Annotated in this window: 209 protein-coding genes, 4 pseudogenes and 1 riboswitch (2 of these 214 cut by a window edge); of the genes and pseudogenes, 119 read left to right on the top strand and 94 right to left on the bottom strand. The window is 61.7% G+C overall.

The genetic code is table 11. From position 1 onward, the window contains the following. On the top strand, positions 1-574 hold the final stretch of the coding sequence (locus BLU76_RS03460; protein ID WP_092146371.1) for an NHL repeat-containing protein. The gene continues 692 nt to the left of window position 1, outside the view; 574 of the gene's 1,266 nt are visible here — the last part of the coding sequence; the start codon falls outside the window, past its left edge; it ends in the stop codon at positions 572-574. Between the two features lie 59 nt (positions 575-633). Here the strand turns inward: BLU76_RS03460 and BLU76_RS03455 are convergent, their stop codons facing one another. The 6 genes from BLU76_RS03455 to bioB all read right to left on the bottom strand — a co-directional run bounded on the left by BLU76_RS03455 (position 634) and on the right by bioB (position 5,650). Beyond that, complete coding sequence (locus BLU76_RS03455) at positions 634-930, bottom strand: hypothetical protein (protein WP_063324082.1); 297 nt, start codon at positions 928-930, stop codon at positions 634-636. Positions 931-1,048: 118 nt separating this feature from the next. Next, positions 1,049-1,729 carry a dethiobiotin synthase gene (gene bioD, locus BLU76_RS03450; protein ID WP_092221529.1) on the bottom strand — a complete coding sequence of 227 codons (681 nt, stop codon included), beginning with the start codon at positions 1,727-1,729 and terminating at the stop codon, positions 1,049-1,051. Continuing rightward, on the bottom strand, positions 1,726-2,538 hold the full coding sequence (gene bioC / locus BLU76_RS03445) for a malonyl-ACP O-methyltransferase BioC (protein WP_092221527.1): 813 nt from the start codon (positions 2,536-2,538) through the stop codon (positions 1,726-1,728). Before bioC ends, bioD begins: the two co-directional genes overlap by 4 nt. Then, positions 2,531-3,262, bottom strand: coding sequence for an alpha/beta fold hydrolase (locus BLU76_RS03440; protein WP_092221525.1), 732 nt, complete (start codon positions 3,260-3,262; stop codon positions 2,531-2,533). Before BLU76_RS03440 ends, bioC begins: the two co-directional genes overlap by 8 nt. Then, entirely contained in the window at positions 3,255-4,433 is a 1,179-nt protein-coding gene (bioF, locus tag BLU76_RS03435) for an 8-amino-7-oxononanoate synthase (protein WP_014340549.1), read from the bottom strand. Before bioF ends, BLU76_RS03440 begins: the two co-directional genes overlap by 8 nt. Positions 4,434-4,594: 161 nt before the next feature. Further along, positions 4,595-5,650: a biotin synthase BioB gene (bioB, locus tag BLU76_RS03430; protein WP_092221523.1), complete on the bottom strand. Its 1,056-nt coding sequence runs from the start codon at positions 5,648-5,650 to the stop codon at positions 4,595-4,597. A 91-nt stretch (positions 5,651-5,741) separates the two neighbouring features. On the opposite strand from bioB, the gene BLU76_RS03425 reads away from it, so the two are divergent. From BLU76_RS03425 to rarD, 5 genes are all read left to right on the top strand, one after another. Then, positions 5,742-6,482 carry a ComF family protein gene (locus BLU76_RS03425; protein WP_092221521.1) on the top strand — a complete coding sequence of 247 codons (741 nt, stop codon included), beginning with the start codon at positions 5,742-5,744 and terminating at the stop codon, positions 6,480-6,482. Between the two features lie 58 nt (positions 6,483-6,540). Further along, positions 6,541-7,305: a TOBE domain-containing protein gene (locus tag BLU76_RS03420; protein WP_092221519.1), complete on the top strand. Its 765-nt coding sequence runs from the start codon at positions 6,541-6,543 to the stop codon at positions 7,303-7,305. A gap of 66 nt (positions 7,306-7,371) precedes the next feature. Further along, positions 7,372-9,267, top strand: a complete 1,896-nt coding sequence (locus BLU76_RS03415; protein ID WP_092221517.1) for a PhoX family protein — start codon at positions 7,372-7,374, stop codon at positions 9,265-9,267. 211 nt (positions 9,268-9,478) lie between these two features. After that, positions 9,479-10,453, top strand: coding sequence for a serine/threonine protein kinase (locus tag BLU76_RS03410; RefSeq protein ID WP_092221515.1), 975 nt, complete (start codon positions 9,479-9,481; stop codon positions 10,451-10,453). 204 nt (positions 10,454-10,657) lie between these two features. Then, positions 10,658-11,545, top strand: coding sequence for an EamA family transporter RarD (gene rarD / locus BLU76_RS03405; protein ID WP_092221513.1), 888 nt, complete (start codon positions 10,658-10,660; stop codon positions 11,543-11,545). Positions 11,546-11,762: 217 nt separating this feature from the next. Here the strand turns inward: rarD and BLU76_RS03400 are convergent, their stop codons facing one another. Continuing rightward, the gene (locus tag BLU76_RS03400; protein WP_072342365.1) at positions 11,763-12,281 is read right to left on the bottom strand and encodes a glycine cleavage system transcriptional repressor; all 519 of its coding nucleotides are present in this window, start codon (positions 12,279-12,281) and stop codon (positions 11,763-11,765) included. A 514-nt stretch (positions 12,282-12,795) separates the two neighbouring features. Here BLU76_RS03400 and BLU76_RS03395 point away from each other — a divergent pair. Then, positions 12,796-14,973 (top strand): malate synthase G, encoded by a 2,178-nt coding sequence (locus BLU76_RS03395; RefSeq protein ID WP_092221511.1) that lies wholly within the window; start codon positions 12,796-12,798, stop codon positions 14,971-14,973. Between the two features lie 228 nt (positions 14,974-15,201). Here BLU76_RS03395 and BLU76_RS03390 read toward each other — a convergent pair whose 3' ends face one another. After that, positions 15,202-15,648, bottom strand: coding sequence for a response regulator (locus BLU76_RS03390; protein ID WP_003206256.1), 447 nt, complete (start codon positions 15,646-15,648; stop codon positions 15,202-15,204). Between the two features lie 258 nt (positions 15,649-15,906). On the opposite strand from BLU76_RS03390, the gene BLU76_RS03385 reads away from it, so the two are divergent. The 8 genes from BLU76_RS03385 (at position 15,907) to BLU76_RS03350 (ending at position 25,055) form a co-directional block, all read left to right on the top strand. After that, complete coding sequence (locus BLU76_RS03385) at positions 15,907-17,841, top strand: putative nucleotidyltransferase substrate binding domain-containing protein (RefSeq protein ID WP_305882106.1); 1,935 nt, start codon at positions 15,907-15,909, stop codon at positions 17,839-17,841. Further along, positions 17,838-18,545: a 3'-5' exonuclease gene (locus tag BLU76_RS03380; protein WP_092146351.1), complete on the top strand. Its 708-nt coding sequence runs from the start codon at positions 17,838-17,840 to the stop codon at positions 18,543-18,545. The genes BLU76_RS03385 and BLU76_RS03380 overlap by 4 nt, the downstream gene beginning before the upstream one ends. Before the next feature lie 170 nt (positions 18,546-18,715). Further along, a complete protein-coding gene (locus BLU76_RS03375) occupies positions 18,716-19,234 on the top strand; it encodes an RNA polymerase sigma factor (RefSeq protein WP_046064522.1) in 519 nt (172 codons plus the stop codon). Continuing rightward, positions 19,231-20,205, top strand: a complete 975-nt coding sequence (locus tag BLU76_RS03370) for a FecR domain-containing protein (protein ID WP_092221509.1) — start codon at positions 19,231-19,233, stop codon at positions 20,203-20,205. The genes BLU76_RS03375 and BLU76_RS03370 overlap by 4 nt, the downstream gene beginning before the upstream one ends. Before the next feature lie 177 nt (positions 20,206-20,382). Next, positions 20,383-22,809, top strand: coding sequence for a TonB-dependent siderophore receptor (locus tag BLU76_RS03365; RefSeq protein WP_092221507.1), 2,427 nt, complete (start codon positions 20,383-20,385; stop codon positions 22,807-22,809). Positions 22,810-23,038: 229 nt separating this feature from the next. Beyond that, positions 23,039-24,169, top strand: coding sequence for a PepSY-associated TM helix domain-containing protein (locus BLU76_RS03360; protein WP_092221505.1), 1,131 nt, complete (start codon positions 23,039-23,041; stop codon positions 24,167-24,169). Next, a complete protein-coding gene (locus BLU76_RS03355) occupies positions 24,166-24,345 on the top strand; it encodes a hypothetical protein (RefSeq protein WP_063324064.1) in 180 nt (59 codons plus the stop codon). The genes BLU76_RS03360 and BLU76_RS03355 overlap by 4 nt, the downstream gene beginning before the upstream one ends. 80 nt (positions 24,346-24,425) lie before the next feature. Further along, positions 24,426-25,055, top strand: a complete 630-nt coding sequence (locus tag BLU76_RS03350; RefSeq protein WP_092221503.1) for a glutathione S-transferase — start codon at positions 24,426-24,428, stop codon at positions 25,053-25,055. Between the two features lie 22 nt (positions 25,056-25,077). On the opposite strand, the gene BLU76_RS31430 is transcribed toward BLU76_RS03350, so the two are convergent. The 6 genes from BLU76_RS31430 to BLU76_RS03325 all read right to left on the bottom strand — a co-directional run bounded on the left by BLU76_RS31430 (position 25,078) and on the right by BLU76_RS03325 (position 30,487). Beyond that, positions 25,078-25,242: a hypothetical protein gene (locus tag BLU76_RS31430; protein ID WP_170862082.1), complete on the bottom strand. Its 165-nt coding sequence runs from the start codon at positions 25,240-25,242 to the stop codon at positions 25,078-25,080. After that, positions 25,239-26,612 carry a cell envelope integrity protein CreD gene (gene creD, locus BLU76_RS03345; protein WP_092146341.1) on the bottom strand — a complete coding sequence of 458 codons (1,374 nt, stop codon included), beginning with the start codon at positions 26,610-26,612 and terminating at the stop codon, positions 25,239-25,241. Before creD ends, BLU76_RS31430 begins: the two co-directional genes overlap by 4 nt. 54 nt (positions 26,613-26,666) lie before the next feature. Then, on the bottom strand, positions 26,667-27,641 hold the full coding sequence (locus BLU76_RS03340) for an alpha/beta hydrolase (protein WP_092146339.1): 975 nt from the start codon (positions 27,639-27,641) through the stop codon (positions 26,667-26,669). Positions 27,642-27,812: 171 nt separating this feature from the next. Then, complete coding sequence (gene creC / locus BLU76_RS03335; RefSeq protein WP_092221501.1) at positions 27,813-29,231, bottom strand: two-component system sensor histidine kinase CreC; 1,419 nt, start codon at positions 29,229-29,231, stop codon at positions 27,813-27,815. Then, positions 29,231-29,911, bottom strand: coding sequence for a two-component system response regulator CreB (creB, locus tag BLU76_RS03330; protein ID WP_063324059.1), 681 nt, complete (start codon positions 29,909-29,911; stop codon positions 29,231-29,233). The genes creC and creB overlap by 1 nt, the downstream gene beginning before the upstream one ends. A gap of 69 nt (positions 29,912-29,980) precedes the next feature. Beyond that, a complete protein-coding gene (locus BLU76_RS03325; RefSeq protein WP_092146335.1) occupies positions 29,981-30,487 on the bottom strand; it encodes a retropepsin-like aspartic peptidase RloA2 in 507 nt (168 codons plus the stop codon). A 295-nt stretch (positions 30,488-30,782) separates the two neighbouring features. On the opposite strand from BLU76_RS03325, the gene BLU76_RS03320 reads away from it, so the two are divergent. After that, positions 30,783-31,676 carry an acyltransferase gene (locus BLU76_RS03320; protein ID WP_092221499.1) on the top strand — a complete coding sequence of 298 codons (894 nt, stop codon included), beginning with the start codon at positions 30,783-30,785 and terminating at the stop codon, positions 31,674-31,676. 81 nt (positions 31,677-31,757) lie between these two features. Continuing rightward, positions 31,758-32,292: pseudogene (locus BLU76_RS03315) on the top strand (RHS repeat-associated core domain-containing protein); the annotation flags it as partial. Between the two features lie 778 nt (positions 32,293-33,070). Here the strand turns inward: BLU76_RS03315 and BLU76_RS03310 are convergent. Further along, positions 33,071-33,641 (bottom strand): annotated as a pseudogene (locus tag BLU76_RS03310) (DUF2780 domain-containing protein); the annotation flags it as partial. Between the two features lie 226 nt (positions 33,642-33,867). On the opposite strand from BLU76_RS03310, the gene BLU76_RS03305 reads away from it, so the two are divergent. After that, positions 33,868-34,263: a DUF3757 domain-containing protein gene (locus BLU76_RS03305; protein WP_139197655.1), complete on the top strand. Its 396-nt coding sequence runs from the start codon at positions 33,868-33,870 to the stop codon at positions 34,261-34,263. A gap of 36 nt (positions 34,264-34,299) precedes the next feature. On the opposite strand, the gene BLU76_RS03300 is transcribed toward BLU76_RS03305, so the two are convergent. Then, positions 34,300-34,878 (bottom strand): DUF2780 domain-containing protein, encoded by a 579-nt coding sequence (locus BLU76_RS03300; RefSeq protein WP_092221497.1) that lies wholly within the window; start codon positions 34,876-34,878, stop codon positions 34,300-34,302. Between the two features lie 301 nt (positions 34,879-35,179). Here BLU76_RS03300 and BLU76_RS03295 point away from each other — a divergent pair, with 301 nt between their 5' ends. From BLU76_RS03295 to BLU76_RS03260, 8 genes are all read left to right on the top strand, one after another. Beyond that, complete coding sequence (locus BLU76_RS03295) at positions 35,180-35,602, top strand: DUF3757 domain-containing protein (protein WP_092221495.1); 423 nt, start codon at positions 35,180-35,182, stop codon at positions 35,600-35,602. 105 nt (positions 35,603-35,707) lie between these two features. After that, positions 35,708-36,283, top strand: a complete 576-nt coding sequence (locus BLU76_RS03290) for a hypothetical protein (RefSeq protein ID WP_170867264.1) — start codon at positions 35,708-35,710, stop codon at positions 36,281-36,283. A 561-nt stretch (positions 36,284-36,844) separates the two neighbouring features. Beyond that, positions 36,845-37,117, top strand: coding sequence for a hypothetical protein (locus BLU76_RS03285; protein ID WP_092146325.1), 273 nt, complete (start codon positions 36,845-36,847; stop codon positions 37,115-37,117). Between the two features lie 179 nt (positions 37,118-37,296). Then, positions 37,297-37,509: a cold-shock protein gene (locus BLU76_RS03280; protein WP_063324053.1), complete on the top strand. Its 213-nt coding sequence runs from the start codon at positions 37,297-37,299 to the stop codon at positions 37,507-37,509. Positions 37,510-37,533: 24 nt separating this feature from the next. Next, complete coding sequence (locus BLU76_RS03275; RefSeq protein ID WP_092221491.1) at positions 37,534-38,565, top strand: RHS repeat-associated core domain-containing protein; 1,032 nt, start codon at positions 37,534-37,536, stop codon at positions 38,563-38,565. 208 nt (positions 38,566-38,773) lie between these two features. Continuing rightward, the gene (locus BLU76_RS03270) at positions 38,774-39,808 is read left to right on the top strand and encodes an RHS repeat-associated core domain-containing protein (protein ID WP_092221489.1); all 1,035 of its coding nucleotides are present in this window, start codon (positions 38,774-38,776) and stop codon (positions 39,806-39,808) included. Positions 39,809-39,910: 102 nt separating this feature from the next. Further along, positions 39,911-40,930 carry an RHS repeat-associated core domain-containing protein gene (locus BLU76_RS32125; protein ID WP_092221487.1) on the top strand — a complete coding sequence of 340 codons (1,020 nt, stop codon included), beginning with the start codon at positions 39,911-39,913 and terminating at the stop codon, positions 40,928-40,930. Between the two features lie 311 nt (positions 40,931-41,241). Further along, positions 41,242-42,327 carry an RHS repeat-associated core domain-containing protein gene (locus BLU76_RS03260; RefSeq protein WP_092221485.1) on the top strand — a complete coding sequence of 362 codons (1,086 nt, stop codon included), beginning with the start codon at positions 41,242-41,244 and terminating at the stop codon, positions 42,325-42,327. An 89-nt stretch (positions 42,328-42,416) separates the two neighbouring features. On the opposite strand, the gene fdhA is transcribed toward BLU76_RS03260, so the two are convergent. From fdhA to BLU76_RS03220, 8 genes are all read right to left on the bottom strand, one after another. Beyond that, positions 42,417-43,616 (bottom strand): formaldehyde dehydrogenase, glutathione-independent, encoded by a 1,200-nt coding sequence (gene fdhA, locus BLU76_RS03255; protein WP_092221483.1) that lies wholly within the window; start codon positions 43,614-43,616, stop codon positions 42,417-42,419. Between the two features lie 155 nt (positions 43,617-43,771). Next, positions 43,772-44,629: a formyltetrahydrofolate deformylase gene (purU, locus tag BLU76_RS03250; protein ID WP_092146317.1), complete on the bottom strand. Its 858-nt coding sequence runs from the start codon at positions 44,627-44,629 to the stop codon at positions 43,772-43,774. A 206-nt stretch (positions 44,630-44,835) separates the two neighbouring features. Beyond that, positions 44,836-45,468, bottom strand: a complete 633-nt coding sequence (locus BLU76_RS03245) for a sarcosine oxidase subunit gamma (RefSeq protein ID WP_057450497.1) — start codon at positions 45,466-45,468, stop codon at positions 44,836-44,838. A gap of 135 nt (positions 45,469-45,603) precedes the next feature. Further along, a complete protein-coding gene (locus BLU76_RS03240) occupies positions 45,604-48,621 on the bottom strand; it encodes a sarcosine oxidase subunit alpha (RefSeq protein WP_092221481.1) in 3,018 nt (1,005 codons plus the stop codon). Then, entirely contained in the window at positions 48,618-48,947 is a 330-nt protein-coding gene (locus BLU76_RS03235; RefSeq protein WP_014340581.1) for a sarcosine oxidase subunit delta, read from the bottom strand. Before BLU76_RS03235 ends, BLU76_RS03240 begins: the two co-directional genes overlap by 4 nt. Before the next feature lie 14 nt (positions 48,948-48,961). Beyond that, positions 48,962-50,212: a sarcosine oxidase subunit beta gene (locus BLU76_RS03230; protein WP_003206307.1), complete on the bottom strand. Its 1,251-nt coding sequence runs from the start codon at positions 50,210-50,212 to the stop codon at positions 48,962-48,964. Between the two features lie 21 nt (positions 50,213-50,233). Next, entirely contained in the window at positions 50,234-51,487 is a 1,254-nt protein-coding gene (gene glyA, locus BLU76_RS03225; protein ID WP_003206308.1) for a serine hydroxymethyltransferase, read from the bottom strand. A 308-nt stretch (positions 51,488-51,795) separates the two neighbouring features. Then, positions 51,796-52,500: a TraX family protein gene (locus tag BLU76_RS03220; protein ID WP_092146313.1), complete on the bottom strand. Its 705-nt coding sequence runs from the start codon at positions 52,498-52,500 to the stop codon at positions 51,796-51,798. 195 nt (positions 52,501-52,695) lie between these two features. Here BLU76_RS03220 and BLU76_RS03215 point away from each other — a divergent pair, with 195 nt between their 5' ends. After that, positions 52,696-53,736, top strand: coding sequence for a threonine aldolase family protein (locus BLU76_RS03215; protein WP_092221480.1), 1,041 nt, complete (start codon positions 52,696-52,698; stop codon positions 53,734-53,736). Positions 53,737-53,955: 219 nt separating this feature from the next. Here BLU76_RS03215 and gbcB read toward each other — a convergent pair whose 3' ends face one another. Beyond that, entirely contained in the window at positions 53,956-55,056 is a 1,101-nt protein-coding gene (gene gbcB / locus BLU76_RS03210) for a glycine-betaine demethylase subunit GbcB (RefSeq protein ID WP_060743118.1), read from the bottom strand. 283 nt (positions 55,057-55,339) lie between these two features. On the opposite strand from gbcB, the gene gbcA reads away from it, so the two are divergent. Further along, the gene (gene gbcA / locus BLU76_RS03200) at positions 55,340-56,635 is read left to right on the top strand and encodes a glycine-betaine demethylase subunit GbcA (RefSeq protein WP_092221477.1); all 1,296 of its coding nucleotides are present in this window, start codon (positions 55,340-55,342) and stop codon (positions 56,633-56,635) included. A 129-nt stretch (positions 56,636-56,764) separates the two neighbouring features. On the opposite strand, the gene BLU76_RS03195 is transcribed toward gbcA, so the two are convergent. From BLU76_RS03195 to BLU76_RS03150, 10 genes are all read right to left on the bottom strand, one after another. Continuing rightward, entirely contained in the window at positions 56,765-58,009 is a 1,245-nt protein-coding gene (locus BLU76_RS03195) for a metallophosphoesterase (protein WP_092221475.1), read from the bottom strand. Between the two features lie 27 nt (positions 58,010-58,036). Next, positions 58,037-59,905, bottom strand: coding sequence for a c-type cytochrome (locus BLU76_RS03190; protein ID WP_092221473.1), 1,869 nt, complete (start codon positions 59,903-59,905; stop codon positions 58,037-58,039). A gap of 155 nt (positions 59,906-60,060) precedes the next feature. Beyond that, positions 60,061-63,513: a GMC oxidoreductase gene (locus BLU76_RS03185; RefSeq protein ID WP_092221471.1), complete on the bottom strand. Its 3,453-nt coding sequence runs from the start codon at positions 63,511-63,513 to the stop codon at positions 60,061-60,063. Between the two features lie 1,050 nt (positions 63,514-64,563). After that, entirely contained in the window at positions 64,564-65,130 is a 567-nt protein-coding gene (locus BLU76_RS03180; RefSeq protein WP_092221469.1) for a GNAT family N-acetyltransferase, read from the bottom strand. Positions 65,131-65,384: 254 nt separating this feature from the next. Continuing rightward, the gene (locus BLU76_RS03175; RefSeq protein WP_092146305.1) at positions 65,385-66,155 is read right to left on the bottom strand and encodes an electron transfer flavoprotein subunit beta; all 771 of its coding nucleotides are present in this window, start codon (positions 66,153-66,155) and stop codon (positions 65,385-65,387) included. 13 nt (positions 66,156-66,168) lie between these two features. Next, positions 66,169-67,389, bottom strand: coding sequence for an electron transfer flavoprotein subunit alpha (locus tag BLU76_RS03170; RefSeq protein WP_092221467.1), 1,221 nt, complete (start codon positions 67,387-67,389; stop codon positions 66,169-66,171). Then, positions 67,389-69,338, bottom strand: a complete 1,950-nt coding sequence (dgcB, locus tag BLU76_RS03165) for a dimethylglycine demethylation protein DgcB (RefSeq protein ID WP_092221465.1) — start codon at positions 69,336-69,338, stop codon at positions 67,389-67,391. The genes BLU76_RS03170 and dgcB overlap by 1 nt, the downstream gene beginning before the upstream one ends. Positions 69,339-69,508: 170 nt before the next feature. Further along, positions 69,509-71,569 carry a dimethylglycine demethylation protein DgcA gene (gene dgcA, locus BLU76_RS03160; protein ID WP_047230382.1) on the bottom strand — a complete coding sequence of 687 codons (2,061 nt, stop codon included), beginning with the start codon at positions 71,567-71,569 and terminating at the stop codon, positions 69,509-69,511. A 15-nt stretch (positions 71,570-71,584) separates the two neighbouring features. Continuing rightward, positions 71,585-72,115: a DUF5943 domain-containing protein gene (locus BLU76_RS03155; RefSeq protein WP_030139308.1), complete on the bottom strand. Its 531-nt coding sequence runs from the start codon at positions 72,113-72,115 to the stop codon at positions 71,585-71,587. A gap of 80 nt (positions 72,116-72,195) precedes the next feature. Beyond that, positions 72,196-73,173 carry a dipeptidase gene (locus tag BLU76_RS03150; RefSeq protein ID WP_063324039.1) on the bottom strand — a complete coding sequence of 326 codons (978 nt, stop codon included), beginning with the start codon at positions 73,171-73,173 and terminating at the stop codon, positions 72,196-72,198. Positions 73,174-73,407: 234 nt separating this feature from the next. On the opposite strand from BLU76_RS03150, the gene BLU76_RS03140 reads away from it, so the two are divergent. The 3 genes and pseudogenes from BLU76_RS03140 (at position 73,408) to BLU76_RS03130 (ending at position 74,482) form a co-directional block, all read left to right on the top strand. After that, entirely contained in the window at positions 73,408-73,809 is a 402-nt protein-coding gene (locus BLU76_RS03140; protein ID WP_092221461.1) for a lysozyme inhibitor LprI family protein, read from the top strand. Between the two features lie 41 nt (positions 73,810-73,850). Continuing rightward, positions 73,851-74,033 (top strand): annotated as a pseudogene (locus BLU76_RS03135) (helix-turn-helix domain-containing protein); the annotation flags it as partial. A gap of 32 nt (positions 74,034-74,065) precedes the next feature. Further along, the gene (locus BLU76_RS03130) at positions 74,066-74,482 is read left to right on the top strand and encodes a DUF3010 family protein (RefSeq protein WP_092221459.1); all 417 of its coding nucleotides are present in this window, start codon (positions 74,066-74,068) and stop codon (positions 74,480-74,482) included. A gap of 196 nt (positions 74,483-74,678) precedes the next feature. Here BLU76_RS03130 and BLU76_RS03125 read toward each other — a convergent pair whose 3' ends face one another. Then, positions 74,679-75,857: an ATP-binding protein gene (locus BLU76_RS03125; protein WP_092221457.1), complete on the bottom strand. Its 1,179-nt coding sequence runs from the start codon at positions 75,855-75,857 to the stop codon at positions 74,679-74,681. 68 nt (positions 75,858-75,925) lie between these two features. Continuing rightward, entirely contained in the window at positions 75,926-76,885 is a 960-nt protein-coding gene (locus BLU76_RS03120; protein WP_092221455.1) for a GlxA family transcriptional regulator, read from the bottom strand. 186 nt (positions 76,886-77,071) lie between these two features. Between BLU76_RS03120 and BLU76_RS03115 the strand changes: the two genes are divergently transcribed. The 6 genes from BLU76_RS03115 to BLU76_RS03085 all read left to right on the top strand — a co-directional run bounded on the left by BLU76_RS03115 (position 77,072) and on the right by BLU76_RS03085 (position 82,523). Then, positions 77,072-78,016, top strand: a complete 945-nt coding sequence (locus tag BLU76_RS03115) for a choline ABC transporter substrate-binding protein (RefSeq protein WP_092221453.1) — start codon at positions 77,072-77,074, stop codon at positions 78,014-78,016. Positions 78,017-78,087: 71 nt separating this feature from the next. Continuing rightward, a complete protein-coding gene (locus tag BLU76_RS03110; RefSeq protein WP_072342220.1) occupies positions 78,088-78,975 on the top strand; it encodes a 3-dehydrocarnitine:acetyl-CoA trimethylamine transferase CdhC in 888 nt (295 codons plus the stop codon). A 178-nt stretch (positions 78,976-79,153) separates the two neighbouring features. Then, positions 79,154-80,119: an L-carnitine dehydrogenase gene (locus BLU76_RS03105; protein WP_092146283.1), complete on the top strand. Its 966-nt coding sequence runs from the start codon at positions 79,154-79,156 to the stop codon at positions 80,117-80,119. A 179-nt stretch (positions 80,120-80,298) separates the two neighbouring features. Next, the gene (locus tag BLU76_RS03100) at positions 80,299-80,775 is read left to right on the top strand and encodes a thioesterase family protein (RefSeq protein ID WP_092146282.1); all 477 of its coding nucleotides are present in this window, start codon (positions 80,299-80,301) and stop codon (positions 80,773-80,775) included. Between the two features lie 20 nt (positions 80,776-80,795). After that, complete coding sequence (locus BLU76_RS03095) at positions 80,796-81,959, top strand: gamma-butyrobetaine dioxygenase (protein WP_092221451.1); 1,164 nt, start codon at positions 80,796-80,798, stop codon at positions 81,957-81,959. 300 nt (positions 81,960-82,259) lie between these two features. After that, the gene (locus BLU76_RS03085) at positions 82,260-82,523 is read left to right on the top strand and encodes a hypothetical protein (protein WP_018612353.1); all 264 of its coding nucleotides are present in this window, start codon (positions 82,260-82,262) and stop codon (positions 82,521-82,523) included. Between the two features lie 144 nt (positions 82,524-82,667). Here BLU76_RS03085 and BLU76_RS03080 read toward each other — a convergent pair whose 3' ends face one another. Then, positions 82,668-83,771 (bottom strand): choline metabolism transcriptional regulator GbdR, encoded by a 1,104-nt coding sequence (locus tag BLU76_RS03080; RefSeq protein ID WP_003177576.1) that lies wholly within the window; start codon positions 83,769-83,771, stop codon positions 82,668-82,670. A gap of 613 nt (positions 83,772-84,384) precedes the next feature. After that, positions 84,385-85,761 (bottom strand): L-serine ammonia-lyase, encoded by a 1,377-nt coding sequence (locus BLU76_RS03075; protein WP_092146280.1) that lies wholly within the window; start codon positions 85,759-85,761, stop codon positions 84,385-84,387. Positions 85,762-86,185: 424 nt separating this feature from the next. Here BLU76_RS03075 and BLU76_RS03070 point away from each other — a divergent pair, with 424 nt between their 5' ends. The 12 genes from BLU76_RS03070 (at position 86,186) to yccS (ending at position 103,947) form a co-directional block, all read left to right on the top strand. Continuing rightward, positions 86,186-87,133: a choline ABC transporter substrate-binding protein gene (locus tag BLU76_RS03070; protein ID WP_063324026.1), complete on the top strand. Its 948-nt coding sequence runs from the start codon at positions 86,186-86,188 to the stop codon at positions 87,131-87,133. A gap of 71 nt (positions 87,134-87,204) precedes the next feature. Further along, positions 87,205-88,050, top strand: coding sequence for a choline ABC transporter permease subunit (choW, locus tag BLU76_RS03065; RefSeq protein WP_014340605.1), 846 nt, complete (start codon positions 87,205-87,207; stop codon positions 88,048-88,050). Further along, entirely contained in the window at positions 88,047-89,225 is a 1,179-nt protein-coding gene (choV, locus tag BLU76_RS03060; RefSeq protein WP_063324024.1) for a choline ABC transporter ATP-binding protein, read from the top strand. The genes choW and choV overlap by 4 nt, the downstream gene beginning before the upstream one ends. Before the next feature lie 540 nt (positions 89,226-89,765). Further along, positions 89,766-90,386 carry a transcriptional regulator BetI gene (gene betI / locus BLU76_RS03055; RefSeq protein ID WP_092221449.1) on the top strand — a complete coding sequence of 207 codons (621 nt, stop codon included), beginning with the start codon at positions 89,766-89,768 and terminating at the stop codon, positions 90,384-90,386. A gap of 80 nt (positions 90,387-90,466) precedes the next feature. Further along, a complete protein-coding gene (gene betB, locus BLU76_RS03050) occupies positions 90,467-91,939 on the top strand; it encodes a betaine-aldehyde dehydrogenase (RefSeq protein WP_092146278.1) in 1,473 nt (490 codons plus the stop codon). Between the two features lie 218 nt (positions 91,940-92,157). Beyond that, a complete protein-coding gene (gene betA / locus BLU76_RS03045; RefSeq protein WP_063324021.1) occupies positions 92,158-93,861 on the top strand; it encodes a choline dehydrogenase in 1,704 nt (567 codons plus the stop codon). Positions 93,862-94,073: 212 nt separating this feature from the next. After that, complete coding sequence (locus BLU76_RS03040) at positions 94,074-95,516, top strand: TldD/PmbA family protein (protein ID WP_092146274.1); 1,443 nt, start codon at positions 94,074-94,076, stop codon at positions 95,514-95,516. Next, positions 95,516-96,853: a TldD/PmbA family protein gene (locus BLU76_RS03035; protein WP_092221447.1), complete on the top strand. Its 1,338-nt coding sequence runs from the start codon at positions 95,516-95,518 to the stop codon at positions 96,851-96,853. Before BLU76_RS03040 ends, BLU76_RS03035 begins: the two co-directional genes overlap by 1 nt. 196 nt (positions 96,854-97,049) lie before the next feature. Next, entirely contained in the window at positions 97,050-98,477 is a 1,428-nt protein-coding gene (mdtD, locus tag BLU76_RS03030) for a multidrug transporter subunit MdtD (RefSeq protein WP_092221445.1), read from the top strand. Between the two features lie 315 nt (positions 98,478-98,792). Next, complete coding sequence (dbpA, locus tag BLU76_RS03025) at positions 98,793-100,130, top strand: ATP-dependent RNA helicase DbpA (protein WP_256572627.1); 1,338 nt, start codon at positions 98,793-98,795, stop codon at positions 100,128-100,130. A 188-nt stretch (positions 100,131-100,318) separates the two neighbouring features. Continuing rightward, positions 100,319-101,497 (top strand): BaiN/RdsA family NAD(P)/FAD-dependent oxidoreductase, encoded by a 1,179-nt coding sequence (locus BLU76_RS03020; RefSeq protein ID WP_092221442.1) that lies wholly within the window; start codon positions 100,319-100,321, stop codon positions 101,495-101,497. Positions 101,498-101,775: 278 nt separating this feature from the next. Next, the gene (yccS, locus tag BLU76_RS03015) at positions 101,776-103,947 is read left to right on the top strand and encodes a YccS family putative transporter (RefSeq protein ID WP_063324016.1); all 2,172 of its coding nucleotides are present in this window, start codon (positions 101,776-101,778) and stop codon (positions 103,945-103,947) included. 93 nt (positions 103,948-104,040) lie between these two features. Here the strand turns inward: yccS and BLU76_RS03010 are convergent, their stop codons facing one another. After that, positions 104,041-104,778, bottom strand: a complete 738-nt coding sequence (locus BLU76_RS03010; protein WP_063324015.1) for a substrate-binding periplasmic protein — start codon at positions 104,776-104,778, stop codon at positions 104,041-104,043. Positions 104,779-105,037: 259 nt separating this feature from the next. On the opposite strand from BLU76_RS03010, the gene BLU76_RS03005 reads away from it, so the two are divergent. Next, entirely contained in the window at positions 105,038-105,490 is a 453-nt protein-coding gene (locus tag BLU76_RS03005) for a GNAT family N-acetyltransferase (RefSeq protein ID WP_092151164.1), read from the top strand. 80 nt (positions 105,491-105,570) lie between these two features. On the opposite strand, the gene BLU76_RS03000 is transcribed toward BLU76_RS03005, so the two are convergent. From BLU76_RS03000 to BLU76_RS02990, 3 genes are read right to left on the bottom strand one after another with little or no spacing between them, the layout of a single operon-like run. Beyond that, entirely contained in the window at positions 105,571-105,867 is a 297-nt protein-coding gene (locus BLU76_RS03000; protein WP_092151167.1) for a winged helix-turn-helix domain-containing protein, read from the bottom strand. Positions 105,868-105,871: 4 nt separating this feature from the next. Beyond that, positions 105,872-106,375: a M48 metallopeptidase family protein gene (locus BLU76_RS02995; RefSeq protein ID WP_092151170.1), complete on the bottom strand. Its 504-nt coding sequence runs from the start codon at positions 106,373-106,375 to the stop codon at positions 105,872-105,874. Positions 106,376-106,417: 42 nt separating this feature from the next. After that, positions 106,418-108,541: a putative bifunctional diguanylate cyclase/phosphodiesterase gene (locus tag BLU76_RS02990; RefSeq protein WP_092221440.1), complete on the bottom strand. Its 2,124-nt coding sequence runs from the start codon at positions 108,539-108,541 to the stop codon at positions 106,418-106,420. A gap of 324 nt (positions 108,542-108,865) precedes the next feature. On the opposite strand from BLU76_RS02990, the gene BLU76_RS02985 reads away from it, so the two are divergent. From BLU76_RS02985 to BLU76_RS02960, 6 genes are all read left to right on the top strand, one after another. Beyond that, positions 108,866-109,531, top strand: coding sequence for a polysaccharide lyase family 7 protein (locus tag BLU76_RS02985; RefSeq protein WP_063324011.1), 666 nt, complete (start codon positions 108,866-108,868; stop codon positions 109,529-109,531). A gap of 280 nt (positions 109,532-109,811) precedes the next feature. Next, positions 109,812-110,480, top strand: coding sequence for a polysaccharide lyase family 7 protein (locus tag BLU76_RS02980; protein WP_092151176.1), 669 nt, complete (start codon positions 109,812-109,814; stop codon positions 110,478-110,480). A 329-nt stretch (positions 110,481-110,809) separates the two neighbouring features. Continuing rightward, positions 110,810-111,478, top strand: a complete 669-nt coding sequence (locus tag BLU76_RS02975; protein ID WP_092221438.1) for a polysaccharide lyase family 7 protein — start codon at positions 110,810-110,812, stop codon at positions 111,476-111,478. Positions 111,479-112,216: 738 nt separating this feature from the next. Further along, positions 112,217-112,501: a fructose-bisphosphate aldolase gene (locus BLU76_RS02970; RefSeq protein ID WP_092150775.1), complete on the top strand. Its 285-nt coding sequence runs from the start codon at positions 112,217-112,219 to the stop codon at positions 112,499-112,501. A gap of 184 nt (positions 112,502-112,685) precedes the next feature. After that, entirely contained in the window at positions 112,686-112,964 is a 279-nt protein-coding gene (locus tag BLU76_RS02965; protein ID WP_092150772.1) for a ribbon-helix-helix domain-containing protein, read from the top strand. Next, complete coding sequence (locus tag BLU76_RS02960) at positions 112,964-113,278, top strand: type II toxin-antitoxin system RelE/ParE family toxin (protein WP_092221436.1); 315 nt, start codon at positions 112,964-112,966, stop codon at positions 113,276-113,278. The genes BLU76_RS02965 and BLU76_RS02960 overlap by 1 nt, the downstream gene beginning before the upstream one ends. 96 nt (positions 113,279-113,374) lie before the next feature. On the opposite strand, the gene fba is transcribed toward BLU76_RS02960, so the two are convergent. From fba to tkt, 6 genes are all read right to left on the bottom strand, one after another. After that, on the bottom strand, positions 113,375-114,439 hold the full coding sequence (fba, locus tag BLU76_RS02955) for a class II fructose-bisphosphate aldolase (RefSeq protein WP_003177554.1): 1,065 nt from the start codon (positions 114,437-114,439) through the stop codon (positions 113,375-113,377). A gap of 161 nt (positions 114,440-114,600) precedes the next feature. Continuing rightward, the gene (locus BLU76_RS02950) at positions 114,601-114,933 is read right to left on the bottom strand and encodes an MliC family protein (protein WP_063324006.1); all 333 of its coding nucleotides are present in this window, start codon (positions 114,931-114,933) and stop codon (positions 114,601-114,603) included. Between the two features lie 56 nt (positions 114,934-114,989). Beyond that, complete coding sequence (locus tag BLU76_RS02945) at positions 114,990-115,214, bottom strand: YajG family lipoprotein (RefSeq protein WP_092150766.1); 225 nt, start codon at positions 115,212-115,214, stop codon at positions 114,990-114,992. 31 nt (positions 115,215-115,245) lie between these two features. Continuing rightward, entirely contained in the window at positions 115,246-116,409 is a 1,164-nt protein-coding gene (locus BLU76_RS02940; protein WP_063324004.1) for a phosphoglycerate kinase, read from the bottom strand. A gap of 24 nt (positions 116,410-116,433) precedes the next feature. Then, positions 116,434-117,489: an erythrose-4-phosphate dehydrogenase gene (gene epd, locus BLU76_RS02935; RefSeq protein WP_063324003.1), complete on the bottom strand. Its 1,056-nt coding sequence runs from the start codon at positions 117,487-117,489 to the stop codon at positions 116,434-116,436. Between the two features lie 148 nt (positions 117,490-117,637). Next, entirely contained in the window at positions 117,638-119,635 is a 1,998-nt protein-coding gene (gene tkt / locus BLU76_RS02930; protein ID WP_092221434.1) for a transketolase, read from the bottom strand. Positions 119,636-119,665: 30 nt separating this feature from the next. Between tkt and BLU76_RS30385 the strand changes: the two genes are divergently transcribed. The 3 genes from BLU76_RS30385 to metK are packed head-to-tail and all read left to right on the top strand — an operon-like array spanning position 119,666 to position 122,133. Further along, positions 119,666-119,896 carry a hypothetical protein gene (locus tag BLU76_RS30385; protein WP_139197653.1) on the top strand — a complete coding sequence of 77 codons (231 nt, stop codon included), beginning with the start codon at positions 119,666-119,668 and terminating at the stop codon, positions 119,894-119,896. A 31-nt stretch (positions 119,897-119,927) separates the two neighbouring features. Continuing rightward, the gene (locus BLU76_RS02925) at positions 119,928-120,923 is read left to right on the top strand and encodes an ArsR/SmtB family transcription factor (protein ID WP_092150763.1); all 996 of its coding nucleotides are present in this window, start codon (positions 119,928-119,930) and stop codon (positions 120,921-120,923) included. Positions 120,924-120,942: 19 nt separating this feature from the next. Further along, positions 120,943-122,133 (top strand): methionine adenosyltransferase, encoded by a 1,191-nt coding sequence (gene metK / locus BLU76_RS02920; protein WP_003177547.1) that lies wholly within the window; start codon positions 120,943-120,945, stop codon positions 122,131-122,133. Between the two features lie 216 nt (positions 122,134-122,349). Here the strand turns inward: metK and BLU76_RS02915 are convergent, their stop codons facing one another. Beyond that, complete coding sequence (locus tag BLU76_RS02915) at positions 122,350-122,970, bottom strand: LysE family translocator (protein WP_092221432.1); 621 nt, start codon at positions 122,968-122,970, stop codon at positions 122,350-122,352. A 206-nt stretch (positions 122,971-123,176) separates the two neighbouring features. On the opposite strand from BLU76_RS02915, the gene ligB reads away from it, so the two are divergent. Further along, complete coding sequence (gene ligB, locus BLU76_RS02910; RefSeq protein ID WP_092221430.1) at positions 123,177-124,850, top strand: NAD-dependent DNA ligase LigB; 1,674 nt, start codon at positions 123,177-123,179, stop codon at positions 124,848-124,850. 90 nt (positions 124,851-124,940) lie between these two features. Next, complete coding sequence (locus tag BLU76_RS02905; protein ID WP_063323998.1) at positions 124,941-125,336, top strand: DUF1090 domain-containing protein; 396 nt, start codon at positions 124,941-124,943, stop codon at positions 125,334-125,336. Positions 125,337-125,405: 69 nt separating this feature from the next. On the opposite strand, the gene BLU76_RS02900 is transcribed toward BLU76_RS02905, so the two are convergent. Continuing rightward, positions 125,406-125,855 (bottom strand): c-type cytochrome, encoded by a 450-nt coding sequence (locus BLU76_RS02900; protein ID WP_063323997.1) that lies wholly within the window; start codon positions 125,853-125,855, stop codon positions 125,406-125,408. A gap of 127 nt (positions 125,856-125,982) precedes the next feature. On the opposite strand from BLU76_RS02900, the gene BLU76_RS02895 reads away from it, so the two are divergent. Next, positions 125,983-127,170 carry a murein transglycosylase A gene (locus BLU76_RS02895; RefSeq protein WP_092221428.1) on the top strand — a complete coding sequence of 396 codons (1,188 nt, stop codon included), beginning with the start codon at positions 125,983-125,985 and terminating at the stop codon, positions 127,168-127,170. A gap of 81 nt (positions 127,171-127,251) precedes the next feature. On the opposite strand, the gene BLU76_RS02890 is transcribed toward BLU76_RS02895, so the two are convergent. Next, a complete protein-coding gene (locus BLU76_RS02890; RefSeq protein ID WP_063323995.1) occupies positions 127,252-127,635 on the bottom strand; it encodes an MAPEG family protein in 384 nt (127 codons plus the stop codon). Between the two features lie 52 nt (positions 127,636-127,687). Beyond that, the gene (locus BLU76_RS02885; RefSeq protein WP_092221588.1) at positions 127,688-128,521 is read right to left on the bottom strand and encodes an EamA family transporter; all 834 of its coding nucleotides are present in this window, start codon (positions 128,519-128,521) and stop codon (positions 127,688-127,690) included. 194 nt (positions 128,522-128,715) lie between these two features. Here BLU76_RS02885 and BLU76_RS02880 point away from each other — a divergent pair, with 194 nt between their 5' ends. Both BLU76_RS02880 and BLU76_RS02875 read left to right on the top strand, forming a co-directional pair. Further along, on the top strand, positions 128,716-129,876 hold the full coding sequence (locus BLU76_RS02880; protein ID WP_092221426.1) for an MFS transporter: 1,161 nt from the start codon (positions 128,716-128,718) through the stop codon (positions 129,874-129,876). A 245-nt stretch (positions 129,877-130,121) separates the two neighbouring features. Continuing rightward, complete coding sequence (locus BLU76_RS02875) at positions 130,122-132,188, top strand: patatin-like phospholipase family protein (RefSeq protein ID WP_256572626.1); 2,067 nt, start codon at positions 130,122-130,124, stop codon at positions 132,186-132,188. 39 nt (positions 132,189-132,227) lie between these two features. Here the strand turns inward: BLU76_RS02875 and BLU76_RS02870 are convergent, their stop codons facing one another. Together BLU76_RS02870 and BLU76_RS02865 are read right to left on the bottom strand one after the other, a co-directional pair. Then, positions 132,228-133,109 (bottom strand): formate/nitrite transporter family protein, encoded by an 882-nt coding sequence (locus BLU76_RS02870; protein WP_092221424.1) that lies wholly within the window; start codon positions 133,107-133,109, stop codon positions 132,228-132,230. An 87-nt stretch (positions 133,110-133,196) separates the two neighbouring features. Beyond that, complete coding sequence (locus BLU76_RS02865; protein ID WP_003206420.1) at positions 133,197-133,598, bottom strand: acyl-CoA thioesterase; 402 nt, start codon at positions 133,596-133,598, stop codon at positions 133,197-133,199. Positions 133,599-133,789: 191 nt separating this feature from the next. Next, positions 133,790-133,897, top strand: a riboswitch (S-adenosyl-L-homocysteine riboswitch). 23 nt (positions 133,898-133,920) lie between these two features. On the opposite strand from BLU76_RS02865, the gene ahcY reads away from it, so the two are divergent. The 4 genes and pseudogenes from ahcY (at position 133,921) to BLU76_RS02845 (ending at position 139,465) form a co-directional block, all read left to right on the top strand. Beyond that, on the top strand, positions 133,921-135,330 hold the full coding sequence (gene ahcY, locus BLU76_RS02860; RefSeq protein ID WP_063323991.1) for an adenosylhomocysteinase: 1,410 nt from the start codon (positions 133,921-133,923) through the stop codon (positions 135,328-135,330). A 167-nt stretch (positions 135,331-135,497) separates the two neighbouring features. Then, a complete protein-coding gene (gene metF / locus BLU76_RS02855) occupies positions 135,498-136,343 on the top strand; it encodes a methylenetetrahydrofolate reductase [NAD(P)H] (protein ID WP_092150742.1) in 846 nt (281 codons plus the stop codon). A 210-nt stretch (positions 136,344-136,553) separates the two neighbouring features. Continuing rightward, a pseudogene (locus BLU76_RS02850) lies at positions 136,554-137,335 on the top strand (substrate-binding periplasmic protein). Positions 137,336-137,596: 261 nt separating this feature from the next. After that, positions 137,597-139,465, top strand: coding sequence for an RNA helicase RhlE2 (locus BLU76_RS02845; RefSeq protein ID WP_170862076.1), 1,869 nt, complete (start codon positions 137,597-137,599; stop codon positions 139,463-139,465). A 244-nt stretch (positions 139,466-139,709) separates the two neighbouring features. On the opposite strand, the gene BLU76_RS02840 is transcribed toward BLU76_RS02845, so the two are convergent. From BLU76_RS02840 to BLU76_RS02830, 3 genes are all read right to left on the bottom strand, one after another. Beyond that, positions 139,710-140,306: a YceI family protein gene (locus BLU76_RS02840; protein ID WP_063323987.1), complete on the bottom strand. Its 597-nt coding sequence runs from the start codon at positions 140,304-140,306 to the stop codon at positions 139,710-139,712. Positions 140,307-140,338: 32 nt separating this feature from the next. Beyond that, a complete protein-coding gene (locus tag BLU76_RS02835; RefSeq protein WP_092150736.1) occupies positions 140,339-140,890 on the bottom strand; it encodes a cytochrome b in 552 nt (183 codons plus the stop codon). Between the two features lie 801 nt (positions 140,891-141,691). Further along, positions 141,692-143,455 carry a flavin monoamine oxidase family protein gene (locus BLU76_RS02830; RefSeq protein WP_092221422.1) on the bottom strand — a complete coding sequence of 588 codons (1,764 nt, stop codon included), beginning with the start codon at positions 143,453-143,455 and terminating at the stop codon, positions 141,692-141,694. A 224-nt stretch (positions 143,456-143,679) separates the two neighbouring features. On the opposite strand from BLU76_RS02830, the gene BLU76_RS02825 reads away from it, so the two are divergent. Both BLU76_RS02825 and BLU76_RS02820 read left to right on the top strand, forming a co-directional pair. Further along, positions 143,680-145,086 (top strand): adenosylmethionine--8-amino-7-oxononanoate transaminase, encoded by a 1,407-nt coding sequence (locus BLU76_RS02825; RefSeq protein ID WP_092221417.1) that lies wholly within the window; start codon positions 143,680-143,682, stop codon positions 145,084-145,086. A gap of 206 nt (positions 145,087-145,292) precedes the next feature. Beyond that, complete coding sequence (locus tag BLU76_RS02820; protein ID WP_092221415.1) at positions 145,293-146,012, top strand: 16S rRNA (uracil(1498)-N(3))-methyltransferase; 720 nt, start codon at positions 145,293-145,295, stop codon at positions 146,010-146,012. Positions 146,013-146,052: 40 nt separating this feature from the next. Here BLU76_RS02820 and BLU76_RS02815 read toward each other — a convergent pair whose 3' ends face one another. Continuing rightward, positions 146,053-146,670, bottom strand: coding sequence for a PAQR family membrane homeostasis protein TrhA (locus tag BLU76_RS02815; protein WP_018609564.1), 618 nt, complete (start codon positions 146,668-146,670; stop codon positions 146,053-146,055). A gap of 292 nt (positions 146,671-146,962) precedes the next feature. Between BLU76_RS02815 and BLU76_RS02810 the strand changes: the two genes are divergently transcribed. Beyond that, entirely contained in the window at positions 146,963-147,877 is a 915-nt protein-coding gene (locus tag BLU76_RS02810) for a LysR family transcriptional regulator (protein ID WP_092150724.1), read from the top strand. 110 nt (positions 147,878-147,987) lie between these two features. On the opposite strand, the gene madM is transcribed toward BLU76_RS02810, so the two are convergent. The 15 genes from madM to BLU76_RS02730 all read right to left on the bottom strand — a co-directional run bounded on the left by madM (position 147,988) and on the right by BLU76_RS02730 (position 166,204). Then, positions 147,988-148,752: a malonate transporter subunit MadM gene (gene madM, locus BLU76_RS02805; RefSeq protein WP_072346254.1), complete on the bottom strand. Its 765-nt coding sequence runs from the start codon at positions 148,750-148,752 to the stop codon at positions 147,988-147,990. Between the two features lie 5 nt (positions 148,753-148,757). Further along, the gene (gene madL / locus BLU76_RS02800; RefSeq protein ID WP_072346252.1) at positions 148,758-149,150 is read right to left on the bottom strand and encodes a malonate transporter subunit MadL; all 393 of its coding nucleotides are present in this window, start codon (positions 149,148-149,150) and stop codon (positions 148,758-148,760) included. A 67-nt stretch (positions 149,151-149,217) separates the two neighbouring features. Then, the gene (gene mdcH / locus BLU76_RS02795; RefSeq protein ID WP_092221413.1) at positions 149,218-150,138 is read right to left on the bottom strand and encodes a malonate decarboxylase subunit epsilon; all 921 of its coding nucleotides are present in this window, start codon (positions 150,136-150,138) and stop codon (positions 149,218-149,220) included. Beyond that, entirely contained in the window at positions 150,135-150,755 is a 621-nt protein-coding gene (locus BLU76_RS02790) for a malonate decarboxylase holo-ACP synthase (protein ID WP_092221584.1), read from the bottom strand. Before BLU76_RS02790 ends, mdcH begins: the two co-directional genes overlap by 4 nt. Beyond that, positions 150,752-151,555 carry a biotin-independent malonate decarboxylase subunit gamma gene (mdcE, locus tag BLU76_RS02785; protein ID WP_092221411.1) on the bottom strand — a complete coding sequence of 268 codons (804 nt, stop codon included), beginning with the start codon at positions 151,553-151,555 and terminating at the stop codon, positions 150,752-150,754. The genes BLU76_RS02790 and mdcE overlap by 4 nt, the downstream gene beginning before the upstream one ends. Further along, positions 151,552-152,403, bottom strand: coding sequence for a biotin-independent malonate decarboxylase subunit beta (locus BLU76_RS02780; protein WP_092221409.1), 852 nt, complete (start codon positions 152,401-152,403; stop codon positions 151,552-151,554). Before BLU76_RS02780 ends, mdcE begins: the two co-directional genes overlap by 4 nt. After that, on the bottom strand, positions 152,396-152,695 hold the full coding sequence (locus BLU76_RS02775; protein WP_003206454.1) for a malonate decarboxylase subunit delta: 300 nt from the start codon (positions 152,693-152,695) through the stop codon (positions 152,396-152,398). The genes BLU76_RS02780 and BLU76_RS02775 overlap by 8 nt, the downstream gene beginning before the upstream one ends. After that, positions 152,695-153,570: a triphosphoribosyl-dephospho-CoA synthase gene (locus tag BLU76_RS02770; protein WP_092150709.1), complete on the bottom strand. Its 876-nt coding sequence runs from the start codon at positions 153,568-153,570 to the stop codon at positions 152,695-152,697. Before BLU76_RS02770 ends, BLU76_RS02775 begins: the two co-directional genes overlap by 1 nt. Continuing rightward, positions 153,571-155,241 (bottom strand): malonate decarboxylase subunit alpha, encoded by a 1,671-nt coding sequence (gene mdcA, locus BLU76_RS02765; protein ID WP_092150706.1) that lies wholly within the window; start codon positions 155,239-155,241, stop codon positions 153,571-153,573. Positions 155,242-156,006: 765 nt separating this feature from the next. Next, positions 156,007-156,486, bottom strand: coding sequence for a chemotaxis protein CheW (locus BLU76_RS02755; RefSeq protein WP_072346234.1), 480 nt, complete (start codon positions 156,484-156,486; stop codon positions 156,007-156,009). Next, positions 156,479-162,412, bottom strand: a complete 5,934-nt coding sequence (locus BLU76_RS02750; RefSeq protein ID WP_092150084.1) for an Hpt domain-containing protein — start codon at positions 162,410-162,412, stop codon at positions 156,479-156,481. The genes BLU76_RS02755 and BLU76_RS02750 overlap by 8 nt, the downstream gene beginning before the upstream one ends. 177 nt (positions 162,413-162,589) lie before the next feature. Next, entirely contained in the window at positions 162,590-164,653 is a 2,064-nt protein-coding gene (locus BLU76_RS02745; protein ID WP_092150081.1) for a methyl-accepting chemotaxis protein, read from the bottom strand. Positions 164,654-164,811: 158 nt separating this feature from the next. Beyond that, positions 164,812-165,351: a chemotaxis protein CheW gene (locus BLU76_RS02740; protein ID WP_072346228.1), complete on the bottom strand. Its 540-nt coding sequence runs from the start codon at positions 165,349-165,351 to the stop codon at positions 164,812-164,814. A 10-nt stretch (positions 165,352-165,361) separates the two neighbouring features. Next, complete coding sequence (gene pilH, locus BLU76_RS02735; protein ID WP_063325209.1) at positions 165,362-165,727, bottom strand: twitching motility response regulator PilH; 366 nt, start codon at positions 165,725-165,727, stop codon at positions 165,362-165,364. Between the two features lie 48 nt (positions 165,728-165,775). Then, positions 165,776-166,204: a response regulator gene (locus BLU76_RS02730; protein ID WP_003206467.1), complete on the bottom strand. Its 429-nt coding sequence runs from the start codon at positions 166,202-166,204 to the stop codon at positions 165,776-165,778. A 224-nt stretch (positions 166,205-166,428) separates the two neighbouring features. Here BLU76_RS02730 and gshB point away from each other — a divergent pair, with 224 nt between their 5' ends. From gshB to BLU76_RS02690, 8 genes are all read left to right on the top strand, one after another. Continuing rightward, positions 166,429-167,382, top strand: a complete 954-nt coding sequence (gene gshB, locus BLU76_RS02725; RefSeq protein ID WP_063323969.1) for a glutathione synthase — start codon at positions 166,429-166,431, stop codon at positions 167,380-167,382. 77 nt (positions 167,383-167,459) lie between these two features. Beyond that, a complete protein-coding gene (locus BLU76_RS02720) occupies positions 167,460-168,356 on the top strand; it encodes an energy transducer TonB (protein ID WP_057449546.1) in 897 nt (298 codons plus the stop codon). 198 nt (positions 168,357-168,554) lie between these two features. Beyond that, positions 168,555-169,694: an RHS repeat-associated core domain-containing protein gene (locus tag BLU76_RS02715; RefSeq protein WP_092221407.1), complete on the top strand. Its 1,140-nt coding sequence runs from the start codon at positions 168,555-168,557 to the stop codon at positions 169,692-169,694. A 138-nt stretch (positions 169,695-169,832) separates the two neighbouring features. Continuing rightward, entirely contained in the window at positions 169,833-170,402 is a 570-nt protein-coding gene (locus tag BLU76_RS02710; RefSeq protein WP_003206472.1) for a YqgE/AlgH family protein, read from the top strand. Then, positions 170,402-170,839: a Holliday junction resolvase RuvX gene (gene ruvX / locus BLU76_RS02705; RefSeq protein WP_003177497.1), complete on the top strand. Its 438-nt coding sequence runs from the start codon at positions 170,402-170,404 to the stop codon at positions 170,837-170,839. The genes BLU76_RS02710 and ruvX overlap by 1 nt, the downstream gene beginning before the upstream one ends. Before the next feature lie 85 nt (positions 170,840-170,924). Next, on the top strand, positions 170,925-171,431 hold the full coding sequence (gene pyrR, locus BLU76_RS02700; RefSeq protein WP_060740208.1) for a bifunctional pyr operon transcriptional regulator/uracil phosphoribosyltransferase PyrR: 507 nt from the start codon (positions 170,925-170,927) through the stop codon (positions 171,429-171,431). A 24-nt stretch (positions 171,432-171,455) separates the two neighbouring features. Beyond that, positions 171,456-172,460 carry an aspartate carbamoyltransferase catalytic subunit gene (locus tag BLU76_RS02695; RefSeq protein ID WP_003177495.1) on the top strand — a complete coding sequence of 335 codons (1,005 nt, stop codon included), beginning with the start codon at positions 171,456-171,458 and terminating at the stop codon, positions 172,458-172,460. After that, complete coding sequence (locus tag BLU76_RS02690; RefSeq protein WP_092221405.1) at positions 172,457-173,728, top strand: dihydroorotase; 1,272 nt, start codon at positions 172,457-172,459, stop codon at positions 173,726-173,728. Before BLU76_RS02695 ends, BLU76_RS02690 begins: the two co-directional genes overlap by 4 nt. Before the next feature lie 123 nt (positions 173,729-173,851). Here BLU76_RS02690 and BLU76_RS02685 read toward each other — a convergent pair whose 3' ends face one another. Then, positions 173,852-174,280 carry an NINE protein gene (locus BLU76_RS02685; protein WP_003206477.1) on the bottom strand — a complete coding sequence of 143 codons (429 nt, stop codon included), beginning with the start codon at positions 174,278-174,280 and terminating at the stop codon, positions 173,852-173,854. Positions 174,281-174,529: 249 nt separating this feature from the next. Here BLU76_RS02685 and BLU76_RS02680 point away from each other — a divergent pair, with 249 nt between their 5' ends. Next, complete coding sequence (locus BLU76_RS02680; protein WP_072346216.1) at positions 174,530-175,141, top strand: C40 family peptidase; 612 nt, start codon at positions 174,530-174,532, stop codon at positions 175,139-175,141. 183 nt (positions 175,142-175,324) lie between these two features. On the opposite strand, the gene BLU76_RS02675 is transcribed toward BLU76_RS02680, so the two are convergent. Beyond that, positions 175,325-176,359, bottom strand: coding sequence for a type IV pilus twitching motility protein PilT (locus tag BLU76_RS02675; protein ID WP_063323965.1), 1,035 nt, complete (start codon positions 176,357-176,359; stop codon positions 175,325-175,327). 53 nt (positions 176,360-176,412) lie between these two features. Here BLU76_RS02675 and BLU76_RS02670 point away from each other — a divergent pair, with 53 nt between their 5' ends. From BLU76_RS02670 to BLU76_RS02625, 10 genes are all read left to right on the top strand, one after another. Next, positions 176,413-177,099, top strand: coding sequence for a YggS family pyridoxal phosphate-dependent enzyme (locus tag BLU76_RS02670; protein ID WP_077508447.1), 687 nt, complete (start codon positions 176,413-176,415; stop codon positions 177,097-177,099). 35 nt (positions 177,100-177,134) lie between these two features. After that, a complete protein-coding gene (gene proC, locus BLU76_RS02665) occupies positions 177,135-177,953 on the top strand; it encodes a pyrroline-5-carboxylate reductase (RefSeq protein ID WP_072346212.1) in 819 nt (272 codons plus the stop codon). A 10-nt stretch (positions 177,954-177,963) separates the two neighbouring features. After that, the gene (locus BLU76_RS02660) at positions 177,964-178,554 is read left to right on the top strand and encodes a YggT family protein (RefSeq protein WP_063323962.1); all 591 of its coding nucleotides are present in this window, start codon (positions 177,964-177,966) and stop codon (positions 178,552-178,554) included. 5 nt (positions 178,555-178,559) lie between these two features. Further along, positions 178,560-178,853 (top strand): DUF167 domain-containing protein, encoded by a 294-nt coding sequence (locus tag BLU76_RS02655; protein ID WP_092150072.1) that lies wholly within the window; start codon positions 178,560-178,562, stop codon positions 178,851-178,853. Positions 178,854-179,115: 262 nt separating this feature from the next. Next, on the top strand, positions 179,116-180,255 hold the full coding sequence (locus BLU76_RS02650) for a homoserine O-succinyltransferase MetX (protein WP_063323960.1): 1,140 nt from the start codon (positions 179,116-179,118) through the stop codon (positions 180,253-180,255). A gap of 7 nt (positions 180,256-180,262) precedes the next feature. Further along, entirely contained in the window at positions 180,263-180,883 is a 621-nt protein-coding gene (gene metW, locus BLU76_RS02645) for a methionine biosynthesis protein MetW (RefSeq protein ID WP_003206492.1), read from the top strand. 25 nt (positions 180,884-180,908) lie between these two features. Further along, positions 180,909-181,343, top strand: coding sequence for a DUF4426 domain-containing protein (locus BLU76_RS02640; RefSeq protein ID WP_092221403.1), 435 nt, complete (start codon positions 180,909-180,911; stop codon positions 181,341-181,343). Continuing rightward, a complete protein-coding gene (gene rdgB / locus BLU76_RS02635) occupies positions 181,340-181,936 on the top strand; it encodes an RdgB/HAM1 family non-canonical purine NTP pyrophosphatase (RefSeq protein WP_013694468.1) in 597 nt (198 codons plus the stop codon). The genes BLU76_RS02640 and rdgB overlap by 4 nt, the downstream gene beginning before the upstream one ends. Next, a complete protein-coding gene (hemW, locus tag BLU76_RS02630; protein ID WP_092221401.1) occupies positions 181,933-183,132 on the top strand; it encodes a radical SAM family heme chaperone HemW in 1,200 nt (399 codons plus the stop codon). Before rdgB ends, hemW begins: the two co-directional genes overlap by 4 nt. A 21-nt stretch (positions 183,133-183,153) precedes the next feature. Continuing rightward, a complete protein-coding gene (locus tag BLU76_RS02625; RefSeq protein ID WP_003177482.1) occupies positions 183,154-183,477 on the top strand; it encodes a DUF3392 domain-containing protein in 324 nt (107 codons plus the stop codon). Between the two features lie 144 nt (positions 183,478-183,621). On the opposite strand, the gene trmB is transcribed toward BLU76_RS02625, so the two are convergent. The 3 genes from trmB to thiS are packed head-to-tail and all read right to left on the bottom strand — an operon-like array spanning position 183,622 to position 185,406. Then, positions 183,622-184,347, bottom strand: a complete 726-nt coding sequence (gene trmB / locus BLU76_RS02620) for a tRNA (guanosine(46)-N7)-methyltransferase TrmB (protein WP_018609495.1) — start codon at positions 184,345-184,347, stop codon at positions 183,622-183,624. Positions 184,348-184,356: 9 nt separating this feature from the next. Further along, positions 184,357-185,151 carry a thiazole synthase gene (locus BLU76_RS02615; protein ID WP_003177480.1) on the bottom strand — a complete coding sequence of 265 codons (795 nt, stop codon included), beginning with the start codon at positions 185,149-185,151 and terminating at the stop codon, positions 184,357-184,359. A 54-nt stretch (positions 185,152-185,205) separates the two neighbouring features. After that, positions 185,206-185,406, bottom strand: coding sequence for a sulfur carrier protein ThiS (gene thiS, locus BLU76_RS02610; RefSeq protein WP_018609493.1), 201 nt, complete (start codon positions 185,404-185,406; stop codon positions 185,206-185,208). 262 nt (positions 185,407-185,668) lie between these two features. Here thiS and BLU76_RS02605 point away from each other — a divergent pair, with 262 nt between their 5' ends. Next, a complete protein-coding gene (locus BLU76_RS02605; RefSeq protein ID WP_092221399.1) occupies positions 185,669-187,636 on the top strand; it encodes an acyltransferase family protein in 1,968 nt (655 codons plus the stop codon). Between the two features lie 23 nt (positions 187,637-187,659). Here BLU76_RS02605 and BLU76_RS02600 read toward each other — a convergent pair whose 3' ends face one another. After that, positions 187,660-188,031, bottom strand: a complete 372-nt coding sequence (locus BLU76_RS02600) for a DUF423 domain-containing protein (protein WP_092150057.1) — start codon at positions 188,029-188,031, stop codon at positions 187,660-187,662. A 73-nt stretch (positions 188,032-188,104) separates the two neighbouring features. On the opposite strand from BLU76_RS02600, the gene mtgA reads away from it, so the two are divergent. Further along, positions 188,105-188,827, top strand: coding sequence for a monofunctional biosynthetic peptidoglycan transglycosylase (mtgA, locus tag BLU76_RS02595; protein WP_063323956.1), 723 nt, complete (start codon positions 188,105-188,107; stop codon positions 188,825-188,827). A gap of 180 nt (positions 188,828-189,007) precedes the next feature. On the opposite strand, the gene rpoH is transcribed toward mtgA, so the two are convergent. From rpoH to ftsY, 4 genes are all read right to left on the bottom strand, one after another. After that, entirely contained in the window at positions 189,008-189,862 is an 855-nt protein-coding gene (gene rpoH / locus BLU76_RS02590; protein WP_003177476.1) for an RNA polymerase sigma factor RpoH, read from the bottom strand. Between the two features lie 113 nt (positions 189,863-189,975). Next, positions 189,976-190,998, bottom strand: a complete 1,023-nt coding sequence (ftsX, locus tag BLU76_RS02585) for a permease-like cell division protein FtsX (RefSeq protein ID WP_063323955.1) — start codon at positions 190,996-190,998, stop codon at positions 189,976-189,978. Beyond that, a complete protein-coding gene (gene ftsE, locus BLU76_RS02580; protein WP_003177474.1) occupies positions 190,995-191,666 on the bottom strand; it encodes a cell division ATP-binding protein FtsE in 672 nt (223 codons plus the stop codon). The genes ftsX and ftsE overlap by 4 nt, the downstream gene beginning before the upstream one ends. After that, positions 191,663-193,096 (bottom strand): signal recognition particle-docking protein FtsY, encoded by a 1,434-nt coding sequence (gene ftsY / locus BLU76_RS02575; RefSeq protein WP_092221397.1) that lies wholly within the window; start codon positions 193,094-193,096, stop codon positions 191,663-191,665. The genes ftsE and ftsY overlap by 4 nt, the downstream gene beginning before the upstream one ends. Positions 193,097-193,440: 344 nt before the next feature. On the opposite strand from ftsY, the gene BLU76_RS02570 reads away from it, so the two are divergent. Genes BLU76_RS02570 through BLU76_RS02555 form a run of 4 tightly spaced genes read left to right on the top strand, consistent with a single transcriptional unit; the run spans position 193,441 to position 197,920 of the window. Beyond that, positions 193,441-194,796, top strand: a complete 1,356-nt coding sequence (locus tag BLU76_RS02570; protein WP_072346190.1) for a M16 family metallopeptidase — start codon at positions 193,441-193,443, stop codon at positions 194,794-194,796. Beyond that, complete coding sequence (locus BLU76_RS02565) at positions 194,789-196,279, top strand: M16 family metallopeptidase (protein WP_092221395.1); 1,491 nt, start codon at positions 194,789-194,791, stop codon at positions 196,277-196,279. The genes BLU76_RS02570 and BLU76_RS02565 overlap by 8 nt, the downstream gene beginning before the upstream one ends. After that, the gene (gene rsmD, locus BLU76_RS02560) at positions 196,279-196,890 is read left to right on the top strand and encodes a 16S rRNA (guanine(966)-N(2))-methyltransferase RsmD (RefSeq protein ID WP_092150048.1); all 612 of its coding nucleotides are present in this window, start codon (positions 196,279-196,281) and stop codon (positions 196,888-196,890) included. The genes BLU76_RS02565 and rsmD overlap by 1 nt, the downstream gene beginning before the upstream one ends. A 31-nt stretch (positions 196,891-196,921) precedes the next feature. Next, positions 196,922-197,920, top strand: a complete 999-nt coding sequence (locus BLU76_RS02555; RefSeq protein WP_092221582.1) for a hydrolase — start codon at positions 196,922-196,924, stop codon at positions 197,918-197,920. A 132-nt stretch (positions 197,921-198,052) separates the two neighbouring features. Here BLU76_RS02555 and BLU76_RS02550 read toward each other — a convergent pair whose 3' ends face one another. Both BLU76_RS02550 and BLU76_RS02545 read right to left on the bottom strand, forming a co-directional pair. Then, a complete protein-coding gene (locus tag BLU76_RS02550; RefSeq protein ID WP_092221393.1) occupies positions 198,053-198,907 on the bottom strand; it encodes a sulfurtransferase in 855 nt (284 codons plus the stop codon). Between the two features lie 33 nt (positions 198,908-198,940). After that, positions 198,941-199,612 (bottom strand): TetR/AcrR family transcriptional regulator, encoded by a 672-nt coding sequence (locus BLU76_RS02545; protein WP_003206524.1) that lies wholly within the window; start codon positions 199,610-199,612, stop codon positions 198,941-198,943. A 148-nt stretch (positions 199,613-199,760) separates the two neighbouring features. Between BLU76_RS02545 and BLU76_RS02540 the strand changes: the two genes are divergently transcribed. From BLU76_RS02540 to BLU76_RS02520, 5 genes are all read left to right on the top strand, one after another. Then, on the top strand, positions 199,761-201,191 hold the full coding sequence (locus tag BLU76_RS02540) for a coniferyl aldehyde dehydrogenase (protein ID WP_092150042.1): 1,431 nt from the start codon (positions 199,761-199,763) through the stop codon (positions 201,189-201,191). Between the two features lie 27 nt (positions 201,192-201,218). Continuing rightward, a complete protein-coding gene (locus BLU76_RS02535; protein WP_092221391.1) occupies positions 201,219-201,764 on the top strand; it encodes a twin-arginine translocation pathway signal protein in 546 nt (181 codons plus the stop codon). A gap of 84 nt (positions 201,765-201,848) precedes the next feature. After that, the gene (locus tag BLU76_RS02530; protein ID WP_092221389.1) at positions 201,849-203,444 is read left to right on the top strand and encodes a GMC family oxidoreductase; all 1,596 of its coding nucleotides are present in this window, start codon (positions 201,849-201,851) and stop codon (positions 203,442-203,444) included. 251 nt (positions 203,445-203,695) lie between these two features. Then, positions 203,696-204,175: a pantetheine-phosphate adenylyltransferase gene (gene coaD / locus BLU76_RS02525; protein WP_003177462.1), complete on the top strand. Its 480-nt coding sequence runs from the start codon at positions 203,696-203,698 to the stop codon at positions 204,173-204,175. A gap of 137 nt (positions 204,176-204,312) precedes the next feature. Then, positions 204,313-204,564: a YfhL family 4Fe-4S dicluster ferredoxin gene (locus tag BLU76_RS02520; RefSeq protein WP_009683359.1), complete on the top strand. Its 252-nt coding sequence runs from the start codon at positions 204,313-204,315 to the stop codon at positions 204,562-204,564. A gap of 161 nt (positions 204,565-204,725) precedes the next feature. Here BLU76_RS02520 and BLU76_RS02515 read toward each other — a convergent pair whose 3' ends face one another. Genes BLU76_RS02515 through BLU76_RS02505 form a run of 3 tightly spaced genes read right to left on the bottom strand, consistent with a single transcriptional unit; the run spans position 204,726 to position 206,757 of the window. Continuing rightward, positions 204,726-205,046, bottom strand: coding sequence for a multidrug transporter (locus BLU76_RS02515; RefSeq protein WP_072346175.1), 321 nt, complete (start codon positions 205,044-205,046; stop codon positions 204,726-204,728). A gap of 52 nt (positions 205,047-205,098) precedes the next feature. Continuing rightward, positions 205,099-205,911, bottom strand: a complete 813-nt coding sequence (mutM, locus tag BLU76_RS02510) for a bifunctional DNA-formamidopyrimidine glycosylase/DNA-(apurinic or apyrimidinic site) lyase (RefSeq protein WP_072346173.1) — start codon at positions 205,909-205,911, stop codon at positions 205,099-205,101. Between the two features lie 30 nt (positions 205,912-205,941). Beyond that, on the bottom strand, positions 205,942-206,757 hold the full coding sequence (locus tag BLU76_RS02505) for an HDOD domain-containing protein (protein WP_170867267.1): 816 nt from the start codon (positions 206,755-206,757) through the stop codon (positions 205,942-205,944). Positions 206,758-206,989: 232 nt separating this feature from the next. Here BLU76_RS02505 and BLU76_RS02500 point away from each other — a divergent pair, with 232 nt between their 5' ends. The 4 genes from BLU76_RS02500 to ilvD all read left to right on the top strand — a co-directional run bounded on the left by BLU76_RS02500 (position 206,990) and on the right by ilvD (position 212,388). Then, the gene (locus BLU76_RS02500; RefSeq protein ID WP_063323944.1) at positions 206,990-207,529 is read left to right on the top strand and encodes a type 1 glutamine amidotransferase domain-containing protein; all 540 of its coding nucleotides are present in this window, start codon (positions 206,990-206,992) and stop codon (positions 207,527-207,529) included. Between the two features lie 111 nt (positions 207,530-207,640). Beyond that, positions 207,641-208,837, top strand: coding sequence for a class I SAM-dependent rRNA methyltransferase (locus BLU76_RS02495; protein WP_003206543.1), 1,197 nt, complete (start codon positions 207,641-207,643; stop codon positions 208,835-208,837). Positions 208,838-209,082: 245 nt separating this feature from the next. Beyond that, the gene (locus BLU76_RS02490; RefSeq protein WP_092221385.1) at positions 209,083-210,288 is read left to right on the top strand and encodes an MFS transporter; all 1,206 of its coding nucleotides are present in this window, start codon (positions 209,083-209,085) and stop codon (positions 210,286-210,288) included. 258 nt (positions 210,289-210,546) lie between these two features. Further along, positions 210,547-212,388: a dihydroxy-acid dehydratase gene (ilvD, locus tag BLU76_RS02485; RefSeq protein WP_057449518.1), complete on the top strand. Its 1,842-nt coding sequence runs from the start codon at positions 210,547-210,549 to the stop codon at positions 212,386-212,388. Between the two features lie 247 nt (positions 212,389-212,635). Here the strand turns inward: ilvD and BLU76_RS02475 are convergent, their stop codons facing one another. Continuing rightward, positions 212,636-213,691, bottom strand: coding sequence for an HAD family hydrolase (locus BLU76_RS02475; RefSeq protein ID WP_092150027.1), 1,056 nt, complete (start codon positions 213,689-213,691; stop codon positions 212,636-212,638). 242 nt (positions 213,692-213,933) lie between these two features. Here BLU76_RS02475 and BLU76_RS02470 point away from each other — a divergent pair, with 242 nt between their 5' ends. Then, entirely contained in the window at positions 213,934-215,325 is a 1,392-nt protein-coding gene (locus tag BLU76_RS02470; RefSeq protein WP_092221383.1) for an L-cystine transporter, read from the top strand. A 30-nt stretch (positions 215,326-215,355) separates the two neighbouring features. On the opposite strand, the gene BLU76_RS02465 is transcribed toward BLU76_RS02470, so the two are convergent. Then, positions 215,356-215,868 (bottom strand): dihydrofolate reductase, encoded by a 513-nt coding sequence (locus BLU76_RS02465; protein WP_092150021.1) that lies wholly within the window; start codon positions 215,866-215,868, stop codon positions 215,356-215,358. An 86-nt stretch (positions 215,869-215,954) separates the two neighbouring features. Here BLU76_RS02465 and BLU76_RS02460 point away from each other — a divergent pair, with 86 nt between their 5' ends. Further along, on the top strand, positions 215,955-217,322 hold the full coding sequence (locus BLU76_RS02460; RefSeq protein WP_092221381.1) for a DUF2868 domain-containing protein: 1,368 nt from the start codon (positions 215,955-215,957) through the stop codon (positions 217,320-217,322). Next, on the top strand, positions 217,315-218,688 hold the full coding sequence (locus BLU76_RS02455; RefSeq protein WP_092221379.1) for a GTPase/DUF3482 domain-containing protein: 1,374 nt from the start codon (positions 217,315-217,317) through the stop codon (positions 218,686-218,688). The genes BLU76_RS02460 and BLU76_RS02455 overlap by 8 nt, the downstream gene beginning before the upstream one ends. 170 nt (positions 218,689-218,858) lie before the next feature. Here BLU76_RS02455 and BLU76_RS02450 read toward each other — a convergent pair whose 3' ends face one another. After that, on the bottom strand, positions 218,859-219,350 hold the full coding sequence (locus BLU76_RS02450) for a 2-thiouracil desulfurase family protein (RefSeq protein ID WP_063323936.1): 492 nt from the start codon (positions 219,348-219,350) through the stop codon (positions 218,859-218,861). Between the two features lie 2 nt (positions 219,351-219,352). Then, entirely contained in the window at positions 219,353-219,985 is a 633-nt protein-coding gene (locus BLU76_RS02445; protein ID WP_072349205.1) for a 2OG-Fe(II) oxygenase, read from the bottom strand. 141 nt (positions 219,986-220,126) lie between these two features. Here BLU76_RS02445 and BLU76_RS02440 point away from each other — a divergent pair, with 141 nt between their 5' ends. Next, positions 220,127-220,870, top strand: a complete 744-nt coding sequence (locus BLU76_RS02440) for a DUF2059 domain-containing protein (RefSeq protein WP_092221377.1) — start codon at positions 220,127-220,129, stop codon at positions 220,868-220,870. A gap of 96 nt (positions 220,871-220,966) precedes the next feature. Here BLU76_RS02440 and BLU76_RS02435 read toward each other — a convergent pair whose 3' ends face one another. Continuing rightward, a complete protein-coding gene (locus tag BLU76_RS02435; RefSeq protein WP_092150009.1) occupies positions 220,967-221,914 on the bottom strand; it encodes a phospholipase BipL in 948 nt (315 codons plus the stop codon). A gap of 108 nt (positions 221,915-222,022) precedes the next feature. On the opposite strand from BLU76_RS02435, the gene BLU76_RS02430 reads away from it, so the two are divergent. The 10 genes from BLU76_RS02430 to BLU76_RS02385 all read left to right on the top strand — a co-directional run. Next, a complete protein-coding gene (locus BLU76_RS02430) occupies positions 222,023-222,598 on the top strand; it encodes a DUF6436 domain-containing protein (RefSeq protein WP_092150006.1) in 576 nt (191 codons plus the stop codon). A gap of 402 nt (positions 222,599-223,000) precedes the next feature. Continuing rightward, complete coding sequence (locus BLU76_RS02425; protein WP_063323931.1) at positions 223,001-223,924, top strand: sigma 54-interacting transcriptional regulator; 924 nt, start codon at positions 223,001-223,003, stop codon at positions 223,922-223,924. Between the two features lie 93 nt (positions 223,925-224,017). After that, complete coding sequence (locus tag BLU76_RS02420) at positions 224,018-224,227, top strand: type III secretion system major pilin HrpA (RefSeq protein WP_003177441.1); 210 nt, start codon at positions 224,018-224,020, stop codon at positions 224,225-224,227. A 59-nt stretch (positions 224,228-224,286) separates the two neighbouring features. Continuing rightward, positions 224,287-225,198 (top strand): type III secretion protein, encoded by a 912-nt coding sequence (locus BLU76_RS02415; RefSeq protein WP_170867263.1) that lies wholly within the window; start codon positions 224,287-224,289, stop codon positions 225,196-225,198. 52 nt (positions 225,199-225,250) lie between these two features. Next, entirely contained in the window at positions 225,251-225,625 is a 375-nt protein-coding gene (gene sctI, locus BLU76_RS02410) for a type III secretion system inner rod subunit SctI (protein ID WP_092221376.1), read from the top strand. A gap of 14 nt (positions 225,626-225,639) precedes the next feature. Continuing rightward, positions 225,640-226,527, top strand: coding sequence for a type III secretion system inner membrane ring lipoprotein SctJ (sctJ, locus tag BLU76_RS02405; protein ID WP_092221374.1), 888 nt, complete (start codon positions 225,640-225,642; stop codon positions 226,525-226,527). Further along, the gene (locus BLU76_RS02400; protein WP_092221372.1) at positions 226,524-227,114 is read left to right on the top strand and encodes a type III secretion protein; all 591 of its coding nucleotides are present in this window, start codon (positions 226,524-226,526) and stop codon (positions 227,112-227,114) included. The genes sctJ and BLU76_RS02400 overlap by 4 nt, the downstream gene beginning before the upstream one ends. Beyond that, positions 227,092-227,685 (top strand): type III secretion system stator protein SctL, encoded by a 594-nt coding sequence (sctL, locus tag BLU76_RS02395; RefSeq protein WP_092221370.1) that lies wholly within the window; start codon positions 227,092-227,094, stop codon positions 227,683-227,685. Before BLU76_RS02400 ends, sctL begins: the two co-directional genes overlap by 23 nt. Positions 227,686-228,285: 600 nt before the next feature. Continuing rightward, positions 228,286-228,510, top strand: a complete 225-nt coding sequence (locus BLU76_RS02390; RefSeq protein ID WP_014340714.1) for a type III secretion protein — start codon at positions 228,286-228,288, stop codon at positions 228,508-228,510. Continuing rightward, positions 228,497-228,566 carry the 5' portion of a type III secretion system chaperone gene (locus tag BLU76_RS02385; protein WP_092149057.1) on the top strand. The gene runs 368 nt beyond the window's last position, so only the first 70 of its 438 coding nucleotides appear in the window; its start codon is at positions 228,497-228,499; its stop codon lies beyond the right edge, outside the window. The genes BLU76_RS02390 and BLU76_RS02385 overlap by 14 nt, the downstream gene beginning before the upstream one ends.

Raw genomic sequence — 228,566 nt, 5'->3', positions numbered from 1 at the left:
GGACGAAACCCTGAGGACGCGAACCGTTGCTCGCTACATGCCGACAGGCGAATTGGACCTTAGCTTTGGTAATAACGGTTTCGCCGATATCGTTGTTGAAGGAGAGGCCGCGCAATTGCTGCCTGCAGAGCGCTTTAAGCCGGAGATCGTTACCCGCGTGCTGGTCCAGAATGACGACAAGATTCTCGTCGCCGGCTACGCCAACGCTCCAGACGACCTGCAAAGCGGCTTACTTGTCAGATTGGAAGCGAACGGTGAAATGGATGGAAGTTTCAATAACGGTGAACCGCTACTGATTTCTCGCACTTTAAACAAACTGAGCCACAACTCGATGACTCTGCAACTGGACGGCAGAATCGTGGTGGTAGGTACCGCCGTCTCGGCGGGTGTAAACCTGAGGCAGTACGAGCGCGTGACTCAGAGCGGACAGTTAGAGGGCTTCTTTTTGGCGCAAAGCCCCGGCGACTGTGCAGATGTGACAGTCCAACCCTTGGGGCGGGTTGTTATTGCAGGCAGCTCTGGAGTTGGTAGCGCAATTACCCCAACGATCTGGGGATACATCGGAAGCTCATGAGGCGGGATGGTATGCACTCAAATCGGCATGAAGCGTTGAGTGCATTTGCCTAACGACGTTCAGGCAAACGTATCGATCAATGTACCGAGCATTTCGTCGGATGCCTTGGCGACATTAACACCCAGTTGCACCTGGAACTTGCCTTGGGCCATATCGACCATGTTGCTGGCCACGTCCGATTGCTGGCTACGGTCCACCGAACGCAGGCGATCGACCTGGACTTCGGACGACTGGCTGGTGACCGAACGCTCGATCGTATTGTTGGCGATCTGGCTGGAGGCCTGATCGACGCGGTTCTGCCCTGTCTGAATCGTGCTCAGACCGGCATAGAACGCGGTACTTCCTGAGATTTCCATGGCAGAGCTCGTCTTCTTGAAGGATCGACAGTGGCCATTGAATCAGAAGCCCCGGGAAAAGGCCCGACAAAAACACTAATGGCACAGTGCCGCGTCATAGGCAAAACCTTGGCGGGACTCAGTCCAGCAGATCCAGTTGCAGGTGTCCGGCCACGGCTTCGGCCGTCACGCTCTGAATCCGCGCCACCCTGCCCAGGCACGGCGCCGGAAGTCGCTCGGCCAAGGTTGCCAGGTTTTCTTCCAGGCGCGAGGTGGCCGGGTCGACGATGTTCGCGACCCAACCGGCAAGCTGCAAGCCATCATGGGCGATAGCCTCGGCGGTCAACAACGCGTGGCTGATGCAACCCAGGCGTACGCCCACCACCAGAATCACCGGCAAGCCCAGCGCGATCGCCAGATCGGAAAGATTGTCCTGGCCGGCCAGCGGCACGCGCCAACCACCCGCGCCTTCGATCAAGGTGAAGTCGGCGCCCAGCGCCAGCACTTCGCGCATCGGGCCGAGTAGCGACTGCACCGTCAACGCAACGCCCGCTTCCCGAGCGGCCAAGTGCGGCGCTATTGCCGGTTCGAACGCCACCGGATTGACCTGTGCATACGTCAACGGTATCGAGCATTCGGCCAGCAAGGCCAAGGCATCGGCGTTGCGCAGGCCCTTGGGCGTCACGTCGCAGCCAGAGGCCACGGGTTTTCCGGCAGCCGTGCTCATGCCAGCCTGTCGCGCAGCATGCAGCAGGCCTGCCGCGACGGTGGTCTTGCCCACGTCGGTGTCAGTGCCGGTAATGAAGTAGGCCTGGCTCATAGCGGTTTCTCCAAAACGGCGTAGACCACCTGGTAAGTCGCCGGCAGTCCCAGCGCCTGACGAAACTGCTCATAAGCTTCAACCAGCGCCAGGATCCGCGCCCTGCCGGTCAAGCCGCCGGGGCGGCCAGGGTTCAGATTGTGGGCGCCCAAGGCTTTCAATTCATGCGTCAGGCTGCGCACGTCGGGGTAATGCAGCACATGGGGACGGTTTTCCAGACTGACGACATTCAGCCCGCTGTCCGCGCAAAGGTGTTGATACGTCTCGAACCCACGGAAACGATTGACGTGCACCAAGCCATCCACCTGACGCCAACTGTCGCGCAATTCGTACAAAGTTCCTACACAAAGGCTGGTGAAGGCAAACACCCCACCCGGTTTCAACACACGATGGGCCTCGCTCAGCACCGCGGCAAAATCCGCACACCATTGCACCGCCAGGCTGGAGAACACCAGGTCACAGCTCGCCGCTTGCAAAGGCAACCGCTCAGCATCACCCGCGACAAAATGCGCAGCGCCACCTTGGGGACGAGCATGGTTGAGCATGCCTTCGGCGATGTCCAACGCCAGGCCGGAATCCACGCCAAAACGCGCGCCCAGGGCCCGGGTGAAATAGCCAGTGCCGCAGCCCAGGTCCAGCCAACGTTGTGGGATAAACGAAGACGGCAAGCACCCGAGCAACTGTTGGCCCACGTCGCGCTGCAGTTCGGCCACGCTGTCATAGCTGGTTGCCGCCCGGGAAAACGAAGCCGCCACCTGGCGCTTGTCGGGCAAGGCACCGGGCAATTTGGGAAGAGACAGATCAGTCATCGCCGGACTCATGCAAAAAAGCCTGGATCGCCCCCGCGACACCGTGCGGGTCCTCCAGAAGGAATCCGTGGCCGGCCTGTTCGATCAGGCCGATTTCGACATCCGGCAGCAAGACCAGCAACTCACCCGCGGCTTCGGCCGGCACCAGGGCATCGAGCCCGGCAAACAGATGCAATTGCGGGCCACGAAAGCGCTGCAATGCGGCGCGAGTGTCCAATTGCGCCAACAGTTCGAGCCCGGCCATCAAGACCTCGGGCGATGTGCCCGGCGCCCCGGCCAATAACAACCGCGACAACCCGCGTGGGTCGCTGCTGCCCTGGGCGCACAGCAAACTGAAGCGCTTGAGGGTCTGGCGTGGATCGGCCGCACAGCCGGCGAGAAAACCATCGAAGGTTGCTCCATCCATCGCACTCGGCCATTGCTCATGGGCAACAAAGGCCGGATTGCTCGCCAGGGTCAGCAGGCCGCAGCAGCGCTCACCCCGACGCGCCGCCAGCGCCGAGGCCAGCATACCGCCCAGGGACCAACCGCCCAGCCAGGCATCCTGGGGCACGGTGGCGTCCAATTCTTCGAGCCATTCATCCGGATCGTTCGATAGCAACGCCGGCAACGGTTCGATTTCCACTCGCAAGTGTTCGTCGAGCCCGTGCAACGCTGCCGCCAGCGGCTCCAGCGGTGAAACGCCCAAGCCCCAGCCCGGCAGCAATATCAGTCGGTCACGCATCGCTTGGCTCCGGTCCCAACAGGGCAAAACACTCGGCCAGTGCATTCAACAATAGCTGCACCTGGGCTTCGCTGTGAGCAGCGGTCAGGGTCACGCGCAAACGGGCGCTGCCAGCCGGTACGGTGGGTGGGCGGATCGCCGTGACCATCAGCCCGCGCTCACGCAGCATTTGCGACAAACGCATGGCCCGTCCCGCATCGCCAATCAGGATCGGCTGGATCGGCGTGAAGCTGTCCATCAATTGCAGGCCGATCTGCTCGGCGCCCTGGCGGAACTGACGAATCAGCACCTGCAAGTGCTCGCGCCGCCAATGCTCGCTGCGCAGCAGCTCAAGGCTCTTGAGCGTGGCGCAGGCCAGGGCCGGCGGTTGGCTGGTGGTGTAGATGTAGGGGCGAGCGAACTGGATCAGGCTTTCGATCAGTTCTTCACTGCCGGCGACAAAAGCCCCGGCGGTGCCAAAGGCCTTGCCCAGGGTGCCCACCAACACCGGCACGTCATCCTGGCTCAAGCCAAAATGCTCGACGATACCGCCGCCATTGGCTCCCAACGGGCCGAAACCGTGTGCATCGTCGACCATCAGCCAGGCGCCCTTGGCCTTGGCTTCACGGGCCAGGGCCGGCAGGTCGGCGATGTCGCCGTCCATGCTGAACACGCCATCGGTAACCACCAGGGTATTGCCGGTGGCTTTTTCCAGGCGGCTGGCCAAACTCTGGGCATCGTTGTGCAGGTAACGGTTGAAACGCGCACCAGACAACAGGCCGGCGTCGAGCAGCGAGGCATGATTGAGGCGGTCTTCCAGTACCGTGTCGCCCTGCCCCACCAGCGCGGTGACCGCACCGAGGTTGGCCATGTAACCGGTGGTGAACAGCAACGCCCGCGGGCGGCCGGTCAGGTCGGCCAAGGCTTCTTCCAAGGCGTGGTGAGGGCTGCTGTGGCCGATCACCAAATGGGAGGCGCCCCCCCCGACACCCCAACGGAGCGCCCCGGCGCGCCAGGCTTCGATCACTTGCGGGTGATTGGCCAGGCCCAGGTAATCGTTGTTGCAGAACGCCAGCAACGGCTGGCCGTCCACCACCACTTCCGGGCCCTGCGGGCTTTCGAGCAGCGGGCGCTGGCGATAGAGGTTGTCGGCACGACGGGCAGCCAGGCGTGCGGCGAGATCGAAGGGCATGCAGGCCTCAACTGTTTAAAGACTGGCCAAAGCCCCTTGTGGGAGCGAGCTTGCTCGCGATAGCGGTGTGTCAGTCGACATCAATGCGAATGTTCCATCGCCATCGCGAGCAAGCTCGCCCCCACAGGGTCTTGCATTCCAATCCGGGTATCGGTGAGTGGTCAGACAGCGGCGTTGTAGAACTGCTCGCTGCTCTTCTGCTCCACCAGCGCCTGTTCAATCGCTGCCTGGTGCACTTCGTCGGCATGTTCTTCGCGGGCTTCGGGCTGGATGCCCAGGCGTGCGAACAACTGCATGTCCTTGTCGGCTTGTGGGTTGGCGGTGGTCAACAGCTTGTCGCCGTAAAAAATCGAGTTGGCACCGGCCAGGAACGCCAGGGACTGCATCTGCTCGTTCATCGCTTCACGGCCGGCGGACAGCCGCACATGGGACTGGGGCATCATGATCCGCGCCACGGCGAGCATGCGGATGAAATCGAACGGATCGACGTCATCGGCATTCTCCAGCGGCGTGCCGGCGACTTTGACCAACATGTTGATCGGCACCGATTCCGGGTGCTCCGGCAGGTTCGCCAGTTGGATCAGCAGGTTGGCGCGGTCGTCCAGGGACTCGCCCATGCCGAGGATGCCGCCCGAGCAGATCTTCATCCCCGAATCACGCACATAGGCCAGGGTTTGCAGGCGCTCGCTGTAGGTGCGGGTGGTGATGATGCTGCCGTAGAACTCCGGCGAGGTGTCGAGGTTATGGTTGTAATAGTCCAGGCCGGCCTGGGCCAGCGCTTCGGTCTGTTCCTGGTCGAGACGGCCCAGGGTCATGCAGGTTTCCAGGCCCATGGCCTTCACGCCTTTGACCATTTCCAGCACATACGGCATGTCCTTGGCCGACGGATGTTTCCAGGCCGCGCCCATGCAGAAACGGGTCGAACCGATGGCCTTGGCCCGTGCTGCCTCTTCGAGGACCTTCTGCACTTCGAGCAATTTCTCTTTATCCAGGCCGGTGTTGTAGTGACCGGACTGCGGACAATATTTGCAATCTTCCGGGCAGGCGCCGGTCTTGATCGACAGCAGCGTGGAAACCTGGACGCGATTGGCGTCGAAGTGCGCGCGGTGCACGGTCTGCGCCTGGAACAGCAGGTCATTGAATGGCTGGACGAAGAGTGCTTTGACTTCGGCCAAAGACCAGTCATGACGCAGGTTGGCAGTGGTGCTGGCGCTCATGGGCATTTCCTTGATTATGCTTGGCTGGCGCCTGGGGACATGGAATACCCACAGGCGCGACACGGATGTTCGGCATATTTAAGGAAGAGTCATGCGCTGTCAACCACGATACAAAGGACAGGTTTACATCTGGTTAAAAAACAAACAATCCTGCCTGCTGTGCGGCGAAAGCACCGATACGCCGCAGCCTATCTGCACCCCTTGTGAAAGCGAGCTGCCCTGGCTCGGCGATCAATGCAGCGTCTGTGCCTTGCCGCTGCCCATGGCCGGGCTGCGTTGCGGACAATGCGCCGCGCAGCCGCCGGCCTTCGAACGGGTCCTGGCGCCCTGGGCCTACGACTTCCCGGTGGACAGCTTGATCACCCGTTTCAAGCATCAGGCGAAATGGCCCCTGGGCCGACTGCTGGGCGACCTGCTCGCGCAGTCGTTGCAACATCATTTCGACGAAGGGCTGGAACGCCCCGACGCACTGGTCCCGGTGCCACTGGCGACCCGGCGTTTGCGCCAGCGCGGTTTCAACCAGGCAGCGCTGCTGGCCCGCTGGCTCAGTGGGCCGTTGGCGATCCCTTGCGAAGAACACCTGCTGCGACGCACCCAGGACACCCCCGCCCAACAGGCACTCGATGCCAGGGCTCGGCGGCGAAACCTGCGTCAGGCCTTTGCCCTGGCACCCCAGGCTGCGTTGCACAACCGTCACTTGGCGTTGGTCGACGACGTGCTCACCACGGGCGCCACCGCCCAGGCGCTGGCCGCCCTGCTGCTCGATGCCGGCGCTGCGCGGGTCGATGTGTACTGCCTCGCTCGCACGCCGAAACCCGGAGAGTCGGCTTGACGCGCCACGCCCAAGGCGCCAACGTCCGCTCATCGACCTTTGCACGCAGTTTTCCGTCATGTCCTTGCCCACGCTTCTGACCCAGCACATCGCTCGGCGACCACAACGCATCGCCCTGTTGCAGCACATCGCCGAACAAGGTTCGATCACCCGCGCCGCCAAGAGCGCGGGCCTGAGCTACAAGGCGGCGTGGGATGCCATCGATGAGTTGAACAACCTCGCCGACCAACCGTTGGTGGAGCGCAGTGTTGGCGGCAAGGGCGGTGGCGGCGCCAGGCTGTCGGAGGAAGGCCAACGCGTGCTGCGCCTGTATCTGCGCCTGCAAGCGCTGCAGACACAACTATTGGAAGCGAGCGAGGATGCCGACGACCTGGGCCTGCTCAGTCGCCTGATGCTGCGCACCAGCGCCCGTAATCAATTGTATGGCAAGGTCCTGGGCATCGAGGCCCAGGGGCACAACGACCGGGTACGCCTGGAGCTGGCCCGGGGCCTGGTCATCGAAGCCCAGATTACCCACGACAGCACGCTGCGCCTGGAGCTGGATGTCGGCACCAACGTGGTGGCGCTGATCAAGGCCGGCTGGCTGGAATTACACCCTGTCGAGCAAGTGGAAAAACCGCGGATCAATACACTGCGCGGCATGATCGAACAGGTCGACGCCGCCGAAGACGGCCCCAGCGAAGTGCGCATCAGCCTGCCTAACGGCCAGACGCTGTGCGCCCTGGCCGACCCGCTTGAGCTACAAAAGCAGCATTTGGAAGGCGGCTCACCGGTGCAAGTGACGTTTTCAGCGACAAATGTGCTGCTCGGCACACCGCTGTAGCGTGTTGCAACAATAGTTTCATCGACCCGCTTTAAGGTGACTGCCAAAACCAGCAGGGAGCCTGAGATGAGCCTATTAGAAGAAAACCAATCCACCGACCTGGAAAAGATCGTCGGCCTGAGCCGGCGCAGTTTCATCAGCGCCGGCGCCCTATGCGGCGCGGCGATGTTCCTGGGCGGCAACCTGCTGAGCCGCAGCGTGCTGGCCGCCGCCGTGAGCGAAGGCAACAGCCGGCTGCTGGGCTTCAACAGCATCGCCGCCGCCACGGCCGACACCATCACGCTGCCGCAGGGCTACAAAGCCTCGGTGCTGATCAGTTGGGGCCAACCCCTGCAGAAAAATGCACCGGCGTTCGACCCCAGTGGCAACGGCACCGCCCGCGCACAAGAAGTGCAGTTCGGCGACAACAACGACGGCATGAGCCTGTTCCCGTTCCCCGGCGACAACAACCGGGCGCTGATGGCGATCAACAACGAATACACCAACTACCAATATCTGTTCCCTCATGGCGGCCAGCCACAGTCGGCCGAAGACGTGCGCAAGGCCCAGGCCAGCGAAGGCGTCTCGGTGATCGAAATCCAGCGTCGGCGCGGCCAATGGCAATTCGTCCAGGAATCGCGCTACAACCGCAGGATCCACGGCAACACACCGATTCGCCTGCGTGGCCCAGCTGCCGGGCACGACCTGCTGAAAACCAGCGCAGACAAGAGCGGCAAGAAAGTGCTGGGCACCTTCCAGAACTGCGCCAACGGCATGACGCCTTGGGGCACCTACCTGACCTGTGAAGAGAACTTCACTGACTGCTTCGGCAGCAGCAAGTCGGACCTGCAGTTCGACGCGGCCCAGAAACGCTATGGCGCCACAGTCACCAGCAGTGAAATCAACTGGCACTTGCACGACCCGCGCTTTGACCTGGCGAAGAACCCCAACGAACTCAATCGCCACGGCTGGGTAGTGGAAATCGACCCGTTCGATCCGCAATCCACCCCGGTAAAACGCACCGCCCTGGGCCGCTTCAAACACGAAAACGCCGCCCTGGCGCAAACCAATGACGGTCGCGCCGTGGTGTACATGGGCGATGATGAGCGTGGCGAATTCATCTACAAGTTCGTCAGCCGCGAGCGCATCAATCACAAGAACGCCAAGGCCAATCGCAACCTGCTGGACCATGGCACCTTGTATGTCGCGCGCTTCGATGCCGGCGACGGCAACCCGGACCATCCCAAAGGCCAAGGCCAGTGGATCGAGCTGACCCATGGCAAGAACGGCCTCGACGCCAGCAGCGGTTTCGCCGACCAGGCCGAAGTACTCATCCATGCACGCCTGGCCGCCAGCGCCGTGGGTGCCACCCGCATGGACCGCCCTGAGTGGATCGTGGTCAGCCCGAAAGACGGCCAGGTCTATTGCACCCTGACCAACAACTCCAAGCGCGGCGATGCTGGCCTACCAGTGGACGGGCCAAACCCTCGGGCCAAGAACGTCTACGGGCAGATCCTGCGCTGGCGCACCGACCGCGACGATCACGCCGCCAAGACCTTCGCCTGGGACCTGTTCGTGGTCGCCGGCAACCCGACAGTCCATGCCGGCACGCCAAAGGGCGGTTCCTCCAACATCAATCCACAGAACATGTTCAACAGCCCCGATGGCCTGGGCTTCGACAAAGGCGGACGCCTGTGGATCCAGACCGATGGCGACTCGAGCAACGCCGGGGACTTCGCCGGCATGGGCAATAACCAGATGCTCTGCGCCGATCCCAACAGCGGTGAAATCCGCCGTTTCATGGTCGGGCCGGTGGGTTGCGAAGTGACCGGGATCAGCTTCTCGCCGGACTACAAGGCTATGTTCGTCGGGATCCAGCATCCCAGCGGCGGCTCAACCTTCCCCGAGCACTTGCCCAACGGTAAGCCGCGGTCGTCGGTGATGGTGATTACCCGCGAGGATGGCGGGGTCATCGGCGCCTGACCCTTGTCTGGACCGGGGACATAACACTTCGTGGCGAGGGAGCTTGCTCCCGCTGGGTTGCGCAGCGCCCCCTTCTTCTATGGGCGCTTCGCACCCAAGCGGGAGCAAGCTCCCTCGCCACAACGGTGCAAGTCTCACCGATCAATCCAGGCTGCTTTGCGCTACCATGCTGGGCCGAACGCGGCAGCCCTGCCGCTGCGCAGGAGTCAGCATGTCCCATCCGTTTGAAACCCTCACGCCCGACCTGGTACTCGATGCCGTTGAAAGCATCGGTTTCCTCAGCGACGCCCGCGTGTTGGCCCTCAACAGCTACGAGAACCGCGTCTATCAGGTCGGCATCGAAGATTCCGAGCCGCTGATCGCCAAGTTCTATCGCCCTCAGCGCTGGACCAACGAAGCGATCCTGGAAGAGCACAGCTTCACCTTCGAGCTGGCCGAATACGAAGTGCCCGTGGTCGCGCCGCTGATCCACAACGGCACCAGCCTGCACGAACACGCCGGGTTTCGTTTCACCCTGTTTCCCCGTCGCGGCGGTCGTGCACCGGAGCCGGGCAACCTCGACCAGCTCTATCGCCTGGGGCAATTGCTCGGGCGCCTGCACGCAGTCGGGGCGACCCGTCCGTTCGAGCATCGTGAAGCCTTGGGCGTGAAAAACTTCGGCCACGATTCACTGGCCACTGTGCTGGCAAGCGGCTTCGTTCCTCGTAGCCTGCTGCCGGCCTACGAGTCGGTGGCCAGGGATCTGCTCAAGCGCGTCGAAGAGGTCTACGCCGCCACGCCCCACAAGAACATCCGCATGCACGGCGATTGCCACCCCGGCAACATGATGTGCCGCGACGAGGTGTTCCACATCGTCGACCTGGACGACTGCCGCATGGGCCCGGCGGTGCAGGATTTGTGGATGATGCTCGCCGGCGATCGCCAGGAATGCCTGGGCCAACTGTCGGAACTGATGGACGGCTACCGAGAGTTCCACGACTTCGACCCGCGAGAACTGGCACTGATCGAGCCACTGCGGGCACTGCGCCTGATGCACTACAGCGCCTGGCTGGCGCGGCGCTGGGACGACCCGGCGTTCCCCCGCAGCTTCCCGTGGTTCGGCAGCGAACGTTACTGGGGCGACCAGGTATTGGCGTTGCGCGAGCAACTGGCGGCGCTCAATGAAGAGCCGTTGAAGCTGTTCTGACGACCACTGCGGATCCCCTCTGGGAGCGAGCTTGCTCGCGATTGCGATCGAACATTCGACGCCCTTGTCGACTGATCCACCGCTATCGCGAGCAAGCTCGCTCCCGCAAGGAATTGCAGTGAAACGCTCACAAAGGTTCACAGCACGACCCGACAAATCTCCTTACAATCACGCCTTTGTTAGCTGCCTAAGCAAGGATTCTGCATGCAAGCCGCCAACCCGCGTCGCGGGTATATCCTGGGCCTGAGTGCCTACATCATCTGGGGTCTGTTCCCGATCTACTTCAAGGCCATCGCCAGCGTGCCGTCGGTGGAGATCATCATCCATCGGGTGCTGTGGTCGGCCCTGTTCGGCGCGGCGTTGCTGCTGGTCTGGAAACACCCGGGCTGGTGGCGCGAACTGCGGGACAACCCACAGCGCCTGGCGATCCTCGCCCTGAGCGGGACGCTGATCGCAGCCAACTGGCTGACCTACGTCTGGGCGGTGAACAACGAGCGCATGCTCGAAGCCAGCCTGGGTTACTACATCAACCCGCTGGTGAACGTGCTGCTGGGCATGGTGATCCTCGGCGAGCGCCTGCGCCGCATGCAATGGCTGGCGGTGGGTTTGGCGGCGGTCGGCGTGGCGCAGCAGGTCTGGCAAGTGGGCAGCCTGCCCTGGGTGTCACTGGTGCTGGCGCTGACCTTCGGCTTCTACGGGTTGATCCGCAAGCAGGCACCGGTCAAGGCCCTGCCGGGGCTGGTGGTAGAAACCTGGATGCTGGTGCCGATCGCCATTGCCTGGTTGCTGTTCAATCCCACGGCCACCAGTGCCCAGGCGGCGTTCTGGACCACCTCCGAAGCCTGGTGGCTGGTGGCGGCAGGCCCCGTGACGCTGGTGCCGTTGGTGTGCTTCAACGCCGCAACACGGCATTTGCCCTACACGACCATCGGTTTTCTCCAGTACATCGCGCCGACGCTGGTGCTGCTGCTCGCCGTGATGCTGTTTGGTGAGCACCTGTCGTCCAGCACACTGGTGGCGTTCCTGTTTATCTGGGCCGGGCTGGCGGTGTACAGCGTCGATGCGGTGATCAGCATGCGTCGGCGCAGCTGATCAAAAAACGCACAAACCTCTACAGGCCACGTCTGGCGTGGCCTGCGCTCATCCTTCCCAAGGTTATCCACAGCGTGATCCCCGCCGTTTGTGCACAAGCCCTTGAAAACTGATGATTTTTTGAGCATTCCTCGCCGAGGCCCGGCGGGCTTGGGCTGGAGCCGGGTCTCTACAGGTTATCCACAGGCAGGCGCAGTTTTTCCTTGGATAACCTTCGTCACGCTTCGTCGCTGAGCTTGAGCTCCACCATCAACTCATCGGCCAGGGTCTCCAGGCGTTCCTGCAACGTCTCCAGCGACAGGGTCAAGGGCACCCCCAGGATCGCTTCGGCGTGGAACAGCAGCTCGCTGCTCATCGGCGCCGGCCGGACGTAAGTCACCAGACGCTCGACATTGACGCCCTGCTCGCTCAACAGCCGGGTGATGTCCCTCACTATGCCGGGACGGTCGTTGCCCACCAGCTCCATGGTGATGGGTTTCCAGGTGCAGGACTCCTCGAGGGCGCTTTCAGCGATCAACACGCGGATGTCGTAAGTCGATAACCCCTGCAAGGCTTCTATCAGTTCCTCATGGGCCTCGGCGGGAGCGCCGATTCGCAAGATCCCGGCAAACTGCCCAGCCAGGCGCGACATGCGGCTTTCCAGCCAGTTACCGCCGTGGTCGGCGATGCAATCGGCAATGCGCTCGACCTGCCCGGGCTTGTCCGGGGCGAAAACAGTGATGACGAGGTGGTCCATGGCGCAGTCCTCTTGTTGGGGAAGGGACAGTATAGGCAAGCCATGAATCGGCACCGCCCTGCTTTCGTGGCGAGGGAGCTTGCTCCCGCTGGGCTACGCAGTAGCCCCCCTAAATAGGGGAGCGCTTCGCACTCCAGCGGGAGCAAGCTCCCTCGCCACGGGACAATGTGTACATTAATTAGATTTATCTGGAACAATGATCCGCTTTTTTGAGAACATCCTATACCGCGCCGTGACTGTACTGCTTTAGTCGGTCGCGGAACGACGCAATTAGTCTAATTTTCACAACCGCAATTGATCATGTAGTATGCCGCAGCGAGCACTACATAACGTTGTACCGATGTCTGCTTAAGGCGCAGTCGCATCCCTGAAAAGCCCCGTCAGCAAGGCTTACCACCCAGCCGCCAGCGATGGCATGTACTGGTTCCGGGGTTTGTGCTTTAAATGTCCCGAGGCTTCATTGTCAAAATCGAAGAGCTGAAAAGCGAAATAGCTGAGCAGAGTGAGGCAAGCAATGACTGAACACGTTCAAGTCGGTGGCCTGCAGGTCGCCAAAGTCCTGTTCGACTTCGTGAATAACGAAGCCATTCCCGGAACCGGCCTCACCGCCGACGCGTTCTGGGCCGGTGCCGACAAGGTCATCCACGACCTGGCGCCGAAGAACAAAGCCCTACTCGCCAAACGCGATGATTTCCAGGCGCGGATCGATGCCTGGCACCAGGCCCGTGCTGGCCAGGCCCACGACGCCGTGGCTTACAAAGCCTTCCTGCAAGACATTGGATACCTGCTGCCAGAAGCGGCGGATTTCCAGGCTACGACCCAAAACGTCGATGACGAAATCGCCCGCATGGCCGGCCCGCAGCTGGTAGTGCCGGTGATGAACGCCCGCTTCGCCCTCAACGCATCGAACGCCCGCTGGGGTTCGCTGTATGACGCGCTGTACGGCACCGATGCCATCAGCGAAGCCGATGGCGCGGAAAAAGGCAAAGGCTACAACAAGGTCCGCGGCGACAAGGTCATCGCCTTCGCCCGTGCCTTCCTCGACGAAGCCGCGCCCCTGGCGGCCGGCTCCCATGTCGACTCCATTGCTTACAAAATCGTCGACGGCAAACTGGTGGTCACCCTCAAGGGCGGCAGCAACAGCGGCCTGCGTGACGATGCCCAGTTGATCGGCTTCCAGGGCGATGCCTCGGCACCGACCACCGTGCTGTTGAAACACAACGGCCTGCACTTCGAAATCCAGATCGATGCCAGCACCCCGGTCGGCCAGACTGACGCCGCTGGCGTCAAAGACATCCTGATGGAAGCCGCGCTGACCACCATCATGGACTGCGAAGACTCGGTCGCCGCCGTCGATGCCGATGACAAAGTGGTGATCTACCGCAACTGGCTCGGCCTGATGAAAGGCGACCTGGCTGAAGAAGTCGCCAAAGGCGGCCAGACGTTCACCCGCACCATGAACCCCGACCGTGTCTACACCGCCGTCGACGGTTCGAGCGTGACCCTGCACGGCCGCTCGCTGTTGTTCGTGCGTAACGTCGGCCACCTGATGACCATCGACGCGATCCTGGACCAGCACGGCAACGAAGTGCCGGAAGGTATTCTCGACGGCCTGATCACCAGCCTGGCAGCGATCCACAGCCTCAACGGCAACACCAGCCGTCGCAACAGCCGCACCGGCTCGGTGTACATCGTCAAGCCGAAGATGCACGGTCCGGAAGAAGCTGCGTTCACCAACGAGCTGTTCGGCCGTGTCGAAGACGTACTGAACCTGCCGCGCAATACCCTCAAGGTCGGGATCATGGACGAGGAACGCCGTACCACGGTCAATCTCAAGGCCTGCATCAAGGCCGCCAGCGAGCGCGTGGTGTTCATCAACACCGGCTTCCTCGACCGTACCGGCGACGAGATCCACACCTCCATGGAAGCCGGCCCGATGGTGCGCAAGGCCGACATGAAAGCCGAGAAGTGGATCGGCGCGTATGAGAACTGGAACGTCGACATCGGCTTGAGCACCGGTCTGCAAGGCCGTGCGCAAATCGGCAAGGGCATGTGGGCGATGCCGGACCTGATGGCGGCGATGCTCGAACAGAAAATCGCTCATCCGCTGGCCGGCGCCAACACCGCATGGGTTCCCTCGCCGACCGCCGCGGCCCTGCACGCGCTGCATTACCACAAGGTCGACGTGTTCGCCCGCCAGGCCGAGCTGGCCAAGCGCGCGCGCGCATCGGTGGACGACATCCTGACCATCCCGCTGGCCGTCAACCCGAACTGGACGCCGGAGCAGATCAAGAACGAACTGGACAACAATGCCCAGGGCATCCTTGGCTACGTGGTGCGCTGGATCGACCAGGGCGTGGGCTGCTCCAAAGTGCCGGACATCAACGACATCGGCCTGATGGAAGACCGTGCGACGCTGCGTATCTCCAGCCAGCACATCGCCAACTGGCTGCGCCACGGCATCATTACCCAAGACCAGGTGATGGAAAGCCTCAAGCGCATGGCGCCGGTGGTCGACCGCCAGAACGCCAGCGACCCGCTGTACCGTCCGCTGGCACCAGACTTTGACCGCAACATCGCCTTCCAGGCGGCGGTCGAGCTGGTGATCGAAGGCACGAAGCAGCCTAACGGCTACACCGAGCCGGTGTTGCACCGTCGTCGTCGTGAGTTCAAGGCAGCCAATGGGTTGTGATTGAGCAGCGCGTGACAACGAAAAAGCCCTGATCGAAAGATCAGGGCTTTTTCATTTGCAAATACATGAGCGCTTTTGTGGCGAGGGAGCTTGCTCCCGCTGGGCTGCGAAGCAGACCCTTTTCCAGCGTTCGGAATCTTATTGACCTGCACTGCGGTCGCTGCGCAACCGAGCGGGAGCAAGCTCCCTCGCCACAAAAGCACCCGATAGCGCCATTCTCACGACAGGCTAGAGATCCATCCCCAACTCATGCTTGACCAACCCCAGCAACTTGTCGGTATCGATCGGCTTGAGCAGAAAGTCCACCACGCTCAGGTGCATGGCTTCGATGGCGTCCTTCACGTCGGCATCGCCCGATACGATGATGATCGGCAGCGCCGCCCGCGGAGACTCGCGCACCAGGCGAATAAGTTCCAGCCCATCAACATTGCCCATCCGCAGGTCGGTGATCAACAGGCCGATCGATGGCTTGGTTTCCAGCATCTTGAGTGCCGTTTCACCACTGGCGGCGGTCATGCAGTGAATCCCGTCCAACGCCAGGATCTCCGACAGCAGCTCACGAGCGTCCTTGTCGTCATCGACGATCAAGACGCGCTGCGGCGGCAGGTCGGGTTCCAGCATGACGGCACTCAGCGCCTCGCGCTCGGCGTCACTCAAAATATCGTGGTCGGACATGGTGCTCTCTACGTTCTTTAAATCGATCCCCTGGCACAGTGGTCAGACATCGTTCTGCGGCGCTTCAATGTGCACTTCGTCGGATTTTTTTCCAAGAACATTTAATGAAGATTTTTCTGACGCCTGGCGTAGGTTTTTTCCGTAAGTTCACCCCTAGGCCGCGACCTAGACTTACGTCCAATGGGCACCCCGCTCTGAGGGGCCGACCATGGGAGAACAGATCGACCACAACAATTCAAAAAAGACTGCGTAATGGTTATGAAAAAAGCGGACGCCTTCACCCAGGCAGGGAAAACCGCGGTGTTGCAAAACATCCAGGGGACACTGCAGTTTCTCCAGCGTTTCCCACCGTTCAACCAGATGGAAAACGCTCACCTGGCCTATCTGGTGGAGCAATGCCTGCTGCGTTTTTATGCCCCGGGCGAAACCATCATCAAACCAGCCGACGGCCCGGTGGAGCACTTTTACATCGTCAAGCAAGGCCGGGTGGTAGGTGAACGTCCGCATACGGCCAAGGGTGGAACCGAGACGACCTTCGAAATCACCACCGGCGAATGTTTCCCCCTCGCCGCGCTGCTGGGCGAACGGGCCACGCGCACCGAACACCGGGCCGGCGAAGACACGTTCTGCCTGCAGTTGAACAAACTGGCCTTCATCAAGCTGTTCGCCCTGTCCGGCCCGTTTCGCGACTTCGCCCTGCGCGGGGTCAGCAGCCTGCTCGACCAGGTCAATCAACAGGTCCAGCAAAAGTCTGCGCAAACCCTGGGCACCCAGTATTCCCTCAACACGCGACTGGGCGAACTGGCGATGCGCCATCCAGTCAGTTGCAGCCCGGACACGCCGCTGCGCGAAGCCGTGAAGCTGATGCACGACCAGCAGGTCGGCAGCATCGTGGTGGTTAATGAACAGAAAGCTCCGGTGGGAATCTTCACCTTGCGCGACCTGCGGCAGGTGGTGGCCGATGGGGCCGGGGATTTTTCCCAAGCCATCGTAGGACACATGACTCAGGCACCGTTTTTCCTCTCGCCGGACCACAGCGCCTTCGATGCGGCCATCGCCATGACCGAACGGCACATCGCCCACGTCTGCCTGGTCAAGGACCAACGCCTGTGTGGCGTGGTGTCGGAGCGCGATCTGTTTTCCTTGCAGCGCGTCGACCTGGTGCACCTGGCCCGGACCATTCGCAACGCGCCCAAGGTGGAAAACCTCGTGGCCCTGCGCGGCGAGATCGGCCAACTGGTGGAACGCATGCTAGCCCACGGCGCGTCATCGACCCAGATCACCCACATCATCACCCTGCTCAACGATCACACCGTATGCCGGGTCATCGAGCTGACCCTGATCGACAAAGGTGACCCAGGCGTGCCGTTCAGTTGGCTGTGCTTCGGCAGTGAAGGCCGGCGCGAACAAACCCTGCACACCGACCAGGACAACGGCATTTTGTTCGAGGCCCGGGACGCCGCCCATGCCGCGCAGATTCGCGGCCTGCTACTGCCCATCGCCCAGCAGATCAACCAGAGCCTGGCCTTGTGCGGCTTCACCTTGTGCAAGGGCAACATCATGGCCGGCAACCCCGAGCTGTGTCTGTCCCGAGCTGAATGGGCCCGGCGTTTTTCGGCATTCATTCGCGAAGCAACCCCGGAAAACCTGCTGGGCTCGAGCATCTATTTCGACCTGCGGGTGGTCTGGGGCGATGAGCAAGGCTGCGAGCAGTTGCGCCGGCAGATCCTCGATCAAGTGGCCGATAACCGTTTGTTCCAACGCATGATGGCCGAAAACGCCCTGCGCCACCGCCCGCCCGTGGGCCGCTTCCGGGATTTCGTGCTGAGTCGCAAGAACGGCGAAAAAGCCACCCTCGATTTGAAAGTGCAAGGCCTGACGCCCTTCGTCGACGGCGCCCGTCTGCTGGCGCTGGCCAACGGCATCGAAGCCAACAATACCCTGGAGCGCTTGCGGCAATTGGTCGACAAGCAAGTGATCGAACCGCTCGATGGCGCAGCCTACGAAGAGGCCTATCACTTCATTCAACAGACCCGCATGCAGCAACATCAATTGCAAACCCGCGAGAACCTGCCCTACTCCAACCGCGTCGACCCCGACAGCCTCAACCATCTGGACCGACGTATCCTGCGCGAATCCCTGCGCCAGGCCCAACGCCTGCAAAGCAGCCTGACGCTGAGGTATCAGTTGTGAGCATTTTTTCCTGGTTGCGCCCAGCCCAACCAATGTTGTCCGAAGAAATGCAGAGGCGCCTGGAACGCCTGCCGGCGGCTTCAGCCTTGGGTGAATGCGATCTGCGGGAACAACGCTGGGTCGTGCTGGACCTGGAAACCACCGGATTGAACCTGAACAAGGACCAGGTGCTGTCCATCGGCGCGGTGGTCATCGAAGACGGCGCCATCGACTTCAGCCAGCAGTTCGAACGCACCTTGCAATGCGATAAACAGAAACTCGGACCCAGTGTGCTGATCCATGGCCTGGCGCCCAGCGCCATTGCCGCCGGCAGCGACCCGGCCGAGGCGCTGCTGGCGTTCATGGAGTTCGTCGGCGACAGTCCGCTGCTGGCCTTTCACGCGCCGTTCGATTCCCACATGCTCGGGCGCGCCTTGAAAGACTACTTGGGCTATCGCCTGCAGCATTCATTCCTCGACGTGGCGGACCTGGCCCCGATGCTTTGTCCCCAGGCCAACCTGCGCAAGTCGGGCCTGGACGAGTGGATCGACTGGTTCAAGCTGCAAGTCTTCGACCGCCATAACGCCAGTGCCGACGCCCTGGCCACGGCAGAACTGGCGCTGATCCTGTTCAGCCGCGCCCGCCAGCAACAGATCCTGAGCCCGCTTGACCTGCAACAACGGCTGAGCCAATGGAAACGGCGGCAGCAAGCGCCTTCGCTTTGACTCACCTTGAAGATGAACACACTACCCTGTGGGAGCAAGCTCGCTCCCACGCAGAACCCGGCCTCAATTTCCTTATCCCACGCCGCCCGACCGGCGCCAATTGCTTTCCCGCCCCCGCCTCTGACACAATCGCGAACAATTCTCGTTACTTAAAACATCGGTGATGCTCCGTGTCGTCAGTCCCTAGCCCCCACAGTGATCTGGTTGGTGCGTTATACCGTGACCATCGTGGTTGGCTATTGGCCTGGCTGCGACGCAACGTGGCGTGTTCGCAACGGGCCGAGGACCTGAGCCAGGACACCTTTGTGCGCTTGCTGGGTCGCGAAGAGCTGAAGGCGCCCCGCGAACCGCGGGCGTTTCTGGTGGCCATCGCCAAGGGCCTGTTGTTCGATTATTTCCGTCGAGCGGCATTGGAGCAGGCCTACCTCACCGAACTGATGCTGATTCCCGAGGCCGAGCAGCCCTCGGTGGAAGAACAGCAAATCATTCTCGAAGACCTCAAGGCCATCGATCGCCTGCTTGGCAAACTGTCGAGCAAGGCCCGCGCAGCCTTCCTCTATAACCGCCTCGACGGCCTCGGCCACGCCGAAATCGCCGAGCGCCTGGGGGTTTCGGTGCCGCGCGTACGGCAGTATCTCGCCCAAGGCATCCGCCAGTGCTACATCGCACTTTATGGTGAGCCGACATGAGTCAGGCCCATGCCAAACCGGTCTCGGCCAGCGTGCTGGATGCCGCCATTGCCTGGCAGCTGTCCCTGGACTCGAGCAGCGCCCAGGAACGTGAAGCCTTCGCCCAATGGCATGCCGCCGACGAAGAACACGCCCGGGCCTGGCGACAGCTGGGCATGCTTGACCAACGCTTCAGTGTGGCCAACGGGCCGGCGCGCGCCGCGTTGCTGCAATCGCGGGTGAGCATTCGTCGCCGGATACGCAAGGTCGGCAGCGGCCTGGCCAGCGTTATCGCGGCCATCGGCCTGGCGCTGTTTGCCGGCGATCGTTACCTGCCGCTGGATTACTGGCTGGCCGATCAGCGCACCGCGACAGGCGAACAGCGCACCCTGCGCCTGGACGACGGCACGCTGATCAACCTCAACACCCACAGTGCCCTGGACGTGCGTTTCGATGACAAGCAGCGCCGCATCGTCCTGCAGGAAGGCGAGATCCTGGTGGAAACCGGTCACGACGACCCGCGTCCGTTCATCGTCGAGACCCGTGAAGGCCGCCTGCGCGCCTTGGGCACACGATTCCTGGTCAAGCGTGAAGACGAAGGCACGCGTCTGAGCGTGTTGAAATCCGCTGTGGCGGCGCATCCCCAGGCCACGGACCAGGAACAGATCCTGCGCGAAGGCCAACAGGTGCTGATGCGCCGTGACAGCCTCGGGCCGACCCTCGCCTTGAACCCCGGCGCCGATGCCTGGACCCGCGGCATGCTGGTGGTGGATAACGCGCGTCTTGAAGATTTGGTCCATGAGCTGGGGCGCTATCGTCGCGGCTACCTGGGTGTGGAGCCGCAAGTGGCGGATTTACGCATCACCGGCAGTTTCCCGCTACACGACACCGACCTGGCCTTGACCGCCCTGCTGCCGACCTTGCCGGTGCAGGTCGAGCATCACACGCGGTGGTGGGTGGTGGTGGGCCCCCGGGCTAAAGCCAAGCCCTGAATGGCTTTGTGGTGAAGAGAATGGCCTCATCGCGAGCAAGCTCGCGATGAGGCCATCACTGATACAAAGCCACTACCCGCAAAACGAATCTAAATTATTTTCATCCAGCCCTATCACTTTTCAATTTTCATCCGGCACCCAGGCAATTGAGAAATATTTCCATTCAGGAGCCGCCGTATGTCCCGCCCGCTAGACACCCTGTTGCGCCCCAGCCTGTTGGCAATCGCCATCGCCTTCGCCACTCCCTTCGCCAGCGGCCCGCTGCTGGCCGCCGAACAGGCCTCGAGCGTGCACACCTACAACCTGCCTGCCGCGCCACTGGCCAGCACCTTGAACCAGATCGCCAGCCAGGCTGGCCTCGCCCTGAGCCTGAATCCGTCTTTGGCCTCGGGCAAGACCTCGGCCCCGGTCCAGGGCCAGTTCGACGCCACCGGCGCATTGCGCCAGGCCTTGCGCGGCACCGGCCTGCAACTGGAACAAAGCAGCGCTGGCACCTACAGCCTGGTGGCTGTACCTGAAGGCGTCATGGCCTTGCCGGAAACCAGTGTGATCGGTGCCGGCCTCAGCGAAACCGCGTGGGGCCCGACCGAGGGCTACGTCGCCACCCGCACTGCCGCCGGCACCAAGACGGATACGCCGATTGTCGAACTGCCGCGCTCAGTCTCCGTGGTCACGCGCCAGCAGATGGAAGACCGTTCGGTCCTCAACCTCAATGACGCCCTGCGCTACACCGCCGGTGTGCAGAGCAGCGGCTACGGCTCGGATTCGCGCAACGACTGGCTGTTGGTCCGTGGCTTCATCCCGACCCAATTCCTCGATGGCCTGCCGCTGCCCAAGGGCAACTACATCACGCCGAAAATCGAGCCCTGGAACCTGGAGCGCATCGCCGTGCTGCGCGGCCCGGCGTCTTCGGTCTACGGCCAGACGCCACCTGGCGGCATGCTGGACATGGTCAGCCGTCGCCCGCAAGCCGAGAGCAGCCATGAAGTCGAATTGCAGGCCGGCAGCTACGAACACAAGCAGATCAATTTCGACAGCACCGGCAAGGTCGATGACGAAGGCCAGTTCCTCTACCGGCTCAGCGGCACCGTACGTGACAGCAATTCCCAGGTCGATCACATCCCGGACAAGCGCTACAACCTCGCGCCGAGCCTGACCTGGAACATCAACGACGACACCCGCCTGACCTTCCTGTCCCAGTACACCCGCGACGACACCGGCATCACCGGGCAGTTCTTGCCGTTGCAAGGCACCAAGCTGTCTTCGCCAGCGGGCAAGATTTCCCACCACAAGAACCTCGGCGATCCGGATTGGGAATTCTACGACCGTACCTACTACGCGCTGGGCTACAACTTCGAACATCGCCTGAACGACACCTGGCAGTTCCGCCAGAATTTGCGTTATACCAAGAGTGATCTGGAGTCCCAAGGCATCACCGCGGGAACATTTCCTCCTGATCAAGCAGTAAGCCCCGACGGTACAGTCAAGCGCAGCGCCGGGATTGTTGACGAAGACATCAGCCAGTTCGCCGTCGACAACAACTTCCAGGCCGACTTCCAAACGGCAAGCCTGAGCCACACCTTGCTGCTAGGCCTGGATCACCAGCGCTCCAACAGCAATTCGCGTTGGCTGTGGGGTTCCACTGGTGTTCCCGACAGCAATATCCATAACCCGATCTACGGACAGGACTTTTCCAACGTTCAGTATTTCACCATGTACGACTACAACCAGAAGACCCAGCAAACCGGTCTCTACGTCCAGGACCAGATCGCCCTGGACAACTGGCGCCTGACCCTCGGTGGTCGTGAGGACTGGATCCACACCGGCACCGAGTTCCACAATCAGGCCGGTGCGACCAACACCCAGCGCGACAAGAAATTCAGCGGCAACGCGGCGCTGAGTTACGTCTTCGATAATGGGGTGACGCCGTACATTTCCTTTGCCCAGTCCTTCCAAGCTGCGGCCGGCACCAACGTCAACAGCACCGATGCATTCAAACCGACCGAAGGCGAACAGTACGAAGCCGGCATCAAGTACCAGCCGCCCGGCACCAAAACCCTGCTGACGGCGGCGGTGTTCGACCTGACCCAGCAGAACAACTCCGTCACTGAAAACAACATCACCCGCCAAGTGGGTGAAGTACGAGTACGCGGCCTGGAACTGGAGGCGTCCGGTGACGTGACCGACAGCCTCAAGCTGATCGGCTCATACACCTACAACGACAGCGAAATCACCAAAGGCACCGTGGCTGAAGAAGGCAAGCGCATGACCCAGGTGCCGCGTCACCAGGCCACAGCCTGGGCCGATTACACCTGGCACAACGGCCCGCTGGACGGTTTCGGTGTCGGCGCGGGTGTGCGTTATGTCGGCGACACCTATGGCAACACCACCAACACCGATTGGGGCCACGTCGGCTCCTATACCGTGTATGACGCGTCGGCCCATTACGACCTGGGGCGCCTGAACAACTCGCTCAAAGGGGTATCGGTGGCGGTGGACGCAAAAAACGTCTTCAACAAGGACTACCTGTCCACTTGTGACGGTTCCTACTGCTACTACGGCGACCAACGCAACGTCGTCGCCAGCGTGAATTACAAATGGTAAACGGTTAGCATTTGCAAAACCTTTTGAGGGCACGCCGCTGAGTGCAATGTTACTCGTCGAAGTGAATGGATCCGTGGCGAGGGAGCTTGCTCCCGCTTGAGTGCGCAGCGCTCATCCAAGAGGGGCTGCTGCGCAGCCCAGCGGGAGCAAGCTCCCTCGCCACAATGGATTAGCGCCTTGAGTCAATAGTGTGCTCGCCGCAAGCGGCCTTTTTGCATTTGGAACCATCATGAAAAGCAAAACCATCCGCCGCTGGTCCTTTGTCCACACCTGGACCAGCCTGATCTGTACGGTGTTCCTGCTGATGCTGGCAATCACCGGGCTGCCGTTGATTTTCCACCATGAAATCGAACATCTGCTGGGCGACGCCCCCGAGTTCCGGGAGATGCCGGCCGACACGCCACACCTGGACCTCCAGCAATTGGTGGAAAAGGCCAAGGCCCATCGTCCGGGTGAAGTGGTCCAGTATTTTGGCTGGGACGAGGACGAGCCCAACGGCATCTTCACCATCATGGCGCCGACACCGGACACCGAGCCCAATTCCTCCCATACCTTCATGCTCGATGCGCGCACCGGCGAGGCCCTGGAAATGCCCTCGGCCAACGGCGGTTTCATGATGGTCATGTTGCGCCTGCACGTGGATATGTTCGCGGGTTTGCCGGGCAAGTTGCTGCTGGCGTTCATGGGGCTGTTGTTCGTGATCGCCATCGTTTCCGGCGTGGTCCTGTACCTGCCGTTCATGCGCCGGTTGAAGTTCGCCACGGTGCGCCAGGACAAATCCACGCGCCTGCGCTGGCTCGACCTGCACAACCTGATCGGCGTGGTCACGCTGGTCTGGGCGCTCACCGTTGGCGTCACCGGCGTGATTGCCGCGTGCGCCGACCTGATCATCGCCGCCTGGCGCAACGACAGCCTCAGCACCATGGTCGAACCCTATCGCAACGCCCCGCCACTGACGCAATTGGCTCCGGCTACCCGCTTGCTCGACATCGCCAAGGAAGTCGCGCCGGGCATGGAACCGAGCTTCATTGCCTTCCCCGGCACATTGTTTTCCAGCCAACACCACTACGGCGTGTTCATGAAAGGCGGCACCCACCTGACCTCGCACTTGCTGACGCCGGTATTGATCGACGCCAGCACCCTGGAGGTCACCGCCGTGGCCGAGCGGCCGTGGTACATGGACGTCATGAGCCTGTCCCTGCCACTGCACTTCGGCGATTACGGTGGCCGGCCGATGCAAATCTTCTGGGCCACCCTCGACGTGCTCACCATCATCGTCCTCGGCAGCGGCGTCTACCTGTGGCTGGTGCGGCGTAAAGCGGCCAAGCGCGCAGCCGTCGGCACGGAGGTCGTCTCGTGAGGCCTCGGCAGTCGAGTTTCTGGAAGGTGTTTGGTATTCCCGTGGTGATTGGCGTACTGAGCGCAGCAGGGTTGTTTTCGGCGCTGCTGGGCGATGGGATGTGGGATGCAGTGGCCTGGGTGGGCCTGGGGGTTCCGACGGTGCTGGGGACCTGGGGATTGCTCAAGCGCGGATAAGCTCAGCCGGACGCGGCCACTCGCCAGCCGCACCGGAACTGTCTAGGCTAAGTCCTGCCCGCCAATCGAGGAGACTTTGCATGTCCACCCCCAGCATGAGGCTGTTCCACAACCCCGCTTCGCCTTTCGTTCGCAAGGTCCTGGTGCTGCTGCACGAAACCGGTCAGCAGGATCGCGTGGCATTGCAGCTCAGCCAGCTCACGCCGGTCAAACCGGATCGGGCGCTCATCGATGACAACCCGTTGAGCAAGATCCCGGCCCTGCGCCTGGCCAACGGCAGTGTCATCCACGACAGCCGGGTCATTCTCGATTACCTCGACCACCAGCACGTCGGCAACCCGCTGATCCCCCGCGAGGGTGCGGCCCGCTGGCGGCGCCTGACCCTGGCCTCCCTGGCCGACGGGATCATGGATGCGGCGGTGATGATCCGTTACGAAACCGCGCTACGCCCGGCGGAAAAGCACTGGGACGAATGGCTCGAGGCGCAACGGGACAAGATTCGCCGCGCCTTGGGCATGCTCGAAGCCGAGGCGATTGCCGAACTGGCCTGCCACTTCGACGTGGCCTCCATCAGCGTGGCGTGTGCCTTGGGCTACCTGGACCTGCGCCATCCCGACCTTGAATGGCGTAGGGCCCATCCACAACTGGCGGCGTGGTTTGCCGAGGTCAGTTTGCGGCCATCAATGCTTGAAACAGTGCCCCGGGTCTAACGCTGCACAAGCTGTGCCGGCCTCATCGCGAGCAGGCTCGCTCCCACATAGAGTCGTGTTGCACCTTGTGGGAACGAGCCTGCTCGCGATGGCAGCGCACCGGATCCAGCGGGAACAACCCGGCAATGCGCATCACCAACACTTCGCGCACTCGCTGATCCTCACGCAACCCGAGCGACCGGCTCATTTCACCTCTCCCAGATCAAAGCTCATCGCCGCCGCCGGCTTCGCGCCAACCCCGTACCAGTCCAGCTTGCGGGTCAGCACCATGAACACCCCCAGCAGGCCGAACAGCAACAGCGAACCCATCAACAACGCGTAGTCCTCTGCGCTCAACAAGCCGTAGAGCAAACCGTACAAGCCCGCCAGCCCCGCCGAAAATCCCAGGCCATGGCTGACGCTGCGCAGCACATGGCAGACATAGAAGCCGATCAGCAATACACAGGCACTGGCCGACGCCAGGTAGGCCAAGGCGAAGCCAATGTGCTCCGACAATGACAGCAGCAACAGGTAAAAGAACGCCAGCGCCACACCCACCAAGGCGTACTGCACCGGATGCACCGCCAGGCTCTTGAGCACTTCGAAAAGGAAGAAGCCGGCGAAGGTCAGGGCGACGAACAGCAACGCATATTTGATCGCCCGGTCGCTCTTGAGGTACTGGTCCACCGGGTCGATGAAACTCACACCGAAGGCCCGGCTGCGGAACGCTTCACAACTGTCGCTTGGTTCGCAGGCTTGCAGTGTTTCCAGAAGGTTGGTGGAGAAAAACGACGTCTGCCAGTCGGCACTGAAACCCTGCTCATTGATCTCGCGATTGGTGGGCAGGTAGTTGCCAATGAAGCTGGGATGTGGCCAGTCGGCCGACAGGTGCACCTTGGTGGATTTGCCCACTGGCAGAATCTGGAACTCGCCGGTGCCTTGCAGGCGCAGGTCAAAACCGAAGGTCAGCTCAGGGCCGCCCTGGGCGGTGATCATTGGCAGCGGCACATGCACACCCTGCCCCAGCCAGCCGAGCCGCGAGCCAGGCAGGAAGTCGACGGTCTGTTGGTTCAGCGTCAGCGTCAGCGCATTCTCGATGCCGCGAATATCGCTGATGCCGACGCTCAGGTATGGCTCGTCGAAGCGGTAGTCGGCAAAGTCCTTGGCAGCGACACCGTAGCGCTCAGGCACCTTGAAGCGGCCATCGATCCGGTTATCGGCATGGAATAAACGCGCTTCGTAGATGCCCCGGGCACGGGTTTCGGTGCGGACCTGGCCGTCGAGTTCAAACTGCTCCGGTAAAAAATACAACTCACCTGCTCGCTCGACGGTTTCCAGGAAACGCACGCCGGTCTTCTCGTTGGTATTCCAGACCTTCACGCTCTTGCGAAACGGCACCACGATCATCGGCCCGATCAGTTGCTGGTTGTAGCTGGAGCTGCGGGCGATGTCCTGCAGCACACCGTCACGCAGTTCCTGGCGCTCATCAATGAGCCCGTTGATCATCAACAACGGGACCATCAACAAGAGAATCAATAGGGCGATCATGCCCAGTTTTATGGCGAGACTGCGGTTCATGTGGGGCTCTCCCTGTTCGAATGAGGGAGAGTCTGGAGTGGCTGTGTGCTGGGCTTATGGAGCGATTGTGGAGATTGTGTGGAGACTGCCATCGTCGTGCTGGGCGCGAACGCCGGCCTCCGCCACATCCACGACCTGGAAAGCTTCGCGCAGGGAATCCTCCATCAGCTGCCAGGCCTCCTCGGCCGACTCGTCCGGCCCCAGGTGGGTGAACATGTGGTCGCAGCCTTCAAACATTCGCAACCGCACTGGCACGCCGGCCTGACGCAACTTTTCGGCGTAGGCCTCGCCCTCGCCACGCAAGATATCGTACTGCGCGGTGATCACCGTGGCCGCCGGCATCCCCACCAGCGAATCGACCGGCGACAGCAAGGGCGACGCCAACGGATCGAGCGCCTGCGCCGGATCGCTCAGGTAACAGCGCATGAAGAAGCGCATCAGGCCGACACCGAGCAAGGGACGGGCAACGGTGGAGGTCTTCAGCGCTGGGTCTTGGGCCAGGTCCAGCGCCGCATAATCGATCAATTGATGCACCACCTTCAGTCTTCGATGCCCCCGCGCCAGGCCCGCCACCACCGCGGCCAGATTACCGCCGGCGCTATGACCACCGACGGCGATCCGCTGGGGATCGATACCCAACGCTTCGGCCTGGCCCGCCAACCACTCCAGTACCGCAAAGCATTGCCGCGGCGCTGCGGGAAAGACCTGCTCTGGCGCCAGCGCATAGTCCAGGTTGACCACCAGGCAATTCAGGTTGTGGGCCAGTCGACGGCAATAGCTATCGTCATGTTCGGGCGTTCCGGCGACAAAACCACCCCCGTGGAAATTCAGATACACCGGCAGCGTCGTCGATACCTGGGAATGGGGCCAGTAGAACAACGCCCGCGCGGGTCCCCATGGGGTTGCAATGGTTTGTTCGGCCACGGCGCGCAACGGAAACCGCGCGGGGTCATAGGTGAACTTCGCCTTCATTCGCTTGGCGAAGGCGCGCAGCAACTTGGCCTGCAATTTTTGCCAGAGGCTTACCATGCTCATGCTCCCGGTTGTGTAGCCACGAATAGGACCAACGAACCGAAAGCCATCTCGCCGTAAGGCAGGGCGTGCTGACAGGTCTAGTTATTGTTCGTCAGTGCTGAGCGAAAACTAAACCTAAAAAATGATTATGTAAATTAACCAATAACAAAATTAATCAAATTCCCCTCAGGGCAACCGCAACACCACCTCCACCCCATCCTCGACATTGCCAATCCTGAATTCCCCCCCATGCAACTGCACCACCTCCTCCACAAAATTGAGCCCCAGGCCGGTGCTCTTGCGGCCGCTGTCCGGGCGCGGCAAGGAGTAGAAACGCTCGCTCAGGCGCGGCAGGGCGTAGTCGGGAATCGGTTCGGCCTGATTGAACAAGCGGATCTCGACCTGGTTGTCGATTCGTTCGGCGCTGATGCGCAGCAATCCATGGGCGGGAGTAAAGTCCAGGGCGTTTTCCAGCAGATTACCCAGGGCCTGGCGCAACAGAAATGTCTCACCCGTTAGGGTCAGGTCGGCGGCAATACGTTGCTCGACCTTTAGCTGACGACTTTCGATCCAACCACCGCGCGCTTCCAGCAACTCATCCAGCAAAGCCACCAGCGGCACAGCGACCACGTCCTCCAACCCCTGTCGTTGCTCGATCTGGGCCAGGTTGAGCAAGCGTTCGATCAACTGCTGCATGCGCACGCTTTCACTCTCGATGTTGCTGACGAAACGCTGGTGCTGGGCCGCCGGCATATCACTTTGCAGCAGTTCGGCAGCGCCGCGGATCGCCGCCAGCGGGCTCTTGAGCTCGTGGGTCAGGGTGTGCACGTAACGCTCGACGTAGGCCTTGCCTTCGAGTTGGGTGCGCATGTGCTCCACCGCCCCCGCCAGTTGCTCGAACTCGCCGCCGCGATAATGCGGCACTTCCACCCGGCGTCCCTGGCTGACCGCCTGGGCGTAGCTCGTCAAACGCCGCAATGCTGCGCTGAGCCACCATGACAACAAAGCCCCCAGCAGCAGACCGAGCACGATCAGCCCGGCGCCGTAGGCCAGCAGGCGCCGCTCCGTGCGGTCGACATAGGGCTGCAGCGAACTGTTGGGCTTGGCCACGGTGACGACACCGATGATGCGGCCGTTATCGCGGATCGGCGCGCCGACATGCATCACCGAAGACGTTGGATCATCGGCAACGCTGCGAGTCGAACGGGCGCCGTAGTGGCCGCGCAGGGTCAGGTAAACGTCGTTCCAGCGCGAATAATCCTGGCCCACCGCCACGCCACTGGAGTCGAGCACCACGATGCCCTTGGCATCGGTGACATAGATGCGATGGCTGACCTGGTTTTTCGGCAAGCCCCAGATCGTCGCCGCTGGCTGGCGCTCGCCGTAGGCCTTGAGCAGCTGCGGCCAACGATTCTGGTTGAGGGTGCCGGCCTTGAAATCGTCCCGCAGGATCTCGGCCATCAGGTTGGCCGTGTCCACCAGGGTTTCTTCGGTGGACTGGCGCACGCCGGGGCGGATTTCTTCCATGACCGTATTGAGCACGAAATACCCGGTCAAACCGATAAACAGCACATAGACCAGGAAAATCCGGATCCCCAGCGACATCAGCTGTGCCCCGGACTGTAGCTGTAACCCAGGCCGCGATGGGTCTGGATCGGTTCGGCTTCGGCCCTCACCAGGCGCAACTTGGCGCGCACGCTCTTGATATGGCTGTCGATGCTGCGCTCATAGCCGGCATCACTGGCCACGCCCAGGGCGTCGAGCAATTGTTCGCGGCTGAAGACCCGTTCGGGCTGTTCCAACAGACAGTTCAGCAGGCGAAATTCGTGACGCGTGAGGTTCAGCGGTTTGCCGCGATAGTTGATCTGCACCCGGTCGCTGTCCACCTGGAACAACGCTGTGCTTGAGTCCGCCGCCGGTCGCGGCGCCACGCGCTTGAGAATCGCCCGAACCCGGGCCGCCACTTCGCGGGGGCTGAAGGGCTTGACCACATAATCGTCGGCACCGATCTCCAGGCCCACGACCCGGTCGATCTCGCCATCCCGGGCTGTCAGAAAGATGACCGGAACGTCGCTGAAACGTCTGAGATTTTTACACGTCTCGAATCCGCTGATATCCGGCAGGCCCACATCGAGGATGATCAGGTCGGCCGGGGTGTTCTTCTGGTGATCGAGGGCGGCGGCGCCAAGGCTCAGCCACGTGGTGTCGAACCCCTCCCCTTGCAGGGCAAACACCAGCGTATCGGCGATGGCGGCTTCGTCTTCGACAATCAGGATATGAGGCATGGCTTGCGAGCCCGGCAATAAAGTTGCCGGAACGGTGCCCCAAGGCTTGGGGCACGTCAATCAGGGAAATCAGCAGTCCGGCTTATCCGCCGTAAACCGCCGCGCCGGATTCACCGCCGCGCCAAACTCGCGCAATGCCTTGGCACCAATCAACAACGGGTAGTTGAAACTGCTGCGGTCGGTCAGGTTGACCTCCACGGTGCGCTTGACGTTACCCAGGCACAGCTCCAGATCCACCACCGGGCGCTTGGTCGGCGCAATTTTTTCGTCGTCGTCCTCGTCTTCTTCAGAGCGGGTCTTGATCTTGCTGATGCGCGCGATCTTGTGCTCGTAGAGTTTATTGCTCGCACCTTTGGTCGCCAGGCGGAAGCGCACCCAGTCATCACCGTCGCGGGTGAACGTTTCGATGTCCTTGGCCGACAGCGAGGCGGTCAACGCGCCAGTGTCCATCTTGGCCTTGAGCACTTCACCACCGATTTCCGGCAGCGCGATGTATTCGTAGCGCCCGTACAGGGTCGGCTCGGCGGCCAGCACTGGAAGGGCCACCAGGGTAAGCAGGGCTAGAACTGATTTCATGTAGTCAGGGCTTCCATTGTGGGAGTGGGGTTTTAGACCGTTGCTGATGAATTCGTTCGGTTAAACATCCCTGTGGCGAGGGAGCTTGCTCCCGCTCGACTGCGCAGCAGTCGCAAAATCGACCCGATCATGGCCACTATGGGGGGCCGCTTCGCAGCCCAGCGGGAGCAAGCTCCCTCGCCACAAAAGCCCATCCAGTTTAGCCAAGCCCAAGTGAAACTTTCGTCCACGCCGATTTGGCCTGCCGCCGGAAGCTGCTTATCATGGCCTGCCCACCCGCTTGCAAGAGTCATGTATGCGCCGCCTGCTCACCGGCTGTTTCGTCACGCTGCTGTTGTTACTCAACACCCTGGTGCTGTTCGGGCCGCTGATGGTGTTCGCCGTGCTCAAACTGATCCTGCCCGGACGCTTTCGCGACTACGCCTCGTGGGCGGTGATGTGGATCGCCGAGACCTGGGCCGAAATCGACAAGCTGATCTTCGCCCTGTGCATCCCCACCCGCTGGGACATCCGCGGCGGCGGTAACTTGCGTCGCGACACCTCTTACCTGGTGATCAGCAATCACCAATCCTGGGTCGACATCCCCGCCCTGGTCCAGACCCTCAACCGGCGCACGCCATTCTTCAAGTTCTTCCTCAAGAAGGAACTGATCTGGGTGCCGTTCCTGGGGCTGGCCTGGTGGGCGTTGGACTACCCGTTCATGAAACGCTACACCAAAGCCTTCCTGGCCAAGAACCCGGAACTGGCCGGCAAGGACCTGGAAATCACCAAGGCCGCCTGCGAGCTGTTCAAGCGCCAGCCGGTCACCGTGGTCAACTACCTCGAAGGCACGCGCTTCACCGCTGCCAAAAGCCAACAGCAACAGTCACCCTTCACCCACCTGCTCAAACCCAAGGCCGGTGGCGTGGCGTTCGTACTGGCGGCGATGGGTGAACAACTCGATGCCGTACTGGACGTGACAGTGGTGTATCCGCAGGAACGGATTCCCGGGTTCTGGGATTTGATCAGCGGCGCAGTGCCCCGGGTCATCATCGACATCCAGACCCGCGAGCTGGACCCGGCGCTGTGGCAAGGGGATTACGAGAACGACCCGGTGTTTCGCCAGCATGTGCAGGATTGGGTTAACCAGCTGTGGACTGAGAAGGATCGGCGGATTGCGGCGTTGCGTAGCGAAACAATGGATTCCTAACAGTTCTGATAGTAGGCAGCGGCGGGGAAACCTTCGATGCTGGTGGTCCGGATTTTTGGACCCTTGCATGGAGCCCGGTGCATGCCTACTGCCCCTCGCGAAATCGTATTGTGCCGGTACCACTACGACCCGCTCGATCGCCTGACCGATTGTGCGCCCTCCGCCGAGGCCCGCACCCAGCGTTTTTATTGCAAGAGCCGATTGGCGACCGAAATACAGGGAGCGGTGCAACACAGCGTCTTTCAACACGACGACCAACTGTTGGCGCAACTACGGCGCGAGGATGCAAGGGGCGACACCACGCTGCTGGCGACCGATCAACAGCGTTCGGTATTGAACGCCCTCGATGCGACCCGACCGCATCCTCTCGCCTATACGCCTTACGGCCACCGCCCGGCGGAAAACGGCTTGCTCAGTTTGCTTGGGTTTAACGGCGAACGGCCCGGATCCGGTGACGGGGCATTATTTGTTGGGGCATGGGTATCGGGCGTTCAATCCGGTGTTGATGCGGTTTAATAGCCCGGACAGTTTGAGTCCGTTTGGGGAGGGTGGGGTGAATGCGTATGCGTATTGCGCAGGGGATCCGGTAAACAAAAGCGACCCTAATGGGCATTTAGCGCAATCGATCATTAATAAAACGCTGATTTGGATGCGCAACGCCCGAGCACGTGTAGCACTTCGAGCCACAAAGAGCCCAGGGAACCCTACGTTCGGTTGGAACACCGAAGAAAGATATGTAACGGACTCCATATCACGGCATAGTTCATCATCCTCAATAAGTTCAATAGATACGAGAGAGGCCATATCACCAACTTCTTCACCTATCTCTCCACGCCGCGCCTCCGCAATCTCGTCCACGCGCGAGAATAGTGGCAGTGGGCGTCGACGCCGTTTCGGCGTTATCTATGACCCAAATGACACTGCAGTAGTTGAGCTGCGAAATAGACCGGAAGCGGTGGCGCATGGGAACCAAATGGATGCTGCATCTTCGACCTCCAGCCACAACCCTGACGCAGGCCTCCAACGCGATCCTCCTTCTTTCGGGTTAGCAACTACTGGTTTACCAAACTATGAGGAAGCACTGGATGCCGCACAGCAGGCAAGAGCTCCAAGAACAAGAGAGAGAACTGAAGAGCTGCGGATGCGAGGACAAGTATTAAGGCGATCATAAGCCAAGCTATGTCACGAAATAATATACAAGGCTTGAAGACTGCATCCCGCAAGCATGGCACTTGACTTTCCGGGACCAAACAATCTGGTTTCACTGGCTTGTGCCATGCGGTGTTTGACATTACCTTTCGTACATCTAATTCCAAATCAACATAAAAACTGTCATCCCTGACAGATTCTGGTACCCCCTGTGGCGGGTTTTCGAAGTCGCTACCCTCATCACCCCCCCGCACCGCTCCCGCAAATACCCCCAAGTTCTGCAACAGCGAACCGGCAACACCCTGCTGACCAAGGTACTGCAGAATAATCGGAGCAAACTGCCCGATCATGTCGCTGTCCATGCCCAGCGCGCTGAAGGCGTTGTTCAAATCATTGGTGTCCTTGACGTTACCAGCAACCCGTCGAGTAACGCGTTTTTGTCCGACCCGCCACCGAGCAAACCGCCCAGGCCATTGAGCCCGCCGATGGCACTGTTACCAGCAATCTGATCAAGACCCGGCACGCTTTTGCCCAACTCGGAAAACTGCGGCGCGCTGAGCTGGTTTTTCGCCAGACCGAGCATCGCACCGGCCCCGCCCACGGCCTGTTCCGGCGTGATCTTGAGTTCCGAGCCCAGGGTGTTGAGCAGCCCGGCGGCTTTCGGCGCGGCGGCAATGGCGCCTTCGCCCTGCCCGCCTTGATTGCCCTGCATCGCCGACACACATTGGCCACATCACTGAGACTGAACAGCGCGAAGGCCGGGCTGACGGCCAGCGTCAGCAGGCAAGACAGAGCAAAACCGCGTGAAACCTTCATCCCGAACGTCATCGGAACCCTGAAAAAACCGCCCCATCTGTTAATCCTTCAGACGTTTCCGCTTTTCATGAAGTTTTGAGTTAATTATCGCCAAAGGTTAACAGTCAAGAACCAACTAATTCCAAATCAACATAAACAACTGTCAGCATTGACAGTAGCCCTCACCAAGCACAGCCGCAAACATGTCGCCGGGACACATTGTGGAGGCAAGCCCATGAGAAACTTAATGACTGATGGCGGCGCAGGAATTTGCTTACTGATAATCGGCCATGTTCATGCCGCAGAAGTCACCTGTCCGGCTACAACACTCATCCATGGCACCACTGAAACAGTAGAAATTCAGGATGATCGCGAATGGCAGAGCCAAGACCTTGGACAGGAGGCCAATCCAGCGGTGCAGCAATTCAACGGTGCTGAGTTCGCGGTCCATGAACCCGACGAAGATGAACAGGTGCCGAGGAGAGTGATCATTAGCTGCAATTACGGCGAGAACAACCTCACGCTGGATTATCTTGACGTCCAGGAGCCGGCGTCCTTGCCCTGGTCGGCCAACCATTGCGCCAGTCGGGACACCTACTCCTGCAAGCCGGTGAACGCCGACTATTTCAGCTTGAGGTTTTGATGGTTCCGTGGCGGATTTTCGATGTCGCCACCTTCATCAAACACCCGCCCCCGTACCCCAAATCCCCCCCAGATTCTGCAGCAACGAACCTGCCACGCCCTGTTGGCCGAGGTACTGCAAGATAATCGGGGCAAACTGGCCGATCATGCCGCTGTCCATGCCCAGCGCACTGAAGGCATTGTTCAGGTCGCCGGTGTCCTTGACGTTGCCCAGCAAGCCGTCGAGCAGTGCATTCTTTTCCGACCCGCCCCCGAGCAAACCGCCCAGGCCATTGAGCCCGCCGATGGCGCTGTTCCCAGCGATCTGATCCAGGCCCGGAACACTTTTGCTCAACTCGGAAAACTGCGGTTCGCTGAGTTGGTTCTTCGCCAGCCCCAGCATCGCACCGGCACCGCCGATGGCCTGTTCCGGCGTGATCTTGAGTTCCGATCCCAAGGTGTTGAGCAACCCGGCGGCTTTCGGCGCGGCAGCCACGGCGCCCTCGCCCTGTTCGCCTTGGTTGCCCTGCATCGCCGACACCACATTGGCTGCATCACTGAGACTGAACTGCGCGAAGGCTGGGCTGGCAGCCAGCGTCAACAAGCAAGACAGAGCAAAACCACGTGAAACCTTCATCCGGGACATCCTCTAGACCATGAAAAAGCCGCTCATCAAGAGCGGCGTAAAGCGAGCGTTGGACTGGAGCGGATGCAGATTGTTCCTAAACGTATTACAGGAATGGCCGATAGCCACTACAGAAAAATCTTCCAAGCCCGTCAGAAGTGTCTGATTCAATGAAAACTGCGCTTTTTCTTATAGCTATAAGTTACCAAACATCCATATACAGTTCTGAATTGACATAAATAACTGCCAACATTGACAGTAGCCCGCCCGACCAAAGCCGTGAATCGTTGATCTGAGCCCTGGAGCCTGGCACATGAGAAAAATACTGGCTGGAGGCGCGGCGTTGCTTTTGCTGATCATCGGCCACGCCCATGCCGGTGAAATAACCTGCCCTGCCGTCACTGACATCCATAAAAACATTGAATCGGTGGAAGATGTTTTTTTCGTCGAGGTACAAGACAACCACGAATGGGAGAGCGAAAGCCTGGTGGACGTGGTCGACCCGGCAACGCTGCAATTCGAAGGCGCCGAGTACGTTATCCATGAAACCGACGAGGACAGACAGGCAGCCACAAAGGCGACCATCACGTGCCGGTACGGGGCCATAAATCTGAATACGGAGGATCAGCAGATCTTGGAACCGGCCTTTTCAGGGTGGGTGAATAATCGCTGCGAAAGCCCGGACACCAAAATGTGCAAGTTAATGGACGCAGACTACTTCAACCTGTTGCTTTGATCGGGAATGGCAACCGCGTCACTGTTCCTGCACAGCATTTCAAGGCGCCCTGCCATCGCCTGCACGGTTACCGTACAGTGCGGCTTTCTCCAGCAGAGTTTGCCTATGAACGTAAAAATCGGCGGCGCGGCCCTCGCCGTCATCCTGACGGGCATGCTCATTGTCCTGGGCGTCAACGAGTACCAGCGTGGCCCGCTGAATCCGGAACTGGCCGACGGCACCAGCGAAGAACAAAAGACCTGGCTGACCATCGAACACCGCATCAAGCGCTCCGCCCCGACGCTTACCGATGTGACCCGCGACCAGCAAACGCTGACGTTGCGCTACCGTCCAAACACCGCCGCGGATGACAGCAACGCCTGGGTTGCGGACCTGCTGCGGGTTGTCGGCCATGGCCTGGCGGCGCTCAACGGCGCACCGGGGGGTAAGCAGTACACGCAAGTGACGGTCAAGGCGCGCCTGCTGGCCGATGATGACGTGGAGCTGGTCTACGACATGCAAGGCTTCGACGCCATCAAGACGCAACAGGATGGCTACGTCACCTTCGCCAGCATGCCCCGTAGCCTGGACTTCAGCGCCGATGCCCTGACCCAGGCGCAAGACTATTGCCAAGGCCCCAGCGCCCGGGGTTTCTACCCTGAATTCTGCGACCGGGTCGAGGCCGCGACTGCACACCAATAACCGGGTGGCGAGGGAGCTTGCTCCCGCTCGAGTGCGAAGCGCTCGCCGCTGGTATCTGAAAAGCAGGGGACTGCTCTCCCTTTGTGGCGAGGGGATTTATCCCCGCTGGGCTGCGCAGCAGCCCTAAAGCCGCGAACTCGATCTTCCTGACGCACCGAGTTGTCTGGTTTGGGGGCCGCTTCGCAGCCCAGGGGGGATAAATCCCCTCACCACAATGGAAGCGGTGTTCCTGCCTGAATACTCACGACCAAAAATCCCACAAATACTTGGGAAATCCCCCGCAACAGCGAGCCTTGCCCAGCCCAATAGGCGATGCCTATAGTTCTTCCCGTCGTCCACATGGCGACTCGGGTTTGGCGACTCGATACACTATGGTCAGAAGCCCTGCTTTTTGGCACGGGCTTTTGCACTCGCAGAATTGCTCAATGGCAGTTGTGCGCGGGAGGCCTTCGGGTCTGCCGGCTTCCATGGTGTCCGGTTCGCCAACCTGCGTACAGCTGCCACCCATTCGTTTGGCGACGAGTGAGTGGCGGCATCATCGAACCCATGGAGATCTACCCAATGAACCGATACATCCCCATCACCGGCGTCGACTGCACCCCCGCCACCCTGCTCATCGACACCCAAGCCCCCCTCGACGTCCTCTACGAAACCGCCGCCTACCGCATCCGTGCCGCCACCCAACTACTGGAAAACATCGCCTTCCGCGAGGAGATCAGTTCCGACGCCGTCGTCCTCCACGACTTCGCCCTGCTCCTGGCGATTCCGTTGCGCGATGGCTGCGACGTGCTGGACGTGATCGGCCGACGATTGCAGGCGCAAGCCCTGGCATGATCGCCTCATGACAGTCATCTGAATATCACTTGCAATCGGTTATTCCCTCTCGGTATTGCCTACTGTCAACTCTGACAGTAGGCAACGATTTGCCCCGATCCTAAGCTCCCGTCGTGTCAACGAAAACAAGGCCATGGGCAACCACGCCTTTATCCATTCGGGCAAGCAGGACAATAAAAATGAACGACCGAATCAAGGGAACCGTTAAATGGTTCAACGATGCAAAGGGCTATGGCTTCATTTCCTGTGGCAAAGGTGGCGAGGAATTGTTCGTTCACTACTCGGCGATATCCGGCGAAGGCTATAAAACCTTGAAGGAGAGGCAAACCGTCTCCTTTGAAATCGAGCAGGGAAGCAAGGGAATGCAGGCCACTAAAGTTACGCCGGAATAATCGGTCCATTCAGGGAGCCAACCCATGTCTGCTAACCGTGAAACACCGCTCTGTCGCTACCATTACGACCCATTGGATCGTCTGGCCGACTGTTCACCATCGACCCAGGCCAGTACCCAGTGCTTTTATCTGCAAAAGCGCCTGACCTGCGAGATACAAGGTTCTATAGGGCGCTCGATTTTCCAGCAGGCCGATCAACTCCTCGCGCAACAACAGCGCCAGAACGGCGCCGTCGAAACCACTTTGCTTACCACCGATCAACAACGCTCGGTATTACACGCGCTCAATGCAACGCAGCCTTATGCCCTTGCCTACACGCCTTACGGCCACCGCCCGCCGGAAAACGGTTTGCTTAACTTGCTCGGCTTCAATGGCGAACGGTCGGACCCGGTGACGGGTCATTATTTGCTGGGTAATGGTTACCGGGCATTCAACCCGGTGTTGATGCGGTTCAACAGCCCCGACACTTTGAGTCCTTTTGGAGAGGGAGGGTTGAATACGTATGTGTACTGCGCAGCAGATCCGGTGAATCGGAACGACCCGACGGGCCATGTTTGGCGCCCACTCATGAAGCAATACAGGTTCAGGACCCCATCGACTCGTCGCCCGGCAGATATAATAGGAGGCTCTGAAGAACCTGGCCAAAACATCCCAATAAAACAAAAAACCATGGATTTACCTGAGCGCATTTCTTATGTAAAAAATCCAAAGACTCAAAAAAAACACAGTGAAAGAAGCACTCAACACTGGATTGCCGAAAAATCCGAAACGCCACACAGAACAAATCCCGAAGACATCCCGAACTGGATTGAAAGCGGCGCCAACCTCCCAGACAAAGAGTTAGAAAACTCTGCTCCACTTAAATTCAGCGACGAAGTGCATCGACTAAAATACAGGGAGCGACGAGCAGTAACGCTCGCCGGTAGAAAGGTCAATTCAAATATAATAACCAACTTACCAATGTATGGCCTAGGACCAATTCCTTTTGATTTGGAGGCATTACGCACCTATTACATCAACAGATATACTTTAGAGCCTAAAAACATTCGTGGATAATTCAAGACACCTTATTCAAAAAAACATGGCCTCAAGCGAACTGCATTTTCACACGCGCTGTCAAGGTCGTCCTTTATCGTTGTCTGTTAGAAAATAGCGACATCACTGACGCCCGTTTTTCCGTCTTGTTTCCAACCTTACAAGAAAAGGAATGCAGGCCACAAGAGTTACGCCGGTATAGAGACCGGTCCATTTAGGGATCTAGCCCATGTCAGCGAACCGTGAAACGCTGCTCTGCCGCTATCATTACGATCCATTGGATCGCTTGGCCGATTGCACGCCAACAGCCCAAGTCAGCTCCCAACGTTTCTACCTCAAGGATCGTCTAACCACAGAAGTTCGGGGGACGGCGCAGTGCTCCATTTTTCAACTGGAGGACCAGCTCATGGCGCAGCAACAACGCCAGGAAGACACTGTCCAAACCACTTTTCTCGCCACCGATCACCACCGCTCAGTATTACAAGCGCTCAATGCAACGCAGCCTTGGCCCCTCGTCTACACACCTTACGGCCATCAGCTCCCCGAAACTGGCTTACTCAGCTTGCTTGGTTTCAACGGCGAGCGGTCGGACCCAATGACCGGGCACTACTTATTGGGTAATGGTTATCGAGCGTTCAATCCGGTATTGATGCGGTTTAACAGCCCGGACTCGACGAGCCCATTCGGAAAAGGTGGTTTGAACGCTTATGCATATGGTCAAGGGGACCCTGTTAATACCGTAGATCCTACTGGTCATTACAACCCCTTTAAAAAACCTTTGATTATGCTAGGACTTAGAAAACCTAAGCCTAAATTTGAAACCGTTTTTCACGGCGTACCTTTGAAATTATCTTCTAGCAGGCCAGACATAGGATTTTTTGAAAAAACCACAGAAGTATTTAAAAATACAAAAATTATCGGTCCGGAACATGAACTACCTGCCACCCCCCGCGTCGACTCTTTTCCCGTACGCGAAACATTACTCACACGAGAAAGCCACAGAGTAATCCAACTCGAAAAAGATTTAGCTTATGAATTAAAACGCAGCCCAAAACTTAATTCACGAAGCTTTCAGAAGAGAATGCGTAACGCCTGGACCGAGAAAACTACCCACGAAGCAAACGTCAAAGACTACAATAGAGACGCCGACTGGGTTACGAAAAATGCCTTCGAAGATACCTCAGTTCTTTTCCTAGCCCCGCCGTCTTATGATTGGGCTATCAATAACGAAAAAAAGGCATCGCGCATTCGACAACCACAATAAAAACAACCCCTTCGATCTGATCTTCACGACGCAAGGCGCAATAATCGTTGAACTTTGGAAAAGCAGCAATACAATTCACCGAAGCTTTTAGGAGGTTCGCTCATGTCGACAAGCCAGCGAAATTTCCTCTGCTACCATCGATATGATCCATTGGACCGCTTGGTTGAGTGTGGGCAAACGGCGCAAACCGACACCCAACGTTTCTACTTGAAAGATCGGTTGACCTGTGAAATTCAGGGCGCGAAACAGCGCTCGATTTTCCAGCTCGACGACCATCTGCTGGCGCTACAAAAAACACACAACGGCGTCTTAGACATAGCGCTATTAACCACCGATCTGCAACGCTCGGTATTACACGCGCTCGATGCAACGGGCCTTTCCCCCCTCGCCTACACACCTTACGGCCACCGCGTCCCAGAAAACGGTCTACTCAGTCTGCTCGGCTTCAACGGCGAACGGCCAGACCCGGTAACCGGACATTATTTGTTGGGTAATGGGTACAGGGCGTTCAATCCCGTATTGATGCGCTTCAACAGTCCGGACAGTTTGAGTCCGTTTGGGGCAGGTGGATTGAATTCATATGCCTATTGCGTTGGAGACCCGATAAATCGGAGTGATCCAACGGGGCATACTTGGGGCCCGTTAAAGGCTGTCTTGAGGGAAGCAGGGCTCATGAGGCAATCAAATCCGGTAGTTCAACCCGCAGCCTCGCGAAATCCACCGGCAACAACTGGAGCTACTCCGTTACAGACCTCCAATGCTGAAACCTCGGCACGGACGACTAGAGGCATTATAGAGGTCAGTGCCCTCTCAGTTTTTCCCGCTGAGGATCCCAATCGTGGCTTGCACGCTCGGATATTTTCACTAATTAGAGCGGATATTAGAAGCATCTTAAGGACGGGAGCAAGATATAGACCACCTGTTGTAATAATCGTAAATGACGGACTGAACGACTTTCGAGGTCGACATGTTGTTCCTCGGCCTAGTGTCGGAGAGTCGCCTCCGCCCAGTTACGGAAATTTTTCTCCGCCATCTTACTCAGACGCGATGAAAAACATTAGATCAAGTGATAGGACTATAAAAAAACAAGACACTAAGCCACCCTCCTATTTTCAAAATTAACTTACCCCCCACGCTAAACATATTATGCAGCCCAATCACAAACTTCTTCGACACGCCTACATCGAACGCACCAAAGCCTTTCGGCGTGTAGTCCAGACTGACGATCTACTCGGACGTTTTCCACAATGTTGATGCCGTCCCATATGATCGCTTGTATCGCTACACCGTTGTGCTCTCGTGAGGCCTAGCCCTTATGAGTAACGTTCTCCCTCACCTCCCGCTACCCCACTATCAGAGTTGCTAGTAGGCGACTCTACCCAGTTGCGTCACAGTAACTCTCTAAATGACATACCCTCCAAGGAGTAATGCCCATGCCAGTCGAACACGCAAACCTGCTTTGCCGGTACCGCTACGACCCTTTGGATCGGCTGGTCGATTGCACACCAACGGCCCAGGCAAAATCCCAGCGTTTCTATTTGAAGGATCGCCTGGCTACCGAAATCCAAGGCTCGGCGCAGTGCTCCATTTACCAGCAGGATGACCAGCTCCTGGCGCTACAACAGAGACACAACGGCGCCCTACACATCACCTTATTAACCACGGATCTGCAACGCTCGGTATTACACGTGCTTGATGCAACGGGCCTTTCCCCCCTCGCCTACACACCTTACGGTCACTGCGTCCCGGAAAACGGTCTACTCAGCCTGCTCGGCTTCAACGGCGAACGGCCGGACCCGGTGACTGGGCATTATTTGTTAGGTAATGGCTACAGGGCGTTCAACCCGGTGCTGATGCGCTTCAACAACCCGGACAGTTTGAGTCCGTTTGGAGAGGGTGGGATGAATACCTACACGTACTGCTCTGGAGATCCGCTCAACCGGACCGATCCCACAGGCCGTTCTTCAATCTATGGACTTTTCAAATCGATTGGGCGAAATCTCCACCTAAGAAAATCGACACGAATGGCCACCCCTAATATTAAAGAGGCCAAAATGTCGAATTTCAAAATAATCGACAGCCGTGTCGTAGCATTTGAGAGCTCAACCCCCACGCAACGACAATTAATAATCGAAGCCCACGGCACCCCGCATGGCCCGTGGTCTAAAACGGCAGTAGTCAGTAGTGAACGAAGACTGACGCCACAAAATCTTCACGATGCCGCCACCCGCCATGGGATTAACTTCGGCGATTACGACAACGTGGGTTTGCTTATTTGTTATGCAGGAAAAGGTGGAGGCGGATCTTTTGCCGGTCGCTTTGCAAAACTCACAGGAAAACCGGTAGATGCGTATCGAATTAGGGTAGGCATCTCGCAAACTGGTAGTCCGTTAAAGAAACTTCAACAACATGCTCAATTTCCAGGCACTGCGAACCAATCAATTTTTGCAAGCCTTGAAGGCAGAAGCCTTAGTATTGATCCCGAACACGCGGCCTCAGCAATCCGCTTTACCCCATAAAAAAGCCTGACCGATGTAGAACGGTGCCGAAACACGATAATAAAAAAGGGCGACATAACTGCCGCCCTTTTTCCGTCTTGCCTACAACCTTACGCCGCACTAAACAACTTATGCGGATCAATCACAAACTTCTTCGGCACGCCCGCATCGAACTCGCCATAGCCCTTCGGCGCATCATCCAGGCTGATCACCTGCACACCGACGATTTCAGCAATGTTGATACGGTCCCACATGATCGCCTGCATCAGCTGGCGGTTGTACTTCATCACTGGGGTCTGGCCGGTGTGGAAGCTGTGGGATTTGGCCCAGCCGAGGCCGAAGCGGATGCTCAGGGCACCGATCTTGGCGGCGGCATCGATCGCGCCTGGGTCTTCGGTGACGTAGAGGCCGGGAATACCGATCTTGCCGGCGACACGGGTCACCTGCATCAACGAGTTGAGCACGGTGGCCGGGGCTTCGTGCTTGACGCCGTCATGGCCGTGACCACGGGCTTCGAAACCAACGCAGTCGACGGCGCAATCCACTTCTGGCTCGCCCAGCAGCGCAGCGATTTGCTCGTGCAGCGGGGTGTCGGTGGACAGGTCGACGATTTCAAAGCCCTGGGCCTTGGCATGAGCCAGGCGGACTGAGTTGACGTCACCGATGATCACCACCGCAGCGCCAAGCAGGCGTGCGGAAGCGGCGGCCGCCAGGCCAACCGGGCCGGCACCGGCGATGTAGACGGTGCTGCCAGGGCCAACACCAGCAGTGACGGCGCCGTGGTAGCCGGTCGGCAGGATGTCGGACAGGCAGGTCAGGTCGCGGATTTTCTCCATGGCCTTGTCACGGTCCGGCAGTTTCAGCAGGTTGAAGTCGGCGTACGGCACCAGTACGTATTCAGCCTGGCCGCCGGTCCAGTCGCCCATGTCCACGTAACCGTAGGCACCGCCGGCACGGGCCGGGTTGACGGTCAGGCAGACGCCCGTGTGTTGCTCTTTGCAGGAACGGCAGCGCCCGCAAGCCACGTTGAACGGCACCGACACCAGATCACCGATTTTCAGGTTCTCGACATCGCTGCCTTTTTCGATCACTTCACCAGTGATTTCGTGACCCAGGACCAGACCGGTCTGAGCCGTGGTACGGCCGCGCACCATGTGCTGGTCGGAGCCGCAGATGTTGGTGGAGACCACGCGCAGGATGACACCGTGCTCAATCTTCCTGCCGCGCGGGTCCTGCATTTTTGGATAGTCGATTTTCTGTACTTCGACCTTACCGTTGCCGAGATACACGACACCACGATTACCAGACATGCTTTCACCTCGCTGTTGTTTTTGTGGAACTGCGTTGCCCAGGCAGGCAGCGCGTTGATTGCTCGGGTTAGTGCTTGTGTCTTTGTTTCTTTGTTGTCTGTAAGGGCCTCATCGCGAGCAAGCTCGCGAATGGGCTGCGAAGCGGCCCCAAAAATCTAAAGAACGACAGTGCGATTGGCGTTCAAAAACACCCTTCTTTCGATGTGATACCCCACGGCCCGGGCCAGGGTCAGCCCCTCGATGTCCCGGCCCTTGGCGATCAAATCCTCGGGATAGTGGCTGTGGTCCACCACTTCCACGCCCTGGGCGATGATCGGACCTTCGTCCAGGTCGTTGTTGATGTAGTGCGCCGTCGCGCCGACCAGTTTCACGCCCTTGTTGTAGGCCTGGTGATACGGTTTGGCGCCCTTGAAACCCGGCAGCAGCGAGTGGTGGATGTTGATCGCCTTGCCGTCGAGCTTGCGGCACAACTCCGGCGACAGCACTTGCATGTAGCGGGCAAGGATCACCAGCTCGGCACCGGTGTCTTCGATCACCTGCCACACCTGCCGCTCCTGGGAAGGCTTGTCGTTCGGGTCCAGGGGGAAATGGTAGTAAGGAATCTGGTGCCAGTCGGCCAACGGCTTGAGGTCGGGGTGGTTGGACACCACGGCCACCACGTCCATGGACAACTGGCCGATGCGCTGGCGGTAGAGCAAGTCGTTGAGGCAGTGATCGGCCTTGGACACCATGATCACGACTTTGGGCCGGTAGTTGGGCGGCGTCAGTTCGAAGACCATGCCGAAGGCTTCGGCACGTTCGGCCAGGCCGGCGCGGAAGTTTTGCTCATCAAAGCCATCCGGTTGGCGAAATTCCACGCGAATGAAAAAACGTCCCGAGAGCCGGTCGTCGAAGGAGTGGTGCTCGGTGACGTAGCAGCCCTGCTCGAACAGAAAGCGGGTCACCGCGTCCACCGTACCGAGCACGCTGGGGCAGTCGGCGGTGAGAATCCATGTGTCTGGGGCACGACTCATTGCGGTGACTCCTGTTTGTTATGGCTAACCCCCGCCGAACACAGAACCCTGTGGCGAGGGGATTTATCCCCGTTGGGCTGCGAAGCAGCCCCAAAAAGCTTGATGCAATCGGCCTGATACACCGAGCTGGCTGGTTGAGGGCTGCTTCGCAGCCCAGCGGGGATAAATCCCCTCACCACAAAAGTGTTCGGCTTTAGAACGTGTTTTCAGGCCTGCACGCTCAAGCCATACTCAGCCGCGGCATCCTGCAACCACAGCCACCAGTAATCGGAGAAGCTGCGGCGGATCACCAGTTCCCAGGTGTCTTCGCCCGTGTGGCGGATCACCAGTTGCGACTTGGCGAACACCGTGCCCACGGCCTTGCCCACCGGGAAGTTGCTCGGGTGTACATCGTAGCTGGTGGATTTCATCAGCACGTCGCGCACGTTCGGACCGGACAGCTCGAGGATCTGCTGGCCGCCGCTGACGTTGACGATCTGGATGTGCAGGTCGCCCAAAGCTTCACGCAGTTTCTGCTCGGCGGCGAACTCTTCGCCGGTGGGCACCACCAGCAGCCACTCGTCCGGGCCGAGCCATTGCAGGCTGGTTTCACCCTTGACGATAACGGTCAGGGCGCCTGGCAATTCCAGGCCCAGGGCCTTGTGCACGCCGGCGGCGAACGCCGGGTCGTGGCCGTCGCCACGAAGGGTCAGGTGGCCCAGGAGTTTTTTCTCGCGCACGGTGACACCGGCGTTCTTGCGGCCCTTGCCCACCAGGCTGGCGAGGTCGGCATGGTGCAGCGACGACTCGGCCTTGGCCCCGGTGGTTGGGCGTTGTTGGTACACGTTGACTGCGGTCATGTGGAGCACCTGTCTCGTAGATTGATCGTTCCCACGCGCTGCGTGGGAATGCCGCCATGGACGCTCTGCGTCCGCTTTTGGGACGCTCTGCGTCCCGGGATGCATTCCCACGCAGGGCGTGGGAACGATCAGGTATCAAATATTCTGCCGGTCGCCCTTCGGATCGAAGAACACCGAAGAAACGATCTCTGCCTCGATCACGCTGCCGTCGGCCAATGGCGCGAACACGCGCTCGCCCATCCGCTTGAGGCCGCCCCTGACCACACCCATGGCAAATGAATAACCCAGGGAGTTGTGGGCATAGCTGGAGGTCACGTGGCCAACCATGGTCATCGGGATCGCCTGCTTGGTGTTGAACACCAGTTGCGCGCCTTCCGGCAGCCAGACATTCGGGTCGATCGGCTTGAGGCCCACCAGTTGCTTGCGGTCTTCACGCACGCAATCTTCGCGATTCATGCCGCGCCAGCCGATCCACGAGAACGGTTTGGTGCGGCCTACGCACCAGCCCATGTTCAAGTCGTCCGGGGTCATCGAGCTGTCAGTGTCCTGGCCGACGATGATGAAGCCCTTCTCGGCCCGCAGTACGTGCATGGTCTCGGTGCCGTACGGGGTCAGGTTGTATTTCTTGCCCGCCTCGACGATCTGCTCGAGCACGCCCATGGCGTAGTCGGCCTGCACGTTGATTTCGTACGACAGTTCACCGGTGAACGAGATCCGGAACACCCGCGCCGGCACGCCGCCCACCAGGCCTTCCTTCCAGGTCATGAACGGGAACGCGTCCTTGTCCAGGTCGATGTCAGTGACTTCGCTCAGCAGCTTGCGGCTGTTGGGGCCCGACAGGGTCATGGTCGCCCAGTGATCGGTGACCGAGGTGAAGTACACCTTCAGGTCCGGCCATTCGGTCTGGTGATAGATCTCCAGCCATTGCAGCACGCGCGCCGCGCCGCCCGTGGTGGTGGTCATCAGGAAGTGGTTGTCCGCCAGACAGGCCGTTACGCCGTCGTCGAAGACCATGCCGTCTTCCTTGCACATCAGGCCGTAGCGGGCCTTGCCCACGTCGAGCTTGGTCCAGGCGTTGGTGTAGACGCGGTTGAGGAACTCACGGGCATCCGGGCCCTGGATGTCGATCTTGCCCAGGGTCGAGGCGTCCAGCAGGCCGACGCTGTCACGCACCGCCTTGCATTCGCGCTTGACGGCGGCATGCAGGTCTTCACCGTTTTTCGGGAAGTACCAAGGGCGCTTCCACTGGCCGACGTCCTCGAATTCGGCACCGTTCTTCACATGCCAGGCATGCAGCGCGGTGAAACGTACCGGCTCGAAGATGTGCCCACAGTGCCGGCCAGCCACCGCGCCGAAAGTCACCGGCGTGTAGTTCGGACGGAACATGGTGGTGCCCATCTGCGGGATGCTCACGTTCAGCGAACGAGCCGCGATGGCCAGGCCGTTGACGTTGCCCAGCTTGCCCTGGTCAGTACCGAAGCCCAGTGCGGTGTAGCGCTTGACGTGTTCCACCGACTCGAAGCCTTCGCGGGTGGCGAGTTCGATGGCGGCGGCGGTGACGTCGTTCTGCAGGTCGACGAATTGCTTCGGCGCCCGTGCGGTGGATTTTTCATGAGGCACCTGGAACAGCGCCAGGGTTGGCTCTTCATGACGGCTCAGGGCTTTGGGCAAGACGCCTTCCACTGCCTTGAAGCCGGCTTCGCTGGCCGCGCGCACGCCGCCCTCGAAGCCATCGGCCAAGGTATCGCCGAGGCTGTAGACACCGTTCACGCCGCCGACGCATACGCGCTTTTGCGGTGCTTCGCCCGGTACGAAACCGAGGATGTCTTCACGCCAGATCGGCTTGCCGCCCAGGTGCGACGCCAGGTGAACCACCGGGCTGTAGCCGCCGGAGCTGGCCACCAGGTCGCAGTCCAGCCATTCGCCAGGGCTGGTGACTTTATGGGCACGGACGTCGATCGCGGCAACACGTGCGCCGGTGACGCGCTTGCTGCCACGGGCTTCGATCACGGCGCTGCCGGTGAGGATGCGGATGCCCTTGGCGCGGGCTTCTTCCACCAGCGCGCCACGCGGGTTGCTGCGCGCGTCGGCCACGGCCACCACTTGCAGGCCGGCGTCGAACCAGTCCAGGGCCACGCGATAGGCATGGTCGTTGTTGGTGCTCAGCACCAGTTTCTTGCCCGGTGCCACGCCGTAGCGACGCACGTAGGTGGACACCGCGCCGGCCAGCATGTTGCCCGGCACGTCGTTGTTGCCGTAGACCAGCGGACGCTCGCAGGCACCGGTCGCCAGGACCACGCGCTTGGCGCGGACGCGGTTGATGCGCTGGCGAACCTGGCCGATCGGTGCGCGGTCACCAAGGTGATCGGTGAGGCGCTCGTGGATGGTCAGGAAGTTATGGTCGTGGTAACCGTTCACCGTGGCGCGAGGCAGCAACACCACTTCTGGCATCGCGCGCAGTTCGGCCACCGCCGCAGCGACCCATTCGGTCGCGGGCTTGCCGTCCAGGCTCTCGCGGGAGTCGAGCAGGCTGCCACCGAACTCTTCCTGCTCATCGGCGAGGATGACGCGCGCACCGCTGCGGGCCGCGGCCAGTGCGGCGGCCAAACCAGCAGGGCCAGCGCCGACGACCAGCACGTCGCAGTGGCGGTTCATGTAGTCGTAGGTGTCCGGATCGTTCTCGGTCGGCGAGCGACCCAGGCCTGCGGCCTTGCGGATGTACTTCTCGTAGGTCATCCAGAACGATTGCGGGTACATGAAGGTTTTGTAATAGAACCCCGGCGGCATCAGCTTGCCGCCGACCTTGCCGAGAATGCCCATCATGTCGTTGTTCACGTTCGGCCAGCCGTTGGTGCTGGTGGCGACCAAACCTTGGTACAGCGCCTGTTGCGTGGCGCGCACGTTCGGGATCTGCGTGGCTTCGGTGGCCCCGAGCTGCAGCACGGCGTTCGGCTCTTCTGCGCCGGCGGCGAAGATGCCGCGCGGGCGGGAATACTTGAAGCTGCGGCCAATGATGTCGACGCCGTTGGCCAGCAGTGCAGCGGCCAGGGAATCGCCCTCGAAGCCTTTGTAGGTCTGGCCGTTGAAGGTGAAGCTCAGCACTTTGTTGCGGTCGATCCGTCCGCCGTTGGACAGGCGATTGATCTGGCTCATACCTTCTCTCCCAGAGCCTGTGCAGCCGCTTTCGGACTGTCAGCCTTGTCGGTGAACTGCGGCTTTTGGCCGATCTTGTAGGTTTCGAGAATCTCGTAGGTCACGGTGTCACGGGTCACGTTGAAGTACTGGCGGCAACCGGCGACGTGGTCCCACAGTTCATGGTGCAAGCCGCGTGGGTTGTCACGGAAGAACATGTAGTCACCCCACTCCTCGTCGGTGCAGGCGTTCGGATCCAGCGGACGCGGGATATGCGCCTGGCCGGATGCGTGGAATTCCTCTTCGGAGCGCAGTTCGCCGCAGTGAGGACAGAAGATGTGCAACATAGGGATTTCTCCTGTTAGTGGGCGACGGCAGCAGCGCCGTGTTCGTCGATCAGTGCGCCGTTGTGGAAACGGTCGATGGAAAACGGCGCGGCCAGTGGGTGCATTTCACCCTTGGCCAGGCTTGCAGCGAAGACGTTGCCCGAGCCCGGGGTGGCCTTGAAGCCGCCGGTGCCCCAACCGCAGTTGAAGAACATGTTCGGCACCGGGGTCTTGGAGATGATCGGGCAGGCGTCCGGCGTGGTGTCGACGATGCCGCCCCACTGACGGTTCATGCGCACCCGCGAGAGCACCGGGAACATTTCGACGATGGCCTGGATGGTGTGCTCGATCACCGGGTACGAACCACGCTGGCCGTAGCCGTTGTAGCCGTCGATACCGGCGCCGATCACCAGGTCGCCCTTGTCGGACTGGCTGATGTAGCCGTGCACGGCGTTGGACATGATCACGCTGTCGATGATTGGCTTGATCGGTTCCGACACCAGCGCTTGCAGCGGGTGGGACTCGATCGGCAGGCGGAAGCCGGCGAGCTTGGCCATGTGTCCGGAGTTACCGGCGGTCACCACGCCGACGCGCTTGGCGCCGATGAAGCCCTTGTTGGTTTCCACGCCGATGCACACGCCATTTTCCTTGCGGAAACCGATCACTTCGGTCTGCTGGATCAGGTCCACGCCCAACGCGTCCGCCGCCCGGGCAAAGCCCCAGGCCACGGCATCGTGACGGGCCACGCCGCCGCGACGCTGGACGGTGGCGCCCATCACCGGGTAGCGGGTGTTTTTCGAGCAATCCAGGTAGGGGATCTCGTCGGCCACTTGCTTGGCGTTGAGCAGCTCGCCGTCCACGCCGTTGAGGCGGTTGGCGCTGACCCGGCGCTCGGAATCACGGATGTCCTGCAGGGTGTGGCACAGGTTGTAGACACCACGCTGCGAGAACATCACGTTGTAGTTCAGGTCCTGGGACAGGCCTTCCCACAATTTCATCGCGTGTTCGTACAGGTGGGCCGATTCGTCCCACAGGTAGTTGGAGCGCACGATGGTGGTGTTGCGCGCGGTGTTACCGCCGCCCAACCAGCCCTTCTCGACCACGGCCACGTTGGTGATGCCGTGTTCCTTGGCCAGGTAATAGGCGGTCGCCAGGCCATGCCCGCCACCGCCGACGATGACCACGTCGTAGACTTTTTTCGGTGTCGGCGTACGCCACATCCGCTGCCAGTTTTCGTGATGGCTGAGAGAGTGTTTGAAGAGGCCGAAGCCCGAATAGCGTTGCATAGTCATTACTCCAAAACCGACTCAGCGATAAACCGGGAAGTCCGCGCACAGGGCCGCTACTTGCTGCGCGACATTGGCCTCGACATCGGCGTCGCCGAGGTTGTCGAGAATGTCGCAGATCCAGCCGGCCAGCGTGACGCACTGGGTCACCTTGAAACCACGCGTGGTCACCGCCGGGGTGCCGATGCGCAGGCCCGAGGTCACGAACGGCGATTGCGGGTCGTTCGGCACGGCGTTCTTGTTGACGGTGATGTGGGCGCGGCCCAGGGCAGCATCGGCGTCCTTGCCGGTCAGGCCCTGACGGATCAGGCTGACCAGGAACAGGTGGTTATCGGTACCACCGGACACTACATCGTAGCCGCGCTTGATGAAGACGCCAGCCATGGCCTGGGCGTTATCGATCACTTGCTGCTGATAAGCCTTGAAGCCAGGCTCCGCCGCTTCCTTGAAGCACACCGCCTTGCCGGCGATCACGTGCATCAACGGGCCGCCCTGGGCGCCGGGGAATACCGCGGCGTTGAGCTTCTTCTCGATCTCTTCGTTGGCCTTGGCCAGGATCAGGCCACCACGCGGACCGCGCAGGGTCTTGTGGGTGGTGGTGGTGACCACGTCGGCGTAAGGCAGTGGATTAGGGTACAGACCGGCGGCAACCAGACCGGCCACGTGGGCCATGTCGACGAACAACAGAGCACCGACCTTATCGGCGATCTGGCGGAAACGTGGGAAGTCCAGGGTCTTGGAGTAAGCGGAGAAACCGGCCACGATCATTTTCGGCTTGTGCTCGACCGCCAGGCGCTCGACTTCGTCGTAGTCGATCAGGCCGGTGGTGGTGTCGATGCCGTATTGCACCGCGTTGTAGAGCTTGCCCGAGGACGACACCTTGGCACCGTGGGTCAGGTGACCGCCGTGGGCCAGGCTCATGCCCAGGATGGTGTCGCCGGCCTGCAGCAGGGCCAGGTATACGGCGCTGTTGGCCGAAGAACCGGAGTGCGGCTGGACGTTGGCGTAATCGGCACCGAACAGTTGCTTGGCGCGCTCGATGGCCAAGGCTTCCACTTTGTCGACGTGCTCGCAGCCACCGTAGTAGCGCTTGCCTGGATAGCCTTCGGCGTACTTGTTGGTCAGGCCGCTGCCCTGGGCCTCCATCACGCGCTTGCTGGTGTAGTTTTCTGACGCGATCAGTTCGATGTGATCTTCCTGGCGTTGCTCTTCGGCGTTCATCGCCGCCAGCAGTGCATCATCGTAGCCTTGGATTTGGTCTTGCTTGCTGAACATCGCGTCTCTCCCAGCGGCGGCGGTGCGCCTTTCGTCTCGGTGAGGCACGGACCGTTCGGTCGTGCCCTTTGGATGCGATGGTATGGCTGGCGCAGGCATGTCAAATGCCTATGGACGCCACGCAAAGGTGCGTTTACGACATGCACTCAAATGGAATGGAACACCGACCCTGTAGCGAGGGAGCTTGCTCCCGCTCGACTGCGAAGCAGTCGCAAAACCGGCAAACGCGGTGGACCTGACAAATCGTATTCTCAGGCCTTGGGGCTGCTTCGCAGCCCAGCGGGAGCAAGCTCCCTCGCCACAAGGGGTTATGCGGCGATCTGGCGAACCACGAGCAACACCAGAAAATGCGCCGGATAAAGGCCATACGCCCAACGCCGCATCGCTGGAGGATGAAAACGACCGGCCTGTCGCAAAACCACCCACCCAAGCCCTGGCGCGATCAGGCAAGCCAACAACCCCCAGAGCGCCACCGCATCCCCCAGCCACGCCGCGCCATACAACACTCGCCATTGATTGGCCGCCACGCAGACTACCCCTGGCAAAGCCGCGAAATACCAGGGTCGGCGCAACACCAGTAGCGCGGCCAGCGGCAGCAGCACACCGAAGAACCCGAACATCAGCCGCGACGAAAACAGCGCCGCCAATAGCAACGCCATCGCGGCCAGGCACCGCGCCTCCAGGGTGGGCGTCTGCCAGCAGCGCGCCACCAACAACCCCAACACCAGGGTTGGCATCACATTCAGGGTGGTGGGGTCGGGAATGAACAAGCGGTAAGGGATTTCACTGACGGCACTGAATAGCAGCAACCAGCCCAGGTAACGCCATGGAGCGACGTGGGTTCCACCGCGCCCCAGGTTCGCCGCCATCGCCAAGCAGAACCACGGGAACGCCAACCGTCCTGGCACATACAACCAATCGACGGAAAAACCGACATATCGCAGATGATCGAGGACCATCGACAAAAGAGCCAGCCACTTGAGCAGGTCCAGGGCGCCGTCACGCCGGCTCATGTGTATAGCGGCCCGAAGACCTTGTGACTTTCTGACAGCAACATCCGGTGTGTTCCCCCGCTAATCTTGGGTAAAGTGCGCACCAGTATCGACCACGGCGCTGTGGACCCAAACACGCCGAACCATGGAACGCCCCATCCAGGCATTCCGCCAGGGATCTCTTTACCCAGGACTCTCTATTCAAGGAGCAAGGCCATGACCGACAAGAGTCAACAGTTTGCCAGCGACAACTATTCCGGCATTTGCCCCGAAGCCTGGGCCGCCATGGAAGAAGCCAACCAGGGCCACCAGCGCGCCTACGGTGACGACGAGTGGACCCATCGCGCGGCGGATGATTTCCGGGCCTTGTTCGAAACCGACTGCGAAGTGTTCTTCGCGTTCAATGGCACGGCGGCCAACTCCCTGGCGCTGTCGTCGCTGTGCCAGAGTTACCACAGCGTGATCTGCTCGGAAACCGCCCACGTCGAAACCGACGAATGTGGCGCGCCAGAGTTCTTCTCCAACGGTTCCAAACTGTTGGTCGCGCGCACTGAAAACGGCAAGCTGACCCCCGAGTCGATCCGCGAGATCGCCCTCAAGCGCCAGGACATCCACTACCCCAAGCCCCGGGTCGTGACCCTGACCCAGGCCACGGAAGTCGGCAGTGTCTACACCCCGGAAGAAATCCGCGCCATCAGCATCACCTGCAAGGAACTGGGGCTGAACCTGCACATGGACGGCGCGCGCTTTTCCAACGCCTGCGCCTTCCTCGGCTGCTCCCCGGCCGACCTGACCTGGAAGGCCGGTGTGGACGTGTTGTGCTTTGGCGGTACGAAAAACGGCATGGCGGTGGGTGAAGCGATCCTGTTCTTCAATCACGACCTGGCCGTGGACTTCGACTACCGCTGCAAACAGGCCGGGCAACTGGCATCGAAGATGCGTTTCCTCTCCGCGCCCTGGGTCGGTTTGCTGCAAAACCAGGCCTGGCTCAAGCACGCCCGCCACGCCAACCACTGCGCCCAATTGCTGGCAGAGCTGGTCAGCGACATTCCAGGCGTGGAACTGATGTTTCCGGTCCAGGCCAATGGCGTGTTCCTGCAACTCTCGGAACCGGCCATCGCCGCGCTGACCGCTCGCGGCTGGCGCTTCTACACCTTCATCGGCAAGGGCGGCGCGCGGTTCATGTGCTCGTGGGATACCGAAGAGGCGCGGGTAAGGGAATTGGCGGCGGATATTCGGGAAGTGATGGCCGGCTAAGTAAAGACTCATTCAAGACCGGGCTCGACCACTGTTGGGCCGGGGACATGATTAACCTGTGGCGAGGGGATTTATCCCCGTTGGGCTGCGAAGCAGCCCTGAAAACCCACAACCGCGCTGTATCAGGCTGACCGAGCTGGCTGTTTTGGGGCTGCTTCGCAGCCCAGCGGGGATAAATCCCCTCGCCACAAGAGCTCATCACCCGCCAGAGAGAACGGATCAGAACTCGATCCGCACATCCCCCTTCGGCACGCTGCAGCACGACAGGATGTAACCCTCGGCCTCGTCGTCCTCGGTGATCCCGCCGTTGTGGTCCATTTCCACTTCCCCGCCCAGCTTCAGCACCTTGCAGGTGCCGCAGATGCCCATGCCGCAGGCCTTGGGGATCATCATGCCGAGCTTGGCAGCGGCGGCGTGCACGGTTTCGCCCGGTCCCACGCGAATGCTCTTGCCAGAGGAGGTGAACTCCACCAGGTGCAGGTCCGCCGCATCGACTTCCGGCGCGTCGGCAGCCTGTTCGGCCTGCTCCACGGCGTCGGCGCGGGCTTCCGGTGGTGTAGCGCCGAAGGATTCCTCGTGATAACGCTTCATGTCGTAGCCAGCCGCTTCCAGCAGGCGCTTGACCGCGGTCATGTACGGGGTCGGGCCGCAGCAGAACACCTCGCGCTCGAGGAAGTCGGGCACCATCAATTCCAGCATCTTGTGGTTCAGATAACCGCGATACCCGGCCCAGGGCTCGCCCAGGCCATGTTTTTCGCAGATCAGGTGCAAGCTGAAGTTGTCGATCCGCGACGCCATGTGTTCCAGCTCGCGGTGATAGATGATGTCCTTGGGCGAGCGGGCGCTGTGGATAAAGGTCATGTCGACATTGGCGTTGGTGTCGTAGAACCAGCGCGCCATGGACATGCACGGTGTGATCCCCACGCCACCGCTCAGGTACAGGACTTTCGGGCTCGGGAAATCGATGGCGTTGAACAACCCCACCGGCCCGTGCACCGCCAGCTCCTGGCCTTCATGCAGGGTGTCGTGCAGCCAGTTGGAAACCTTGCCCCCCGGCACGCGCTTGATGGTCACCGAAAAACTGTAGGGCACCGACGGCGAACTGGAGATGGTGTAGGAGCGCATGATCGGCTGGCCTTCGATTTCCAGCTCCAGGGTGACAAACTGCCCCGGCTTGAAAAAGAACATGATTGGCTGGTCGGCCATGAAGCAGAACGTGCGCACATCCCAGGTTTCCTGGATGACTTTGACGCAACGTACGATATGTCGGCCATTGGCCCAGGTCTGGGTCGTGACCGGGTTCAGGAAGTTATTGGACATGCTGATCTCCACGGCCGACTGCCGGCCTTCATGTTGGCGATTGTGCGCAGGCGCCTGAACGGCCATTTACCTATCTGCGACATTCACATACTTATCGCGACCAGCCCTTAACTACCGGGGCTTGCGCGTCGGGAACAGATTGGGCCATGTCGCCCATGGATAAGGTTCGGCCCCTGCGCGGCCCCACACTCGCTCCAACAGACAAACACAATTTTCTGCCTTGCGTAGCACAACCGATCAGCCACTTTTTGATGGTCACGTAGAGGGCCATGAGGATAAAACGATGGACGTCACCACTACCCTGAGCCTGGGCGATCCGCTGGAACCCGCACGCAAGGCCACCGCACAGATGCTACAGGAACGCGAGCGCACGTTCTCGCTGCCTCAGCCGTTCTACAGCGATGAGCGCCTGTTCGATATCGACATGCAGGAAATCTTCCAGAAGGAATGGTTGATCGCCGGCATGACCTGCGAAATCCCGACCAAGGGTAACTACCTGACCCTGCAAGTCGGCAAGAACCCGATCATCGTGATCCGCGGCGCCGACGGTGTGGTGCACGCCTTCCATAACGTCTGCCGTCACCGTGGTTCGCGGTTGTGCACCAGTGACAAGGGCAAGGTCGCCAAACTGGTTTGCCATTACCACCAATGGACCTACGAGCTGGACGGTCGCCTGCTGTTCGCCGGCACCGAAATGGGCGCCGACTTCGACATGAAACAGTACGGCTTGAAACCCGTGAACGTGAAGACCGCCGGTGGCTACATCTTCATCAGCCTGGCGGAGAACCCGCCGGCCATCGATGACTTCCTGGCGACCCTGAACCACTACATGGAACCCTACGACATGGAAAACACCAAGGTGGCGGTGCAAACCACCTTGATGGAAAAAGCCAACTGGAAGCTGGTCCTGGAAAACAACCGCGAGTGCTACCACTGCGGCGGCGCGCACCCGGAACTGCTCAAGACCCTGCTGGAATGGGACGACGTCACCGACCCGCGCGCCGACCAGGCGTTCAAGGACCACGTGGCCGCCTCCGCCGCCGCCTGGGAAGCCGAGAAGATCCCTTACGCCCACGCCAGTTTCGGCCTGCGCAACCGCATCGTGCGCATGCCGCTGCTCAAGGGCACCGTGTCGATGACCATGGACGGCAAGCAAGGCTGCGCCAAGCTGATGGGCCGCATCAAGAACCCGGACCTGGGCTCGATGCGCATCCTGCACCTGCCGCATTCGTGGAACCACTGCATGGGCGACCACATCATCGTGTTCACCGTGTGGCCGATCAGCGCCCAGGAAACCATGGTCACCACCAAGTGGCTGGTGCACAAGGACGCGGTCGAAGGCGTGGACTACGACGTGGCGCGCATGCGCCAGGTCTGGGACGCCACCAACGACCAGGACCGTCGCCTGGCCGAAGAAAACCAGCGCGGCATCAACTCCACCGCCTACCAGCCAGGCCCGTACTCCAAGACTTATGAGTTCGGCGTGGTGAACTTCGTGGACTGGTACAGCGAGCGCATGCTCAACAACCTCGGGGCCGAGCCAGCGCCATACCTCAAGGGCGTTCCGGTCCAGGGCTAAAACCAGGCGCTTCGGTTGGAGATCATTCCCACGCTCCGCGTGGGAATGCAGCCCGGGACGCTCTGCGTCCCGAAAGCCGAACGCGGAGCGTCCGTTGAGGCATTCCCACGCAGAGCGTGGGAACGATCGTCAGTGAGAAGACCACCGCACACTGCCATCCTCCCCATAAAACGTCTCGACAATCTCCTCCCCCTTCAGCCGCACCTTCACATACCCGTTCAACACCCGCTGCGGATACGCCTCGTCACCCGCCAATTGAGTCTCCGACCACAACACCCCGGCATGCCCGTTCAATTCGCTGGTGGTGCCATAGGGGATCGCTCCGTGCCCGACGCAGCGCGCATGCAATCCGCCTTGGGGCGCGTAGCAGATACCGTTGTGCAAATGCCCCCAATACCAATAATCCGGCTCGCGCCCCAAGGCATCGCATACCGGTTGGTAAAGCGCCGTCTTGTGGTGCCCGGAAATATCAAAACCCTGGTGATGACTGAGCACCATGAGTTTCTTGCGCTTGGGCAGGGTCTTCATCCATTCGATCTGCTGGGTGTTGAGGGTACCGTCCATGTACAGGTTCATGGCGTCCGAGGCGTAGGCGCTGTCGAGGCCAACCACCAGCCAGTCATCGTTGTACAAGGCAAAGTAACTGGTGCCTTGCTGCACCGGGAAACGCTTGGACAATTCCTTGAAATAGCCGTGGGCACCGCTGTACATCTCATGGTTGGAATTGAGGGTGAACGCGCCATGCTTGCCCTGGGGCCAGCCGACCATGTCGACGTCTTCCTGGGAATGGGTGCCGGCGTAATACACGTCACCCAGGTGAACGGTGAAATCGGCCAGGGCCAGTTGCATCTGGTTGGCCACCGCCACCGCCGGGGCGTGACTGTCGAACGGCCCGGTGCCCCAGTCGCCAGCGATAGCCAGCACCACGTCGCTGTCCATTTTCACCAACGCCGGGTTGGTGGCGAACGGCGCATGATGCCGCAGGTTCTCGATCCACTTGAGCAGCGCCTCGCTCCACAACAGGTCCAGCAGTTCCCATTTGCGGCAGCCGAGCAAGGTGCCGTCCTTGAGTACCCGGGTCGGTAGCTCGTCCTCGCTTTGCGGCAAGGGCGTGACGTTGCCGATCTTGAGGATCGACAAGCCGTGGGACAACTCCCATGGCACGGCCGGTTCGTCGTCCGGCAGGTCGCCATGCTCGATGACATGCCGGGCCTGGTCGTGGCCTCGCTGCAGCAGCTTGACGATGGCCTGGAACTCCTCGGGTTCCAGGTCGTTGACGAGTTTTTTCCAAGACATTTCCAACCGCGTGACCAACCCGTGCAGGCGGACCTTGACCTTGTCGAACTCATGCTCCCAATGGTGCAGTAATGACATGTGAACGCTCCTTCGCAATGCCCTGGGCTACAGGGTCTTCATGAATTCGATCAGGGCCCGTTTATCGACATCCGACAGCTGCGTGCCATACAGATGGCCGCCGTTGTGGTTGCCTTCCAGACGGGTGTCGTATTTGAAATCCGCCGACGCCTTCATCTGCGCGCCGCTGGTGATGAAACCGACCTTCTCTTGGTCGTAGATGTCGGAGCCGGTGTAGAACACCTGCGGACGCTGCTGCGGCGGTTGCAGCAAATCCCACAGGGTCGGCACCGAACCGTTGTGCAGGTACGGCGCGCGCAGCCAGATGCCATCGGTGGGGGTGTTGCTGTAGCTCTGGGTCTTGCGGTAGGCGTTGAAGTCGAACGGCGGTTTCTTGAAGCCGTGGAACGCCGTCACCAAACCTTCGGTGAAAGAATTGAGTCGGTGGGGATCAGTGCCCAACTGGTCGATGTTGGTAGTAACCTGGCCCGTGTCGGTGCGGCCGAAGTCGTGGCAACCGGCGCAGTTTTTCTCCCAGATCGGTTTGCCCTGGGCGACTTTCGCCTGATCCAGGGCGAACGGCCAGGCGGGCGCCTTATGCCCCAACAGCCAATTGGTCACCCGGTTGAAACTCGGCGGCAATACCGATTGCGGTGTCGCGCCCACGGCCATGGCCGCGGCGTAATTGCGCTCATGGATGTTGTTGTTATTACCATCCCAGTGCAGATACAGGGACTCGCGGGGTTTCTGGTTCCAGACCTGCGGCAGGTCCACGGTGCCGATGGTGGAGTCATCCGGGAAGCCGAACACCACCATTTTGGTCGGGTTGAAGGTGTCGGTCCGCCCGGGGCCCTGGGCCGGACGCAGCTTCTGCCAGGCGTAGGCCTGCTTCTGCTTGAGCAGCGCACTCTTGGCCATCGGGATGATCAGGTAACGGTTGTACAGCCTCTCGAAAAAGCCCAGTTGGAACTTGCCGTTGATCGCCGCCATGACCGCATCCGGGGTGAATTTCGGATCGCTGGCGCAATCGTAGGCAAACCACTGGAAGGCTTGCAGTTGCAGGGTATTGGCCGGTGCGCTGGCGACCGGAACGGCGACGTCGCTGGCGTTGGCCCGGTAGGAACCGGTGTGACACAGGGCGCAGTTCGGTTCCACCGTGGGGTAGCCGAGCTGCCGCTTGGCCATGCCGATGGGCAGGTCGTTGCCATTTTCGTAGAGGAAGCCGAACACCTCGTAACCGCCCGGCTTGGGCAGTTTCTCCGGGCACATCTGCGGCAGCACGGCGAACAGGTAGTAGGGAATCCGCGCCTCGATGCCCAGGCCGATGGCGGCGTATTTGTAATGGTCTTCATCGGAGGCGAAGTCTGGCTGCGGCACTTCGCGGATCATCTGGTACCAGGTCTGGTAGCCGATGAAGCCCAGCAACAGTACCACCACCAACGTGCCAACCTTGAAAGCGTGGCTCTGCCAGCGCCGCGTCCAACCGGCGCGCCACTCTCGCCAACCAGCACAGAGCAAGGCCAGTGGTCGATTGACCTGCGGGCTGCCCAAGTACAGCAGCACGCCCAGGATCAGGAACATGCCCAGGTCGCCCATCAACATCGGCACGAACAACTGGCCCTGGTTGTTGGTGTTGATCAGGTAGATCCAGAACACCACCGCCACCAACCGCGACAGCACGCACAACCACGAATGCACGACGAAACGCGGCGCGTTGAACCCCGAGGGCATGTAGAACAAGCTGATCCCCACCAGCAACATGCCGGTGTTTTCCAGCCAAGGATCGGACAACACGGGCGGCAAGCCGAGCATGGACGTCAGCAACGCCGGCGCGAACAGCGCCGGGATCGCGAAGACCATGTTCATCACAATGCCCACCCAGATGACGCGTTGGAACCAGCGGATGTAAGCGTTCATGGCATCCTTTTTCCTTATTCTTGGCCCAGAGCAAAGCTTTTGTGGCGAGGGAGCTTGCTCCCGCTGGGTCGCGCAGCGGCCCCCAGATTTCAGAAGCGACGACTGCTTCGCAGCCGAGCGGGAGCAAGCTCCCTCGCCACGGGTCAGTTGTCCTCCTAGCCGAGGGCGGTCTTCTCCAGGTGCTCAAGAATGATCGGATAAACATCCACCACCGCATCCTTGCCGAACATGCAATCGATGTGGCCGTAGCCCGGCACCTCGTGACGACTGAACAACTGCGGGCCGTGCATCTCGCACAATCGCTCATAGGTCTTGAGGGTGCTCTGCGGCAGGTAGCACTGGTTGTCGGCGCCGCTGATGAAGCAGATCGGCAATTTCAACCGATCGAAATGCGGCATGTAGACGTCGTTGCCCTTGAAGTCCACCAGGTGCCCCTTGCGCACGATCAACGCCAGGTGCTCGAAGGTCTGGATGTTCGACTCGCCGAACAACTCATGCAGGTTGTCGTGCAGGGTTTCGTTGAGGGTGTCGTGGCGGTACAGCGACGCATACATGAACGTGATGCGATGGCAGACGGGGTTGGTGCAATAGCCCTGGGCCTCGATCCGGGCATAGCCGTTAAGGGCCTTGTCGTAGAGTTTGTTGAACCAGCTTTCCTTGGTGTCGGCGTAGGCCGTGAGGGACTTGATGCCGATGGCATCGAGCATCCCCGGCAAATGCAAACCGGCTTTCAGACCGGTGGCGGTGGCCACCACCGTGTCGGCGGCGATCTGCGAACAGACCACCGAACGCACGCCCTGCAAACCCGCCAGCATCGACATGAAGAACGTCGTCGCGCCGTAGCAATGCACCACGCACTGCACGTCACGGGCCAGGGTCGCTTGCTGGATCTGCTCGATGGCGGCCTTGAAATCGTACTGGGCCACCTGGTCGCCGTTCCATTCGTGCTTGCTGGCCGGCAGCAGGATGCTCACCCGCAAATCCAGCAGCCAGACGTCGTATTCGTGCTTGCAGAGGTATTCCAGCAGGTTGGTGTGAATGGTGTCAGTGGAGAAAATATTCGAGCCCACGCCCAGGCCATGAACCAACATCACCGGGCCTTTGGTGCCGGCTTGGTAACGGGTCAGGCGCAGCTCGACGTTGTCTTCGGTCTGGAAGAAATGCACCATCGGTGGCGGCGCATCCAACGGCCGTTTCAACCGGGGCGGCGCGTCCGGGTTGAAGTAGACGTCGCCGGCGAAGACACCGCCGTAGCTCTCCCACAAGATGCCGGCAAAGAACTTGCCGAATCGCGCCAATGCCTCCACGCGCTCACGTTCATTGCGGGCGTTGAGCACTTTCATGGTGGTCATTTGCTTGGCGAAGTCGGCCGGCAGAATGTGCATCACCCCGGAGCCGATCACCGCACCGGTCTTGTCCGGTCCGCGATAGAGCGTGACGTACAAGGTGCTGGTGTCGTGCCAGATGTTCAGCACGCCGTTGTCCTCGGGCACGGTCTTGAAGGCGCTGAAGTAGTAATCGTTGCCGTCCTCGGCGGTCAGCTTCATGTCGTAGTTCATGTGCCGTACGCCAACCTGTTCCTGGTACTGCTCGAACAGGTTGAACACCCCATTGCTGGCCACCAGCGGTTGCGGTGAGAGCAGCGGCGCATCGAGAGTGCCCACCAGGGTCGCGGCGTGTTCCGGCTCCTTGATCAGGCGGTTGAGGTCGGCGGCGGTGATGGTCAGGGTGAATTCGATGGGCGAGTTGTCGGCCCTGCCCCGCTTGGCCGCTGCTTCGTACAGGCTCAGATCGGTGCCCTGGGGCTGGATGAAGGCTGTGGAAAAGTAGCCCTTCATGGTTTCGGTGAACTGCACGCCGAGGGTCGGCGCGGCCACCGGCTTGCGCGGGGCCGAGGGCAGCGTGTAGTCGATGATCCAGCCGCGGTCGGCTGCCAGCAACCCCATGTTGCGCTCGCTCACGGCCGAGATGGTCAGCAGCGGGTTGACCGCCAGGGACGTGGGGATCACCGCACCGTCGGTCACGTACAGGCCCGGGTAGACATCGGTGCCACTGGCGCCACTGAACACCTGGCCCTTATGGTTGACCACGCCTTGGGTCGCATCCTCGCCCATCACGCAACCGCCCAGAGGATGGACCGAGACGATGCTGTGCTTGAGCAGCTTGGTCCAGATCGGGTTCTCGACCCAGATCCCGCCCAGGGCCTTGGTGCTCTGGTGCAGCCGCTCGTTGCCGAGGGTGACGTTTTCCTGTTCGCCAACACCGGGCCAATCGATGCGTAACTGGTCCTTGTTGTCGAGCAGCATACGGCCCTTGGCGTTGTCATGGCTCATGATCAAGTAGGTCTGCATGTTATGCAGCGCACCGTAGTAGGGACCGCGCAAAAAGCTCTCGGCTTCGCGCCCCTTGTACTTGAGGCTGGCGCCGAAGCCGGTGTCGGTGGGCACGCCTATCATCCCGGCAAACGCCGCCATGCTCGGCACCATGGCCCGACCGAGGGCGCCGGGAATCGAACCTTCCTCGATGACCATGCGGCTGCGCCAGTCACCCTCGGTGCGCATGTCGATGACCGAGGTGATGCACGGCCCCACCGGCTCCAGTTCCTTGGCCGAATGGGCGCCGAAACCAATGCCGTTGATGGTCTGGTCGCAGTTGTGGCCGAAGCCGAGGATGTCGCCGTTGCCGCTCATGTGCTCGCCCAGTTGGTCGGACATGGACAGGCCCTTGTCCCGCGAGCGCAACATGATTTCGGTGGAACCCAGGGTGCCGGCGGACACCACCACGATGTCGGCACGCACGAACAGGGTCGGCGCCGAGAACATCTCGCGACCGCTGTCCAGATATTGGAAGTGCACGATCCAGCCATCGCCGTCGCGCTCCAGGTGCCGCACCTCGGCCTGGCAGAAAATCTCCGCGCCGTGGTTCCAGGCATCCGGCAGGTAGTTCATCAACGTGGTGTTCTTGGCCTTGTTGTTACAGCCCGAAACGCAATCGCCACAACCATTGCACGGCAGCTGTTCGACACCGACGTGGTTGAGGTTGTTGGGCAGTTTGTCGAAGGTCACATTGATCGGCGGCTTGTAGAAATGCGCGCCTTGCTTGAGGTAATCGGCGGACTTCTTGTGGGCGTCGAGCTTGGGCAGGTTTGGCTCCGACGCCGGATAGGCGTTGGGTTTGAGCATCTCCCGGGCCCGTGCGTAGCCGTCCTTGAGCAGCGTGTCGCGGTGCTCACGGATCGCCAGCGGCCAACGCGGGTCATCGAACACGCCGGGCTCCGGCTCCAGCGCAACGTTGGCATTGATCAGCGATGTGCCACCCAGGCCGCAACCGACCACCACGTTCTGCTGGGCGTTGACGTGCAGGTCGAACAGCCCGGTGCGCGAGCCGATATGCCCGTCCGGGTCATGGACCTGCAGTTCCTCGGTGGCCGCGAGCAGGGTGTTGGGGTATTCGCCGGGCTGGATCTCCCGGCCACGCTCCAGCAGGCACACCTTGCGCCCGGCCCGGGACAGGCGCGAGGCAGCAATGCCGCCACCGTAGCCGGAACCGATGACGATGACGTCGTAGTGCTCCTGGATATCACTGATGGGGGTCGAGATCCGTGTCATGTTCAAGTCCTCAAGGCAGAAGGGGCAACTCTGCGGTTGCCTGCAAATCGACAGGCGCACGAACGCCTGGCCACTATCCCGTACGGGTTCGAGCGGCAGTCAGCGGTGTTACGGGGAAACGCGGGAACCTGCTGGGGCGCTATAGCCGCGCACGCAGATTGACGGCGCGGCGAGCGGGCCGTTTGGGCAACGAGGTGGGACGCGTCGGGACGCACGTCGCAGGAGAAAATGAATACGAGCGAGGGGGTTGGCTATCCATCATGTGTTCTCCCTGAACCTGATGTGGATAAATGAGCGATGTCCTTGTGCCATGGAGTGAAGACAGCCCACAGACCCTCGTCAAGGGTATGACTTAGAACTGTATGAAATTTGATCTATCACGATTTGCGCTATGCCCGCCGTGGCTTGCAGCGTTTGGCGAACAAGTTATCCACATGACCACCCACAGCAAATGGGGACAAGTACGTGTATGTCCGGCATTTTTCCACCGACAAAGTGAATAAAAACCGTGACTTATGAACAATGACGGTTTTACCGGCCCATCGGTTGTTTTTTGATCAAATACCTGTAAGCCATGCCTGGCAAGGCGTGTGGCGGTAAGCGAACACCTTATCCACAGAAGCGCCAACAGTGTTTGGGGGTAGTTTTGACGATTCTGTGGAAAACCCTTCTGACGGCTTGTAAATCGCGGTTTCACGGAGGTTTTCCTGATAAAAAGGGCTGGTTGATCATTTTATGACCAGCCCACGGAAGCCCCCGGTTCGTCTGGCTTGCAGCGTAGAGCGAACATCTTATCCACAGAAGCGCCAACAGAGATTGGGGGCAAGTGTTGTTATGCACCCGAGCTTATTCACACACAAAACCCATGAAAAACCGTAGGTTAGCCTGTCTGTTTTTTGAGCACTGCCCTGGAGGGCCCGATTGGCGTGGTGTACCGCGAGGGGCGAACAGGTTATCCACAGAGGCGCGCACAGGGATTGTGGGTAACCCCATACTTACCTGTGGGACCGGGCCAACCTGTGCCCCGCGCCAGGGTTTGCGCCGTACCGGTCAAGGCCGATGCATGAGGTAGGCGGCGCCCGTCACCTGAATCATCGGGTGCGGGACAACCTGACAGGTCTTGACGATGCTGAAGCCATGGCGCTCGTAAAAGCGCCGGGCGCCGGTGTTCGCGGCATAGTCGATCAAGCTCAGGCCCTTGAGCTCCAACTGATCGGCACGCTGCTGCGCCCGCTCGAGAAAGCGCACGCCCAACCCCTTGTTGCGCCAACCTTCATGGAGGGCCAGGCTGGAGATATAGAGGGTGTCGGGGATTTCCATGTCGGCGTAGGGCGCCAGGACCGGGTCTGTCACGGGGGCCGCCTGTGGATCATGACGCGTCACATAAGCGTGCATCATGCCAATGACCTGGCCGTTGGCCTCGGCGACAAGGCAGTTCTGGTAGGAAAAATCGACATCTTCCCGGGCATAACGCGCGGCGCCCACGTCAAGGAGATCCTGGCCTGGCTCCGCCAGCTGGCTCCAGATGTAATCCGATGCCCCCTCCGAGGAGATCCGGAACAAACGAGCGATCTCGTGTGTATCCGTGGGCAAGGCCGGACGAATTGCTACTTCCATTGAGGGGACTCCATTGGCGATGAAACGACCTTTTTTACCCACAGGCGTGAGACGCGGCAACCCGCCAGGCCAGTGGTTTTATGGCCGGATGTTGCAGCAGGTCAGGCGGGTGTTTTGAGCGCAGGCCTGGATGGCCTTTGCGGCGGAGCCGGACAGGTTATCCACAGAGGCGCACAGCAACGGCGGGCAAACACATGACCCCCTGTGGGAGCGAGCTTGCTCGCTCCCACAGGGGGATTCAGGTGTTCCTGGGTTTAGCGAACAACCCCTTCCTCAATCAACAGCTTGAGAATCGCCTCGGCCCCGGCCTCAGGGCTCACGCCCTTGAGCACCTGCCCGCCTCCGCCACTGGCCTTGGCCGTGGCGGCTTTCATGCGGTCGGCGCCGCTCTTGGCCTTGATCACTTTCAAGCGTTTGGGGCGTGGCTTGGCCGGTTGCAGGGTCGCCACCGCCAGCAAAGTGTCGTCGATCACCTCCACCTCTTCAGCGTGCAACGCCCCGCGCCGGGCCGGGCCGTAGGCGCTTTGCCGAGGTTTTGGCGCGGCGTTATCCACAGTGGCCAGGAATGGCAGGCGCACTTTCAGGCGACGCCGTTGGCCACGAGGCAAGGCTTGCAGCACCAGGGCCACACCGCCGTCGATGGATTCGACCTGGGCCAGCCCCACCACCAGCGGCCAACCGAGATTCTCGGCCAGCAGGAACGGCAGCATGCCCGAACCTTCACCGGTTTCCGCCTGGCTACCGGTGAGCACCACTTGGGCGCCGGCATCACGCAGGTAATCGGTCAGGGCCGGCAGGGCGTCGGCGCCGACGGGGTTTTCCAGTACGTGCAATTCATCCAGGCCCATGCCCAGGTAGGCGCGCAGGGCCGGTTCGGCCACGTCGCCGGCGTGCAGCACTTGCAGGTCGCTGCCGGCCAGTTGCAGGCCCAGCTCCACGGCCCGGGCGTCCTGTTCAGCGCGCCGGGGGCGCCCGGAAGTGGGATGGGCGCCGATGGACACGAGGCTGATCACTTGGGTACTCATCAACTTATCCTTCTTAAGCCGCATCGCGCTTGGCTTCGTTGCGGTAAGCCTCTACCGCCGCGATCAAGGCCTGGAGAATCGCCGCGCTGTCACCGATCACCGACAGGTCTGCCCGTTTGATCATGTCGCAGCCTGGGTCGAGGTTGATTGCCACCACCTTGTCGCAGGCGCCAATGCCCTGCAGGTGCTGGATAGCCCCGGAAATCCCCACGGCCACGTAGACCCGCGCCGTAACCCAAGTGCCGGACGCACCGACCTGGCGATCGCGGGCCATGAAGCCGTCGTCCACCGCCACCCGCGAAGCACCCTCGGTGGCGCCCAGGGCCGCTGCGGTCTGGTGGAACAGTGCCCAGTCCTTGACGCCGTTGCCGCCGGAGAAAATGAATTCGGCCTCGGCCATCGGGATCGCCCCCGGGTCCACCGCCACCGCGCCGAGGTCTTCGATACGCGACAAGCTGCGGGCCACGCTTGTGGATAACTCCACCGGCAAGGCTTCGTGGCGGGTTTCGCTGACCGGTTCAGCGCATTCGGCCGCTGCCAGGATCAAGCGCGCCAATGGCCGGGCCAGGTCTTGCAGGCCTGCACCGGCGCGACCGATGCACTCTTCGCCCTTGACCTGCCAGACCCGCGTGGCCGGGCGCTCACCCAGGGCTGCCGCCAAGCGCCGGCCCAGTTCGCCGCCACCGGTGCGGCTGTCAGGCAACAGCCAATGGCGTGGGCTGAACTGGTTATCCACAGCCCGCAGGCCTTGCACCCGTTGTTCCGGTGCATAACCGCTGAATTCCTCGCCATCGAGCACCAGCAAGCGGTCGACACCGGCCGTGGCGAAGGCGTTTTCCTTGTGCTCGCCGAAGACCACCGCCAGCACTGCACCGTCCGTACCTGCAAGCTGATGGGCCAGGCCCAACAGATCGCGGTCGTGGCTGCTCAAGCGGCCCCCGACCATGTCCGGCACCACGCTGATGTAGAACGCCGGTTGCGGCACCTGATGCAGCGGCAATTGCACTTCCACAGCGGCAGTACGCTTGCTCGCGCCTCCCTGCTGGGCGCCGCTGCGGTCGATGCGCTTGATGCCGTTGGGACCGATGAAACCGATGCCATGGACATTCTTGCGAATGACGCCGTTGGGGCCCATCCAGCTGTGCTGGACCGGTTGCATGGCCGCGTGCAGCGGGTGCAGGCGGTTGCGGGCGATCCACTCGGCGCGAGGGTCGCGGCGGATGATGTCGCTCATTAATGCACCTCCGCGGGTTCACGTTTGACCGGGATCACCGGTTTGCTCGGGGCCGCGTCTTCCAGCAGCGCGTCGGCCACCAGTTCGGCGATGTCCTTGATCATCGGCCGCGGCTCGACCACACCTTCGAGCATCGCAGTGCACTGTGGACAACCCACGGCCACCAGTTCGGCGCCGGTTTCGCGGATGTCTTCCATGCGCATGTCAGGGATCCGCTGCTTGCCCGGGATGTCGGTGATCGGCGCACCGCCGCCACCGCCGCAGCAACGCGAACGGAAACCGGAACGCTGCATCTCCTTGACCTCGATACCCAGCGCGCGCAGCACCTGGCGCGGCGCCTCGTATTCGCCGTTGTAGCGGCCCAGGTAGCACGGGTCGTGATACGTCACGCTGTCGCCCTTGTGCTGGCCGAGGTTCAGGGCGCCGGCGTCGATGATTTCCGCCATATAGGTGCTGTGGTGCTGCACCAGGTAGTTGCCATCGAAGGCGCCGTATTCGTTTTTCAGTACGTGGAAACTGTGGGGGTCACAGGTGACGATGCGGTTGAAGCTGTATTTGGCCAGGGTCTGGATGTTGCGTTTGGCCAACAGCTGGAACGTCGCCTCATCACCCAGGCGCCGGGCCACGTCGCCGCTGTCGCGTTCTTCGAGGCCGAGCACGGCGAAGTCGATCTTCGCCGCCTTCAGCACTTTGACGAACGCCCGCAGGGTGCGCTGGTTGCGCATGTCGAAGGCACCGTCGCCGACCCAGAACAGCACGTCGGTGGATTTCTTCTCGCTGAGCAGGTTCAGGTTCAGGTCCGCCGCCCAGTTCATCCGCCCGCCCGGGGCAAAGCCACCTGGGTTGTCGGTAGCGATGAGGTTTTCCAGGACCTCGGCACCTTTGTTTGGCGTGGCGCCTTTTTCCAGGGTCAGGTGACGACGCATGTCGACGATCGCATCGACGTGCTCGATCATCATCGGGCATTCCTCGACGCAGGCCCGGCAGGTGGTGCAGGACCACAGCGTCTCGGCGTCCACCAGGCCATTGACGATCGGCTGATGAGGATTGCCGCCGTGTTCGCCCACGGGTTTGCCCGGGTATGGGCTGCCAGCGAATTTCGCATCGGTGCCACCGGCCAGGCCGACGACCATGTCCTGAATGAGCTTTTTCGGGTTCAGCGGCTGGCCCGCGGCAAACGCCGGGCAGGCCGCTTCACACTTGCCGCACTGCACGCAGGCGTCGAAGCCGAGCAGTTGGTTCCAGGTGAAATCCTTGGGTTTCTCCACGCCCAGCGGTGCCGCTGGGTCGTTCAGGTCCAACGGCTTGAGCCCGGTGGAACGACCGCCGCCAAAACGCTCGGCGCGGCGGTGCCAGGCCAGGTGCAAGGCACCGGCGAAGGCGTGCTTCATCGGCCCGCCCCAGGTCATGCCGAAGAACAGTTCCGAGACGCCCCACAGCACACCGACACCCAGGACCGCCGCCACCAGCCAACCGCCGAAGTTCTCCGGCAGGATCCCCGCCACCGGCAGGGTCACCAGGAAGAACGACGCCGAAAACGCCAACAGGCTCTTCGGCAGGCGCATCCACGGCCCTTTGGACAAACGTGCCGGCGGATTGCGCCGACGCAGGTAAACGAAGATCGCACCGACGAACATCACGGCCGACATCAACAGCAACGCATAGCCGAGGAAGCGGTTATGCAGGCCAAACCCGTGGACCAGGATCGCCAGCACCACCGACGCCACCGCACCACCGGCCGTGGCCACGTGGGTGTTGGCAATGTATTTGTCCCGCGCCACCACATGGTGCAAGTCCACCATGTAGCGCTTGGGCATGGCGAAGAGGCCGCCGATCAGGTCGACCTTGGACGGTCGCCCCCGGCGCCACATATTCACCCGCCGCAAGGCGCCGAGGACCGCGAGGCCCAGGGCTGCGAACAGCAGGATAGGAAGAAGGGTGTTCAACATGGTGAAGCTCCCAAAGACCTCAGGTCTTGCAGGCACAGAAACCTGGATGTCTTGCTCGATCCCTGTGGGAGCGAGCTTGCTCGCGAAGACGGACTCAGATCCAACATAAATGTCGACTGATCCACCGCTATCGCGAGCAAGCTCGCTCCCACAGGGTTATCCACAAGCCGTTAGAAATCCTTGCACAACCGCAGGGCGTCGTAGATGGCCGCATGGGTGTTACGCTGGGCCACGCAGTCGCCGATGCGGAACAGCAGGTAGCCGTCTCCACTCTGCTCCAGGCATGGCTGGGGCTTGATCGCGAACAGGGCTTCGACGTCGATCTGGCCCTTGTTGCGCGAACCTTCCTTGAGCGCGTAGTAGATTTCTTCGTCCGGCCGCACGCCGTTTTCCACCACCACCTGGTCCACCACGCGTTCTTCCTTGGCCCCGGTGTATTCGTTCTCCAGCACCGCCACCAGCTTGTCGCCTTCGCGGTAGACCTTCTCCAGCATCATGTCCCCGGTCATGATCACTTCCTTGGGGTACATGCTGCGGTAGTAGGTAGGGAACGACGTCCCGCCAATGGCCACGCCCGGCTTGATGTCGTCGGTGACGATCTCCACCTGGCTGCCCTTGTCGGCGAGGAAGTCGGCCACCGACATGCCGGTGAACTCGCAAATGGTGTCGTAGACCAGCACGTTCTTGCCTGGCGCGACCTTACCGTCGAGCACGTCCCAACTGCTGACCACCAGCCCTTCGGCGGCGCCCCAGTGCTCGTTCTGCTCCAGGAACGGATGGCCGCCGACGGCCAGCACCACCACGTCCGGACGTAAGTCCATGATGGTCGCTGCATCCGCCGCCACGCCCAGGCGCAGGTCGACTTTCAAGCGTGCCAGCTCCAGTTGGAACCAGCGGGTGATACCGGCGATCTGGTCCCGTTGCGGGGCTTTCGAGGCGGTGGTGATCTGCCCGCCGATGAATTCTTTTTTCTCGAACAGGGTCACGTCGTGCCCACGTTCGGCGGCCACACGCGCCGCTTCCATCCCCGCTGGGCCGGCCCCCACGACGACCACCTTGCGTTTCGGCCCGGTGGACTTCTCGATGATGTGTGGCACACCCATGTATTCACGGGACGTCGCGGCGTTCTGGATGCACAGCACGTCCAGGCCTTGGTACTGGCGGTCGATGCAGTAGTTGGCACCGACGCACTGCTTGATCTGGTCGATCTGACCCATCTTGATCTTGGCGATCAGGTGCGGGTCGGCGATGTGGGCGCGGGTCATGCCGACCATGTCGACGTAACCGCCCTCCAGGATCCGCGTGGCCTGGTTCGGGTCCTTGATGTTCTGTGCGTGCAGTACCGGGACCTTGACCACTTCCTTGATGCCGGCGGCCAGGTGCAGGAACGGCTCCGGTGGATAGCTCATGTTCGGGATGACGTTGGCCAGGGTGTTGTGGGTGTCGCAACCCGAGCCCACCACGCCGATGAAATCCAGCATGCCGGTGTCGTCGTAGTACTTGGCGATCTGCTTCATGTCCTCGTGGGACAAGCCGTCCGGGTGGAATTCGTCACCGCAGATGCGCATGCCCACGCAGAAGTCGTCACCCACCTCGGCGCGTACGGCTTTCAGCACTTCCAGGCCGAACTTCATGCGGCCTTCGAAGCTGCCGCCCCATTCGTCGGTACGCTTGTTGACCCGCGGGCTCCAGAACTGGTCGATCATGTGCTGGTGCACGGCGGACAGTTCGACACCGTCCAGGCCACCGGCCTTGGCCCGCCGTGCCGCCTGGGCGTAGTTGCCGATCACCCGCCAGATTTCTTCCGGCTCGATGGTCTTGCAGGTGGCGCGGTGCACCGGCTCACGCACACCGGACGGCGACATCAGGGTCGGCCAGTTGAAGCCGTCCCAACGGGAGCGACGGCCCATGTGGGTAATCTGGATCATGATCTTGGCGCCATGCTTGTGCATGGCGTCAGCCAGGTTCTGGAAGTGCGGGATGATGCGGTCGGTGGACAGGTTCACCGAGCTCCACCATTCCTGCGGGCTGTCGATGGCAACCACCGACGAGCCACCGCAGATCGCCAGGCCGATGCCGCCCTTGGCCTTCTCTTCGTAATACTTCACGTACCGGTCGGTGGTCATGCCGCCGTCGGTGGCGTAGACCTCGGCGTGCGCGGTGCTGAGCACGCGGTTGCGGATGGTCAGCTTGCCGATCTGGATCGGCTGGAACATTGCTTCAAAAGCCATGGCGCGATCCTCGACTTACAACGGCTTGACGATGAACAGGCCGTCGTCGTGGCCTTCTTCGGAACCGCCGTAGACCTGCTCGGCCACGGTGCGGATCGAGCTGCCACGAGCGGCGAGGATCTGGTCCATGGCGCCGGCGAACCAGCCGGTGAACATGTAGTCGACCTTGCGCCCGACCTTGCCGTACACGTAGACGAACGCCGAGTGTTCGAGCTTGACGCTGGCGGTGCCTTTGTCGAGGTCGATGTCCTGGATCTTGAACAGGCCCCAGCCACGCTGGGACAGGCGCTTCATGTAGTGTTCGAACACCGCGACGCCTTCCAGGCCGTGGCATTCGGCTTCTTTTTCACACCAGTGCCAGGCGGATTTGTAGCCGGCCTTGTAGAGAATCTCGGCGTAGGCGTCGGCGCCCAGGACTTCTTCGATGCCCATGTGGTTGTTGACGAAGAAGTGACGCGGCACATAGAGCATCGGCAGGGCGTCGGAGGTCCAGACACCGGTTTCGCTGTCGACTTCGATAGGCAGTTGGGGGGCGATTTTGGCCATGAAAACTTGACTCCGGAAATGCGTGGTATTGCCTGCGGCGCACAAGGCCGCAGGTAAAGGATTCAGCGGTGCGGCGGCGGTTATTCGCCCCAGACGTCTTTGAGGACGTTGACCCAGTTCTCACCCATGATCTTGCGCACCACCCGCTCAGGGTGACCGCGCTTGAGCAGCGTCTCGGTGAGGTTCGGGAACTCGCCCACGGTACGGATGCCCAGGGGGTTGATGATCTTGCCGAAGCTGGTCAGACGACGGGCGTAGCCCTTGTCGTGGGTCAGCATCTCGAAGAACGCCTGGTCGTGGCCCTGGGTGAAGTCGGTGCCGATACCGATGGCGTCTTCACCGACGAGGTTCATGGTGTATTCGATGGCCTCGGCGTAGTCGTCGATGGTCGAATCGATACCTTTGGCCAGGAACGGCGCGAACATGGTCACGCCGACAAAGCCACCGTGATCGGCAATGAACTTCAGTTCTTCATCGGACTTGTTGCGCGGGTGCTCTTTCAGGCCGGACGGCAGGCAGTGGGAATAGCAGACCGGCTTCTTCGACTCGAGGATGACCTCTTCGGAGGTCTTGGAACCGACGTGGGACAGGTCGCACATGATGCCGACACGGTTCATCTCGGCGACGATCTCACGACCGAAGCCCGACAGGCCGCCGTCGCGCTCGTAGCAACCGGTGCCCACCAGGTTCTGGGTGTTGTAGCACATCTGCACCACACCGACGCCGAGCTGCTTGAAGATCTCGACGTAGCCGAGCTGGTCTTCGAAGGCATGGGCGTTCTGGAAACCGAAGATGATGCCGGTCTTGCCCTGCTCCTTGGCGAGGCGGATGTCGGCGGTGGTTTTCACCGGGATCACCAGATCGCTGTTTTCGCGGATCAGTTTCTGGCTGGCTGCGATGTTGTTGATGGTGGCCTGGAAGCCTTCCCATACCGACACGGTGCAGTTGGCTGCGGTCAGGCCGCCCTTGCGCATGTCTTCGAACAGTTCGCGGTTCCATTTGGCAATGATCAGCCCGTCGATAACGATGCTGTCGGCGTGCAATTCGGCTGGGCTCATCAGGCAGTCCCCTTTTATCGGATTTCATGCGCCGAATCGTCTGCCGGCGCTTTGGGGCCAGCATATGCCTGAGGGCCGTGGCGACCCGGTGCAAAAACGACAGGGGAATTGCCGAAAGCGTCAATCCACGACAATGGACTACAACAGGCCCATCCTACCCGTCTGTTCTTTACCCGACGGTTGCGCCAGAATCCGCCGCATCACTGGTTTTCACTGGACTTGAGCGGCAACGCAATGAAATCACTCTTCCTGGCTTTGGCACTGATCAGCACCGTCGCACATGCGACCGAAGACACCGAACCCAACCCCTGCGACGAAGTTGAAAACGACGTCCAGACCCTGGCCTGCTCGGCCTATGGCAAAACCGCCGCCGAACAATTGCTCAACGAAAACCTGCAGAGCCTCTTCGAGCGCCTGCAAACCCGCTACGCCAGCGACAAGACGCAACTCAACGACATCACCGCCAAGGTCAAGACCGCCCAACAACTGTGGCTCAAACAACGCGACGCCGATTGCGCCATCGCCGCCTTCCCAGCCAAACCCGGCAGCGAAGCCTACAAAATCGCCGAGAACGACTGCATGGCCCAGGTGAGCGATGATCGGTCGGAGTTTTTGGAGTCGATTGGGCAGGATTGAAGGTTATCCACGGAGCAATATCCAGACACCTTTCATGTGTTGGCCCCACGCCTATCCGCGCCTGGCGCGAACACCTGAACCTGACTCAGGATGAAGTTGCCAGGCGCCTAGGGATTTCTCAACCGGCATTTGCCCAGCAAGAATCGGTCGCAAAGCCTCGCCGGGCTACCCGAGAGAAAATTGCCGCTGCCTTTGGTATCCATGCTGATCAGTTAGAGCTGTAAGCTGCACGTCACCACCGAGCAAAGAGATTCCCATGAAAACCTGCGGCATCGAAATCAAAGGCAGCGAAGCGATCATCGCCGTTGTCTCGCTGGAACAGCAGACACTGGCCCACGTCGCCCTGAACACCAAGAAAATCACCCTGGACGACGATGACGAAGCCGCCAACGTCAAGGCGTTTGCCGCCCAGGTACGGACTTTCGTGGCTGAGCATGGCATCGAACGCATCGCCATCAAGAAGCGCAGCAAGAAAGGCGAGTTCGCCGGCGGACCGACCACGTTCAAGATCGAGGGGATATTCCAGTTGCTGGAAGGCTGCGAGGTGACGCTGCTGTCACCGCAGACCCTCAACGCGCAGCACAAGAAACATGACTTCGCCTTGCCGGCGACGCTGAACAAATATCAGCATGAGGCGTACAAGGCGGCGTGTTCGGCGCTGGTAAAGAAGTAAGCTGCCAACCAATACTTGATTGAACACTATCCTGTGGCGAGGGGATTTATCCCCGCTGGGGCGCGAAGCGGCCCTGAAACCTGGTAACTCGGTCTCTCATATAGCTTGAATCGCTACTATCGGGGCTGCTGCGCAGCCCAGCGGGGATAAATCCCCTCGCCACAAGTCTTTGTTCGACAGTTCATTGGAGTTGGCATCAGTCCTTCTGCTTGCGATACCCCTTCAACCAATCGGCAAACGCCTTGTCCTCCAGCGCATAACCACCACGGTTGGACTTCCACACCAATTCCTTTTCACGCAGCGCATCAATACAGGATTGGATGGTCTGGGTACCGGGCACGACTTCGCTTCCCATAGTCCTCAGCGCCTTGCCCACCGCCTCCAGCGTTGAATCGGTGAAGGGCGCGAAGGGTTCGTTGTTTTGCGAGCGCTCGGCCATGACCTGAAGCACGGCGCGTTGCGGCACCGTCAGGGCGTTCCAGGCGCTCTCGAACTCGGTCCAGACGCCGGCGCGCAGCATTTCAGCGCTGTTGCGCAGCAAGTCACCCAACTGGCTCGCCTCACCCAGTTCCAGGGCAATTTCGCCGATGACGCTGCGCAACATCTCTGGACGGCGCCCAACCAACTCAAAAGCCTGGTCCAGATCATCGGCGTTGAACTGGTTGGTCTGGGCCAGGTGCGCGTTCAAATGAGCGGTATAGGCTTGGGTGAAGGCTTTGCCCAGCAACGGAAACGGCGTGATGCTGGACCCGTAGAACGGTTGGTTGCGGCTTAATACCAAGTGCGCGAGCTTGTCGCGATTGGAGCCGGTGAACACCAGCCGCAGGCCGCTGGCATCCCCCTCACGTCCCTGGTTGAGCTGGTCGCGGGCAGCCTTGAGGCCGAACATCGCGTTGATCCCGGCCTCGGTGGTCAACGCATGCTGGGCTTCGTCGATCACCAGCACCACGGTTTTACCCGCGGCACGGTGCAACAGCTCCAGCGCCTGGGTCAGCGTCGCCCCTTCGGGCAGTTGAGGCTGGCTGAAATCCCAGGACAACGTGCGCAAGAAGCTGAGTTTGTCGATGCCCATGGATTTGGCGAGCTTGCGGATACCCTTTTCATAAGGCACCAGTGCCCCGGCGATGGCCGAGGCGATCAGGTCGGCAGGGTCCTTCTCCTTGTTGGCCCAAAGGTCGACGTAGACCGCGAGCCAACCTCGCGTCTCGCATTCGGGAATCAGGTCTTCGCGCAGGAACGTACTTTTTCCGGTACGCCTTGGCGCGGCCAGGAACAGGCCTGAGGTGTAATCCTGGATCCCGGCGCCGGCCAGCCCATCGACAATATTGCGGGCCAGATCGGGGCGCCGGAAGACAAAACCGGGGTGCTTGGACATGGTTTTATACTCAATTATGGCGGCAGGTATAATTTATAGTCGCGAGTATAATTGAGTATAAAAGCCTGTCAAACCAGCTCCCGACCATCCCCCTGCCGTCGCCGATCCTCCCGCGGGCATCGCTCGAACCGTGCCCGATAGCTGCGGGTGAAGTACGACGGCGACTCAAAGCCGCAGGCGATGCTCACTTCCAGCACACTCATGTCGGTCTGGCGCAGCAACTGCCGGGCCTTCTCCAGGCGCAGCCTCAGGTAGAAGTTGCTCGGGGTGTCGTTCAGGTGCAGGCGGAACAGGCGTTCGAGTTGGCGCCGGGTGACGCCAATGGATTCGGCCAGTGCCAAGGTGCTCAGGGGCGGTTCGCTGTGGGTTTCCATCTCGCCGATGACGTGCACCAGCTTCTTGTTGCGAATGCCATAGCGGTTGGCGATTTCCATGCGCTGGTGATCTTTGCGCGGACGGATGCGGCCGAGCACGAACTGCTCGCTGACCTGGATCGCCAGTTCCGAACCGTGGGCCTGGCCGATCAGGTCGAGCATCAGGTCGATGGACGCGGTGCCACCGGCGCAAGTGATGCGGCGACGGTCGATCTCGAACAGTTCCTGGGTCACGCTGAGTTGCGGATAAGACTCCTTGAACGCCTCGATCGCTTCCCAATGCAAGGTCACGCGGTGCCCTTCCAATAGCCCCGCCTCGGCCAACACCACGCTGCCGGTGTCGATGCCGCCCAGGGTCACACCTTCGTTGTCCAGCCGATGCAGCCAGCGCTCCAGCGTTGGGGTGGCGAATTTAAGCGGTTCGAACCCGGCCACCACCCAGAGGGTCGCGCCCTTCTTCAGCGGCTCCAGCGCGGCATCGGCGTTGACCGACATGCCATTGCTCGCCAGCACCGGCCCGCCATCGATACTCAGCACATGCCAGCGGTACAGCTCGCCACGAAACCGATTGGCGACCCGCAACGGCTCGATGGCCGAAATGAAACCGATGGCCGAAAAACCCGGCATCAACAAAAAGTAGAAATCCTGGGACATGGAGCGCACTCGGTTGGCGGGTAGCGTGCGGACCTTGATACGCCAGTTGCAAGGCCCATTCAAGAGTCGCTGCAGTGCAAGAGCACGTCGCCGCTGTGCGTTTCGCCAAGTGCCGGGCTGCGTAACTTGGCATCACCGGCGCACAGACACCGGACCCCATAACAATAAGCTGCCGAGGAACCCGACATGAAACGACTGATCAGCTCCTGTGTACTTACACTTTGCGGCACCACTTTCCTCAATGGCGCCGCCATGGCTGCCGAGCCCGCCGCGTGCCAGAACGTGCGCCTGGGCGTGGTCAACTGGACCGATGTCATCGCCACCAGCGCCCTGACCCAAGTGATGCTCGACGGCCTCGGCTACAAGACCAAGCAAACCAGCGCCTCCCAGCAAATCATCTTCGCCGGCATCCGCGACCAGCGCCTGGACTTGTTCCTGGGTTACTGGAACCCGTTGATGACCCAGACCATCACCCCGTTCGTCGAGGCCAAGCAGGTCAAAGTGCTAGAGCAGCCCAGCCTCAAGGACGCCCGCGCCACCCTGGCGGTACCGACCTACCTGGCCGACAAGGGCCTGAAAACCTTCGCCGACATCGCCAAATTCGAAAAAGAGCTGGGCGGCAAGATCTATGGCATCGAGCCTGGCTCGGGCGCCAATACCCAGATCAAGGCGATGATCGCCAAGAACCAGTTCGGCCTGGGCAAATTCCAACTGGTCGAGTCCAGCGAAGCCGGCATGCTCGCCGCCGTGGACCGCGCCGTGCGGCGCAAGGAAGCCGTGGTGTTCTTTGGCTGGGCGCCGCACCCGATGAACGTCAACGTGCAAATGACCTACCTCACCGGCAGCGACGACGCCCTCGGCCCGAACGAAGGCATGGCCACCGTCTGGACCGTCACCGCGCCGGACTACGCCCAACAATGCCCGAACGTCGGTCGCCTGCTGAGCAACCTGACGTTCAGCGCCGAAGATGAAAGCCGGATGATGCAGCCGTTGCTCGATCACAAGGACCCGCTCGAATCGGCCCGGCAATGGCTCAAGGATCATCCGCAAGACAAGCAGCGTTGGCTCGAAGGCGTCACCACCTTCGACGGCAAGCCCGCCGCCGACAACCTGAAACTGACCAGTAACTGAACAACCGCTATCCATCTGCGCAGCACCAAAGGGCTGCGCAGTGACTTACCACGCCTGAAGGAATCCGCACCATGAACCACGACGTCATCATCACCTGCGCACTCACCGGTGCTGGCGACACGACCGCCAAGAGCCCTCACGTACCGGTCACCCCGAAACAGATCGCCGCAGCCGCCATCGAGGCGGCGAAGGCCGGGGCCACGGTGGTCCATTGCCACGTCCGCGACCCGCAGACCGGCAAGTTCAGCCGCGACGTGGCGCTGTACCGCGAAGTGATGGAGCGCATCCGTGAAGCGGACGTGGACATCATCGTCAACCTCACCGCCGGCATGGGCGGCGACCTGGAGATCGGTGCGGGCGAACAGCCAATGGAATTCGGCCCCAACACCGACCTGGTGGGCCCGCTGACCCGCCTGGCTCATGTCGAAGAGTTGTTGCCAGAAATCTGCACGCTGGATTGCGGCACCCTGAACTTCGGCGACGGCGACACCATTTACGTCTCCACTCCGGCGCAACTGCGGGCCGGCGCCAAGCGCATCACCGAACTGGGGGTCAAGGCCGAGCTGGAGATCTTCGACACCGGTCACCTGTGGTTCGCCAAGCAACTGATCAAGGAAGGCCTGCTGGACAACCCACTGTTCCAACTCTGCCTGGGTATCCCGTGGGGCGCACCGGCCGACACCACCACCATGAAAGCCATGGTCGACAACCTGCCGGCGGACGCGGTGTGGGCGGGTTTCGGCATCGGCCGCATGCAAATGCCGATGGCCGCCCAGGCCGTGCTGCTGGGAGGCAACGTGCGGGTCGGGCTGGAAGACAACCTCTGGCTGGACAAAGGCGTACTCGCGACCAACGGTCAGTTGGTGGAGCGGGCCGGCGAAATCCTCAGCCGCCTCGGCGCCCGCGTGCTCACCCCGGCTGAAGGTCGCAAGAAAATGGGGCTGACCCAGCGCGGCTGAGCCGAACGTACACATTGGATCTGCAGTGACTGCAGGTCTCAAGACCACCAAGATCAAATGTGGGAGCGAGCTTGCTCGCGATAGCGGCGGTACATCCAGGGCATCTGCTGCACCTGGAATCCGTCATCGCGAGCAAGCTCGCTCCCACAGGGAATCGGCGAATCATTAGGAAAACACCATGAGCTTTATCACCGACATCAAGACCTTCGCCGCCCTGGGCAGTGGTGTAATCGGCAGCGGCTGGGTCAGCAGGGCCCTGGCCCATGGCCTGGACGTCGTCGCCTGGGACCCGGCGCCGGGTGCCGAGGCGGCATTGCGCAAACGCGTCGCCAACGCTTGGGGCGCGCTGGAAAAACAGGGCCTGGCCCCTGGCGCCTCGCAGGATCGGCTGCGCTTTGTCGCGACCATCGAAGAATGTGTGCGCGACGCCGATTTCATCCAGGAAAGCGCCCCCGAGCGCCTGGAATTGAAGCTCGAATTGCACGGCCAGATCAGTGCCGCTGCCAAGCCGAACGCGCTGATCGGTTCCAGTACCTCGGGGCTGCTGCCGAGCGAATTCTACGAAGGCGCCACCCATCCGGAGCGCTGCGTGGTCGGGCACCCGTTCAACCCGGTCTATCTGTTGCCGCTGGTGGAAGTGGTCGGCGGCAAAAACACCGCGCCCGAAGCCGTACAGGCGGCGATGCAGGTGTACGAATCCCTTGGCATGCGGCCGCTGCACGTGCGCAAGGAAGTGCCCGGTTTCATTGCCGACCGCCTGCTCGAAGCGCTGTGGCGCGAAGCCCTGCACCTGGTCAACGACGGGGTGGCGACCACCGGGGAAATCGACGATGCGATCCGCTTTGGCGCCGGCTTGCGCTGGTCGTTCATGGGCACGTTCCTGACCTACACCCTGGCCGGCGGCGATGCCGGGATGCGGCACTTCATGGCCCAGTTCGGCCCGGCGCTGCAACTGCCGTGGACCTACCTGCCAGCGCCAGAGCTGACCGAAAAGCTGATCGACGATGTGGTGGACGGCACGAGCGCGCAATTGGGCAGCCATAGCATCTCGGCCCTGGAGCGCTATCGTGACGATTGTCTGCTGGCTGTGCTGGAGGCGGTGAAGGCCACCAAGGCCAAGCATGGCATGGCGTTCAGCGAATAAACACCCCCCTTGTGGCGAGGAAGCTTGCTCCCGCTGGACTGCGAAGCAGTCCCAAAACCGGCAAATGCGGTGTATCAGTCAAATCGTATTCGCTGGTTTTACGACCGCTTCGCGGCCGAGCGGGAGCAAGTTCCCTCGCCACAAGGGTGTACACCAGCGACTATTTGTGGAGTTCCAGCATGCCCACCCTAACCACCTATCAAACCCGCATCCTCCCCGAATGGGTCGATTACAACGGCCACCTGCGTGATGCCTTCTACCTGCTGATCTTCAGCTACGCCACCGACGCGCTGATGGACCGGCTCGGCATGGACAGCCAGAACCGCGAAGCCAGCGGCCACTCGTTGTTCACCCTCGAACTGCACCTGAACTACCTGCACGAAGTGAAGCTCGACGCCCAGGTCGAGGTGCACACGCACATCATCGGCCACGACGCCAAACGCCTGCACCTCTACCACAGCCTGCATCTGGTCGGCGGTGATAAAGAGCTGGCCGGCAATGAACAGATGCTACTGCACGTCGACCTGGCCGGCCCGCGCTCGGCGCCTTTCACCGAACAGACCCTGGACCGGCTCGGTGCCCTGCTCGACGAACAATCCGACCTGCCGCCGCCGCTGTACATCGGCCGGATCATCGCCCTGCCTCTCCCCCGATAAGCCGCGAACAGGAGATCGCCATGAACACCGCCGCCGCCTTTGCCGACTTTCGCCATTACCCCTTGATCTTCCCATTGACCGCCGTCACACCCTTGGCCGACCGGATCCAAGTGATGTGGGCCGATGGCCGGGCCAGCCCCTTTCATCACCCGTGGCTGCGGGACAACTGCCCTTGCCCTCAATGCGTCTACAGCGTCACCCGCGAGCAGGTGCTGGAAATCATCGACGTCCCTGAAGACATTGCCCCCGGCGCAACCTACCTCGACGACGAAGGCTGCCTGTGCGTGGATTGGCAGGACGGTCACCAGAGCCGTTTCGACCCGGGCTGGTTGCGCGCCCACGCCTACGATGATCAGTCCCGGGCCGAGCGCCTGGCGAACAAGCCTCGGCGCCAACTGTGGCGGCACGACCTGCAATTGCCAGTGTTCGACTACCCGGCACTGATGGACGATGCCCATGCGTTGTTGCAATGGTTGCTGGCGGTGCGCGACATCGGCCTGACCCAGGTGCGCGGCGTACCCACCGAACCCGGCTCGCTGACACGGATTGCCCAGCGCATTTCCTTTATTCGCGAGAGCAACTTCGGTGTGCTGTTCAATGTGCAGTCCAAAGCCGATGCCGACAGCAACGCCTACACCGCTTTCAACCTGCCATTGCACAGTGATTTGCCGACCCGGGAATTACAGCCGGGGCTGCAATTCTTGCATTGCCTGGTGAATGACGCCGACGGTGGCGAAAGCATTTTTGTCGACGGGTTTGCCATTGCTGAAGCACTGCGCCAGGAAGACCCCGAGGCCTTCGACGCGCTGTGCCGGATCCCGGTGGAGTTTCGCAACAAGGACCGTCGCAGCGACTACCGCTGCCTGGCGCCAATCATCGCGCTGGACGCCCTCGGCCAGGTTTCGGAAATCCGCATGGCGAACTTCCTGCGTGGGCCGTTCGACACCACGGTCGAGCAGATGCCCAAGCTTTACCGCGCCTACCGCCGCTTCATTGCCCTGACCCGCGAGCCACAATTTCGCCTGGTACAGCGTCTCGAACCCGGCCAGCTCTGGTGCTTCGACAACCGCCGCACCCTCCACGCCCGCAATGCCTTCGACCCGGCCTCCGGGGCCCGGCATTTCCAGGGATGCTATGTGGATCGGGATGAGTTGTTGTCGCGGATTCTGGTGTTGCAGCGCTAGGCCGCGTCATCGTTCATCGCCGGACACCCAAGCTTTCCCTGATTCACAGGCAAAAAAATCCCCGATCAAGCCGTGACAGGATCGGGGCAGGTTGCGTTACTGGAGGAGCTGTCGCGCGAGGGTGACCAGACCATCGTGATTCAGCTTGAGGTCAGTGTGCCCAGTCCAGCTCCGTGCAAGTTAGCCGAAAACGACGCCTCCATAGTCATTCATGACATTGCGACCATTTGCCCTTGCCGCCGCTTCGGGTGGCTACCAGAATCGAGACACGACCCCAATCCCTGAACAAGGAAAAGCGTCATGATGTACGCCGATTTGATCGACCAGGAAGACCTGCTGGGCCATCTCAAGGCCCTGGGCCTGCAAATACCCAGCGGCTCCACCGCCGAGCAGGCGTGCGAGTGCGCCGTGCGGGGGCTGGACACCGTCCGGGCCAATGATTTGCGGCGGATGGTCAAGGAGATGTACACCAGCAGCGCCACTATCCTGCCGGCCGTGCGCCAGGCGATTGATAAGCAGCTGTTGCCGGCGTTGATGCAATACCAGCAGAACCATAGCGCCTGACCCTGTGGCGAGGGCGCTTGCTCCCGCTCGGCCGCAAAGCGGTCGTAAAACCAGCGAATGCCATTTGACTGATACACCGCATAGGCCGGTTTTGGGACTGCTTCGCAGTCCAGCGGGAGCAAGCTCCCTCGCCACAGAAAGCTGCTAGAGCCTCACACTGGCAAACGTCGACTCATTACGTGCCTGGCTCAGCGCCGACAGCGGGCCGGACAATGGCGACAGCACCAACGCCTGCGGCAACGGCATCATCGCCACCTGCTGCGTGGTGTTGGAACCGACGCGTTCGTCACGCGGCGGAATGCCGAAGTATTCGCGGTAGCACTTGGAGAAGTGCGGGGTGGAGACGAAGCCGCACACCGAGGCCACTTCGATGATCGACATCGGCGTCTGCTTGAGCAGTTGCCGTGCACGAATCAACCGCAGCTTGAGGTAATAGCGCGACGGCGAGCAGTGCAGGTATTTCTGGAACAACCGCTCCAGCTGACGCCGGGACACGGCGACGTACACCGCCAGTTCATCCAGGTCGATCGGCTCTTCGAGGTTGGCTTCCATCAGCGCAACGATTTCCTGCAACTTCGGCTGGTTGGTGCCGAGCATGTGCTTGAGCGGCACACGCTGGTGATCCTGTTCGTTGCGGATACGCTCGTAGACGAACATTTCCGAGATCGCTGCCGACAGTTCACGGCCATGATCACGGCTGATCAGGTGCAGCATCATGTCCAACGGCGCGGTGCCGCCGGAGCTGGTGAAGCGGTTACGGTCGAGGGTGAACAAGCGGGTACTCATCGATACCCGTGGGAAAGCTTCCTGCATTGCCGCCAGGCATTCCCAGTGCACGCTGCAATCGAAGCCGTCCAGCAGACCGGCGCAGGCCAGGGCCCAACTGCCGGTACAAACCGCGCCGAGGCGACGGGATTGACGGGCCTGGCTCTGCAGCCACGACACGTGTTCGCGGGTCACGGTGCGCTGGATACCGATGCCGCCACAGACGATGACAGTATCCAGGGCCGGCGCCTTGTGCATCGAGGCATCGGGGGTGATCTGCAAGCCGTCGCTGGCCCAGACCTGGCCGCCATCGACTGTAAGGGTCGTCCAGCGATATAGCTCGCGACCGGACAGTTGGTTGGCCATGCGTAGCGGTTCTACCGCGGACGCCAGGGAAATCAGCGTGAAATTGTCCAGCAGCAAAAAGCCGATGGATTGAGGCGCACGGTTCTGGGGTTGGGCCCCGGAGTTGGACGTCGTCATCGCGGTATCTCCTCACACAAAGCGGGTGATGGCCTCAGGCGGAGGCTCTTTTTATTGGGTTATGTGCCATTGCTCTCCACAAGGGAGACGGGCTTTACAGTGTTACAGCAATTGTCATGCCTAAATTGAATGCGCGTTCAATAAATCCTGAAAACGACATCGCGGCCTGTCTATTCAAGGCGTATTTCGAGGGACGGTTATCAGGACTTTGGCGGGTGTCTGGCCCCCGTCACGCGGCACCGTGAGCAGATCGGTAGCACTTGTGGGAACTGGGCTGCGGGGCTTGCGCAACAGGTATCACCACAAGTGCGGCGACGGACGGTCGCGTGGCACCCGACGGTGGGGCCGACCGTTCGTCTCTTGTCTGTTTGCGACGCGCTAAAAGGTGGCGTGTTTCGAGGTGGGTGTGCATTTTACGAGCGGTTTTAGTTCTTTGTGGCGAGGGGATTTGTGGCGAGTGGATTTGTGGCGAGGGGATTTATCCCCGCTGGGCTGCGCAGCAGCCCTCGACTCATACACATCTGTAAAACCATAGGGGGCCGCTTCGCAGCCCAACGGGGATAAATCCCCTCGCCACAGGTGCTGGCCTAAAGAGGGCAGTGGGAGCTTTGGATCAGCACTCCACCGCACTGACCGCCAAGCCGCCGCGCGAGGTCTCTTTATATTTGTCATGCATGTCGGCACCGGTATCACGCATGGTGCGGATCACCCGGTCCAGGGAGATGAAGTGCTGGCCGTCACCCCGCAGCGCCATTTGCGCGGCATTGATGGCTTTCACCGCGGCAATCGCGTTGCGCTCGATGCACGGCACCTGCACCAGGCCGCCCACCGGATCGCAGGTCAGGCCGAGGTTGTGTTCCAGGCCGATTTCCGCCGCGTTGCACAGTTGCTCCGGCGTGGCCCCGAGGATCTCCGCCAGGCCTGCCGCCGCCATGGCGCAGGCCGATCCCACTTCACCTTGGCAACCGACTTCGGCGCCAGAAATCGATGCGTTCTTCTTGCACAGGATCCCGACGGCCGCCGCACCGAGGAAATAATCCACGACGTTGGCGTCGGTGACCGCTTCGCTGAACTTCATGAAGTAATGCAGCACCGCCGGAATGATCCCCGCCGCGCCATTGGTCGGCGCCGTGACCATGCGTCCGCCGGCGGCATTCTCTTCATTGACCGCCAGGGCGAACAGGTTAACCCACTCCATGGCGCTGAGGGTCGAGCCGATGACATTGGGTTTGTTCAGCTCTTGCAGGCTGCGATGCAACTTGGCCGCCCGCCGACGCACATTCAAACCGCCCGGCAGGATGCCTTCGTGCTTGAGGCCCTGCTCGACGCAATCCTGCATGGCCCGCCATAGTTTCATCAGGCCACTGCGAATCTCTTCTTCGGACCGCCAGACCTTTTCGTTGGCCAGCATCAACTCGGCTACTCGCAAGTTGTGGGTACGGCACAGCTCAAGCAATTCTTCGGCGCTGGAGAAATCGTAAGGCAGCTCAGTGCTGTCCAGATCCACCACGCCGCTGGAGGCCTGGGCCTGATCGACGACAAAGCCACCGCCGACCGAGTAATAAGTGTCACGGTGCAGCTCGCCGTCGGCGCCCTCGGCCACCAGCGTCATCGCATTGGGATGGAACGGCAGGTTCTCGTCGATCAGGCGCATGTCCCGGGACCATACGAACGGCACCGGCAGGCGACCGTCGAGCAGCAGGGTCTGGGTTTCACGCAGCAGCTCGATACGCGGGCCGATCTGCGACGGGTCGATTGCGTCCGGCCACTCCCCCATCAGGCCCATGATCACGGCGTTGTCGCTGCCGTGGCCAATGCCGGTGGCCGACAGCGAACCGAACAATTGCACCTCGACCCGGCGCACATCATTGAGCAGGGCCTTTGCCTTCAGCGCTTCAACGAACAGCGCCGCGGCACGCATGGGGCCCACGGTGTGGGAACTGGACGGGCCGATACCGATTTTGAACAAGTCGAAAACGCTGATTGCCATTGCCGAAAACCTCCAGAACAGGCACATCCGGGCGCAGAAGCGTCCGGTGACGGAGCTGCTACGCTCAACGCCGGGATGGCCGCATCATCCGGTTTTTGCCTTGGGGTCCGACGTCTGACACCGACGCAATCATGCCCAGCAACGCCGTCCCGTCCTGGCCCCGGTTTTGCGCCGTTTTTCTGCGTATCAGAGGCCCGCCAGGGGCGGAAAAAATCTGTAAACGACGTCACCGACACTGGATGCGACCCTCCCTGTACTGGATACGACCCACCCTGTAGGCGTCAGATTTGCACTGGTACATGATCGGTTACGGCTCGTTTGCAAGGCCGCGTGTCAGAGAGTGCCCACGCGCCACCAACCGCAACATCCAATAAGCGCGGTTGTCCTGACCGGACACCGCCGATAAAACACCAGGAGTCCACCCATGAAAGGTTCCACATCGTTGTTGTTGGCCGCCATGCTGAGTCTTCCGATGCTGGCCAACGCTGCTGAACCCGAACAGTGCAGCACCGTCAATTTCTCCGATGTCGGCTGGACCGACATCACCGTGACCACCGCTACCACCAGCGTGGTGCTCGACGCCCTCGGCTACAAGACCAAGACCACCATGATTTCCGTGCCGGTGACCTACAAGTCCCTGGCCGATGGCAAGAACATGGATGTATTCCTCGGCAACTGGATGCCGACCATGGAAAACGACATCAAGGCCTACCGCGAAGCCGGCACCGTGGAAACCGTGCGCACCAACCTCAAGGGCGCCAAGTACACCCTCGCCGTGCCTCAGGCTTTGTATGACAAAGGCCTGCACGACTTCGCCGATATCCCCAAATTCAAGAAAGAGCTGGACGGCAAGATCTACGGCATCGAACCCGGCAACGACGGCAACCGCCTGATCCAGAGCATGATCGAAAAGAACGCCTTCGGCCTGAAGGACGCAGGCTTCAAAGTCGTCGAGTCGAGTGAAGCGGGCATGCTCTCGCAGGTCGACCGTGCCGCCAAGCGCGGCACCGATGTGGTGTTCCTCGGCTGGGCACCACATCCGATGAACACCCGTTTCAAGATCCAGTACCTGACCGGCGGTGACGACTTCTTCGGCCCCGACTTCGGTGCCGCTACCGTGGCGACCAACACCCGCAAGGGCTACAGCCAGGAATGCAGCAACGTTGGCCAACTGTTGAAAAACCTGGAGTTCACCGTCGACATGGAAAGCCAGCTGATGGGCAACGTGCTCGATGACAAGATGAAACCTGAGGCCGCCGCCAAGGCTTGGTTGAAGAAAAACCCACAGGTACTCGATACCTGGCTCGCTGGCGTGACCACCATTGACGGTAAACCTGGCCTGGAAGCCGTGAAAGCCAAACTTGCGCAATAACTGCTGATGTTATGCCGGGCGAGTTCGCTCGCCCGGGCTGTTTATTCCCTTGCATGCGGACGTTCACTACCATGCTTATTGATCAGAAAATACCTTTGGGCCAGTACATCGCGGGCTTTGTCGAATGGTTGACGCAAAACGGCGCCAACACATTCGACGCAATCGCGCTGTTCCTGGAAACGATGATTCACGGCGTGACGTTCGCGCTGACCTGGTTCAACCCCCTGGCCCTGATCGGCCTCATTGCGCTATTGGCGCACTTCATCCAGCGCAAATGGGGCCTGACCGTATTCGTCATCGCGTCCTTCCTGCTGATCCTCAACCTGGGTTACTGGCAAGAAACCATGGAAACCCTCGCCCAGGTGTTGTTCGCGACCCTGGTTTGCGTACTGATCGGCGTGCCGCTGGGCATTGTTGCCGCGCACAAGCCGATGTTCTACACAATGATGCGTCCGGTACTCGATCTGATGCAGACCGTACCGACCTTCGTTTACCTCATTCCTACCCTGACCCTCTTCGGGCTGGGTGTGGTCCCAGGCTTGATCTCCACGGTGGTGTTCGCGATTGCCGCGCCCATCCGCCTGACCTACCTGGGCATCCGCGACGTACCGGACGAACTGATGGACGCCGGCAAAGCCTTCGGCTGCTCCCGTCGCCAGCTCCTGTCGCGCATTGAACTGCCCCATGCGATGCCCAGCATCGCGGCCGGTATCACCCAGTGCATCATGCTGTCGTTGTCGATGGTGGTGATCGCCGCACTGGTGGGCGCCGATGGCCTGGGCAAACCCGTGGTCAACGCACTGAACACCGCCGATATCGCCCTGGGCTTCGAAGCCGGCCTGGCGATCGTATTGCTGGCGATCATGCTCGACCGAATCTGCAAACAACCCGACGCTAAAGTAGGGGGTGACGCATGAGCATCATTCGTTTCGAAGACGTCGATGTTATTTTCTCCAACCGCCCCAAGGCCGCGCTGGACCTGCTGGACAAGGGCCTATCGCGCCCCGAGATCCTGCAGCAGACCGGCCTGATCGTTGGCGTGGAAAAAGCCAGCCTGTCCATCGAGAAGGGTGAGATCTGCGTCCTGATGGGCCTTTCCGGCTCCGGTAAATCCAGCCTGCTGCGCTGCATCAACGGCTTGAACACGGTCAGTCGTGGCAAGTTGTTCGTCGAGCATGAAGGGCGGCAGATCGACATCGCTTCCTGCTCCCCTGCCGAACTGAAGATGATGCGCACCAAGCGCATCGCCATGGTGTTCCAGAAGTTCGCCCTGATGCCTTGGCTGACCGTGCGCGAGAACATCAGCTTCGGCCTGGAAATGCAGGGCCGTCCCGAGAAGGAACGGCGCAAGCTGGTGGATGAGAAGCTGGAGCTGGTGGGCCTGACCCAGTGGCGCAACAAGAAACCCGACGAGCTGTCCGGCGGTATGCAGCAACGGGTCGGCCTGGCCCGCGCCCTGGCGATGGACGCCGACATCCTGCTGATGGACGAACCATTTTCGGCCCTCGACCCGCTGATCCGCCAGGGTTTGCAGGACGAACTGTTGGAACTGCAACGCAAACTGCAAAAGACCATCGTGTTCGTCAGCCATGACCTGGACGAAGCCCTGAAGCTGGGTACGCGGATCGCCATCATGAAAGACGGCAAGATCATCCAGTACAGCAAGCCGGAAGAGATCGTGCTCAACCCGGCGGACGACTATGTGCGCACCTTCGTCGCCCACACCAACCCACTCAACGTCCTGTGCGGTCGCAGCCTGATGCGCACCCTGGACAACTGCAAGCGCATCAACGGTTCGGTGTGCCTGGATCCGGGCGGCGACTCCTGGCTCGACCTGGCCGAAGGCAACACCATCAAGGGCGCCCGTCAGAATGGCGCGGCGCTGGACCTGCAGAACTGGGTACCGGGCCAAGCCGTCGAAGACCTGGGCCGGCGTCCGACCCTGGTTGATTCCAACATCGGCATGCGCGACGCGCTGCAGATTCGCTACCAGACCGGCAACAAACTGGTGCTCCACGATAACCAGCAAGTCGTCGGCATCCTGGGCGACAGCGAGCTGTACCACGCACTGCTGGGCAAGAACCTGGGCTAAGCCTGCACACGAAAACGCCGCGAGATGATCGCGGCGTTTTCGTTTGTGCATTTGCTGACTACTGACTACTGACTACTGACTACTGACTACTGACTACTGACTACTGACTACTGACTACTGACAAGCTTGGCCTGAAATACAGTTGTGGCGAGGGGATTTATCCCCGCTGGGCTGCGAAGCAGCCCCAAAAGCCAGGTGTCTCGGTGTGTCAGACAACATGAGGTCGCCGCTTTTTGGGCTGCTGTGCAGCCCAACGGGGATAAATCCCCTCGCCACAACAGTATTCCAGCTATCAATGGGCGTTAGGCCTCCACACAGCCAACGAGTGTTATAAAGACATCCCGAAAAAGTCCTCGCCCCGCACGGCGGGTTTCCCATGTGCCTTCAAGCGCCCTTTACACATGGAAATCCCGACAGACAGCGACGACTTGTCATAGAACCTGTTTTTTGTTGATTGAACGTTCAATCAAAACAAAATAGACTGGCTTTCATTCCGGCAGACGACTCTCGCCCGCCGGATGGCCTAAGGAGATGTGCTAGATGCCCAAGGTCGGTATGCAACCCATCCGCCGCCAACAACTGATCGAAGCCACGCTGCAAGCGGTCGATCAAGTCGGCATGGGGGACGCCAGCATTGCGTTGATCGCCCGTTTGGCCGGTGTCTCCAACGGCATCATCAGTCACTACTTTCAGGACAAGAATGGCCTGATCGCGGCCACGGCCCAGTACCTGATGACTGTCCTGAGCGAGAACGTCACCGCGCGCCGCCAGGCGCTGGAGGACACAAGCCCCCGGGCTCACCTGAAGGTGATCATCGAAGGCAACTTCGACGCCAGCCAGGTCAACGGCCCGGCAATGAAAACCTGGCTGGCCTTCTGGGCCACCAGCATGCACCACCCGTCTTTGCACAGGTTGCAGCGGATCAACGATCACCGCCTGTATTCCAACCTGTGTAGCCAGTTCCGCCGCGTGTTGCCTGTCGATCAGGCGCGCAGCGCAGCAAGGGGCCTGGCCGCGTTGATTGACGGTTTGTGGCTGCGCGGAGCGCTGTCGGGAGACGCGTTCGATACCGCCCAGGCGCACCGGATCGCTTACGAATACATGGATTTCCAACTGGCCAAAGCAGGAGCACCAGAGCACACAGAACCGCTCGACTCCTGAACCGCCGCCGAACCGCGTAGTCAGCTATAAACGACACGCTCCGGTGGCCAGCCAACCACTTATGCACTTGCGAGGACTTTATGGCCCGTTTCGAACTGCAAAAACTCTACATCGATGGCGCGTACAGCGATGCCAGCGGCGACGCCACTTTCGAAGCCATCAACCCTGCCAACGGTGAGGTCCTTGCCCAAGTGCAGCGTGCGACTTTCGAGGACGTCGAGCGCGCCGTGGTCAGCGCCGAAAAGGGCCAGAAAGTCTGGGCCGCCATGACCGCCATGCAGCGTTCGCGCATCCTGCGTCGCGCGGTGGACATCCTGCGCGAGCGCAACGATGAGCTGGCCGCCCTGGAAACCCTGGACACCGGCAAGGCCTACTCCGAGACCCGCTATGTCGACATCGTCACCGGTGCCGATGTGCTGGAATACTACGCCGGCCTGGTGCCCGCTATCGAAGGCGAGCAGATCCCGTTGCGCGACACGTCTTTCGTCTACACCCGTCGCGAACCCCTGGGCGTAGTGGCTGGTATCGGCGCGTGGAACTACCCGATCCAGATCGCCCTGTGGAAATCCGCACCGGCCCTGGCAGCCGGTAACGCGATGATCTTCAAGCCGAGCGAAGTCACCTCGCTGACCACCTTGAAACTGGCCGAGATCTATACCGAAGCCGGCGTTCCGCCAGGCGTCTTCAATGTCCTGACCGGCAGCGGCCGTGAAGTCGGCACCTGGCTGACCGAGCACCCGCGCATCGAGAAAGTCTCCTTCACCGGCGGCACCGACACTGGCAAGAAAGTCATGGCCAGCGCCTCGAGTTCTTCGCTCAAGGACGTGACCATGGAACTGGGCGGCAAGTCGCCGCTGATCATCTTCGACGACGCCGACCTGGATCGCGCCGCCGACACCGCGATGATGGCCAACTTCTACAGCTCCGGCCAGGTCTGCACCAACGGCACCCGCGTGTTCGTGCCGAGCCATCTCAAGGCCGCCTTCGAAGCCAAGATCGCCGAGCGCGTGGCGCGCATCCGCATCGGTAATCCAGAGGACGAAAACACCAACTTCGGCCCGCTGGTGAGCTTCGCCCACATGGAAAGCGTGCTGGGCTACATCGAGAAAGGCAAAGCCGAAGGCGCGCGCCTGCTGTGCGGTGGTAGTCGCCTGACCGACGGTGAATTGGCCAAGGGCGCTTTCGTCGCCCCGACCGTGTTCACCGATTGCACCGACGAGATGACCATCGTGCGCGAGGAAATCTTCGGCCCGGTGATGAGCATCCTCACTTATGAAACCGAAGAAGAAGTGATCCGCCGCGCCAACGACACCGACTTCGGCCTGGCCGCCGGCGTCGTCACCCGCGACCTGAACCGCGCCCACCGCGTGATCCACCAGCTCGAAGCCGGTATCTGCTGGATCAATGCCTGGGGTGAGTCCGATGCCAAGATGCCGGTGGGCGGCTACAAGCAATCGGGCGTGGGCCGGGAAAACGGCATCAGTTCGCTGAACAACTTCACCCGCATCAAATCGGTACAGGTCGAGTTGGGCGATTACGCGTCGGTGTTCTGATTGGGCATGTGACCTTGAGTGAACGCTGTTGTGGCGAGGGGATTTATCCCCGTGGGGCTGCGTAGCAGCCCCTCCCCAAGGCCCCCCCATTCTTCAGACAAACCCAGTCGCTGATTTACGACTGCTGCGCAGCCGAACGGGGATAAATCCCCTCGCCACAGGTTATGCGGCGTCAAGGCGACCACGACCTGAACCCAATTCAAAAGAGGGTGCATTTCATGTCCCACGTATTCGACTACATCATCATCGGCGCCGGCTCGGCCGGTAACACCCTGGCCACCCGCCTGACCGAAGACGAAGGCGTCACCGTCCTGCTGCTCGAAGCCGGCGGCCCGGACTATCGCCTCGACTTCCGTACGCAAATGCCCGCCGCCCTGGCGTTCCCGCTGCAAGGCCGGCGCTACAACTGGGCCTACGAGACCGACCCGGAGCCGCACATGAACGGCCGCCGCATGGAGTGCGGTCGAGGCAAGGGCCTGGGCGGCTCTTCGCTGATCAACGGCATGTGCTACATCCGCGGCAACGCCCTGGACTATGACAACTGGGCAAAACTGCCTGGCCTCGAGGACTGGACGTACCTGGACTGCCTGCCCTACTTCAGGAAAGCGGAGACCCGGGACATCGGCCCGAACGATTACCACGGCGGCGACGGCCCGGTCAGCGTGACCACCCCCAAGGCCGGCAACAACCCGTTGTTCCACGCCATGGTCGAGGCCGGCGTACAGGCCGGTTACCCGCGTACCGAAGACCTCAACGGCTACCAGCAGGAAGGCTTCGGCCCGATGGACCGTACCGTCACCCCCAATGGCCGTCGTGCCAGTACCGCGCGCGGTTACCTGGACGTGGCCAAGAAGCGTTCGACCCTGACCATCGTCACCCACGCCCTGACCGACAAGATCCTGTTCGAAGGCAAGCGCGCGGTCGGCGTGCGTTACCTGGTGGGCGCCGCCGAAGAGCGGGTCGAAGCCCGGGCGCGCAAGGAAGTGCTGCTGTGCTCCGGCGCCATCGCCTCGCCACAGATCCTGCAACGCTCCGGGGTCGGTCCGGCCAAATTGCTGGAGAGCCTCGACATCCCGGTGGTCCACGACCTGCCGGGTGTCGGTGAAAATCTGCAGGATCACCTCGAGTTGTACCTGCAATACGCCTGCACCCAACCGGTCTCGCTGTACCCGTCGCTGCTCTGGTACAACCAGCCGGCCATCGGTGCCGAGTGGCTGTTCAACGGCACCGGTATCGGCGCCAGCAACCAGTTCGAGGCCGGCGGTTTCATCCGCACCCGCCCGGAATTCGATTGGCCGAACATCCAGTACCACTTCCTGCCCGTGGCGATTAACTACAACGGCAGCAACGGCGTGAAGGAACACGGCTTCCAGGCGCACATGGGCTCGATGCGCTCACCAAGCCGCGGCCGGATCCAGGCCAAGTCCAAGGACCCACGCCAGCACCCGAGCATCCTGTTCAACTACATGGCGACCGAGCAGGACTGGCAGGAGTTTCGCGACGGCATCCGCCTGACCCGCGAGATCATGCAACAGCCGGCGCTCGATCCGTTCCGTGGCCGCGAGATCAGCCCGGGCATCGAGGTGCAGACGGACGCGCAACTGGACCAGTTCATCCGCGAACACGCCGAAACCGCGTTCCACCCATCCTGCTCGTGCAAGATGGGCACCGACGACATGGCGGTGGTGGACGGCGAAGGCCGCGTGCATGGCATGCAGGGCCTGCGGGTGGTGGATGCCTCGATCATGCCGATCATCACCACCGGCAACCTGAACGCGCCGACGATCATGATCGCCGAAAAAATCGCCGACAAGATCCGTGGTCGCAAGCCATTGCCACGCAGCACTGCCCCGTACTACGTGGCCGGCGATGCGCCGGTGCGCGGCAAGCCACTGCGGGAAGTCGGGCCTATGGCCCAGTAAGACTCAAGCTCGCTTGGATAAAGATCGCTCCCACGCAGAGCGTGGGAATGATCTCCAACGATCTTTACAGCAGCATCCTGCTCGCGATGGCGCTCGACCAGGCCCTCAAATTCCCTTCTACCTTGATCCCACCCCCACCCCAGGCCTAATCTAGAGCCGCCGCGTCAAATCACCGCACTGCGCCGCACCCTCGCTCCAGACAAGGAGGTTCCATGTTCGACTTCCACCCCCAGCTCAAGCAGCGTTTTGCTGCCTTGCGCACGGGCGCTGAATTCTTTTCCCTGCGTTACGTGCGCGAGTCCGGCCAGCACCTGTCGGTGCGCAAGAATGTCGCCGAACCGCCCAGCCTGGGCCGTGATGAAGGGGCGATGCTCACGGTGCGGGTCAACGGGGTCGAGGCGTATGCCGCTACCAACGATCTGTCCCAAACCGGCCTGCAAGCGGCGCTGGAACGAGCCGAGCAACAGGCCCGCCGGCTCAAGCCCCACGCCCTGCTGGACCTGCGCGAGCAAGCGGTGTCCAGCGACCGCGCCGATTACTTCTCGCCGAATTTCGACCAGGCCTTCCCACCACTGAGCGATTGCTACCAATTGCTCGGCGACGAGTCAGCCGCAGTGCCTCAGGACGAGCGCCTGGTGAACTGGCAAGCCAGCATCGGCCTGACCCAGGTCGAGCAGATCTACCTCAACAGTGCCGGTGCTGAATTGCGCCAGGCCCAACGTTTCATCTACCCGGCCCTGGAAGTCACCGCCTTCAACGGCAACGACAGCCAGACCCGCACCCTGGGCCGGGAAAATTTCGGCCAGCAAGGCAGCTTCGATGTGATCAGCCGCAGCGGCCTGCTCGGCGCCGGGCTGAAAATCGCCGACCAGGCCCTGCAACTGCTGCTGGCACCGAACACCCCGCAAGGCCCCCGCGACCTGCTGCTGATGCCTGACCAGATGATGTTGCAGATCCACGAATCCATCGGCCATCCGCTGGAACTGGACCGCATCCTCGGGGATGAGCGCAATTACGCCGGCACCAGCTTCGTCAAGGCCAGCGACTTCGGACACCTGCAATACGGTTCCAACCTCTTGAACGTGACCTTCGACCCGAACATTCCCGAAGAACTGGCCAGCTACAGCCATGACGACGATGGCAGCGCCGCCAGCAAACAGTTCCTGATTCGTGAAGGCCTGCTGCTGCGTCCACTGGGCGGCGCACTGTCACAGTTCCGTGCTGGCCTGGACGGTGTCGCCAACAGCCGCGCCTGCGGCTGGAATCGCCCGCCCATCGACCGCATGGCGAACCTGAACATCGAACCCGGCGACCAATCCCTGGAACAACTGATCCAAGGCACCGAGCACGGCGTGCTGATGCGCACCAACCGTTCCTGGTCCATCGACGACGCCCGCAACAAATTCCAGTTCGGCTGCGAGTGGGGCCAGCTGATCGAGAACGGCGAGCTCAAGGGCGTGGTGAAGAACCCCAACTACCGGGGTATTTCCGCGCAATTCTGGAAGAGCCTGCGCGCCGTGGGCGATGCCAGCACCTTCCAGGTCCTGGGCACGCCGAACTGTGGCAAGGGCGAACCGAACCAGGTCATCCGCGTCGGCCATGCCTCGCCGGCCTGCGTGTTCAGCAACGTTGATGTGTTTGGGGGAGATGCCTGATGAGCACTGTCAAGAATCCGGCCGAGGCATTCAAGGCGTTGGTCGACTGGCTGCGCGATGCCTTGCACGAGCCTGAACAGTTCACCCTCGGCTACGCCGCCGAGTCCTCGGCCTTCGTCCGTTTCAACCATGGCAAGGTCCGCCAGGCCGGCCAGGTGCAGCAAGCCAATGTCAGTTTCAAACTGATCGACGACGGACGCCACGCCGACTTGCAGATCACCTTGTCCGGCGAAGCCGAGACGGATTTGCAACGTTTGGCCGAAGGCCTGCAACAGCTGCGCGAAACCTTGCCGCTGCTGCCCCGCGATCCATACCTGCTGCTCAACCACACCCACTGGCAGAGCCATAACGTGCAGGACCATCCGTTGCCGGACACCGAGCAGGCCGTGGCCGAAATCAGCCGCGCCGCCGAAGGCCTGGACCTGGTGGGGTTCTACGCCGCCGGGCCCATCAGTCGAGGCTTCGCCAGTTCTGCGGGGGCGTTCGGCTGGCACCAGGCCAACAGCTTCAACTTCGATTTCAGCCTGTTCCATGAAAACGGCCAGGCCGTGAAAGCCAGTTACGCCGGGCATGAATGGAGCAGCGAAGGATTTGCCCGGCGCTTCGAACAGGCCCGCGAGCAACTGGCGTTTCTCGGCCTGCCGTTGCGCACGTTGCCGCCCGGCGAATACCGCGCCTACCTGGCGCCGGCCGCCCTGGAAGAGATCATGGGCATGCTCAGTTGGGGTGGGTTCTCGGCCCGGGCGATTGCCAGCAAGCAGAGCCCGTTGCAGAAGTTCTACGCCAACGAAGCAAGCTTGAGCCCCAACGTGTGGCTGAGCGAGCAGGTCAGCGGCTCCTTGAGCCCGGCGTTTTCCGACGAAGGTTATCCCCGCGATGACCTGGGGCTGATCGCCAAGGGCACAGCCAATGCGCAGTTGGTCAACTCCCGCAGCGCCGCTGAATACGGCCTCGCCGCCAACGGCGCCAGCAGCTACGAATACCCTACGGCGCTGGACATGCGGGGCGGACAGCTGGAGCACAAATACATCCTCGAACAACTTGGCACCGGGCTGTACATCAGCAACCTCTGGTACCTGAACTACTCGGACCAACCGGCCGCCCGCCTGACCGGCATGACCCGCTTCGCCACGTTCTGGGTCGAGAACGGCCAGATTGTCGCGCCGGTCAGCACCATGCGCTTCGACGACAGCGTCTACAGCCTGCTCGGCTCGCAACTCGAAGGCCTGACCCGAGAGCGGGAACTGCTGCTCTCGGCCAGCACCTACAGCCAGCGGGCCACGGCCTCGATGTTGTTGCCGGGGGCGCTGTTGAAGCGGTTGACCTTGACGTTGTAATGACCGGAGTTGTACCCCTGTGGCGAGGGAGCTTGCGCCCGCTCGACTGCGCAGCAGTCGCAAAACCCTGCTGACCCAACGCATCTGAAACACCGCGGTACCTGGTTTTAGGGTTGCTTCGCAACCCAGCGGGAGCAAGCTCCCTCGCCACAACAGCGATACCTGTTCCTGATCAACACTTCATACAAGAGGTCCCATGCCCAACCGCGCACCGCTCGACGCCGTCACCGCCCGCTGGCTTCCGTGGGTGGTGGCGATTGCCTTCTTCATGCAGTCCCTGGACGGGACCATCCTCAACACCGCCCTGCCCGCCATGGCCAGCGACCTGGCGGAAAACCCGCTGCGCATGCAGGGCGTGATCATCGCCTACATGCTCACCGTGGCGTTGCTGATCCCAGCCTCGGGCTGGATCGCCGACCGCTTCGGCACCAAGAAGATTTTCTTCGGGGCGATCCTGCTGTTCAGCTTCGGCTCGTTGCTGTGCGCCTTATCCAATTCGTTGAGCATGCTGATCGGAGCCCGGGTCATCCAGGGCCTGGGCGGTGCGCTGATGCTGCCGGTGGGCAGGCTGGTGGTGCTGCGGGCGTATCCGCGCTCGGAACTGGTGCGGATCATGGGCTTCATCACCATCCCCGGCCTGCTCGGCCCGCTGATCGGCCCGACCATGGGCGGTTGGATGGTGGAGTACCTGACCTGGCACTGGATCTTCATCATCAACCTGCCGGTGGGCGTGATCGGCTGTTATGCGGTGTGGAAGTTCATCCCCGACCTGCGGGGCAGCGAGCGCACGCGGTTCGATGGGTTGGGGTTCCTGCTGTTCGGTGCGGCGATGGTGCTGATCACCATTGCCATGGAAGGCCTGGGTGAGCTGCACCTGCCGCACCTGCGGGTGATGTTGCTGCTGTTCGGCGGCATGGCCTGCCTGGCGGCCTATTGGCTGCGGGCCGGGCACGTCGAGAATGCGCTGTTCCCGCCGTCGCTGTTCAAGACCCGGACCTTCGCCGTGGGCATTCTTGGCAACCTGTTCGCGCGCCTGGGCAGCGGTGCCCTGCCGTTCCTGGTGCCGTTGCTGCTGCAAGTCGCCCTGGGCTATTCACCGTCCCAGGCCGGCATGAGCATGCTGCCCCTGGCAGCGGCGGCCATGGTCGCCAAGTCCGTGGCCCGGCCGCTGATCGAACACCTGGGCTATCGCATCGTCCTGACCGGCAACACCCTGGCCCTGGGCCTGATGCTGGCGAGCATGGGCCTGGTCAGCGAACAGACGCCGTATTGGCTATTGCTGGCGCAACTGGCGGTGTTAGGGGCGATCAACTCGCTGCAATTCACCGCGATGAACACCGTGACCCTGATCGACCTGGACGACGCCAGCGCCAGCAGCGGCAACAGCCTGCTGTCGGTGGTGGCGCAGCTGTCCCTGAGCCTCGGCGTGGCCTGCGCCGGCGCCCTGCTCGGCGGCTTTACCGCCCAGGTGGGTAACGACGGGGTCGATACCGTGCTGGGCGCGTTCCAGCTGACCTTCGTAACGGTGGGGATCATGGCGATGCTGGCAGCGACGATTTTTTCCCAGTTGTCCAAGCAGGATGGGCGGCGGCAGAAGCGTCACGACGAGCATATCGAGCATTAAGCCAGGCGCTTGGGACGCTGTCCGAACCGGGGGACATGCTGGCTCTTGTGGCGAGGGAGCTTGCTCCCGCTGGGGTGCGAAGCGCCCCCAAAATCGGTCGACACGGTGTACCTGAAATATCGCGTCGCCTGGGTTACGACTGCTGCGCAGCCGAGCGGGAGCAAGCTCCCTCGCCACAGGGGCCACACCACAGCTCGTCCAGAACTTTCGAAGAAAGTGGCACGAGGCTGCTACACTGCGCGACATTTTGTTTTGCAGGCCCGTCCCGTGACCACCATTGCCACCGCTTTTAATACTTTGCCGCTGTCCGCCGCCATGCTGGCTAACCTCGAATCACTCGGTTATGCCCAGATGACGCCGATCCAGGCGCAAAGCTTGCCGGTGATTCTCAAGGGCATGGACCTGATCGCCCAGGCCAAGACCGGCAGCGGCAAGACCGCGGCTTTTGGCATCGGCCTGCTGAACCCGATCAACCCGCGCTTCTTCGGCTGCCAGGCCCTGGTGATGTGCCCGACCCGTGAGCTGGCCGACCAGGTCGCCAAGGAAATCCGTCGCCTGGCCCGAGCCGAAGACAACATCAAGGTCCTGACCCTGTGCGGTGGCGTGTCGTTCGGCCCGCAGATCGCTTCCCTGGAACACGGTGCCCACATCATCGTCGGCACGCCAGGACGTATCCAGCAGCACCTGCGCAAGGGTTCGCTGGTCCTGGACGGCCTCAACACGCTGATCCTCGACGAAGCCGACCGCATGCTCGACATGGGCTTCTACGACGCCATCGAAGACATCATCCAGCAGACCCCGGAACGCCGCCAGACGCTGCTGTTCTCCGCCACCTACCCGGTGGGCATCAAGCAACTGTCGTCCAAGTTCATGCGTAACCCGCAGCAAGTGAAGGCCGAGGCGTTCCACTCCGACGCGCAGATCGAGCAGCGCTTCTACGAGATCGCCCCCGAGGAACGCATGGACGCAGTGGTCAAGGTCCTGGCGCATTTCCGCCCGGCCTCCTGCGTGGCGTTCTGTTTCACCAAGCAGCAGGTCCAGGAAACCGTCGATCACCTGACGTCCAAGGGCATCTCGGCCGTCGGCCTGCACGGCGACCTGGAACAGCGCGACCGCGACCAGGTACTGGCGATGTTCGCCAACCGCAGCACCTCGGTGCTGGTAGCCACCGACGTGGCGGCCCGCGGCCTGGACATCGATGCACTGGACATGGTGATCAACGTCGAACTGGCCCGGGACTCGGAAATTCATATCCACCGTGTCGGCCGCACTGGCCGTGCCGGGGAGAAAGGCATCGCCATCAGCCTGGTGGCGCCGTCCGAAGCCCACCGCGCCCAGGCCATCGAGCAGTTGCAGAAGTCACCGCTGAGCTGGGACCAACTGGACAACCTCAAGCCCCAGGGCGGCGGCCCGTTGTTGCCGGCCATGAGCACTCTGTGCATCGGCGCCGGGCGCAAGGACAAGGTCCGCCCCGGCGACATCCTCGGTGCCCTGACCGGCGAGGCCGGCATCCCTGGCGCCCAGGTCGGCAAAATCGCGATCTTCGATTTCCAGGCCTACGTGGCCGTGGAACGCGGCATCGCCAAGCAGGCCCTGCAGCGCCTGAACGATGGCAAGATCAAGGGCCGGTCGTTGCGGGTGCGGATCCTCTGACCGCTGTTGATTCACCCTGTGGCGAGGGAGCTTGCTCCCGCTGGGCTGCGCAGCAGCCCTGAAAACCATGAACGCGATGCTTCAGACAGTTCGCTGGCTTTTCGACCGCTTCGCGCTCGAGCGGGAGCAAGCTCCCTCGCCACAAGAGCGAACTCCTGTCAGACCCCAGATATGCAGAGGACACCGTTTTGCGCTCTACCGAAGTCGTGATCATTGGCGCTGGCGCCGCAGGGTTGATGTGCGCACTGACCGCCGCCGCGCGCGGGCGGCAGGTGATGTTGCTGGACCACGCCAACAAGGCCGGCAAGAAAATCCTCATGTCGGGCGGTGGACGCTGCAATTTCACCAACATGTACACCGAGCCAGGCAATTTCCTCTCGCAGAACCCGCACTTCTGCAAATCGGCCCTGGCCCGCTACACCCAATGGGACTTCATTGCCCTGGTGGCCAAGCACGGCGTGCCCTATCACGAGAAAAAGCTCGGCCAGTTGTTCTGCGATAACAAATCCAGCGACATCCTCGGCCTGCTCTTGGATGAATGCGACCAGGCCGGCGCCAGCCTGCATCTGGACACCTCGATTACACAGATCGAAAAAGCCGACGGCGGCTACCTGCTGCAAACCACCCTTGGCGCTATCGCCTGCCAGTCCCTGGTGATCGCCACGGGCGGGCTGTCGATCCCAACCCTGGGGGCGACCGGTTTCGGCTATCAGGTGGCAAAACAGTTTGGCCATGAACTGCTGCCCTCCCGCGCCGGCCTGGTGCCGTTCACCATCACCGATCAGCTCAAGGCGCTGTGCACCGAGTTGTCAGGCACCTCGGTGGATTGCCTGGTGAGCTGCAACGACCAGAGCTTTCGCGAGAACATCCTGTTCACCCATCGCGGCCTGAGCGGTCCGGCGATCCTGCAGATTTCCTCGTTCTGGGAATCGGGGGACACGGTGCAGATCAACCTGTTGCCGGACCACGACGTGCCGCAATGGCTGCAACAGCAGCAGAGCGAACGCCCCAATAGCGAGCTCAAGACGTTGCTGGGCGAGTTGTTCACCAAGAAAATGGCCAACCTGCTGGCGGACACCTGGTTCGTCTCCAAACCCATGAAGCAATACACCCATGCGGAGCTGGCAGACATCGCCGAAAAACTGGCGAGCTGGAACGTCGTCCCCGCTGGCACCGAAGGCTACCGCACCGCAGAAGTCACCCTGGGCGGCGTCGATACCCGGGAAGTCTCGTCCAAGACCATGGAGTCGCTGAAAAGCCCCGGCCTGTATTTCATCGGCGAAGTGCTGGATGTCACCGGGCACCTGGGTGGGTTCAACTTCCAATGGGCGTGGGCTTCGGGGTATGCCGCCGCGCAGTACGTCTGATCCCCACCTGGGTTGAGCCTGCTTCTGTGGCGAGGGAGCTTGCTCCCGCTGGGCTGCGCAGCAGCCCCCCTCTCAAGCTCACTCAATCAACCTGATCCACCGTGTCGCCGGGTTTTAGGGCCGCTGCGCGCCCCAGCGGGAGCAAGCTCCCTCGCCACCGGGAAGTGGCCTCAGGTGCATCGCGGAACACTTTTTGCTGTCGGATGTGATCGCCGCCATTGCGTCGGCGTCATTACTGCCTCAATTTAGCGTCATTGCCCGTCAGGCCCGTGCACTTCATGTCAGCAAACTCGTTTAGCCAGTCTTTGCGTCGCCTTTGGGCGTTGGATAAGTTCAGTTATAGCGTGCGGGTCTTCATCGCCCTGACCGGCAGCATGGGGCTGTGCTGGTATCTGGATGAGATGGGGCTGCTGATTCCCTTGTTCCTGGGCATCATCGCCAGCGCCCTGGCCGAGACGGACGACAGTTGGCAGGGCCGCCTCAACGCGCTGGCCGTGACCCTGGTGTGCTTCACCGTCGCGGCACTGTCGGTTGAATTATTGTTCCCCTATCCCGTCCTGTTCATCATCGCCCTGGCCCTGGCGGCCTTTGGCCTGACCATGCTTGGCGCCCTGGGTGAGCGCTATGGCGCCATCGCCTCGGCCACGCTGATTCTGTCGGTCTACACCATGATCGGCGTGGACCAGCGCGGCGGCGCAGTCAATGATTTCTGGCATGAACCCCTGCTACTGGTCACGGGGGCCGCGTGGTACGGCTTGCTGTCGGTGTTGTGGCAGGCGTTGTTTTCCAACCAACCGGTGCAACAAAGCCTGGCTCGGCTGTTTCGCGAGCTGGGACGCTACCTGAAACTCAAATCGTCGCTGCTGGAGCCGATCCGCCAACTGGACGTCGAAGCCCGACGCCTGGAACTGGCCCAGCAAAATGGCCGGGTGGTCGCTGCGCTCAACAGCGCCAAGGAAATCATCCTGCACCGCGTGGGCAATGGCCGCCCCGGCTCGAAAGTCAGCCGGTACCTGAAACTGTACTTCCTGGCCCAGGACATCCACGAACGCGCCAGCTCTTCTCACTATCCCTACAACGCCCTGGCCGAGGCCTTCTTTCACAGCGACGTACTGTTCCGCTGCCAACGCCTGCTGCGTCAGCAAGGCAAGGCCTGCCAGGCGCTGGCCGAGTCGATCCAACTGCGCCAGCCGTTCGTCTACGACGACACCTTTGCCGAGGCCCTCAACGACCTGCACGCGTCCCTCGAACACCTGCGCATCCAGAGCAACCCGGCCTGGCGCGGCTTGCTGCGTTCGTTGCGGGCACTGTCGGTGAACCTGGCTACCATGGACCGCCTGCTCAGCGACGCGAGCAACCCCGACGCCCTGGCCGACGCCACCGACAGCAGCCTGCTCGACCGCTCGCCGCGCAACCTCAAGGATGTCTGGCTGCGCTTGCGTACCCAGCTCACGCCCACTTCGCTGCTGTTCCGGCATGCCCTGCGCTTGCCCTTGGCCCTGAGCGTGGGCTACGCCATGGTGCACCTGATCCATCCGTCCCAGGGCTATTGGATCATCCTTACCACACTGTTCGTGTGCCAGCCCAACTACGGCGCCACCCGGCGCAAGCTCGGCCAGCGGATCATCGGCACCGCCATCGGCCTGACGGTGGCCTGGGCGCTGTTCGATCTGTTTCCCAATCCGCTGGTGCAATCGAGCTTCGCCATTGCCGCCGGGGTAGTGTTCTTTACCAACCGCACGACCCGCTACACCCTGGCGACAGCGGGGATCACCATCATGGTGCTGTTCTGCTTCAACCAGGTGGGCGACGGCTACGGGCTGCTGTTGCCACGGCTGTTCGATACCTTGCTCGGCAGCCTGATTGCCGGGCTGGCGGTCTTCCTGTTCCTGCCCGACTGGCAGGGCCGTCGGCTGAACAAGGTGCTGGCCAATACGCTGACCTGCAACAGCATCTACCTGCGCCAGATCATGCAGCAGTACGCCGCCGGCAAAAGCGACGACCTGGCCTATCGCCTGGCCCGACGCAACGCCCACAATGCCGATGCCGCATTGTCCACCACCCTGGCCAACATGCTGATGGAGCCGGGGCATTTCCGTAAGGAAGCCGATGTGGGGTTCCGTTTCCTGGTGCTGTCCCACACCCTGCTCAGCTACCTGTCGGGCCTGGGCGCCCACCGGGGCACCGAACTGCCGACCGAAGTGCGCGAACAGTTGATCGACGGGGCTGGGGTGAAACTGGCAGCGAGCATCGACGAAATCGCCCAGGGCCTGGCAAGTAAACAGCCGATCGCGATCCAGAGCGACGAAGAAGAAGCCCTGGCCAGCGAGCTTGAGCGGATGCCCGATGAAATCGACGAAGGACAGCGCCTGGTGCAGACGCAACTGGCGTTGATCTGCCGTCAGCTTGGCCCATTGCGGACCTTGGCGGCGCATTTGATGAAGGCCTGACGGCCTCAGCTTCAAGCTTCAAGCCATAAGCTGCAAGCAAAGTTCGTGCGCTCTGCTTGCAGCTTATGGCTTGAGGCTTGAAGCTGCTCCCCCCTACATCCCATGCGCCTTCAACAGCCGCGCATAACTCCCATCCGCCTTCATCGCCGCGATCTCCCGATCAAATCCGGCCACAATCTGCTCATGCTCCGGGTTCTTCAGGCTGACCAGGATGTGCAGGCTGTTTTCGCTCAAGGGCTTGGGCAGGAACTCCACGGCGCTGCGTACCTTGGCGGATTCGCGGGCCAGGTAATAGCGGGCGACGTACTCGTCTTCCAGGGTCAACTTCACACGATCGGCAGCCAGCATGCGCACCGCCATCGCAAAGTTATGCACAGGGACTTTCTGCATTTGCAGGTCTTCGTCGAAGTCCTTGGAGTAGGCGTAGCCGCGAACCACGGCGATGGGATAGGCACGCAGCTGTTGCAGGCTGTCAAACTGGATCGTTTCGTCCTTGCGCTTGATGAAACGCACACGGTTGAGCAGATACTCAGCCGAGAACTGGCCAATGTGAGTGCGCTCCTCGCTGTACCAGGCGTTGACCAGCACATCATAGCGGCCCTCGCCGATGCCCAGCATCGCCCGGGCCCAAGGCACCTGTTCGAAGTCCGTGGCATAGCCGGCCCGCGCCAGCGCCGTGCTGACGATATCGGTCGCCAGGCCACCATTGATCAATGTGGAATCGGTAAAGGGCGGCCAGGCATCGGCGACCAGACGCAGCTTTTGCGCGCAGGCCTCATAGCTCAGTAACAGCAATCCGATCAATGCAAGAGCTCGATGCAATCGCGGCATGCCAAACGTCCTTGACGGGTTCAAAGCCCGGTTTGTTTTTAGCCGACACTCAACAGGCATCCTCAGACACCCGGTCCTAACATTAGCTCATTGGAACCGCTGCGCAGCGCTGTCACGAAGATTACACAAAGACGACAACGCCGCGACAGAGGAATGATGGCATTTTGGTCTTTATCGCAGATTTTCCAGTCGAGCGAGAAAGAGACTTCCGGGCCAAGCACGCTTAATATCGGCATCAAGCTCTTCAGGAAATTCAAAAATGGATATCGAGTGGGTCTGTAAACATCACAGTGACCTGAGCAAGGAACAGCTGTATGCCATCCTCAAATTGCGTGCCGAAGTGTTCGTTGTCGAACAGAACTGCGCCTACCCGGACGTTGACGGCCTGGACCTTGAGGGCGACACGTGCCATTTGATGGCTTGGCAGGGCAACCACCTGGTGGCCTATCTGCGCCTGCTCGACCCGCATTCGCAAAACAGTGACGTGGTGATCGGGCGCGTGATCATTGCGCCAGAAGCACGGGGCAAGGGGTTGGGCCATCAACTGATGGAACAGGGCCTCAAGCACGCCGAGAGACACTGGCCCGGCACCTCGATCTCACTGTCGGCCCAGGCGCATTTGCAGGGGTACTACGGGCGGTATGGGTTTGAAGTGGTGGGTGTGGAATACATGGAGGATGGGATTCCACACATTGGTATGCATCGGCCTTAAGATCCTCTTCGCGAGCAAGCCCGACCCCACTGTGGGAGCGGGCTTGCTCGCGAAGGCGTCAGCCCAGGCATAACCAGTATTCAGGGATATTCAAGCACCGCCTTGATCCGCTGCAAATTCCCCTCGATCCACCCCCGATCAATCGCCCCCCAATCGCGAATCCGATAACGCCCGGCATGGTTGCGCGCGCCGTCCTCTTGCTCGAACTCACAAACGATATCCAGGTCAGCCAGCGCGGCGATGGTGTCCTGGGCGGTACGCCGTGGCATGCCGGTGGTTTCGGTGAGGGCCGGGACGTTGCTGGCGACACCGCTGTCGATCAGGTAAGCCACGTACAAGCGACGGTAGAAGCTGCTCTTGGTCTTGCTGACATCCATTCGGTCATTCCTTGTGGGGTTGCAGATCCCGCCAGGTCAGGTACACCCGCAGGTCGAATTCCAACTGGTGATACCCCGGCAGCATGTGCTCGCAGAGTTGGTAGAACGCCTTGTTGTGGTCCGACTCCTTGAAGTGCGCCAGCTCGTGCACCACGATCATGTTCAGGAACTCGGGCGCCGCGTCCTTGAACAACGCAGCGATGCGGATTTCCTTCTTGGCCTTGAGCTTGCCACCCTGCACCCGCGACACCGCGGTATGCAGGCCGAGGGCGCGATGGGTCAGGTCCAGGCGACTGTCGAACAACACCTTGTCGATGGCTGGCGCGTTACGCAGGTATTGCTGCTTGAGGTCCAGCGCATAACCGTACAGGGCCTTGTCGCTCTGGATCGGATGCCGATCCGGATAGCGCTGTTGCAGGTAATCGCCCAGTCGGTCCTGGGCGATCAATTGCTGCACTTGGGCTTGCAGGGCGGCGGGGTAGGCCTGGAGGTATTTGAGCGCGGTCATCAAGGGGCAACACAGTCACAAGAGGCCGCCAGTGTAGCGAATTCAAGCCTGCACCGCGCTCCAGTCGAACGGTGTGGCGAAGGCATCGGTGTCTTCGGCCATCAAGGGCCGCGCCACGAGGACCCCCTGCACATACTCGCAGCCATGGGCCTGCAGCCACTCATATTGCTCGCGCGTCTCCACCCCTTCGGCAATCACCCGCAAGCCCAGTTGCGTACACAGGTCAATCACCGAGGCGGCCAACGCGGCATCCCGGGGCGACCCCGGTACGCGGGCGATCAGATGCCGATCGAGCTTGAGGGTATCGAGCTCAAGGTCGCGCAGATGCGTCAATGAGCAGGGTCCCGAACCAAAGTCATCCAATGCCACCCGCACCCCGAGGTGACGCAGCAGTCGCAATTGCTTTTGGGTTTCATCGGGGTTGCGCATCAGCGCATCCTCGGTCACCTCGACCTCCAGTTGCCGAGGCTTCAAGGCATGACGCTCCAGGACCTGGCGCAACTCGGTCACCAGGTTGGGCATGCCGAACTGGGTACTACTCAGGCTCACCCCCAACACCAGGTCGTCAGCGAACAAGCGCTCCCAGACTTTGCGCTGGGCCGCGCTGCGATGATAAATCCAGCTGCCCAGGCGACTGATCAACCGCGCCTCTTCCAGCAAGGGCAGGAACAGGCCCGGCGGAACATCACCGACGCTGGGGTGCTGCCAGCGCAACAGCGCCTCGAACCCACGGATCCGCCCATCGATGATGCTTACCTGCGGCTGGTAGACCATATTGAAGTCGCGGTTCTCGATGGCCGAGCGCACGCTCTCTTCCAGCATCAGCCGTGAACGGGCGCGACCGTTCATTTCATGATCGTAAAAGCGGTATTGCTGGCGACCGGCACGCTTGGCTTCGTACATGGCGATGTCGGACGCCCGCAGCAACCCATCGAGATTGGCGCCGCAATCGGGGTACGTCGCGATGCCGATACTGGCCCCCAATGCGACGTCCATGCCTTCTATCTGCTGGCAGATCGCGACCCGCTCGATGAGTTTCTCGGCGATCTTGGCCGCTTGCTCGGGGAACTCCAGGTCCAGCAGCGCCGTGAACTCGTCCCCGCCCAGGCGCGCCAGGATATCGAATGGGCGCAGGCACGCCTTCAACTGTTCCGACACCCAGCGCAATACCCGGTCCCCGGCATCGTGCCCCAGCGAGTCATTGACCCGCTTGAAGCCATCGAGGTCCAGGTACAGCAACACCCAGTTGCTTTCCAGGCGCTCGCTGCGCATCAACAGGTTTTCGGCGGTCTGGTAGAACCCCCGGCGGTTGAGCAAACCGGTCAGCGGGTCCGTGACGGCCTGGTATTCGAGTTGTTGGTGCAAATGGCGAACCACGGACATGTCCTGGAGCGTCACCACCATCGCCTTCTGCTCCGACGGCAACGGCGCACAGGACAAGGCCACCGACACCTGCTGGCCAGGCGCCGTGCGCAGCACCGCGTCATGCAGTCGCCAGGTTTCACCGCGCCGATAGGCGTTGTGGATATCGGAATCGACCCACTCTGGGATGTGCGGTTTCTGCAGGAAATCCAGGAACGGCATGCCCTGCAACTGCTCGGCGGTGGCATTGAGCAAGCGGCAGGTAGAAGGGTTGGCGAAGCGGATACAGCCATTCTCATCCACCACCAGGATGCCTTCGGCGGCGTTGTCCAGCACCGAGGCATTGAAGGCCCTGGCCGCTTCGAGATCCTGGCTCAGGCGCTGCAAGGCCCGGCGATTGCGCTGGTGCTCGAGCAGCGCCTGGACCTTGGGCTTGAGGATTTGCGGATCGAAGGGTTTGAACAGGTAATCCACGGCGCCACTGGCATAGCCCTTGATCACCGCATCCTGGGATTGCTCGTTGGCCGTCAGGAAAATGATCGGCGTGAGCCGCGTACGCTGGCTGCCGCGCATCAGGCGCGCCACTTCGAAACCGTCCATGTCGGGCATCTGCACATCCAACAGAACCAGATCGATGTCGTGTTCAAGCAACAGGTTAAGCGCCTCGACCCCCGAGGACGCGGTCATGACTCGCCAATCCTGACGCTGCAACAAGGCTCGCATGCTGAGCAGGTTTTCAGGGTAATCATCAACAATCAAAAGGACAGAGCTGTCTTCGCCGAGCGGTGGTTGCGCGCATTCCATGCTGCTTCTCTTATCGGGCGCCACGTCCGTTTTTTACGTAGCAAAGCGGACAAATACTGTCCCCTCACTCTAGACCGGGATTGTCAAAAGCAGTAGGTGTCAACGCGCCATCATCCAGACAAAGCCCGAAATAGCCGACTAACGGTCACCCTCCTCGGGCACAGAAACTGCAAAGACCCCTTCGACGGACAATTGACGTCAACCACCCGCCGAAAAGTTGCCGGGCAGTTTCTTCCGTCGCTTACTCGTACGCCCGAAAAGACCGGCCTAGAGCCTTGCCTTGTGGTGTGCAGCTTTTTCATCGAGTGACAGAGGATCCCCACCATGATCGATCTCTCAACCTGGAACCTGAGCATCCCCGAAGGCAGCCCGCCGGCTACCATCGAAACCTCCCAGCTCGTGCAAGGGTTCCAGGCCCCGTATTTCCACTCCGACTCCGGCACGGTTTTTTTCTGGGCGCCGGTGACCGGCTCCACAACCGCTAATGCTATTTATCCGCGCAGTGAACTTCGTGAAACCTACAGCGACGGCACCTTGCGCAATTGGCTGTACCCGGCGGCGGACAACAAGCTGGCTGCCACCCTGGCCGTCAGCCAGGTGCCCAGCACCGGCAAGGTCGTGATTGGTCAGATCCATACCAAGAACAGCACCAGCCCCCTGTTGAAGCTGGAATACCAATATAAAACCTACAGTTCCACCGGCAACATTGTCGCCAAGGTGCGCATGCGCCCGGACGACGAAACAGGCCAAGTCATCACCATCGCCACGGGCATCAAGCTGAATCAATCCTTCTCTTACCTGATCCATCTCAGCCCCGCCGGCGTCCTGACCATCAATGGCGCGGGTTACCAGTGGAGCTCCCCCATCAGTTCCACGTGGAGCGACAAGCCGCTGTACTTCAAGGCGGGCGTGTACGTGCAGGACAATACCGGTTATCCCACCGAAGGTGGGACCGTGACGTTCAGCCTGCTGGATATCGATCACATCTAGGCGCTTTGCGTGGCGCCAGGGCAGCAACGGAATGCTGCCAGCCCAGCCAGACACTATGGATGCGCAATAGTTCATGGCGAGCTCGAAACTACCGACTAACGGTTATCCATCCAGGCATAAATGCTGCAATTGACATGCTTGACGGACAATTGACGTCAAACATCCGCCGGATGGCCATTCAAAAAACCCTTCCTGCGTGATCAACACACTCCAAATGCTCGGAGTAGAGCCTCCCGCTTTGGTACTCAGCATTTTTACGCCCGTTACGCAGGATCCGACCATGATCGATCTCAACACTTGGAACTTGAGCATTCCCGAAGGCAGCCCCGCCATCACCATCGAAACACCTCGGCTGGCCCAGGGGTTCAAGGATGAATACTTCCACTCCGACACCGGCACGCTGTTCTTCTGGGTACCGGTGACCGGCACCAAGACTGCAAACGCGATCTACCCACGCAGCGAACTGCGGGAAACCTACAGCGACGGCACCCTGCGCAACTGGTTGTACCCGGCGGCGGACAACATCCTGCGCGCGACCATGACCGTCAACCAAGTGCCCAGCACTGGCAAGATCGTGATCGGCCAGATCCACACCAAAGACAGCACCAGCCCCATGGTGAAACTGGAGTACCAGTACAAAACCTACAGCTCCACCGGCAACATCGTCGCCAAGGTGCGCCTGCGTCCCGACGATGAAACCGGCCAAGTCATTACCATCGCCACCGGCGTGAAGCTGGACCGCAGCTTCTCCTACATGATCCACCTGAGCCCGAAGGGCGCACTGGGTATCAGCGCAGCGGGCTACAACTGGAGAACCACCGTCGATCCTAGCTGGAAGGTCAAGCCCCTGTATTTCAAAGCAGGGGCGTATGTGCAGGACAACACCGGCTACACCACCGAAGGCGGCAAAGTGACGTTCAGCCTGCTGGAAATCAAACACAACATCTGATCACTTTTCCTGGCGCCATGGCAGCACGGATGCTGCTTGCGGGGCCCTCCTCGACGCTTCGGCAACCCATCTCACGCTCAATCGAGCACAAGGCACGCAGCAGTGCCATATCGCCATCGTTCAAAAAAAATCTGCTTTAGCCGACTAACGGTCGTCTGTCTCGGGCACCAAAGCGGCAAACGTCACTCTGACGGTCTGCTGACGCCAACCCTCCGCCGGGTCCCCGTGAAAAACGCGAGCTCCCGCTTCCTCCTGGCGTCAGTGAAAGCGCGTCCTAGAGCCTTCGGCTGTGGCGTAAATCATTTCTTATGTACAGAAAGGATCCGAACATGGTCGATCTTGCAACCTGGAACTTGAGCATCCCCGAGGGCAGCCCACCGAAAACCATTGAAACGCCTCGGCTGTTGGATGGCTTCCAAGATAAATACTTCAATTCCGAAGGCAGCACGGTGTATTTCTGGTCACCGGTGACCGGCACCAAGACTGAAAATGCGATCTACCCGCGCAGCGAATTACGAGAGACCTATAAAGACGGCACCTTGCGCAACTGGCTGTATCCCGCTGCCGACAATAAATTGAGTGCGACCCTGGTGGTCAACCAGGTACCCAGCACCGGCAAGATCGTGATCGGGCAGATTCATGCCAAGGACAGCAGCAAACCCATGGTGAAGCTGGAATACCAGTACAAGGACGACAGCAAGACCGGCAACATCGTCGCCAAAGTGCGCATGCGCCCCGATGACGACGAGGGTCGGGTTATCACCGTGGCCAGCGGCGTGAAGCTTTCTCAGTCCTTCAGTTACCGGCTTCACCTTGATCGAACCGGCGACTTGGGTATTACTGCGGCGGGTCGTAGTTGGTACACCACCATCAGTTCTACGTGGCGGGACAAGCCGTTGTACTTCAAGGCTGGCGTGTATGTGCAGGACAACAGTGGGTATACCAGCGAGGGTGGGAAAGTGACGTTCAGTAAGTTGGATATCGATCACAACACTTGATTGTGTGCTTTCGATAGAGAGATATCGTGTGTATATCCGTTGCTGCGGTAACGGCTGCTGACGGTTCCGCTCTTACAGCGGCTCACTTTTGAGAAGCGCAAAAGTAAGCAAAACGCTCTTGCCCCACCACTCGGCACCTCGCCTAGGCTCGGTGTGCCCTCACTCCGGCATTGCTCCGTGGGCCGCCGCGAAGGGCCATCCATGGCCCAGCGCGGCTATCCCGGCATCCATGCCGGGATGCCCACTGCGCAATGTCTGCGTTCGGCCAGCGTGGTTTAACGGGGCGCCCCAGATCAAAAGCATGCCCGAGGCGGCCTTATAGCCGGCCTGTCTCCTTGTCGTACTCCGCTCCAATTGTGGGAGCGAGCTTGCTCGCGATGGCGGCCTGACAGCCGACCAGGATTGGTGGGATGGCCGGAGATTTTGATCGCTCCCCTGGCCTTCTGAAAATCTCGTAGGAATCTCCCCTTTTGTGACGAGGGGATTTATCCCCGCTGGGCTGCAAAGCAGCCCCCTCTTTTCGTCAGACCAGCCCCATACCCAGGATTTACGGCGGCTGCGCCACCGAGCGAGAGCAAGCTCCCTCGTCACAGAGGTTGTGGGCGTCCTACAGGTCGGTTGTTGCCTCAAAAATCCCCTTCTATAGTTCGGTTCACCTGCTGGCTTTGGTTAGCGGAGGGTTTCGCAGCCCTATCGAGGAATACATGGCATTTCTTTTTCTTCGAGGACTTCAACCTTATGTCGACAAATCAATCATCCAGCAACTTCACCCCGCTTACCCCAACAGCCACCACCCACCCCGTCCTGTTCATCGATAAAACCGCCCCACTGACCGAACTCCACGCCTGCGCCAGCGAACGCCTGCACGCCACCCTCGACTACCTGACGCTCATGGCCTGCACCACACTGCGCGATTCGGCCGAGACCGACATCAACACCATCACCAACATCGCCCGGATCATGGTCCAGGATGTGGCGGATGTTTTTGGGGTGATTGAACAGCGCGGGCTCGAAGGACAGTAAAAACCTGCGGGAGGAGTCTGCTCGCGATACTGTTGGCGCAGCAGGAAGAGCTGTTGGCTGACGCACTATTAACGCGAGCGGGCTCGCCTATCGTCCGCCTACAGTCATCGCTGACTCAGGAAGTCATGTGCATATTCTCCAGAGCAGAGTAGGATTAAATCCTATCTTATTCAGGAAGCCCATCATGCGTAGCACTCAACAGTTCAGCATAACTCTGCCTAAGCAGATGGCCGACGTGGTGAAAGCCAAGGTTGCTGCCGGTGAATACGCCACTGAAAGCGAAGTCATTCGTGATGGCCTCCGGGCGCTGCTGGCCCGTGATCGCGCTTTGGAAAACTGGCTCGTAGGCCAAGTAGCCCCCGCTTATGATGCATTGAAAGCTGACCCCTCACGCGCGCTGAGCGTCGATGAAGTGCGCTCCCGATTGGCGGCGGAGCACCAGAATGCCACTATCAAATCGTAATGGCGTATAGCATTGATTTTGTCCCGGAAGCCCTTGAGCAGTTAGCTGCGCTATATAGCTACATTGCCACGGCGTCTTCGCCAGAAACCGCGCAGCGGTATACCAACGCCATCGTGACCTATTGCGAAGAACTACGGACGTTCCCGCACCGAGGCAACCAGAGGGACGACATACGCCCTGGGCTGCGTATCACAAACTACCGCAAGCGGACCGTGATTGCCTTTGTCGTTGATGCCGAGCAGGTTTCCATCTTGGGCGTTTTTTATGGGGGGCAGGACTTTGAAGTCGCTTTGCAATGTGAACTGGACGATTAACGTGCAGTAGATTCTGTGTAGGGTCAAAGGGGATTTACACACAAATACAAAACAAAAAAACCCGCATCACTGCGGGTTTTTTCTGACACCTGAAACTCAGTTGACCTTAGCGTTCAACTCACCCTTCAAATACCGCTGATACATCGCTTCCAACGAAATCGGCTTGATCTTCGAAGCATTCCCCGCCGTCCCAAACGCCTCATAACGCGCAATGCACACATCACGCATGGCCGTCACAGTAGCGCCGAAGAACTTACGTGGATCAAACTCGCTCGGGTTGGTCGCCATCAAACGACGCATGGCACCGGTAGAGGCCAGGCGCAGGTCGGTGTCGATGTTGACCTTGCGCACGCCGTACTTGATGCCTTCGACGATTTCCTCAACCGGCACGCCGTAGGTTTCCTTGATGTCGCCGCCGTACTGGTTGATGATCGCCAGCCACTCCTGCGGTACCGAGGACGAACCGTGCATCACCAGGTGAGTGTTGGGGATGCGCTTGTGGATTTCCTTGATGCGGTCGATGGCCAGTACGTCGCCGGTAGGTGGCTTGGTGAACTTGTAGGCGCCGTGGCTGGTGCCGATGGCGATGGCCAAGGCGTCGACCTGGGTCTTCTTGACGAAGTCCGCAGCCTCTTCCGGGTCGGTCAGCATCTGGCTGTGGTCCAGCACGCCTTCGGCACCGATGCCGTCTTCTTCACCGGCCATGCCGGTTTCCAGCGAGCCCAGGCAACCCAGTTCGCCTTCCACGGAAACGCCGCAAGCGTGGGCCATGGCCACGGTTTGCTGGGTGACGCGCACGTTGTATTCGTAATCGGTCGGGGTCTTGCCGTCTTCGCCCAGGGAGCCGTCCATCATCACCGAGCTGAAGCCCAGCTGGATGGAGCGCTGGCAGACGTCAGGGCTGGTGCCGTGGTCCTGGTGCATGCACACCGGGATGTGCGGGAACTCTTCGATCGCCGCCAGGATCAGGTGACGCAGGAATGGCGCACCGGCATATTTACGGGCGCCGGCCGAAGCCTGGACGATCACCGGAGAGTCAGTCTTGTCAGCGGCTTCCATGATGGCGCGCATCTGCTCAAGGTTGTTGACGTTAAAGGCTGGAACGCCGTAGCCAAACTCGGCTGCGTGGTCCAGCATCTGACGCATGCTGATAAGTGCCATTAGTGTGTCTCTCCCGGTCGAGGGTCGTTAATCGTGCCAGCCTGCCGGAGCGGCGGCGGCTATTCAAGTCATTGCGGATCGGGGGTCGGCCCCGGCCTGCGTGTTCGGTGAAACAAAATCTCAAAACTAAGAGGCCCGCTCCCACATTGGGTCTCCGTGGATCAATTGGCCTTGCAACCCCGCCCAATCAAGTCATTGGTGGCGACCCAATACACCAGGCCTTCCTCACCCTTGACGTGAAACGCCAGCATGTCATCGCTGTACAGTGAACCTTCAGCACCCGGTTCAAGCTTGAGGCGATAAACCTTATCGGCGCCGCCCAGGCGTACATCGACTTCCTTGTGGGCGGTATCGGTGTAGCGCCAGAGCACTTTGGCCTCGCTGTCACAGGTCCAGGTCGTCCAACCTTCAACAGGTTCGGACGAGTGTAAAAAGTCCAACTGCGCACAACCGCCCAGCAATACCAACGCCACGACGGCGATCAAGCCTTTCATCCGTGTTCCTCGACTGACGGCACACGCCGCCAGCCATGAGTTAAGAGTCAGACCCGTCAAGGACAGCCATGTTCCTTGGTCGGGGTTTGCGTCTCGTATTTGTCCAGGCCGTCCGGCCCGGAACGCTTGTTCAGCACCGGGTTGGTCTCGGCCTGCCAGTCGGCCTGGTAACAGCCATCTTCAGGCGCCGGCGTGCCGGGTTGCGGGGCCGTAGCCTGCGGGCCGCTTGAGCAGGCCACCAGCATCGTCGCCGCCAACAGCAACGGGATCGTCTTGACCATCAGAACACTCCTTTGCCTGGTCAACGCAGCTTCAGGCCTTGGCCCGGCTTTCCAGGACTTCCACGGCTGGCAACACTTTGCCTTCGACGAACTCGAGGAATGCGCCGCCGCCCGTAGAAATGTAGGAGATCTGCTCGGCCACGCCATATTTGTCGATGGCCGCCAGGGTGTCGCCGCCACCTGCGATGGAGAACGCAGCGCTGTCGGCGATAGCCTGGGCCAGCACCTTGGTGCCGTTGCCGAACTGGTCGAACTCGAACACGCCGACCGGGCCGTTCCACAGGATGGTTTTGGAAGACTTCAGCAGTTCGGCGAAGTTGGCTGCGGTTTGCGGGCCGATGTCGAGGATCATGTCGTCCTCGGCTACGTCATCGATCAGCTTGACGGTGGCGGTGGCGCTTTCTGCGAATTCCTTGGCCACGACCACGTCCACTGGCAACGGTACGCTGACCTTGGCGGCGATTTCCCGAGCGGTGTCCAGCAGGTCCGGTTCGTACAGGGATTTGCCGACCGGGTGACCCGCAGCGGCGAGGAAGGTGTTGGCGATGCCGCCACCGACGATCAACTGGTTGCAGACCTGGCTCAGGCTGTTGAGCACGTCCAGCTTGGTGGAGACCTTGGAGCCGGCGACGATGGCGGCCATCGGCTGGGCCGGGGAGCCCAGGGCCTTGCCCAGTGCGTCCAGTTCAGCAGCCAGCAACGGACCTGCTGCGGCGACTTTGGCGAACTTCGCCACGCCGTGGGTCGAACCCTCGGCGCGGTGGGCGGTGCCAAAGGCGTCCATCACGAACACGTCGCAAAGGGCGGCGTACTGCTGGGCCAGTTCGTCGGCGTTCTTTTTCTCGCCCTTGTTGAAGCGCACGTTTTCGAACAGCACGACATCGCCGGCCTTCACGTCCACGCCGCCCAGGTAGTCAGCCACCAATGGCACATCGCGGCCCAGGGCACGGCTCAGGTAATCGGCCACAGGCTTGAGGCTGTTTTCCGCCGAGAACTCACCTTCGGTCGGACGGCCCAGGTGGGAGCAGACCATCACGGCCGCGCCTTTTTCCAGGGCCAGCTTGATGGTCGGCAGCGAAGCCAGGATACGCGCGTCGCTGGTGACAACACCGTCCTTGACGGGGACGTTGAGGTCTTCGCGGATCAGTACGCGCTTACCTTGCAGATCGAGGTCGGACATCTTCAACACGGTCATGGGTCGCAATTCCTGGGTAACTGTTTAGAGAGCAGGTTTTTTTGAAGCGGTTTGCAGGTAATGCTCGGCAACATCCAGCATTCGGTTGGCAAACCCCCATTCGTTGTCGAACCAGGCCAGGATGTTCACAAGCCGAGGCCCGGAAACACGGGTCTGGCTGGCATCGACGATGGCCGAATGCGGGTCATGGTTAAAATCACAACTGGCATGAGGCAACTCGGTGTAGGCCAGAAGGCCTTTGAGCGGACCGCTGGTGGCGGCTTCGCGCAGGATCCGGTTGACCTCGGTGGCGTCGGTATCGCTCACGGTCTGCATCGTAATGTCGAGGCAGGACACGTTGACCGTCGGCACCCGCACGGCTTTGGCCTGAATTCGCCCCGCAAGTTCCGGCAGCAGCCGTTCAATGCCGCGCGCCAGACCAGTGGACACCGGAATCACCGATTGGAATGCCGAACGGGTGCGGCGCAAGTCCTCATGGTGGTAGGCGTCGATCACCGGCTGGTCGTTCATCGCCGAGTGAATGGTGGTGATCGACACGTATTCCAGGCCAATGGCCTGGTCCAGCAGGCGCAACAGCGGCACGCCGCAGTTGGTGGTGCAGGACGCGTTGGACACCAGCAGTTCGTCGCCGGTCAGGCAATCCTGGTTCACGCCGTAGACAATGGTGGCGTCCACGTCCGCTTCGCTGGCCATCGGCTGGGAGAACAACACCCGTGGCGCGCCGGCAGCGAGAAAACGCTGGCCGTCTTCGCGGGTGTGGTAGGCACCGGAGCATTCGAGCACCAGATCGACATCCAGGGACGCCCAATCGATGCCTTCGGGGGTGGCACTGCGCAAGACCTTCACGCAGTCGCCGTTAATATGCAGACAATCGCCCTCGACCCGCACTTCGCCGGGAAACCGGCCGTGGGTGGAGTCAAAGCGTGTCAGGTATTCGATGCTGGCCATGTCGGCCAGATCGTTGATGGCCACAATCTCGAACCCGGCCTTGGCCCCTCGCTCGAACAACGCACGCAAGACGCAACGACCAATCCGGCCGTAGCCGTTGAGTGCAACTTTGTAGGGACGCGGTTGGGGCATGGGGGTTCTCTGACCTAGTTGAATCCATTGAGGCAGTTCGTCTGAGCCACCGCTATCGCGAGCAAGCTCGCTCCCACAGGATCGGTGGAGAACCTTGTGGGAGCGAGCTTGCTCGCGATGGCGGCAGAACAGACAACCTGTTTGCGGATCAGTCTTCCAGCAACTCTTCAGCCTGACCCAGGATGTTTTCCAGGGTAAAACCGAATTCCTCGAACAGCGCTGGCGCAGGCGCCGATTCGCCGTAGGTGGTCATGCCAATCACGCGACCTTCCAGGCCCACGTACTTGTACCAGTAATCGGCATGGGCAGCCTCGATGGCGATCCGTGCACTGACCTGCAGCGGCAACACCGCTTGCTTGTAGCCGGCGTCCTGGGCGTCGAACACGCTGGTGCAAGGCATGGACACTACGCGCACGTTGCGGCCCTGCCCGGTCAGCTTGTCGTAGGCCTGGACGGCCAGGCCGACTTCGGAACCGGTGGCGATCAGGATCAGCTCAGGCTCGCCGATGCAGTCCTTGAGCACATAGCCGCCACGAGCGATGTCGCCGATCTGGTCGGCATCACGGTTCTGGTGCTGCAGGTTCTGGCGGGAGAAGATCAGCGCCGACGGGCCGTCGTTACGCTCGATCGCGTATTTCCAGGCCACCGCCGATTCCACGGCATCGCATGGGCGCCAGGTATCCAGGTTCGGCGTGCAACGCAGGCTCGCCAGTTGCTCGATCGGCTGGTGAGTCGGGCCGTCTTCACCCAGGCCGATGGAGTCGTGAGTGAACACATACAGGACGCGTTTTTTCATCAGCGCCGACATGCGCACGGCGTTGCGGGCGTATTCCATGAACATCAGGAAGGTCGCGCCGTAAGGCACCAGGCCGCCGTGCAGCGCCACGCCGTTCATGATCGCGCTCATGCCGAACTCGCGAACGCCGTAGTACATGTAGTTGCCGCTGGCATCTTCAGCGCTGACGCCTTTGCAGCCTTTCCACAGGGTCAGGTTGGAACCGGCCAGGTCGGCCGAACCGCCCAGCAGTTCCGGCAGCAACGGGCCGAAGGCGTTCAGGGTGTTCTGGCTGGCCTTGCGGCTGGCGATGGTTTCGCCCTTGGCGGCGACTTCAGCGATGTACGCCGAGGCTTTTTCGGCGAAGTCGGCCGGCAACTCGCCGCTGAGGCGACGCACCAGTTCATTGGCCAGTTCAGGGAATTCGGCGGAATACGCGGCGAAACGCTGATCCCATTCGGCTTCGACCGCGCGACCTTTTTCCTTGGCATCCCATTCGGCGTAAATGTCGGCCGGGATTTCGAACGGGCCATGGTTCCACTTCAACGCGGCACGGGTCAGGGCGATTTCCTCGGCACCCAATGGCGCGCCGTGGCAGTCTTCCTTGCCTTGCTTGTTCGGCGAGCCGAAACCGATGGTGGTCTTGCAGCAGATCAGGGTCGGCTGGGCGCTTTTGCGGGCCGTCTCGATGGCGGTCTTGATCTCTTCCGGGTCGTGGCCGTCGACGTTGCGGATCACCAGCCAGTTGTAGGCTTCGAAGCGCTTGGGGGTGTCGTCGGTGAACCAGCCTTCGACTTCGCCGTCGATGGAGATGCCGTTGTCGTCGTAGAAAGCAATCAGCTTGTCCAGGCCCAGGGTGCCGGCCAGGGAGGCGACTTCGTGGGAAATGCCTTCCATCATGCAGCCATCACCCAGGAATACGTAGGTGTGGTGATCGACGACGTTATGGCCGGGACGGTTGAATTGCGCCGCCAGGACTTTTTCTGCCAATGCAAAACCCACGGCGTTGGCCAAGCCCTGGCCCAATGGACCGGTGGTGGTTTCCACGCCTGGGGTGTAGCCGTATTCCGGGTGGCCCGGGGTGCGGCTGTGCAGTTGACGGAAGTTTTTCAGGTCATCGATCGACAGGTCGTAGCCGGTCAAGTGCAGCAGCGAGTAGATCAACATCGAGCCGTGACCGTTGGACAGTACGAAACGGTCACGGTCGGCGAAGGCTGGGTTGCTCGGGCTGTGCTTGAGGTAGTCGCGCCAAAGCACCTCGGCGATATCCGCCATACCCATGGGGGCACCGGGATGGCCGCTGTTGGCTTTCTGCACGGCATCCATGCTGAGGGCACGAATGGCATTGGCACGCTCACGACGGCTGGGCATCGCTGTTCTCCTGCGGGTATTGAATCGAGAATGAATAAAATGGAACTGAAAAAAGGCGAGCATTTTCCCTCACCCACCCGCCCCGGGGCAATGACAGATAGTCATCCTTGGGCGTTTTTCCGGCAGATAAAGTCGCATTCACCAGGTGAAACCTTTCCGCTGATGGCTTGTAGAGTCAAGCACAGGCTGGGAAGTGCCATTTATCCAGCAATATCAAAACTTTTTGATATTGAACTTGCGGTGATCCAAACCCCTCACTAGACTGCCCCACTATGAAACAGACTGCCGCACTATGAACTTACCTGCGCCTTCCATTCGCCATGACGACTGCGATGAGCTGGCGGCCCTTTGCAAGGCCGGCGGCGATCCGTTGCGGCTCAATGTATTGCGCGCCCTGGCCAACGACTCGTTCGGCGTGCTGGAACTGGCGCAGATCTTCGGCATCGGCCAGTCCGGCATGAGCCACCACCTCAAGGTCTTGGCCCAGGCGGACCTGGTGGCGACCCGCCGGGAAGGCAACGCCATTTTCTATCGCCGCGCCCTGCCCCACACCGACCTGCTGGGCGGCAAGCTGCACGCCGCGCTGCTGGACGAAGTGGACACGCTGAACCTGCCGACGGACGTGCAGGCTCGCATCGCCCAGGTACACGGGCAACGGGCCGCCGCCAGCCAGGACTTTTTCGCCCGGGTCGCCGAGAAATTTCGCGCCCAGCAAGACCTGATCGCCGGTCTGCCGCAGTACCGCGAAAGCGTCGTGGCACTGCTCGACAAACTAAGCTTCGAAGCCACGGCCACGGCGATCGAAGTCGGCCCCGGTGATGGTGCTTTCCTGCCGGAACTGGCGCAGCGTTTCAGCCAGGTGACGGCGCTGGACAACAGCCCGGCCATGCTTGAACTGGCGCGCCAGGTGTGTGAACGCGAGGCCCTGGCTAATGTCAGCCTGCAACTGGCCGATGCATTGGATGGCATGAGCTTGCAGGCCGATTGCGTGGTATTGAACATGGTGCTGCATCATTTCGCCGCGCCGGCCGATGCACTCAGGCACATGGCCGGCCTGCTGCAACCGGGCGGCAGCCTGCTGGTGACGGAGTTATGCAGTCACAACCAGAGCTGGGCCAGGGAGGCCTGTGGCGATCTCTGGCTCGGATTCGAACAGGACGACCTGGCCCGCTGGGCCACCGCTGCGGGCCTCGTGCCCGGGGAAAGCCTCTATGTAGGCTTACGCAATGGTTTCCAGATCCAGGTTCGCCACTTTCAGCGGCCGACTGGCGACACTCACCAACGGTAACTTGTAGGAAAACATCGAGATGAGCGAATACTCCCTTTTCACCTCCGAGTCCGTGTCTGAAGGGCATCCGGACAAAATCGCCGACCAGATTTCTGATGCGGTGCTGGACGCCATCATTGCTGAAGACAAGTTCGCCCGCGTGGCGTGCGAGACTCTGGTGAAAACGGGCGTGGCGATCATCGCCGGCGAAGTCACCACTTCGGCCTGGGTCGACCTGGAACAGATCGTCCGCGACGTGATCCTCGGCATTGGCTACAACAGCTCCGACGTCGGCTTCGACGGCGCGACCTGTGGCGTGATGAACATCATTGGCAAGCAGTCTCCCGACATCAACCAAGGCGTTGATCGGGCCAAGCCTGAAGACCAGGGCGCCGGCGACCAGGGCCTGATGTTCGGCTACGCCAGCAACGAGACCGACGTGCTGATGCCGGCCCCGATCACTTTCTCGCACCAGTTGGTCCAGCGTCAGGCCGAGGCCCGCAAATCCGGCCTGCTGCCTTGGCTGCGCCCGGACGCCAAGTCCCAGGTGACCTGCCGTTACGAAGGCGGCAAAGTGGTCGGTATCGACGCCGTGGTCCTGTCGACCCAGCACAACCCTGACGTGTCCTACAAAGACCTGCGCGAAGGCGTGATGGAGCTGATCGTCAAGCACGTGCTGCCTGCCGAGTTGCTGTCCAAGGACACCCAGTTCCACATCAACCCGACTGGCCAGTTCATCATCGGCGGCCCGGTGGGCGACTGCGGCCTGACCGGTCGCAAGATCATCGTCGACAGCTACGGCGGCATGGCCCGTCACGGCGGCGGCGCGTTCTCCGGCAAGGACCCATCGAAGGTTGACCGCTCGGCGGCCTACGCCGGCCGTTATGTAGCCAAGAACATCGTCGCCGCCGGCCTGGCCGAGCGCTGCGAGATCCAGGTGTCCTACGCCATTGGCGTGGCCCAGCCTACGTCGATCTCGCTGAATACCTTCGGCACCGGCAAGATCGGTGATGACAAGATCATCAACCTGGTCCGTGAAGTGTTCGACCTGCGTCCATACGCCATCACCACCATGCTCGACCTGCTGCACCCGATGTACCAGGACACTGCCGCCTATGGCCACTTCGGTCGTACGCCGCAGACCAAGACCGTGGGTGACGATACCTTCACCACGTTCACCTGGGAAAAAACCGACCGCGCCGACGCCCTGCGCGCCGCTGCCGGCCTGTAATACCGGCGTGTAAAGAAAAAGCCCCTGGCGACTGGGTCGCCAGGGGCTTTTTTTGTGCCAAAAGATAACCCTGTGGCGAGGGAGCTTGCTCCCGCTGGGGTGCGAAGCGCCCCCCCTGCAACCCTCAGGAGTATTGGGTTGCCTGGGTGGTTAGTTGGGGTTGCTTCGCAACCCAGCGGGAGCAAGCTCCCTCGCCACAGGGGACCCTCAGTGAAGTTAGGTCCTGCGTGCCACCAACAAAAACGAAGCCGCACTGGCCAGCAGCCCCGCACACATCCGATTGAACAGGCGCTTGCCACTGGGCCGGGCGAATAGCCGTCGCGCGTAAATGCCCATGTAGCAATACAAGCCGATGGCGATGCACTCCAGTGCCAGGAACAAACCACCCAGCACGGCGAATTGTTGGGTGACGGTGCCCGCACGGTCGACGAATTGCGGCAGGAACGCGGTAAACAACAGGATCGCCTTCGGATTGCCGATCGCCACCAGGAACTCCTGACGCGCCAGGCCGGCCCGGCTCATCGACGCAACCACGGTTTCGCTGCCGGCCTCGGGCTGGGCCCGCCACAATTGCACCGCCAAATAGAACAGGTAACCGGCACCGACGAGCTTGATCCCCAGGAACAGCAACTCCGAGGTGTGCAGCACGGCGGTAAGCCCCACCGCTGCCAGGGCGATCATGATCGCAAATGCCAGCAATCGACCAATGCCGCCACTGCACGCCCGGACGAAGCCATAACGCGAGGCGTTGCTGATGGACAGCAGGTTGTTCGGCCCCGGCGCCATGTTCAGCGCGAAGCAGGCCGGGATGAAAACAGCGAGCGTCGACAGTTCCATCGGGAGCATTCCAGGCAGCGGCGAATCGAAAGTCCATTCTGCGCCGGCCGTTGACGAGGACAAGGCACAGTTGCGCGACTAAATCGCCTCGCACTGTACCGCCGCGATTTTGCCACCAGGCCCCGCAAAATCCGGTAACGCTCCGGGCCTCGCAACTTCCGGGACGGTGGCTAGCCTTCAGTACTCAACCAAGCAAGGATGCTTCGATGCCACCGTTTTTGTATGCACTCGCCTGTCTTGTCTTCATTGCCATTCCTGCGCTCGCCGCGCCCTGCCCCGATTGGCCCACTGAGCGCGCCCAGGCCGAGATCGCCGCGCGGCAGCAGCAAATCGACACCTGGGACGACAGCTATCACCGCCTCGGCCAATCGCTGGTGGCCGATGAACTGTATGATCAATCCCGCATAGAGTTAGGCCAATGGCGCCGCTGCTTCAACCTCGCAGCGCCCAACGATCCGCTGCGCTCAACGGGCGGGAAGATACCGCACCCCGTGGTCCACACCGGCCTGGAAAAGCTTAAGGACGCCGACGCCGTGGGGGCTTGGTTACGGGGTCGCAAGGACGTCTGGGCGCAACCGAAAGTCGATGGCGTGGCGGTAACCCTGGTCTATCGCAAGGGTCGCCTGCATCAGGCAATCAGCCGCGGCGATGGCGTGCAAGGGCACGACTGGACCCCGAATGCGCGCAAGATCGGCGCCATCCCACAACGGCTGCGCCAGCCTCTGGACCTGGTCGTCCAAGGCGAGTTGTATTGGCGCTTGCTCACCCATGTCCAGGCCAGTAGCGGCAGTCTCAACGCCCGGGGGACCGTGGCGGGCCTGATGGCGCGCACGAACATGACGGCGCAGGAGGCGGCGGACATTGGCCTGTTTGTCTGGGACTGGCCTGAAGGGCCGGCCACCCTGCCAGAACGGATGGCCGCGCTGAATGAACTGGGCTTCGCTGACACGCTCCATTACAACCAGCCTGTCCAGGTTCTGGCCGATGCCGAGCACTGGCGCGACCATTGGTACCGCACACCGCTGCCATTTGCCAGCGACGGGATCGTCCTGCACCAGAGCCGCCGCCCACCCGCCGACCGCTGGCAGGCCAGGGCGCCGTTCTGGAGCGTGGCCTGGAAATACCCGTATGCCCAGGCGCTGGCCGAAGTGCGCAAGGTGCACTTCAAGGTCGGTCGTACCGGACGCATCACGCCCGTACTGGAGCTTGAACGTATCCGGCTCGACGACCGGTGGATTCGCCGGGTAAGCGTCAGCTCCCTCAAGCGCTGGAAGGAAATGGACATTCGTCCCGGCGACCGGGTCGCTATCAGCCTGGCCGGGCTGACCATCCCACGACTCGACAGCGTCGTGCTGCGCAGCGCCGAGCGGCAGGACCTCAACGTCCCTGCGCAAACCGACTATCACTTCTTGAGTTGCTGGCAACCGACAGCCGGCTGTGAAAGCCAGTTCCTCGCACGACTGGGCTGGCTCAGTGGCAAACAAGGGCTTGCCCTGCCCCACGTCGGCCCGGGCACCTGGGAAAAGCTGCTGGCCGCCGGACGACTCGACGGATTGCTGGATTGGATGACCCTCGATGCCGCCGAGCTTGCTAATATTGCCGGCTTCGGCGAACACAGCAGCACCCGCCTGCTCGCCAGCCTGCACAGCGCCCGGCAACGCCCTTTCGCGCAATGGCTCAAGGCCCTGGGCCTGCCGCCCGCTGGTGAGGCCCGGCTGGAAGGGCCGTGGCAGGTGCTGGTCGAGCGCAGCACCGAACAATGGCAAGCCGAGGCCGGTATCGGACCGGGACGCGCCGCGCAACTGAGCGCATTTTTTCGCGACCCGCAGGTGCAGGCCTTGAGTGATGTATTACGCACTGCCGGGGTCGACGGTTTTTAATCCGGGCCCTGTGCGGTTGAACCCAAGGGGCAAGCATGCGTTCCAACAGCGCATCTGTACCGACCGCTCGAGATTTTTTACGGAGTTGCTATGAATTTCCTGTCCCCCGTTGCCCTGCTGGTCTTATGCAGTGCCATGGCCGCCCCCTTGATGGCGGACGAGCAAACCCCGGAGCTCACCGGTTGCGCGGCCAAGCGCCAGGGCATCATCAACCAGATCGAACTGGCCAAGTCCCGTGGCAACCAGGACCAGCAGGCAGGCCTGGAAACGGCGCTGGACGAAGTCACCAGCCATTGCACCGATGCGTCCTTGCGCAAGGAGCGTGAAAACAAGGTGCTCGATGCCAAGCACGAGGTCAGTCGGCGTCAGGCCGACCTGGAAAAGGCCATGAAGAAAGGCGACGCCGAGCGGATCAACAAACGCAAGGACAAGCTGGCAGCCTCCCGCAAGGAACTGCAGGAAGCGGTGGATGAGTTGGATCAGTAGCAGCTGCAAGCTGCAAGTGTGGAGCTTTGAGCTTGCCGCTTGAAGCTTGAAGCTCGCAGCTGCTTTCATTCAATGATCGCGAAACTCTTTATGGCAGGCGCTGCACGCATCCTCGACCTTTTGCACCGCCGGCCCCAAGTAACTGGCCTTGTAGGGCTGAACGTTGCTGGCGGTCACCAACTCACCGGTGGCGGCTTCAAGGTGGCGGGCCATTTCCTGGAAACGCGCCTGCTTTTGCCAGACTTCATCCCGGGCGCTGGTGTGGTCTTGCTCGCGCACTTGCGGGAAATGTTTCCACGGCTCATGGGAGAGTTGATCCAGTTGCGCCGCGCCTTCGGCAAATCGTGGGCCATCGAACGGGACCCGGCCACGCAACATGCCGCCCAATTCTTCGTTGGTCTTGAGCATCTGCTTGAAGATCGCCTTGCGCTGGCCAAGGGGAGAATTGGGGTCGACGCCGCCACAGGCGGACAACATCAGGCAAGCCAGCACTGCCATGGAAAATCGTTTTACAAACATCTTGGCCTCGGGGCAGGAAACGGCGGTTAGTATCCTCGGGTCATCGGCAAAGACCAATGGCCTTATCAACAATACGGGTTATTCAGGCGCCCTAGACAGCGTTCGAATGACTGCAAGGGAAATCTTCATGAACAGCCGCTTCAAGACCTGGCACAAAGGCCTGGCGTTGACCCTACCGCTGATCGCACTGTTGGCCGGTTGCAATCGCGGCGAAAAGGTCGAAGAACCTCAGACCCACGCCCTCGCCACCTATGTCAGCGTACCGTGGGAGGCCTTGCCGGCGGTGTCCGATGAAGACCTGCTGGCCGGGTTCGGTTCTTGGCGCAGCGCTTGCACCCGGCTCAAGGCCGATGCGAACTGGGGGCCGACCTGCGCGGCGGCGGCCAATGTGCCGCAAACCGCACAGGATGTACGCAATTTCCTGAAACAGAAACTGGACGTCTATGGCCTGCGCTCGGGGGACAACAGCCCCAATGGCCTGATTACCGGCTACTACGAGCCGGTCTACCCCGGCAGCCTCACCCAGACCGCCACGGCGAATATCCCTGTCTACGGTGTGCCGGAGGACATGATCATTGTGTCGCTGGACAGCATTTACCCTGAACTCAAGGGCAAACGCCTGCGTGGCCGCCTCGAAGGCCGCGTGCTCAAGCCATACGACGACGCGGCCACCATCGAAACCAACGGAGTCAAGGCACCGATCATCGCCTGGCTGACCGACCCCATGAACCTGCAATTCCTGCAAATCCAGGGTTCGGGACGCATTCGACTCGCCGATGGCCGCCAGCTGCGCATCGGTTATGCCGACCAGAACGGCCACCCTTACCGTCCCATCGGGCGCTGGCTGGTTGAACAGGGCGAGCTGAAGAAAGAAGACGTGACCATGGGCGCCATCAGTGCCTGGGCCAAGGCCCACCCGAACCGTATTCCCGAATTGCTGGGCAGCAACCCCAGCTACGTGTTCTTCAACCGTAACCCCGACAGCAACGAAGGACCGCGAGGCTCGCTGAATGTACCGCTGACAGCCGGCTACAGCGTGGCGGTGGACCGCAAGGTAATTCCGCTGGGCAGCCTGCTCTGGCTATCCACCACCCGACCCGACGGCAGCACATTGAACCGGCCCGTCGCCGCCCAGGACACTGGCGGTGCAATTGCCGGCGAAGTGCGGGCGGACTTGTTCTGGGGCACAGGCGAGGCGGCCGGACAACTGGCCGGGGACATGAAGCAACAGGGGCAGATCTGGATGTTCTGGCCCAAGGGCATGGCGTTGCCGCAAGTGCCACAGGTGGCGAATACGGTTACCGCCAATCCCTAGGGAATGGGCTGACTGTGTCGACCCCATCGCCAGCTTGCTCGCGATGGGGCCAGCACCGACTCCGGGATTCCGCCGCCAGGTTCAGACCGAAACGAAGAAGAAACTCAACACCAACCCCACCCCCACGAACCACACCAGCGAACGCAGAATCGCCCAGTCAGCCAGATAGCAAATGATGTAGAGCAGGCGACTGGTGATGAACAGCACCGCCAGCACATTGATGGTCACCAGCTCGGCATTGCCGGCCAGGTGCGCGACGATCACGGCGGCGGCAAAAAAAGGGCTGATTTCAAAGCTGTTCAGTTGCGCCGCGTATGCCCGCCGGGGAGCGCCTTCGAGTGTGTCCAGAAAGTCCCGAGGGTCGTGGTTATCTGCCAGCCTGTATCTTCCACCAATCTTGGCAATGGCGACGCACAGGTAAGGCAGGAGAAAGGCAATCAAAATACACCACAGGGCAACCGTCATTGACGCAGTTCCTTCTTTGAGTTTTATAGAAAATCGCGAGTTCGGGCGCCGGTCAGAACTTCATCACCAGCATGCCAACCAACACCAGCCCGCAGGCTAAGAGCCGCGGCAAACCAAAAGGTTCTTTCAAGTAACGCATGCCGAACAGCACCACCAGGATCACGCTGATCTCCCGCAGGGCCGCCGCCTCGGCAATCGACCCCAGCTGCATGGCCCACAGCACCAGAGCGTAGCTGAATAACACGCAGAATCCGACCGCCAACCCCAGCCGCCACTGCTCACGCCAGAACCGCATGAACGCCGGCCGCTTGCCTACCAACGCCAGCAACGGGAATGGCCAGGCGCTGAGCAGCGTGACCCAGACCAGGTAATCCAGCGGATGGGACCAGCGTCGCAAGGCATGGCCGTCAATGAAGGTGTAGCAACCGATGCACAGGCCGATCAGCGCCACCACCGGCAGCATCGACCAGGGCAACCGCGCCCCGCCACCGCCCTGCCACAACAGGCAGAGCATGCCGAACGGGATCAGCAGGATGCCGAAGATTTGCTGGGTCGTCAGCGCCTCACCGGCAAAGATGAAAGTCAGGGCCAGCACCACCAGCGGCGACAGGCCGCGCATCAGCGGATAGACCAACCCCAGGTCACCGACCCGATACGCCTGGATCAGCAAATAGCGATAGAGCAGCTCGAACACCGCCGACGCCAGGATCCACGGCCAGATCGCCAACGGCGGCAATGCCACGAAGCCCAGGGCCAAGGCGACGAACAGCAACGCAACGCTGTCCATGCAAGCCACCACCAGCAAACGCTCGCCGCTGAACTTGATCAGCGTATTCCATGCCGCATGCAACAGCGCCGCTACCAACACCAAGGCCGTTGCAAGCACGGCACGCTCCTTATCCATTCAGAGAATTGATTCGCCATCCATCAGCAGCCGTTTATACTGCTAGCGACCACGCCGCACTCAGTTGCGCATAAGCCTATTCCAATAATTCTGCTGCTGTCCTGTTCGTTCGAACCAGGACGCCGGCATGCGTATGCCTGATCAGAGCGTCAAGACTACAGACAGAGACCCTGCGCATGCCACTCGCCTTGCTTGCTTTGGCCGTCGCCGCTTTCGGCATCGGCACGACTGAATTCGTCATCATGGGCCTGTTGCCCGATGTCGCCCGTGACCTGGCCGTGAGCATTCCCCAGGCCGGGCTGCTGATCACTGGCTACGCCCTGGGCGTGGTGTTCGGTGCGCCGATCCTGGCGATTGGCACCGCCAACATGCCACGCAAGGCCACGCTGCTGGGCATGACCCTGATGTTCATCCTCGGCAACGTGCTCTGCGCCCTGGCGCCGAACTACGCCACGCTGATGGCCGCCCGGGTCATCACCGCGCTGTGTCACGGCGCCTTCTTTGGCATCGGTTCGGTGGTGGCGGCCGGATTGGTGGCGCCGAACAAACGGGCCCAGGCGATTGCGATGATGTTCACCGGCCTGACCCTGGCCAATGTGCTGGGCGTACCGCTGGGCACAGCCTTGGGCCAATACGCCGGCTGGCGCTCGACCTTCTGGGCGGTGTCGGTGATCGGGGTGATCGCCGCCATTGCCCAATGGGTCTGGCTGCCCAAGGACATCCCCATGGACAAAGCCAACCTGGCCAGCGAATTCAAGGTCCTGGGCAAGGCCAACGTATTGCTGGCCCTGGGCATGAGCGTGCTGGCCTCCACCAGCCTGTTCAGCGTATTCACCTACATCGCGCCCATCCTGCAAGACATCACCGGCGTCAGCCCCCATGGCATCACCGTCATGCTGCTGTTGTTCGGGGTCGGCCTGACGGCGGGCAGCTTCCTCGGCGGACGCCTGGCCGACCGCCGCCTGCTACCCTCGCTGGTGGGCATGGCCCTGGCCGTGGTGCTGGTGCTCGCCGCGTTCAGCCAGACCAGCCAGTCGGTGATTCCGGCAGCGATCACCCTGGTGTTGTGGGGCATCTTCGCCTTCGCCTTGTGCCCGATCCTGCAATTGCTGATCATCGACCAGGCCTTTGAGGCGCCGAACCTCGGCTCGACCTTGAACCAGAGCGCCTTCAACCTCGGCAACGCGGCCGGGGCTTGGATCGGTGGGTTGGTGGTGGCCAGTGGGGCTGATCTGGCGGACTTGCCGTGGACGGGGGCGGCTGTCGGCGGCCTCACGGTATTGACGGCTTTGTTCTTTATTCATCGACAACGACGCTTGGCGGCAATCGCTGTCTGAGCGTGTAGGAAATTTGCCCCAGCACCTCGATGAATGGGCGACACGTTCAGTAGGGCCTCAACCCAGATCCGTGCGGGCTGTTTTTACCTGCCCGTCAAAAAGCCCATTCCAGAGCGCTCGCTTCGAAATCATGCGAGCGCCGTTCGCGGACGGCTGATGTTTTTCCAATTGAGTAATGACGCAATCTGCCTTCAGGTTTTGTTTACAGTTCGCGCCTCCGCCCTAGGTACAAGGAACGAACCTGAATGCCCATATCCCCGATCGTCCTTTCTTTCCCTACCGGTCAGAAGCCCATCCAGACATCGCCAGAAGTCGTCGACAATGTATATGACGGTCGCGACTTCGATTGCGAGGACAACGTACTTGCGGACCTGAAAAACCCACGCGTACTGGTACGCGGCGCGACTGAACAGTCGATAACCATCGTCGAACATGACGATGGTGTCGTACTCATTATTGGTCGCCCCCCTATCGGTCGATTGGCCATGAGTGGGGGTGGCGTCAAGGGAGCCGCCTTCTCCGGCGCCATCGAGGCACTCGAAGCTATGGATATCATGAAGTCCATCCATACGATTTCAGGCTCTTCCGCAGGGGCCATCTCGGCTGCTCTGCTGGCCAGCGGAATGAACCATAAGGGCTTCGACCGGATCTCTGACAAAATTTCCCTTATTCAATTGCTCGACAGTGATAAGGCTGACGTTAAAGCCGAGCAAAGAGAGTGGTCGCGGATGGGCGAGAACATGAAAGCCCTCCCCATGGTGCAACTGCTTTGCAATCTATTGCCACGCCTGGGTACCAAAGGTACGGAGCTGGAAAAGCTGATCAGGGAAGAATCCTGTGCGGCGTTCGTGGCGTTGTGTAAAAACAGGACAGGGCTTACCGAGTTAGCGCAAAAGGCTATTGCCGATGTGCAGACGCGCAATTACGTCACCTTCCGCGACCTGGAGATCCTGAGCAAGGAGGTCAAGGAGATCAAGGCCCTGGAGATCACCGGCACCGCCATGTTCAAGGAAGGCGCGCAACTGGTGGTTTTCAGTGCGGAGCTGACCCCCGACATGGACATCGCCAAGGCTGCGCATATCTCCGCAGCGCTGCCGATCGTATTCAGCAAACCGACCGAGCAAGGGCTGCCGTTCCAAGAAAGGAAGGAGGAAGGCAGCGATGAAGGCATCGATGAGGTCACGGCATTTGCCGATGGCGGTATCCTGCGCAACACACCGATCCACGGACTCGGCGACCCCGTGACCAGCATGAGCGCGATACCGGATGAGGAGTCGTTGATTCTCGTATTCGAGTCCGTACCCTCCAAAAAAAGCATGCACGGCACAGGTCTATCGGCCTTCGCCGACTGGTTCCTTGGAGCCCCTCATGCGGCGAGCTCTGCCCACGATGCCAAACGAATGGAAGATTTCGAGAAGCAGATCGTCACCGTGCTGCTGAACACCAAGGAAGGCGATCGCCGTGGAATGCTCAAGGGAACACTCGCCTTCGACATATCCGAGGAGAGCAAGAACTATCTTCAGGAAGAGTTGCGCAAGGAGACCTTGAAACATTTGGATAAGCGCGGAGCCGCACGAGAAACCCATCCCCTCCCTTCGCTCGACACCGCCCTGCTGGCATTGAATGACAAGCTGTTCATCCAGTTAGGTGCGCAGTTGGAAGGCAACGAAACCTATGCCGAGGTGAAAGCCTTCAGACAGGCTGCGCTGACAGCACTGTCGGAACTGAAAGTCGCGATCACGCCCTCCGGCCTTGAGCCGACCCCGGAGCTACGCAACGCCATTCTGAACCTCGACGTCGTGGCGGATACTCCCGACAAGGTGGAGTGGCTGGCGAAACGCATCACTCACGACAACGATCCGGATTTCATGTACTTGCTTCAGGCTGCTGTTCGTTGGGATCGCGAAGCTTCTGACGCAGCTCGCCGAGCCGTAGAGAAACTGAACCTCGGAAATGATCAGGACCTCATCCAGCACCTGCAGGCCGCGGCTCGCAGGGAAATCCGCGCATCTGCTCATACCCCCCAGGTGATCCGCCAGGCCGTCGAGGAAATGAATAGACGGGACATCGCCACCCGTGCCGCTAACGTCGTGCAACACGTGCTGTACCGCTCGCTCTTTCGCGGCGGCCAGCCTGGCTCGAACATCACACTGTTAAGCCGCGCCATTCACGATCTAAACGATGTACAAAACAAATACGCGTTCAACAACGTACTCCTGCGGGTCATCCACAACTACAAGTCGCGCTCTACGGGATTGTCCAACCCTAAATCAACCACCATCAATGATCTGCGCGAAAGATTGATCCACTGACGGCCCATTCACGCCGGGAGCCCGCGATCAGGCTCCCGTTCATTCCGAGTCGTTGCGCTGTTTTACCGGATCTGACGGCTTGCCTTTGGGTGGGCCCACTTCACTACGAATCTGCGCATGGCTGATCAGCGCAAAAATAAAGCTACCACCGATGATATTCCCCGCCAACGTCGGTCCGGCGAACACCATCCAGAAGTCCTCCCACGACAACTGCCCGGCAAAGACCAGATACGACACCTCGGCCGAGCCGACGACGATGTGGGTGAAATCCCCCAGCGCCATCAGGTAAGTAATCAGAGTGATGATCCACATCTTGGCGCTTTCCATGGATGGGATCATCCAGACCATGGTGGCGATCATCCAGCCGGAAATGATGCCCTTGGCGAACATCTGGCCAGTGTCGTTCTCCATCACCTTGCGGCCGATTTCCAGGAAGGCCTGGTCGGTGCGCGGGTCGAAAATCGGCAGGTGCAGCATCACGTAGGCCACCAGCAAGGTGCCACACAGGTTGCCCACCAGCACCACGCCCCAGAGCCGCAACAGCCGACCGAAGTTGCCCAAGGTGGGTTTGCTCATGATCGGCAGCACGGCGGTCAGGGTGTTTTCGGTGAACAACTGCTGGCGGGCGAGGATCACCGCGAGAAAGCCGGCGCAGTAACCGAAACTGGCGATCACCTTGAAGCCTTCGTGGTCCGGCAACCGGGAGTTGAGCAAGCCCATCGCCATCAGCGACAGGCCCATGGTCAACCCAGCCGCCAGGGCCGACCACCAGAGCGCGGCGATACTGCGCTCCAATTCCTGATTACCCTGGGTGCGGATGATTTCATGCAGCACCGCGGCCCGTGGCGGCTGGTTGCGGTCGACTTCGTGTTGCTCCTGGGCCGAAAGGTCAGGGGTCTTGCCTTCTTCATGGGTGTCCATACAGCTCCTGAACCGGTGGCGTGATGTACCTACGACACGCGGCGTTCGGCGCTGTTCAGTCACCTGGGCCTGAAACCGCTATCGATCTCACTCGACGACAGCATCCTTGAACTGATCCTTGACGTACTTGATCTCGGTCCGCCCGTGAGGCGCCGGCAAGCCGTCTTCGCCGAGGTTGACGAAGACCATCTTCTCCACGGTCAGGATGCTCTTGCGGGTGATTTTGTTGCGCACCTCGCAGGTCAGGGTAATGGAAGTACGGCCAAACTCGGTGGCGGTGATGCCCAGCTCGATGATGTCGCCCTGGCGCGAAGCGCTGACGAAATTGATTTCCGAGATGTACTTGGTGACCACGCGCTGGTTACCCAGCTGGACGATGGCGTAGATCGCCGCCTCCTCGTCGATCCAACGCAACAGGCTGCCGCCGAACAGCGTGCCATTGGGATTGAGGTCTTCGGGCTTGACCCATTTGCGGGTGTGGAAATTCATGTTCACTCCTGAGTGTCTGGCCGATGAATGCCTGCATCATGGCAGACCAGGCTGCCCGGCTCTACGTCGCGGGCCCTATGACGATCATCGGCAATTTCGATTTGCCGACAGAAACCCTTTTGGAAGATCCGATTAGCCCGTTATAATCGCCACCGCTTTACCCGGTCCACCCGTTGGACCGTTCCCGCCACCTGTCCGAGGGGCGCTGCAGCAGGCTCGACCTGTCAGGCTCGGATAGGGCGTTGTTTGTACGGGGGCTCCCCGCACGGACACTAAACGCACAACGGCGCCCATTCGCATACATTACGAATGGAGACTCTTCATGAGCGCTGTTATCACGCCTGCCGATTTTACCGACTACAAAGTCGCCGACATGTCCCTGGCTGCCTGGGGCCGTCGCGAAATCATCATCGCCGAATCCGAAATGCCAGCCCTGATGGGCCTGCGCCGCAAGTATTCTGGCGAACAGCCATTGAAGGGCGCAAAAATCCTCGGCTGCATCCATATGACCATCCAGACCGCCGTGCTGATCGAAACCCTGGTTGCCCTAGGTGCCGAAGTACGTTGGTCGTCCTGCAACATCTTCTCGACCCAGGACCAGGCCGCTGCCGCCATCGCTGCCGCCGGTATCCCGGTATTCGCCTGGAAAGGCGAGACCGAGCAAGAGTACGAGTGGTGCCTGGAGCAGACCATCCTCAAGGATGGCCAGCCATGGGACACCAACATGATCCTCGACGACGGCGGCGACCTGACCGAGCTGCTGCACAAGAAGTACCCGGCCGTGCTGGAAAACGTCCACGGCGTGACCGAAGAGACCACCACTGGCGTGCACCGTCTGCTGGACATGCTGGCCAAGGGCGAACTGAAGATCCCGGCCATCAACGTCAACGACTCGGTGACCAAGAGCAAGAACGACAACAAGTACGGCTGCCGTCACAGCCTCAACGACGCCATCAAGCGCGGCACCGATCACCTGTTGTCGGGCAAGCAGGCGCTGGTGATCGGCTACGGTGACGTGGGCAAGGGTTCGGCCCAGTCCCTGCGTCAGGAAGGCATGATCGTCAAGGTGTCGGAAGTCGACCCGATCTGCGCCATGCAAGCCTGCATGGACGGTTTCGAGCTGGTTTCGCCGTTCATCGACGGGATCAACGACGGCACCGAAGCCAGCATCGACAAGGCCCTGCTGGGCAAGATCGACCTGATCGTGACCACCACCGGCAACGTCAACGTCTGCGATGCCAACATGCTCAAGGCCCTGAAGAAGCGCGCCGTGGTCTGCAACATCGGTCACTTCGACAATGAAATCGACACCGCTTTCATGCGCAAGAACTGGGCATGGGAAGAAGTGAAGCCACAGGTGCACAAGGTTCACCGCACCGGTACCGGCAGCTTCGACCCACAGAACGACGACTACCTGATCCTGCTGGCTGAAGGCCGCCTGGTTAACCTGGGCAACGCCACCGGCCACCCAAGCCGCATCATGGACGGCTCGTTCGCCAACCAGGTCCTGGCCCAGATCTTCCTGTTCGGCCAGAAATACGCCGACCTGTCGCCGGCCCAGAAAGCCGAGCGCCTGACCGTGGAAGTACTGCCCAAGAAACTCGACGAAGAAGTGGCCCTGGAAATGGTCCGCGGTTTCGGCGGCGTGGTCACCAAGCTGACCAAGCAACAGGCTGACTACATCGGCGTGACCGTCGAAGGCCCGTTCAAGCCGCACGCTTACCGCTACTGATCGGCGCGGCTCCCCCAGGGGGAGCCGGCTCTTTGTGGGAGCGAGCTTGCTCGCGATGCAGACACCTCGGCCCAACTGCCGGAGCGAGGCGATGGCAATCGCGAGCAAGCTCGCTCCCACACAAGCCTGAGCGCTTCACCGGCCTACGAGTTTCCAAGGATATGACCATGTCCCAAGACCGTCGCTACAGCTTCGAGTTCTTCCCGACGAAGACCGATGCTGGGCATGAAAAACTGATCGCCACTGCCCGTCAGTTGGCCAGCTACAACCCCGACTTCTTCTCCTGCACCTATGGCGCCGGCGGCTCGACCCGTGACCGCACCCTGAACACCGTGTTGCAACTTGAAAGCGAAGTCAAAGTCCCGGCCGCCCCTCACCTGTCTTGCGTGGGTGACAGCAAGGACGACCTGCGAAGCCTGCTGACCCAGTACAAGGCCGCTGGCATCAAGCGCATCGTTGCCCTGCGCGGCGACCTGCCGTCAGGCATGGGCATGGCCAGCGGCGAGCTGCGCCACGCCAATGACCTGGTTGAGTTCATTCGCGAAGAAACTGGCGAGCACTTCCATATCGAAGTCGCGGCATACCCGGAAATGCACCCCCAGGCGCGCAATTTCGAAGACGATTTGCGCAACTTCGTCCGCAAGGCCAATGCTGGCGCCAACAGCGCGATCACCCAGTACTTCTTCAACGCCGACAGTTACTTCTACTTCGTCGAGCGCATACGCAAGTTGGGCGTCGACATTCCTGTGGTACCGGGGATCATGCCGATCACCAACTACAGCAAGCTGGCGCGCTTCTCCGACGCCTGCGGTGCAGAAATCCCACGCTGGATCCGCAAGCAACTGGAAGCTTATGGTGACGACACGTCGAGCATCCAAAGCTTCGGCGAGGAAGTCATCACGCAAATGTGCGAGCGATTGTTGCAAGGTGGAGCCCCGGGGCTGCACTTCTATACCCTGAACCAGGCCGAAGCCAGCCTGGCGGTATGGAACAACCTCAAGCTGCCGCGTTAACAGCCAATACCGTGGTACAAAAGGCCCTGGTGAAAACCAGGGCCTTTTTTTATCCAGTTGTCGTGAGGGTCTTCGGCCCCGAATGGATGTGTTTGCCTCGGGACAAATACCGCGAAGCCTTCGATCTGCACCGACTGCAAGTAAAAGGCAACTAAGGCGCGAGCCAGAGCGCTCTAGCTATTTGAGGAGTTCTCGTCGTAACCTCAGGCCATGCCCGTTATTGCCCGGTTACTGACAGCCCTTCTCCTCTTGTGCCTGAGCATGACTGCCCGGGCCGAGAAGTTGCGCATTGTCACCGAACCCTGGGCCCCGTATGTCTACGAAGAGAACGGCAAGATGCTGGGCCTGGACTACGAAACCACGGCCATTGTCTTCAAGCGCCTGGGCATCGACGTGGAATGGCAGTTCCTGCCGTGGAAGCGTTGCCTGGTGATGCTGGAGCAGGGGTTGGCGGACGGTGCGCTGGACATTTTCCACAGCGATGAACGCGATGCCATGCTGCTTTACCCCAGCGAACCGCTGTCGGACGTAGAGTTCGTGATGTTCTACGCCAATGCCCGGCCCCATCCGTTTCGCACGCTCGATGACCTGCGCGGCCTGACCGTCGGCACCTCACCCGGTTATCTCTACAGCCAGGCCTTCAGTGAGTCGACCCTGTTCACCCGGGAAACGGCGCCAACCCACGAAGCCAATTTCGGCAAGTTGCAGTTGGGACGCATCGACCTGCTCATCACCGACCGCAGGGTGGGCCGACATGTGCTCGAACACATGCAGTTGGGCGACCAGATTACCGAAAACCCGATGGTCGTGAGCCGCCAAAGCCAATACCTGGCGGTGCGGCGCAATGCCGGGATGGATTTGCTGGTGCAACGCTTCAGTGCCGAACTCAAGCGTTTCAAGCGCGAACCCGCCTATGCCGAACTGAGCGCCCGCTACGGTGCCGGCCCAGTGGCCAAGGTCATCTCGCCCGGCCTGGGTCAACGTTGAAATAAACCGTTGAGCAGCAGGAAAGCGGCGCACGGCGTTTGCTCTGTTATACTCCGGCCTTCCCGCCAGGCTCACGCCCGGACGCCCGGTCTTGCAAAAGGCATCCCGACACCGCTACAGCGCAGCTTCCAGCCCGCGCGAGCCCTGTCCGGACCCGTCTTTCAGACCCGGCAGGACCGGACGGGATGACGTTTCCATGTTGAACGTCATTCGCGCCAGGCAAGACTATCCCATTGGGCCAGGCCCTCACTAAAACAGGATTACTCATGTCCTTTGCTTCCCTCGGTCTCTCCGAGGCTTTAGTCGGCGCCATCGAAGCCGCCGGCTATACCCAGCCTACCCCCGTGCAACAGCGGGCCATTCCCGCCGTGTTGCAAGGTCGTGACCTGATGGTCGCGGCGCAGACAGGTACTGGTAAAACCGGCGGTTTCGCCCTTCCGATCCTGGAGCGGTTGTTCCCCAACGGTCACCCAGACAAGTCCCAGCGTCATGGCCCGCGCCAACCGCGCGTACTGGTCCTGACCCCAACCCGCGAACTGGCGGCCCAGGTACACGAGAGCTTCAAGGTCTACGCTCGCGACCTGAAGTTCGTCAGCGCCTGCATTTTTGGCGGCGTGGGCATGAACCCCCAAGTCCAGGCCATGTCCCGTGGCGTCGATGTACTGGTGGCCTGCCCCGGTCGCCTGCTGGACCTGGCCGGCCAGGGCAGCGTCGATTTGTCCCACGTGGAAATCCTCGTGCTGGACGAAGCCGACCGCATGCTCGACATGGGCTTTGTCCATGACGTGAAGAAAGTCCTCGCTCGCCTGCCCGCCAAGCGTCAGAACCTGCTGTTTTCGGCGACGTTCTCCAAGGACATCACCGACTTGGCTGGCAAGCTGCTGCACAACCCGGAGCGCATCGAAGTCACGCCACCGAACACCACGGTCGAGCGCATCGAGCAACGCGTCTTCCGCCTGCCGGCCAGCCACAAGCGTGCTCTGCTGGCGCACCTGATTACCGCCGGTGCCTGGGAACAGGTCCTGGTGTTCACCCGCACCAAGCACGGCGCCAACCGCCTGGCCGAGTACCTGGACAAGCATGGCCTGCCGGCTGTGGCGATCCACGGTAACAAGAGCCAGAACGCCCGCACCAAAGCCCTCGCCGACTTCAAGGCCGGCGAAGTGCGCATCCTGGTGGCCACCGACATCGCGGCCCGTGGCCTGGATATCGACCAACTGCCTCACGTGGTCAACTTCGAACTGCCGAACGTCGATGAAGACTATGTGCACCGTATCGGCCGTACCGGCCGGGCCGGTCGCTCGGGCGAAGCGATCTCGCTGGTCGCACCGGACGAAGAAAAGCTGCTCAAAAGCATCGAGCGCATGACCAAGCAGAAAATCGCCGATGGCGACCTGATGGGCTTCGATGCCAGCACCATCGAGGCCGAGAAGCCTGAAGTGCGCGAACGTCCGGACGTGCGCAATCCGCGCAATGCCCGTGGCCCGCGTGGCGACGGTCCGAATGGCGGCGGTGGTGGCGGTGGCCGCAAAGACAAAGGCAAGGACAAGGGCAAGGAAAAATCGGCCAGCAACAGCAATGGCCGCGGCGAACGCCCAGCCCGCGAACAGAAGCCCCGCGAAGGCACTCCAGCCCGTGAACAGCAGCGTCCAGCCCCGCGCGCCGCGGCTGATCGTGCCCCGGACGAGTTCCTGGACGACGATATCGATAACTTCGGTAACCGCGTCGACTACGTGCCCCAGCAGAAACCGGCCCAGGGCCGTGGTCGTCGCCCGGGTGCCCCGGCACAGGGTGCAACTGCAGGCGCGCCGCGCAGCGGCCAGCCACAAGGTCGCCAGAATGGCCCGCGCAACAGCAACGGCTCGTCCACCGGCACGCCACCGGCCAAGCGCAGCGGCCCACGCAACGGTGCCCCGCGTGACGGTCAGGCTCGCCGCGATGACACCCGCCCGCGCCGTCCGGCCCGCGAGGACCAGCCTCGTCAGGAACCCGCCGTGCAGAACCCGCGCAGCAACCAGCCGAAGATCATGCACAAGGAATCGAAAGCCGATCGTTTCCCGACGCCTGAACAGCTGGATCAACTGCCAAGCCGTCCACGGGGCGAAAAACCGGCATTGCTGACGCGCAATCGCTGAGTTTTTCCAAGCGTTGAAAAAATGCCCCAGGTCTCGCGACCTGGGGCTTTTTTTGGTCCAACACAATTCCAAATGTGGGAGCGAGCTTGCTCGCGATAGCGGTATGTCAGTCAGCATCAAATCGACCGGCAAGACGCCATCGCGAGCAAGCTCGCTCCCACAGGGTTTTCTGTGCTGCCCGAATCCGCGTAATAAAAAACGCCCCTGATCGCAAGACCAGGGGCGTTTTTTGTCAGTGCGAAGGTTACTTCGCTTTGACACCTTCAAACGAGATGTACAGCTCAACGGCGTCGGATTGTGGACCCAGGTCCATCATCTTGCCGAAGTCGGAACGCTTGATGCTGGTGGTGCCCTCGAAGCCGGCACGGTAGCCGCCCCATGGGTCCTTGCCTTCACCCAGGAAGGTGGCCTTGACCACGATTGGCTTGGTCACGCCGTGCAGCGTCAGGTCGCCGGTCACGTCGGCAGTCTCTTTGCCAGCGGCATTCTTACCGGTGGATTTGACGCTGGTGGACACGAACTTGGCATCGGCGTACTTGGACACCTCCAGGAAGTCCTTGCTGGCGATGTGCTTGTCGCGCTCGGCGTGGTTGGTGAACACGCTGGCGGTACGTACGTTGAACTCGATCTTGCTGTCTTCTGGCTTGGCGGCGTCGAAGCTGAACTTGCCGTCGATGTCCTTGAAAGTACCGGTGATGTAGCTATAGCCCAGGTGGCTGATCTTGAAGTCGACGAAGGCGTGCTGGCCTTCCTTGTCGACCACGTAGTCGGCAGCCATGGCCTGGCCGGCTGACAGCAGGGCAGAACCGATTGCCAGGGCGGCGAGCGTCTTTTTCAACATGCTTTCTATTCCTTTGGAGTCGAGGTTGAACATCAGGCTTGGCGTCCCAGCATGCGCTTGAGGGTCGCGTCACGGTCGATAAAGTGGTGTTTCAATGCTGCCAACGCATGGAGGCCGGAGAAAATGACCAACGCCCATGCCAAGTACAGGTGAATCTCGCCAGCGACGTCTGCCTGATCGGGCAGTCCGGACACCAGCGCGGGGACTTCGAACAAACCAAACACCGGGATCCCGACACCGTCTGCGGTGGAAATCAGGTAACCGGCGATCATCACGGCGAACAACCCGAGATACAGAGCACTATGGCCAAGCTTGGCGCCGACGCGGGTCAGGCGGCCATAGGTTGGCAGGGTCGGTGGTGGTGGGCTGACGAAACGCCAGATCACCCGCAGCAACATGACTGCCAGCAGCACCAGGCCAATGCTCTTGTGCAGGTCTGGCGCGTCTTTGCGCCAGGTGCTGTAGTAATCCAGGCCGACCATCCACAGGCCCAGGGCGAACAACCCATACACCACCAGCGCAATGCCCCAGTGCAGGGTGATACTGACCCAGCCATAACGAGAAGAAGAGTTGCGTAGCTGCATTGCTCATATCCTGTAAAAACTGCGTCCAAGACTAGCGAGTTATCTATCGATTTAAAGCGGAAATTTTCGCTTTGAAATATCGAGAAATACGATGATCAGTCTGGGAGAGGTGGGTTAAGGAAAGATTAAAGGGGGAAATGGTGGGTGATGGCGACCGGCGCAAGCAGTGATCGCGTGATGGAAAGGGCCCTATCGCAGCCTGCTCACGGCGGTTTTGTGCCATGAAGCATGTGTATTAAGGAGCCTAGGGCCGATGACTGGTGCGCTCTATCACTTCCATCCTGTTAATAGGTGGGAAGTTTCCGATATATCGCCGCGGCGTATAGGACGTTGGCGCTCGTTGTACAACGCCGGGCTCTGGGTGTGGCGATGAATCCGTGGCGAGGGAGCTTGCTCCCGCTTGAGTGCGAAGCGCTCACAAAAAGGGGCTGCTACGCAGCCCAGCGGGAGCAAGCTCCCTCGCCACAATGATTCAGACAAGCCTTGAGCGAACAGTGCTAGACCCTTGAGCCGCGCTTTAGGTGGCGGCGCCGGTACGCTCGATGCTGGATAAAAAACACGGCCCTTGAGCCCAATGCGGTTCACTCAAGAAAAATGATGGCCCTGTGGCGAGGGAGCTTGCTCCCGCTCGGCTGCGAAGCAGTCGTAAACCGGCAGGTGCGGTGTATCTGATGCTCCGCATTTGGCAGGTTTTGGGGCCGCTTCGCGGCCCAGCGGGAGCAAGCTCCCTCGCCACGGGTTTGTCGATTGCCTTAAGTGAACAGCATTAGGTCCTTGAGCCGCGTTCTTTCCGCCTGATCGTTACTGAGCCTTCGTCTCAGTAGCCGTCGTCGGTTTGACTGCTGGCTTCTTCACCGGCTCGGCCTTTTTTACCGGAGCCTTGGCCGGGGCTTTTTTGGCTGGGGCCTTGGCCGCCGGTTTTTTCGCCGCAGGCTTGGCCGTGGCTTTCTTGGCGGGTTCGACGTTCACCGGGGCAGGCGCGGGTGGCGCTACCGGGGCAGGCGCTGGGGCGGGTGTCGGTGCAGGCGCTGGAGGCGGCGCTACCGGCTCCGGTGCCTTGACCGGCTCCGGCTTCTTCTCGTCATCCGAGCCACCGAACAGGTTGCTGAAGAAGTTGCCCTTCTTCGCCGCCACGGCACCGGCAGCTGCCGCCGTTGCAGCAGGCGCGACCTTGGCCGGTTCAAACGACTTGCCCGCCGCCAGGTCTTCAACCTGGCTGGCGGCCCGCTGGCCGCTGCGCAGCGCGCCTTCCAGGGTGCCCGGATACAGGGTGTCGGTGTGTTCACCGGCAAAGGCTACGCGCTGCAACGGCTTTTCCCACAGGCGCCAGTACTTGCTGATCTGGCCCGGACCAAAGGCCAGGTACGCGCCGCCCATGGACGGGTCGGTGCTGTAGCGGCGGATTTCATAGCCGGTGAACGCGCCACGGGCCTGGGGATAAAACGCGTGCAGACGGATCAGTACCTGGTCGACCATCTGCTTGTCGCCGAACGCCTGCATCACCCGGGCGTTGTCGCCCGACAGGTTGATGACCACGTTGGCGCCGCCCTTCATGGCCGGCTCGATCCACATCATGCCCAGGCCAGTGTTGCTGTAGATCTCGCCAGACATGCGCGCCTTGCTGTCCCAGACCGGGGTCTTGAACTTGAGCATGATCTGGTCGCGCCAGCCGTAGTTGGTGCCCTTGATCGCGCCTTGATGCTGGGCATCCAGGGCCGGGGTCAACTGGATCTTGTTCAGCGCCCGCAGCGGCACCGCCAGCACCACGTAGTCAGCCTGATAGCCAACGGCGCCAACCTTGACGGTCACCCCGTCCTTGTCCTGGGAAATGGCCGACACGGGCGAATTGGTCTTGATGGTTTTCAGTTGCTTGACGAACGCCTGGGCCAGGGTCGGGCTGCCACCCAACAGGCGCGAGGCCCGCAGGTCGCGGTCGGACACGCCACGATAGACGCGGTTCTGCTGGGCGAAATACAGCAGCGACAGACGCGAAGGCTCGTCGTAACGGGTGCGAATCTCCTGGTTCACCAACTGCCGCGCCGTGGCCGGCAGTTGCAGACGGTCGAGCCAGTTGGACACGGTGATCTGGTCCAGCGCGTGCAATGTGTTGTTGGCCGCCGGGTTCTGCGGGTCTTCGATGGAGCGCGCCAGTTCGTCCAGGGTGGTTTCGTAGCGCTTGAGGGCTTCAGCCGTGGCCGGCTGTTTGGTCGCCAGGTCCGCAGCGGTGAAGTAGGTGCCGTCGATCAGGTAGCTGGGGGTGCGGACGAACTCCGGCGCCGGCGTGGTGCTCAGCTTGAATGTGGAGACGTATTTGTTCAGCACCGGCTGGGTCTTCTCGTTGCCGATCCACTCACTGGTGGCCATGCCCGAACGACCGCCCAGGCTCGGCTTGGCTTCCAGCAGGGTCACGACCCAGCCTTTGTTCTGCAGCTCATAGGCCGCCGTGAGTCCCGCCAGGCCGCCGCCGATGACGATGGCCGTCGGTTGCTTGTCCTTGGCCAGCGCCGAAACGCTGAACAGCCCTATCATCACCAGCGCACAGGCGCGCAGCCAACCAGCAGACATTCAACGAACTCCGGAGTAAACGTAGGTAATTTCAGTTTTTCGAGCCAGACAGCCCAGAAGAGCCGCGAAGAATACGTCAGCCATCAAAGCGCCGCCAGCGGCGTCTATCGCCTCGCTCAAAGTCGCCGCGATGACACAATGGGTTGTCCCCAGGGCCGCCATTGCATAGGCTTGCGCGATTGTTTTGCCCGCGCCCGCCGCGAGCCGCCTCGAGGAGACTGTTAATGGGCCTGAATAACCAGTGGATGCAACGCGACCTCGCGGTGCTGTGGCATCCCTGCACCCAGATGAAAGATCACGAACAGCTGCCGCTGATCCCCATCAAGCGCGGTGAAGGCGTGTGGCTGGAAGATTTCGAAGGCAAGCGCTATCTCGATGCCGTCAGCTCCTGGTGGGTCAACGTGTTCGGCCACGCCAACCCGCGCATCAACCAGCGCATCAAGGATCAGGTCGATCAGCTGGAGCATGTGATTCTCGCCGGCTTCAGCCACCAGCCGGTGATCGAGCTGTCCGAGCGCCTGGTGAAGATGACGCCCGAAGGCCTGACCCGGTGCTTCTACGCCGATAACGGCTCGTCCTGCATCGAAGTGGCGATGAAGATGAGCTTCCACTACTGGATCAATCGCGGTCGGCCGGACAAGAAGCGCTTCGTCACCCTGAGCAACAGTTACCACGGCGAAACCATCGCGGCGATGTCGGTGGGCGATGTGCCGTTGTTCACTGAAACCTACAAGGCGTTGCTGCTGGACACGATCAAGGTGCCGAGCCCCGACTGCTACCACCGTCCTGAAGGCATGGGTTGGGAAGAACATTCGCGCAACCTGTTCGCGGCCATGGAACAGACCCTGGCCGAGCACCACGACACGGTGGCGGCAGTGATCGTCGAACCGCTGATCCAGGGCGCCGGCGGCATGCGCATGTACCACCCGGTGTACCTGAAGTTGCTGCGCGAGGCTTGCGATCGCTATGGCGTGCACCTGATCCACGACGAAATCGCCGTCGGCTTTGGCCGTACCGGGACGATGTTCGCCTGTGAGCAGGCCGGTATCACACCGGACTTCCTCTGCCTGTCCAAGGCCCTGACCGGCGGTTACCTGCCGCTGGCCGCGTGCGTGACCACCGAGGAGGTCTACAGCGCCTTCTACGACGACTACCCGACCCTGCGCGCCTTCCTGCATTCCCACAGCTACACCGGTAACCCGCTGGCCTGCGCGGCGGCCCTGGCGACACTGGATATCTTCGAGGACGACAACGTCATCGAAAACAACCAGGCCCTGGCCCAGCGCATGGCGAGCGCCACCGCGCACCTGGCCGATCACCCGAACGTCGCCGAAGTGCGCCAGACTGGCATGGTGCTGGCCATCGAGATGGTCAAGGACAAGGCCAGCAAAACCGCTTATCCGTGGCAGGAACGGCGCGGCCTGAGTGTGTTCCAGCATGCCTTGGAGCGTGGTGCCTTGCTGCGCCCACTGGGCAGCGTGGTGTATTTCCTGCCGCCGTATGTCATCACCCCGGAGCAGATCGATTTCCTGGCCGAAGTGGCCAGCGAGGGCATCGACATCGCCACCCGGGACAAGGTCAGCGTGGCGGTGCCGAAGGACTTTCATCCCGGTTATCGCGATCCGGGCTGATATCGCGATGCACTGTTGGAACACCATTGTGGCGAGGGGATTTATCCCCGTTGGGCTGCGCAGCAGCCCTAAAACCGGATACCCCAGTGCTTCAGGCAAATCGCGTTGGATGTATTTGGGGCTGCTTCGCAGCCCAACGGGGATAAATCCCCTCGCCACAGGTGTGGGGGGCCTCATAGCACCGTTAACTTTTTCAGAGATCCGACATGAGACTGTCCCGCTTCTTCATCGACGCGCCCCTGAGCCTCGGCGACCATGAACTGCCTGAAGCCCAGGCCCACTACATTGGCCGTGTGCTGCGCATGGCCGGAGGCGATGCGGTGCAGGTGTTCGACGGCTCGGGCCAGGAGTTTCGCGGCACCCTGGCCGAAGTCGGCAAGAAACGCGTGCGGGTGCAATTGGACGAGCAGTTCGCCGGACAACCTGAATCGCCGCTGCGCATCCACCTCGGCCAGGGCTTGTCCCGAGGCGAGCGCATGGATTGGGCGATCCAGAAAGCCACGGAGCTGGGGGTCAGCGAGATCACGCCGATTTTCAGCGAACGCTGCGAAGTGCGCCTCAAGGACGAGCGCGCCGACAAGCGCCTGCTGCACTGGCGCCAGGTGGCAATCAGTGCCTGCGAGCAATGCGGGCGCTCGAGCGTGCCGATCATCCACCCGCCCCTGCTGCTGGCCGACTGGCTGAAGCAGACCGAGGCCGAGCTCAAACTGGTGCTGCATCCGGTGGCCGAGCCGCTGGCCAGCCATGACAAACCGTCGACACTGGCGTTCCTGATTGGTCCTGAAGGCGGTTTGTCGGACGCCGAAGTCGAACAGGCCAAGACCGCCGGCTACCATGCCGCCCGCCTCGGCCCTCGCGTGCTGCGCACCGAAACCGCGCCGGTGGTGGCGCTGGCGGTGGCGCAGCAGTTGTGGGGGGATTTCTAAGCCGCCGCAGGTCCCACATTGAATCCAGGTTGCTCAGGGATTAGAGCACATAAAACAGAATCGCCACGAAGTGCAGCAGGCTGCCGGCGATCACGAACAGGTGCCAGATGCCATGGGCGTGGCGCAGCCGATGGTCGAGGGCGAAGAAGATAATGCCCACGGTGTACAACACGCCGCCCGAGGCCAGCCAGGCAAACCCGGCGCTGCCCAGGGCCGCCAGCAGCGGCTTGACCGCCACCAGCACGATCCAGCCCATCACCGCGTAGATGACGATCGACAGGATCCGCGCTTCGGAGCGTGGCTTGATCTCCTGCAGTATCCCTATCAGCGCCAGCCCCCAGACGATCCCGAACAAGGTCCAGCCCCACGGCCCGCGCAGGGTCACCAGGCAGAACGGGGTGTAACTGCCGGCGATCAGCAGGTAGATCGAAAAGTGATCGACCTTCTGCATGATCGCTTTTTTGCGCCCGCGCACGCTGTGGTAAACCGTCGAAGCGCTGTACAGCACCAGCAGGGTGAACCCGTAGATCGCCACACTGACGATCTTCCACGGATCGCCCGCCATCCCGGCAATCACCAGCAACCACACCGCCCCGATAAAAGCCGCCACCGCCCCGACCAAGTGCGTCCAGGCATTGAGTCGTTCTCCGTGATACATCCAGTCCCACCTCACATTCCAGAGCAGACGCCAAGGCTCAGGCCTGGCGCTGCAAAGTGCAATGGTTTGCTGTAGTCCTCAGGGCACACGACACCCTGTGGCGAGGGGATTTATCCCCGCTGGGCTGCGAAGCGGCCCCAATACAGTTGAATGCAATTTGCCTGACACGGTGATGCGGCAGAATTGGGGCTGCTGCGCAGCCCGGCGGGGATAAATCCCCTCGCCACAGATTAACCCCTCCAAAAAGAGTCGATTGGGGCACAATCGGGCGATACGAATAAGAGCCCACCCTATGCTGATCGACGAAGAATTGACCCTGAAGAAACTCGAGGTGTTCCTGGCCTTCATGCGCACCGGCAACCTGGCGCGGGCGGCAGCCGAGTTGCAGACCAGCAATGTCAGTGTGCACCGGGCCATTCACTCGCTGGAGAGCGCCCTGCGCTGCCCGTTGTTCAAGCACGAAGGCCGCAACCTCACGCCGCTGGAAAGTGCTTACGTGCTGGAAGAGCGGGCGCAGAAGCTGATCCAGGACGTGGTCGAAAGCGTACGCCTGACCCGCGAAGCCGCCGGTTTCTCCGCCGAACGCTTCAAGCTCGGCTCGCTGTATTCGTTGACGGTCAAGACCGTGCCGCAACTGATCATGGGCCTGAAAATCCGTCGCAGCGAGCTCAATATCGACCTGATCCTGGGCTCGAACATCGACCTGCTCTACAAGCTCAAGAACATGGAAGTGGACGCGATCCTGATCTCCCTGGACGACAGCGTGAACGACCCGGACTGTGAGCATATCGAGCTGTTTTGCGATGACATCTTCCTCGCCACGCCGGCCGACTCGCCCTTTGCCCGGCGCAGCGAGGTCGATCTGGCCGAGGTGCGCGACGAGACGTTCATCACCCTGACCCAGGGTTTTGCCACGCACCAGGACGGTATCCGGGTGTTCAAGCAGGCGGGGTTCGAACCGAAGGTGGCAATGCAGGTCAACGACATCTTCACCCTGCTGAGCATGGTCAGCTCCGGGGTGGGCTACGCGTTGCTGCCGGGACGAATTGCGGCGGTGTATGAAAACCGGGTGAAATTGATCCCGTTGCAGGAAAGGTATCGGCTACAACAGCGCATTGGCGTGGTGTTCCTGAAGGCCAAGGAGCGTGATCCGAATCTGCTGGCGCTGTTGGCTGAGTGCCGGATGTATGCCAACCGCCAGGCTTGAGACCGTGTTGCCTTCATCGCGAGCAAGCTCGCTCCCACAGGGACACGCGGTCAACTGTGGTAGCGAGCCTGCTCGCGATGGGACAGTCCTGTCGACAAAGAGACCAGGCCCTACCCCATCAACCCCCGCATGATCAAAAACAACAACGAAGGCCCCAACAAGCACCCAAGCGCCGTATAGAATGCCGCCGTCAGGCAGCCATATGGCACCAGTTTCGGATCGGTGGCCGCCAGGCCACCGGCCACGCCGCTGGAGGTGCCCATCAGGCCACCGAAAATCACCGCGCTGCGCGGATTGTTGAGGCCAATCAACGGTGCCACGAACGGCGTCGCTACCATCACCAGGATTGCCTTGATCAACCCGGCGGCAATGGACAACGCCATCACCTCGGAACTGGCACCAATCGCCGCCCCGGTCACCGGCCCGACGATGTAGGTCACCGCCCCGGCGCCAATGGTGGTCAGGCTCACCGCGTCGGTGTAACCGAACGCCATCGCCACGCCCACGCCAGCGATGAACGACGTAGCGACCCCGACGAACAGCGCCAGCACCCCGACGAAACCGGCGCGCTTGAGTTCTTCGATACTCACGCCAAACGCCGTGGCGACGATGGCAAAGTCCCGCAGCATCGCACCGCCCAGCAAACCAATCCCGGACAGCAGCGGAATGTCCACCACCCCCTTCTGCCCACCCGTCATAGCCCCGCCAATGTAGGAGAGCACCAGCCCCAGGAGAATGGCGATGGCCGAACCATGCAGCCGACCTTTGGTGAACGTGTTGCTGATCCAGTAGGACACCCACATGGTGATGCCGACAATCGCAAAACCGCTGATCAGGCCGTAGCCGGTGATGACTTTCATCATGGATTCGTACATGGCAATCACCCGACCGTCTTAACGGAGACGTTGCCCTGGGGCCCTTTGTTACCAATGCGCACCAGCACCGGCACCAACGCAAAGGCAATCACCACCGCCAGGGTTCCGGCCAGGATCGCCATCGGTCCGCCCTTGAGCGCGCCGTAGACGTTTTGCTGCGCCGCCATCGCCACCACAATGGGAATGTAGACCGCGCTCCAGAATTCCACGCCGGCCTCGGATTTGCCCTTGAACAGGCCACGCTTGCTCAGGTAACTGCCCAGGCCGATCAACAACAGCATCGCAATGCCGACGCCGCCGACGTTGGCCGGCACGCCGATCAATTTGCCCAGCAGTTCACCGATAAAAATACCCGCCAGGGTACAAAAGGCCAAAAATGCCACACCGTAGATAATCATTGTTGTAGTCCTCAAAGTGCATCGTCGAAGTTGTTGTTTTTGTGCTTCGCCAGCTTGAGTCGGTGGTTTAGGGTTGGCGGTTTCCCTCCTCACGCAACAGCGCCTGCAAGGTGTCGAGCCGGGCGCCGTCGAAAGCCATGACAGTGCCCTGCTCGAATACCCGGCGCGCCAGGGCGGTCAGCACCGCACCGGGCGGCAGTTCGATCTGTAGTCGCACGCCTCGCTCGTAGGCGCTTTGCACAGTGCCGCGCCAATCCACCACGCGGCACATGTTGAACGCCAGGTCGTCGCGCAAAGCCTCGGTGTCGATCAGCGGTCGCGCGCGGCTACCGCTGAGATAACCCAAGGCCGGTGCCTTCAACGACACGTCGGCAAATGCCTGGGCCAATGCCCGGGCCGGTGCTTCCAGCAACGGACAATGGGACGGCACGCTCACCGCCAGCCGACAGGCCTTCCCGGCGCCCAGGCTGCGCGCCTGCCTGGCAACGTTGTTCATGGCCTCATCGTTGCCAGCGATGACCACCTGGTTATCCGCGTTGATGTTGGCCAGGTAGACCGGAGTGTGGTCGCTGTGCACCTGCGCCAGCAATGCCTCCACTGCCGCGAGGTCGAGGCCGATGATCGCGGTCATGCCATAGCCTTGCGGATACGCCTGCTGCATCAATTCGCCCCGCAGGCTGACCAGCCGCAAAGCATCCTCGAACCCCAGCGCCCCGGCCACCACCGCCGCCGGATAAGCACCGATGGACAGTCCCGCCACGTAGTCCGGGGCAGGTGCCTGCTCCAGCAGTTGACGGGCCGCCGCCACACCGGCGATCAACAAACACAGCTGCACGGCGCGGGTCGACTGCAAGGCTTCGGCGCTGTCCAGTTGCAACACGTCCTCACCGAGCACGTCAGCCGCCTCGTCGAGGACTTGCGGCACCAGGCCCTGGAGCATGCCCGCGCGCTGCGCACCCTGGCCGGGAAAGACGAAGAGGCTGCTCACGCGACTTGCTCCAATGAAGGCTGCCAAGGATCGCTCACCAGCCGTGCCTGCACGTCGTCCTTGAGCAAGACCCACCGCGACGAACCCGCCCACTCGCGCAAGGCGACGGCACCGCAGGGTGTTTGCAACTGCATATCCACGGCACAAACCGAGGCATCCAGTTGCGCCAGCAATTCCCCGGCCTGGAGACGATCGAGAAAATGCGGCACCCGCAGAATCAAATCCAGGTCGCTGCGTTCATGCAGCGCCTCGATACCCGTGGCAAGCTCGAACCCGGCGCTGCCGCTGACGCCCCAGGTCCAGCCACTGGCATCGAGCAGCGGACGCAGGCGGGACAGCGCTTGCAGGGCTGGCAAGTCGCGAGTCGAGGCAACGTGACAAAGGTCTTCTGGCATGACGCGACGGGCAATCGCCGCGATCGCCATCGAGGTTGCATAACGCTGCTCGCGCAAGCGCCCGCGCACGCCGACCGCGATTTGATCCGGTGCCGTCAGTGCGCGCCGAACCACCACCGGTTGACCGGCGGTGATCGACTCGACTACCCATGTTGGCGCATCCGCAGCCAACTGCTCCGGAGTCAGCCCCCAGAGCAGGTCATGGGCCAGATACGTACTCACCACTGCTCTCTCAGCAGTTGGCGAACCCGGCTCGACGCGATACGGTTGTACGCCCCCAGACGGCCGCTCAGATCACGCGGCCCCGCCTCGACATCTTCAATCGCCTGGAGCAGACAATCCGTCACCCGCGTCAGATCCTCCGCCAAGGGCTGTTCGATTTGCTCCACCGACAAAATTTCCCATAACAACCCCAGGCTGGCAAAGCTGTCGATGTCATAGGCCATCGGCGGCACGCTGGCGGCCAGGGCTTCAAGCTCCTCGACGCTGCGCAGGGTCACCCGCGCCGCCGAGGCCTTACCCATGGCGTGGACCATCACCCCCGGATCGCGCAGTGCAATCAGCCGATTGGCCTGGTAGCCGTGGGCCAGAAACGCTCCGGACATCGCCCTGCCCACCAACAAGCCGATCACCGGATGCCCGGCCAATCGTGCGCGGGCATAGCTGTCCGCTGCACCGGCCAAGGCCTGATGAATACCGAGGGCTTCTTCGCGCCGGCCATAGGCTTGGCTCGGCACATCGACAACGGCGATCAACGCACGCTTGTGGGAGGCATCACGGTCGGCGTCGATGGCATCGTCCACGGCCTTGGCCAGGCCCCAACCCTCGAGCAAACCCACCTCGCCATTGCGGGCACGGGGAAAACGACTGTCGGGATCCGCCACCACCGCCAGCAGGCGCACGTGTTGCCCGCCCAGCGTGACGTCCGCGACCTTCAACGAAGCAGGCAAGCCTTCCAACGGTTTGGCGCCGCCGCTCAAGGCTTCGAACCAGCGCAAGCCTCTCAATGAATACGAGTTCATGGGCGTTCTCCCTGATACAGCTGACGAACCGTGGCCGGCTCGATTTGCACTTCAGTGTCCAAACGGGCCAGGCGTTGCAGGAACAGCTCGGCCTGGCCGCTGCGGTGTTGCGCGGGAACGCCCAGGTGCAGCAATTGGCTGACCTGTTGGCGGATCCGCGCCACATCATCGGCGACGTAACGGTCCACCAGTCCACTGGCGAAACGCTGTTCGCCGCCGGTCAGGCTCCAAATGAACGGCCGGTCGCGGGAGTCGTATTCGTCGATCCCGGCCTCCTGCTCGATCACTTGCGGGCCGTTGAGGCCCAGCCGCGCTTCCTGGGTCACCAGCAGATAACTGCACAGCCCGGCGGCGATGGACATGCCGCCGAAACAGCCGACGCTGCCGGCCACCACACCGACCACCGGTTGGTATTGGCGCAGGTCGACGATCGCCGAATGAATCTCGGCAATCGCCGCCAACCCGAGGTTGGCTTCCTGCAAACGCACGCCGCCGGTTTCCAGCAGCAACACCGCGCGGGTCGGGATGCCTTTGCGATTGTCCTCGGCGGCCAGTTCCAGCGCACCGGCAATCTTCGCCCCGCCGACTTCACCGAGGCTGCCGCCCTGGAACGCGCCTTCGATGGCGGCGATCACCACGGGCAAGCCATCGAGGCTACCTTTGGCGATCACCACGCCGTCGTCGCTTTGCGGCACCACGCCCTGGCGCAGCAGCCAGGGCGACATGATCCGCTGGAACGGGTCGAGCAGTTCGCGGAAAGTGCCGTCATCGAGCAAGGCCTTGGCCCGCTGCCGGGCGCCGAGTTCGACGAAACTGTGCTTGTTGAGCAACGCTGCACTGTCAGTCATGGCCGATCTCCTCGAAGCCTTGCTCCAGGCGCAAACGCACCACGCCGGGGGTGGCGCCGAAATCGTGGATGTCGATAGACAAGGCCGGCGGTGTCTGGCCGTCGAACATGCGGGCGAACAGATGCTGCCAGCGTTGTTCACTGCCGTTGACCGAGGTCTGCACCTGAATGGTCAACTTGCCCGCCAGGCCGGGTTCGATCAGCACTTCCAGGTCGCCCGAGCCGACGCAGCCCACCAGCGCCCGCCCCCGTGGCGGCTGCCCGGCGGGGAATTCAAAGGATAAGGTTTCCATCAGCACACTCCAGGGAAGAGGCCATCGCCGCGTTCGATACGATCGAGGAACAGGCAGGCGGCGAGCAGGTCGGCAGCGCCGCCGGGCGAGGCGTTCAAGGCGATCAGTTGTTGGTCCAGCGCGTGCAACTGGCGGCGTCCGCCCAGGCTGGCACTGCCACCGGCATCGAGCACCGCCTTGGCGCCCAACTGCATAGCCTGCAAACCGGGTTCGCCAGCACGGTAGAGCACGCAGGTGTCAGCCAGGGTGGTCATGATCGCCAGCAAGGCATCGAGCCGGGCGTTCTGCTCGCCCGCCCCCGCCGCGCGGCTGCGTTTGAGTTGCGGCAGGCCGAGGCCGGTCACCGCCGGGAACGCCAGTTGCGCTTCTTCCCGGGCACCGCGTACGCCGTAGCGCTGAGCCACCTGGGCACCATGGCTCAAGGGCTGGGGCGCATAGCGGTCGTTGAGCAAGGCCAGACGTGCGGCTCTCAGGGTGACTGCGCCTGGCGCACTGGATTCAGGCTCCAGCGCCGTCGCCGCCACGAGCAAGCCCAAGGCCCAGATCGCGCCACGGTGGGTGTTCACGCCGCCCGTGGTGACAAGCATCGCGGCTTCACCTTCACGGCCGATCCGGCCGAGGGCTTCGCGCAATGGCAGGCCGATTTCGCCACAATCGAGGGCGGTTTCGGCCATTTCCTTGAACGCGGGCCACAGCGACAGCGCCGAGGCGTGCATCAGGCCCAGGTGCAGATCGGTGTGGGCGCCGTTGCCGCGCCGGTCCACCAGGGCGGGTTTGGGCGACAGGTCGGCCTCGTCGATCAGCGCATCCACCGCCATGTCCGCCAGACGTTCGGCCAAGGACAGTTTTTTCGGTTGCAGGTTGAAGGCGTGCATTTACCAGCTCCTGAACTTGGCGGGCGGGTTGTAGAGGCCACCGGACCACTCCACCAGGTCGGCCACGCTCTTGGCCGCAAGCAGCTCGCGGGTGGCGTCGGTCCGGCGGATGCCGAGGTCTTCCGGCAAAGCGATCAACCCTTCGCGGCGCATGCGCGCGGTGTCTTTCGGGTTGTGGCGCAAGCCGATGGCGGTGACCCCGGCCACAGCCGCGATCATCGCCTGGCGCTCTTCCAGGGAACGAGCCTTGTACAGGTAGGCGATGCCCTCTTCGGTGAGCAAATGGGTGACGTCATCGCCGTAGATCATGATCGGCGCCAGGGGCATGCCGGCTTTCTTCGCCACGTCCACCGCGTCGAGCGTCTCGACGAAGGTCGGTTTGCCGCCCTCCTGGAACGTTTCGACCATCTGCACCACCAGTTTCTTGCCGCGCTCGAGCAGCGGCGCCTCGCCATCGCCGTGGCGCATGTCGAGCCAGGCCGGCGTGCCGTGACGGCGACCACGCGGGTCGTGCCCCATGTTCGGCGCACCGCCAAAACCGGCCAATCGACCGCGTGTCACCGTTGAGGAATGGCCGTCGCCGTCCACTTGCAGCGTTGCGCCGATGAACAGGTCCACCGCGTACTGTCCGGCCAATTGGCAAACCATGCGGTTGGAACGCAGCGAGCCATCGCGACCGGTGAAAAACACATCCGGTCGCGCGGCGATATAGTTTTCCATGCCCAACTCAGTGCCAAAACAATGCACGCTTTCGACCCAGCCGCTTTCAATGGCCGGGATCAAGGTCGGGTGAGGATTGAGGGTCCAGTTACGGCAGATCTTGCCCTTCAAACCGAGGGACTCACCGTAGGTCGGCAGGATCAGTTCGATGGCAGCGGTGTTGAAACCGATGCCGTGATTGAGGGATTGAACGTTGTGTTTTTCGTAGATCCCGCGGATCGCCATCATCGCCATCAGCACATGCACAGGCTTGATGTGGCGCGGGTCACGGGTGAACAGCGGCTCGATGTAGAACGGCTTGTCGGCCACCACCACAAAATCGACCCAGGACGCCGGAATGTCGACTCGCGGCAGGTCACTGACGTCGTCCACCAACTGGTTGACCTGGACAATGACGATGCCGTCACTGAACGCCGCCGGTTCGATCAGCGCCGGCGTGTCTTCGGTGCTGGGACCGGTGTAGATATTGCCGGCACGGTCGGCCATGAAACCGGCCGAGAGCACCACGTTGGGAATCAGGTCCACCACCAGGCGGGCATAGAGTTCGATGTAGGTGTGGATCGCGCCGATTTCCAGCAGGCCGTCTTCCAGCAATTGGCTGATGCGCAGGCTCTGGGTGCCGGCGAAGGAGAAATCGAGCTTGCGGGCAATGCCGCGTTCGAACAGATCGAGGTGCTCGGAACGGCCGACGCTGGGCATGATCATGTGCAGGTCGTGCAGCTTCGAAGGATCGACTTTCGCCAGGGAGCGGGAAAGGAAGTCCGCCTGCTTCTGGTTATTGCCCTCCAGCACCACGCGGTCGCCGGGCAGGATCAACGCTTCCAGCGCTGCAACGATCTTGTCGGTGGGCAACACCACACCGTCGGCAAGCCCCTTCACCAGTTCGAGACGCCGCTGCTTTTCGCTGCGTCGCCGCGTCCAGCGCGAGTCGGGGGATATTGTTGTTGTCATGACCACTCCACGGATTCGCTGTCGTGGGGGTTACCTTAGGAGTGTTGTGGCGAGGGCATCAATCAAGCTCAGCGGCGGATCGTTACGGTTGGAGTAATGGTGGGATGGACACACCGCCCTGTGGCGAGGGAGCTTGCTCCCGCTGGCCTGCGAAGCAGGCCCCTGTGTATTTTCAGGCAGACCGCATTGCCGGGTTCGCGGCTGCTACGCAGCCGAGCGGGAGCAAGCTCCCTCGCCACAGGGTTATTGGTAGGCCGGTTAATCACGGCGCAACGATGCCCCGTGTGGGAGCGAGCCTGCTCGCGATGGCGGCGGCTCTGCTCGCATCAATGCAGAATGTGCCGCCGCCTTCGCGGGCCAGCCCACATTGGAATTGAGTACACCCGGGCGAAACAGGTCGGCTATAAGGCCGCCTCGCGATGGACGTTGATTTCGGCGCCCCGTTAACCACGCTGGCCGAACGCAGGCATTGTGGAGTGGGCATCCCGGCATGGATGCCGGGATAGCCGCGCTGGGCCATGGATGGCCCTTCGCGGCGGGCCCACGGAGCAATGCCTGCGTTCGGGCATGCCGAGCCCTAGCGAGGCACCGAGTGGTGGGGCAAAAGCGCTTTGGTTACTTTCGCCTGGGCCGGCTTCCGGATTTTCGAAAGTGACCCGCCGTCAGGGCGGAACCCTAAGTGGCCGTTACCGCAGAAATGGATATGCACCCGGTCAACGACTATCAGGCCACCTCGCGGGCAAGCTCATTGGAACTTCGTATGTCTCAGGATTTGTGCTGCCGAACCAATCCCGCAGCCACCACCAACTCCTCCAACGCCAACAAATCCGGCACCTTCGCTACATGCTCCCCCACCTGCACCGCCGCCTGCTCCAACCCGCACAGCGGCACGTCGACGTAGCTCAGTTGAGTGTCGAGCTTGTAGGAGCGTGGGATGCCCTGCACCAACAGTGCGATGAACCTCAGCTCCGGACGCCCGCCCAGGGCGTTGAGGACGACGATGCGCACTCGTTCGCCAATCACGGTTTTCTGGCCACAGGCCGATTCGAAGCTCAGCAGCGGGATCTGCCGTTCGCGCCAGCTCACCCACCCCAGAAACCACGGCGGGGTGTCCATGTCGAAGGCGCTGCTCTGATAGTCGATCAACTCGGCCACGGCCACGTTGGGCAGGATCAGGTGGCGGTCGGCCAGTGGCAGCAGCAGGCCGGTGAGGTGGTCGGTACGCGAGTGGTGCAGGTCATGCATGGGTCTTGCTCCAGTGGGCGATGCTGTCGAGCAGCACCGATTCCTGGTACGGCTTGCCCAGGTAGTCGTTGACGCCGATGGCCATGGCGCGGTCGCGGTGTTTCTGGCCGGTGCGGGAGGTGATCATGATGATCGGCAAATGCGCCAGGCGCGGGTCGTTGCGCACTTGCGTGGCCACTTCGAAGCCGTCCATGCGCGGCATCTCGATGTCCAGCAGCATCAGGTCCGGGGCGTGCTCGGCCAGCAGCGCCATGGCATCCACGCCATCCTTGGCAGTCAGGACGTGCATGCCATGGCGCTCCAGCAGGCGACTGGTGACCTTGCGCACGGTCACTGAGTCGTCCACCACCAGCACCAGCAGCGGCCGTTGCGGTTCGCCCTCGCCTTCTACCGGCACTTGGCGGCGCGGCACCTGGTGGGGCAAGGCGCGGATCGGCGCCAGCAGGTCGAGAATCAACACCACCCGGCCGTCCCCCAGGATCGTCGCCCCGGACAGGCCCTGTACCGCCGAGAACTGCGGACCGAGGCTCTTGACCACAATCTCTCGGGTCCCGGCGGTAGCGTCCACCTGCACCGCAACATGCCGCTCGTTGCACTGCACCAGCAGCACCGGCAAGGGCTGGCTCTGGCCCAGCAGTTTCGGCCGGGCGCCGGTTTTCAGCAGCTCACCGAGGTAGCACAACTCGTACCGCTGCCCGGCGTAGGTGTAGGTTGGCGGATCGAGCTGGTAATGGCCGTCCAGTTCGGCGGGCAACACCCGCACAATGCTCTCGATGGTGTTCAGCGGGATCGCGTACTGGTCTTCGTGACAGTGCACCATCAACGCCCGGTTAACCGCCACGGTAAACGGCAGGCGAATGCGGAAATGCACGCCCTGCCCCGGCGTGGAATCGATGACCATGCTGCCGCCCAATTGCCGCACCTCTTCGTGGACCACGTCCATGCCGACGCCACGCCCGGAGATCTGGGTGATTTTCTCGGCAGTGGAAAACCCTGGTTGCAGGATGAACTGCAGCACGTCGCGGTCGCTGATGTCGCTGTCCGGCGCCAGCAAACCACGCTTGATCGCCTTGCTGCGCACCGCCTCCAGCGGCACGCCGGCGCCGTCGTCGCGGATGTCGAAAATGATGTCGCCGCCTTCCCGGGACAGGTCGAGGCTGATACGTCCTCGTGCCGGCTTGCCGGCGGCAATGCGCACGTCGGCCGGCTCCAGACCGTGGTCGACGGCGTTGCGCAGCATATGTTCAAGAGGGGCAGCCATGCGCTCCAACACGTTACGGTCCATCTCGCCGTCGGCGTTGCCGACCAGGAATTCCACGTCCTTGCCCAGCTCCTGCGCCACTTGCCGGACGATGCGCTTGAGCCGGGGCAGCATACGCTCGAAGGGCACCATGCGCGTACGCATCAGGCCTTCCTGGAGCTCGGTGTTGATACGCCCCTGCTGTTGCAGCAGGACCTCGGCATCGTGATTGCTGCGATCAAGGGTTTCCTTGAGCTCAAGCAAGTCCGAGGCGGACTCGAACAGTGCCCGGGACAGCTGCTGCAACTGGGAATGGCGGTCCATCTCCAGCGGGTCGAACTCTTCATAGCCCAGGCGCTCGGCCTCGACCTGTTGTCGGCTGAGAATTCGCCCCTGGGTTTCGGTATCCAGCCGTCGCAGCTGATCGCGCATGCGCTCGATGGTGGTTTCCATTTCGCCCAGGGCCACGCGCGCGTCGTTGACCTGCTGTTCGATACGCCCACGGAAGATCGACGTTTCGCCCGCCAGGTTCACCAGGTCGTCGAGCAGTTCGGCGGAGACCTTGACCATGTCCGCACCGTCGCCCGCCGCGCCGGGGTCCGGTCGTGCTGGCGCCGCGGGTGGGCTGACGATGGGAGTAGGCACCGGCTCCGGCGCCGAGACAGCCTGCGGCGCGGCATTCTCCTGGGGATGATTCACCGCCTGGATCTGTGCAATCAGCCGATCCGCCAGCGGGCACGGGTGGCCGGCGCGCACGGCGTCGAGCATCTGCGCCAGTCGGTCATGGCTGCTTTGCAACAAGGTGAACAGCGCCGGGGTCGGCTGAAGCAGACCCGCCGACAGGCCTTCATAGAGGTTTTCCAACTCGTGGGCCAGGTCGCCGATGGGGACGATTTCCACCATGCGCGCACCGCCCTTGAGGGTGTGCAAATCCCGTAGCAAGGTTTCCACGGCCTGGCGATTCGACGGTTCTTCCTGCCAGCGCAGCAGCGCCGCGCCCGAGCTGTCGAGGATGTCGAAGCCTTCCTCAAGGAAGATTTCCAGCAACTCGGGATCATGGCCGGCGCCGTCGGCCTGGGCCGCTGCGCTCGTCTCGATGGCGTTCGGCTTGTCCTGGCGGAACCGTCGAATGGCGTCGATCAGCGCAACGGGATCGCCCAACGGCTGGCCCTGCTGCAACTGCCCGAGCAACAGGTCGAGGCGTTCATGACTGCTGGCGAGCAGTTGCGCCAGCTCCTCGCTGTAGCTGTAGCGCCGGTCCACCAGTCCTTCGTAAAGGTTTTCCAACTCCTGGGCCAGGTCGCTCACCGGCCGGATGTCGGCCATTCGCGCACCGCCCTTGAGGGTGTGCAAGTCACGTTGCAGCGAGGACAGCGGCGCGCCGTTATCCGGATCGGCCAACCAGCGTTGCAAGGCTTGTGCGGCGCTTTCGAGGATGTCTTGGGCCTCTTCGAGAAAAATCGCCGAGAGATCATCTTCCATCGAGGTATCGACGGGCGCGTCACGCTCCATTTCCGCCGTTGCGTGGCCCAGTTCGCGGATGCTCAGGGTGCGGCTGCCGTCGCTGCGGATCAGACCGGTGGCCGACGGGTCGAGGCTCTCCTGGAGCAGGCGGCGCAAGGCTTGTACCCGCGCCGGCTGCGGATGCACATGCTGCCCGGCCGCCAGCTCATCGAGCATGTCGATCAGCGCTTCATGGGCGCGCTGGGCCTCCTGGAAAAATTCATTGCTGACCGCCAGGCTGCTTTCCTCTACCGCACCGTAGAGGTCGAGCAAGGCTTCGCAGAGTTCGTCCACCGGGTGCAAGTCGGCCAAGTGCGCGCCTTCGCCGAGGGTGGTCAGCTCATCGAGCAGCGCACTCAGTTCCTGGCCTTCGCCGGGGTGCTGCTGCCAGCGCTGCAAAAGGCTTTCGGCGTCCAGCAAGATGTCCATGCCCTGGGCGAGGAAATTGTTGATCAGTTGTGGGTCGCGCTTGGTGCGCAGCACTTTGTCTGGCGCATTGTTGGCGGCGTGCAGACGCTCGGCCAGGAGGGCCTGGGCACGCAGGATCAGATCCTCGGCCCCGGGGATCGCCGCCAGCGGCTCGCTGTGCAACTGGCGCAAGCCACGGCGCAGCAGCCCTTCGGCTTCCAGCAGCAATTCGACTTCATCCAGGTCGAGGGCAATCAGATGCGCCCGGTATTCCCGGGCCAGCTCATCCATCGCCCCCGCCAGTTCGGCGATCGGCAGCACGCCGGCCATCGAAGCGCTGCCCTTGAGCGTATGCAAGGCCCGCTGCAATTCATCACTGGCCTGCAAGGGCAGGTGGTCGGCCGACTGATCGAGAAAGCGATTGAGGCTGGCGAGGTGGCCCTGGGCTTCGTTGTCGAAGATCTTCAACAGCAGCGGATCGAGAGCGGCCACGTCCTGCTCGTCTTCATCCTCCTCGTCGCCGCCCTTGGCCAGGACATGGGCGCGGGCGGCCAAGCGGTCGACGTCGTCGCGCTGGCGCTGGTGATTGGCCGCGAATTCAGCCACCAGGGCCGGCAACAACTGCACCGTGTCTTCAACCAACTGGCGGACCGAGGCCTGCGGCTCGACGCTGCGCTCCAGGACCCGGTTGAGCAGGTTTTCCACGGCCCAGGCCAGTTCACCCAGCACCAGCGCCCGGACCATCCGGCCACTGCCCTTGAGGGTATGGAAGGCCCGGCGCAGTTCGCTCAGGGCGCCGTGGTCGTCGGGATGAGCACTCCAGCGCGGCAGGTATTCACGCAGGACGTCCAACACCTCGCCGGTTTCCTCGAGGAAGACCTCGCGCAACTCGTCGTCCACCGGACGTTCATCCAACGGTGGCGGCAACAGGCTGCCCGGGGTGCTCCTGGCCGGCGGATTGACCGCCGAGATCGGACTGGCCAGCACTTCGGCCAAGGATTGCACCGTCTGCGGGTCATCCAGTTCCTGCAAGTCCTGCATGACCTGGGCTTCGTTGGGGCTCAACACATCGTCGAGCACCGGCACCCGCGCTTCGTCAGGGAAATAACCGAGCGCAGCCAAGCTCCGCTCGACCCCATTGAGCAACGGCTCGCCGGAGGTTTCCGGGTCCTCGCTCAAGCGCTCCAGGTAGTATTCGAGGCCGGTGATCACGTCGGCCAGGTGGTCGAGTTCTTCCCACCCCGGCTGGGCCTGGTCCAGCAACAGGTGGTCGCGGATGAACGCGTTGCAGGCCTCCACCAGGCTGGCGGCACGGCTCAGGGGAATCATCGCCAGCGCGCCGCGCACCTGGGTCAGCAGCGCCGGCAAGGGTTGCAGTTGCTCGCTGTTCCAGTCCGCGTCGATGTAGTCGACGATCATGTCCTTGGCCTGTTGCAGGCAGGTGTGGGCTTCCTTGATGACGATCTGGTGGATCTGGGTCAGGTCGGTGGTGGGCAGGTGGGTGTCTTCGCGGCTCTCGGGCTCGACGGTGCCGACCATGCCGGCCAGGGTCGCCTCGACGTAGAGCAAGGCTCCGGCGACGTCCATGAGGGTCGCGTCATCCGGCTCGCGCTGGCCCTGGGCGAGGCTCAGGACCACCGCCAGTTGATCGATGATGACCTTGCGCGGTTGGCCGAAACCGAGCACCGCCAGGGTGTCGGCGATCTGCCGCAGGGGCGCCAACAGGCTGTCCAGCTCCGAGGCATGCTGGCGGTCACTGCGCACGAACAGGTCCAGGCGCTCCTTGACCCGTACCAACTCCTCGCACAGCGCGGCAAGCACCGAGCGCATGGCATCGCGGTCGGGCCCGGCCAGGCGCGCGCGTTCTTCGTCGACCATGGCGCTGTCGGGCAGCGCGTCGTCCAGTGAGTAGCGTTCTTTCATGATCTGCATCTGCCCGCTGGGATGTTCGGCCTTGGCAATATAGAACAACAAGCTCTTGAGCAGGTGGGGCGGTGCCGGCTGATTGATGCCAGGCATGCCTTGGTCCAGCAGGCGCTTGAGCTCCTTGTCGGCTTCCTTGAACAGGCTGCGCAGCGCCGGGCTGTTGGCGATACGCCCGTCACGCATGCCTTCGACCAGCGCCGAGGCCACCTGCCATAACGCATTGAGCGGCGCCCCAGCGCACAAGGTTTCCAGGCGGTGGAAGACCTTGGCCAGGTAACCCAGGTGGGTCGCGTCATCCTGTTCGCGCAACAGGCCCACCAGGGCCATTTGCAGGGTCTGGCGCAGTTTGCGCAAGGTGTTTGGCAGGTCCGCGGGTTCGAGGCGCTGCAACGCCTCGTCGCTGAGCGGCGCGATATCGGGCAACTCGGGGCTGAACAGGCTGGTTTCCGACAACAGGCTCTCGCCCCGGGCACTGCGCAGGTCGTTGATCAAGGGCAGCACCACCAGCGGCAGGTCGCGACGGGCACCTTGTACGCGGTCCAAGTAGATCGGCAACTGCCCCAAGGCCTGGCTCAACAGGCTGATGGCTTCGTCGCGATGGGTGACGCGGTTGTCCTGCAGGGCGGCGCACAGCTGCTCCATCTCCTCGGCCAGCAGCGCCGCACCGTAGAACTCGACCATCTGCAGGCCGCCGTGGACCTGGTGAATGCAGGCCAGGCATTGCCCGAGGGCGTCCGACGCCTGCGGATCGTCCACCAAGCGGTTGAGGGCCAGATGAGCCTGCTTCAGCGTTTCGGCAATCTCGCCCTTGACCCATTCCAGGGCCACATAGTCGTGCCGATCACCCATAACCACTCCAAATCCTGTGGCGAGGGGATTTATCCCCGCTGGGGCGCGAAGCGGCCCCCAAAAATGCTGAATCCAACATCTATGTCCCAGACTGGCTATTTCGGGACTGCTTCGCAGTCCAGCGGGGATAAATCCCCTCGCCACAAATGATCTTCATCACCAGACAGGTCAAACCAGTCACCCTTTTTCCTCATCGCCAGCCGCTGCCGCCGCCGGCAAGGTAAAACCCGACACCGAACGGCGCAGCTGGCTGGCCATTTTCGCCAGGTTGCCAATGCTCTCGGCAGTGGCGGTGGAACCGGATGAGGTCTGCGAGGTGATCTGCTGGATCACGTTCATGGTCAAGGAAATCTGCCCCGCCGAGGTGGTCTGTTGCTGCGCAGCGTTGGAGATGCTCTGGATCAGCGCCGCCAGGGTCTTGGACACGCCTTCGATTTCTTCCAGGGCGACGCCGGCGTCCTGGGCCAGTCGCGCACCGCGCACCACTTCGGTGGTGGTCTGCTCCATGGAAATCACCGCCTCATTGGTGTCGGCCTGGATCGCCCGCACCAGGGTCTCGATTTGCCGGGTCGCCGCCGAAGAGCGCTCGGCCAAGCGCTGCACTTCATCGGCCACCACCGCGAACCCGCGCCCGGCATCACCGGCCATGGACGCCTGGATGGCGGCGTTGAGTGCCAGGATGTTGGTCTGGTCAGCGATGTCGTCGATCAGGCTGACAATGTCGCCAATTTCCTGGGATGACTCACCCAGGCGCTTGATGCGCTTGGCGGTGTCCTGGATCTGTTCGCGAATGTTGTCCATGCCGTGAATGGTGTTGTGCACCACCTCGTTGCCCTTGTTGGCAATTTCCACCGACCGCTCGGCCACCGCCGACGACTCGGCGGCATTGGCCGACACCTGGTCGATGGACTGGGCCATTTCATTAATTGAAGTCGAAGCTTCGGAAATCTGCTGGGCCTGGTGCTCGGAGGCCTGGGCCAGGTGCATCGCCGTGGCCTGGGTTTCCTGCACCGCAGCGGCGACCTGGCCGGCGGTCAGGTTGATGGTCGCCACTAGGTCGCGCAGTTGATCCACCGAATAGTTGATGGAATCGGCGATGGTGCCGGTGAAGTCCTCGGTGACCGAGGCCGTGACGGTCAGGTCGCCATCGGCCAGGTCTTCGATTTCATCCAGCAACCGCATGATCGCGTTCTGGTTGCGTTCGTTCTTTTGTGCGGTTTCGTGCAACTGGCGGTTGGTTTCGCGGACCATCACCAGGCCAATCAGGATGATCGACATCAGCGCCAGCAAACCCAGCACATAGCCGCCGATGGTATTGATGGACCGCCCGCCGGCGAGGTTTTCGAAGGCCGTGGCCAGGTGCGAAGCCTCGTCGAGCAGGGTCTGCGACAGGTTGAAGATGTTGCCGGCCGATTCGCGGACCTTGAACAGCTCCGGGGAAGTTTCAAGGATTTCGTCCACCGAGCCGGAAACGAACTCGAAGAGCTCGCTGATTTCGCTCAGGCGTGCCCGGGCATCGCGGTCCTGGACCTGGGATATCTTCAGGGCCGGGTCACCTTGCAACATGCCGTTGAGCACCTGGCCAAAACGCGCGGCGTCGCGACCAAAGGTGTCGGCGGCCTGGCTGGCGTTTTCGTCCCCCGCCAGCACGGTATTCACCGCGCCGAGAATCCGTTCGGCCAGCAACGACTGGCGCTGGGCCATGGCCACCTGGGCGGCCGGCGCGCCGCGTTGCAGCAGGATCTCGACGACTTTTTCGTACTCGACCTGCAACTGCGGCACGGTTTCGGCCAGGGTCGCCGCCACCTGGTGCAGCGACAGCACGGTCTGTTCGCTGGAGAGGATGGCATCGGTGTTCTTGAGCAGGCGCTCCCAATCCAACTGCACGGCGCGCATCTGCGGGCGCAGGGTGGCGGGCGCCGGGGGCAGGCCGGTCACCGGGTCGCCCTGTTTCAGGTAGCCCCAGCGCTGGGCGAAGTCATTGCGCGCATCGCTCAGCAGCTTGAATGCCGCGGGCTTGCCGGCGGCAGCCTCGGTGGCGTTCTTGGCGATGCGCTGGGACAGTACCCGCAGCTCACCGGCATGGCCGATGTACTGCTTGTCGTAGGCGGACTGGGTGTTGAGGTAAGCGAAGTTGGCGAACAGCAGCATGATGAAGACGATCAGCGCGACGAACAGCACGATGATCTGCGAACGACTGCGCGACGCTTCCAGTGGCTTGCCTGTTTTTGCTTTGATCATCGGTTCTCGCCTGTACTGCCCAATCCAACCCAGTCACCGCCGAACCAATGTGGGAGCGAGCTCGCTCGCGATAGCATTGGATCAGTCAGCCGTGATTTAGCTGACCCACCGCAATCGCGAGCGAGCTCGCTCCCACAAGGGGCCTGCGCTGCACCTCGTTAAATCGCCACATCCATGAACCCCGGCGACCGCGCCAGGGCAAACGGGCTGAACACTTGCCACTCGCGCTCGCCGCCAAACCGCCCCTTGACGAAGGCCGCTTCGGGGCCGTCAAGGTCGTCCACCAGCGTCGGTTCCAGGCTTTCCTGGGCAAAATGCTGCAGCCCAAGGACCTCGTCCACCAACAACCCGGCGAACACCTCGTCGTGATCCACCACCAACACGCGCCGCTGCTTGCGCACGGTCGACAGCTCGTGGCCAAAGAACCCGCACAAGTCCATCAACGGCAACAAGCGCCCGCGCAGGTTAGCCACTCCACGCACCCACGGCTTGACCCCGGGCAAATGCGTGTGACGTGGTTCGTGCAGCACTTCGCTGACTTCGCCCATCGGCGCCACGTACCAGTGCTCGCCCAAGCGAAAGCCGATGCCGCTCCAACCGGCGCGATGGGCCGGCTGGGAGGGCAGGTCCGCCCCCAGCAACCGGCAGCGCCGGTCGATCTGCAGCAGCAGTTCGAATGCAGTCAGGGATTGGCTCATGGCCGTGCCGTCAACCCGCCAGCACTTTGTTCAGGGTCGCGATCAGGGTTTCTTCGTCCACCGGTTTGGTCAGGTAGTCCCTCGCACCTTGGCGCGTGCCCCAGACCTTGTCGGTGTCCTGGTCCTTGGTGGTGATGATGATCACGGGGATGTGGCCGGTGTCCGGGTCCTTGGTCAACTGGCGCGTGGCCTGGAAACCGTTGAGGCCGGGCATGACGATGTCCATCAGCACCGCATCGGGTTTTTCCTGGCGGGCCAGGGCCACGCCATCGGCGCCATTCTCGGCCTTCAGGACCTGATGGCCGTGCTTTTCCAGCATGCCGGTCAGTTTGTACATTTCAGTCGGCGAATCATCGACGATCAGAACTCGTGCCATGGTGTTCCCCATTTTCTTGTTGACCCCTGGCCCGTTGGCCAAGTGTCATTAATGTGCCTGATGCGGCTGGACAGCGGCAAAGCCCGGGACATGGGCCTGTATCGCGCCCAGCAGTTCTTCCTTGCTGAACGGCTTGGTCAAAAACTGATCGGAACCGACGATGCGCCCCTTGGCCTTGTCGAACAACCCGTCGCGGGACGACAGCATGATCACCGGCGTGGCCTTGAACGCGCTGTTGTTCTTGATCAGGGCACAGGTCTGGTAGCCATCCAGGCGCGGCATCATGATGTCGACAAAAATGATGCCCGGATGATGGTCGGCGATCTTGGCCAGGGCATCGAAACCATCGACGGCCGTGATCACCTCGCAGCCCACGTTGCGCAGCAAGGTTTCGGCGGTGCGGCGGATGGTCTTCGAATCGTCGATGACCATGACCTTCAAGGCGCTGGGTTGCTGCTGCGTGAGATGCTCTGCCATTGCCACTGCAAACCGGTTTTTAACGCGTAAGTGTGATCGACAGCGCAAACCCTTGATGTTCAAGGCCCGCACGTCACATGGCAGCCTTTTTAGCACAGTCTCCATCGCCGATCTATCGGCCGCTCGGCGCGGTGGTTTTTCCTTGACCGCCAATCTTCCGGGCGCCACTCTGACGCCACTTTTTCACGCCATTATGTGCCCATCACATTTCGAGGAACCAAGCCATGAGCGTACGCGTCGGCATTGTCATGGACCCTATCGCCAGCATTTCCTATAAAAAGGATAGCTCGCTGGCCATGCTGCTGGCCGCTCAGAAGCGCGGCTGGGAGCTGTTCTACATGGAACAGCGCGACCTCTACCAGGCCGAAGGCCAGGCTCGGGCGCGGATGAAGCCGCTGAAAGTCTTCGCCAACCCCGAGAAGTGGTTTGAGCTGGGCACCGAGAGCGACGCGCTGCTGAGCGACCTGGACGTGATCCTGATGCGCAAGGATCCGCCGTTCGATATGGAGTTCGTGTACTCCACCTACCTGCTGGAACAGGCTGAAAACGCCGGCGTGCTGGTGGTCAACAAGCCCCAGAGCCTGCGCGACTGCAACGAAAAGCTGTTCGCCACGCTGTTCCCGCAGTGCACGCCACCCACCATCGTCAGCCGTCGCCCGGACGTGTTGCGTGAGTTCGCCGACCACCACGGCGACGTGATCCTCAAACCCCTGGACGGCATGGGCGGCTCTTCGATTTTCCGCCACACCGCCGGCCACCCGAACCTGTCGGTGATCCTCGAAACCCTGACCTTGCACGGCAAGCAGCAGATCATGATCCAGGGCTACCTGCCGGCCATCGTCGACGGTGACAAACGCATCCTGATGATCGACGGCGAACCGGTGGATTATTGCCTGGCGCGCATCCCGGCCGCCGGCGAAACCCGTGGCAACCTGGCGGCCGGCGGGCGTGGCGAGGCGCGTCCATTGACCGAGAAGGATCGCTGGATCGCCGCCCAGGTCGGCCCGACCCTGCGCGAGAAAGGCCTGTTGTTCGTGGGCCTGGACGTGATCGGCGAGCACCTGACGGAAATCAACGTCACCAGCCCGACCTGCATCCGCGAGATCGACAACGCCTTTGGCACCGACATCGGCGGGATGCTGATGGATGCCATCGATCAGAAGCTCAAGGCTCGTTGATCCAGATCCTGCTGAAGGAAACCCACATTGCGCTATCATGCCCGGCCTGAAAAAAACGCGATGTTGGTTTCCTTGTCATGACACTCCCGTCCGATCTGCCCCAAGAGCTCGCCCATCGTGGCGTGCGCCCGGCTGATCGCCTCGGTTTTACCCTGTTCCTGGCGGCGTTGATCCACCTGGCGCTGCTGCTGGGCGTCGGGTTTGCCACGGTCGAACCCAAGCAGATCAGCCAGACGCTGGAAATCACCCTGGCCACCTTCAAGAGCGAGACCAAGCCCAAGAAGGCCGACTTCCTCGCCCAGGAAAACCAGCAAGGCAGTGGCACCCTGGAAAAAAAGGCGATCCCCAAGACCACCGAGATCGCGCCATTCCAGGATACCAAGGTACAAAAAGTCACCCCGCCGCCAGCCGCCAAGCCCGAGGTGCAGGAGACGGCGCCCAAGGCCGCCGTGACCACCGTGGCGCCAAAACCGAAAAAGGCCCCGGTCAAGGAAGAGGTCAAGCCTGATCCCAAGCCCAAGGCCCCCGAACCCACTTTCGACAGCTCACAGTTGTCCAGCGACATCGCCAGCCTGGAAGCCGAACTGGCCCAGGAGCAACAGCTCTACGCCAAGCGCCCGCGCATCCATCGCCTGAGCGCCGCTTCGACCATGCGCGACAAGGGCGCCTGGTACAAGGACGAATGGCGCAAGAAGGTCGAGCGCATCGGCAACCTCAACTACCCCGACGAAGCCCGGCGCAAACAGATCTACGGCAACCTGCGGCTGATGGTCTCGATCAACCGCGACGGCTCGTTGTATGAAGTGCTGGTACTAGAGTCCTCCGGCCAGCCGCTGCTGGACCAGGCCGCCCAACGGATCGTGCGCCTGGCTGCGCCGTTCGCGCCGTTTACCGGGGATTTGTCGGACATCGACCGACTGGAAATCATCCGCACCTGGAAGTTTGCCCGTGGCGATCGGCTTTCGAGCAATTGAACGAGAGCGGCGTGCCTCGCCCAACTGCATGCAGTGAGCGAGTCGGGCCGCCAGGCTGGCCAGCACAAACCCGACATTAGCCATTGGCAGCAGGGCCTTGCCAGGTCCGGGCGAGGAGGAAAACCTAACTGTTCTGTCTGTAGCACCCGACGATGGCCGCCCGCACAATGCCTGACGATGCCAACCCAGGTGTACGTCATGTCGACTGTTGAAAAGCAATTGCTTTGTCGCTATCACTACGACCCCTTGGACAAACTGGTCGGCCAGCAGGTGCCAGGCCAACCCGACCTGCAGCGCTTCTACTGTCGGCACCGCCTGGCCACCGAAATCCAGGGCGCCCTGCGGTATTCACTGGTCCAGCAAGCAGACTTGCTCCTGGCTCAACAGAGCCAGCCAGGCGAGACGCGCCTGTTGGCAACCGACCAGCAGCGCTCGATCCTGCACACGCTCGACAGCGCGGGTGAACGCAACCCCGTGGCCTATTCGGCCTATGGTCATCGCCCTGCGCAAAACGGCCTGCTGAGCCTGCTCGGTTTCAACGGCGAACGCCCGGATCCCATAACGGGCCATTATCTACTGGGCAATGGCTACCGGGCTTTCAACCCAGTGCTGATGCGCTTCAACAGCCCGGACAGCTGGAGCCCCTTCAGGCCGGGTATCTTGAACAGCTATGCCTATTGCCTGGGAGACCCAATAAACAGGAGGGACAATAATGGCCATTTACCAGTAAAATGGATAATGAGAATTCCTTTCAGAAAAATTAAACTTCATTTTTTAAGCAAGAAAATCAATCGTGCAACTACAGATACAATCCACACATTCCACACGTATAAAATATCTGCAGATGAACAACTACAGAAGCTTATTAACGAAGGTATACCCGGCGCCTTTGAGAGCGCCCACCGAGGAATATCTCTTCAGGATTTAGCCGCGAATAAATTTTTTTTAACCCATCGGGCATATGGGGACCAACTTGAAAAAACATCTGTGCCCATACCGGAGAAAATTATTGCGCTGATTGAAGCGACTAGACACAAATACAGCAACTACAAGGGTTCTGACAACTGGGTAAAAGGCAAAGTCTATCGTCTACAGTCACACCTAGTAAAAGACCAGCCACGCCAACCTGCAAAAACATGGTCCTTGCAACTCCAAGATCTCCTAGACTCTCCTGAAACAACCAGTTCCATGATTAATGACGTCAGCGCACAAGACATTGAGTGGATAGCCCAAAACCTATCAACTCCAGATCGCGACCCCTACGATGAAGCGGTGAAGAGATTCAATCATCTGCATGAGCTGAGAAATAAAGTGCGCAGTCCTCGACAACGAGGTTAACGTCTATAAAACACATTCCTTCGAGGCGCGCGCCCTTGCCAGCTCGACAAGGCGGAACCTACCGGCCCGCGCACTGCTTGCCGGCCATGCCGCTGACACCGCTTGTCAGCCGCCCCGCCCAGCGCCACACTAGCGCCTATGAAAAACGTCAGCCCCACCTACCTCAAGCATCACTTCCTGATTGCCATGCCGCACATGGCCGATCCGAATTTTGCCCACACCTTGACCTACATCGTCGAGCACACGGCCAATGGGGCCATGGGGCTGGTAATCAATCGCCCGCAGGAATTGAACCTGGCGGACATCCTGGAGCAGTTGCGCCCCGAGGTCGAACCGCCACTCTTGTGCCAGCACGTGCCGATTTTCATCGGCGGCCCGGTGCAGACTGACCGCGGTTTCGTGCTCCACCCGTCGGGCCCCAAATACCAGGCCACCGTGGACCTGGACGGGGTGTCACTGTCCACCTCCCAGGACGTGCTGTTCGCCATCGCCGACGGCGTCGGCCCGGAGAAAAGCCTGATCGCCCTCGGCTATGCCGGTTGGGAACCCGGGCAACTGGAAGCCGAACTGGCCGACAACGCCTGGCTGACCTGCCCGTTCGACGCCGACATCCTGTTCAACACCAGCAGCGAACTGCGCCTGGAAGCGGCGGCCAGCCGGCTGGGGGTCAACCTCAGCCTACTCACCAGCCAGGCAGGACACGCCTGATGGCGCTGCGCTTGCTGCTGGGCTTCGATTACGGCACCAAACAGATCGGCGTAGCGGTCGGCCAGGTCATTACCGGCCAGGCCCGCGAGTTGTGCACCTTGAAGGCGCAGAATGGCGTTCCGGACTGGAACCAGGTCGAAGCGCTGATCAAGGAGTGGAAACCCGATGCCGTGGTGGTCGGCCTGCCGCTGAACATGGACGGCACGCCCAGCGACATGTGCCTGCGCGCCGAAAAGTTCGCCCGCCGGCTCAATGGCCGCTACAACCTGCCCTTCTATACCCATGACGAGCGCCTGACCACCTTCGAGGCCAAGGGCGAGCGCCTGGTGCGTGGCGGGCAGAAAGGCAGTTACCGCGACAACCCGGTGGACGCCATCGCCGCCGCCCTGCTGTTGCAAGGCTGGCTCGACGCCAACGCCGCCCTGTTCGAAACCTGATTTTTTACAAAGCGCCGCCAAGGCGCTTTCTTTTAGCGATAAGCCGCGCCACTCACCACCGGCCCGGGAACCTGAAGGAGCCAGCATGAGCCTGCCCAATCCTGCCGAACTGATCAGCCAGATGGCGATTCGTCTCACGGCACACCTGGAACACCGCGGCATCAGCGAACCGCGCTACATCGGTATTCGCACCGGCGGCGTCTGGGTCGCCCAGGCCTTGCTCGAAGCACTGGGCAGCCAATCACCACTGGGCACCCTGGACGTGTCCTTCTACCGCGACGACTTCAGCCAGAACGGCCTGCACCCGCAAGTGCGTCCTTCGGCGCTGCCATTCGAGATTGAGGGCCAGCACCTGGTCCTGATCGACGACGTGCTGATGAGTGGCCGGACCATCCGCGCCGCCATGAACGAACTGTTCGATTACGGCCGCCCGGCCAGCGTGACGCTGGTGTGCCTGCTGGACCTGGACGCCGCCGAGCTGCCGATCCGGCCGAACGTGGTCGGCGCGACGCTGACGCTGGCCGCCCATGAGCGGGTCAAGCTCTCCGGGCCGTCGCCACTGCAACTCGAACTGCAAGACCTTGCCCTTTAACTGCCCTTGTAAGAGTCCATCGCGATGACGCCTCTCGAAACCAAGCGCCCGCTGCAGCTCAACGATCAGGGCCAGCTGCGGCACTTCCTGTCCCTCGACGGCCTGCGCCGCGAGCTGTTGACGGAAATCCTCGACACTGCCGACTCCTTCCTCGAAGTGGGTGCCCGGGCGGTGAAGAAAGTCCCGTTGCTGCGCGGCAAGACCGTGTGCAACGTGTTCTTCGAAAACTCCACCCGCACCCGCACCACCTTCGAACTGGCGGCCCAGCGGCTGTCGGCGGACGTGATCACCCTCAACGTGTCCACGTCCTCGGCGAGCAAGGGCGAAACCCTGCTCGACACCCTGCGCAACCTCGAAGCCATGGCCGCCGACATGTTCGTCGTGCGCCACGGTGATTCCGGCGCCGCGCACTTCATTGCCGAGCACGTCTGCCCACAGGTGGCGATCATCAACGGCGGCGACGGCCGTCACGCCCACCCGACCCAGGGCATGCTGGACATGCTGACCATCCGTCGACACAAGGGCAGCTTCGAAAACCTGTCGGTGGCCATCGTCGGCGACATCCTGCACTCGCGGGTGGCCCGTTCGAACATGCTGGCCCTCAAGACCCTCGGCTGCCCGGACATCCGCGTGATCGCGCCGAAGACCCTGCTGCCCATAGGCGTCGAGCAATACGGCGTGAAGGTCTACACCGACATGACCGAAGGCCTCAAGGATGTGGACGTGGTGATCATGCTGCGCCTGCAACGCGAGCGCATGACCGGCGGCCTGTTGCCCAGCGAAGGCGAGTTCTACCGCCTGTTCGGCCTGACCACCGCCCGCCTGGCCGGGGCCAAGCCGGACGCTATCGTCATGCACCCGGGGCCGATCAACCGCGGCGTGGAGATCGAGTCGGCGGTGGCCGACGGGCCGCACTCGGTGATTCTCAATCAGGTGACCTACGGCATCGCCATCCGCATGGCCGTGCTGTCCATGGCCATGAGCGGGCAAACGGCCCAGCGCCAATTCGACCAGGAGAACGCCCAGTGAAGCTCAGCATTCTCGGCGCACGCGTGATCGATCCAGCCAGTGGCCTGGATCAAGTGACTGATATCCATATCGATGCCTGCAAGATCGTCGCCCTGGGCGCCGCCCCCACCGGCTTCGTGGCGGCTGAAATCCTCGACGCCCACAGCCTGGTGGCCGCCCCGGGCCTGGTGGACCTGAACGTCGCCCTGCGCGAACCGGGCTACAGCCGCAAAGGCAGCATCGTCAGCGAAACCCGGGCCGCCGCTGCCGGTGGCGTGACCAGCCTGTGCTGCCCGCCGCAGACCAAACCGGTGCTGGACACTTCGGCCGTGGCCGAACTGATCCTCGACCGCGCCCGCGAAGCCGGAAACACCAAGGTCTTCCCGATCGGCGCACTGAGCAAGGGCCTCGACGGTGAGCAACTGGCCGAGCTCATCGCCCTGCGGGACGCCGGTTGTGTGGCGTTCGGCAACGGCCTGAACAGTTTCCGCAACACCCGCACCCTGTGCCGCGCCCTGGAATACGCGGCGACCTTCGGCCTGACGGTGATCTTCAACTCCCAGGACCATGACCTGGCCGAAGGCGGCCTGGCCCACGAAGGCCCGACCGCCAGTTTCCTCGGCCTGCCGGGCATCCCGGAAACCGCCGAAACCGTGGCCCTGGCCCGGGACCTGCTATTGGTCGAGCAAAGCGGCGTGCGCGCGCACTTCAGCCAACTGACCAGTGCTCGCGGTGCGGCACTGATCGCCCAGGCCCAGGCCCGCGGCTTGCCGGTGACCGCCGATGTGGCGCTGTACCAGTTGATCCTGACCGACGAAGCACTGATCGATTTCAACAGCGTCTACCACGTCCAGCCGCCACTGCGCACCCGCGCCGACCGCGATGGCCTGCGCGAGGCGGTGAAATCCGGGGTGATCTCGGCCATCTCCAGCCACCACCAACCCCATGAGCGCGATGCCAAGCTGGCACCGTTCGGCGCCACCGAGCCGGGCATCAGCAGTGTCGAACTGCTGTTACCGCTGGCGCTGACGCTGGTGGAAGACGGCTTGTTGGACCTGCCGACCCTGCTGGCACGCCTGAGCGACGGCCCGGCCCAGGCACTGCAATTGCCGGCGGGGAAACTCGCGGTTGGCGCAGCGGCGGACCTGGTGCTGTTCGACCCCGCCGCGTCTACCGTGGCCGGTGAAGCCTGGCGCTCCAAGGGTGACAACTGCCCGTTCATCGGCCATAGCCTGCCGGGTGCGGTGCGTTACACCCTGATGGATGGGCGGATTACCCACCAGGCCTGATACCGCGCCGCGCCTATCGCGAGCAAGCTCGCTCCCACAGGTGGATCTTTGGTGAACACATGATGTGTGAACACCTCAATCCAGTGTGGGAGCGAGCTTGCTCGCGATGCAGGCGACCAGGTCTTACTGAAAAGCCCCACGCTTCTGCGCATTACGGATCGACACCTGATCATTCAGCGTCCAGAAGTCATATAGCACCCCCAGGAAAAATACCCCGCCAGTCAGCAAGTAAAGGATCCCGCTGAGCCATTTGCCCTGGTACATGCGGTGTACGCCCAGCACCCCGAGAAACGTCAGCAGAATCCACGCCACGCTGTACTCGATAGGCCCCGGGGTAAACCGCAGGTCCGCTTCGCGATCCATGGCCGGGATCAGGAACAGGTCGATCAGCCAACCAATGCCCAGCAGGCCGAAGGTGAAGAACCAGATCGTGCCCGTGACCGGCTTGCCGTAATAGAAACGGTGGGCGCCGGTAAAACCGAAAATCCACAGCAGATACCCAATGACTTTGCTGTGGGTATCGCGGATTGCGTCCTGCTGATAGCTGTTCATGAATGGCCTCTTTTGCCTCGATAGATAAATTTTTTCGGAGTTTTTGTGACTTTTTCGTGTCCAGCCGACAAGCGGTCCTGGGCGATTCGAACCGGCGAAAGCCCCGTGATATAGGGGTTCTGTCGGACAATCAGGTCAACTTGTCGCATTTCGCCGGTTTTTTCGCTGCGTTTCGAATCGACAAACGGCCTCGGAATGGCAAAAAAAGCTGTTATAAAGTTGCGCGCCAACCTTTAAGAGCCTTGCCTAATGCGTCCATTTTTCAAGACATGGCTAACCATTTGCCTATTATTGCCACTGGCCGCCCACGCCACCAATCGTGAGCAACGTCTTCCCAACGTCAACGGCTATACCCCGAAATCCCATGTCTCTGCCTCCTTGAGCAAGGACAAGCCAAGCGCCCAGCGCGTGAGCACGACCAACAGCAAGCTGGTCCCGCCGATGGCGACCAAAGCGAGCAGCAATGTGTTGAGTCGCGCCGTGAATGTACTGGGCACACCTTATCGTTGGGGCGGCAGTAGCCCAAGTAAAGGTTTCGATTGCAGCGGACTGGTGAAATACGCCTTCAACGACGCCACCTTCGACCTGCCGCGCACCTCCAACGCCATGGCCGCCGGTCATGGCGAGAAAGTCGAGCGCAAGGACCTCAAGCCCGGTGACCTGATCTTCTTCAAGCTCAAGAGCCGCCGGGTCAACCACGTGGCCATCTACCTGGGCAACGACCGCTTCATCCACGCCCCGCGCCGTGGCAAGTCGGTGAGCATCGACACCTTGAACAAACCGTACTGGAACACCCATTACGTGGTGGCCAAGCGCGTGCTGCCGAAAGAGCCGGGTGCGATGCGCGTGGTTCAGCGCTGATCTGAAGCGCTCACCGGCCCCCCCTGTGGCGAGGGAGCTTGCTCCCGCTGGGTGGCGCAGCCGCCCCAAAACAGACCAATGATCTCTGTGGACCCCATTATTTTGGGTCCGCTTCGCAGCCCAGCGGGCGCAAGCTCCCTCGCCACAGGGACCGTATCAGGCCTTACTGACCGCTTCCCCGCCTCAGAAATTATCCGGCGTACGCGCACGCTCCCGCGCATGCTCGCGACTGATCAGGCCTTTGCTCACCAAGTCCTTCAAACACATATCCAGCGTCTGCATTCCCAGCGACCCCCCCGTCTGGATGGCCGAGTACATCTGCGCCACCTTGTCTTCACGGATCAGGTTCCGAATGGCCGAGGTGCCCAGCATGATTTCATGCGCCGCGATCCGGCCGCCGCCGATCTTCTTGACCAGCGTCTGGGAAATCACCGCCTGCAACGATTCCGACAGCATCGAACGAACCATGGACTTCTCGTCGCCGGGGAACACGTCCACCACCCGGTCAATGGTCTTGGCCGCCGATGTGGTGTGCAGGGTGCCAAACACCAGGTGCCCGGTTTCCGCGGCTGTCAGCGCCAGGCGAATAGTCTCCAGGTCGCGCATCTCCCCCACCAGGATCACGTCCGGGTCCTCCCGCAGGGCCGAACGCAGGGCCGTGGAGAAACCCTGGGTGTCGCGGTGCACCTCACGCTGGTTGATCAGGCATTTGCGCGGTTCGTGAACGAATTCGATAGGGTCTTCGATGGTGAGGATGTGATGGTGCTTGTGGCTGTTCAAGTAATCGATCATGGCCGCCAATGTGGTGGACTTGCCTGAACCGGTCGGCCCGGTCACCAACACCAGTCCGCGAGGCGCCTCGGTCACTTTGCGAAATACCTCGCCCATCCCCAGGTCTTCCATGGTCAGGACTTTCGACGGAATGGTCCGAAACACCGCCCCCGCACCGCGATTCTGGTTGAAGGCGTTGACCCGGAACCGCGCCACGCCCGGCACGTCGAAGGAAAAATCGGTCTCCAGAAACTTTTCGTAATCTACTCGTTGCCGGTCGTTCATGATGTCGTAGATCAGTTCATGAACCTGCTTGTGGTCCAATGCCGGCAGGTTGATGCGCCTGACATCGCCATCAACGCGGATCATCGGTGGCAGCCCGGCGGACAGGTGCAGGTCCGACGCGCCCTGCTTGGCGCTGAACGCCAGTAACTCAGTGATATCCATAGCGCTCCTCAATTCCAGTAGAATGCCGCGAACCTCACCGCTGGCGCTTCTTTATGTCCACGATAGCAGACAACATCGCTCAGGTTAGTTCGCGCATCCGCGCTGCGGAGCAGGCCGCCCAGCGTGCCGAACACAGTGTCAAACTGCTGGCCGTGAGCAAGACCAAACCCGTCCAGGCCCTGCGCGAAGCCTATGCCGCCGGCCTGCGGGACTTCGGCGAGAACTACCTGCAAGAAGCCTTGGGCAAACAGCTCGAACTGACCGACCTGCCCTTGATCTGGCACTTCATCGGCCCCATTCAATCGAACAAGACGCGCGCTATCGCCGAACATTTCGACTGGGTGCATTCCGTGGATCGCTTGAAAATTGCACAGCGTCTGTCCGAGCAGCGTCCGGCCGACTTGCCACCGCTGAACATCTGCATTCAGGTCAACGTCAGCGGTGAAGCCAGCAAATCCGGCTGCACCCCAGCGGACCTGCCCGCCCTGGCCAGCGCTATCAGCGCCCTGCCCCGCCTGAAACTGCGCGGATTGATGGCGATTCCCGAACCCACCGAAGACCGCGCCGCCCAGGATGCTGCCTTCGCCGCGGTCCAACGCTTGCAAGCCAGCCTGGCGCTACCGCTGGACACCCTTTCCATGGGCATGAGCCACGACCTTGAGTCAGCGATTGCCCAAGGCGCCACCTGGGTGCGCATCGGAACGGCCCTGTTCGGTGCCCGCGACTACGGTCAATCCTGAAACATGGCCGACTCATCTCTTTATAAGGACCTGTCATGAGCAACACGCGTATTGCCTTCATCGGCGCCGGCAATATGGCCGCCAGCCTGATCGGCGGCCTGCGGGCCAAGGGCCTGGACGCTTCCCTGATCCGCGCCAGCGATCCGGGTGAAGAGACCCGCAACCGGGTGAGCCGCGAACACGGCATCCAAACCTTCGCCGACAACGCCCAGGCCATCGACGGCGCGGACGTCATCGTGCTGGCGGTCAAGCCGCAGGCGATGAAAACCGTCTGCGCGGCCCTGCGCCCAAGCCTCAAGCCTCATCAACTGGTGGTGTCGATTGCCGCCGGCATCACGTGCGCCAGCATGAACAACTGGCTCGGCGAGCAGCCGATCGTACGCTGCATGCCCAACACCCCGGCACTGCTGCGCCAGGGCGTCAGCGGCCTGTTCGCTACTTCCCAAGTGTCCGCCGCACAACGCCAGCAGGCCGAGGAACTGCTGTCGGCTGTCGGCCTGGCACTGTGGCTGGACACCGAACAGCAATTGGACGCCGTCACCGCCGTCTCCGGCTCAGGCCCGGCGTACTTTTTCCTGCTGATCGAAGCCATGACCGCCGCTGGCGAGAAACTCGGCCTGCCCCGGGAAACCGCTGCCCAACTGACCTTGCAGACCGCACTAGGCGCCGCACACATGGCTGTCTCCAGCGACGTCGACGCGGCCGAGCTGCGCCGCCGCGTGACCTCGCCGGCCGGCACCACCGAAGCGGCCATCAAATCGTTCCAGGCCGGGGGCTTCGAAGCCCTGGTGGAAAAAGCACTCGGCGCCGCCGCGCACCGCTCGGCCGAAATGGCCGAACAACTGGGCCAATAAGGAGTTATTCATGATTGGATTGAACACTGCAGCGGTCTACGTGCTGCAAACCCTCGGCAGCCTGTACCTGCTGATCGTGCTGCTGCGTTTCGTGCTGCAACTGGTGCGCGCAAACTTCTACAACCCGCTCTGCCAGTTCATCGTCAAGGCCACCCAGCCGCTGCTCAAGCCACTGCGCCGGATCATCCCAAGCGTGTTCGGCCTGGACATGTCCTCGCTGGTACTGGCGATCCTGGTGCAACTGGCGCTGATGGCCCTGACCCTGCTGCTGACCTACGGCACCACCGGCAACCCGTTGCAACTGCTGATCTGGTCGCTCATTGGCGTGACCGCGCTGTTCCTGAAGATTTTCTTCTTCGCCATGATCATCAGCGTGATCCTGTCGTGGGTCGCGCCGGGCAGCCATAACCCAGGTGCCGAACTGGTCAACCAGATCTGCGAACCGGCCCTGGCGCCGTTCCGTCGTATCGTGCCGAACCTTGGCGGCCTGGATATCTCGCCGATCCTGGCGTTCATGGTGCTCAAGCTGATCGACATGCTGGTGATCAACAACCTGGCGGCGATCACCATGATGCCGGAAATCCTGCGCCTGCTGATCTGACCCCAGTGAGCTACTTTCGCTGGGATGGCGACGACCTGATCCTGGAGTGTCACCTGCAACCGGCAGCCCGCAGCGATGATTTCGCCGGGCTGCACGGTGACCGCCTGAAGATCCGCCTCACCGCCCCGCCGGTCGAGGGCAAGGCCAACGCGTACCTGATGGCGTTCCTGGCCAAGGCGTTTGGCGTGTCCAAGAGCCAGGTCAGCCTGATCAGTGGCGAGTTGAACCGGCAGAAGCGGGTGCGGATTCATTCGCCGAAGAAGCTGCCGGAGTTGCCGGGCCTCGTCCGGCCCACCTGATGAATGACCAACCCTGTGGCGAGGGAGCTTGCTCCCGCTGGGCTGCGAAGCAGCCCCCAACCAGGCAACGCGCTATTACCTATGGTACGGGACATCGGCCTGATAGGGCCGCTTCGCGCCCCAGCGGGAGCAAGCTCCCTCGCCACAAGGAAACTCATCCGGCACAGGGTTTTCACTCAAGGAACAATCAGCGCCGCCCGTTGCTTGCCGCCTGCCACAGCGGTCTTTAGACTTACGCCTCATTTCAACGCGAGCAGGGTCGATGCCAGCTGCCTTTCCCCCCGATTCCGTTGGTCTGGTGACGCCGCAAATGGCGCATTTCAGCGAGCCCCTGGCCCTGGCCTGCGGCCGTTCGTTGCCAGCCTATGACCTGATCTACGAAACCTACGGCACCCTCAATGCCACGGCGAGCAATGCCGTGCTGATTTGCCACGCCTTGTCGGGGCATCACCACGCCGCCGGCTACCACAGCGTCGACGACCGCAAGCCCGGCTGGTGGGACAGCTGCATCGGCCCGGGCAAGCCCATCGATACCAGCAAGTTCTTCGTGGTCAGCCTGAACAACCTGGGCGGCTGCAACGGCTCCACCGGCCCCAGCAGCCTCAACCCGGACACCGGCAAACCTTTCGGTGCCGATTTCCCGGTGCTGACCGTGGAAGATTGGGTCCACAGCCAGGCACGCCTGGCCGACCGCCTCGGGATCGGCCAGTGGGCCGCCGTGATCGGCGGCAGCCTGGGGGGCATGCAAGCTTTGCAGTGGACCATCACCTACCCGGACCGCGTGCGCCACTGCCTGGCAATCGCCTCGGCGCCCAAGCTGTCGGCGCAGAACATCGCCTTCAACGAAGTGGCGCGCCAGGCGATCCTCACCGACCCCGAATTCCACGGCGGCTCGTTCCAGGAACACGGCGTGATCCCCAAGCGCGGGCTGATGCTGGCGCGGATGGTCGGGCACATCACCTACCTGTCCGACGACTCCATGGGCGAGAAATTCGGCCGTGGCCTCAAGAGCGAAAAGCTCAACTACGACTTCCACAGCGTCGAGTTCCAGGTCGAGAGCTACCTGCGTTATCAGGGTGAAGAGTTCTCCGGGCGTTTCGACGCCAACACCTACCTGTTGATGACCAAGGCGCTGGACTACTTCGATCCGGCGGCGAACTTCGACGATAACCTGGCGAAAACCTTCGCCAATGCCACCGCCAAGTTCTGCGTGATGTCGTTCACCACCGACTGGCGCTTCTCCCCGGCGCGCTCGCGGGAGCTGGTGGACGCGCTGATGGCCGCGCGCAAGGACGTCTGCTACCTGGAAATCGACGCGCCCCAGGGCCACGACGCCTTTTTGATCCCGATCCCGCGCTACCTGCAGGCGTTCGGCAACTACATGAACCGTATAACGCTGTGAGGACGCCATGAGAGCCGATCTGGAAATCATCCAGGAATGGATCCCCGCCGGCAGCCGCGTGCTCGACCTGGGCTGCGGCAACGGCGAACTGCTGACCTGGCTGCGGGACAACAAGCAAGTCAGCGGCTACGGCCTGGAAAACGACCCGGACAACATTGCCGAGTGCGTCGCCAAGGGCATCAACGTGATCGAGCAGGACCTGGACAAGGGCCTGGGCAACTTTGCCAGCAACAGCTTCGACATCGTGGTCATGACCCAGGCGCTGCAAGCAGTGCACTACCCGGACAAGATCCTCGACGAAATGCTGCGGGTCGGACGCCAGTGCATCATCACCTTCCCCAACTTCGGCCACTGGCGTTGCCGCTGGTACCTGGCGAGCAAGGGCCGCATGCCGGTCTCGGAGTTCCTGCCCTACACCTGGTACAACACGCCGAACATCCACTTCTGCACCTTCGAGGATTTCGAAGCGCTGTGCCGCGAGCGTGAAGCCAAGGTCATCGATCGCCTGGCCGTGGACCAGCAGCACCGCCACGGGTGGGCCAGCAAGCTATGGCCTAATCTGTTAGGTGAAATAGGCATCTATCGGGTCAGCAGCCCAGGCCTTACCGATTATCAGGTCGCGGTGTGAGCCCCGGCCTCACCAGGAGCACGACATGAACCGTCTAGCGTTGTTTCTCATCACCGCTTGCCTGAGCGTTGGCGCCATGGCCGCCGATGTCATCAAGGGCGAGCGCAAGGAAGTGTTCGGTGATATCACCGTGCACTACAACACCTTCAACTCCACCTTCCTGACACCGGATATCGCCAAGGCTGCCGAGCTGATTCGCAGCAAGAACCAAGGCGTGATCAATGTCTCGGTGATCAAAAGCGGCAAGCCATTGATCGCCGACGTCAGCGGCACGGTGAAGGACCTGACCAGCAAGACAGTCCCCCTCTCCTTCCGCCAGATCACCGAACGAGGCGCGATCTATTACATCGCCCAGTATCCAGTGGACCAACAGGAAACCCGCACCTTCGAGATCAAGGTGAAAACCGGCGACAAGATCAACACCATCAACTTCAACCAGGAACTGTTCCCGGGCCAATGATCAATTTCACCCAACTCGTACTGGCCAGCCACAACGCCGGCAAACTCAAGGAACTGCAGGCCATGCTCGGCGGGTCGGTGCAGTTACGCTCGATTGGTGAGTTCAGCCAGGTGGAACCGGAAGAAACCGGCCTGTCGTTCGTCGAGAACGCCATCCTCAAGGCCCGCAATGCCGCACGCATCTCGGGCCTGCCAGCGCTGGCCGACGATTCCGGGCTGGCCGTGGACTTCCTGGGCGGCGCGCCAGGCATTTACTCGGCCCGTTACGCTGACGGCAAAGGTGACGCGGCGAACAACGCCAAGCTGCTCGACGCCCTCAAGGACGTGCCCGAAGCCGAGCGCGGCGCGCAGTTCGTGTGTGTGCTGGCCCTGGTCCGCCATGCCGATGATCCGCTGCCGATCCTCTGCGAAGGCCTGTGGCACGGGCGCATTCTCACCGAAGCCAGCGGCGAGCACGGTTTTGGCTATGACCCGTTGTTCTGGGTGCCGGAGCGCAACTGCTCCAGCGCCGAACTGGGCCCGGTGGAAAAAAACCAGCTGAGCCACCGCGCCCGTGCGATGGCCCTGCTGCGTCAACGCCTGGGCCTGCAATGACCATTGATTCTCCCGCACCGCTGATTCACGGCGGTGCACAAACACCTCGGGTGCCACTGCCAGTGCTGCCGCCCCTGGCGTTGTACGTCCACATCCCGTGGTGCGTGCGCAAATGCCCGTATTGCGACTTCAACTCCCACACCGCCAGCCCGCAGTTGCCGGAAGAGGAATATGTCGACGCCTTGCTGGCCGACCTCGACCAGGATCTGCATGCGGCCCATGGCCGCCCGTTGAGCTCGATCTTTTTTGGTGGCGGCACCCCGAGCCTGTTCAGCGCCCAAGCCCTGGGGCGGTTGCTCAAGGGGGTCGAGGCGCGGATACCTTTCGCCCAGGACATTGAAATCACCCTGGAAGCCAACCCCGGCACCTTCGAGCAAGAAAAATTCGTCGCTTACCGGGCCTTGGGCATCAATCGCCTGTCCATCGGCATCCAGAGCTTCCAGCAGGCCAAGCTCGAGGCCCTGGGACGGATTCACAACGGTGACGAGGCGGTACGCGCCGCCGGCATGGCCCGTCGGGCCGGGTTCGATAACTTCAACCTGGACCTGATGCATGGCCTGCCCGACCAGTCCCTCGACGACGCCCTGGGCGACCTGCGCCAAGCCATCGCCTTGAAGCCGACCCACCTGTCCTGGTACCAACTGACGCTGGAGCCGAACACGGTGTTCTGGAACCAGCCGCCGACCTTGCCCGAAGACGACACGCTGTGGGACATCCAGGAAGCCGGGCAAGCCCTGCTGGCAGAGCACGGCTACGCTCAATACGAAGTCTCGGCCTACGCCCAACCCGGTCAGGCGGCGCGGCATAACCTCAATTATTGGAGTTTCGGCGACTTCATCGGCATCGGTGCCGGAGCCCACGGCAAGCTCAGCCATCCGGACGGGCGCATCGTACGCACCTGGAAGACCCGCCTGCCCAAGGACTATCTCAACCCGGCCAAGCGCTTCCTGGCAGGGGAGAAAACCCTGACCAACGAAGAGCTGCCGTTCGAGTTCCTGATGAACGCCCTGCGCCTGACCGAAGGCGTTGACGCGCAACTGTTTGCGCAGCGCACCGGCCTGCCCCTGCAAAGCCTGGCCGAAGGCCGGCGCGAGGCCGAACAAAGCGGGCTGTTGCAGGTCGAACCGACACGTCTGGCGGCCACCGAGCGCGGACAGCTGTTTCTCAACGACTTGCTGCAGACATTTTTGAGCTAATTACCCAAACAAGGAAATCGAATGGATCTGGTACTCGACCTGCTCGCCACCGTGTCCCGCTGGAGCCGCAGCAACCTGTCGGAAATCTCCCTGGCCTTGGTGGGCTGCCTGCTGGTGTTGTTTGGTGCCGACATCAAGGGCTGGGTCGAGCAACGCCTGGGCAGCATCGCCGGCGCCTTGCGCGTACCGTTGATCGCCCTGCTGTGCATGATCGGCAGCGGCGCGGCACTGATCTATGCCACGCCGTGGGTCGTCCGGGGCTTGAGCCAGTTCAACAACTACAGCCTGGCGCCGGTGTTGTTGGTGGTGCTGGTGTTGATTGGCGTGGTGGCGGATCGGCGCTGATCCCTCAGACACCACAAAACAACTGTGGGAGCGAGCTTGCTCGCGATGGGGCCATAACATCCAACATCAATGTTGACTGCTATGCCGCCATCGCGAGCAAGCTCGCTCCCACAGGAGATCCCATTTCAACAGGATCTTCGGGTTTTACGCCAACTTCTCGAACTTCAAATCCCAAACCCCATGCCCCAGCCGCTCGCCACGGCGCTCGAACTTGGTGATCGGCCGTTCAGCCGGGCGCGGGACGCACTTGCCGTCTTCGGCCAGGTTGCGATAGCCCGGCGCGACGTTCATCACTTCCAGCATGTATTCGGCGTAGGGTTCCCAGTCCGTGGCCATGTGCAGCACACCACCGACCTTCAACTTGCTGCGCACCAGCTCAGCGAACGACGCCTGGACGATACGGCGCTTGTGGTGACGGCTTTTATGCCAAGGGTCCGGAAAGAACAGCATCAGTCGGTCGAGGCTGTTGTCGGCCACGCAGCGGTTGAGCACTTCGATGGCGTCGCAATCGTAGACCCGCAGGTTGGTCAGCCCTTGGGTCAGCACGCCGTTGAGCAGCGCACCGACACCGGGACGGTGGACTTCCACACCGATGAAATCCTGCTCCGGCGAAGCGGCGGCCATTTCCAGCAACGAATGCCCCATGCCGAAGCCGATTTCCAGCGAGCGCGGGGCCGAGCGGCCGAACACCTGGTCAAAATCCACCGGCGCATCGGCAAGCGGCAGGACAAACAGCGGCGCACCCTGCTCCAGGCCGCGCTGCTGGCCTTCAGTCATGCGCCCGGCGCGCATCACGAAACTCTTGATGCGGCGGTGCTGGCGCTCTTCGCCTTCTTCCGGCAGGACCGGCGTGTCGTTCGATTCAGTCATCAATGGCTCTTACTTGATCAGACCATCCAGCGGCGAGGAGGCGCTGGCGTAAAGTTTTTTCGGCATGCGGCCAGCCAGGTACGCCAGGCGACCGGCGACAATCGCGTGTTTCATCGCTTCGGCCATCAGGATCGGCTGCTGGGCGTGGGCGATGGCGGAATTCATCAACACCGCTTCGCAACCCAGCTCCATGGCGATCGTGGCGTCGGAGGCGGTACCGACACCGGCATCCACCAGCACCGGGATCTTGGCTTCTTCCAGGATGATCTGCAGGTTGTACGGGTTGCAGATCCCCAGGCCCGTGCCGATCAGGCCGGCCAGCGGCATGACCGCGATGCAGCCGATTTCCGCCAACTGGCGGGCGATGATCGGGTCATCGCTGGTGTAGACCATCACGTCGAAACCTTCCTTGACCAGGGTTTCGGCGGCCTTGAGGGTTTCGATCACGTTGGGGAACAGGGTTTTCTGGTCCGCCAGCACTTCCAGCTTCACCAGGTTGTGGCCGTCGAGCAGTTCACGGGCCAGGCGGCAGGTGCGCACGGCCTCGATGGCATCGAAGCAGCCGGCGGTGTTCGGCAGGATGGTGTAGCGATCCGGCGGCAGGATATCCAGCAGGTTCGGTTCGCCCGGGTTCTGGCCGATGTTGGTCCGGCGCACGGCGACGGTCACGATTTCGGCGCCCGAGGCTTCGATGGCCAGGCGGGTTTCTTCCATGTCGCGGTATTTGCCGGTGCCTACCAGCAAGCGCGACTGGTAGGTACGACCGGCCAGGACGAAGGGCTTGTCGCTACGAACGATGCTCATGGGAAATCCTCTGTTGGGGTGAGGTTCTTGCGAAAGGCTGCGAAACCGAGGCGACTAGCCGCCGCCGATGGCGTGGACCACTTCGACGCTGTCGCCGTCGTTCAAGGTGGTTTCGGCGTGCTGGCTGCGCGGGACGATATCCAGATTGAGTTCCACCGCCACCCGACGCCCGGTGAGTTCCAGACGGGTCAGCAGGGCCGCAACGGTTTCGCCGTCGGGCAGATCAAGGGGTTCGCCGTTCAACTGAATGCGCATGCCGGATGCCGTCATCATTTTTAGGGGCTGGCATTCTAGCCCGATCAGTCTGGGGGACCCAAGCCATTCGTCATGAAATGGACCGCCCGGTCAGCCCAGCCGCCCGGCGGCAAGGCTCGGCTTTCAGGACGCACCTCAACCACCCGTGTCGTAAACGGGGACTAACCCTGAAACAACTTCACGGTTCAAGCCGCGCCATACCCCACCTATATTCTTTGCCTCCAAATGAATCTCACAAAAGGAAGAACCACGAGAGGCGCCTGTGGCCAGCACTCAGCATATTCCCGCCATCGACGGCTTGCGCGCACTTGCAGTCCTGAGCGTGATCATTTTCCACGCCGACTTTCTGAAGGCTTTGCCCGGTGGATTTACCGGCGTCGATATCTTCTTCGTCATCTCGGGCTACGTCATCAGCCAGTCGCTGTCCGCTCGCGCCAACCTGAGCTTCGTGGCCTATCTGGCGGATTTCTATCGCCGACGATTCCTGCGTATCGTGCCGGCCTTGCTATCAATGCTGCTGGTGTGCGGAATGCTCTCGGCGATGTTCGTGCCGCAAGCCTGGCTCAGCGCCCAGAATGACCGCACCGGGCTGGCCGCCTTCTTCGGCCTGAGCAACTTCGTGCTGGCGTGGAACACCGACACCTACTTCTCACCTTCCACTCAGCTTAACCCCTACACCCACACATGGACCCTGGCGGTAGAAGAGCAGTTCTACCTGGTTTTTCCCCTCATCCATTTCCTCTGGTTGCGCTACCGGGAACGCAGCAAACTGGTCTGGACCTTGCTGCCTCTGCTGGCGCTGGTATCACTGGCCTATAGCGCCTTTGAGACACGGGACCACCCTCATGAAGCCTTCTATCTGCTGCCCAGTCGATTCTGGGAGTTGGCCGCAGGAGCGATCCTCTTCCAGATGATCGCAACAGGACGCCTCGCTCCAACATCGCCTTTCGTATCCCAGGTCGCCTTGCTCGGCGGACTCGCATTGGTGACCAGCGGATTGTTTCTCGCCGATGAAAGACAGTTCCCCTTCCCCTGGGCGCTCATCACGGTTTCGGGCACGCTGTTGATCATTGCAGCCGTGGCGCAGGAAACCGCGCCCTCATCGCGACTGTTGCGATTGCTGCAATCGTCGCCCGCGACCTACATCGGCCGGCTGTCCTACTCCCTGTATCTCTGGCATTGGCCGGTTCTGGTGCTCCTGCGCTGGACCACCGGCCTGGAGCTGCTGGTCGTGCAATTGGCCTACCCGGTGATCGTCATGGCATTGGCTGCTGCCTCCTATCACTGGGTCGAGACCCCGCTGCGCACCGGCGATTCGATGTTCCAACGCCGCGCCTGGATCACCATTACCTCAGGGCTTTGCGCGCTCGCCCTGTCATGGTCAGGTGCGCGCTGGGTCAGCGAAAACCCCGAAGCCGTGTCACTGAGCCAGACCCGCGATGCCTACACCTGGTTCTCCAGGCGGCTACCGCAACGGCCGGCCAGCGAATCCATCAATGACTCGCCATTGCAGGGTCGCCAGTTGTTTGTTTTCGGTGATTCGCACGCAGCGGCCTATCGCACAATGCTGAGCCTCGCCTCACGACAACTCGGCATCAGGGTCGTGGAATACGAGCGCGGCGGCTGCCCGGTGGCCAGTCTTATCGCACCCGACCCACAGGGTGCCTGCGCCCCAGCCCGGGAAAAGGCCTTGCGCGACATCGAGGCGCGGGCCAAACCGGGTGATATCGTCTTTCTCGCCTCTTTACGCATGCCGGAGCTGGCAGGGCGCGAATGGGCACGGGGCGAGGAAACCGTGTTCAATGACGTGCTTGCTGAGCTCACGCCCGGGAAGATGGAGGAGGCTCGGATTTCTGCTGAAACGGTCCTGAGGCGCTTGATGGCTGTCGAGGTGCGGGTGCTGATCAATGCGCCCATGCCGCTGTTCAAAGCCCCGCCCTATCGCTGCTCGGACTGGTTCAACCGGATGAACCCGATCTGCACCCCCGGGTTCACCATCACGCGAGATCGACTTGATCAGCTACGGGCAGCTCAAATGGCGCTGCTCGACCGCTTGGCCCGTCAATATTCGATGCTACGCATCTGGGATCCGCTGCCGCTGCTGTGTCCAGGCCCGACTTGTTCGGCCTATCGCGACGACAAACCGATTTTTCGCGACGGTGATCACCTCAGCGGCCATGGCAATCGCCTCCTTGCGCCTTCTTTCATGAAAGCCCTGCTCAATGGCTGAAGGCGTGCAAATTGTCGGCACCGTTAACCGAGGCGCCAGGCGGCAAGGCCCAGGCACAGCCAACCGATCAGGAACGCCACGCCGCCGAACGGTGTGATGATGCCCAGCTTGCTGATGCCCGTAAGCGTCAACAGGTACAGGCTGCCGGAGAACAACAGGATGCCCACCACAAAAGAGACCCCAGCCCAAGTGACGATGCGCCCGGGGATGTGCGTGGCCAGCAGCGCAACGCCCAGCAACGCCAGGGTATGCACCAGTTGATAGGTGACCCCGGTATGGAAAATCGCCAGGTACTCGGCGCTCAGGCGGTTTTTCAGGCCGTGGGCGGCAAATGCTCCCAGTGCCACGCCCGTGAAGCCGAAAAAAGCAGCCAGCATCAGAAAGCTACGCAACATGAGAACTCCAATCAGACTCGGTGGGCAGGGTCTGTATAATGGCCCGCTCGACGGGTTCGGCCAAGCCATCTCTATGCTGCGTTTACTGTTTCGACGATTCGTTAAAGCCCTGCTCTGGTTCGCCGTCGGCAGTGTTGTGCTGGTGCTGTTGTTTCGCGTGGTGCCGCCACCGTTCACGGCGCTGATGATCGAGCGCAAGGTTGAATCCTGGTTCGGCGGCGAACCGATCGACCTGCAGCGCACCTGGCAGCCTTGGGACCAGATCTCCGATAGCCTGAAAGTGGCAGTGATTGCTGGCGAAGACCAGAAATTCCCCGAGCATTGGGGCTTCGACATCGGCGCGATCCAGGCGGCGTTCGCCCACAACGGCCGTGGCGGTTCGATTCGCGGCGCCAGCACCCTCAGCCAGCAAGTGTCCAAGAACCTGTTCCTGTGGTCGGGCCGCAGCTGGCTGCGCAAGGGGCTCGAGGCTTGGTTCACCGCACTGATCGAGGTGTTCTGGCCCAAGCAGCGGATCCTTGAGGTGTACCTCAACAGCGTCGAGTGGGATGACGGTGTGTTCGGGGCCGAAGCCGCAGCACGGCATCATTTTCGCGTCAGCGCCGACGCGCTGTCCCGGCAGCAGGCCAGCCTGTTGGCGGCGGTCTTGCCTAACCCGCGGAAATGGAGCGCCAGCCGGCCGAGCCCTTACGTGCTGCGCAGGGCGAGCTGGATTCGCCAGCAGATGAGCCAGTTGGGGGGCGACAGTTATTTGCTGGGGCTCAATGATTCGCGGCGAGCACCTTGGGCGCAGTAGCCCCGACGACTCGGTGTGTCAGGCAAATGCTTGGGGCTGCTACGCAGCCCAGCGGGAGCAAGCTCCCTCGCCACAAAGGCTCGCTCCAACAGAATTGGCAGTGAATTCAAACTATCAAGCCCGAACAAAAACGCCCCGATCATCGCTGATCGGGGCGTTTTTTAAGGCCATTGCCGCAGGTCAAGCCGCAATCGACACCTTGAGCTTGTTCATCGCGCTCTTCTCAAGCTGACGAATCCGCTCGGCCGACACGTTGTACTTCTGCGCCAGGTCGTGCAGCGTGGCTTTTTCCTCGGCCAGCCAGCGCTGGTAGAGGATGTCGCGGCTGCGCTCGTCCAGCACTTCCAGGGCTTCGTGCAGGTTGGTGTTGGAGTTGTCGCTCCAGTCGGCATCTTCCAGTTGACGTGCCGGGTCGTACCGGTGGTCTTCCAGGTAGTTGGCCGGCGATTGGAAAGCGCTGTCGTCGTCCGCTTCGGCGGCCGGGTCGAAAGCCATGTCATGACCGGTCAGGCGGCTTTCCATCTCGCGCACTTCCCGCGGCTCTACGCCCAGGCTTTCAGCCACGCGGTGGACTTCTTCGTTGTTCAGCCAGGCCAGGCGCTTCTTCTGGCTGCGCAGGTTGAAGAACAGCTTGCGCTGGGCCTTGGTGGTCGCGACTTTCACGATGCGCCAGTTGCGCAGGATGAACTCGTGGATTTCCGCCTTGATCCAGTGCACGGCAAACGACACCAGGCGCACGCCCATTTCCGGGTTGAAGCGCTTGACCGCCTTCATCAGGCCGACGTTGCCTTCCTGGATCAGGTCGGCCTGGGCCAGCCCGTAGCCGGAATAGCTGCGGGCGATATGTACGACAAAACGCAGGTGGGCGAGCACCATCTGCCGAGCCGCCTCAAGATCCTGCTCATAATAGAGACTCTCGGCCAGTTCACGCTCCTGCTCGGGGGTCAGCAAGGGGATGCTGTTCACCGTGTGCACATAGGCCTCCAGGTTCGCACCCGGGACCAGAGCATAAGCAGGTTGCAAAGAAGTGGTCATACGAAAAAACCTCCGACTCACATAACTCGTGCAGTTCAGCACTGCGAAAATTGACCGGGAACCGTAGGACAAGTTCCCACAAAAACCGAAAGGTCAATACGCGCAAAAAAACTCTATTTTGGCGCAAGCTCACGCAAGTGGCGTGCGACCGCAATCCATGCACCGATATAACCCAACAGCACCGCGCCAAGCAAGAGCGATAGACCGTCGGCGACTGGCACTCCGGCCAGCGCAAAATCACTGCCGTACAAACCGGCCAGCCCCACAACCGCATCGTTCAGCCAGTCCAGGCCAAACGCCAATACGCCCCAGGATAGAATCCCGGCACCGAAGCCATACAGCGCCCCCATATAAAGGAAGGGCCTGCGTACATAACTGTCCGTACCGCCGACGAGTTTAATCACTTCTATCTCGGTGCGGCGGTTTTCAATATGAAGACGAATGGTATTGCCTATCACCAAAAGTAATGCAGAAACCAGCAGCACCGTCAGACCGAAGACAAACCGGTCGCCGAGCTTGAGGATCGCCGCAAGACGCTCGACCCAGACTAGATCAAGTTGCGCCTGTTGTACCTTCGGCAACTCGGAAAGTCTTTGTCTTAATGCTTCAAGGGTCGGCTTGTCGACCTCATTCGGCGTCACCAGCACCACGCCCGGTAGCGGATTCTCCGGCAGCTCCTTGAGGGCTTCGCCCAGGCCGGACTGCTGCTGGAACTCCTCAAGCGCCTGTTCGCGCCCGATGTATTCGGCATCGGCTACGCCCGGCATGGCCTTGATCTGCTCGCGCAGCGCCTGGCCTTCACCGGGGCTCGCGTCCATCTGCAGGTACAGGGAAATCTGCGCCGCGCGCTGCCAGGAACCGCCCAGGCGCTCGACATTGTTTAGCAATAATGACAGCCCCATGGGCAGACTCAGGGCAACCGCCATCACCATGCAGGTAAAGAAGCTGCCTATGGGTTGCTTGCCCAGGCGCCGCAGGCTGTCCAGCAGGCTGGCGCGATGGCTTTCGATCCAGGCACGCAGCAGCGTGGCGAAGTCCGGCCCGTCATCATCGTCGCGTTTTTTCTTTTGCGGCTGCGGATCGGAGGCCTTCGGGGCCACGCGTTCGGCCACTTTCGGGCTGCGAGTAGCACTCATACGCCAGCCTCCCCGTCACCAATCAGGCGTCCACGCTGCAACGTGAGCATGCGGTGACGCATCCGCGCGATCAACGCCAAGTCGTGACTGGCAATCAGCACACTGGTACCCAGGCGGTTGATGTCTTCGAACACGCCCATGATCTCCGCCGCCAGGCGCGGGTCGAGGTTACCGGTGGGTTCGTCCGCCAGCAGCAAGGCCGGGCGATGGACGATGGCGCGGGCGATGCCGACGCGCTGTTGCTGACCCGTGGACAGGTCGCCCGGGTACAAGTCGGTCTTGTCCGACAGGGCCACCCGCTCCAGGGCCGAATCCACGCGCTTGATGATCTCGGCCTTGGACAGGCCCAGGATCTGCAACGGCAACGCGACGTTGTTGAACACCGTGCGATCGAACAGCAACTGGTGATTCTGGAACACCACGCCGATCTGCCGCCGCAGGTAGGGGATCTGGGCATTGCTGATGGTGCTCAGGTCCTGGCCGGCCAGCAGCAGTTTGCCGGTGGAGGGCCGCTCCATCGCCAGCAGCAGGCGTAGCAGGGTGCTTTTACCGGCACCAGAATGGCCGGTGACAAACAGAAACTCGCCCCGACGGACCCGAAAGCTCAGCTCATGCAAGCCGACGTGACCGTTCGGATAGCGTTTACCGACCTGTTCGAAACGAATCATGAGTGCTCCCGCTCGGCAAACAGTGCCTGGACAAAGGGCTCGGCTTCAAAGGTGCGCAAATCGTCAATGCCTTCACCCACGCCGATGTAGCGAATGGGCAGGCCGAATTGCTTGGCCAGGGCGAAAATCACCCCGCCCTTGGCGGTGCCGTCGAGTTTGGTCAGGGCCAGCCCGGTCAGTTCGACGGTCTGGTTGAATTGCTTGGCCTGGTTGATGGCGTTCTGGCCGGTACCGGCGTCCAGCACCAGCAGCACTTCGTGGGGTGCGTCGGCGTCGAGCTTGCCGATCACCCGGCGCACCTTCTTCAATTCTTCCATCAGGTTGTCTTTGGTGTGCAGGCGACCGGCCGTGTCAGCAATCAACACATCGATGCCACGGGCCTTGGCGGCCTGCACGGCGTCGAAGATCACCGAAGCGGAGTCGGCGCCGGTGTGCTGGGCGATGACCGGGATCTTGTTACGTTCCCCCCACACTTGCAGCTGTTCGACGGCGGCGGCGCGGAAGGTGTCGCCGGCGGCCAGCATGACTTTCTTGCCTTCGAGCTGCAGCTTCTTCGCCAGCTTACCGATGGTAGTGGTCTTGCCAGCACCGTTGACACCGACGACCAGGATCACGAACGGCTTGTTCTGCGAGGCGATCACCAGCGGTTTTTCCACCGGCTTGAGCAGGCTGGTCAGCTCGCCCTGCAGGGATTTGTACAGTGCATCGGCGTCGGTCAGCTGCTTGCGCGCGACCTTCTGGGTCAGGCTCTGGATAATCACCGAGGTGGCCTCGACACCGACGTCGGCGGTCAGCAGGCGGGTCTCGATGTCTTCCAGTAATTCGTCATCAATGACTTTCTTGCCCAGGAACAGGCTGGCCATGCCTTCGCCGATGCTGGCGCTGGTCTTGGACAAGCCCTGCTTGAGGCGGGCGAAGAAACCGACCTTGTTTTCCTCGGTGCTACGGACGGGCTCGACGGGGGCGATGGTTTCCAACAGCGCAGGTGCCGACTCAGGTGCGGCTTGCGCAACCACGGGCGCAACGACGGCGACCGGCGGCTCAACGACAGCGTCGATGACTGGCGCCTCGACAACCTGCGTCGGCGCTGGAATCGGCGGGGTGACATGCGGCGCCGTTTCCTCGACCAGCGCGACCGGTTCTTCCGCCACCGGCAAGGTCAGCCAGGGGGTTTGCTCGGCGGACGGGGTCAGCGGCTGCTCGGCCACCGGCTCGACAACGGGCTCAGGCTCGATCGGCTGCAGCACCGGCTCGGCAATCGGCAGGAAGATGGGCGCGGTTTCTTCGGCCACTGCCTCGGCGGCGGATTCAGGCAGCGGTTGTGGCTGTTCGACGACGGTTTCCTGCGGCTTCTTGCGCAGCCATCCGAACAGGCCTTTTTTCTCGCCAGCCGCAGCTGGGGTTTTCTTGTCGTCGTTGGAACCAAACATGGAGGACGGCTATCTCACGGTAGCGACGCGCCACAAGGGCGCCTCGGTGATAAATATTCAATGCTGAACAGACTGCGTTTCATCCAGCTTGTTCACGCGCAACATTTTGTCGAAGCGTCCCCAGGACGCCCCAAAGTCGATTTTTTCGAAGGACTGGTACGGCATCATCGGCGAAAACGCCGGGATCAACGAGTAAACCCGACATTTCTCCGGGGAACCCAGACAACCCCGGGCCGATAAAAGGCCCGATAGGCGTGGCCGCCAGTAAAACGGATCAGTATCCTAGCACCTCCTCGCCTGCTGAGGCTAAGGCCAAGCAGGCAACCCAACAGGTTTAAACACGAATGAATGCTCTTGCCCGCCGCGCCGCAGGCCTGCTGCTCAGCACAGTTTGTCTGCCCTTTTCAGCCTTGGCTGCCGATCCACAACCCACCCACGAATTTACCCTCGACAACGGCCTGAAAGTCGTCGTGCGCGAAGACCATCGTGCGCCGGTGGTGGTCTCCCAGGTCTGGTACAAGGTTGGCTCCAGCTACGAAACGCCCGGCCAGACCGGTTTGTCCCACGCCCTTGAGCACATGATGTTCAAGGGCAGCGAAAAAGTCGGGCCTGGCGAAGCGTCGCTGATCCTGCGCGACCTCGGTGCCGAAGAGAACGCCTTCACCAGCGATGACTTCACCGCCTATTACCAGGTGCTGGCCCGCGACCGCCTGGGCGTGGCCTTCGAACTGGAAGCAGACCGCATGGCCAGCCTGCGCCTGCCGCCGGAGGAGTTCAGCCGCGAGATCGAAGTGATCAAGGAAGAACGCCGCATGCGCACCGACGACAAGCCCATGTCCAAGGCCTACGAGCGCTTCAAGGCCATGGCTTACCCGGCCAGCGGCTATCACACGCCGACCATCGGCTGGATGGCCGACCTGGACCGGATGACCGTCGGCGAGCTGCGCCACTGGTACGAATCCTGGTACGCCCCGAACAATGCGACCCTGGTGGTGGTCGGCGATGTGACGCCGGATGAGGTCAAGGCCCTGGCCCAGCGCTATTTCGGTCCGGTGGCCCGGCGTGACGTGCCGACCGCGAAGATTCCCCTGGAGCTGGCCGAACCCGGCGAACGCCAGATCACCCTCCATGTACAGACCCAACTGCCGAGCCTGATGCTGGCCTTCAACGTCCCGAGTATCGCCACGGCGACCGACAAGCGTTCGGTCAATGCCCTGCGACTGATCTCCGCCTTGCTGGACGGCGGTTACAGCGGTCGGATCCCGACCCAGTTGGAGCGCGGCGAAGAACTGGTGTCCGGCGGCTCGTCGAACTACGACGCCTACACCCGTGGGGATTCGCTGTTCACCTTGTCGGCGGCGCCCAATACCCAGAAAAACAAAACCATGGCCCAGGCCGAGGCAGGGCTTTGGCGCTTGCTCGATCAACTGAAGACCACCGCCCCGACTGCCGAAGAGCTGGAACGCGTACGCGCCCAGGTCATCGCTGGCCTGGTGTATGAGCGCGACTCGATCACCAGCCAGGCCACCGCCATCGGCCAGCTGGAGACCGTCGGTTTGTCCTGGAAGCTGATGGACACCGAACTCGCTGAACTACAAAGCGTGACTCCGCAAGATATCCAGAAGGCAGCCCAGCTGTATTTCACCCGCTCGCGCCTGAGCGTTGCGCATGTCCTGCCCGAGGAGAAAGCTCATGAGTGAGCGCAAATCACGGCGCCCGGTATTGATCGGCCTGGCGCTCATCGTCCTGGCCGGCTCCCTGGCGTTCTATCTGTCGCCGACCACCGACGTCACCGCCAGCCAGGCATTGGATAACGCCAAGTCCGGCAACAAGCTGCAATCGTTGGCGGAACTGGACGGTAAAGCCCCCAGCCACCGCCAGCTCGACGTACAAACCTGGAAAACCGCCGACGGCGCCAAGGTGCTGTTCGTCGAAGCCCGCGAATTGCCAATGTTCGACCTGCGCCTGACCTTCGCCGCCGGCAGCAGCCAGGACGGCGACGCCCCTGGCCTCGCGCTGCTGACCAACGCCATGCTCAACGAAGGCGTGGCCGGCAAGGACGTCAGCGCCATTGCCCAAGGTTTCGAAAGCCTCGGTGCAGACTTCGGCAACGGCGCCTACCGCGACATGGCCGTGGCGTCCCTGCGCAGCCTCAGCGCAGCCGACAAGCGTGAGCCGGCGTTGAAGCTGTTCGCCGAAGTCGTCGGCAAACCGACCTTTCCTGCCGACTCCTTCGCCCGCATCAAGAACCAGATGCTCGCCGGTTTCGAGTACCAGAAACAGAACCCCGGCAAACTGGCGGGCCTGGAACTGATGAAGCGCCTGTACGGCGATCATCCTTATGCCCATTCCAGCGACGGCACCGCGCAAAGCATCCCAGCGATCACCCTTGCCCAGGCCCGGGCATTCCACGCCAAGGCCTACACCGCCGGCAACGCGGTGATCGCGCTGGTGGGGGATTTGTCCCGCGCCGAGGCCGAAGCGGTCGCCAGCCAGGTGTCCGCTGCGTTGCCCAAGGGCCCGGCCCTGGCGAAAACCCCGGCGCCGGTGGAGCCGAAAGCAAGCGTCCAGCACATCGAGTTCCCATCCAAGCAGACCAACCTGATGCTCGCGCAACTGGGCATCGACCGGGACGACCCGGACTTTGCCGCCGTCTCCCTGGGTAACCAGATTCTTGGCGGCGGTGGTTTCGGTACCCGACTGATGACCGAGGTGCGGGAAAAACGTGGCCTGACCTACGGCGTGTATTCCGGCTTTACGCCGATGCAGGCCCGGGGCCCGTTCATGATCAACCTGCAGACCCGCGCCGAGATGAGCGAAGGCACCTTGAAACTGGTGCAGGACGTGTTCGCCGACTACCTCAAGAACGGTCCCACCCAGAAAGAACTCGACGACGCCAAGCGTGAGTTGGCCGGCAGTTTCCCGCTGTCCACTGCCAGCAACTCCGATATCGTCGGCCAGCTTGGCGCCATGGGCTTCTATGACTTGCCGCTGAGCTACCTGGAGGACTTCATGCGTCAGTCCCAGGAACTGACGGTCGATCAGGTCAAGGCCGCGCTGAACAAGCACCTGAGCACCGACAAAATGGTCATCGTCACCGCCGGCCCGAGCGTGCCGCAAAAGCCGCTGCCGCCCCCCACTGACAAACCTGCCGAGCAGCCGCTCGGAGTTCCGGAGCACTAATGGCCCGCCCATCGAATTCCAGCAAGAAACCCGTGCATAACGGTGTGAACCAGTTGCGTATCATCGGCGGCGAATGGCGCAGCCGGCGCTTGAGCTTCCCGGACGCCCCGGGCCTGCGCCCCACGCCGGACCGCGTGCGCGAAACCCTGTTCAACTGGCTCGCACCCTACGTGGCGGGTGCCCGGGTGCTCGACCCGTTCGCCGGCAGCGGCGCGCTGTTTCTCGAGGCCCTGTCCCGTGGCGCCGCCATGGGCCAGGCGCTGGACGCCAGCAACCTGGCTGTCTCCAGCCTGAAAGAACATTTGGGCACCCTGCGCTGCACCGTCGGCCAGGTGCAGACCGCCGACGCCCTGCGCTACCTGGACAGCCAACCGGCAACGCCTTTCGACCTGGTGTTCCTCGACCCACCTTTCAACCAAAACCTGTTGCCGACGGTCTGCACCTTGCTCGAGGAACGTCAGTGGTTGGCCGAGGATGCCTGGGTCTACACTGAAAGCGAGACCGCCCCGTCCACCTTGGGCTTGCCGGGCAATTGGCGCTTGCATCGCGAGCAGAAATCCGGACGGGTGTATTACGCGTTGTGGCAGCGTTTGGCAAAGGACATTGACTGAACGGCTGACCAGTGCATCGAGAACAATAATGATGTCCGCCGCATCTGAGCGTTTCGTCCCCGCCCCGGGCCTTGGCAACCCACACCTGCAGACTTTGTGGGGTCCGCTATGGCGCAAGACCACACACATCGAGCGCCAACGCGAGCGCCTGTGGCTGGAAGACGGTGATTTCCTCGACCTTGACTGGCACGGCCCCCACAGCGCCGAGGCACCACTGGTGCTGGTGCTTCACGGGCTGACCGGCTCTTCCAACTCACCTTACGTGGCCGGACTGCAACAGGCTCTCGGTCGCCAGGGTTGGGCCAGTGCGGCCTTGAACTGGCGTGGCTGCTCGGGTGAGCCGAACCTGCTGCCCCGCAGCTATCACTCGGGCGTCAGCGAAGACCTCGCCGCCGCCATCACCCATTTGCGCGCCCGCCGCCCCCTGGCACCGCTGTTTGCGGTGGGGTATTCACTGGGCGGCAATGTGCTGCTCAAGCATCTGGGGGAAACCGGCCGCGACAGCCAGTTGCAAGGGGCGGTGGCGGTCTCGGTGCCGTTTCGCCTCGACCAGTGTGCCGATCGCATCGGCCAAGGATTCTCCAGGTTCTACCAGGCGCATTTCATGCGCCAGCTCGTGGCCTATGTGCGCAACAAGCAACGTCAGTTCCAGCACGACGGACGCCACGAAGGCTTGGCGACCCTGGCAGCGCTTGGCCCGTTGGAAAACATGCGCACCTTCTGGGACTTTGACGGCCGGGTGACGGCGCCACTGCACGGGTTCTCCGATGCCGCGGATTACTACCGCCGTGCCTCCAGCCGTTATTTCATGGCGGGCATCTGCACGCCGACCCTGGTCATCCAGGCCGCCGACGATCCTTTTGTGTTCCCTCACAGCCTGCCAGAACCGGACGAATTATCCGCCTCGACCCGGATTGAACTGCACGCCCGGGGCGGGCATGTAGGGTTTGTCGACGGAACCCTGCGGCGCCCGGGGTATTACCTGGAGCGGCGGATTCCGACATGGCTGGCCCATCTGGGTCGAGACTGAACCGTGGCTTGGTTTTCTGTGGCGAGGGAGCTTGCTCCCGCTTGAGTGCGCAGCACTCACCTGAGGGGGGCCGCTTCGCAGCCCAGCGGGAGCAAGCTCCCTCGCCACACAAAAGCGCCCTGGCCAATCACATCACTCGCCCTTCGCCACGCCCCGCTGGGGATCATTGATCCACTCGCTCCACGAGCCCGCGTACAACCGCCCCAAGGGATACCCGGCCAGGCACAAGGCAAACAGGTTATGACACGCCGTCACGCCGGAGCCGCAATAGGCCACCAGGTCGGTGGGCGAGCGCTCGCCCAGTTTTTCGGCGAAGCGCTGCTTGAGCTGGTCGGCCGGCAGGAAGCGCCCATCGGCGCCCAGGTTATCGGTAAACGCCGCGCACTGGGCGCCCGGGATATGCCCGGCTATCGGGTCGATGGGCTCGACTTCACCTTTGAAACGCGGCAACGCCCGGGCATCCAGCAGGGTCATGTCCGGTTGGCCGAGGCGTTGTTGCAGCGCTTGGGCGCTGAGCACCAAGCTCTCATCCGGTGCCCCGCTGAAGTTCCCGCGACTGTTCTGCGGCGGATCCAGGCTCAAGGGCAAGCCGGCGGCATGCCAGGCTTTGAGCCCACCGTCGAGGATGTGCACGCCATCGCGCTTGCCCAGCCAGGCCAGCAACCACCAGGCCCGCGCGGCATAGGCGCCGGGACCGTCGTCGTACAGCACGACATCACTGTCGTTATCGATTCCCCAGGCCTTGAGGCGCTCGATCAAGGCCCCCGGCTCCGGCAGCGGATGACGCCCGGTCACGCCTTTGGTCACCGCCCCGCTCAGGTCGCGTTCAAGGTCTGCGAACGACGCACCGGCGATGTGGCCTTCGGCATAACTGCGCTGGCCATAATCCGGGTCTTCCAGGGCAAAACGGCAATCGAGGATGACCAGCCCCGGCTGTGATCGCCGCTCTTCGAGGGCTTGAGGGCTGATGAGTTGCGCAATGGGCATGGTGAACTCCTGTGGCTAAGTCGGGGGTCGGTCCTACTGCCCTTCCTCCAGGGTCTGGGCCAGGGGGACGTAATACTCTTTGAACAGCGCATCCACCTCTTCGCGGGCCTGATCGGTCACGAAACCGGCCTCCAACACCAGTACCTGGTACACGCCACGCTTGATGGCCTGCTCGCTCAGGTGGCTGAAGTTTTCCCGCGTGGTGCACAGGAACCGCACCCAGGACGTGAGGATGATCCAGGCATTGAGGGTCAGGGACTCGATCTGCACCCGGTCCATCTTCAGGATGCCGGCGGCAACGAAACCTTCATAAATAGCGGTGCCGTGGATCAGGCTGCGCTGGGAAAACCGTCGATAGCGCGCCGCCAGGTCCGGATCGCTGTCAAGCAGATGTTCCAGGTCCCGGTGCAGAAAACGGTAGCGCCACATGGCCGCCAGCAGCTCCTGCAAATAGAAGCGCTTGTCCTCCACCGTGGCCGCACGGCCCTGGGGCGGGCGCAGGAAGCTGTCCACCAGGTTCTCGTATTCACTGAACAGCACGGCGATGATCGCCTGCTTGTTGGGGAAGTGGTAATAGAGGTTGCCTGGGGACATGTCCATGTGGGCGGCAATGTGGTTGGTGCTGACGCTGCGCTCGCCTTGCTGGTTGAACAGCTCGAGGCTGTTTTGCACGATGCGCTCGCTGGTTTTCATTCGTGGGGCCATGGTTTGGGCTTTAATTCGACGAAGGCATTGATCGGCATCTTACGACCTATCGGTCACAGGAAAAACCCATCGCCGTTACGGATGCCATTGACTTTCTAGAGTATAAGCTCTAGAAAACACCCACTCTAATAATATCCGGTGCCCGACGATGCCTGCCGACGTTGCCTACCTGCACGAGTCTCAACAACAACTGGACGAGCTGCGGTCGCTCTTCGATGCCCAGCGCCAGGCCTACGCCGCCCATCCAATGCCACCGGCCGAACAGCGCCGACAATGGCTCAAGGCACTGCGCGAGGTATTGAGCAACGAACGACAAGCCGTGATCGACGCCATCAGCCAGGATTTCAGCCACCGCAGCGCCGACGAAACACTGCTGGCCGAGCTGATGCCGAGCCTGCACGGTATCCATTACGCCAGCCGACATCTCCAGGGTTGGATGAAACCCTCCCGGCGCAAGGTGGGCATGGCCTTTCAACCGGCATCGGCCAAAGTGATCTATCAGCCGTTGGGCGTGGTCGGCATCATCGTGCCATGGAACTACCCACTGTTCCTGGCCATCGGGCCGCTGGTAGGGGCATTGGCTGCGGGCAACCGGGTGATGCTCAAGCTCAGCGAATCGACACCGGCGACCGGCTTGCTGCTCAAGCAATTGCTGGCCCGGGTCTTCCCCCAGGACCTGGTCTGCGTGGTGCTTGGCGAGGCGGAAATCGGCATGGCGTTTTCCAAGCTGCCCTTCGATCACCTGTTGTTCACCGGCGCCACCAGCATCGGCAAGCATGTCATGCGGGCCGCTGCCGAAAACCTGACCCCGGTCACTCTGGAGCTGGGTGGGAAATCGCCAGCCATCGTGTCGGTCGATATCCCCATCAAGGATGCCGCCGAACGCATTGCCTTCGGCAAAACCCTGAATGCCGGGCAAACCTGTGTCGCCCCGGACTACGTGTTGGTACCGCAGAATCGCGTCGGCGAGTTCGTTGAGGCCTATCGCGAGGCGGTACGCGGGTTTTATCCGACCCTGGCGAACAACCCGGACTACACAGCAATCATCAACGAACGACAGCTGGCGCGACTCAACGGCTACATCAGCGACGCCACCAGCAAGGGCGCGCTGCTGATCGAACTGTTCGACCAGGGCCAGGACCGCCGCATGGCCCACAGCCTGCTGCTCAACGTCAGCGACGAGATGACCGTCATGCAGGACGAGATCTTCGGCCCGCTGCTGCCCATCGTGCCCTATGACAATCTGGATCAGGCGTTCGCCTACATCAATCAGCGCCCCCGCCCGCTGGCGCTCTACTACTTTGGCTACAACAAGGCCGAACAGAACCGTGTACTCCATGAAACCCATTCCGGCGGTGTCTGCCTGAACGACACGCTGCTGCACGTCGCCCAGGACGACTTGCCGTTCGGCGGCATCGGGCCCTCGGGAATGGGGCATTACCACGGACATGAGGGTTTCCTGACCTTCAGCAAGGCCAAGGGCGTGCTGACCAAACAGCGATTCAACGCCGCGAAGCTGATTTATCCGCCCTACGGCAAGCCTTTGCAGAAACTGATCCAGAAGCTGTTTGTCCGCTGACGCGCCTCTTCCCGGGTAATAACAATAATGAACCCAAGCCTCACCGATACACCCGCGCTGTCACGGCGCGGCCTGCTGAAGTTCAGCCTCGGCGCCAGCGCCTTCCTGGCCACCGTCGGCCTGGGCGCCAGCTTGAGCGGTTGTTCGCCCAGCCAACCGAGCAACGGCCTGGCGGCCCTGCGCGACAGCGACCTGCCATTTTTACGCAGCGTCATCCCCGTGATGCTGGACGGCGCAGTGGCCGCCGGACAGATTAGCACCGCCACGGACGCAACCCTGCGAAGCCTGGACAGCAGCCTGGCCCACCTGTCCCCCGCCATGCTCAAACTCACGCGCCAGCTGTTCGACGTGCTCACGCTGGGCATTACCCGTGGGCCGCTGACCGGGGTCTGGGGCTCGTGGGAAAACGCCAGCGCCGATGACATCCACCAGTTCCTCGGGCGGTGGGAAAACAGTTCGCTGGATCTGCTGCGTCAAGGCCATAGCTCGTTGCTGCAACTGGTGATGATGGCCTGGTACACCCAATCCGAAGCCTGGGCGCACTGCGGGTATCCAGGACCACCCAAGATTTGAAAGCCAGGCCCAACTCCTGTGGGAGCAAGCCCACTCCCACAGGGTTCTTCATCGTCCATCCATAATAATAAGAGAACCCTGCACATGCCCGTACCCGATCCCTTCCGCGAAGGCCTGGCCCGTGGCTGGACCACCTACAACGGTGCGCAACTGACCCAGGACCTGACCCTGGAAGCGGACGTGGCCATCGTCGGCAGCGGTGCTGGCGGCGGCACCACGGCCGAAATCCTCAGCGCCGCCGGCTACCGCGTGTTGCTGATCGAGGAAGGTCCGCTCAAGACCAGTCATGACTTCACGCTGCTCGAAGACCAGGCCTACAGCAGCCTGTATCAGGAAGGCCTGGGGCGCATGAGCAAGGACGGCGCCATCACCATTCTCCAGGGCCGGGCCGTCGGCGGCACGACGCTGATTAATTGGACCTCCAGCTTCCGCACGCCCGACCAGACCCTCGACCACTGGGCTGCCGAGCACAGCGTAAAAGGCCACGGCCGCGCTGAGATGGCGCCCTGGTTTACGCAGATGGAACAACGCCTGGGCGTGGCGCCGTGGCTGATTCCGCCCAATGCCAACAACGACGTGATCCGCAAAGGTTGTGAACAATTGGGCTACGCCTGGCACGTCATCCCGCGCAACGTACGCGGCTGCTGGAACCTGGGCTATTGCGGCATGGGCTGCCCGACCAACGCCAAGCAGTCGATGCTGGTCACCACCATCCCGGCCACGCTGGACAAGGGCGGCGCGCTGCTTTACCTGGCGCGGGTCGAGCGTCTGACGATCAAAAACGATGCCGTCATCGGCCTCGAGTGCCAAGCCATGGACGAGCGTTGCGTGGCGCCGACAGGGCGGCGCATCACCGTCAAGGCGCGGCACTATGTGTTGGCGGGCGGCGGCATCAACAGCCCAGGCCTGCTGCTGCGCTCCGATGCGCCGGATCCACATCGACGCCTGGGCAAACGCACCTTCCTGCATCTGGTGAACATGTCCGCCGGGCAATTCGACGAGGTCATCAACCCGTTCTACGGCGCGCCGCAATCGATTTATTCGGATCATTTCCAATGGCAGGACGGCACCACCGGCAAAATGTCCTACAAGCTTGAAGTCCCGCCCTTGCATCCGGCCCTGGCCGCGACGCTATTGGGCGGGTTCGGTCCCGAGAACGCCTTGCACATGTCCCGACTGCCCCATACCCACGCCATGTTGGCACTGTTGCGCGACGGATTTCATCCGGACAGCCCCGGCGGCAGCGTCGAATTGCGCAGCGACGGCACCCCCGTGCTCGATTATCCCGTTACACCGTATGCCTGGGATGGCTTGCGCCGGGCCTTCCACAGCATGGCCGAAATCCAGTTTGCCGGCGGCGCCAAGGCGGTCATGCCCTTGCACAGCGATGCCCGCTACGTTAAGACCCTGGCCGAAGCCCGCACACTGATCGACGGACTCGACCTGGCGTTGTACCGCACACGCCTGGGCAGCGCCCACGTGATGGGCGGTTGCGCCATGGGGGAAGACCCGAAAACCGCTGTCACCGACAGCCTTGGCCGCCATCACCAACTGGGCAACCTGTCGATCCATGACGGCTCGCTGTTCCCCACCAGCATCGGCGCCAACCCGCAATTATCGGTGTACGGGCTGACCGCGCAATTAGCGACGGCCCTGGCCGAACGCCTGAAAAACCCATGAACCATTTATTGAAAAAAACAACGAACCCGTAGCGAGGGAGCTTGCTCCCGCTGGGCTGCGCAGCAGACCCATTTTGTGAGCGCTTCGCGCTCAAACGGGAGCAAGCTCCCTCGCCACGGGCTTACCGAACATCTGAATATCCGGATTATTCGCACCGTCTATAGTGCTTTCTTACGCAACAGCCGACTTGGCCGACCGAGAAGGCTGCGATACCATCCGACTCCCCAACGGACTCCCGCCAGGACGACGCGATGAACCGAGTGTTGTACCCAGGTACCTTCGACCCTATTACCAAGGGCCATGGCGATCTGGTCGAACGCGCCGCGCGCCTGTTCGACCACGTGATCATTGCCGTCGCCGCCAGCCCGAAGAAAAACCCGCTGTTCCCACTGGAGCAACGCGTGGAACTGGCCCGCGAGGTCACCAAGCACCTGCCCAACGTGGAAGTGGTCGGCTTCTCGACGCTTTTGGCGCACTTTGCCAAGGAAAAGAACGCCAATGTGTTCCTGCGCGGCCTGCGGGCGGTCTCGGACTTCGAGTACGAGTTCCAACTGGCCAACATGAACCGCCAACTGGCACCGGACGTCGAGAGCCTGTTCCTGACGCCGTCGGAGCGTTATTCCTTCATTTCCTCGACCCTGGTCCGGGAAATCGCGGCGTTGGGCGGTGATATCACCAAGTTCGTCCACCCGGCCGTGGCCGATGCGCTAACCCTGCGCTTCAAGAAATAACCCGCGGGCTGCGACCCGCTTCGCAGCCCGGCCCAGTGCAGTCCATCGCGCCCGCGTGCACTGCGCTCGCCAATGCGGCACAATTGCGCCCATACGTTTTTCATATGCCCGGGCCCAACGCCCCGGCAGGAGCCCGCATGTCCCTGATCATCACCGACGACTGCATCAATTGCGACGTCTGCGAACCCGAATGCCCGAACGAGGCCATTTCCCAAGGCGAAGAGATCTACGTCATCGACCCGAACTTGTGCACCCAGTGTGTCGGCCATTACGACGAACCCCAGTGCCAACAGGTCTGCCCGGTGGATTGCATCCCCCTGGACGAGGCTCATCCGGAAACTGAAGAACAGTTGATGGCGAAATATCGCAGGATTACTGGCAAAGCTTGAGCCAGAAGCCTCTGTAGCGTTTGTGCGGGCCTCTTCGCGAGCAAGCCCGCTCCCACAGAGATCGGCTATGTCCACAGCATGTGTATCTTGAGCAAATCCCTTGTGGGAGCGGGCTTGCTCGCGAAGGGGCCATCAGCAGCACCAAGATTCAGTTGCCGGCCTCACTCCTGCCGCTCAAACCCCTCCCCAATACACCCCAGGCACCGCACAAACGTGGCCTTCGCCGGGTCCACCACCAGCGCCTTGCCCGCATCGCCGACCCCGCCGCCCAGCGCAGTAAAGGGCAACGACACCACGAATGCCCCGGCGCCAATCACCGTGGCGGCGAGCAGCAGCGGACGAGCAATCAGCAGGTCGCCGAGCATGGCGAAGGCCGGCGGGTTCTGGATGGTGTAGCGCGGATCGCCGCTGCCTTCGCTTGCCAGGGCAGGCAAACCGACACTCAGCAGCAGCGCTAAAACGACAGGTCGAAGCAGTTTCATCGGGCGATCCTTCGGCTAAATCAATACTACTGACTATAGACCGTAGGACAAATCAGCTCTGACAGCGTGGACACCAGACGCTGGCGCGCTGGCCCAGGCGGATTTCCCGCAACCCCGTGCCGCAGACCTTGCACAACTCCCCGCCCCGACCGTAGACGAACAGCTCCTGCTGGAAATAGCCGGGTTGGCCATCCCCGCCGATAAAGTCCCGCAGCGTGGTGCCACCGCGCTCGATGGCATGGGCGAGGATGCGCTTGATCTCGATCGCCAGCTTCAGGTAACGCGCCCGGGAAATGCCTCCGGCGGCCCGGCGCGGGTCGATGCCGGCGGCGAACAGGGCCTCGGTCGCGTAGATATTGCCCACCCCCACCACCACCGCGTTGTCCATGATGAACGGCTTGACCGCCATGGACCGCCCCCGCGAGAGCTGGAACAATCGTTCGCCATCGAACAGCTCGGTCAACGGCTCGGGACCAAGACGAATCAACAACTCGTGATTGAACGGGTCGAGGCTCCAGAGCATCGCGCCAAAGCGGCGAGGGTCGGTGTAGCGCAAGGCCAGGCCGGATTCCAGCTCGATGTCCACGTGCTCGTGCTTGGCGGCCGGCATGCCGACTTCCACCAAGCGCAGGTTGCCGGACATGCCCAGGTGGCTGATCAACGTGCCGACCTCGGCATTGATCAACAGGTACTTGGCCCGCCGCTCCACCTGCACGATGCGCTGGCCCGAAAGGCGCACGTCGAGATCTTCCGGGATCGGCCAGCGCAGGCGGCGGTCGCGGACCACCACGCGGCTGACCCGCTGGCCTTCAAGATGGGGCGCGATGCCGCGACGGGTGGTTTCGACTTCCGGCAGTTCTGGCATGAGGCTCTCGAATCAGGCGAAGCCCCGCACTCAACGAGTGGCGAGGTCGCGAATTTCCTGTTTCTGGGTCTGGAAGTCGTATTCCGACAACCCGATGTAATCGAGCACAAGGCTCCCGACACAATTCCACTCGTGGTCTTCGGCCTGATTGCCGAGCACCCGGTGGGACGCACAGATGTTCTCGGACATCTTCAGGATCGCCAGCAGATTCTTCAACTGGCTGTTATTGCGTGAAGACTCGTCGCTGAAAATCGCCAGGGCATTGTGGTGGTTGGCGATGGCCTGGCTGACGTGATCCGGCAGGCGCCAGGATTTGGAAGTGTAGTAACCGACCACCGCATGGTTGGTGTTGAACTCACGATTCTCGGTGTCCACTACCCGGCACTCGGCGCTGGCATTGGCGTAGGCCTCTTCCAGCACGCCCATGTAGCTGGGGAACTGCTTGAGCATCAACGGCACCCCGCAATCGTGGAACAACCCCAGCGCATAGGCTTCGTCACCGTTCTCCAGGCCGACGCGCTTGGCCAGGGTCAGGCAAGTCATCGCCACATCCTGGGCGGTATCCCAGAAGCGGTTCAGGGTCACGATGGCGTCGTCGTGCAGCTCGCCCTTGATCGACTGCGCATTGATCAGGTTGATGATCGAACGGCTGCCCAGCAGATTCACCGCTCGCTGGATCGAGGTGATCTTGTTGCGCAGGCCGTAATACGGCGAGTTGACGATCTTGAGCAAGGCCCCGGAAAGACCCGGATCGTGGGAGATCAGCTTGGCGATGGTCTCCAGGTCCGGATCGGGCATGTACTGCTCCATCTGCAGATCCACCATGATCTGCGGCTGGGGCGGCACGCTGATGCCTTGCAAGGACTGTTGGATTTGTTCGGCGGAAAGTTCTTTGGACATGAGTACACACTCCGGTGTCAGGCGGGGATTCTAACCCTTAAAGATGGATCCGATACACCGCCGGGTAGATCGGCGGAACTTTCCTTCAGGCATTGGCTTCGGACCTTACAGGGCCGACAGCCAAGCCTGCATAAGGCTTGAGTCGGCAACCCAGCCACTCAGCTTGAGGAGATTTTTCATGCCTGGCTCCCTGAACAACAAACGTGTCGCCATCCTCGTGACCGACGGTTTTGAACAGGCCGAACTGACCGGCCCCCAACAGGCGCTGGAACAGGCCGGCGTCAAAGTTGACATCGTTTCGGCCCGCGAAGGCCAGGTCAAAGGCTGGAACCATGACCAGCCGGCCGACGACTTTCGGATCGACCTGACCTTCAAGGCGGCCAATGTCGAACAGTACGACGCCGTGGTGCTGCCCGGTGGCGTGCAGAACTCCGACACCATCCGCATCGACACCGATGCCCAGAAACTGGTCAAGGGCTTCGAGGCGGCGGGCAAGCCCATTGCGGTGATTTGCCATGGCGGCTGGTTGCTGGTGTCGAGCGGGCTGGTCAAGGGCAAGACCATGACCAGCTACAAGACCCTCAAGGATGACCTGGTCAACGCCGGCGCGAACTGGGTCGATAAGGAAGTGGTCAAGGACGGCACGTTGATCAGCAGCCGTCAGCCCGATGACATTCCGGCGTTCAACCGCGAGTTGATCAGCGCGTTGTCCGCCTGAAACCTGCCCGATACCGTGGTGAGGGAGCCCGCTTCCTCACCACATGTCCACCACCAGCCCCGCCACGGTTGCAACACGGTATACTCCCGCTCTTTTTTCCGGAGCGACGTCATGTCCCTGCCTAGCCTGCGCCTCAAAGCCAACGCCGACCGTCGCCTGCGCGCCGGCCACCTGTGGGTCTACAGCAACGAAATCGATGTAGCCGCCACCCCGCTGCACGGCTTCAAGGCCGGTGACCAGGCCATCCTCGAAGCCGCCGGCGGCAAGCCGCTGGGCATCGTTGCGATGAGCCCCAACAACCTGATCTGCGCCCGGCTGTTGTCCCGCGACGTGAAGCTGCCGCTGGACAAATCCCTGCTGGTGCACCGCCTCAACGTGGCGTTGTCCCTGCGCGAGCGGCTGTTCGACAAGCCGTTCTATCGCCTGGTCTACGGTGATTCCGACCTGTTGCCAGGCCTGGTGGTCGACCGTTTCGGCGACATCCTGGTGGTGCAGATCGCCTCTGCCACCATGGAAGCTCACAAGGACGACGTGATCGCCGCCCTGACCCAGGTGCTCAAGCCCAGCGGCATCCTGTTCAAGAACGACTCCGCGGCCCGTGACGCCGAAGGCCTGAACCGCTACGTCGAGACCGTGTTCGGCCTGGTGCCGGAGTGGGTCGCCCTGGAAGAGAACGGCGTGAAGTTCGAAGCGCCGGTCATGGAAGGCCAGAAAACCGGCTGGTTCTACGACCACCGCATGAACCGCGCACGCCTGGCCCCGTACGCCAAGGGCAAGCGCGTCCTGGACCTGTTCAGCTACATCGGCGGCTGGGGCGTGCAAGCCGCAGCGTTCGGCGCCAGTGAAGTGTTCTGCGTCGATGCTTCGGCCTTTGCCCTCGACGGTGTCGAGCGCAACGCCGCGCTGAACGGCTTCGCCGAGAAGCTGACCTGCATCGAAGGCGACGTGTTCGAAGCCCTGAAGGAGCTCAAGGCCAGCGAAGAACGCTTCGACGTGATCGTGGCCGACCCACCCGCTTTCATCAAGCGCAAGAAAGACCTGAAAAACGGTGAGGGCGCCTATCGCCGCCTCAACGAACAAGCCATGCGCCTGCTCAGCAAGGACGGCATCCTGGTCAGCGCATCGTGCTCGATGCACCTGCCCGAAGACGACCTGCAAAACATCCTGCTGACCAGCGCTCGTCACCTGGACCGCAACATTCAACTGCTCGAACGCGGCGGCCAGGGGCCGGACCATCCGGTACACCCGGCCATTGCCGAAACCCGCTACATCAAGAGCATCACCTGCCGGCTGTTGCCCAACAGCTGAGGCCAGGCGGGGCCAGTGCCGTAGCGCTGTGCCCCGCGCACTCCAATCGCATTCTGACCGCAACCTTGGCTGCGTTTTTTTGCGTGCCTGAATAAGTCCCTGGCGCAAAAGTCAATAAGTAGCAAACGTCTGTAGGAGTCCCCCCACGTCATTACCAGAACCTTCCTACTCAATCTCCCCCTCGCCTGGCTGGCATGACGCATTAGGATTGAAAGCGACCCTCAGGTACGTCCTGGAACTGTTCGATGACTGATCCGCAAAACCACCTGGCCGCCCGCAAACCCGCCACCGTCGGCCTATTGCTGACCCTGACACTGCTCGGGGTCTTTCCAATCGACGTCGTGCTGCCTTCGTTCCCCGCCCTGTCCGAGCAGTTCGAACGTCCATCGTCGGACATTGCCCTGTCTGTCAGCCTGTTCGCGGTGGGCATCGCCCTTTCGCAACTGCTGGTTGGCCCACTCTCCGACGTCATGGGGCGAAAGAACCTGCTGCTGATCGGGATCAGCGTTTCAGCGGTCGGGGCAACAGGTTGCGTGCTCACCGATGGCTACTGGTCCTTTCTGTTCTTCCGCGTCGTCCAGGCCTTGGGCTGCGGTTGTTTCGTGCTGTCCCAGGCGTTGATACAGGACTTGTTCACAGGCGGGGAGCAGCAGCGACTGCGTATATTCCTGGTCACCTGCGGCGGCATTTTCATTTCCGTTTCGCCCCTGGCCGGCACCGGGCTACAAAGCTGGATGGGCTGGCGAGGCAGCTTCCTGGTGTTCGTGGCCCTGGCGATCGGCGTGTTTGTGGGCGCCAGCCTGTTACTCAAACCTTCCCCCGCGGGTCGCCCACGCCAGCGCCTGGACTTCATTGCGTCTTATCGAAAGGTCTGTGGCGACTTCAGCTTCATGACCTATTGGTTGACATCGGCACTGGCCTTTTCCTGCCACTTTTCGTTTATCGTCATTTCGCCGCTGCTGCTCATCGATCAGTTACAACTCTCGCCCGAGGCCTTTTCGTGGGCACTGCTGGGCTACGGACTGGCTTATATCGGCGGCGGAGCGGTGGCGACCGTGCTGAGCAATCGAATCGCCCCCCAGACGCAAATCATCACAGGCCTTGGCCTGATCCTGGCGGCGGGGATCCTGATGCTTGGGCTCTCCAGCCAATTGGGCTTGTCGGTCACCACCCTGCTGCTGCCCATGATCGTGTGCACCGCCGGAACGACCATTGCCCGGGCGGCGGCCCATACCCTGGCAATGAACAGATTCCCGGAGCAAGCCGGTACGTCCGCCTCGGCCGGTAGCGTGCTGATCTTCATCGTCGGCGGCCTGACCAGTGCTGCGATCAGCCTCACCCCGCTGGACAGGCAGATGACGCTGGCCCTGTGCCTGATGCTGCTCAGCGCCCTGGGGCTGGGGCTCAATAGCCTGGCCCGGCACCGTCACAGGGCGCTGTTGGCCGGCTGAGCGTTGCCAGTCGTCATCTCAAGCGCGACATTGGCGCCCGATCAGTGCTTTGCGTCATTTCATCCTGGCGCCAGCGGTGTAGAATCGCGACATTCATCGCCATTCATCCCCGGCGGGTTTATGAGCTCATGCTGAGGCGCGCAGCGATCCTGCAAAGTCATCGGCCACTTCCGGACACTCGGCCAATCCCCGGTGTTCCAGAACGTCAACAGAAGCTCACTTCCCCTTTGATATCTGATTAGCCGCCCGGAGTGCTCCATGCCTGATTACCGCTCGAAAACATCCACCCATGGCCGCAACATGGCCGGCGCCCGTGCCTTGTGGCGCGCCACGGGGATGAAGGATGACGACTTCAAGAAGCCGATCATCGCCATTGCCAACTCCTTCACCCAGTTCGTACCGGGTCACGTGCATCTCAAGGACCTGGGTCAGTTGGTCGCCCGGGAAATCGAACGCGTGGGCGGCGTTGCCAAGGAATTCAATACCATCGCCGTGGACGACGGCATCGCCATGGGCCATGACGGCATGCTCTATTCGCTGCCCAGCCGCGAGATCATCGCCGACTCCGTCGAATACATGGTCAACGCCCACTGCGCCGACGCCATCGTGTGCATTTCCAACTGCGACAAGATCACCCCGGGCATGCTCATGGCCGCCCTGCGCCTGAACATCCCGGTGATCTTCGTCTCCGGCGGCCCGATGGAAGCGGGCAAGACCAAGCTCGCCAGCCACGGCCTCGACCTGGTCGACGCCATGGTGATCGCCGCCGACTCCAGCGCCTCCGACGAGAAGGTTGCCGAGTACGAGCGCAGCGCCTGCCCGACCTGCGGTTCGTGCTCCGGCATGTTCACCGCCAACTCGATGAACTGCCTCACCGAAGCCTTGGGCCTGGCCTTGCCAGGTAACGGCTCCACCCTGGCCACCCACAGCGACCGCGAACAGCTGTTCCTGCAGGCCGGCCGCACCATCGTCGAGCTGTGCAAGCGCTACTACGGTGAGAACGACGAGTCGGTGTTGCCGCGCAACATCGCCAACTTCAAGGCGTTCGAAAACGCCATGACCCTGGACATCGCCATGGGCGGTTCCACCAACACCATCCTGCACTTGCTGGCCGCTGCCCAGGAAGCCGAGATCGATTTCGACCTGCGCGACATCGACCGCCTGTCCCGTCACGTGCCGCAACTGTGCAAGGTCGCGCCGAATATCCAGAAGTACCACATGGAAGATGTGCACCGCGCCGGCGGGATCTTCAGCATCCTCGGTTCCCTGGCCCGTGGTGGCCTGTTGCACACCGACCTGCCGACCGTGCACAGCAAGACCATGGCCGAAGGCATCGCCAAGTGGGACATCACCCAGACCACCGACGAGGCCGTGCACCACTTCTTCAAGGCCGGCCCGGCGGGCATTCCGACGCAAACCGCGTTCAGCCAGTCGACCCGTTGGGAGACCCTGGACGACGACCGTGAAAACGGCTGCATCCGCAGCGTCGAGCACGCGTATTCCAAGGAAGGCGGCCTGGCCGTGCTCTACGGCAACATCGCCCTGGATGGCTGCGTGGTGAAAACCGCCGGTGTCGACGAGTCGATCCATGTGTTCGAAGGCAACGCGAAGATTTTCGAAAGCCAGGACAGCGCGGTGCGCGGCATCCTCGCTGACGAAGTGAAGGCCGGTGACATCGTGATCATTCGCTACGAAGGTCCGAAAGGCGGCCCGGGCATGCAGGAAATGCTCTACCCAACCTCCTACCTGAAGTCCAAGGGCCTGGGCAAAGCCTGCGCCTTGCTGACCGATGGCCGGTTCTCCGGCGGCACCTCGGGCCTGTCCATCGGCCACGCTTCGCCGGAGGCTGCGGCGGGCGGCGCCATCGGTCTGGTGCGCGACGGCGACAAGGTCCTGATCGACATTCCGAACCGCTCGATCAACCTGTTGATCAGCGACGAAGAGCTGGCCGGGCGCCGCGTCGAACAGGACAACAAAGGCTGGAAACCGGTGGAAGTGCGTCCACGCAAAGTCACCACGGCCCTCAAGGCCTACGCCCTGCTCGCCACCAGCGCCGACAAGGGCGCGGTGCGTAACAAGGCGATGCTCGACGGCCTGTAAGCGTCGTTAGCCGCAATAAAAATGCCCCGCCAAGTGCGGGGCTTTTTTTGGGCGCCTGTTCGGACTCTGGAACCACATGATTCCCCGTGGCGAGGGAGCTTGCTCCCGCTCGGCTGCGAAGCAGTCGTAAACCGGCAGGTGCGGTGTGTCTGATACTCCGCATTTGGAGGTTTTGGGGCTGCTACGCAGCCCAGCGGGAGCAAGCTCCCTCGCCACAAAGGCAATACCTTGCCTCTTTGATGCCGTGTTACTGGATATCTTCCGGCTTGACGATCACCCAGTTCTTGTCCGCTGTCACCGGCAGTCCTTCCTTGGCCTGGGCGGCAGCGTGCTTGGCCATCATGCCGTTAATCTGGGTCATGTATTTGTCCTTGCGGTTGACCCACAGGTGGATGCCGCCCTTGGCTACGTCCACATCGTGGAACAACATATAGCCGTCACTGCTCGGCGTGTCGCCAGCGACCAGCACCGGTTTTTTCCATTCGTCGATGTACGTCAGGATCGCCGCGTGCTTGCCGGCCATCCAGGTCGCCGGGGTCCACAGGTAAGGCGTGTACTCCAGGCCGAGGTTGGCCTTCTCGTCATATTTGCCGGCGGTGATCTGCTTGCGCGCGGTGGTCAGCTCGCCAGTCTTGCGGTCCTTGAGCAGCGTGGTCACGCCGATGACGTTCTGCGGCTTGAGGTTGTAGCCGTACTTCGGATCGGAGGCGACCATGCGCACCAACTCTTCGGAAGCGGCGGTCATGACATAGACCTCGATGCCGTTTTCCATCAGCTTGTTGTACAGCTCGGCCTGGCCGGTGAAGACTTTCGGCGGGTTGACGTTGTACTGGACCACCTTGTCGCCATCGTAATAGGTGGTCGGCACCGGTTTACCGGACGCCATCAGCTCGTCGACATAGCCCTTGAGTTCCTTGAGGGTGAAGCCGGAGAACACCTGGGCCACCCATGGGTAGCAGACCATGTCATCCACTTCGCACAGGCGGTAGTAATAGCTGAACAGGCTTTCCTTGTGATCGGCGGTGTCCTTGAACGGCATCAGCTTCAAGGATGGGTCCAGGCTTTCCCGGGTGATGAGGCCCTTGTTCTCCATGAACGGCAGCAACGACTCTTCCAGATCGTAGCGGTAACTGGTGTTGTCCATGTCGAATACCGCGTAGTTACCCTTGTTGGCGTTGGCCGCGATCATCGTCTCCAGAGCCTTGGCTTGTTCCGCCGGCCAGTGTTTGAGATCGGTGGCCAATGCCTGGCCGGCGAGACCAAGGCTCAAGGCGACAGCGAGAAAACGAGGTGCGAGTTTCATCGGCATTTCTCCCGGGTTCAAAAGAACTCGACGCTAACAAATGCTTGTGACAGTCCTCGCCTACCCGCGACCGCCTGCGTCTTGATTGCGCCAGCGACATATCCGTAAACGTCGCTGCCTTATTCCATAAACGACAATCTACATGCGTTTTTAGTATTAATTCATTAGTTATCAGGCTGTTAGGCTTCCCGGCTCACAGTCGCGGCTTCGGGCGACTGGCACGCCTTGTCGGAGTCTTTTTGATGAATCTGCCGCTGACCCTCAATCTTCTGGTGTTCCTCGCCTTGCTGTTCGGCCTGGCACAAACCCGTCACCGCACCTGGAGCCTGGCCAGGAAAGTGCTGCTGGCACTGGTACTGGGCGTGGCGTTCGGTCTCGCCCTGCACACGATTTATGGCGCCGGCAACCCGGTGCTCAAGGCCTCGATCGGCTGGTTCGACCTGGTGGGCAACGGCTACGTGCAGTTGCTGCAAATGATCGTTATCCCGCTGGTCTTCGCCTCGATCCTCAGCGCCGTGGCCCGCCTGCATAACGCCTCGTCCCTGGGCAAGATCAGCTTCCTGACTATCGGCGCGCTGCTGCTGACCACCGCCATCGCCGCGCTGATCGGTATTGGCCTGACCAACCTGTTCGGCCTGACCGCCGAAGGCCTGGTGGCCGGCCCCCAGGAACTGGCGCGCCTGCAAGTGATCCAGAGCGACTACGCCGGCAAGGTCGCCGACCTGAATGTCCCGCAATTGCTGCTTTCGTTCATTCCGCAAAACCCCTTTGCCGACCTGGCCCGGGCCAAGCCGACCTCGATCATCAGCGTGGTGATCTTCGCCGCGTTCCTCGGGGTCGCGGCGCTGCAGTTGCTCAAGGACGACGTGGAGAAAGGCCAGAAAGTGATCAACACCATCGACACCCTGCAAAGCTGGGTGACGCGCCTGGTGCGCCTGGTGATGAAGCTGACGCCGTACGGTGTGCTGGCGCTGATGACCAAGGTGGTGGCCGGTTCCAACCTGCAGGACATCATCAAGCTCGGCAGTTTTGTCGTGGTGTCGTACCTGGGGCTGGGCCTGATGTTCGTGGTCCATGGCCTGCTGGTGTCTGCTGCCGGGATCAACCCGTTGCGCTTTTTCCGCAAGATCTGGCCGGTGCTGACCTTCGCCTTCACCAGCCGCTCAAGCGCGGCCACCATCCCGTTGAGCATTGAAGCCCAGACCAGCCGCCTCGGCATTCCACGGACGATCGCCAGCTTCAGCGCCTCGTTCGGCGCCACCATCGGCCAGAACGGTTGTGCCGGCCTTTATCCGGCCATGCTGGCGGTGATGGTCGCGCCGACTGTGGGCATCAACCCGCTGGATCCGGTGTGGATCGCGACGCTGGTGGCGATCGTGACGTTGAGTTCGGCCGGGGTGGCCGGGGTCGGTGGCGGCGCGACGTTCGCCGCGCTGATCGTGCTGCCGGCCATGGGGTTGCCGGTCGCGCTAGTGGCGTTGCTGATTTCCGTCGAACCGCTGATCGACATGGGCCGTACGGCGTTGAACGTCAGCGGCTCGATCACCGCCGGGGCGATTACCAGCCAGGTGATGCAGCAGACTGACAAGGCGTTGCTCGATGCCGAGGCGCATGGGGAGTTGGTACACGCTTGATGGGGGGCGCGGGAACGATCTACGCTTGTCTCAACGTTTCTCCCACACCTCGAAGCTGTAGGCCGGCTTGTCCCCTTCAGCCGGGTTCGGCTGGTTCGAGACCAACGTCCACTGGCTCGAATCGAATTCCGGAAACCACGCATCCCCCTCCGGGCTCAAGGCCACGCGGGTCAGATACAGCCGATCCGCCTGCGCCAGCGCCTGGGCGTACAGTTGCGCGCCGCCGATCAACATCAGCTCATCGACGCCCTGTTCCATTGCCCACGCCTCGGCCCGCGCCACCGCCGCCTCCAGCGTGGAAAAAACCTCCGCGCCTTCCAGCACCAGGCCCGGCTGACGGCTGACCACGATGTTCAGGCGTCCCGGCAGCGGTCGACCGAGGGAATCCCAGGTCTTGCGTCCCATGATGATCGGCTTGCCCAGGGTGGTGGCCTTGAAGTATTTGAAATCCCCGGGCAGGTGCCAGGGCATGCTGTTGTCGACGCCGATCACACGGTTTTCACCGAGGGCTGCGATCAGGCTTAGGGGGAGAGTTTTGTTCATGGCGGCGAGGATACCAGAGGCTCGGCGTACCCCGACAGGCTTCACAGCGGTTATGCTCAACCCTCATTCGAGCAACGGAAACCCTCGTGACAGTACTGCAGAACCTCTGGTTGACCGAGACGATACGCCTGCGTGAAGAACACGCCGGCCCGCTCGAGGACCAGGAAGCCAATCGCCTGGCCCGTGCGGCCGGCGGCGACTTAGCCACTCGCATCCACCACCGCGCCCGCTGGCTGGCCGAGCGCGATGGCCTCACCGAGGCCATGCGCCATTGGTTGCAAGGGGCGCGCCTGGCGCTGATCGCATTGGCGCTGATCGCCATCATCAGCGGCGCCGGCCTGGGGTTTGCCGCACTCGGCGACGGGCAGGCACCGGTCAATGTGTTCTGGGCCTTGGGCAGCCTGTTAGGGCTGAACCTGATCCTGCTCATCAGCTGGGCACTGGGCCTGATATTCGCTGGCGAGCAAGGTACCACGCTGGGACGCCTGTGGTTGTGGCTCAGCGAAAAACTCGCCCGCGATGCCAAGGCCGCCCAACTGGCGCCGGCCCTGCTGCTGTTGCTGCAACGGCACAAGCTCAATCGCTGGGCTCTTGGCGTGTTGGTCAATGGCCTGTGGCTGCTGGCGATGCTCAGCGCGCTGGTCATCGTACTGATGTTGATGGCGACCCGGCGCTACGGCTTCGTCTGGGAAACCACCCTCCTCGGCGGCGAGACCTTCGTCGCCATGACCCAGGCCCTCGGTGCGCTGCCCGCCCTGCTGGGCTTCAGCGTGCCGACGGTGGAAATGATCCGCGCCAGTGGCGATGCCGCCCTGAACATCGAAAGTGCGCGCCAGGCCTGGGCTGCCTGGCTGGTCGGTGTGCTGCTGGTCTATGGCCTGCTGCCGCGCTTGTGCCTGGCACTGTTGTGCCTGTGGCGCTGGCGGCGCGGTCGCGCCACGCTGCGCCTGGACCTGAACCTGCCGGGCTACGCCCAATTGCGTGAACGGCTGATGCCCAGCAGCGAGCGACTGGGCGTCAACGACGCCGCCCCCGCGCAATTGCATCCCATCGAAAATGCTGTCAGTGCAATAAACAGCGACGGCGCGCTGCTGGTGGCAATCGAGTTGGACGATCGGCCCTGGCCGCCCAAGCTGCCCGAAACCGTGAAAAGCGCCGGCATTCTCGACAGCCGCGAGTCGCGCCACAAACTTCTCGAACAATTGTCGCGCTTTGCGCCGGCGCGCCTGGCAATTGCCTGCGACCCACGCCGTTCGCCGGACCGCGGCAGCCTGGCGCTGATCGCCGAGCTAGCCCGCAGTGCCGGCGCCACCCGCGTCTGGCTGTTGCAGGCGCCGCCTGGCGAAGCGCTGGACGCCGAGCGCCTGGGCGACTGGCACACCGCACTGCAACAGTTGCAGTTGCCGTTCGCCGACTGCATGCCCTTGAACTGGCTGGAGACCGGCCATGACTGAGCCCATGAAGCCGCTGAAGCTGGCGGTGGTCGGCCACACCAATGTCGGCAAGACCTCGCTGCTGCGGACCTTGACCCGCGACGTCGGCTTCGGCGAAGTGTCCCATCGCCCGAGCACCACCCGCCATGTCGAAGGTGCGCGCCTGTCGGTGGACGGCGAAGCGCTGCTGGAACTGTACGACACGCCGGGCCTGGAAGACGCCATCGCCCTGCTCGATTACCTCGAGCGCCTGGAGCGTCCTGGCGAACGCCTCGACGGCCCGGCGCGCCTGGCCCGCTTTCTCGAGGGCAGCGAGGCGCGGCAACGCTTCGAACAAGAAGCCAAAGTGCTGCGACAACTGCTCGCCAGCGACGCCGGGCTTTATGTGATCGACGCCCGGGAGCCGGTGCTGGCCAAGTACCGCGATGAATTGGAAGTCCTCGCCAGTTGTGGCAAGCCGCTGCTGCCGGTGTTGAATTTCGTCAGCAGCGCCCACCATCGCGAGCCCGACTGGCGCGAAGCGCTGGCGCGCTTGGGGCTGCACGCCCTGGTGCGTTTTGACAGTGTGGCTCCGCCCGAAGACGGCGAGCGACGCCTGTATGAGAGCCTCGCGCTGTTGCTGGAAAGCGCCCGTGGGCAACTGGAACGCCTGGTCGCCGATCAACAGGCCCAACGCCTGGCCCGCCAGCAGAGCGCGGCGCGCTTGATCGCCGAACTGCTGATCGACTGCGCCGCCTGCCGACGCAGCGTCGCCAGCGACGCCGAACTGGAACGCGAGGCCATCAGTGAACTGCGCAAAGCGGTGCGTCAGCGCGAGCAGCGCTGCGTCGAGGCCCTGCTCAAGCTTTACGCTTTTCGTCCCCAGGACGCCGCTGCCAGCGATCTGCCGCTGCTCGACGGGCGCTGGGGCGATGACCTGTTCAACCCCGAGACCCTCAAGCAACTGGGCGTACGCGTCGGTGGCGGGATCGCGGCGGGCGCAGCGGCCGGGGCCGGCGTGGATTTGCTGGTGGGCGGCCTGACCCTTGGCGCCGCCGCCCTGGCCGGGGCCATTGTCGGCGGCACCCTGCAAACCGCCCGCAGCTATGGCAACCGGCTGATGGGCAAGCTCAAGGGGCAACGGGAATTGACCGTGGACGACAGCGTGCTGCGCCTGTTGGCCCTGCGCCAACGCCAACTGCTGCAAGCCCTCGACCAGCGCGGCCATGCGGCGATGGACAGCATCCGCATCGCCACACCCCAGGACAAGACCTGGCGCGAGGGCAAGCTGCCCGAAGCCTTGAACAAGGCGCGGGCGCATCCGCAGTGGTCGTCGCTGAATACTCAACCGCGATTGAGCCAGGCAGAACGCCAGGAGCTGATTGAGCAGTTGGCTGAGCAGCTCTGAACGACACAAAACCTTGTGCCAAGTACACAAAACCCTGTGGCGAGGGAGCTTGCTCCCGCTGGGTTGCGCAGCAGCCCCAAAATGTGATTGATCTGATGCACCGAGGTGTCAGGTTTAGGGCGGCTTCGCAGCCCAGCGGGAGCAAGCTCCCTCGCCACAAAAGCAATCCCTCAATCGTTGTTCAAGGCCTTGAGGGCCGCCGCCGCTTCAGGCAATTCCAGCTCACTGAACACTTGCACGCCATGGCGCTTGAGCAACGCCGCCGTCACGCCTTCGCCGCTGACCTTCACACCGCTGAACGTTCCGTCATAGGTCAACAGGTTGCCGCACGATGGGCTGTTGGCCTTGAGCACGGCGATCCGAATGCCGTGTTCGCGCACCAACGCCAGCGCTTGATGCGCACCGGACAAAAACTGCGCACTCACATTTTCGCCGTCGCTGGTGATGACCAGTGCCTGGCCGTCGAGCACTTGCCCACCCTGTCCGCCGGGAATCTCCGCCGCCGCCCGGGGCGTAGGCAAACCGCCGGCGACTTCCGGGCACAGCGCCACGATCCGGCCTTCGTCGAGCCATTGCTGCAATTGATCGAACGGCCCACTGGCGCCGCCGTCGTAGCGCACGCGATGCCCGAGCAGGCAGCGACTGACCAGGATCTTTTCCATCTTCAGAACAACTCGTTGCCGCGACGACGGAACCAACCGGTCAAGGACAGGCGATCACGCGTGGCCGGCAGTACTTCATGGGGAATGTCCCCCGACAGGAACACCACCAGGCAACCGCCGATGGGCACCACGTCCTGTTCCAGGCTTTCGTCCAGGTACATGCGCAACTGGCCGCCGTGTTCCGGCAACCAGTCGTCATTGAGGTAAAGCACCGCCGACACTGTCCGTCGGTCGTCATCGCGGAAGCGGTCGACGTGCTTGAGGTAGAACGCGCCAGGCGGATAGAGGGCGAAGTGGCTTTCGAAGTCTTCCAGGCCCAGGAACAACCCGCGATTCATCGCCTCGCGCAGGCTGTCCATCAGCGCCAGGTAATGGTCGCAGGCTTGCGCCTGGCCGGGTTCGATCCACTGAATGTGATCACCCCGGATCCCTTCGCGGATCTCCGAGAACGGCCCGCGCCCGACCGCTGCCGGGGCCAGTTCGCCCTCGGCGGCACGCTGGCGGCATTCGGCCGCCAGGGCGCGGGTCAGCGCCTCCGGCAGGAAGAGGTCCTGCTGCGACCAGCCGCGCTCGGCCAGGTCGTCGACGATACGTAACAGCAGCGGGTGATCAGAAGGTATTTGCATGGCGCGCATAGTATGCCTGTGCCTGTAAAACCAACAGCGACGCTCGGCAGGTTTTTTGCCGCCAGATAGCACCGTCGTACGAACTTGATACGAATTCTCGACAAGACCCCACACCCCACGGAGAATAGTCGGCTGCTGACAGGAGTCCCTATGCGCCGTTTGCTTTTCTCACTGTTGATGTTCTGCGTTTTGCCCGCCTGGGCAGACAGCTACGACCAGTTGTACAAGGTCGCCGGTTGGCCGGAACAGCGGGCGCATTTCAATGACGCCTTGAGCGCCGCCCAGCAGCGCTATCAGAGCAGCCTGCCGCCGGCGGTGTTCCAGGCCCTGGTGAACAACAGCAATCAACGTTTCTCCCCCCAGGCCATGGACCAGCGGGCCGAGGCGCAAATGCGCAAGAATTTGCGTGACCCCAGCCCGGCCCTGAGCTTTTTCCAGTCGCCCCTGGGCCGCAAGGTCGTGGCGGCCGAGTTGCTGGCGACCCGGCGTGATCAATTGGCGAAAAACGCCAAGGGCCTGCCAAAGATGCCAGCCAGCGACAACCGCTTGTTGATCATCGGCCACCTGGCCCAGGCCCTGCCCGCCCGCGAGGCCGGCGCCGAAGTCAGCCTGGCGATCGCCGGCGTGGCGGCCGACAGCCTGAGTTCGATGATCCCGGGGCTGCTGGGCGGCGGCCAGGCCCAGGGCATGCTCGACAGCCAGCGCCAGCGGTTAATGGAACAGATCGGCGCGGACCTGAACAACACGCTGCTGTACGTCTACCGTGACCTGACGGATACCGAGCTGGAAGAGTTCGCCACCTTCGCCGAATCGACCGAGGGCCAGGCTTATTATCAAGCGGCCCTGGCGGCGATTCGGGCGGGGTTGGCGGTGGGGCAGAATCTCGGGCAGTAGTTCAGCGCCGCCATCGCGAGCAAGCTCGCTCCCACATTGGATCTCGCAGCTCAACACTCTGTGGGAGCGAGCCTGCTCGCGATAGCAATAGCCCGGTCACCGCCGAACCCGGCTCATCCGCTTCGTCAAAAATCCAAACATCTCCTGCCGCAAAGCCAGCGCCTCATTCGCCAAGTGATGGCGTCCCTCGGGCAACATCAACACCTGCGGCCGATCGAACTTGCTGCGTAGCACTTGCAGGTTGTGCACCCAATCCACCGTCATGTCCGCCTGTCCCTGCACGATCAATGGCTGGCGCGGGCTGCTCGGGGCGGCTTCGATACGCTTGATCCATTGCCCCAACGCGCCCACCCAGGCGGTGGGCAGGCGTAGTGGTTGCAGCGGGTCGGCTTGCAGGAACGGCAGGAAGTCCGGGTCGGTGGAGTTCTCGCTGAAACGTCGGGCAATCCCCCTTACGAAGGGTTTGAGCAGGTAATAACTCAGGCGCGACCAGCCCCAGGCCCGTGGCCGCACCAGGGGTGACAGCAGGATGACCTGGCCCTGGGCCGGGCTCTGTGCGCCCTGGTTGAGCACGTGATCGACGACAATGGCCCCGCCGGTGCTTTGCCCGCACAGGTGCCAGGGTTGCGGCAGGTCGAGTGTCCCGGCCTCGGCCAACAGGCCCTGCAGGGTGGCCTGGTACTCGGCAAAATCCTCGATGCTGGCGCGCTCGCCACTGGACAGGCCGTGGCCCGGCAGATCACAAGCGATCACCGCGAACTTCTGCTCCAGAGCCCACTCGATCAAGTGGCGATACAGCCCCATGTGATCGTAATAACCGTGGAACACAAACAAGGTCGCCACGGCTTTTTCCGGCCACCAGACCTGGCTGACCAGCTCATACCCACCCACCTCGAAACGCCCCAATCCCTTGCGCACGCTGCGTTGGGGAAAGTCCAGGCCATAGAACCGCTGGTAGGCCTGGGCTTGCTCGGACAGGGCTTGCCACTGGGCCAGCGGCTTCAGGCTGGCACGCAGGAGATCGGGGGCGAAAGTGGCAGGCATCAAGATTTCCAGGCATAGGCGCATCGCGCGAAATAGACTTTGTAGGCCTGCGATATTCATCTGTCGCGGCAGGCATGGCAAGCTACGCGGCTTCAGAGGATCGACTCCATGCGCCCGTCCCACCGCACAGCCTTGCTCGCCAGCCTGCTCGCCCTCGGATGCGCCGTCGTATTGTGGATAGCCTACGACTGGTTCCAAGGCCGTTTCCTGCGCGCTTTCAGCCAACACACCGCGGTGTTTTCCGGCGACCCGCTGCGCCTGCCTGCCGATCTGGCCGGCCCCGGCGCAATACGCCTGGTGCATTTCTGGGACCCGGCGTGCCCGTGCAACGTCGGCAACCAGCAACACCTTGCCGAGTTGGTCGATAAATATGTACCGCAAGGCGTCGAGTTTTATGCGGTACAAAAAGCCGGCAGCCAAGGTCAGCTGCCGGCCACGTTGAGCCACTTGAAAACCCTCCCGGCGCTCCCCGGTTCAAGCCAGATTCCTGCAAGCCCGGCCGTAGCGATCTGGGATCGCAGCGGCAAACTGGCGTACTTCGGCCCCTACAGCGAAGGCCTGACCTGCAACTCGAACAACAGCTTCATCGAGCCGATTCTCGAGGCGTTGAGTGTCGGCCGGGAAGTTAGTGCGACACACACGTTGGCGGTGGGCTGTTATTGCCCATGGGCGGTTTCAAACTGACGAATTAACTACAACGCGTATTACACCTACCCCTCTTGGGCGGCGACAAAGTTGAGACTAGTGCTCGCTTCTAGAGCTCTTGCTCAAAGTAAGGGCCTGGGCTGAACCGTTTGTCGGATCCAATTTTTCCAAACGACGCCATCACCGCTCATTTTCGGCCTGTGCCCCATGCCAGACGGGTTGTTCAGGGCATTTCAGCCCGGTTGACCGTTTAGCTGAATCGATTAACAGCGGCCGTGCCGGCATGAACTTTTTTTTAATCTCTTCTCTAAACCTCGTGACCAGCAAAATGTTTATTACTGTGCAGTCGCGCGGCGGCGCCAACTCGAGGAAGTTTCACACGCCTTTTCATCGTTCAACTTGTCGACCCTTCTAACCAAACAAGAAATGGAATCGTCAGTGATGCAAAAGCTGCTATGCGCTGCACTTTCCAATCCCTATAAAGAAGATGCCCTCAACCTCGAGGCGTTCGTCCAATGCGTCGCTCCGCTCATGATCGATGTGTTGCTGCGCGGCGAGACGGGTACCGGTAAAGACACGCTGGCAGAAAAGATCCATCGCATGTCCGGCTGCTCCGGCAAGTTCGTGGCCATCAACTGCGCCGCCATTCCCGAAACCCTCGCCGAGAGCCAGCTCTTCGGGGCCAACACCGGCGCATTTACCGGGGCCAGCCAAAATCGCGCGGGGTTCGTCGAAGCCGCACATAACGGCACGCTGTACCTGGACGAAATCGACAGCATGCCGTTGGGCCTGCAAGCCAAGCTGCTGCGAGTCCTGGAATCCAGGACGGTCCAGCGCCTGGGCTCGACCCAGAACATCCCGGTGAACATGCGAGTGATCGCCTCCGCCCAGTGCCCGCTGGGAGAAATGGTCGAACGTGGCGAGTTTCGCAGGGACCTTTATTTTCGCCTGAACATCATCAGCCTCAAGCTGCCGCCACTGCGCAGCCGCAAGGAGCGCATCGTGCCGCTGTTCCAGTCGCTGGTGCGCCGGGAAGCCCAGGCACTTGACCGGCCCTACGTCGCGCCGTCGCCAGCGCTGTTGCGCCAACTGCTCGGCTACGCCTGGCCTGGCAACATCCGCGAGCTGCAGTCCGCCGCCAAGCGGTACGTACTCGGCTTGCCGGCACTGCCCCGCGCCGAGCAATTGGAACACAGCAGCTCGACACTCAAGTTGAAAGAACACCTGCAGCAGTTCGAAAAAATCCTCATCGAGGACTGCATGCGCCGCCACCATCATTGCATCGACAAGGTCATCGCCGAACTGGGTATCGCCCGGCGCACGCTGTATTACCGGATGAAGTGCCTGCAAATATCGACGAGTTGAGTGGGATCGGTGGAACCGTTTACGCAACGGCCGCCACTTAACCAACGAGACGCTCACGATCGTCTCGCCATTCCACAACCCGGAGATACGACTATGAGTTTTGGTGGACTTTCTCTCGCGGCTTCCACGGCTGCCATGCAGCAGATGGACGCGACCTCGGCTGCGATGACAACCATGAAATCCGAATTCGACCAGAAGAAACTGGTCGCTGACACCATGAACGCAATCGCGGCAGGGTCGATGGACACCGCAACCAAAGCCATCACCGCCATGGGGGAGGCCTCGAAAAACATACGATTCTGACCCTCTCGCTTCAGCCCCGCTCCGGCGGGGTAACCTCAAGCGCGATGCGAGGAGGCCCTATGCACATCGACTTGCCAGACAGCCTTCGAGCTCTCAGGGACCTGTCCCATGACGAACCCACGCTGCGTCCTGCGCCGACTCCGCCAAGCCTGCACCTGACGCTGCACGGAGCCGGCGACCGGTTGCGAGAGTCGCTCGTCCAGTGGGGCAACGAAAAGGGTTCGGCGGGCGGACAGTCTCGACCTGGTTGGCCGAGCCCCCAGGACGGATTCGCCGCAGAGACCCAAGACCCTTTGCGCCTGGTACTGGAAGACATCCTCGAAGAAATCAACAGCGGCACCGGCTCCAATCTCGACGTCGATATCGATGACGCCTATTCCAATGAAGACCTGTTCAACGATCTGGCCCAGATGTTCGCCTATCGCCGGCAGCCCATCGGTGACAACGATGTCGACAGCCAAAGCGATTTCGGCAATGCCAACAACCCCTTCTGCGGCGCGCTGTTCGGCGCCTGGGAGATCGAGGGCGATCACGCCACGCGGCGCAGTCGTCATGACGCGAGCCTGTCGCTGCTGCTCAAGATCATCGCGGTCCTGGGCCGCAGGAAACTGCTGACGCTGCTGGACATCGACGAAGGTGACGGCCAGGCGCGGTATGAACCAGACGACCAGGACCTGTTGTTCGAGATCGCCGCGTTCATGGACCAGCACCCGACGCGCTATCCCCCGCCAGCGACCCTCGACGCAGAACGGTGGACATGGACCGAACGCATTGCCCGCGGCACCGCGCTGGATGCTCGCGAAACCCGGTTGTTCCAACTTGCCCTGGAAGAGCTGGACTTCGCCCTCGCCCGCCTGGCCGGCCAGCAAGCCCCGCCGCGTCCGCGTGCCCGGCGCAACCGGGAAGAAATCGAGTTTCACCTGAGCGTCACCGGTAGCGCTCGCAACGTCTTGAGGCTGATGTGTGCCTGAAGGCACCTGAACTTTGAGTTTTCAAACCGACCGTTGAAACAGGAGACATTCCGTGGACATACACGCCATCGACCCCAGCAACCTCGCCTCCACGTCCGCCAAAACGAGCGCCAAGACACAAGCGAGCGCCGAGACCAGCGATGTCAGTTGGTTCACTGCACAAATGCGCGAAAAAGCCCCCGCCCCGAACAGCGAAAACAATGTCGCGGCACGCATCATTGACTCGCTGTCGAGCCGCTCCGGTGAACTGCAGCGCCTGGACGACCGCGCCAACCGGGACATGCTCAAGGCCATCCGCACTGCCGACCCGCAGGACATGTTGCAGTCGAACCGCTCACTGTCGTCCTTCCACCTGGAAAGCCTGATGACCGCGAAAGTGGTCAGCAAAGGCTCCCAGGCCATCGAGAAGCTCACCAATCTTCAGTAAAGGGAAGGCCGGTCATGTCCAAGCGCGCGTTCTCGACACTGTTGCTGTGCCTGCTGCTCACCGGTTGCGACGAACGGACGGCACTGCACAGCCATCTTTCCGAGCAGGATGCCAACGAAGTGATCGCCGAGTTGGCGAACAAGAACGTGGAGGCGAGCAAGCAAGTCGACAAAGACGGGTTGACCGTGCTGGTCGAGCCTGCCGACATGAACAGCGCCGTCCAGGTACTCGAAGCCGCCGGCCTGCCGCGTCGCTCACGTTCCAGCCTGGGGGAGATCTTCCGCAAGGAAGGGGTCATTTCCACGCCGATGGAGGAGCGTGCCCGCTACATCTATGCGCTGTCCCAGGAGCTCGAATCGACGCTGTCACAAATAGATGGCGTGGTGCTCGCCCGGGTCCATGTGGTCCTGCCGGAACGGGTGGCCCCGGGTGAGCCGGTCCAACCCGCATCGGCCTCGGTGTTTATCAAGCATACCCGTGCGCTGGACCCCGACAGCATCACCCCGCGCGTGCGCAACCTGGTCGCCAGCGGGATTCCCGGCATGGCTGACGCCGCCCAGAATCCGGCCAAGCTATCGGTGGTATTCGTTCCCGCCGCGCCGTATCAGGAACGGCGCAAGATGGCGTATTTCGGCCCCTTCCTCATGCAGGCCGACGACATCGGCTATTGGCGGGCGGTGACCGTGACGGCAAGTATCACCTTGCTCGCCATCCTGATGGGCGTCTTGTATGGCCTCTATCGGCTGTGGCGCAACGGCGTGTTGGTACTGCCACGATTTCTCGATCGCACGCTCACCAAACCGGCCGGGACGCCCGCCGCCCCCCAAAACAGCATGACACCTGGGCTGTTCGCCGTGAAAAACCCAGGGACCAAACCCGACCATAACGGGACCGCCGCATGACGGCGGAGATTGCATGGGTTCGCTGGTGGACCCTCGCCTGGCGCGAAGCAGACCGGGGCTGGTATTCGTCAGCGCTTTGCCTGCTGACCGCGCCACAGATCGACGCCCTCGCCCGAGCGCAGCATGCCGCGCTTGCCCGCAACTTCGGTATGACGCCGTGCACGCCCCCCCAACCCAGCCCGGCGCTGCAATCGCTGTTCTGCGGCACGCCCCGGACCTTGGTCCTTGCCTGCGAATTGGTGGCAAGCACCTGCGCACCGTTAACGGCAACACAGGCACTTTCGGTGCAGGACCGGGCCTGGTGCGAGCGCACAGCCAAAGCCCTGCGCCCGGGACACTGGCTCGAACAAGACCAGGATCCGCTCGCCCTGCTGCGTGCCTGGCTGGGCGAACAGGCCTGGGAACGGGCGCGCCTGGCGTTCCCACGCGACAGAATCATCGCCATCGAATCGGCACCCGCCCCTCAACCGCCAGCCGCCAAGCTGAATACGCTTTGGCAGTCCGCCTGCTGGAAAGCTGAGCAAAGCCTGGCACCCTCGGCACCTATCCAAACGGAGAGACACGATGCTCGCTCGGCGTTCGCTTGAACTGCGCCCCGATGGCCAAGGCCTGTCGCAGCCCTACATCGCTCGCGAAACCCTGGTCGATTGTGCCCGCGCACAGGTCATCCTCGAGCAGGCCCAGGCGCAGGCCGCGCAATTGCTTGAACGCGCCAGCGCAGAGGCGGACGCGACCGTGCTCGAGGCTCAAGCACAATTCTGGGAAAAGGCCGAAACCGTACTCGCCGCCTGGGAAGCCCAGCGTCAAGCCATGTGGGAGCGAATCGAGACGAGTGCTGCACACGTGGTCAACGAGGCCCTGGGGACGCTGTTGAACGAAGTCCCGGAGCAGGCACGCATCGATGCACTCGTCCGCCAACTGGCGTCGCGTCAGGACGACCCGGTCAGCGCCACCCTTCGCTGTCATCCTGAAGACCTGGCAAGCCTGACCCAGAGCCTGGGCATCGACGGCCGACGCCCCTGGACGCCGGTGGCCGATGTCGACATGGAACGACATCAACTGAAGCTGGAAACGCCGGGCGGTACATACCTGCTCGACTGGCCCACCGCCGTCGAAACCCTACGCCTGCCCGAACCACAACCCATCACCGCAAGCTGACCCGTCGCCTTCGCGAGCAAGCTCGCTCCCACAGAGGATTGGTGGTGACTGCCATACCTGTGATCCCACAGAGGATTGTTGGTGACTGCCATACCTGTGATCCCACAGGAGAAACACGATCACCCAGAACCAGGTCGGCTATAAGGCCGCCTCGCGGTGGACGTTGATCTCGGCGCCCCGTTAACCACGCTGGCCGAACGCAGGTATTGCGCAGTGGGCAACCCGGCATGGATGCCGGGTTAGCCGCGCTGGGCCATGGATGGCCCTTCGCGGCGGCCCACGGAGCAATGCCTGCGTTCGGGCATGCCGAGCCTAAGCGAGGCACCGAGTGGTGGGGCAAAAAGCGTTTTGCTTACTTTTGCGCTTCTCAAAAGTGAGCCGCCGTCAGGGCGGAACCCTAAGTGGCCGTTACCGCAGCAATGGATATGTACGCAGTCAACAAGAGCATGGCCGGCTGTCAGGCCGCCATCGCGAGCAAGCCCACACAAGAGAACCGCGCCCCACATCCCGACGCCCATTTTTTTCCTCATTCACGCGGAACCGCCAACCGCACAGGCACCACTCACCTCGTGAATATGCCCAAGCCCAGAGGAACCGCCCATGTCTTCCACCGATGCCGTCCAGCGCCGCCTCGACACCTACTTCCAACGCGCGACCGACAACGTCAACAACGCTGCGATGAACGCAGCAGAAAGTCAGTCGCTCGACGACATGCACTCATTCCTGACCAGCATGAACGGCATGTCCGTCGCGGTGAACGCAGCGACTCAACAGACCACAGCCCATCACAACCTCGCCAAGGCGATCATCGATGCAATGCCATGAGCTGCGCACACAGCTCACCCGCTGGAACGCCAACGTCGATGGCCCGGAGCGGTTCA

This window comes from Pseudomonas sp. NFACC08-1 (genome assembly GCF_900106735.1).
GTDB lineage: Bacteria > Pseudomonadota > Gammaproteobacteria > Pseudomonadales > Pseudomonadaceae > Aquipseudomonas > Aquipseudomonas fluorescens_Q.
The sequence above is the reverse complement of the archived record's forward strand: the minus strand, read 5'-3'. Positions and strand labels throughout refer to the sequence as shown.

What these genes read in the sequence shown, in the direction of transcription:
- BLU76_RS03455 (WP_063324082.1), bottom strand. Translation starts at nt 930, where the DNA reads ATGGAAATCTCAGGAAGTACCGCGTTCTATGCCGGTCTGAGCACGATT.
- bioD (WP_092221529.1), bottom strand. Translation starts at nt 1,729, where the DNA reads ATGAGCCAGGCCTACTTCATTACCGGCACTGACACCGACGTGGGCAAG.
- bioC (WP_092221527.1), bottom strand. Translation starts at nt 2,538, where the DNA reads ATGACTGATCTGTCTCTTCCCAAATTGCCCGGTGCCTTGCCCGACAAG.
- BLU76_RS03440 (WP_092221525.1), bottom strand. Translation starts at nt 3,262, where the DNA reads ATGCGTGACCGACTGATATTGCTGCCGGGCTGGGGCTTGGGCGTTTCA.
- bioF (WP_014340549.1), bottom strand. Translation starts at nt 4,433, where the DNA reads ATGCCCTTCGATCTCGCCGCACGCCTGGCTGCCCGTCGTGCCGACAAC.
- bioB (WP_092221523.1), bottom strand. Translation starts at nt 5,650, where the DNA reads ATGAGCGCCAGCACCACTGCCAACCTGCGTCATGACTGGTCTTTGGCC.
- BLU76_RS03425 (WP_092221521.1), top strand. Translation starts at nt 5,742, where the DNA reads ATGCGCTGTCAACCACGATACAAAGGACAGGTTTACATCTGGTTAAAA.
- BLU76_RS03420 (WP_092221519.1), top strand. Translation starts at nt 6,541, where the DNA reads ATGTCCTTGCCCACGCTTCTGACCCAGCACATCGCTCGGCGACCACAA.
- BLU76_RS03415 (WP_092221517.1), top strand. Translation starts at nt 7,372, where the DNA reads ATGAGCCTATTAGAAGAAAACCAATCCACCGACCTGGAAAAGATCGTC.
- BLU76_RS03410 (WP_092221515.1), top strand. Translation starts at nt 9,479, where the DNA reads ATGTCCCATCCGTTTGAAACCCTCACGCCCGACCTGGTACTCGATGCC.
- rarD (WP_092221513.1), top strand. Translation starts at nt 10,658, where the DNA reads ATGCAAGCCGCCAACCCGCGTCGCGGGTATATCCTGGGCCTGAGTGCC.
- BLU76_RS03400 (WP_072342365.1), bottom strand. Translation starts at nt 12,281, where the DNA reads ATGGACCACCTCGTCATCACTGTTTTCGCCCCGGACAAGCCCGGGCAG.
- BLU76_RS03395 (WP_092221511.1), top strand. Translation starts at nt 12,796, where the DNA reads ATGACTGAACACGTTCAAGTCGGTGGCCTGCAGGTCGCCAAAGTCCTG.
- BLU76_RS03390 (WP_003206256.1), bottom strand. Translation starts at nt 15,648, where the DNA reads ATGTCCGACCACGATATTTTGAGTGACGCCGAGCGCGAGGCGCTGAGT.
- BLU76_RS03385 (WP_305882106.1), top strand. Translation starts at nt 15,907, where the DNA reads ATGAAAAAAGCGGACGCCTTCACCCAGGCAGGGAAAACCGCGGTGTTG.
- BLU76_RS03370 (WP_092221509.1), top strand. Translation starts at nt 19,231, where the DNA reads ATGAGTCAGGCCCATGCCAAACCGGTCTCGGCCAGCGTGCTGGATGCC.
- BLU76_RS03365 (WP_092221507.1), top strand. Translation starts at nt 20,383, where the DNA reads ATGTCCCGCCCGCTAGACACCCTGTTGCGCCCCAGCCTGTTGGCAATC.
- BLU76_RS03360 (WP_092221505.1), top strand. Translation starts at nt 23,039, where the DNA reads ATGAAAAGCAAAACCATCCGCCGCTGGTCCTTTGTCCACACCTGGACC.
- BLU76_RS03350 (WP_092221503.1), top strand. Translation starts at nt 24,426, where the DNA reads ATGTCCACCCCCAGCATGAGGCTGTTCCACAACCCCGCTTCGCCTTTC.
- BLU76_RS31430 (WP_170862082.1), bottom strand. Translation starts at nt 25,242, where the DNA reads ATGAGCCGGTCGCTCGGGTTGCGTGAGGATCAGCGAGTGCGCGAAGTG.
- creD (WP_092146341.1), bottom strand. Translation starts at nt 26,612, where the DNA reads ATGAACCGCAGTCTCGCCATAAAACTGGGCATGATCGCCCTATTGATT.
- BLU76_RS03340 (WP_092146339.1), bottom strand. Translation starts at nt 27,641, where the DNA reads ATGGTAAGCCTCTGGCAAAAATTGCAGGCCAAGTTGCTGCGCGCCTTC.
- creC (WP_092221501.1), bottom strand. Translation starts at nt 29,231, where the DNA reads ATGTCGCTGGGGATCCGGATTTTCCTGGTCTATGTGCTGTTTATCGGT.
- creB (WP_063324059.1), bottom strand. Translation starts at nt 29,911, where the DNA reads ATGCCTCATATCCTGATTGTCGAAGACGAAGCCGCCATCGCCGATACG.
- BLU76_RS03325 (WP_092146335.1), bottom strand. Translation starts at nt 30,487, where the DNA reads ATGAAATCAGTTCTAGCCCTGCTTACCCTGGTGGCCCTTCCAGTGCTG.
- BLU76_RS03320 (WP_092221499.1), top strand. Translation starts at nt 30,783, where the DNA reads ATGCGCCGCCTGCTCACCGGCTGTTTCGTCACGCTGCTGTTGTTACTC.
- BLU76_RS03305 (WP_139197655.1), top strand. Translation starts at nt 33,868, where the DNA reads ATGACTGATGGCGGCGCAGGAATTTGCTTACTGATAATCGGCCATGTT.
- BLU76_RS03300 (WP_092221497.1), bottom strand. Translation starts at nt 34,878, where the DNA reads ATGAAGGTTTCACGTGGTTTTGCTCTGTCTTGCTTGTTGACGCTGGCT.
- BLU76_RS03295 (WP_092221495.1), top strand. Translation starts at nt 35,180, where the DNA reads ATGAGAAAAATACTGGCTGGAGGCGCGGCGTTGCTTTTGCTGATCATC.
- BLU76_RS03290 (WP_170867264.1), top strand. Translation starts at nt 35,708, where the DNA reads ATGAACGTAAAAATCGGCGGCGCGGCCCTCGCCGTCATCCTGACGGGC.
- BLU76_RS03285 (WP_092146325.1), top strand. Translation starts at nt 36,845, where the DNA reads ATGAACCGATACATCCCCATCACCGGCGTCGACTGCACCCCCGCCACC.
- BLU76_RS03280 (WP_063324053.1), top strand. Translation starts at nt 37,297, where the DNA reads ATGAACGACCGAATCAAGGGAACCGTTAAATGGTTCAACGATGCAAAG.
- BLU76_RS03275 (WP_092221491.1), top strand. Translation starts at nt 37,534, where the DNA reads ATGTCTGCTAACCGTGAAACACCGCTCTGTCGCTACCATTACGACCCA.
- BLU76_RS03270 (WP_092221489.1), top strand. Translation starts at nt 38,774, where the DNA reads ATGTCAGCGAACCGTGAAACGCTGCTCTGCCGCTATCATTACGATCCA.
- BLU76_RS32125 (WP_092221487.1), top strand. Translation starts at nt 39,911, where the DNA reads ATGTCGACAAGCCAGCGAAATTTCCTCTGCTACCATCGATATGATCCA.
- BLU76_RS03260 (WP_092221485.1), top strand. Translation starts at nt 41,242, where the DNA reads ATGCCAGTCGAACACGCAAACCTGCTTTGCCGGTACCGCTACGACCCT.
- fdhA (WP_092221483.1), bottom strand. Translation starts at nt 43,616, where the DNA reads ATGTCTGGTAATCGTGGTGTCGTGTATCTCGGCAACGGTAAGGTCGAA.
- purU (WP_092146317.1), bottom strand. Translation starts at nt 44,629, where the DNA reads ATGAGTCGTGCCCCAGACACATGGATTCTCACCGCCGACTGCCCCAGC.
- BLU76_RS03245 (WP_057450497.1), bottom strand. Translation starts at nt 45,468, where the DNA reads ATGACCGCAGTCAACGTGTACCAACAACGCCCAACCACCGGGGCCAAG.
- BLU76_RS03240 (WP_092221481.1), bottom strand. Translation starts at nt 48,621, where the DNA reads ATGAGCCAGATCAATCGCCTGTCCAACGGCGGACGGATCGACCGCAAC.
- BLU76_RS03235 (WP_014340581.1), bottom strand. Translation starts at nt 48,947, where the DNA reads ATGTTGCACATCTTCTGTCCTCACTGCGGCGAACTGCGCTCCGAAGAG.
- BLU76_RS03230 (WP_003206307.1), bottom strand. Translation starts at nt 50,212, where the DNA reads ATGCAACGCTATTCGGGCTTCGGCCTCTTCAAACACTCTCTCAGCCAT.
- glyA (WP_003206308.1), bottom strand. Translation starts at nt 51,487, where the DNA reads ATGTTCAGCAAGCAAGACCAAATCCAAGGCTACGATGATGCACTGCTG.
- BLU76_RS03220 (WP_092146313.1), bottom strand. Translation starts at nt 52,500, where the DNA reads ATGAGCCGGCGTGACGGCGCCCTGGACCTGCTCAAGTGGCTGGCTCTT.
- BLU76_RS03215 (WP_092221480.1), top strand. Translation starts at nt 52,696, where the DNA reads ATGACCGACAAGAGTCAACAGTTTGCCAGCGACAACTATTCCGGCATT.
- gbcB (WP_060743118.1), bottom strand. Translation starts at nt 55,056, where the DNA reads ATGTCCAATAACTTCCTGAACCCGGTCACGACCCAGACCTGGGCCAAT.
- gbcA (WP_092221477.1), top strand. Translation starts at nt 55,340, where the DNA reads ATGGACGTCACCACTACCCTGAGCCTGGGCGATCCGCTGGAACCCGCA.
- BLU76_RS03195 (WP_092221475.1), bottom strand. Translation starts at nt 58,009, where the DNA reads ATGTCATTACTGCACCATTGGGAGCATGAGTTCGACAAGGTCAAGGTC.
- BLU76_RS03190 (WP_092221473.1), bottom strand. Translation starts at nt 59,905, where the DNA reads ATGAACGCTTACATCCGCTGGTTCCAACGCGTCATCTGGGTGGGCATT.
- BLU76_RS03185 (WP_092221471.1), bottom strand. Translation starts at nt 63,513, where the DNA reads ATGACACGGATCTCGACCCCCATCAGTGATATCCAGGAGCACTACGAC.
- BLU76_RS03180 (WP_092221469.1), bottom strand. Translation starts at nt 65,130, where the DNA reads ATGGAAGTAGCAATTCGTCCGGCCTTGCCCACGGATACACACGAGATC.
- BLU76_RS03175 (WP_092146305.1), bottom strand. Translation starts at nt 66,155, where the DNA reads ATGAGTACCCAAGTGATCAGCCTCGTGTCCATCGGCGCCCATCCCACT.
- BLU76_RS03170 (WP_092221467.1), bottom strand. Translation starts at nt 67,389, where the DNA reads ATGAGCGACATCATCCGCCGCGACCCTCGCGCCGAGTGGATCGCCCGC.
- dgcB (WP_092221465.1), bottom strand. Translation starts at nt 69,338, where the DNA reads ATGTTGAACACCCTTCTTCCTATCCTGCTGTTCGCAGCCCTGGGCCTC.
- dgcA (WP_047230382.1), bottom strand. Translation starts at nt 71,569, where the DNA reads ATGGCTTTTGAAGCAATGTTCCAGCCGATCCAGATCGGCAAGCTGACC.
- BLU76_RS03155 (WP_030139308.1), bottom strand. Translation starts at nt 72,115, where the DNA reads ATGGCCAAAATCGCCCCCCAACTGCCTATCGAAGTCGACAGCGAAACC.
- BLU76_RS03150 (WP_063324039.1), bottom strand. Translation starts at nt 73,173, where the DNA reads ATGAGCCCAGCCGAATTGCACGCCGACAGCATCGTTATCGACGGGCTG.
- BLU76_RS03140 (WP_092221461.1), top strand. Translation starts at nt 73,408, where the DNA reads ATGAAATCACTCTTCCTGGCTTTGGCACTGATCAGCACCGTCGCACAT.
- BLU76_RS03130 (WP_092221459.1), top strand. Translation starts at nt 74,066, where the DNA reads ATGAAAACCTGCGGCATCGAAATCAAAGGCAGCGAAGCGATCATCGCC.
- BLU76_RS03125 (WP_092221457.1), bottom strand. Translation starts at nt 75,857, where the DNA reads ATGTCCAAGCACCCCGGTTTTGTCTTCCGGCGCCCCGATCTGGCCCGC.
- BLU76_RS03120 (WP_092221455.1), bottom strand. Translation starts at nt 76,885, where the DNA reads ATGTCCCAGGATTTCTACTTTTTGTTGATGCCGGGTTTTTCGGCCATC.
- BLU76_RS03115 (WP_092221453.1), top strand. Translation starts at nt 77,072, where the DNA reads ATGAAACGACTGATCAGCTCCTGTGTACTTACACTTTGCGGCACCACT.
- BLU76_RS03110 (WP_072342220.1), top strand. Translation starts at nt 78,088, where the DNA reads ATGAACCACGACGTCATCATCACCTGCGCACTCACCGGTGCTGGCGAC.
- BLU76_RS03105 (WP_092146283.1), top strand. Translation starts at nt 79,154, where the DNA reads ATGAGCTTTATCACCGACATCAAGACCTTCGCCGCCCTGGGCAGTGGT.
- BLU76_RS03100 (WP_092146282.1), top strand. Translation starts at nt 80,299, where the DNA reads ATGCCCACCCTAACCACCTATCAAACCCGCATCCTCCCCGAATGGGTC.
- BLU76_RS03095 (WP_092221451.1), top strand. Translation starts at nt 80,796, where the DNA reads ATGAACACCGCCGCCGCCTTTGCCGACTTTCGCCATTACCCCTTGATC.
- BLU76_RS03085 (WP_018612353.1), top strand. Translation starts at nt 82,260, where the DNA reads ATGATGTACGCCGATTTGATCGACCAGGAAGACCTGCTGGGCCATCTC.
- BLU76_RS03080 (WP_003177576.1), bottom strand. Translation starts at nt 83,771, where the DNA reads ATGACGACGTCCAACTCCGGGGCCCAACCCCAGAACCGTGCGCCTCAA.
- BLU76_RS03075 (WP_092146280.1), bottom strand. Translation starts at nt 85,761, where the DNA reads ATGGCAATCAGCGTTTTCGACTTGTTCAAAATCGGTATCGGCCCGTCC.
- BLU76_RS03070 (WP_063324026.1), top strand. Translation starts at nt 86,186, where the DNA reads ATGAAAGGTTCCACATCGTTGTTGTTGGCCGCCATGCTGAGTCTTCCG.
- choW (WP_014340605.1), top strand. Translation starts at nt 87,205, where the DNA reads ATGCTTATTGATCAGAAAATACCTTTGGGCCAGTACATCGCGGGCTTT.
- choV (WP_063324024.1), top strand. Translation starts at nt 88,047, where the DNA reads ATGAGCATCATTCGTTTCGAAGACGTCGATGTTATTTTCTCCAACCGC.
- betI (WP_092221449.1), top strand. Translation starts at nt 89,766, where the DNA reads ATGCCCAAGGTCGGTATGCAACCCATCCGCCGCCAACAACTGATCGAA.
- betB (WP_092146278.1), top strand. Translation starts at nt 90,467, where the DNA reads ATGGCCCGTTTCGAACTGCAAAAACTCTACATCGATGGCGCGTACAGC.
- betA (WP_063324021.1), top strand. Translation starts at nt 92,158, where the DNA reads ATGTCCCACGTATTCGACTACATCATCATCGGCGCCGGCTCGGCCGGT.
- BLU76_RS03040 (WP_092146274.1), top strand. Translation starts at nt 94,074, where the DNA reads ATGTTCGACTTCCACCCCCAGCTCAAGCAGCGTTTTGCTGCCTTGCGC.
- BLU76_RS03035 (WP_092221447.1), top strand. Translation starts at nt 95,516, where the DNA reads ATGAGCACTGTCAAGAATCCGGCCGAGGCATTCAAGGCGTTGGTCGAC.
- mdtD (WP_092221445.1), top strand. Translation starts at nt 97,050, where the DNA reads ATGCCCAACCGCGCACCGCTCGACGCCGTCACCGCCCGCTGGCTTCCG.
- dbpA (WP_256572627.1), top strand. Translation starts at nt 98,793, where the DNA reads ATGCTGGCTAACCTCGAATCACTCGGTTATGCCCAGATGACGCCGATC.
- yccS (WP_063324016.1), top strand. Translation starts at nt 101,776, where the DNA reads ATGTCAGCAAACTCGTTTAGCCAGTCTTTGCGTCGCCTTTGGGCGTTG.
- BLU76_RS03010 (WP_063324015.1), bottom strand. Translation starts at nt 104,778, where the DNA reads ATGCCGCGATTGCATCGAGCTCTTGCATTGATCGGATTGCTGTTACTG.
- BLU76_RS03005 (WP_092151164.1), top strand. Translation starts at nt 105,038, where the DNA reads ATGGATATCGAGTGGGTCTGTAAACATCACAGTGACCTGAGCAAGGAA.
- BLU76_RS03000 (WP_092151167.1), bottom strand. Translation starts at nt 105,867, where the DNA reads ATGGATGTCAGCAAGACCAAGAGCAGCTTCTACCGTCGCTTGTACGTG.
- BLU76_RS02995 (WP_092151170.1), bottom strand. Translation starts at nt 106,375, where the DNA reads ATGACCGCGCTCAAATACCTCCAGGCCTACCCCGCCGCCCTGCAAGCC.
- BLU76_RS02990 (WP_092221440.1), bottom strand. Translation starts at nt 108,541, where the DNA reads ATGGAATGCGCGCAACCACCGCTCGGCGAAGACAGCTCTGTCCTTTTG.
- BLU76_RS02985 (WP_063324011.1), top strand. Translation starts at nt 108,866, where the DNA reads ATGATCGATCTCTCAACCTGGAACCTGAGCATCCCCGAAGGCAGCCCG.
- BLU76_RS02980 (WP_092151176.1), top strand. Translation starts at nt 109,812, where the DNA reads ATGATCGATCTCAACACTTGGAACTTGAGCATTCCCGAAGGCAGCCCC.
- BLU76_RS02975 (WP_092221438.1), top strand. Translation starts at nt 110,810, where the DNA reads ATGGTCGATCTTGCAACCTGGAACTTGAGCATCCCCGAGGGCAGCCCA.
- BLU76_RS02970 (WP_092150775.1), top strand. Translation starts at nt 112,217, where the DNA reads ATGTCGACAAATCAATCATCCAGCAACTTCACCCCGCTTACCCCAACA.
- BLU76_RS02965 (WP_092150772.1), top strand. Translation starts at nt 112,686, where the DNA reads ATGCGTAGCACTCAACAGTTCAGCATAACTCTGCCTAAGCAGATGGCC.
- BLU76_RS02960 (WP_092221436.1), top strand. Translation starts at nt 112,964, where the DNA reads ATGGCGTATAGCATTGATTTTGTCCCGGAAGCCCTTGAGCAGTTAGCT.
- fba (WP_003177554.1), bottom strand. Translation starts at nt 114,439, where the DNA reads ATGGCACTTATCAGCATGCGTCAGATGCTGGACCACGCAGCCGAGTTT.
- BLU76_RS02950 (WP_063324006.1), bottom strand. Translation starts at nt 114,933, where the DNA reads ATGAAAGGCTTGATCGCCGTCGTGGCGTTGGTATTGCTGGGCGGTTGT.
- BLU76_RS02945 (WP_092150766.1), bottom strand. Translation starts at nt 115,214, where the DNA reads ATGGTCAAGACGATCCCGTTGCTGTTGGCGGCGACGATGCTGGTGGCC.
- BLU76_RS02940 (WP_063324004.1), bottom strand. Translation starts at nt 116,409, where the DNA reads ATGACCGTGTTGAAGATGTCCGACCTCGATCTGCAAGGTAAGCGCGTA.
- epd (WP_063324003.1), bottom strand. Translation starts at nt 117,489, where the DNA reads ATGCCCCAACCGCGTCCCTACAAAGTTGCACTCAACGGCTACGGCCGG.
- tkt (WP_092221434.1), bottom strand. Translation starts at nt 119,635, where the DNA reads ATGCCCAGCCGTCGTGAGCGTGCCAATGCCATTCGTGCCCTCAGCATG.
- BLU76_RS30385 (WP_139197653.1), top strand. Translation starts at nt 119,666, where the DNA reads ATGAATAAAATGGAACTGAAAAAAGGCGAGCATTTTCCCTCACCCACC.
- BLU76_RS02925 (WP_092150763.1), top strand. Translation starts at nt 119,928, where the DNA reads ATGAACTTACCTGCGCCTTCCATTCGCCATGACGACTGCGATGAGCTG.
- metK (WP_003177547.1), top strand. Translation starts at nt 120,943, where the DNA reads ATGAGCGAATACTCCCTTTTCACCTCCGAGTCCGTGTCTGAAGGGCAT.
- BLU76_RS02915 (WP_092221432.1), bottom strand. Translation starts at nt 122,970, where the DNA reads ATGGAACTGTCGACGCTCGCTGTTTTCATCCCGGCCTGCTTCGCGCTG.
- ligB (WP_092221430.1), top strand. Translation starts at nt 123,177, where the DNA reads ATGCCACCGTTTTTGTATGCACTCGCCTGTCTTGTCTTCATTGCCATT.
- BLU76_RS02905 (WP_063323998.1), top strand. Translation starts at nt 124,941, where the DNA reads ATGAATTTCCTGTCCCCCGTTGCCCTGCTGGTCTTATGCAGTGCCATG.
- BLU76_RS02900 (WP_063323997.1), bottom strand. Translation starts at nt 125,855, where the DNA reads ATGTTTGTAAAACGATTTTCCATGGCAGTGCTGGCTTGCCTGATGTTG.
- BLU76_RS02895 (WP_092221428.1), top strand. Translation starts at nt 125,983, where the DNA reads ATGAACAGCCGCTTCAAGACCTGGCACAAAGGCCTGGCGTTGACCCTA.
- BLU76_RS02890 (WP_063323995.1), bottom strand. Translation starts at nt 127,635, where the DNA reads ATGACGGTTGCCCTGTGGTGTATTTTGATTGCCTTTCTCCTGCCTTAC.
- BLU76_RS02880 (WP_092221426.1), top strand. Translation starts at nt 128,716, where the DNA reads ATGCCACTCGCCTTGCTTGCTTTGGCCGTCGCCGCTTTCGGCATCGGC.
- BLU76_RS02875 (WP_256572626.1), top strand. Translation starts at nt 130,122, where the DNA reads ATGCCCATATCCCCGATCGTCCTTTCTTTCCCTACCGGTCAGAAGCCC.
- BLU76_RS02870 (WP_092221424.1), bottom strand. Translation starts at nt 133,109, where the DNA reads ATGGACACCCATGAAGAAGGCAAGACCCCTGACCTTTCGGCCCAGGAG.
- BLU76_RS02865 (WP_003206420.1), bottom strand. Translation starts at nt 133,598, where the DNA reads ATGAATTTCCACACCCGCAAATGGGTCAAGCCCGAAGACCTCAATCCC.
- ahcY (WP_063323991.1), top strand. Translation starts at nt 133,921, where the DNA reads ATGAGCGCTGTTATCACGCCTGCCGATTTTACCGACTACAAAGTCGCC.
- metF (WP_092150742.1), top strand. Translation starts at nt 135,498, where the DNA reads ATGTCCCAAGACCGTCGCTACAGCTTCGAGTTCTTCCCGACGAAGACC.
- BLU76_RS02845 (WP_170862076.1), top strand. Translation starts at nt 137,597, where the DNA reads ATGTCCTTTGCTTCCCTCGGTCTCTCCGAGGCTTTAGTCGGCGCCATC.
- BLU76_RS02840 (WP_063323987.1), bottom strand. Translation starts at nt 140,306, where the DNA reads ATGTTGAAAAAGACGCTCGCCGCCCTGGCAATCGGTTCTGCCCTGCTG.
- BLU76_RS02835 (WP_092150736.1), bottom strand. Translation starts at nt 140,890, where the DNA reads ATGCAGCTACGCAACTCTTCTTCTCGTTATGGCTGGGTCAGTATCACC.
- BLU76_RS02830 (WP_092221422.1), bottom strand. Translation starts at nt 143,455, where the DNA reads ATGTCTGCTGGTTGGCTGCGCGCCTGTGCGCTGGTGATGATAGGGCTG.
- BLU76_RS02825 (WP_092221417.1), top strand. Translation starts at nt 143,680, where the DNA reads ATGGGCCTGAATAACCAGTGGATGCAACGCGACCTCGCGGTGCTGTGG.
- BLU76_RS02820 (WP_092221415.1), top strand. Translation starts at nt 145,293, where the DNA reads ATGAGACTGTCCCGCTTCTTCATCGACGCGCCCCTGAGCCTCGGCGAC.
- BLU76_RS02815 (WP_018609564.1), bottom strand. Translation starts at nt 146,670, where the DNA reads ATGTATCACGGAGAACGACTCAATGCCTGGACGCACTTGGTCGGGGCG.
- BLU76_RS02810 (WP_092150724.1), top strand. Translation starts at nt 146,963, where the DNA reads ATGCTGATCGACGAAGAATTGACCCTGAAGAAACTCGAGGTGTTCCTG.
- madM (WP_072346254.1), bottom strand. Translation starts at nt 148,752, where the DNA reads ATGTACGAATCCATGATGAAAGTCATCACCGGCTACGGCCTGATCAGC.
- madL (WP_072346252.1), bottom strand. Translation starts at nt 149,150, where the DNA reads ATGATTATCTACGGTGTGGCATTTTTGGCCTTTTGTACCCTGGCGGGT.
- mdcE (WP_092221411.1), bottom strand. Translation starts at nt 151,555, where the DNA reads ATGAACTCGTATTCATTGAGAGGCTTGCGCTGGTTCGAAGCCTTGAGC.
- BLU76_RS02780 (WP_092221409.1), bottom strand. Translation starts at nt 152,403, where the DNA reads ATGACTGACAGTGCAGCGTTGCTCAACAAGCACAGTTTCGTCGAACTC.
- BLU76_RS02775 (WP_003206454.1), bottom strand. Translation starts at nt 152,695, where the DNA reads ATGGAAACCTTATCCTTTGAATTCCCCGCCGGGCAGCCGCCACGGGGG.
- BLU76_RS02770 (WP_092150709.1), bottom strand. Translation starts at nt 153,570, where the DNA reads ATGCACGCCTTCAACCTGCAACCGAAAAAACTGTCCTTGGCCGAACGT.
- mdcA (WP_092150706.1), bottom strand. Translation starts at nt 155,241, where the DNA reads ATGACAACAACAATATCCCCCGACTCGCGCTGGACGCGGCGACGCAGC.
- BLU76_RS02755 (WP_072346234.1), bottom strand. Translation starts at nt 156,486, where the DNA reads ATGCATGACCTGCACCACTCGCGTACCGACCACCTCACCGGCCTGCTG.
- BLU76_RS02750 (WP_092150084.1), bottom strand. Translation starts at nt 162,412, where the DNA reads ATGGGTGATCGGCACGACTATGTGGCCCTGGAATGGGTCAAGGGCGAG.
- BLU76_RS02745 (WP_092150081.1), bottom strand. Translation starts at nt 164,653, where the DNA reads ATGATCAAAGCAAAAACAGGCAAGCCACTGGAAGCGTCGCGCAGTCGT.
- BLU76_RS02740 (WP_072346228.1), bottom strand. Translation starts at nt 165,351, where the DNA reads ATGAGCCAATCCCTGACTGCATTCGAACTGCTGCTGCAGATCGACCGG.
- pilH (WP_063325209.1), bottom strand. Translation starts at nt 165,727, where the DNA reads ATGGCACGAGTTCTGATCGTCGATGATTCGCCGACTGAAATGTACAAA.
- BLU76_RS02730 (WP_003206467.1), bottom strand. Translation starts at nt 166,204, where the DNA reads ATGGCAGAGCATCTCACGCAGCAGCAACCCAGCGCCTTGAAGGTCATG.
- gshB (WP_063323969.1), top strand. Translation starts at nt 166,429, where the DNA reads ATGAGCGTACGCGTCGGCATTGTCATGGACCCTATCGCCAGCATTTCC.
- BLU76_RS02720 (WP_057449546.1), top strand. Translation starts at nt 167,460, where the DNA reads ATGACACTCCCGTCCGATCTGCCCCAAGAGCTCGCCCATCGTGGCGTG.
- BLU76_RS02715 (WP_092221407.1), top strand. Translation starts at nt 168,555, where the DNA reads ATGTCGACTGTTGAAAAGCAATTGCTTTGTCGCTATCACTACGACCCC.
- BLU76_RS02710 (WP_003206472.1), top strand. Translation starts at nt 169,833, where the DNA reads ATGAAAAACGTCAGCCCCACCTACCTCAAGCATCACTTCCTGATTGCC.
- ruvX (WP_003177497.1), top strand. Translation starts at nt 170,402, where the DNA reads ATGGCGCTGCGCTTGCTGCTGGGCTTCGATTACGGCACCAAACAGATC.
- pyrR (WP_060740208.1), top strand. Translation starts at nt 170,925, where the DNA reads ATGAGCCTGCCCAATCCTGCCGAACTGATCAGCCAGATGGCGATTCGT.
- BLU76_RS02695 (WP_003177495.1), top strand. Translation starts at nt 171,456, where the DNA reads ATGACGCCTCTCGAAACCAAGCGCCCGCTGCAGCTCAACGATCAGGGC.
- BLU76_RS02685 (WP_003206477.1), bottom strand. Translation starts at nt 174,280, where the DNA reads ATGAACAGCTATCAGCAGGACGCAATCCGCGATACCCACAGCAAAGTC.
- BLU76_RS02680 (WP_072346216.1), top strand. Translation starts at nt 174,530, where the DNA reads ATGCGTCCATTTTTCAAGACATGGCTAACCATTTGCCTATTATTGCCA.
- BLU76_RS02675 (WP_063323965.1), bottom strand. Translation starts at nt 176,359, where the DNA reads ATGGATATCACTGAGTTACTGGCGTTCAGCGCCAAGCAGGGCGCGTCG.
- BLU76_RS02670 (WP_077508447.1), top strand. Translation starts at nt 176,413, where the DNA reads ATGTCCACGATAGCAGACAACATCGCTCAGGTTAGTTCGCGCATCCGC.
- proC (WP_072346212.1), top strand. Translation starts at nt 177,135, where the DNA reads ATGAGCAACACGCGTATTGCCTTCATCGGCGCCGGCAATATGGCCGCC.
- BLU76_RS02660 (WP_063323962.1), top strand. Translation starts at nt 177,964, where the DNA reads ATGATTGGATTGAACACTGCAGCGGTCTACGTGCTGCAAACCCTCGGC.
- BLU76_RS02650 (WP_063323960.1), top strand. Translation starts at nt 179,116, where the DNA reads ATGCCAGCTGCCTTTCCCCCCGATTCCGTTGGTCTGGTGACGCCGCAA.
- metW (WP_003206492.1), top strand. Translation starts at nt 180,263, where the DNA reads ATGAGAGCCGATCTGGAAATCATCCAGGAATGGATCCCCGCCGGCAGC.
- BLU76_RS02640 (WP_092221403.1), top strand. Translation starts at nt 180,909, where the DNA reads ATGAACCGTCTAGCGTTGTTTCTCATCACCGCTTGCCTGAGCGTTGGC.
- rdgB (WP_013694468.1), top strand. Translation starts at nt 181,340, where the DNA reads ATGATCAATTTCACCCAACTCGTACTGGCCAGCCACAACGCCGGCAAA.
- hemW (WP_092221401.1), top strand. Translation starts at nt 181,933, where the DNA reads ATGACCATTGATTCTCCCGCACCGCTGATTCACGGCGGTGCACAAACA.
- BLU76_RS02625 (WP_003177482.1), top strand. Translation starts at nt 183,154, where the DNA reads ATGGATCTGGTACTCGACCTGCTCGCCACCGTGTCCCGCTGGAGCCGC.
- trmB (WP_018609495.1), bottom strand. Translation starts at nt 184,347, where the DNA reads ATGACTGAATCGAACGACACGCCGGTCCTGCCGGAAGAAGGCGAAGAG.
- BLU76_RS02615 (WP_003177480.1), bottom strand. Translation starts at nt 185,151, where the DNA reads ATGAGCATCGTTCGTAGCGACAAGCCCTTCGTCCTGGCCGGTCGTACC.
- thiS (WP_018609493.1), bottom strand. Translation starts at nt 185,406, where the DNA reads ATGCGCATTCAGTTGAACGGCGAACCCCTTGATCTGCCCGACGGCGAA.
- BLU76_RS02600 (WP_092150057.1), bottom strand. Translation starts at nt 188,031, where the DNA reads ATGTTGCGTAGCTTTCTGATGCTGGCTGCTTTTTTCGGCTTCACGGGC.
- mtgA (WP_063323956.1), top strand. Translation starts at nt 188,105, where the DNA reads ATGCTGCGTTTACTGTTTCGACGATTCGTTAAAGCCCTGCTCTGGTTC.
- rpoH (WP_003177476.1), bottom strand. Translation starts at nt 189,862, where the DNA reads ATGACCACTTCTTTGCAACCTGCTTATGCTCTGGTCCCGGGTGCGAAC.
- ftsX (WP_063323955.1), bottom strand. Translation starts at nt 190,998, where the DNA reads ATGAGTGCTACTCGCAGCCCGAAAGTGGCCGAACGCGTGGCCCCGAAG.
- ftsE (WP_003177474.1), bottom strand. Translation starts at nt 191,666, where the DNA reads ATGATTCGTTTCGAACAGGTCGGTAAACGCTATCCGAACGGTCACGTC.
- ftsY (WP_092221397.1), bottom strand. Translation starts at nt 193,096, where the DNA reads ATGTTTGGTTCCAACGACGACAAGAAAACCCCAGCTGCGGCTGGCGAG.
- BLU76_RS02570 (WP_072346190.1), top strand. Translation starts at nt 193,441, where the DNA reads ATGAATGCTCTTGCCCGCCGCGCCGCAGGCCTGCTGCTCAGCACAGTT.
- BLU76_RS02565 (WP_092221395.1), top strand. Translation starts at nt 194,789, where the DNA reads ATGAGTGAGCGCAAATCACGGCGCCCGGTATTGATCGGCCTGGCGCTC.
- rsmD (WP_092150048.1), top strand. Translation starts at nt 196,279, where the DNA reads ATGGCCCGCCCATCGAATTCCAGCAAGAAACCCGTGCATAACGGTGTG.
- BLU76_RS02555 (WP_092221582.1), top strand. Translation starts at nt 196,922, where the DNA reads ATGTCCGCCGCATCTGAGCGTTTCGTCCCCGCCCCGGGCCTTGGCAAC.
- BLU76_RS02550 (WP_092221393.1), bottom strand. Translation starts at nt 198,907, where the DNA reads ATGCCCATTGCGCAACTCATCAGCCCTCAAGCCCTCGAAGAGCGGCGA.
- BLU76_RS02545 (WP_003206524.1), bottom strand. Translation starts at nt 199,612, where the DNA reads ATGGCCCCACGAATGAAAACCAGCGAGCGCATCGTGCAAAACAGCCTC.
- BLU76_RS02540 (WP_092150042.1), top strand. Translation starts at nt 199,761, where the DNA reads ATGCCTGCCGACGTTGCCTACCTGCACGAGTCTCAACAACAACTGGAC.
- BLU76_RS02535 (WP_092221391.1), top strand. Translation starts at nt 201,219, where the DNA reads ATGAACCCAAGCCTCACCGATACACCCGCGCTGTCACGGCGCGGCCTG.
- BLU76_RS02530 (WP_092221389.1), top strand. Translation starts at nt 201,849, where the DNA reads ATGCCCGTACCCGATCCCTTCCGCGAAGGCCTGGCCCGTGGCTGGACC.
- coaD (WP_003177462.1), top strand. Translation starts at nt 203,696, where the DNA reads ATGAACCGAGTGTTGTACCCAGGTACCTTCGACCCTATTACCAAGGGC.
- BLU76_RS02520 (WP_009683359.1), top strand. Translation starts at nt 204,313, where the DNA reads ATGTCCCTGATCATCACCGACGACTGCATCAATTGCGACGTCTGCGAA.
- BLU76_RS02515 (WP_072346175.1), bottom strand. Translation starts at nt 205,046, where the DNA reads ATGAAACTGCTTCGACCTGTCGTTTTAGCGCTGCTGCTGAGTGTCGGT.
- mutM (WP_072346173.1), bottom strand. Translation starts at nt 205,911, where the DNA reads ATGCCAGAACTGCCGGAAGTCGAAACCACCCGTCGCGGCATCGCGCCC.
- BLU76_RS02500 (WP_063323944.1), top strand. Translation starts at nt 206,990, where the DNA reads ATGCCTGGCTCCCTGAACAACAAACGTGTCGCCATCCTCGTGACCGAC.
- BLU76_RS02495 (WP_003206543.1), top strand. Translation starts at nt 207,641, where the DNA reads ATGTCCCTGCCTAGCCTGCGCCTCAAAGCCAACGCCGACCGTCGCCTG.
- BLU76_RS02490 (WP_092221385.1), top strand. Translation starts at nt 209,083, where the DNA reads ATGACTGATCCGCAAAACCACCTGGCCGCCCGCAAACCCGCCACCGTC.
- ilvD (WP_057449518.1), top strand. Translation starts at nt 210,547, where the DNA reads ATGCCTGATTACCGCTCGAAAACATCCACCCATGGCCGCAACATGGCC.
- BLU76_RS02475 (WP_092150027.1), bottom strand. Translation starts at nt 213,691, where the DNA reads ATGAAACTCGCACCTCGTTTTCTCGCTGTCGCCTTGAGCCTTGGTCTC.
- BLU76_RS02470 (WP_092221383.1), top strand. Translation starts at nt 213,934, where the DNA reads ATGAATCTGCCGCTGACCCTCAATCTTCTGGTGTTCCTCGCCTTGCTG.
- BLU76_RS02465 (WP_092150021.1), bottom strand. Translation starts at nt 215,868, where the DNA reads ATGAACAAAACTCTCCCCCTAAGCCTGATCGCAGCCCTCGGTGAAAAC.
- BLU76_RS02455 (WP_092221379.1), top strand. Translation starts at nt 217,315, where the DNA reads ATGACTGAGCCCATGAAGCCGCTGAAGCTGGCGGTGGTCGGCCACACC.
- BLU76_RS02450 (WP_063323936.1), bottom strand. Translation starts at nt 219,350, where the DNA reads ATGGAAAAGATCCTGGTCAGTCGCTGCCTGCTCGGGCATCGCGTGCGC.
- BLU76_RS02445 (WP_072349205.1), bottom strand. Translation starts at nt 219,985, where the DNA reads ATGCGCGCCATGCAAATACCTTCTGATCACCCGCTGCTGTTACGTATC.
- BLU76_RS02440 (WP_092221377.1), top strand. Translation starts at nt 220,127, where the DNA reads ATGCGCCGTTTGCTTTTCTCACTGTTGATGTTCTGCGTTTTGCCCGCC.
- BLU76_RS02435 (WP_092150009.1), bottom strand. Translation starts at nt 221,914, where the DNA reads ATGCCTGCCACTTTCGCCCCCGATCTCCTGCGTGCCAGCCTGAAGCCG.
- BLU76_RS02430 (WP_092150006.1), top strand. Translation starts at nt 222,023, where the DNA reads ATGCGCCCGTCCCACCGCACAGCCTTGCTCGCCAGCCTGCTCGCCCTC.
- BLU76_RS02425 (WP_063323931.1), top strand. Translation starts at nt 223,001, where the DNA reads ATGCAAAAGCTGCTATGCGCTGCACTTTCCAATCCCTATAAAGAAGAT.
- BLU76_RS02420 (WP_003177441.1), top strand. Translation starts at nt 224,018, where the DNA reads ATGAGTTTTGGTGGACTTTCTCTCGCGGCTTCCACGGCTGCCATGCAG.
- BLU76_RS02415 (WP_170867263.1), top strand. Translation starts at nt 224,287, where the DNA reads ATGCACATCGACTTGCCAGACAGCCTTCGAGCTCTCAGGGACCTGTCC.
- sctJ (WP_092221374.1), top strand. Translation starts at nt 225,640, where the DNA reads ATGTCCAAGCGCGCGTTCTCGACACTGTTGCTGTGCCTGCTGCTCACC.
- BLU76_RS02400 (WP_092221372.1), top strand. Translation starts at nt 226,524, where the DNA reads ATGACGGCGGAGATTGCATGGGTTCGCTGGTGGACCCTCGCCTGGCGC.
- sctL (WP_092221370.1), top strand. Translation starts at nt 227,092, where the DNA reads ATGCTCGCTCGGCGTTCGCTTGAACTGCGCCCCGATGGCCAAGGCCTG.
- BLU76_RS02390 (WP_014340714.1), top strand. Translation starts at nt 228,286, where the DNA reads ATGTCTTCCACCGATGCCGTCCAGCGCCGCCTCGACACCTACTTCCAA.